At 72.2% G+C, this 225,419-nt stretch carries 225 protein-coding genes, 1 tRNA gene, 2 pseudogenes and 1 riboswitch (2 of these 229 only partly in view); of the genes and pseudogenes, 88 read left to right on the top strand and 140 right to left on the bottom strand.

The window, feature by feature from the left end:
* Positions 1–324, bottom strand: partial view of a PhoU domain-containing protein gene (locus tag CF165_RS12390; RefSeq protein WP_093947620.1) — the 5' portion only. Its footprint begins 246 nt before the window's first position; the window shows 324 of its 570 coding nt (coding positions 1–324); its start codon is at positions 322–324; its stop codon lies beyond the left edge, outside the window.
* A 126-nt stretch (positions 325–450) separates the two neighbouring features.
* Here CF165_RS12390 and CF165_RS12385 point away from each other — a divergent pair, with 126 nt between their 5' ends.
* The 4 genes from CF165_RS12385 (at position 451) to CF165_RS12370 (ending at position 4,372) form a co-directional block, all read left to right on the top strand.
* On the top strand, positions 451–909 hold the full coding sequence (locus CF165_RS12385; RefSeq protein WP_093947619.1) for a single-stranded DNA-binding protein: 459 nt from the start codon (positions 451–453) through the stop codon (positions 907–909).
* Between the two features lie 196 nt (positions 910–1,105).
* A complete protein-coding gene (locus tag CF165_RS12380) occupies positions 1,106–1,399 on the top strand; it encodes a hypothetical protein (RefSeq protein ID WP_093947618.1) in 294 nt (97 codons plus the stop codon).
* Between the two features lie 291 nt (positions 1,400–1,690).
* A complete protein-coding gene (locus CF165_RS12375; RefSeq protein WP_093947617.1) occupies positions 1,691–2,689 on the top strand; it encodes a pirin family protein in 999 nt (332 codons plus the stop codon).
* Positions 2,690–2,740: 51 nt separating this feature from the next.
* Entirely contained in the window at positions 2,741–4,372 is a 1,632-nt protein-coding gene (locus CF165_RS12370) for a thiamine pyrophosphate-dependent enzyme (RefSeq protein WP_093947616.1), read from the top strand.
* Here the strand turns inward: CF165_RS12370 and CF165_RS12365 are convergent.
* Entirely contained in the window at positions 4,369–5,754 is a 1,386-nt protein-coding gene (locus CF165_RS12365; protein ID WP_093947615.1) for a pyridoxal phosphate-dependent decarboxylase family protein, read from the bottom strand. The two genes, CF165_RS12370 and CF165_RS12365, sit on opposite strands and share 4 nt — an antisense overlap.
* Before the next feature lie 198 nt (positions 5,755–5,952).
* The gene (locus tag CF165_RS12360; protein ID WP_439098499.1) at positions 5,953–6,858 is read right to left on the bottom strand and encodes a phosphatase PAP2 family protein; all 906 of its coding nucleotides are present in this window, start codon (positions 6,856–6,858) and stop codon (positions 5,953–5,955) included.
* A 110-nt stretch (positions 6,859–6,968) separates the two neighbouring features.
* Between CF165_RS12360 and CF165_RS12355 the strand changes: the two genes are divergently transcribed.
* The 4 genes from CF165_RS12355 (at position 6,969) to soxR (ending at position 10,127) form a co-directional block, all read left to right on the top strand.
* Positions 6,969–7,658 (top strand): response regulator, encoded by a 690-nt coding sequence (locus tag CF165_RS12355; RefSeq protein ID WP_093947613.1) that lies wholly within the window; start codon positions 6,969–6,971, stop codon positions 7,656–7,658.
* 65 nt (positions 7,659–7,723) lie between these two features.
* The gene (locus CF165_RS12350) at positions 7,724–9,061 is read left to right on the top strand and encodes an ATP-binding protein (RefSeq protein WP_439098502.1); all 1,338 of its coding nucleotides are present in this window, start codon (positions 7,724–7,726) and stop codon (positions 9,059–9,061) included.
* Positions 9,058–9,543: a hypothetical protein gene (locus tag CF165_RS12345; protein ID WP_093947611.1), complete on the top strand. Its 486-nt coding sequence runs from the start codon at positions 9,058–9,060 to the stop codon at positions 9,541–9,543. The genes CF165_RS12350 and CF165_RS12345 overlap by 4 nt, the downstream gene beginning before the upstream one ends.
* 101 nt (positions 9,544–9,644) lie before the next feature.
* Positions 9,645–10,127, top strand: coding sequence for a redox-sensitive transcriptional activator SoxR (gene soxR / locus CF165_RS12340; RefSeq protein ID WP_167441423.1), 483 nt, complete (start codon positions 9,645–9,647; stop codon positions 10,125–10,127).
* Between the two features lies 1 nt (position 10,128).
* Here the strand turns inward: soxR and CF165_RS12335 are convergent, their stop codons facing one another.
* From CF165_RS12335 to CF165_RS12325, 3 genes are all read right to left on the bottom strand, one after another.
* Positions 10,129–10,638: a mycothiol transferase gene (locus tag CF165_RS12335; protein WP_093947609.1), complete on the bottom strand. Its 510-nt coding sequence runs from the start codon at positions 10,636–10,638 to the stop codon at positions 10,129–10,131.
* A gap of 72 nt (positions 10,639–10,710) precedes the next feature.
* A complete protein-coding gene (locus tag CF165_RS12330; RefSeq protein WP_093947608.1) occupies positions 10,711–11,325 on the bottom strand; it encodes a hypothetical protein in 615 nt (204 codons plus the stop codon).
* Positions 11,326–11,327: 2 nt separating this feature from the next.
* Positions 11,328–11,993 (bottom strand): hypothetical protein, encoded by a 666-nt coding sequence (locus CF165_RS12325; RefSeq protein ID WP_093947607.1) that lies wholly within the window; start codon positions 11,991–11,993, stop codon positions 11,328–11,330.
* Positions 11,994–12,262: 269 nt separating this feature from the next.
* Between CF165_RS12325 and CF165_RS12320 the strand changes: the two genes are divergently transcribed.
* Positions 12,263–13,000, top strand: coding sequence for an SDR family oxidoreductase (locus CF165_RS12320; protein ID WP_093947606.1), 738 nt, complete (start codon positions 12,263–12,265; stop codon positions 12,998–13,000).
* Between the two features lie 30 nt (positions 13,001–13,030).
* Entirely contained in the window at positions 13,031–13,918 is an 888-nt protein-coding gene (locus CF165_RS12315) for an SDR family oxidoreductase (protein WP_093947605.1), read from the top strand.
* Here the strand turns inward: CF165_RS12315 and CF165_RS12310 are convergent.
* A complete protein-coding gene (locus CF165_RS12310; RefSeq protein WP_093947604.1) occupies positions 13,899–14,336 on the bottom strand; it encodes a DUF6314 family protein in 438 nt (145 codons plus the stop codon). The genes CF165_RS12315 and CF165_RS12310 overlap by 20 nt on opposite strands.
* A gap of 67 nt (positions 14,337–14,403) precedes the next feature.
* On the opposite strand from CF165_RS12310, the gene recQ reads away from it, so the two are divergent.
* Entirely contained in the window at positions 14,404–16,239 is a 1,836-nt protein-coding gene (gene recQ, locus CF165_RS12305) for a DNA helicase RecQ (RefSeq protein WP_093947603.1), read from the top strand.
* Position 16,240: 1 nt separating this feature from the next.
* Here the strand turns inward: recQ and CF165_RS12300 are convergent, their stop codons facing one another.
* On the bottom strand, positions 16,241–16,468 hold the full coding sequence (locus tag CF165_RS12300; protein ID WP_439098498.1) for an antitoxin: 228 nt from the start codon (positions 16,466–16,468) through the stop codon (positions 16,241–16,243).
* 184 nt (positions 16,469–16,652) lie between these two features.
* Between CF165_RS12300 and add the strand changes: the two genes are divergently transcribed.
* Positions 16,653–17,624, top strand: coding sequence for an adenosine deaminase (gene add, locus CF165_RS12295; protein WP_093947601.1), 972 nt, complete (start codon positions 16,653–16,655; stop codon positions 17,622–17,624).
* Here the strand turns inward: add and CF165_RS12290 are convergent.
* Together CF165_RS12290 and CF165_RS12285 are read right to left on the bottom strand one after the other, a co-directional pair.
* Positions 17,602–18,966: a vWA domain-containing protein gene (locus CF165_RS12290; protein ID WP_093947600.1), complete on the bottom strand. Its 1,365-nt coding sequence runs from the start codon at positions 18,964–18,966 to the stop codon at positions 17,602–17,604. The two genes, add and CF165_RS12290, sit on opposite strands and share 23 nt — an antisense overlap.
* Complete coding sequence (locus CF165_RS12285) at positions 18,963–19,844, bottom strand: AAA family ATPase (RefSeq protein ID WP_093947599.1); 882 nt, start codon at positions 19,842–19,844, stop codon at positions 18,963–18,965. Before CF165_RS12285 ends, CF165_RS12290 begins: the two co-directional genes overlap by 4 nt.
* Positions 19,845–19,906: 62 nt before the next feature.
* On the opposite strand from CF165_RS12285, the gene mgrA reads away from it, so the two are divergent.
* Positions 19,907–20,935 carry an L-glyceraldehyde 3-phosphate reductase gene (mgrA, locus tag CF165_RS12280; RefSeq protein ID WP_093947598.1) on the top strand — a complete coding sequence of 343 codons (1,029 nt, stop codon included), beginning with the start codon at positions 19,907–19,909 and terminating at the stop codon, positions 20,933–20,935.
* 34 nt (positions 20,936–20,969) lie between these two features.
* Here mgrA and CF165_RS12275 read toward each other — a convergent pair whose 3' ends face one another.
* Complete coding sequence (locus CF165_RS12275) at positions 20,970–21,854, bottom strand: SDR family NAD(P)-dependent oxidoreductase (RefSeq protein WP_093947597.1); 885 nt, start codon at positions 21,852–21,854, stop codon at positions 20,970–20,972.
* 142 nt (positions 21,855–21,996) lie between these two features.
* On the opposite strand from CF165_RS12275, the gene CF165_RS12270 reads away from it, so the two are divergent.
* From CF165_RS12270 to CF165_RS12260, 3 genes are read left to right on the top strand one after another with little or no spacing between them, the layout of a single operon-like run.
* Complete coding sequence (locus CF165_RS12270) at positions 21,997–22,662, top strand: TetR/AcrR family transcriptional regulator (RefSeq protein WP_093947596.1); 666 nt, start codon at positions 21,997–21,999, stop codon at positions 22,660–22,662.
* A gap of 16 nt (positions 22,663–22,678) precedes the next feature.
* Positions 22,679–23,548 (top strand): TIGR03564 family F420-dependent LLM class oxidoreductase, encoded by an 870-nt coding sequence (locus tag CF165_RS12265; protein ID WP_205660833.1) that lies wholly within the window; start codon positions 22,679–22,681, stop codon positions 23,546–23,548.
* On the top strand, positions 23,545–23,820 hold the full coding sequence (locus CF165_RS12260; RefSeq protein WP_093947594.1) for a cyclic-phosphate processing receiver domain-containing protein: 276 nt from the start codon (positions 23,545–23,547) through the stop codon (positions 23,818–23,820). The genes CF165_RS12265 and CF165_RS12260 overlap by 4 nt, the downstream gene beginning before the upstream one ends.
* Here the strand turns inward: CF165_RS12260 and CF165_RS12255 are convergent.
* The 3 genes from CF165_RS12255 to CF165_RS12245 form a co-directional block, all read right to left on the bottom strand.
* The gene (locus CF165_RS12255) at positions 23,817–25,040 is read right to left on the bottom strand and encodes a PucR family transcriptional regulator (protein WP_093947593.1); all 1,224 of its coding nucleotides are present in this window, start codon (positions 25,038–25,040) and stop codon (positions 23,817–23,819) included. The two genes, CF165_RS12260 and CF165_RS12255, sit on opposite strands and share 4 nt — an antisense overlap.
* Positions 25,041–25,174: 134 nt before the next feature.
* Positions 25,175–25,633 carry a (2Fe-2S)-binding protein gene (locus CF165_RS12250; protein WP_003056009.1) on the bottom strand — a complete coding sequence of 153 codons (459 nt, stop codon included), beginning with the start codon at positions 25,631–25,633 and terminating at the stop codon, positions 25,175–25,177.
* A 13-nt stretch (positions 25,634–25,646) separates the two neighbouring features.
* A complete protein-coding gene (locus tag CF165_RS12245) occupies positions 25,647–27,884 on the bottom strand; it encodes a xanthine dehydrogenase family protein molybdopterin-binding subunit (RefSeq protein ID WP_093947592.1) in 2,238 nt (745 codons plus the stop codon).
* 212 nt (positions 27,885–28,096) lie between these two features.
* Between CF165_RS12245 and CF165_RS52530 the strand changes: the two genes are divergently transcribed.
* The gene (locus CF165_RS52530) at positions 28,097–28,327 is read left to right on the top strand and encodes a carotenoid oxygenase family protein (protein WP_093947591.1); all 231 of its coding nucleotides are present in this window, start codon (positions 28,097–28,099) and stop codon (positions 28,325–28,327) included.
* 4 nt (positions 28,328–28,331) lie between these two features.
* Here CF165_RS52530 and CF165_RS12235 read toward each other — a convergent pair whose 3' ends face one another.
* Positions 28,332–29,072 (bottom strand): DUF427 domain-containing protein, encoded by a 741-nt coding sequence (locus CF165_RS12235; protein WP_205660832.1) that lies wholly within the window; start codon positions 29,070–29,072, stop codon positions 28,332–28,334.
* 100 nt (positions 29,073–29,172) lie between these two features.
* Between CF165_RS12235 and CF165_RS12230 the strand changes: the two genes are divergently transcribed.
* A complete protein-coding gene (locus tag CF165_RS12230; protein ID WP_093947590.1) occupies positions 29,173–30,372 on the top strand; it encodes an ROK family protein in 1,200 nt (399 codons plus the stop codon).
* On the opposite strand, the gene CF165_RS12225 is transcribed toward CF165_RS12230, so the two are convergent.
* The gene (locus CF165_RS12225) at positions 30,369–30,830 is read right to left on the bottom strand and encodes a pyridoxamine 5'-phosphate oxidase family protein (protein WP_093947589.1); all 462 of its coding nucleotides are present in this window, start codon (positions 30,828–30,830) and stop codon (positions 30,369–30,371) included. The genes CF165_RS12230 and CF165_RS12225 overlap by 4 nt on opposite strands.
* On the opposite strand from CF165_RS12225, the gene CF165_RS12220 reads away from it, so the two are divergent.
* On the top strand, positions 30,829–31,305 hold the full coding sequence (locus CF165_RS12220; protein ID WP_093947588.1) for a MarR family winged helix-turn-helix transcriptional regulator: 477 nt from the start codon (positions 30,829–30,831) through the stop codon (positions 31,303–31,305). The genes CF165_RS12225 and CF165_RS12220 overlap by 2 nt on opposite strands.
* 1 nt (position 31,306) lies before the next feature.
* Here the strand turns inward: CF165_RS12220 and CF165_RS12215 are convergent, their stop codons facing one another.
* Complete coding sequence (locus tag CF165_RS12215; RefSeq protein ID WP_093947587.1) at positions 31,307–31,807, bottom strand: PaaI family thioesterase; 501 nt, start codon at positions 31,805–31,807, stop codon at positions 31,307–31,309.
* Positions 31,808–31,955: 148 nt separating this feature from the next.
* Between CF165_RS12215 and CF165_RS12210 the strand changes: the two are divergent.
* From CF165_RS12210 to CF165_RS12195, 3 genes and pseudogenes are all read left to right on the top strand, one after another.
* Positions 31,956–32,270: pseudogene (locus CF165_RS12210) on the top strand (ArsR/SmtB family transcription factor); the annotation flags it as partial.
* Positions 32,271–32,441: 171 nt separating this feature from the next.
* On the top strand, positions 32,442–33,173 hold the full coding sequence (locus tag CF165_RS12200; protein WP_093947586.1) for an HAD family hydrolase: 732 nt from the start codon (positions 32,442–32,444) through the stop codon (positions 33,171–33,173).
* On the top strand, positions 33,170–35,572 hold the full coding sequence (locus tag CF165_RS12195; RefSeq protein ID WP_093947585.1) for a glycoside hydrolase family 65 protein: 2,403 nt from the start codon (positions 33,170–33,172) through the stop codon (positions 35,570–35,572). The genes CF165_RS12200 and CF165_RS12195 overlap by 4 nt, the downstream gene beginning before the upstream one ends.
* Here the strand turns inward: CF165_RS12195 and CF165_RS12190 are convergent.
* Complete coding sequence (locus CF165_RS12190) at positions 35,553–35,738, bottom strand: hypothetical protein (protein WP_093947584.1); 186 nt, start codon at positions 35,736–35,738, stop codon at positions 35,553–35,555. The genes CF165_RS12195 and CF165_RS12190 overlap by 20 nt on opposite strands.
* A 42-nt stretch (positions 35,739–35,780) precedes the next feature.
* The gene (locus CF165_RS12185; RefSeq protein ID WP_205660831.1) at positions 35,781–36,722 is read right to left on the bottom strand and encodes a Ppx/GppA phosphatase family protein; all 942 of its coding nucleotides are present in this window, start codon (positions 36,720–36,722) and stop codon (positions 35,781–35,783) included.
* 251 nt (positions 36,723–36,973) lie between these two features.
* On the opposite strand from CF165_RS12185, the gene CF165_RS12180 reads away from it, so the two are divergent.
* Positions 36,974–37,576 (top strand): class F sortase, encoded by a 603-nt coding sequence (locus CF165_RS12180; protein WP_093947582.1) that lies wholly within the window; start codon positions 36,974–36,976, stop codon positions 37,574–37,576.
* A gap of 11 nt (positions 37,577–37,587) precedes the next feature.
* On the opposite strand, the gene CF165_RS12175 is transcribed toward CF165_RS12180, so the two are convergent.
* The 3 genes from CF165_RS12175 to CF165_RS12165 all read right to left on the bottom strand — a co-directional run bounded on the left by CF165_RS12175 (position 37,588) and on the right by CF165_RS12165 (position 46,578).
* A complete protein-coding gene (locus CF165_RS12175) occupies positions 37,588–38,628 on the bottom strand; it encodes an LLM class F420-dependent oxidoreductase (RefSeq protein ID WP_093947581.1) in 1,041 nt (346 codons plus the stop codon).
* A gap of 32 nt (positions 38,629–38,660) precedes the next feature.
* Positions 38,661–39,872: a fumarylacetoacetase gene (fahA, locus tag CF165_RS12170; RefSeq protein ID WP_093947580.1), complete on the bottom strand. Its 1,212-nt coding sequence runs from the start codon at positions 39,870–39,872 to the stop codon at positions 38,661–38,663.
* Between the two features lie 82 nt (positions 39,873–39,954).
* Positions 39,955–46,578, bottom strand: a complete 6,624-nt coding sequence (locus CF165_RS12165) for a DUF885 domain-containing protein (protein WP_093947579.1) — start codon at positions 46,576–46,578, stop codon at positions 39,955–39,957.
* A gap of 133 nt (positions 46,579–46,711) precedes the next feature.
* Here CF165_RS12165 and CF165_RS12160 point away from each other — a divergent pair, with 133 nt between their 5' ends.
* Positions 46,712–47,710 (top strand): Lrp/AsnC family transcriptional regulator, encoded by a 999-nt coding sequence (locus CF165_RS12160; protein WP_093947578.1) that lies wholly within the window; start codon positions 46,712–46,714, stop codon positions 47,708–47,710.
* Here CF165_RS12160 and CF165_RS12155 read toward each other — a convergent pair.
* The 10 genes from CF165_RS12155 to CF165_RS12110 form a co-directional block, all read right to left on the bottom strand.
* Complete coding sequence (locus CF165_RS12155; RefSeq protein ID WP_093947577.1) at positions 47,704–48,633, bottom strand: RluA family pseudouridine synthase; 930 nt, start codon at positions 48,631–48,633, stop codon at positions 47,704–47,706. The genes CF165_RS12160 and CF165_RS12155 overlap by 7 nt on opposite strands.
* Complete coding sequence (gene lspA, locus CF165_RS12150) at positions 48,630–49,277, bottom strand: signal peptidase II (RefSeq protein WP_439098497.1); 648 nt, start codon at positions 49,275–49,277, stop codon at positions 48,630–48,632. The genes CF165_RS12155 and lspA overlap by 4 nt, the downstream gene beginning before the upstream one ends.
* Positions 49,278–49,300: 23 nt before the next feature.
* Complete coding sequence (locus CF165_RS52050; RefSeq protein WP_205660830.1) at positions 49,301–49,900, bottom strand: hypothetical protein; 600 nt, start codon at positions 49,898–49,900, stop codon at positions 49,301–49,303.
* Positions 49,901–49,904: 4 nt separating this feature from the next.
* Complete coding sequence (locus CF165_RS52045) at positions 49,905–50,507, bottom strand: hypothetical protein (RefSeq protein WP_205660829.1); 603 nt, start codon at positions 50,505–50,507, stop codon at positions 49,905–49,907.
* 16 nt (positions 50,508–50,523) lie between these two features.
* On the bottom strand, positions 50,524–51,858 hold the full coding sequence (locus tag CF165_RS12135; protein ID WP_093947576.1) for an aminotransferase class V-fold PLP-dependent enzyme: 1,335 nt from the start codon (positions 51,856–51,858) through the stop codon (positions 50,524–50,526).
* 37 nt (positions 51,859–51,895) lie between these two features.
* A riboswitch (SAM riboswitch) is annotated at positions 51,896–52,010 on the bottom strand.
* Positions 52,011–52,088: 78 nt separating this feature from the next.
* Entirely contained in the window at positions 52,089–53,567 is a 1,479-nt protein-coding gene (locus CF165_RS12130) for a potassium/proton antiporter (RefSeq protein WP_093947575.1), read from the bottom strand.
* Between the two features lie 96 nt (positions 53,568–53,663).
* Positions 53,664–54,347 (bottom strand): ArsR/SmtB family transcription factor, encoded by a 684-nt coding sequence (locus tag CF165_RS12125; RefSeq protein ID WP_093947574.1) that lies wholly within the window; start codon positions 54,345–54,347, stop codon positions 53,664–53,666.
* Positions 54,348–54,395: 48 nt separating this feature from the next.
* Positions 54,396–56,021 (bottom strand): penicillin-binding transpeptidase domain-containing protein, encoded by a 1,626-nt coding sequence (locus CF165_RS12120; RefSeq protein WP_093947573.1) that lies wholly within the window; start codon positions 56,019–56,021, stop codon positions 54,396–54,398.
* A gap of 80 nt (positions 56,022–56,101) precedes the next feature.
* Positions 56,102–59,269 carry an isoleucine--tRNA ligase gene (gene ileS / locus CF165_RS12115; protein ID WP_093947572.1) on the bottom strand — a complete coding sequence of 1,056 codons (3,168 nt, stop codon included), beginning with the start codon at positions 59,267–59,269 and terminating at the stop codon, positions 56,102–56,104.
* 240 nt (positions 59,270–59,509) lie between these two features.
* Positions 59,510–60,832, bottom strand: coding sequence for an MFS transporter (locus CF165_RS12110; RefSeq protein WP_093947571.1), 1,323 nt, complete (start codon positions 60,830–60,832; stop codon positions 59,510–59,512).
* Positions 60,833–60,896: 64 nt separating this feature from the next.
* Between CF165_RS12110 and CF165_RS12105 the strand changes: the two genes are divergently transcribed.
* Entirely contained in the window at positions 60,897–61,643 is a 747-nt protein-coding gene (locus CF165_RS12105) for an ArsR/SmtB family transcription factor (RefSeq protein WP_093947570.1), read from the top strand.
* A 140-nt stretch (positions 61,644–61,783) separates the two neighbouring features.
* Here CF165_RS12105 and CF165_RS12100 read toward each other — a convergent pair whose 3' ends face one another.
* The 11 genes from CF165_RS12100 to CF165_RS12050 form a co-directional block, all read right to left on the bottom strand.
* Positions 61,784–62,359 (bottom strand): hypothetical protein, encoded by a 576-nt coding sequence (locus CF165_RS12100; protein ID WP_093947569.1) that lies wholly within the window; start codon positions 62,357–62,359, stop codon positions 61,784–61,786.
* 137 nt (positions 62,360–62,496) lie between these two features.
* Complete coding sequence (gene wag31, locus CF165_RS12095; protein ID WP_093947568.1) at positions 62,497–63,351, bottom strand: DivIVA-like cell division protein Wag31; 855 nt, start codon at positions 63,349–63,351, stop codon at positions 62,497–62,499.
* 52 nt (positions 63,352–63,403) lie between these two features.
* Entirely contained in the window at positions 63,404–63,679 is a 276-nt protein-coding gene (locus CF165_RS12090) for a YggT family protein (RefSeq protein WP_013224824.1), read from the bottom strand.
* 115 nt (positions 63,680–63,794) lie between these two features.
* Entirely contained in the window at positions 63,795–64,397 is a 603-nt protein-coding gene (locus CF165_RS12085) for a cell division protein SepF (protein ID WP_093947567.1), read from the bottom strand.
* Between the two features lie 98 nt (positions 64,398–64,495).
* Positions 64,496–65,206: a YggS family pyridoxal phosphate-dependent enzyme gene (locus tag CF165_RS12080; RefSeq protein WP_093947566.1), complete on the bottom strand. Its 711-nt coding sequence runs from the start codon at positions 65,204–65,206 to the stop codon at positions 64,496–64,498.
* Complete coding sequence (pgeF, locus tag CF165_RS12075; RefSeq protein ID WP_093947565.1) at positions 65,203–65,907, bottom strand: peptidoglycan editing factor PgeF; 705 nt, start codon at positions 65,905–65,907, stop codon at positions 65,203–65,205. Before pgeF ends, CF165_RS12080 begins: the two co-directional genes overlap by 4 nt.
* A 69-nt stretch (positions 65,908–65,976) precedes the next feature.
* Positions 65,977–67,284 carry a cell division protein FtsZ gene (gene ftsZ, locus CF165_RS12070; RefSeq protein ID WP_093947564.1) on the bottom strand — a complete coding sequence of 436 codons (1,308 nt, stop codon included), beginning with the start codon at positions 67,282–67,284 and terminating at the stop codon, positions 65,977–65,979.
* A gap of 243 nt (positions 67,285–67,527) precedes the next feature.
* Positions 67,528–68,298 (bottom strand): anti-sigma factor, encoded by a 771-nt coding sequence (locus CF165_RS12065; RefSeq protein WP_240521548.1) that lies wholly within the window; start codon positions 68,296–68,298, stop codon positions 67,528–67,530.
* On the bottom strand, positions 68,295–68,900 hold the full coding sequence (gene sigK, locus CF165_RS12060; RefSeq protein WP_143268550.1) for an ECF RNA polymerase sigma factor SigK: 606 nt from the start codon (positions 68,898–68,900) through the stop codon (positions 68,295–68,297). The genes CF165_RS12065 and sigK overlap by 4 nt, the downstream gene beginning before the upstream one ends.
* Positions 68,893–69,627 carry a DUF1365 domain-containing protein gene (locus CF165_RS12055; protein ID WP_093947673.1) on the bottom strand — a complete coding sequence of 245 codons (735 nt, stop codon included), beginning with the start codon at positions 69,625–69,627 and terminating at the stop codon, positions 68,893–68,895. Before CF165_RS12055 ends, sigK begins: the two co-directional genes overlap by 8 nt.
* Entirely contained in the window at positions 69,621–70,889 is a 1,269-nt protein-coding gene (locus tag CF165_RS12050; protein ID WP_093947561.1) for an NAD(P)/FAD-dependent oxidoreductase, read from the bottom strand. The genes CF165_RS12055 and CF165_RS12050 overlap by 7 nt, the downstream gene beginning before the upstream one ends.
* 82 nt (positions 70,890–70,971) lie before the next feature.
* On the opposite strand from CF165_RS12050, the gene CF165_RS12045 reads away from it, so the two are divergent.
* The gene (locus CF165_RS12045) at positions 70,972–72,237 is read left to right on the top strand and encodes a class I SAM-dependent methyltransferase (RefSeq protein ID WP_093947560.1); all 1,266 of its coding nucleotides are present in this window, start codon (positions 70,972–70,974) and stop codon (positions 72,235–72,237) included.
* Complete coding sequence (locus CF165_RS12040) at positions 72,237–72,998, top strand: DUF1295 domain-containing protein (RefSeq protein ID WP_205660828.1); 762 nt, start codon at positions 72,237–72,239, stop codon at positions 72,996–72,998. The genes CF165_RS12045 and CF165_RS12040 overlap by 1 nt, the downstream gene beginning before the upstream one ends.
* On the opposite strand, the gene CF165_RS12035 is transcribed toward CF165_RS12040, so the two are convergent.
* Entirely contained in the window at positions 72,985–73,485 is a 501-nt protein-coding gene (locus tag CF165_RS12035) for a DinB family protein (RefSeq protein ID WP_093947559.1), read from the bottom strand. The two genes, CF165_RS12040 and CF165_RS12035, sit on opposite strands and share 14 nt — an antisense overlap.
* A gap of 75 nt (positions 73,486–73,560) precedes the next feature.
* Here CF165_RS12035 and CF165_RS12030 point away from each other — a divergent pair, with 75 nt between their 5' ends.
* Both CF165_RS12030 and CF165_RS12025 read left to right on the top strand, forming a co-directional pair.
* Positions 73,561–74,004, top strand: a complete 444-nt coding sequence (locus CF165_RS12030) for a MarR family winged helix-turn-helix transcriptional regulator (RefSeq protein WP_093947558.1) — start codon at positions 73,561–73,563, stop codon at positions 74,002–74,004.
* 9 nt (positions 74,005–74,013) lie between these two features.
* Positions 74,014–74,448, top strand: coding sequence for an OsmC family peroxiredoxin (locus CF165_RS12025; RefSeq protein WP_093947557.1), 435 nt, complete (start codon positions 74,014–74,016; stop codon positions 74,446–74,448).
* A 39-nt stretch (positions 74,449–74,487) separates the two neighbouring features.
* Here CF165_RS12025 and CF165_RS52525 read toward each other — a convergent pair whose 3' ends face one another.
* From CF165_RS52525 to CF165_RS12000, 5 genes are all read right to left on the bottom strand, one after another.
* The gene (locus tag CF165_RS52525) at positions 74,488–74,904 is read right to left on the bottom strand and encodes a hypothetical protein (protein WP_240521547.1); all 417 of its coding nucleotides are present in this window, start codon (positions 74,902–74,904) and stop codon (positions 74,488–74,490) included.
* Between the two features lie 64 nt (positions 74,905–74,968).
* A complete protein-coding gene (locus CF165_RS12015) occupies positions 74,969–75,823 on the bottom strand; it encodes a helix-turn-helix domain-containing protein (RefSeq protein ID WP_093947556.1) in 855 nt (284 codons plus the stop codon).
* Positions 75,798–76,301 carry a DUF6879 family protein gene (locus CF165_RS12010; RefSeq protein WP_240521546.1) on the bottom strand — a complete coding sequence of 168 codons (504 nt, stop codon included), beginning with the start codon at positions 76,299–76,301 and terminating at the stop codon, positions 75,798–75,800. The genes CF165_RS12015 and CF165_RS12010 overlap by 26 nt, the downstream gene beginning before the upstream one ends.
* A gap of 4 nt (positions 76,302–76,305) precedes the next feature.
* Positions 76,306–76,500, bottom strand: a complete 195-nt coding sequence (locus CF165_RS12005; RefSeq protein WP_167441420.1) for a hypothetical protein — start codon at positions 76,498–76,500, stop codon at positions 76,306–76,308.
* Between the two features lie 74 nt (positions 76,501–76,574).
* Positions 76,575–77,111, bottom strand: coding sequence for a CGNR zinc finger domain-containing protein (locus CF165_RS12000; protein WP_093947554.1), 537 nt, complete (start codon positions 77,109–77,111; stop codon positions 76,575–76,577).
* A gap of 85 nt (positions 77,112–77,196) precedes the next feature.
* Here CF165_RS12000 and CF165_RS11995 point away from each other — a divergent pair, with 85 nt between their 5' ends.
* Positions 77,197–78,366: an MFS transporter gene (locus tag CF165_RS11995; RefSeq protein WP_093947553.1), complete on the top strand. Its 1,170-nt coding sequence runs from the start codon at positions 77,197–77,199 to the stop codon at positions 78,364–78,366.
* On the opposite strand, the gene CF165_RS11990 is transcribed toward CF165_RS11995, so the two are convergent.
* From CF165_RS11990 to CF165_RS11910, 17 genes are all read right to left on the bottom strand, one after another.
* Positions 78,363–79,193, bottom strand: a complete 831-nt coding sequence (locus CF165_RS11990; protein WP_093947552.1) for an NAD(P)H-binding protein — start codon at positions 79,191–79,193, stop codon at positions 78,363–78,365. The genes CF165_RS11995 and CF165_RS11990 overlap by 4 nt on opposite strands.
* A gap of 75 nt (positions 79,194–79,268) precedes the next feature.
* Positions 79,269–80,096, bottom strand: a complete 828-nt coding sequence (locus CF165_RS11985) for a cell division protein FtsQ/DivIB (protein ID WP_093947551.1) — start codon at positions 80,094–80,096, stop codon at positions 79,269–79,271.
* 4 nt (positions 80,097–80,100) lie between these two features.
* On the bottom strand, positions 80,101–81,513 hold the full coding sequence (murC, locus tag CF165_RS11980; RefSeq protein WP_093947550.1) for a UDP-N-acetylmuramate--L-alanine ligase: 1,413 nt from the start codon (positions 81,511–81,513) through the stop codon (positions 80,101–80,103).
* The gene (gene murG, locus CF165_RS11975; RefSeq protein ID WP_093947549.1) at positions 81,506–82,630 is read right to left on the bottom strand and encodes an undecaprenyldiphospho-muramoylpentapeptide beta-N-acetylglucosaminyltransferase; all 1,125 of its coding nucleotides are present in this window, start codon (positions 82,628–82,630) and stop codon (positions 81,506–81,508) included. Before murG ends, murC begins: the two co-directional genes overlap by 8 nt.
* Positions 82,627–84,126, bottom strand: coding sequence for a putative lipid II flippase FtsW (gene ftsW / locus CF165_RS11970; RefSeq protein WP_093947548.1), 1,500 nt, complete (start codon positions 84,124–84,126; stop codon positions 82,627–82,629). The genes murG and ftsW overlap by 4 nt, the downstream gene beginning before the upstream one ends.
* Positions 84,113–85,519, bottom strand: coding sequence for a UDP-N-acetylmuramoyl-L-alanine--D-glutamate ligase (murD, locus tag CF165_RS11965; RefSeq protein WP_093947547.1), 1,407 nt, complete (start codon positions 85,517–85,519; stop codon positions 84,113–84,115). Before murD ends, ftsW begins: the two co-directional genes overlap by 14 nt.
* Positions 85,520–85,575: 56 nt before the next feature.
* Entirely contained in the window at positions 85,576–86,658 is a 1,083-nt protein-coding gene (mraY, locus tag CF165_RS11960; RefSeq protein ID WP_093947546.1) for a phospho-N-acetylmuramoyl-pentapeptide-transferase, read from the bottom strand.
* Complete coding sequence (locus CF165_RS11955; protein WP_093947545.1) at positions 86,655–88,154, bottom strand: UDP-N-acetylmuramoyl-tripeptide--D-alanyl-D-alanine ligase; 1,500 nt, start codon at positions 88,152–88,154, stop codon at positions 86,655–86,657. The genes mraY and CF165_RS11955 overlap by 4 nt, the downstream gene beginning before the upstream one ends.
* On the bottom strand, positions 88,151–89,686 hold the full coding sequence (locus tag CF165_RS11950; protein WP_093947544.1) for a UDP-N-acetylmuramoyl-L-alanyl-D-glutamate--2,6-diaminopimelate ligase: 1,536 nt from the start codon (positions 89,684–89,686) through the stop codon (positions 88,151–88,153). The genes CF165_RS11955 and CF165_RS11950 overlap by 4 nt, the downstream gene beginning before the upstream one ends.
* Before the next feature lie 257 nt (positions 89,687–89,943).
* Positions 89,944–91,869, bottom strand: coding sequence for a peptidoglycan D,D-transpeptidase FtsI family protein (locus CF165_RS11945; protein ID WP_167441419.1), 1,926 nt, complete (start codon positions 91,867–91,869; stop codon positions 89,944–89,946).
* Positions 91,869–92,591, bottom strand: coding sequence for a cell division protein FtsL (gene ftsL / locus CF165_RS11940; protein ID WP_093947542.1), 723 nt, complete (start codon positions 92,589–92,591; stop codon positions 91,869–91,871). Before ftsL ends, CF165_RS11945 begins: the two co-directional genes overlap by 1 nt.
* The gene (rsmH, locus tag CF165_RS11935) at positions 92,588–93,541 is read right to left on the bottom strand and encodes a 16S rRNA (cytosine(1402)-N(4))-methyltransferase RsmH (RefSeq protein ID WP_093947541.1); all 954 of its coding nucleotides are present in this window, start codon (positions 93,539–93,541) and stop codon (positions 92,588–92,590) included. The genes ftsL and rsmH overlap by 4 nt, the downstream gene beginning before the upstream one ends.
* A 213-nt stretch (positions 93,542–93,754) precedes the next feature.
* A complete protein-coding gene (mraZ, locus tag CF165_RS11930) occupies positions 93,755–94,186 on the bottom strand; it encodes a division/cell wall cluster transcriptional repressor MraZ (RefSeq protein WP_093947669.1) in 432 nt (143 codons plus the stop codon).
* 406 nt (positions 94,187–94,592) lie between these two features.
* The gene (locus CF165_RS11925) at positions 94,593–95,315 is read right to left on the bottom strand and encodes an ESX secretion-associated protein EspG (RefSeq protein WP_093947540.1); all 723 of its coding nucleotides are present in this window, start codon (positions 95,313–95,315) and stop codon (positions 94,593–94,595) included.
* Positions 95,312–95,869, bottom strand: a complete 558-nt coding sequence (locus tag CF165_RS11920) for a PPE domain-containing protein (RefSeq protein ID WP_093947539.1) — start codon at positions 95,867–95,869, stop codon at positions 95,312–95,314. The genes CF165_RS11925 and CF165_RS11920 overlap by 4 nt, the downstream gene beginning before the upstream one ends.
* Before the next feature lie 12 nt (positions 95,870–95,881).
* Positions 95,882–96,418, bottom strand: coding sequence for a DUF3558 domain-containing protein (locus CF165_RS11915; protein WP_205660827.1), 537 nt, complete (start codon positions 96,416–96,418; stop codon positions 95,882–95,884).
* A 4-nt stretch (positions 96,419–96,422) separates the two neighbouring features.
* The gene (locus tag CF165_RS11910; protein ID WP_093947538.1) at positions 96,423–96,773 is read right to left on the bottom strand and encodes a hypothetical protein; all 351 of its coding nucleotides are present in this window, start codon (positions 96,771–96,773) and stop codon (positions 96,423–96,425) included.
* 419 nt (positions 96,774–97,192) lie between these two features.
* Here CF165_RS11910 and CF165_RS11905 point away from each other — a divergent pair, with 419 nt between their 5' ends.
* Genes CF165_RS11905 through CF165_RS11895 form a run of 3 tightly spaced genes read left to right on the top strand, consistent with a single transcriptional unit; the run spans position 97,193 to position 102,028 of the window.
* Entirely contained in the window at positions 97,193–98,146 is a 954-nt protein-coding gene (locus tag CF165_RS11905) for an AAA family ATPase (protein WP_093947537.1), read from the top strand.
* A 25-nt stretch (positions 98,147–98,171) separates the two neighbouring features.
* The gene (locus tag CF165_RS11900) at positions 98,172–99,446 is read left to right on the top strand and encodes a DUF58 domain-containing protein (RefSeq protein ID WP_093947536.1); all 1,275 of its coding nucleotides are present in this window, start codon (positions 98,172–98,174) and stop codon (positions 99,444–99,446) included.
* On the top strand, positions 99,443–102,028 hold the full coding sequence (locus tag CF165_RS11895; RefSeq protein WP_093947535.1) for a transglutaminase TgpA family protein: 2,586 nt from the start codon (positions 99,443–99,445) through the stop codon (positions 102,026–102,028). The genes CF165_RS11900 and CF165_RS11895 overlap by 4 nt, the downstream gene beginning before the upstream one ends.
* Positions 102,029–102,301: 273 nt before the next feature.
* Here the strand turns inward: CF165_RS11895 and CF165_RS11890 are convergent, their stop codons facing one another.
* The 3 genes from CF165_RS11890 to CF165_RS11880 form a co-directional block, all read right to left on the bottom strand.
* Entirely contained in the window at positions 102,302–102,703 is a 402-nt protein-coding gene (locus tag CF165_RS11890; RefSeq protein WP_093947534.1) for an SCO2097 family morphological protein, read from the bottom strand.
* Between the two features lie 196 nt (positions 102,704–102,899).
* A complete protein-coding gene (gene dinB, locus CF165_RS11885) occupies positions 102,900–104,114 on the bottom strand; it encodes a DNA polymerase IV (RefSeq protein ID WP_093947533.1) in 1,215 nt (404 codons plus the stop codon).
* Between the two features lie 102 nt (positions 104,115–104,216).
* Positions 104,217–104,945, bottom strand: a complete 729-nt coding sequence (locus CF165_RS11880; RefSeq protein ID WP_093947532.1) for a class I SAM-dependent methyltransferase — start codon at positions 104,943–104,945, stop codon at positions 104,217–104,219.
* Between the two features lie 140 nt (positions 104,946–105,085).
* On the opposite strand from CF165_RS11880, the gene CF165_RS11875 reads away from it, so the two are divergent.
* The 4 genes from CF165_RS11875 to CF165_RS11860 all read left to right on the top strand — a co-directional run bounded on the left by CF165_RS11875 (position 105,086) and on the right by CF165_RS11860 (position 108,914).
* On the top strand, positions 105,086–105,979 hold the full coding sequence (locus CF165_RS11875) for a ParA family protein (RefSeq protein ID WP_093947531.1): 894 nt from the start codon (positions 105,086–105,088) through the stop codon (positions 105,977–105,979).
* A gap of 3 nt (positions 105,980–105,982) precedes the next feature.
* Positions 105,983–106,792 (top strand): DNA-formamidopyrimidine glycosylase family protein, encoded by an 810-nt coding sequence (locus CF165_RS11870; RefSeq protein ID WP_093947530.1) that lies wholly within the window; start codon positions 105,983–105,985, stop codon positions 106,790–106,792.
* Positions 106,793–107,244: 452 nt separating this feature from the next.
* A complete protein-coding gene (locus CF165_RS11865) occupies positions 107,245–107,817 on the top strand; it encodes a GNAT family N-acetyltransferase (protein ID WP_093947529.1) in 573 nt (190 codons plus the stop codon).
* 59 nt (positions 107,818–107,876) lie between these two features.
* Complete coding sequence (locus tag CF165_RS11860; RefSeq protein WP_093947667.1) at positions 107,877–108,914, top strand: quinone-dependent dihydroorotate dehydrogenase; 1,038 nt, start codon at positions 107,877–107,879, stop codon at positions 108,912–108,914.
* On the opposite strand, the gene CF165_RS11855 is transcribed toward CF165_RS11860, so the two are convergent.
* From CF165_RS11855 to rimO, 7 genes are all read right to left on the bottom strand, one after another.
* Complete coding sequence (locus CF165_RS11855) at positions 108,886–110,325, bottom strand: allophanate hydrolase-related protein (protein WP_093947528.1); 1,440 nt, start codon at positions 110,323–110,325, stop codon at positions 108,886–108,888. The two genes, CF165_RS11860 and CF165_RS11855, sit on opposite strands and share 29 nt — an antisense overlap.
* A 529-nt stretch (positions 110,326–110,854) precedes the next feature.
* Positions 110,855–111,847, bottom strand: coding sequence for a phage shock envelope stress response protein PspM (gene pspM, locus CF165_RS11850; RefSeq protein ID WP_093947527.1), 993 nt, complete (start codon positions 111,845–111,847; stop codon positions 110,855–110,857).
* Between the two features lie 29 nt (positions 111,848–111,876).
* Positions 111,877–112,716, bottom strand: a complete 840-nt coding sequence (locus CF165_RS11845) for a PspA/IM30 family protein (protein ID WP_093947526.1) — start codon at positions 112,714–112,716, stop codon at positions 111,877–111,879.
* A gap of 231 nt (positions 112,717–112,947) precedes the next feature.
* The gene (locus CF165_RS11840) at positions 112,948–113,406 is read right to left on the bottom strand and encodes a helix-turn-helix domain-containing protein (RefSeq protein ID WP_167441418.1); all 459 of its coding nucleotides are present in this window, start codon (positions 113,404–113,406) and stop codon (positions 112,948–112,950) included.
* A gap of 99 nt (positions 113,407–113,505) precedes the next feature.
* The gene (locus CF165_RS11835) at positions 113,506–114,030 is read right to left on the bottom strand and encodes a CinA family protein (RefSeq protein ID WP_093947524.1); all 525 of its coding nucleotides are present in this window, start codon (positions 114,028–114,030) and stop codon (positions 113,506–113,508) included.
* Positions 114,031–114,032: 2 nt separating this feature from the next.
* Entirely contained in the window at positions 114,033–114,674 is a 642-nt protein-coding gene (gene pgsA / locus CF165_RS11830) for a CDP-diacylglycerol--glycerol-3-phosphate 3-phosphatidyltransferase (RefSeq protein ID WP_093947523.1), read from the bottom strand.
* Positions 114,671–116,107: a 30S ribosomal protein S12 methylthiotransferase RimO gene (rimO, locus tag CF165_RS11825; RefSeq protein WP_093947522.1), complete on the bottom strand. Its 1,437-nt coding sequence runs from the start codon at positions 116,105–116,107 to the stop codon at positions 114,671–114,673. The genes pgsA and rimO overlap by 4 nt, the downstream gene beginning before the upstream one ends.
* Before the next feature lie 159 nt (positions 116,108–116,266).
* Here rimO and CF165_RS11820 point away from each other — a divergent pair, with 159 nt between their 5' ends.
* Together CF165_RS11820 and CF165_RS11815 are read left to right on the top strand one after the other, a co-directional pair.
* On the top strand, positions 116,267–116,776 hold the full coding sequence (locus CF165_RS11820) for an amino-acid N-acetyltransferase (protein WP_026469370.1): 510 nt from the start codon (positions 116,267–116,269) through the stop codon (positions 116,774–116,776).
* Positions 116,777–116,868: 92 nt separating this feature from the next.
* Positions 116,869–117,303, top strand: coding sequence for a phospholipase (locus CF165_RS11815; RefSeq protein ID WP_093947521.1), 435 nt, complete (start codon positions 116,869–116,871; stop codon positions 117,301–117,303).
* 8 nt (positions 117,304–117,311) lie between these two features.
* Here CF165_RS11815 and CF165_RS11810 read toward each other — a convergent pair whose 3' ends face one another.
* Complete coding sequence (locus tag CF165_RS11810) at positions 117,312–117,749, bottom strand: hypothetical protein (RefSeq protein WP_240521545.1); 438 nt, start codon at positions 117,747–117,749, stop codon at positions 117,312–117,314.
* 36 nt (positions 117,750–117,785) lie between these two features.
* Positions 117,786–120,272, bottom strand: coding sequence for a DNA translocase FtsK (locus tag CF165_RS11805; RefSeq protein WP_093947519.1), 2,487 nt, complete (start codon positions 120,270–120,272; stop codon positions 117,786–117,788).
* 279 nt (positions 120,273–120,551) lie between these two features.
* Here CF165_RS11805 and CF165_RS11800 point away from each other — a divergent pair, with 279 nt between their 5' ends.
* From CF165_RS11800 to CF165_RS11785, 4 genes are all read left to right on the top strand, one after another.
* Positions 120,552–121,367 (top strand): lysophospholipid acyltransferase family protein, encoded by an 816-nt coding sequence (locus tag CF165_RS11800; RefSeq protein ID WP_093947518.1) that lies wholly within the window; start codon positions 120,552–120,554, stop codon positions 121,365–121,367.
* 34 nt (positions 121,368–121,401) lie between these two features.
* Complete coding sequence (gene wrbA / locus CF165_RS11795; protein WP_093947517.1) at positions 121,402–122,016, top strand: NAD(P)H:quinone oxidoreductase; 615 nt, start codon at positions 121,402–121,404, stop codon at positions 122,014–122,016.
* A 50-nt stretch (positions 122,017–122,066) separates the two neighbouring features.
* Positions 122,067–123,014, top strand: a complete 948-nt coding sequence (locus CF165_RS11790) for an EamA family transporter (RefSeq protein WP_093947516.1) — start codon at positions 122,067–122,069, stop codon at positions 123,012–123,014.
* Positions 123,015–123,133: 119 nt separating this feature from the next.
* A complete protein-coding gene (locus tag CF165_RS11785) occupies positions 123,134–124,510 on the top strand; it encodes an amino acid permease (RefSeq protein WP_093947515.1) in 1,377 nt (458 codons plus the stop codon).
* A gap of 82 nt (positions 124,511–124,592) precedes the next feature.
* Here CF165_RS11785 and CF165_RS11780 read toward each other — a convergent pair whose 3' ends face one another.
* The 7 genes from CF165_RS11780 to thyX form a co-directional block, all read right to left on the bottom strand.
* Positions 124,593–126,245, bottom strand: a complete 1,653-nt coding sequence (locus CF165_RS11780; RefSeq protein WP_093947514.1) for a substrate-binding domain-containing protein — start codon at positions 126,243–126,245, stop codon at positions 124,593–124,595.
* A gap of 331 nt (positions 126,246–126,576) precedes the next feature.
* Positions 126,577–128,226, bottom strand: a complete 1,650-nt coding sequence (locus tag CF165_RS11775) for a ribonuclease J (protein ID WP_439098501.1) — start codon at positions 128,224–128,226, stop codon at positions 126,577–126,579.
* Between the two features lie 44 nt (positions 128,227–128,270).
* Positions 128,271–129,284: a 4-hydroxy-tetrahydrodipicolinate synthase gene (dapA, locus tag CF165_RS11770; protein WP_093947513.1), complete on the bottom strand. Its 1,014-nt coding sequence runs from the start codon at positions 129,282–129,284 to the stop codon at positions 128,271–128,273.
* 102 nt (positions 129,285–129,386) lie between these two features.
* Complete coding sequence (locus CF165_RS11765) at positions 129,387–130,862, bottom strand: serine/threonine-protein kinase (protein ID WP_093947512.1); 1,476 nt, start codon at positions 130,860–130,862, stop codon at positions 129,387–129,389.
* Positions 130,863–130,941: 79 nt separating this feature from the next.
* A complete protein-coding gene (locus CF165_RS11760) occupies positions 130,942–132,183 on the bottom strand; it encodes an Nramp family divalent metal transporter (protein WP_167441416.1) in 1,242 nt (413 codons plus the stop codon).
* Between the two features lie 123 nt (positions 132,184–132,306).
* On the bottom strand, positions 132,307–132,702 hold the full coding sequence (locus CF165_RS11755; RefSeq protein ID WP_093947511.1) for an ACT domain-containing protein: 396 nt from the start codon (positions 132,700–132,702) through the stop codon (positions 132,307–132,309).
* Entirely contained in the window at positions 132,702–133,454 is a 753-nt protein-coding gene (gene thyX, locus CF165_RS11750) for an FAD-dependent thymidylate synthase (protein WP_093947510.1), read from the bottom strand. Before thyX ends, CF165_RS11755 begins: the two co-directional genes overlap by 1 nt.
* Positions 133,455–133,573: 119 nt before the next feature.
* Here thyX and CF165_RS11745 point away from each other — a divergent pair, with 119 nt between their 5' ends.
* The 7 genes from CF165_RS11745 to CF165_RS11715 all read left to right on the top strand — a co-directional run bounded on the left by CF165_RS11745 (position 133,574) and on the right by CF165_RS11715 (position 139,904).
* Positions 133,574–134,107, top strand: coding sequence for a toxin-antitoxin system HicB family antitoxin (locus CF165_RS11745; protein ID WP_093947509.1), 534 nt, complete (start codon positions 133,574–133,576; stop codon positions 134,105–134,107).
* 12 nt (positions 134,108–134,119) lie between these two features.
* Positions 134,120–135,043 carry a DUF4097 family beta strand repeat-containing protein gene (locus CF165_RS11740; protein WP_093947508.1) on the top strand — a complete coding sequence of 308 codons (924 nt, stop codon included), beginning with the start codon at positions 134,120–134,122 and terminating at the stop codon, positions 135,041–135,043.
* Positions 135,044–135,369: 326 nt separating this feature from the next.
* Positions 135,370–136,899, top strand: coding sequence for an amino acid adenylation domain-containing protein (locus CF165_RS11735; protein ID WP_167441427.1), 1,530 nt, complete (start codon positions 135,370–135,372; stop codon positions 136,897–136,899).
* A complete protein-coding gene (locus CF165_RS11730) occupies positions 136,896–138,146 on the top strand; it encodes an FNR domain-containing protein (RefSeq protein WP_093947506.1) in 1,251 nt (416 codons plus the stop codon). The genes CF165_RS11735 and CF165_RS11730 overlap by 4 nt, the downstream gene beginning before the upstream one ends.
* Before the next feature lie 10 nt (positions 138,147–138,156).
* A complete protein-coding gene (locus tag CF165_RS11725) occupies positions 138,157–138,939 on the top strand; it encodes an enoyl-CoA hydratase/isomerase family protein (protein WP_093947505.1) in 783 nt (260 codons plus the stop codon).
* A gap of 15 nt (positions 138,940–138,954) precedes the next feature.
* Positions 138,955–139,464: a sigma-70 family RNA polymerase sigma factor gene (locus CF165_RS11720; protein WP_093947504.1), complete on the top strand. Its 510-nt coding sequence runs from the start codon at positions 138,955–138,957 to the stop codon at positions 139,462–139,464.
* Positions 139,461–139,904: an anti-sigma factor family protein gene (locus tag CF165_RS11715; protein ID WP_093947503.1), complete on the top strand. Its 444-nt coding sequence runs from the start codon at positions 139,461–139,463 to the stop codon at positions 139,902–139,904. The genes CF165_RS11720 and CF165_RS11715 overlap by 4 nt, the downstream gene beginning before the upstream one ends.
* 141 nt (positions 139,905–140,045) lie before the next feature.
* Here CF165_RS11715 and CF165_RS11710 read toward each other — a convergent pair whose 3' ends face one another.
* Positions 140,046–141,260: a winged helix-turn-helix domain-containing protein gene (locus tag CF165_RS11710; protein WP_093947664.1), complete on the bottom strand. Its 1,215-nt coding sequence runs from the start codon at positions 141,258–141,260 to the stop codon at positions 140,046–140,048.
* Positions 141,261–141,319: 59 nt separating this feature from the next.
* On the opposite strand from CF165_RS11710, the gene CF165_RS11705 reads away from it, so the two are divergent.
* Positions 141,320–141,877, top strand: coding sequence for a GNAT family N-acetyltransferase (locus CF165_RS11705; protein WP_093947502.1), 558 nt, complete (start codon positions 141,320–141,322; stop codon positions 141,875–141,877).
* 66 nt (positions 141,878–141,943) lie between these two features.
* On the opposite strand, the pseudogene CF165_RS52520 reads toward CF165_RS11705, so the two are convergent.
* Positions 141,944–142,246: pseudogene (locus CF165_RS52520) on the bottom strand (GtrA family protein); the annotation flags it as partial.
* Between the two features lie 246 nt (positions 142,247–142,492).
* Between CF165_RS52520 and CF165_RS11695 the strand changes: the two are divergent.
* Entirely contained in the window at positions 142,493–143,011 is a 519-nt protein-coding gene (locus CF165_RS11695; RefSeq protein ID WP_093947501.1) for a YqaA family protein, read from the top strand.
* Here the strand turns inward: CF165_RS11695 and CF165_RS11690 are convergent.
* From CF165_RS11690 to CF165_RS11675, 4 genes are read right to left on the bottom strand one after another with little or no spacing between them, the layout of a single operon-like run.
* Entirely contained in the window at positions 142,976–143,155 is a 180-nt protein-coding gene (locus CF165_RS11690; RefSeq protein ID WP_338023416.1) for a DUF397 domain-containing protein, read from the bottom strand. The two genes, CF165_RS11695 and CF165_RS11690, sit on opposite strands and share 36 nt — an antisense overlap.
* Before the next feature lie 8 nt (positions 143,156–143,163).
* On the bottom strand, positions 143,164–143,997 hold the full coding sequence (locus CF165_RS11685) for a helix-turn-helix domain-containing protein (RefSeq protein ID WP_167441415.1): 834 nt from the start codon (positions 143,995–143,997) through the stop codon (positions 143,164–143,166).
* Between the two features lie 23 nt (positions 143,998–144,020).
* Entirely contained in the window at positions 144,021–144,773 is a 753-nt protein-coding gene (locus CF165_RS11680; protein ID WP_093947498.1) for a hypothetical protein, read from the bottom strand.
* Entirely contained in the window at positions 144,770–145,621 is an 852-nt protein-coding gene (locus CF165_RS11675) for a LysR family transcriptional regulator (RefSeq protein ID WP_093947497.1), read from the bottom strand. Before CF165_RS11675 ends, CF165_RS11680 begins: the two co-directional genes overlap by 4 nt.
* Positions 145,622–145,679: 58 nt before the next feature.
* Here CF165_RS11675 and CF165_RS11670 point away from each other — a divergent pair, with 58 nt between their 5' ends.
* Positions 145,680–146,648 carry a substrate-binding domain-containing protein gene (locus CF165_RS11670; RefSeq protein ID WP_093947496.1) on the top strand — a complete coding sequence of 323 codons (969 nt, stop codon included), beginning with the start codon at positions 145,680–145,682 and terminating at the stop codon, positions 146,646–146,648.
* Here the strand turns inward: CF165_RS11670 and CF165_RS11665 are convergent.
* The 10 genes from CF165_RS11665 to CF165_RS11620 form a co-directional block, all read right to left on the bottom strand.
* Positions 146,634–147,092, bottom strand: a complete 459-nt coding sequence (locus CF165_RS11665) for a tetratricopeptide repeat protein (protein ID WP_167441414.1) — start codon at positions 147,090–147,092, stop codon at positions 146,634–146,636. The genes CF165_RS11670 and CF165_RS11665 overlap by 15 nt on opposite strands.
* Positions 147,089–147,829 carry a 4-hydroxy-tetrahydrodipicolinate reductase gene (gene dapB, locus CF165_RS11660; protein ID WP_093947495.1) on the bottom strand — a complete coding sequence of 247 codons (741 nt, stop codon included), beginning with the start codon at positions 147,827–147,829 and terminating at the stop codon, positions 147,089–147,091. Before dapB ends, CF165_RS11665 begins: the two co-directional genes overlap by 4 nt.
* Positions 147,826–149,190: a M16 family metallopeptidase gene (locus CF165_RS11655; protein WP_093947494.1), complete on the bottom strand. Its 1,365-nt coding sequence runs from the start codon at positions 149,188–149,190 to the stop codon at positions 147,826–147,828. Before CF165_RS11655 ends, dapB begins: the two co-directional genes overlap by 4 nt.
* 87 nt (positions 149,191–149,277) lie before the next feature.
* Positions 149,278–151,533, bottom strand: a complete 2,256-nt coding sequence (locus CF165_RS11650; protein WP_093947493.1) for a polyribonucleotide nucleotidyltransferase — start codon at positions 151,531–151,533, stop codon at positions 149,278–149,280.
* A 233-nt stretch (positions 151,534–151,766) separates the two neighbouring features.
* On the bottom strand, positions 151,767–152,036 hold the full coding sequence (rpsO, locus tag CF165_RS11645) for a 30S ribosomal protein S15 (protein WP_020646025.1): 270 nt from the start codon (positions 152,034–152,036) through the stop codon (positions 151,767–151,769).
* Between the two features lie 131 nt (positions 152,037–152,167).
* Positions 152,168–152,671, bottom strand: coding sequence for an RNA 2',3'-cyclic phosphodiesterase (thpR, locus tag CF165_RS11640; RefSeq protein WP_093947492.1), 504 nt, complete (start codon positions 152,669–152,671; stop codon positions 152,168–152,170).
* Positions 152,671–153,144 (bottom strand): helix-turn-helix domain-containing protein, encoded by a 474-nt coding sequence (locus tag CF165_RS11635; protein WP_093947491.1) that lies wholly within the window; start codon positions 153,142–153,144, stop codon positions 152,671–152,673. Before CF165_RS11635 ends, thpR begins: the two co-directional genes overlap by 1 nt.
* Positions 153,145–153,203: 59 nt before the next feature.
* The gene (locus CF165_RS11630; protein ID WP_167441413.1) at positions 153,204–154,193 is read right to left on the bottom strand and encodes a bifunctional riboflavin kinase/FAD synthetase; all 990 of its coding nucleotides are present in this window, start codon (positions 154,191–154,193) and stop codon (positions 153,204–153,206) included.
* A 27-nt stretch (positions 154,194–154,220) separates the two neighbouring features.
* Positions 154,221–155,126, bottom strand: coding sequence for a tRNA pseudouridine(55) synthase TruB (gene truB, locus CF165_RS11625; protein ID WP_093947490.1), 906 nt, complete (start codon positions 155,124–155,126; stop codon positions 154,221–154,223).
* A 127-nt stretch (positions 155,127–155,253) separates the two neighbouring features.
* On the bottom strand, positions 155,254–156,579 hold the full coding sequence (locus CF165_RS11620; protein ID WP_093947489.1) for an MFS transporter: 1,326 nt from the start codon (positions 156,577–156,579) through the stop codon (positions 155,254–155,256).
* A gap of 154 nt (positions 156,580–156,733) precedes the next feature.
* On the opposite strand from CF165_RS11620, the gene CF165_RS11615 reads away from it, so the two are divergent.
* Positions 156,734–157,537 carry an SDR family oxidoreductase gene (locus CF165_RS11615; protein ID WP_158226763.1) on the top strand — a complete coding sequence of 268 codons (804 nt, stop codon included), beginning with the start codon at positions 156,734–156,736 and terminating at the stop codon, positions 157,535–157,537.
* A gap of 117 nt (positions 157,538–157,654) precedes the next feature.
* On the opposite strand, the gene CF165_RS11610 is transcribed toward CF165_RS11615, so the two are convergent.
* Positions 157,655–158,974, bottom strand: a complete 1,320-nt coding sequence (locus CF165_RS11610; RefSeq protein WP_093947487.1) for an MATE family efflux transporter — start codon at positions 158,972–158,974, stop codon at positions 157,655–157,657.
* 58 nt (positions 158,975–159,032) lie between these two features.
* Positions 159,033–160,022 carry a DHH family phosphoesterase gene (locus CF165_RS11605; protein ID WP_093947486.1) on the bottom strand — a complete coding sequence of 330 codons (990 nt, stop codon included), beginning with the start codon at positions 160,020–160,022 and terminating at the stop codon, positions 159,033–159,035.
* 25 nt (positions 160,023–160,047) lie between these two features.
* Between CF165_RS11605 and CF165_RS11600 the strand changes: the two genes are divergently transcribed.
* Positions 160,048–161,079, top strand: coding sequence for a TRM11 family SAM-dependent methyltransferase (locus CF165_RS11600; protein WP_205660825.1), 1,032 nt, complete (start codon positions 160,048–160,050; stop codon positions 161,077–161,079).
* A gap of 27 nt (positions 161,080–161,106) precedes the next feature.
* Here CF165_RS11600 and CF165_RS11595 read toward each other — a convergent pair whose 3' ends face one another.
* On the bottom strand, positions 161,107–162,258 hold the full coding sequence (locus tag CF165_RS11595; RefSeq protein ID WP_093947484.1) for an SPFH domain-containing protein: 1,152 nt from the start codon (positions 162,256–162,258) through the stop codon (positions 161,107–161,109).
* Between the two features lie 21 nt (positions 162,259–162,279).
* Positions 162,280–162,507 carry an NfeD C-terminal domain-containing protein gene (locus tag CF165_RS11590; protein WP_003084005.1) on the bottom strand — a complete coding sequence of 76 codons (228 nt, stop codon included), beginning with the start codon at positions 162,505–162,507 and terminating at the stop codon, positions 162,280–162,282.
* 158 nt (positions 162,508–162,665) lie between these two features.
* Between CF165_RS11590 and CF165_RS11585 the strand changes: the two genes are divergently transcribed.
* Genes CF165_RS11585 through CF165_RS11575 form a run of 3 tightly spaced genes read left to right on the top strand, consistent with a single transcriptional unit; the run spans position 162,666 to position 164,942 of the window.
* Positions 162,666–163,208, top strand: a complete 543-nt coding sequence (locus tag CF165_RS11585) for a TetR/AcrR family transcriptional regulator (RefSeq protein ID WP_093947483.1) — start codon at positions 162,666–162,668, stop codon at positions 163,206–163,208.
* Positions 163,205–163,822: a class I SAM-dependent methyltransferase gene (locus tag CF165_RS11580; RefSeq protein ID WP_093947482.1), complete on the top strand. Its 618-nt coding sequence runs from the start codon at positions 163,205–163,207 to the stop codon at positions 163,820–163,822. The genes CF165_RS11585 and CF165_RS11580 overlap by 4 nt, the downstream gene beginning before the upstream one ends.
* 25 nt (positions 163,823–163,847) lie before the next feature.
* Positions 163,848–164,942, top strand: a complete 1,095-nt coding sequence (locus CF165_RS11575) for a hypothetical protein (RefSeq protein ID WP_093947481.1) — start codon at positions 163,848–163,850, stop codon at positions 164,940–164,942.
* Between the two features lie 15 nt (positions 164,943–164,957).
* Here CF165_RS11575 and CF165_RS11570 read toward each other — a convergent pair whose 3' ends face one another.
* The 7 genes from CF165_RS11570 to rimP form a co-directional block, all read right to left on the bottom strand.
* Positions 164,958–165,776: an alpha/beta hydrolase gene (locus CF165_RS11570; protein WP_093947480.1), complete on the bottom strand. Its 819-nt coding sequence runs from the start codon at positions 165,774–165,776 to the stop codon at positions 164,958–164,960.
* A 3-nt stretch (positions 165,777–165,779) separates the two neighbouring features.
* Positions 165,780–166,256: a 30S ribosome-binding factor RbfA gene (rbfA, locus tag CF165_RS11565; protein ID WP_093947479.1), complete on the bottom strand. Its 477-nt coding sequence runs from the start codon at positions 166,254–166,256 to the stop codon at positions 165,780–165,782.
* Between the two features lie 19 nt (positions 166,257–166,275).
* Positions 166,276–166,569 carry a DUF503 domain-containing protein gene (locus tag CF165_RS11560; protein ID WP_003083991.1) on the bottom strand — a complete coding sequence of 98 codons (294 nt, stop codon included), beginning with the start codon at positions 166,567–166,569 and terminating at the stop codon, positions 166,276–166,278.
* 149 nt (positions 166,570–166,718) lie between these two features.
* The gene (gene infB, locus CF165_RS11555; RefSeq protein WP_093947478.1) at positions 166,719–169,730 is read right to left on the bottom strand and encodes a translation initiation factor IF-2; all 3,012 of its coding nucleotides are present in this window, start codon (positions 169,728–169,730) and stop codon (positions 166,719–166,721) included.
* Between the two features lie 78 nt (positions 169,731–169,808).
* Complete coding sequence (locus tag CF165_RS11550; protein WP_093947477.1) at positions 169,809–170,126, bottom strand: YlxR family protein; 318 nt, start codon at positions 170,124–170,126, stop codon at positions 169,809–169,811.
* A gap of 77 nt (positions 170,127–170,203) precedes the next feature.
* Positions 170,204–171,250 carry a transcription termination factor NusA gene (gene nusA / locus CF165_RS11545; RefSeq protein ID WP_093947476.1) on the bottom strand — a complete coding sequence of 349 codons (1,047 nt, stop codon included), beginning with the start codon at positions 171,248–171,250 and terminating at the stop codon, positions 170,204–170,206.
* Positions 171,247–171,789 carry a ribosome maturation factor RimP gene (rimP, locus tag CF165_RS11540; RefSeq protein ID WP_093947475.1) on the bottom strand — a complete coding sequence of 181 codons (543 nt, stop codon included), beginning with the start codon at positions 171,787–171,789 and terminating at the stop codon, positions 171,247–171,249. Before rimP ends, nusA begins: the two co-directional genes overlap by 4 nt.
* 108 nt (positions 171,790–171,897) lie before the next feature.
* On the opposite strand from rimP, the gene CF165_RS11535 reads away from it, so the two are divergent.
* A complete protein-coding gene (locus CF165_RS11535) occupies positions 171,898–172,833 on the top strand; it encodes a ferritin-like domain-containing protein (protein WP_093947474.1) in 936 nt (311 codons plus the stop codon).
* A gap of 105 nt (positions 172,834–172,938) precedes the next feature.
* On the opposite strand, the gene CF165_RS11530 is transcribed toward CF165_RS11535, so the two are convergent.
* The 5 genes from CF165_RS11530 to CF165_RS11510 form a co-directional block, all read right to left on the bottom strand.
* Positions 172,939–173,532 carry a hypothetical protein gene (locus CF165_RS11530; RefSeq protein WP_093947473.1) on the bottom strand — a complete coding sequence of 198 codons (594 nt, stop codon included), beginning with the start codon at positions 173,530–173,532 and terminating at the stop codon, positions 172,939–172,941.
* 112 nt (positions 173,533–173,644) lie between these two features.
* On the bottom strand, positions 173,645–174,658 hold the full coding sequence (locus CF165_RS11525; RefSeq protein WP_093947472.1) for an aminotransferase class V-fold PLP-dependent enzyme: 1,014 nt from the start codon (positions 174,656–174,658) through the stop codon (positions 173,645–173,647).
* Between the two features lie 32 nt (positions 174,659–174,690).
* Positions 174,691–175,491, bottom strand: a complete 801-nt coding sequence (locus CF165_RS11520; RefSeq protein ID WP_093947471.1) for an isocitrate lyase/PEP mutase family protein — start codon at positions 175,489–175,491, stop codon at positions 174,691–174,693.
* A 10-nt stretch (positions 175,492–175,501) separates the two neighbouring features.
* On the bottom strand, positions 175,502–176,944 hold the full coding sequence (locus CF165_RS11515) for a PH domain-containing protein (protein ID WP_093947470.1): 1,443 nt from the start codon (positions 176,942–176,944) through the stop codon (positions 175,502–175,504).
* Positions 176,941–177,438 (bottom strand): PH domain-containing protein, encoded by a 498-nt coding sequence (locus tag CF165_RS11510; RefSeq protein ID WP_093947469.1) that lies wholly within the window; start codon positions 177,436–177,438, stop codon positions 176,941–176,943. The genes CF165_RS11515 and CF165_RS11510 overlap by 4 nt, the downstream gene beginning before the upstream one ends.
* A 93-nt stretch (positions 177,439–177,531) precedes the next feature.
* Between CF165_RS11510 and CF165_RS11505 the strand changes: the two genes are divergently transcribed.
* Positions 177,532–178,128 carry a TetR/AcrR family transcriptional regulator gene (locus CF165_RS11505; RefSeq protein WP_240521543.1) on the top strand — a complete coding sequence of 199 codons (597 nt, stop codon included), beginning with the start codon at positions 177,532–177,534 and terminating at the stop codon, positions 178,126–178,128.
* A gap of 148 nt (positions 178,129–178,276) precedes the next feature.
* On the opposite strand, the gene CF165_RS11500 is transcribed toward CF165_RS11505, so the two are convergent.
* Positions 178,277–178,927 carry a GOLPH3/VPS74 family protein gene (locus CF165_RS11500; protein ID WP_093947467.1) on the bottom strand — a complete coding sequence of 217 codons (651 nt, stop codon included), beginning with the start codon at positions 178,925–178,927 and terminating at the stop codon, positions 178,277–178,279.
* 165 nt (positions 178,928–179,092) lie between these two features.
* Between CF165_RS11500 and CF165_RS11495 the strand changes: the two genes are divergently transcribed.
* Complete coding sequence (locus CF165_RS11495; RefSeq protein ID WP_093947466.1) at positions 179,093–180,328, top strand: sensor histidine kinase; 1,236 nt, start codon at positions 179,093–179,095, stop codon at positions 180,326–180,328.
* Positions 180,303–180,953, top strand: coding sequence for a response regulator (locus CF165_RS11490; protein ID WP_093947465.1), 651 nt, complete (start codon positions 180,303–180,305; stop codon positions 180,951–180,953). Before CF165_RS11495 ends, CF165_RS11490 begins: the two co-directional genes overlap by 26 nt.
* Positions 180,954–181,002: 49 nt before the next feature.
* Here CF165_RS11490 and CF165_RS11485 read toward each other — a convergent pair whose 3' ends face one another.
* The gene (locus CF165_RS11485; protein WP_093947464.1) at positions 181,003–181,374 is read right to left on the bottom strand and encodes a winged helix-turn-helix transcriptional regulator; all 372 of its coding nucleotides are present in this window, start codon (positions 181,372–181,374) and stop codon (positions 181,003–181,005) included.
* Positions 181,375–181,434: 60 nt separating this feature from the next.
* Positions 181,435–181,857: an SRPBCC family protein gene (locus CF165_RS11480; RefSeq protein WP_093947463.1), complete on the bottom strand. Its 423-nt coding sequence runs from the start codon at positions 181,855–181,857 to the stop codon at positions 181,435–181,437.
* A gap of 23 nt (positions 181,858–181,880) precedes the next feature.
* On the opposite strand from CF165_RS11480, the gene CF165_RS11475 reads away from it, so the two are divergent.
* The 6 genes from CF165_RS11475 to CF165_RS11450 all read left to right on the top strand — a co-directional run bounded on the left by CF165_RS11475 (position 181,881) and on the right by CF165_RS11450 (position 186,930).
* The gene (locus tag CF165_RS11475; protein ID WP_093947462.1) at positions 181,881–182,423 is read left to right on the top strand and encodes a TetR/AcrR family transcriptional regulator; all 543 of its coding nucleotides are present in this window, start codon (positions 181,881–181,883) and stop codon (positions 182,421–182,423) included.
* A gap of 4 nt (positions 182,424–182,427) precedes the next feature.
* Complete coding sequence (locus tag CF165_RS11470) at positions 182,428–184,179, top strand: CocE/NonD family hydrolase (protein ID WP_093947461.1); 1,752 nt, start codon at positions 182,428–182,430, stop codon at positions 184,177–184,179.
* Positions 184,180–184,247: 68 nt separating this feature from the next.
* Positions 184,248–184,649, top strand: a complete 402-nt coding sequence (locus tag CF165_RS11465; RefSeq protein ID WP_093947460.1) for a hypothetical protein — start codon at positions 184,248–184,250, stop codon at positions 184,647–184,649.
* Complete coding sequence (locus CF165_RS11460; RefSeq protein WP_093947459.1) at positions 184,646–184,846, top strand: hypothetical protein; 201 nt, start codon at positions 184,646–184,648, stop codon at positions 184,844–184,846. The genes CF165_RS11465 and CF165_RS11460 overlap by 4 nt, the downstream gene beginning before the upstream one ends.
* Before the next feature lie 45 nt (positions 184,847–184,891).
* A complete protein-coding gene (locus CF165_RS11455; protein ID WP_093947458.1) occupies positions 184,892–185,578 on the top strand; it encodes a response regulator transcription factor in 687 nt (228 codons plus the stop codon).
* Positions 185,575–186,930: a HAMP domain-containing sensor histidine kinase gene (locus CF165_RS11450; protein ID WP_093947457.1), complete on the top strand. Its 1,356-nt coding sequence runs from the start codon at positions 185,575–185,577 to the stop codon at positions 186,928–186,930. The genes CF165_RS11455 and CF165_RS11450 overlap by 4 nt, the downstream gene beginning before the upstream one ends.
* On the opposite strand, the gene CF165_RS11445 is transcribed toward CF165_RS11450, so the two are convergent.
* The gene (locus tag CF165_RS11445) at positions 186,899–187,267 is read right to left on the bottom strand and encodes an ester cyclase (protein ID WP_093947456.1); all 369 of its coding nucleotides are present in this window, start codon (positions 187,265–187,267) and stop codon (positions 186,899–186,901) included. The genes CF165_RS11450 and CF165_RS11445 overlap by 32 nt on opposite strands.
* Positions 187,268–187,350: 83 nt before the next feature.
* Here CF165_RS11445 and CF165_RS11440 point away from each other — a divergent pair, with 83 nt between their 5' ends.
* From CF165_RS11440 to CF165_RS11410, 7 genes are all read left to right on the top strand, one after another.
* A complete protein-coding gene (locus CF165_RS11440) occupies positions 187,351–187,893 on the top strand; it encodes a TetR/AcrR family transcriptional regulator (protein ID WP_093947455.1) in 543 nt (180 codons plus the stop codon).
* Between the two features lie 224 nt (positions 187,894–188,117).
* Positions 188,118–189,023 (top strand): LysR family transcriptional regulator, encoded by a 906-nt coding sequence (locus tag CF165_RS11435; protein WP_093947454.1) that lies wholly within the window; start codon positions 188,118–188,120, stop codon positions 189,021–189,023.
* 119 nt (positions 189,024–189,142) lie between these two features.
* On the top strand, positions 189,143–190,288 hold the full coding sequence (locus CF165_RS11430; protein ID WP_205660823.1) for a CaiB/BaiF CoA transferase family protein: 1,146 nt from the start codon (positions 189,143–189,145) through the stop codon (positions 190,286–190,288).
* Positions 190,289–190,302: 14 nt separating this feature from the next.
* Positions 190,303–191,052 (top strand): crotonase/enoyl-CoA hydratase family protein, encoded by a 750-nt coding sequence (locus CF165_RS11425; protein WP_093947453.1) that lies wholly within the window; start codon positions 190,303–190,305, stop codon positions 191,050–191,052.
* On the top strand, positions 191,049–191,795 hold the full coding sequence (locus tag CF165_RS11420; protein ID WP_093947452.1) for an acetoacetate decarboxylase: 747 nt from the start codon (positions 191,049–191,051) through the stop codon (positions 191,793–191,795). The genes CF165_RS11425 and CF165_RS11420 overlap by 4 nt, the downstream gene beginning before the upstream one ends.
* Positions 191,792–192,697, top strand: coding sequence for a 3-hydroxyacyl-CoA dehydrogenase NAD-binding domain-containing protein (locus CF165_RS11415; protein WP_093947451.1), 906 nt, complete (start codon positions 191,792–191,794; stop codon positions 192,695–192,697). Before CF165_RS11420 ends, CF165_RS11415 begins: the two co-directional genes overlap by 4 nt.
* Before the next feature lies 1 nt (position 192,698).
* Positions 192,699–193,895 carry an acyl-CoA dehydrogenase family protein gene (locus CF165_RS11410; protein ID WP_093947450.1) on the top strand — a complete coding sequence of 399 codons (1,197 nt, stop codon included), beginning with the start codon at positions 192,699–192,701 and terminating at the stop codon, positions 193,893–193,895.
* A 4-nt stretch (positions 193,896–193,899) separates the two neighbouring features.
* On the opposite strand, the gene CF165_RS11405 is transcribed toward CF165_RS11410, so the two are convergent.
* Together CF165_RS11405 and dprE2 are read right to left on the bottom strand one after the other, a co-directional pair.
* Positions 193,900–195,111, bottom strand: coding sequence for an LCP family protein (locus tag CF165_RS11405; protein ID WP_093947449.1), 1,212 nt, complete (start codon positions 195,109–195,111; stop codon positions 193,900–193,902).
* 199 nt (positions 195,112–195,310) lie between these two features.
* Positions 195,311–196,054, bottom strand: coding sequence for a decaprenylphospho-beta-D-erythro-pentofuranosid-2-ulose 2-reductase (gene dprE2, locus CF165_RS11400; RefSeq protein ID WP_093947448.1), 744 nt, complete (start codon positions 196,052–196,054; stop codon positions 195,311–195,313).
* Between the two features lie 109 nt (positions 196,055–196,163).
* On the opposite strand from dprE2, the gene CF165_RS11395 reads away from it, so the two are divergent.
* Positions 196,164–197,162 (top strand): RNA polymerase subunit sigma-70, encoded by a 999-nt coding sequence (locus tag CF165_RS11395; protein ID WP_093947660.1) that lies wholly within the window; start codon positions 196,164–196,166, stop codon positions 197,160–197,162.
* A gap of 188 nt (positions 197,163–197,350) precedes the next feature.
* Here the strand turns inward: CF165_RS11395 and CF165_RS11390 are convergent, their stop codons facing one another.
* Positions 197,351–197,614, bottom strand: coding sequence for a WhiB family transcriptional regulator (locus tag CF165_RS11390; protein ID WP_003056777.1), 264 nt, complete (start codon positions 197,612–197,614; stop codon positions 197,351–197,353).
* A gap of 704 nt (positions 197,615–198,318) precedes the next feature.
* On the opposite strand from CF165_RS11390, the gene CF165_RS11385 reads away from it, so the two are divergent.
* Together CF165_RS11385 and shbA are read left to right on the top strand one after the other, a co-directional pair.
* Entirely contained in the window at positions 198,319–198,819 is a 501-nt protein-coding gene (locus CF165_RS11385) for an RNA polymerase sigma factor (protein WP_093947447.1), read from the top strand.
* A 44-nt stretch (positions 198,820–198,863) separates the two neighbouring features.
* Complete coding sequence (shbA, locus tag CF165_RS11380) at positions 198,864–199,562, top strand: RNA polymerase sigma factor ShbA (protein ID WP_439098500.1); 699 nt, start codon at positions 198,864–198,866, stop codon at positions 199,560–199,562.
* Here the strand turns inward: shbA and CF165_RS11375 are convergent.
* Positions 199,543–200,385, bottom strand: coding sequence for a LysR family transcriptional regulator (locus CF165_RS11375; protein ID WP_093947445.1), 843 nt, complete (start codon positions 200,383–200,385; stop codon positions 199,543–199,545). The two genes, shbA and CF165_RS11375, sit on opposite strands and share 20 nt — an antisense overlap.
* 96 nt (positions 200,386–200,481) lie before the next feature.
* Here CF165_RS11375 and CF165_RS11370 point away from each other — a divergent pair, with 96 nt between their 5' ends.
* Both CF165_RS11370 and CF165_RS11365 read left to right on the top strand, forming a co-directional pair.
* Complete coding sequence (locus tag CF165_RS11370) at positions 200,482–201,456, top strand: bile acid:sodium symporter family protein (protein ID WP_093947444.1); 975 nt, start codon at positions 200,482–200,484, stop codon at positions 201,454–201,456.
* Between the two features lie 62 nt (positions 201,457–201,518).
* Entirely contained in the window at positions 201,519–202,040 is a 522-nt protein-coding gene (locus CF165_RS11365) for a dihydrofolate reductase family protein (protein WP_093947443.1), read from the top strand.
* Between the two features lie 22 nt (positions 202,041–202,062).
* Here the strand turns inward: CF165_RS11365 and CF165_RS11360 are convergent, their stop codons facing one another.
* Both CF165_RS11360 and CF165_RS11355 read right to left on the bottom strand, forming a co-directional pair.
* Positions 202,063–203,046 carry a phage baseplate protein gene (locus CF165_RS11360; protein ID WP_093947442.1) on the bottom strand — a complete coding sequence of 328 codons (984 nt, stop codon included), beginning with the start codon at positions 203,044–203,046 and terminating at the stop codon, positions 202,063–202,065.
* 235 nt (positions 203,047–203,281) lie between these two features.
* Positions 203,282–203,355, bottom strand: a tRNA-Ile gene (locus CF165_RS11355).
* 183 nt (positions 203,356–203,538) lie between these two features.
* Between CF165_RS11355 and CF165_RS11350 the strand changes: the two genes are divergently transcribed.
* The 3 genes from CF165_RS11350 (at position 203,539) to CF165_RS11340 (ending at position 205,170) form a co-directional block, all read left to right on the top strand.
* Positions 203,539–203,817, top strand: coding sequence for a hypothetical protein (locus CF165_RS11350; RefSeq protein WP_093947441.1), 279 nt, complete (start codon positions 203,539–203,541; stop codon positions 203,815–203,817).
* 67 nt (positions 203,818–203,884) lie between these two features.
* Positions 203,885–204,964, top strand: coding sequence for a radical SAM protein (locus tag CF165_RS11345; protein WP_240521542.1), 1,080 nt, complete (start codon positions 203,885–203,887; stop codon positions 204,962–204,964).
* On the top strand, positions 204,961–205,170 hold the full coding sequence (locus CF165_RS11340) for a radical SAM-modified peptide, FtsH ternary system-associated (RefSeq protein ID WP_093947439.1): 210 nt from the start codon (positions 204,961–204,963) through the stop codon (positions 205,168–205,170). Before CF165_RS11345 ends, CF165_RS11340 begins: the two co-directional genes overlap by 4 nt.
* A 7-nt stretch (positions 205,171–205,177) precedes the next feature.
* Here CF165_RS11340 and CF165_RS11335 read toward each other — a convergent pair whose 3' ends face one another.
* The 13 genes from CF165_RS11335 to CF165_RS11275 are packed head-to-tail and all read right to left on the bottom strand — an operon-like array spanning position 205,178 to position 220,240.
* The gene (locus CF165_RS11335; RefSeq protein ID WP_093947438.1) at positions 205,178–208,294 is read right to left on the bottom strand and encodes a WD40 repeat domain-containing protein; all 3,117 of its coding nucleotides are present in this window, start codon (positions 208,292–208,294) and stop codon (positions 205,178–205,180) included.
* On the bottom strand, positions 208,291–209,847 hold the full coding sequence (locus tag CF165_RS11330) for a DUF8588 domain-containing protein (RefSeq protein ID WP_093947437.1): 1,557 nt from the start codon (positions 209,845–209,847) through the stop codon (positions 208,291–208,293). Before CF165_RS11330 ends, CF165_RS11335 begins: the two co-directional genes overlap by 4 nt.
* Positions 209,844–210,500, bottom strand: coding sequence for a soluble NSF attachment family protein (locus tag CF165_RS11325; RefSeq protein ID WP_093947436.1), 657 nt, complete (start codon positions 210,498–210,500; stop codon positions 209,844–209,846). Before CF165_RS11325 ends, CF165_RS11330 begins: the two co-directional genes overlap by 4 nt.
* A complete protein-coding gene (locus tag CF165_RS11320; RefSeq protein ID WP_093947435.1) occupies positions 210,497–210,766 on the bottom strand; it encodes a hypothetical protein in 270 nt (89 codons plus the stop codon). Before CF165_RS11320 ends, CF165_RS11325 begins: the two co-directional genes overlap by 4 nt.
* A 1-nt stretch (position 210,767) precedes the next feature.
* On the bottom strand, positions 210,768–211,562 hold the full coding sequence (locus CF165_RS51140) for a hypothetical protein (RefSeq protein ID WP_093947434.1): 795 nt from the start codon (positions 211,560–211,562) through the stop codon (positions 210,768–210,770).
* A 7-nt stretch (positions 211,563–211,569) separates the two neighbouring features.
* On the bottom strand, positions 211,570–212,718 hold the full coding sequence (locus tag CF165_RS11310; RefSeq protein WP_093947433.1) for an AAA family ATPase: 1,149 nt from the start codon (positions 212,716–212,718) through the stop codon (positions 211,570–211,572).
* Positions 212,715–214,514, bottom strand: a complete 1,800-nt coding sequence (locus CF165_RS11305) for an ATP-binding protein (protein ID WP_093947432.1) — start codon at positions 214,512–214,514, stop codon at positions 212,715–212,717. Before CF165_RS11305 ends, CF165_RS11310 begins: the two co-directional genes overlap by 4 nt.
* Positions 214,511–215,359 carry a hypothetical protein gene (locus tag CF165_RS11300; protein ID WP_093947431.1) on the bottom strand — a complete coding sequence of 283 codons (849 nt, stop codon included), beginning with the start codon at positions 215,357–215,359 and terminating at the stop codon, positions 214,511–214,513. The genes CF165_RS11305 and CF165_RS11300 overlap by 4 nt, the downstream gene beginning before the upstream one ends.
* Positions 215,310–216,335 (bottom strand): JAB N-terminal domain-containing protein, encoded by a 1,026-nt coding sequence (locus CF165_RS11295; protein WP_093947430.1) that lies wholly within the window; start codon positions 216,333–216,335, stop codon positions 215,310–215,312. The genes CF165_RS11300 and CF165_RS11295 overlap by 50 nt, the downstream gene beginning before the upstream one ends.
* Positions 216,332–217,774 (bottom strand): effector-associated domain EAD1-containing protein, encoded by a 1,443-nt coding sequence (locus CF165_RS11290; protein ID WP_093947429.1) that lies wholly within the window; start codon positions 217,772–217,774, stop codon positions 216,332–216,334. Before CF165_RS11290 ends, CF165_RS11295 begins: the two co-directional genes overlap by 4 nt.
* Positions 217,771–218,775: a ThiF family adenylyltransferase gene (locus tag CF165_RS11285; protein ID WP_205660822.1), complete on the bottom strand. Its 1,005-nt coding sequence runs from the start codon at positions 218,773–218,775 to the stop codon at positions 217,771–217,773. Before CF165_RS11285 ends, CF165_RS11290 begins: the two co-directional genes overlap by 4 nt.
* Positions 218,772–219,386, bottom strand: coding sequence for a hypothetical protein (locus CF165_RS11280; protein ID WP_093947427.1), 615 nt, complete (start codon positions 219,384–219,386; stop codon positions 218,772–218,774). Before CF165_RS11280 ends, CF165_RS11285 begins: the two co-directional genes overlap by 4 nt.
* Before the next feature lie 11 nt (positions 219,387–219,397).
* Positions 219,398–220,240, bottom strand: coding sequence for an effector-associated domain EAD1-containing protein (locus CF165_RS11275; RefSeq protein WP_093947426.1), 843 nt, complete (start codon positions 220,238–220,240; stop codon positions 219,398–219,400).
* A 211-nt stretch (positions 220,241–220,451) separates the two neighbouring features.
* On the opposite strand from CF165_RS11275, the gene CF165_RS11270 reads away from it, so the two are divergent.
* The 5 genes in view from CF165_RS11270 to CF165_RS11250 are tightly spaced (each overlapping or abutting the next) and all read left to right on the top strand, a layout consistent with a single transcriptional unit that may run on beyond the window.
* Positions 220,452–221,432, top strand: a complete 981-nt coding sequence (locus tag CF165_RS11270) for a protein kinase family protein (RefSeq protein ID WP_093947425.1) — start codon at positions 220,452–220,454, stop codon at positions 221,430–221,432.
* Positions 221,429–222,511: a hypothetical protein gene (locus CF165_RS11265; protein WP_093947424.1), complete on the top strand. Its 1,083-nt coding sequence runs from the start codon at positions 221,429–221,431 to the stop codon at positions 222,509–222,511. Before CF165_RS11270 ends, CF165_RS11265 begins: the two co-directional genes overlap by 4 nt.
* Positions 222,504–224,258: a hypothetical protein gene (locus CF165_RS11260; protein WP_143268546.1), complete on the top strand. Its 1,755-nt coding sequence runs from the start codon at positions 222,504–222,506 to the stop codon at positions 224,256–224,258. Before CF165_RS11265 ends, CF165_RS11260 begins: the two co-directional genes overlap by 8 nt.
* The gene (locus tag CF165_RS11255; RefSeq protein WP_093947422.1) at positions 224,255–225,349 is read left to right on the top strand and encodes a hypothetical protein; all 1,095 of its coding nucleotides are present in this window, start codon (positions 224,255–224,257) and stop codon (positions 225,347–225,349) included. Before CF165_RS11260 ends, CF165_RS11255 begins: the two co-directional genes overlap by 4 nt.
* Positions 225,346–225,419, top strand: partial view of a hypothetical protein gene (locus tag CF165_RS11250; protein WP_093947421.1) — the 5' end (the start) only. Its footprint extends 424 nt past the window's final position; only the first 74 of its 498 coding nucleotides appear in the window; it begins with the start codon at positions 225,346–225,348; the stop codon falls past the right edge of the window. Before CF165_RS11255 ends, CF165_RS11250 begins: the two co-directional genes overlap by 4 nt.

Below are 225,419 nucleotides of genomic sequence, written 5' to 3'. Positions count from 1 at the left end.
CGGCACCGGCCCCCGCGCGTCCGCGACCTCCCGCGCAAGACCACCCATCCGAGTGAGATCCGCGGCGGTGTGCACGGCGGCGACCACCGCCTTCACCTCCGCCTCCCGCGGCGCGTGCAGGGCCGGCAGCGCACACGCCTGGTCCTCGCACGCGGCCCCGAGCGCGGCCGCCGCCGCGACCTGCTCACGCACCCGTCCGCCCAGCGTGTCGTCACTTTCCAGCACCGAGCGCGTGGCTTCTTCGAGCGCGATCGCGACGAGCGCGCAGAGGTCCGCCAGCCGGTGGGAGAGCGTGACCAGTTCCTTCTGAAACGCGGTCGGCATGGCGGCAGGAAACCAGCCCGGCCGGGTGTCGGCATCTCGTCGCCCCGCCCGGAATTGTCGGTCCCCCGTGCTCTCCTCGACGGCGAGAGCGGTGCACCCCGCACCCGGAGGAGAAGGAGCAGACCGATGGCAGGCGAAACGACGGTCACCGTGGCCGGCAACCTGACGGCCGACCCCGAACTGCGCTTCACCGCGGCCGGCGTCGCGGTCGCGAGCTTCACGGTCGCCTCGACGCCGCGGACGCTGGACCGGCAGTCGGGTGAGTGGAAGGACGGCGAGGCGCTGTTCCTGCGCTGCAGCCTGTGGCGCCAGGCCGCGGAAAACGCGGCGGAGAGCCTCACGCGCGGAACGCGGGTCCTGGTCACCGGCCGGCTGGTGCAGCGGTCGTTCGAGACCAAGGAGGGCGAGAAGCGGACTGTGGTCGAACTGCAGGTGGAGGAGATCGGTCCGTCGCTGCGGTATGCGACCGCGACAGTCAACAAGGTCAGCCGCAACGGCAGCGGAACGAACCCCGCGGACGGCAACGCGTGGGGAGCCGCGCCGGTCCCGGCGGGCGTCGGCCCGGGACAGGAGCCGCCTTTCTAGCGTTCCGGTCGTGACCGGCCGGTGACCCCATCCGTTCGCGGCCGGCGGCCGAACACCTGTTGACGGGACCTCGACCCGTGCTCGACCGCCCGCGGTGACGATGAGGAAACGCTCCGGGCGGACCTGCTGTCGAAATCCCGCCCCCTGGTTCGACGCAGGGGTGGAGGAGGCCGAACCACGAGCGGGAGGGACCGAGATGAACGGGAACGAGAAGGCCGGCTCACCGGCGGCGGCGCACCCCGTGGTCGACCACCGGATGCGGGCGATGTTGAGAGCGGTCGGCGCGGGCCGCGGCCGGGTGTCCTGCAGCAGCGAACCCGACCTGTTCATCGACGGCCTGTCCTGCGGCGACCAGTTCGCCGCCCACAAGCTGGCCCACCTGGGCCTGATCCGCCCGGCCCACCCCGGCCGTCCGGGCGAGCAGGTCCCGGCGGTCCTGACGGCCGCCGGCCGGGCCATCGTCACCACGGACCACCAGTCGGCCGCCTGACCGCGACCGGCGCGACGTTTGACAACTCCACAAAGCAACGGCCACTCGTCCGGCCGCCGCGCCGGTCCGGTCCGCCGGTGGCAGGGATCGGTTCCCCCCTGCGAGCGGTCCCGGCAGCCCCGGGAAATCAGACCGGACGCCCCACGACACCGGCAAACCCGGCCCCCGCGACCCCATCAGCCCGGACCCGCCCGGCCGACACCACCGCAGCACCCCCGCCCCCGGCGAACCGACCCCCAGCGGTCCCGGCCACCCCGCACCACCACACCGACCGCGACTACCGTGGCGAGCATGAGCAACACCGAGGCCGCCCCCGCCGAGCTCGCCTGCGGCGACCGGCCGTCGACGACCGACCCCGAGCGGCCGACCGTCGAGATCCTCACTCCGCGCGAGGTGCCGCTGGGCGGCCCGCGGGCGATGCGGGTCCGGCGGACGCTCCCCCAGCGGTCGCGGTCGCTCATCGGCGCGTGGTGCTTCGCCGACCACTACGGCCCGGACGAGGTCACCGGCCCCGGCGCGATGGATGTCGCCCCGCATCCGCACACCGGGCTGCAAACCGTGAGCTGGCTGTTCGACGGCGAGATCGAGCACCGCGACAGCATGGGCACGCACGCGATGGTCCGCCCCGGCGAGCTGAACCTGATGACCGGCGGGCACGGCATCTGCCATTCGGAAGTCTCGACCGCGGCCACGAAGACGCTGCACGGCGTCCAGCTCTGGGTGGCGCTGCCCGAACGGCACCGGCACACGGCCCGGGCGTTCGACCATTACGTCCCGTCGGTGAACCGGATCGAAGGCGCGGAGATCCGGGTGTTCCTCGGGTCGCTGGCCGGGCGCACGTCCCCGATTCCGACGTTCACCCCGCTGCTGGGCGCGGAGGTCGTCCTGGGCCCGGACGCGCACATGTCCCTCGGCGTGGACCCCGGTTTCGAGCACGGCGTCCTCGTGGACACCGGCGAGGTCGTCGTCGCCGGCACCCGTGTCGGCGCGGCGGAGCTCGGCTACCTCGGCACCGGGGTGCGCTCCTTGACGCTCAGCAACCGCGGCGCCGGGCCGGCCCGGTTCCTCCTGCTCGGCGGCACCCCGTTCGACGAAGAAATCCTGATGTGGTGGAACTTCGTCGGCCGCACGCACGAGGAGATCGCCGCGTTCCGCGAAGCGTGGCAGGCGGAGTCCGACCAGTTCGGCAGCGTCACGGGCTACGCGGGCACTCCCCGACGCCTGCCCGCACCGGCTCTGCCGGCGGTCCGCATCAAGCCGCGCCGCAACCCGGGTTCCGGCCGGGGCTGACGTCCCGCGAAACCGGATAAGGTCGGGCCGACGGAACAGGAGGCCCCGCCGATGCCGAGTTCCCCGCCCGGTCCCACCGCGGCCGACCTGATCGTCGACGGCCTCCGCGCGCACGGCGTCGGCACCGTCTTCGGCCTGCCCGGCGTGCAGACCTACGACCTGTTCGACAGCCTCGCCCGCGCGAACGGCGAAATCCGGGTGATCGGCGCGCGGCACGAGCAGACCGCGGGCTACATGGCCTTCGGCTACGCCCAGGCGACCGGCCGCACCGGCGTCTACACCGTCGTGCCCGGCCCCGGCGTTCTCAACTCCTCCGCCGCGCTGCTTTCGGCGTACGGCGCGAGCGCGCCGGTGCTGTGCCTCACGAGCGAGATCCCGCGCGCCTACCTCGGCCGCGGGCTCGGGCACCTGCACGAGATGCCCGACCAGCTGGCGACCCTGCGCACCCTCACCAAGTGGTCCGCACTGGTCGAGCACCCGGCCGAGGTCCCGGACGCGCTGGCGACCGCGTTCCGGGAGGCGGCGGGCGGGCGGCCGCGGCCGGTTTCGCTGGCGGTGCCGTGGGACGTACTGGGGCTGCGCGCCCCGGCCGAGGCCGTCGGACCGCTGCCGCTGCCCCGCCCGGCCGTCGACCCGGTCGCCGTGGCGGAGGCCGCCGGGCTCCTGGCCGGTGCGAAGAACCCGATGATCATGGTGGGCGGCGGCGCCCGGCACGCGGCCGCCGAGGTCCGGGCGCTGGCCGAGCGGCTGCAGGCGCCGGTGGTGCCGTTCCGCGGCGGGCGCGGCATCGTGGGCGACGACCACCCGCTCGGCTTCACCTGTGTCTCCGGCTTCGAGCGGTGGGCGGAGACCGACGTGGTGATCGGCATCGGGTCACGGATGGAGCTGTCCTGGTTCCGCTGGCCGGACAAGCCCGCGGGGCTGAAGACGATCCTGCTCGACATCGACCCGCGGCAGGCGACCCGGCTCGAAGCGGACGTCGCGATCGTCGCCGACGCCGCCGACGCCACAGCCGCGCTCGCCGCCGCCGTCGGTCCACAAAGGACGGATCGGACGGCGGAGTTCGCCGCGCTGAAGGCAACCGTAGCGGAACGCGTCACCGATGTCGGGCCGGAACTGGAGTTCCTGCGGGCGATCAGGGACGTCCTGCCCCGCGACGGCTTCTTCGTCGAAGAGATCTGCCAGGTCGGCTTCGCGTCCTACTTCGGGTTCGAGGTCTACGCCCCGCGCACCTTCGTCACCTGCGGCCACCAGGGCACGCTCGGCTTCGGCTACCCGACGGCGCTGGGCGTGCAGGCGGCCTTCCCCGGCCGCCCGGTGGTTTCGGTGACCGGGGACGGCGGCTTCATGTTCGCCGCGCAGGAACTGGCCACCGCCGTCCAATATGGACTGAACGTGGTCGCGGTCGTGTTCGACAACGGCTACTACGGCAACGTCCACCTCGACCAGGAGCGGCTGTTCGAAGGCCGCGCGCTGGGCGGCCGGCTGCGGAACCCGGACTTCGCCCGGCTCGCCGATACGTTCGGCGCGCTCGGCCTGACCGCCCGCACCCCGGACGAGCTGCGCGGCGCGCTGGGCAAGGCGTTCGCCGCGGGCCGGCCCTCGCTGGTGCACGTGCCGTGCGAGCTGGGCGCGGGCGCGTCGCCGTGGAAGTACCTGATGCCGAAATCCGACCGCAGCTAATCCCCGGCGACGCGCTCCAGCGCGGCGAAGACCCGGTCGACGTCGGCCGGGGTCGTCCGCCAGTTGCTGAAGGCGGCACGCAGCGCCGGGCGGCCGTCGTACACCGTCGGGGTCAGGAACGTGGTCCCGTCCTCGGCGATGGCTTGGACGAGGGCGTCGATCCGGTCCTGGGTGACCTCGGCGGCCGGGGTGAAGCAGACGACGTTGAGCCGTACCGGGGCGAGCAGGTGCCAGCGCGGCGAGCCGTCGATCCGCGCGCCGAGGTCGCGGGCCAGCGCGACGCAGCGCTCGACGATCTCGCGGTGCCCGGCGCGGCCGTACGCCACGAGCGAGAACCAGGCCGGCAGGGCGCGCAGCCGCCGGGAGTTCTCCGGCGTGAGGTGCAGGAAGTCCGGGGTCGCGCCGATTTCGCCGAGGTAGGCGGCATTGTTGGCGAACACGCGCAGCTGCAGGTCCCGGCGGCGGGTGAACTGGACGGCCGAGTCGTAGGGCACGTTGAGCCACTTGTGCAGGTCGACGACCACCGAGTCGGCCTGGTCGAGGCCCGCGGTCAGCGCCGCGTGCTCCGGCACCAGCGCGGCGAACCCGCCGAACGCGGCGTCGACGTGCAGCCAGAAGTCGTACCGCTGCTTGAGGGCGGCGATCGCGCGCAGGTCGTCGAAGTCGACCGTGTTGACGGTCCCCGCGTTCGCGACGACGACGGCCGGGCCGTCGAGCGTCTCGAGCACTTCGGCGAGTTTCGCGACATCGACGGCTTCGCGGCCGGGGAGCAACGGCACCTTCAGCAGCGCGGACCGGCCCATCCCGAGGAACGACAACGCCTTCAGGACACTGGAGTGCGGCGAACCGGACAGCACGGTGACGGGCCCGAGCGCGGCGGCGCCTTCCTCGGAGACGTGCACGCCTGCGCGCTCGCCGAGCCATTCACGGGCGATGGCCAGTCCGGTCACCGTCGACATCGTGGCTCCGGTGACGAACGCGCCGGAGAACTCCGGACCCAGCCCGAACAGCTCGGCCAGCCAGCCGACGGTCTCGCGTTCCAGGTCCTGCGCGGAGGAGTCCATCCCGCTGGCCGGGTTCTGGTCGTAGGCGGCGGTGAGCCAGTCCCCGGCCAGCGCCGCCGGCGTGGCCCCGCCGGTCACGAAACCGAGGTAGCGGGGGCCCGCACTGGCCGCGAAGCCGGGTTCCCAGCGCTGCGAGAACGCCTCCAGCGCACCCCGCGTCCCGGCGCCTTCGGCGGGCAGGGGCACCGGCACGACGGCAACGGGCGGGACGGCGGCCGCCCGCTCGGCCAGCCCGGCGAGCGCCTCACCCGCGACTTTGCTGGTGACGTCGAGGAGATCGGGCAGGGAGTTCAGGTCTTCGGCAAGCTTCGGATCCACCCGGCCGACGCTAGGCGCCCCGGCCACCGCTGTCGCGGTCCAATCCCCCGAAACTGGCCCGTGATGCCCCGCCAATCACGCGTGATGCCTCTGCAATCACACGAACCGACCCTCCCGGCACGCGAACCGACCGTCCAGGTACGCGAACCGACCGTCCAGGTACGCGAGTCCGCCATCGCGGTACGCCCGCAGACACGGTCAGCGGCGCCGCAAGCGACGAACCCGCCCCTCCGCCGGGTCGAACGTGACCCGGCGCAACGGCGCGGCGACCAGCAGCACGACCACCATCGCCGACAGCGCGGCCAGCACCATCGCGGCGACGAACTGGGCGTCGCCGGAGGTCGCCGTGCCGAGGACCGCGTACCCGGCGAGCACCAGGGCCGGTGGCGCCAGCAGGCCGGTCAGCACCGGCACCGGCGGCACCCGGTCACCGTCGGGGCGGCGGGCGGACACCACCGCCGCCCCGGCGCAGGTGACCGCCGCGACCAGCAAGCAGCCGCCGACGGTGTCGCTCAACCGGTGCCAGCCCAGCGCCACGGCCGCGGCCGAGACCCAGGCGACGCCGAACCCGCCCACGACCAGGGTGGCCCGGCGGAACCGGCGGGGCAGGACGATCGCGAGCGCCACCAGCACGGCCATCGCCGCGCTGACGTGCCCGCTCGGGAAGCTGTTGTGGCTCGCGACGCCGAGCCGGTCGTCGGTGCTCGGGCGGTCCAGGACGTACAGCTTGAGCAGCTGCGCCACCACCAGGGGCGCGGCGAGCAGGACCAGGGCCGTGACGCCGAGGGCGAACCGCCGCCGCACCAGGGAAATCACCACGAGCAGCACCGCGACGCCGCCGAGCACCACCACCAGGTCGGTCTCTCGCAGCGGCGCCGCCCAGTCCGCCGTCGTCCCCGTCGACTGGGCGCTGCGGACGACCCCGTTCTCGACGCCGCGTCCGGCCTCGGTGCGGACGAAGAGCAGGTAGGCCACGACGAAGGCGAGGGCGAATCCGGCCGCGCCCGCGGCCAGCACCGCCGTGCGGGACACGGACCGGGTCGCGAGCGCGTGGCGGCCGGCCGGCGGGGTCGCGGGCCGGACGCCGGTGATGATCACTGCCATGTCTTCGAGTCTGGAGCGGGCATTTCGAGATCCCGTCAGCGCGATGTCATGGTTTTGCTACAAGATCCGGCCGAGTCGCCACGACGTGCGCTTTTCCGAATAATGGCGCCGTGGCCGAGGTACTGGTGGTGGAAGACGACGCGGCGGTGCGGGAAGGCCTGCAGCTGGCCCTGCGCCGGCAGGGACACGTGGTGCGCACCGCGGAATCGGGCGAGCTCGGCATCGAGGCGCTCGTGCACCACCGGCCCGACATCGTCGTGCTCGACCTGATGCTGCCCGGCATGGACGGCTTCGAGACCTGCCGCCGGATGCGGACGGCGGGCCCCATCCCGATCATCATGCTCACCGCGCGCAGCGACGACTTCGACGTCGTCGCCGGGCTCGAAGCGGGCGCGGACGACTACGTCGCCAAGCCGGTCGAGCCGCGGGTCCTGGACGCGCGGATCCGGGCGGTGCTGCGGCGGGCGGCCGTCGAGCGCCCGGGTGAGCCGCCGGAGCCCGCGGAACGGCACGGCGACCTGGTGATCGACCGGGCCGCGCTCGAGGTGACCAAGCGCGGCGCGCCGGTGTCGCTGACCCCGACCGAGCTGAAGCTGCTGCTGGAGCTCTCGCGCACGCCCGGGCAGGTGTACAGCCGCCAGCAGATCCTCTCGGCGGTGTGGGACCACGACTACCTCGGGGACTCCCGGCTCGTCGACGCCTGCGTGCAGCGGCTCCGCGCGAAGATCGAGGACGTGCCGGCGAAGCCGGAACACGTCCAGACGGTCCGGGGGTTCGGCTACCGGTTCGGCCGGTCGTGAACCAGCGGATCCTGTCGTGGCTGGCCGGGCTGCGCCCCCGGCTGGTCGCCGCGTTCGCGGTGATCATGATCGTCGGCGCCACCGCCGCGGCGGGCGCGAGCTACGTCTCCGCGCGCCGGGCCATCCTCGAAGGCATCCAGGACCAGACGATGCTGAAGCTGCGCGACCAGATCTCCGCATACCTGCCGACCGTTTCGCTGCCGCCGACCGCGGGCACGATCGACGCGTTCGCGTCGGCGCTCAAGCCCAGCAACGCGCTCGTCGTCTACCACGACCTGCACTCGTCGTCGAGCTTGTCGCTCGACGCCGTGCCCGCCGAGCTGCGCCACGTGGTGGCCACCAGCACGCACATCCAGTTCCAGCGCGTCGACGCGCACGGCTTCCCCCAGTTCTTCGTCGGTGTCCCGGTGCAGACCGCCGCCGGCGACCCGAGCGGCCTCGAGATCTACGCGATGGTGCCCCTCGACGAACAGCAGGACGCGATCGACGCGCTGGCCCGCAACGCCTGGCTGTACTCCGCACTCGCTTTGCCGTTCGCGGTCGCCGTGGCGCTGCTGGCGGCCAGGCAGGTGCTGCGGCCGGTGCGCGCGCTGAACACCGCGGCCAGCCAGCTCGGCCGCGGACGGCTGGACGTGCGGCTGCGCGTGAAGGGGTCCGACGAGCTCGCGCAGCTGGTCACGACGTTCAACAACACCGCCGCGGAGCTGGAACGCACGGTCGGCACGCTCCGGTCGATGGAGGCCGACGCACGGCGGTTCGTCGCCGACGTCTCGCACGAGCTGCGGACCCCCCTGGCCGCGATGAACGCCGTCACCGACGTCCTCGACGAGGACGCGGAACAGCTGCCGCCGGACACCGCGGTCGCGGCGCGGCTGGTGTCGGCCGAAACCCGGCGGCTGACCCGGCTCGTGCAGGACCTGATCGAGATCTCCCGGTTCGACGCCGGGCGGGCGGAGCTGCGGCGGGAGGAGCTGGACGTCGCCGCGGCGATCACCGACAGCCTCGCCGCGCGGGGCTGGGAGGCCGGTGCCGACCTGGTCGCCGACCTGCCGCCCGGGATCGGCGCCCGGCTCGACCGGCGGCGGCTCGACATCGTCGTGGCGAACCTGGTCGGCAACGCGCTGCGCCACGGCGCGCCACCGGTCGAGGTGGTGCTGCGCGAAGCGGGCGGTGCCGTCGTGCTCACCGTCACCGACCACGGGCCGGGCATCCCGGACAACGTGCTGCCGCGCGTCTTCGACCGCTTCACGAAGGCCGACACCGCACGGGCACGGTCCGAGGGCAGCGGCCTCGGACTGTCCATCGCGCGGGAGAACGCGCGGCTGCACGGCGGCGACATCGTCGCGGGCAACACCGGCACCGGCGCCCGGTTCGAGCTGCGCCTGCCCCGGGAGGTGCGGTGAAGAAACTCCTCGTCCTGGCGGTGGTGCTCCTGGCGAGTGCCTGCGGGGTCAAACCGACGCCGGTGGTGCCGGCCGGCCCGGCGCCGACGCTGCGCAGCCCGGCGAGCGACGGGCGCGGCACCGACGTGATCCTCTACTTCGTCCTCGACGGCCGGGTGGCGCCGGTGGCGCGCCCGGCCGACGGCGTGGTGACCGTCGAGGCGGCGCTGACGATGCTGCTGGACGGACCGAGCCTCGGCGAAAAGTCCGACGGGTACACGACGATGCTCTCGCGGCGGACCGGCCCGATCACCGTGGCCCCCGGCCGGCCGGCGACGATCAGCTTCCCGTTCCCGCTGCGGCCGATCACCGGCGCCGGGATCAACCAGCTGACCTGCACCGCGTTCGCGGCACTGGCGGCACAGGGGGGATACGCCGTCGACGGCACCGTCGCCCTCGTCGGGCCGGACGTCCAGCTGCCGTACCAGACGTGCCAGGCATGACGGCCGGGCTTCATGTCGACATGGCGCCACGGGCCGGACCGTCCATTCCGGACTTCAAGCTCCCTTGAAGTCGAGCACGCGGCTGTGGTTGGCTGTCGGCCATGGTGAACGCCACGGCCCGGCCGCTGCCCGAGCTGACGGTGGGCGAGCTCTCCCGGCGCAGCGGAGTGCCCGCCTCGGCCCTGCGGTTCTACGAAGACGAAGGGCTCATCCACAGCCGCCGCACCGCGGGCAACCAGCGGCGCTACCGCCGTGACACGCTGCGGCGGGTGACGTTCGTCCGGATGTCCCAGCGGGTCGGCATGCCGCTGTCGAAGATCCGGGAAGTGCTCGCCCTGCTGCCCGACGACCGCACGCCCAACCGCGCCGACTGGGCCCGGATCTCCCAGTGCTGGCAGGAAGACCTGAACACGCGGATCCGCCGGCTGGAACAGCTGCGCGACCAGCTGGACGACTGCGTCGGCTGCGGCTGCATGTCGCTGGCGAAGTGCCGGCTGGCCAACCCGGGCGACCGGCTCGGCGCCGACGGCCCGGGTCCGCGGCGGCTCGCCGACCACCGCGGCGAGGGCTGCGAAGACTGCTGAGCTACCGGCTTTCCAGCAGGCCGCGGACGTACATCGCCTGGCCGGCGTGCTGGATGTCGTCGTCGAGGACGCTGATCAGGCGCACGCCCAGCGACACCGGCGGGTCCCAGGCCTTGTCGACGATCCGGTCGAGCGCGTCGGCCTCGAGGCCCGCGACGAACCGGAGGGTCTGCTCGTGCACGGCGTCGTAGTAGCCGGTGAGCAGGTCCGGCCCGTCGACGCGGACCGCCTCGACGTCGGCCGGGCGGTGGCCGTAGCCGGTGTCGGCCGCCGGGAACGGGAGGCCGAACCGGGAAAGCCAGTCCTGCCCGGTCCACACCTGTTCGGTGCCCGCCACGTCGGCGACGTGGTCGTCCTGGACCCGGGTCAGGTGCCAGACCAGCCAGGCGATCGAGTTGGCCTCGTCGCCCGGCCGGGTCCGGAGCTGCTCGGCGGAGAGTCCTTCCACCGCCGCGTGCACTGTGCCCTGGACCCGGCCGAACCCGTCGGCGAGCAGATCGGCCACGTTCATTCGGCTGCCTCCCGTTGCTGACGCCGTCCCCCGGCGTGCTACCCGATCATGCCCGCCGGCAAACGGCGCCCGCTACCGCGGCAGCAGCTGGTCGAAGAAGGAGCGGTAGCGCCGGAGCGCGATCCGCAGTTCCTCGGTGGCCGGTTCGCCTTGCTGCCACTGGGCTTCCAGCTCGCTCTTGTGCTCGGCGAACGTGGTGGCCAGTGCGCTGATCACGCCGGCGACCAGTTCGTCGGCCTGCTGGACGGCCTGCTTCGGGTCGTCCACGAAGCCGGTCTGGACGTTCTGCCAGCGGTCGCGGAAGCCGGTGATCTTCTCCTCGTCGATCAGCGCCGGCGTCTCGACGTCGTCGCCCGACCGGGCGGGAGTCTCCACGTCGCCGCCCGAACCGGCAGGCGTTTCCACGTCGCCGCCCGAAGAGGCGGGCGTTTCCACGTCCCCACCCGATTCGGCGGGCGTCTCGACGTCCCCGCCGGAATCGGTGGTGTCGTGCCGCCCGGCCGACGCGGAAGCCAGGTCGGCGGTGCTCAGGTTCTGGTCGTCGTCGCGGTCGTCGCCGGTGCCCGGCTCGCGGAAGTCGGCCCGCTCCTGACCGGGGACTTCGGCGTCGTCCCGCTCGTGGAAGCCCTCACGCGGGGTGAGGTCCTCGTCGTTTTCGGTGCTGTGCCGCGTCAGGTGGTCGGTCATGGTCAGCGTCCTCCGTTCCGTTCGGTCCGCGACTGCGCGGACGTCTCGCGCTCGTCGGTGTCGCGCCGCTCGGCCCGGTCGTGGTCGTGGCCGTTGCGGCGGTCGTGGTGGTCGTGGCTGTCGTCGTGGCGCTGCTCGTCGGCGCCGTCCGTCAGCAGGTCCTCGATGACGGTGCGGTAGCGCACCATCGCGTCGCGCAGGTCCTCAGTGGACGCTCCGTCACGCTTCTGCTGCGTCGTGTGCGCGGCGCGGTAGTGCTCGAGGGTCTTGGCGTGCCGCACGGAAAGGTCCGCGACCTGCTGCTCGTAGCCTTCGGTCGGGTAACCGCGTTCGGCCATCAGCGAGACGAGGACGCGGTCGGCTTCGGCGACCGCGTCGGCCGGCTGGTCGACGAAATTCTCCTGCACCTGCGCCCACTGCTGGGTGTAGCGCTCACGCGCCGACGCCGAGAGCGGACGGATGTCGAGCTCCTTGTGCCGGCGCTCCCGCTCGGCGAGTTCGCGTTGCGCGGCACGGGGGCTGTCCTTCTCCGCGACCGTGCGGTCGTACTCCGGGCCGAACCGCTGCTGTAGCCGTTTTCGTTGCATCTCCTGCGTCACCAGCCAGATCACGGCGCCGAGCACCGCGACGGCCACGACGACGATCAAGACGATCAGCCATGTGGGCATCGCACAAACTCCTTCAAGGATGTCGGCCCCCCGATGCGTCCGGTGTTCCCGAATTCCACGTTCCGAAACCGGCTGGCACGCCGCTGACCTCGCGATTCGGCCGACCGGCGGCGTCGATACCGCCGGATGCCGTGCCCCGGGAAGGGGAGGTAACGACGGAAACACACTCCCGCTAGCGTTGTTACCGAACCCGTGCTATCGTCGATACAGAAAGAACGAAGCGGCGATACGCTGCGCTGCGATCGCCGCCCGACCGGAAGAAGGAACCGATGAGCACCACCACCCGTGTCGCGATCGTCACCGGCGGCTCCCGCGGCATCGGCCGCCAGGTCGCCGAGCGCCTGGCTGCCGACGGCATGGCGGTCGTCGTCAACTACGCGGGCAACGAGAAGGAGGCCGACGCTGCCGTCGAAGCCATCACCGCGCGCGGGGGCCAGGCGATCGCCGTCCGCGCCGACGTAGCCGACCCGGCCGCGGTCGCGGAGCTGTTCGACACCGCGGAGCGCACCTACGGCGGCGTGGACGTCGTCGCCCACCTGGCCGGCGTGATGAACCCGCCGACGCCGATCGCCGACACCGACTTCGACGTCCTGGACCGCGTGCACCGCACCAACATCCGCGGCACGTTCGCGGTGGCCCAGCAGGCCGCGCGCCGGGTGCGCGAGGGCGGCGCCGTGATCACGACGTCGACGTCGGTCATCGGTCTGAACCTGCCCGGCTACGGCATCTACAACGCGACCAAGGGCGCGGTCGAGGCGATCACCATGATCCTGGCCCGCGAGCTGCGCGGCCGTGACATCACGGTGAACACCGTCGCGCCCGGCCCGACCGCGACCGCGCTGTTCCTCGACGGCAAGGACGAGGAGACCATCACCCGGATGGCCAAGCAACCGCCGCTCGAGCGGCTCGGCAAGCCGGAGGACATCGCCGAGGTCGTCGCGTTCCTCGCCGGCCCGGCGCGCTGGGTGAACGGCCAGGTGCTGCGCGCCAACGGCGGCATCGTCTGACAAACCCGCCCACTACCAGGGGAACAAACCATGATCATCGTCGTCACCGGCGCCTCCAGCGGGATCGGCGCCCTCTCCGCCCGGGCGCTGGCCCACGCCGGGCACACCGTCTACGCGGGCATGCGCGAAACCGCCGGCCGCAACGCGCCCCAGGTCGAAGCCGCCACCGCGTACGCCCGCGAGCACGGCGTCGACCTGCGCACGGTCGAGCTGGACGTCTCCAGCCAGGAGTCGGCGGACGCCGCGATCGGCTCGATCGCCGCCGCGCACGGCCGGCTCGACGTCGTCGTGCACAACGCCGGGCACATGGCGCTCGGCCCGGCCGAGGCGTTCACGCCGGAGCAGCTCGCGCAGCTGTACGACACGAACGCGATCGGCACCCAGCGCGTCAACCGCGCCGCGCTGCCGCACCTGCGCGCCCAGCGCGACGGGCTGCTGGTGTGGGTGTCGAGCAGCAGCGTCCGCGGCGGCACGCCGCCCTACCTGGCGCCGTACTTCGCGGCGAAGGCGGCGATGGACAGCCTCGCGGTCAGCTACGCCGCCGAGCTCGCCCGGTTCGGCATCGACACCACGATCGTCGTACCCGGGGCGTTCACCGCGGGCACCAACCACTTCCCGCACGCGGGGCACCCGGCCGACGAGGCCGTGGCCGAAGCCTACGAAGAGCGGTACGCGGGCCTGAGCGACCACGTCGGGCGCAAGCTGGCTGAGATCACCCCGCCCGGCGCGAACGTCGCGAAGGTGGCCGAAGAGCTGGCGCGCGTGGTCGGCCTGCCGAAGGGCGAGCGGCCGTTCCGGGTGCACATCGACCCCGCCGACGACGGCGGCTCGCTGGTCGCGGAGGTCGGCGACCGGATCCGGCGCGAGTTCCTGCGCCGGATCGACCTGGCCGATCTGCTCAGCCCGGCCGCCGGCTGAACCGGCTGACGATGACGTGGTCCTTCGCCGGCCCGCGCACCACCCACTCCTGCCGCCACCGCGCGGCGCCGGTCACGCGGTACTCCCCGCGGTAGTGGTCGGCGCGGCAGGGGTGGTCCGCCGTCCAGCGGCCTTCACGCAGGTCGAGGTCGTGGAAGAAGCCACCGTGGTCGAAGTGCACCGACGCGCGGCCCGGCCCCGCCGGGCGGTAGTGCAGGGTCCGGGTGACCGGCCCGGTGTGGCCGCCGAGCCGCAGCTCGCCTTCCTCGTGGTAGACGAGCACTCCGCCGGTCTCGGTGAAGGTGGCGACGCCGGTGACCTCGCCCGCCGGATCGCCGTCCGCGGTGAGGATTTCCCGGTCCAAGCGCCATTCGCCGCCGAAATACGCGGGAAGATCGGGAACCGGCCAGTACTCCACCCCGTCAGTCTGCCATCCGCGGCGGGCCGGACCGGAACTGTCGGACCCCCGCTCTATAGTCGGGCGGGTGGCAGAGACCGACCTCGCACCCGCGTCCGACGCGCTGGAAACCCTCCGGCGCGTGTTCGGCTACGACAGCTTCCGCGGCGACCAGGCGGCGATCGTCGAGCACGTGATCGCCGGCGGCGACGCGCTCGTGCTGATGCCCACCGGCGGCGGGAAGTCGTTGTGCTACCAGATTCCCGCGCTGGTGCGGCCCGGCGTCGGCGTGGTGGTGTCGCCGCTGATCGCCCTGATGCAGGACCAGGTCGACGCCCTGCGCAACGCCGGTGTCCGCGCCGGGTTCCTCAACTCCACCCAGGACTACGCGGCGCGGCAGGAGGTCGAGTCGGCGTTCCTGAACGGCGAGCTCGACCTGCTCTACCTGGCGCCGGAACGGCTTTCGGTCGAATCGACCGTGCGGTTGCTCGACCGCGGCAAGATTTCGCTGTTCGCGATCGACGAAGCACACTGCGTCGCCCAGTGGGGCCACGACTTCCGGCCCGACTACCTGCAGCTGTCGGCCCTGCACGAGCGCTGGCCGGACGTGCCGCGGATCGCGCTGACCGCCACCGCGACCGAGGCCACGCACAAGGAGATCGCGGCGCGGCTGAATCTGGACGAGGCCCGGCACTTCGTCGCGAGCTTCGACCGGCCGAACATCCAGTACCGGATCGTCGGCAAGAACTCGCCGCAGCGGCAGCTGCTGGAGCTGCTGCGCACCGAGCACCAAGGTGACGCGGGGATCGTCTACTGCCTGTCCCGGAACTCGGTCGAGAAGACCGCGGAGTTCCTGGTGCAGAACGGAATCCCGGCGGTGCCCTACCACGCGGGGCTCGACGCGCGCACGCGCGCGAAGCACCAGTCGAGGTTCCTGCGCGAGGACGGGCTGATCGTCGTCGCGACGATCGCCTTCGGGATGGGCATCGACAAGCCGGACGTCCGGTTCGTCGCGCACCTCGACCTGCCGAAGTCGGTCGAGGGCTACTACCAGGAGACCGGCCGGGCGGGCCGCGACGGCCTGCCGTCCACCGCGTGGCTCGCGTACGGCCTGCAGGACGTCGTCCAGCAGCGCAAGATGATCGACACGTCCGAGGGCGACGATGCGCACCGGCGGCGGCTGGGCGCGCACCTGAACGCGATGCTCGCGCTGTGCGAGACGGTCGAATGCCGCCGGGTGCAGATCCTCAACTACTTCGGACAGAAGGCCGAGCCGTGCGGCAACTGCGACACGTGCCTGAGCCCGCCGGAGAAGTGGGACGGCACGATCCCGGCGCAGAAGCTGCTGTCTACGGTCGTGCGGCTGCGCAACGAACGGCGGCAGAAGTTCGGCGCCGGGCAGACCATCGACATCCTGCTCGGCAAGTCCACGCCCAAGGTCACGCAGTTCCAGCACGACACGCTCAAGACGTTCGGCATCGGCACGGAGCTGGCCGAGCCGGAGTGGCGGGCGGTGGTGCGGCAGCTGCTCGCCCAGGGCCTGCTCGAGGTCGAAGGCGACTACGGCTCGCTGGTGCTCACCGAAGGCAGCGCGGAGGTGCTGAGCGGCGACCGTCAGGTGATGCTGCGCCGCGAGCCCGAGCGGGCGCCCGCCGCGAAGGTCCGCAGTGCCAGGAAGACAGTCCCCGCCGCGGACATGCCCGCGGAGGCGGCCCCGCTGTTCGAACGTCTGCGTGCCTGGCGGGCCGGCGTCGCGAAGGAGCAGGGCGTACCCGCCTACGTCATCTTCCACGACGCGACCCTGCGCCAGATCGCCACGCAACGGCCGTCGTCGCTGGCGGATCTGGGCACGGTCAGCGGTGTCGGCGAGAACAAGCTCGCCAAGTACGGTGAGGGGGTCCTCGAGGTCCTGACCGCCAAGTGAGCTACCGGCCGGCGGCCGCCGGCCCCGCGGGTCCCGGCTGGCCCGGCTGCCCGGTCACCGAGTTGACCTTGCGGACGGCGCCGGCGATCTGTTCGTGGTACTTGCCCTTGGTCTTGTCGTCGACGAACTTCGCGGCCTTGCCGACGGCCTGGTTCACCTTTTCGGGGTTCTTCTTGGCGTAGGCGCGGGCCGCCCCGGCGGCGCCGGCCAGCACGGTCAGCTTCTTCATCAAAGCCACGGTGGTCCTCCCTCATCGGTTCCGGTCATCCTGACAACGCGGACGAACCACCCGGAGGTTCCCCGTGTGACGAGGCCCAAAACCTCGGCGAGGAGCGTACCGGCCCGGAGACCCACCGTGACCGGTCCCGAAAATGCCGCGCGGAGCCGCGCCGCGCGGCTCTAGGCTCGCGATCATGCGTGACCTGACCGCCCTGCCGAAGGCCCACCTGCACGTCCACCTGGAGAGCACCATCCGGCCGGGCACCCTTCGCGAACTGGGCGAAGCCAACGGCGTCGACGTCCCCGGCGAGCCGCCGGTGTTCGACGGCTTCCGCGCCTTCGCGGACTTCAACGCGCTCGTCCGGTCCTGCCTCCAGCGGCCCGAGGACTTCGAACGGATCGCCCGCGAGTACTGCGAAGACGAACTCGCCCAGGGCACGCGCTACGCGGAAGTCACGTTCACGGCGGCGTCGCACGGAGAACGGCTGGGCGACCTCGAAATGCCACTCGAATCCGTCCTTAAAGGACTGTCCACGACCGATCTCGGGTGGCGGCTGCTGCTCGACCACTCCCGTCGCCGCCCGGTCGAACGCGCCGAGCGCACCCTGGACCTCGCGTTGAAGTACGACGAAGTCTTCGCGATCGGCATGGCGGGCGAAGAGAACCACTCGCTCCGGCCATTCGCGACAGTCTTCGAGAAGGCCCGCGCCGGCGGGCTGCACCTGCTGCACCACACCGGCGAGGACGCCGGACCGGACAGCATCCGCGAGGCCCTCCGCGTGGGCCGCACCGAACGCCTCGGGCACGGCATCCGCGTCCTCGACGACCCGGCGCTCGTCGCCGAGGTCCGCGACCGGGGTCTCGCGCTGGAGGTGTGCCCGTCCTCCAACGTGACGCTCGGGCTGGTGCCCTCCCTGCCCGAGCACCCGCTCCCCCGCCTGCGCGACGCGGGCCTGACCGTCACGCTCAACACCGACGTCCCCTCGGTCACCGGCGCGAACCTCGCCGAGGAGTACGCCCGCGTCCGGGACGCCTTCGGCTACGACGACGCCACGATGGCGGACTTCGCCCGCGCGAGCGTCACGGCGTCCTTCGCGCCCGAAGCGACCAAGAAGGCCATGCTGCGAGACATCGACGCGTGGCTCACACCGGCAGCAGCCGGGTGACCAGCGTGCCGAGCTGGTGCACCGTGCGGCACTCGTGCATCTCGACGACCTCGGCGTACTCCAGCGCCGCCGAGTCCCCGGTGGACCACAGCGACCGGCGCTCGGGGTTCAGCCAGTAGACGTGCCGGGCGCGGGCCTTGATCTCGCGGACCGCGTCCAGGTTCGGGTCGCCGCCGTTGGTGCGGGCGTCGCCGAGGATCAGCACCGACGTCCGCGGGCCGACCGCGTCGAGCCAGTTCGCGGTGAACTGGCGCAGCGAGCCGCCGTAGTCGCTGTGGCCGTCCCAGCGCACCAGCGCCGCTTCGGACAGCATGCGCGCGCCCAGGTGCTCGGGGTCGGCCGCGCCGGTGGTCACCAGGTGGGTGACCTCGTCGGTGCTGTCGACGAAGGCGAACACGCGGATCTTGCTGAACTGGTCCCGCAGCGCCTGCACCAGCAGCATGGTGAAGTTCGCGAACCCCGCCACGGACCCGGAAAGGTCGCACAGCAGCACGATCTCCGGCCGCCCGGGACGGCGGTGGCGGTAGGCCGGGCGCAGCGGCACCCCGCCCGTCGACAACGACCGCCGCAGCGTGCGGCGCAGGTCGATCTGTCCCCGCGTCATCCGGCGGCGCCGCGCGGCCAGCCGCGTCGCCAGCTTCCGGGACAACGGCTGGATCGTGCGCCGCAGCTCGGCGAGCTGGTTCCGGCTCGCGATGAGGAAGTCGACGCGGTCCGGCGCGGGGGCGATGGCGTGCTTGGCGACGCGCTCGCGGCCGCGGACCTCGGCCGCGCGGCGGCGCGCCTCGGTGCGGACCTGCCCGCGGAACCCTTCGACGCGGCGGCGGATCTCGTCGCGGTCGAGCCGGTCGGTGAACTCCCCGCGGGCGCCGCCGCCGCGGACCGCGGCCAGCACCCGCGCGATCAGGGTCTGCGGCTGGAGCCGTTCCAGGGTCTGGTGGGCGGAGAAGCCGCCGCCCGGTCCGGACGCCGAGCCGTACTGGCCCAGCATGTCGACGGCCAGCCCGGCTAGCTGCGACAGGGCCTGCTGGTCGCCGTCGGCGAGCGCGGCGGCCAGCTCTTCCCGCAGCTCCTCCAGCGTCGACGGCCGGTCCTCGCGCGCTCGCTCGGGCGCGCCGATCCCCGCCGGGAAGTACAGGTCGAACGCGGCGTCGAACACCGCGCGCTGCCCGCCGCGGCGGACCAGGGCCGCGGCCAGCCCCTCACGGACGAGCGAGCGGTCGTCGAGGCCGAGCACCTCCAGCGCCGCGGCGGCGTCCACCGTTTCGGCGGGACCCGCCGGGATGCCCTGGTCCCGCAGCGCCTTGACGAACGCCGCGAGCCGCTCGGGCACGCCGGTCACGACGCGTCCAGGACCTGTTCGAGCTTCAGGCCGGCACCGGCCTTGGCGATGTCGTCCTGGTGCTTGAGCACGACACCGAGGCTGTCCCGCACCACCTGCTCGTCCAGCGTCGACGCGCCGAGTGCGAGCAGGGTGCGCGCCCAGTCGATGGTCTCCGCGACCGACGGCAGCTTGCGCAGGTCCATCGCGCGCAGGGCGGCGATCACCCGGACCACCGAGTCGGCGAGCGCGGCGTCGATGCCGGGGACCTTGAGCCGGACGATGTCGCGTTCGAGGTCCTCGTCGGGGAAGTCGATGTGCAGGAACAGGCACCGGCGGCGCAGCGCCTCGGACAGCTCGCGCGTGGCGTTGGAGGTCAGCAGGGCGAACGGCGGGCGTGTAGCGGTGATCGTGCCGAGCTCGGGCACGGTGACCTGGAAGTCACCGAGCACTTCCAGCAGCAGGCCCTCGACCTCCATGTCGGCCTTGTCGGTCTCGTCGATCAGCAGCACGGTGGGCTCGTCCGACGAGATCGCCGTCAGCAGCGGGCGGCGGAGCAGGAACTCCTCGCCGAAGATGTCGGTGCGGGCGTGTTCCCACGTCTCGTCGCGGCCGGCGGTGATCCGCAGCAGTTGCTTCGCGTGGTTCCACTCGTAGAGCGCGCGGGCCTCGTCGATGCCCTCGTAGCACTGCAGGCGCACCAGCCGCGAGCCGCTGACCTGGGCGACGGCCTTGGCGAGCTCGGTCTTGCCGACCCCGGCGGGCCCTTCGACCAGCAACGGCTTGCCGAGCCGGTCGGCGAGGAACACCGTGGTCGCCACGGCGGTGGACGCCAGGTAGCCTGCCTCGGCCAGTTTCGCCGACACGTCGTCGACGGAGGTGAAGAATCCGGTGCCCACCCTGACCTCCTAAGCGGTCGCTCACCCGGAGCGTACCCGAAGAGCGGGCTAGCATCGGCCGCGTGACCTACGTTGCCGCTTCCGGCCGATACGACTCGATCCCCTACCGGCGCTGCGGGCGTTCCGGGCTCAAGCTGCCGGCGATCTCGCTCGGGCTGTGGCACAACTTCGGCCACGACCGCCCGCTGGAAACCCAGCGCGCCATCACCCGCCGGGCCTTCGACCTCGGCATTACCCACTTCGACCTGGCCAACAACTACGGTCCGCCCTACGGCTCGGCCGAGGAGAACTTCGGGCGGCTGCTGGCCGGCGACTTCAAGCCGTACCGCGACGAGCTGGTGATCTCCACCAAGGCCGGCTACGACATGTGGCCCGGCCCGTACGGCGAATGGGGCTCCCGCAAGTACCTGCTGTCCTCCCTGGACCAGTCGCTCGGCCGGCTGGGCCTGGACTACGTCGACATCTTCTATTCGCACCGCTTCGACCCCGAGACGCCGCTGGAGGAGACCGTCGGGGCGCTCGACAGCGCCGTCCGCGCCGGGAAGGCGCTCTACGTCGGGATTTCCTCGTACAACTCGGAACGGACCGCCGAGGCGGCCCGGCTCCTGCGGGAGCTCGGCACGCCGCTGCTGATCCACCAGCCGTCGTACTCGATGCTGAACCGCTGGATCGAGGAGGACGGCCTGCTCGACACGCTCGAAGCGGCGGGCGCGGGCTGCATCGCGTTCTCGCCGCTGGCGCAGGGGCTGCTGACGGACAAGTACCTGCACGGCGTCCCCGCGGATTCGCGCGCGGCGCAGGGCAAGTCCCTGGACCCGGGCACCCTCGACGAGAACCGGCTGGGCCGGGTCCGCGCGCTGAACGACATCGCCGCCCGCCGCGGGCAGTCGCTGGCGCAGCTGGCCTTGGCCTGGGCGTTGCGCGACCACCGGGTGACGTCGGTGCTGATCGGCGCGAGCAGCGTCAAGCAGCTGGAGGACAACGCCGGCGCGCTCGGCAACCTCGAGTTCTCCTCGGAGGAGCTGACCGAGATCGACGGCCACGCGACCGACGCGGACATCAACCTCTGGAAGCGTTCGTCCGACGGCTGAGGCCGGGCCCGCGGGGGCGCCCCCCGTTTCCACTTTACCGGTGGGCACCGACAGTTTCGGCGTCGCCGCCGCGGGCCTCCGTTTCGGCGTCGCCGCCTTGGGCCTCCGCCGACAGGTCCTGCCACTCCGCCCAGGTCGCGAGCCGGTCCGCGTAAGCCTGCTGGACCATCGGGTAGAAGCCCTTCCCGAAGAGCACCCGAAGGGGTGGGTTGGCCGCGTCGACGACCTTGAGCAGGGCCCGGGCGGCGGCGGCCGGGTCCCCTGCCGGCTGCTTGCCCGCGACCTCGGCGAGGCGGCGGAGTCCGTCGTAGACCGGGGTGGTCTCGGCGACGTGGCCGTTGGCCAGGGGATCCGGGTTCCTGCCGTCGCGGGTGGCGTAGCCGCCCGGCTCGATGATCGTGACCTTGACGCCGAAGTCCGCGACCTCCTTGGCCAAGGTTTCGTTCAGGGCTTCGATCGCCCACCTCGACGCCTGGTACGCGCCGCCGAGCGGCATCGCGATGATGCCCGCGGCCGACGACAGCTGGACGAAGTGGCCGGCGCCCTGTTCGCGCAGGACGGGCAGGGCGGCCTGGATGACCCACACCGGGCCGAACACGTTGGTCTCCGGCTGGTCGCGCAGCTCGGGCTCGGTCAGCTCTTCGATGGCGCCGATCTGCGCGTAGCCGGCGTTGTTCACGACGACGTCCAGCCGCCCGAAGTACTCGGCGGCCCGCTGCACGTTCTCGAAGACAGCCGCCTTGTCGGTCACGTCCAGCTCCAGCGGGAGCACCGCGTCGCCGTAGGTGGCGACGAGCGCGTCGAAGCTCTCCGTGGACCGCGCGGTGGCAGCCACGCGGTCGCCTCGGGACAGGGCGGCCTCGACGAAGCAGCGGCCCAAGCCGCGCGACGAACCCGTGACGAACCAGACCTTGCTCATGGTGTCTTCCGTTCTTTGCCTCGACATCCGATCGCCCACAGGACACCGGCGGCCGGACGCCCGTGACAACACGGCGTCGTGACGCCGATCACTCCAGTGCCGACGTTTGACCAAATTTCGTATTTGGTCATATGGTGGCGTCATGCGTCCTGCCGAAGACCGCGCCGAACGAGCCGAGCGCATCCTCGACGCGGCCGCCGAACTGCTCCTGCGCGCCGGGTACCGGCGGACGACGATCGAGGACGTCGCCGAGCGGGCGGACGTCGGCAAGGGCACCGTCTACCTGCATTGGAAGAACCGCGAAGAGCTGTTCCTCGCCGTCCTGCTCCGCGAGTCGGTCAGGGTGCTCGAAGACCTCGTGGCGATGATCGCGACCGACCCGCTCAGCGTGCGGCTTTCGCGCCTGACGGAGATCCAGTACACCAACGTGCTGGAGCGTCCGCTGCTGCGGGCCGGGTACGCCGACGACACCGAGACACTCGGCAAGCTGCTGCCGAAGCTGCACGGCAAACTCGACCCACGCCACGCGGAAGTCTTCGTCGAGTACCTGGAACTGCTGGCCGCCAACGACCTGCTCCGCACGGACCGGCCGGTCCGGGAGCTCGTCGTCGCCTTCCAGGCCGTGCTGCACGGGTTCCTCGGCCGCACTCCCCCGCCCGAGCCCGCCCTGATCGCCGACACGATCGCGCACGCCTTCGAGCCGCTCGCCGTGTCGACGAGGCAGCTGCGCGCCGTCGCACCCCGGGCGCTGGAGCTGTTCACCGAAGCCGTCGCGCTCGACCGCAAACAGCTCGAACGCGCGTACTGAAACCCTGGAGGACCCCATGCGCACCGGAATCCTGATCGACGAACTCGGCGTCGGCTTCGACGCCATCACGGCACAGGCCCGCGAAGCGGCGAAGCTCGGCTACGACACGTTGTGGGTGGCGCAGCGCGGCGGCTGGGACGCGCTCACGGCGCTGCCCGCGCTCGCCGCGGCCGCCCCCGGCGTCGGGCTGGGCACGTGCGTCGTGCCGACGTACTCGCGGCACCCGATCACCATGGCGGCGCAGGCCCTGACGGTCCAGGCGGCGGCCGGGGTGCCGGTCCACCTCGGCCTCGGGCTGAGCCACAAGTTCATCGTCGAGGGCGAGTTCGGCTACTCCTACGACCGCCCCCTCCGCCACCTGCGCGAGTACCTGCAGGCGCTGAACCCGTTGCTGCGCGGCGAAAAGGCGGATGTCCACGGCGAGTCGCTGACGGCCGCGGGCGCGGTGAACGCGCCCGGCGCGGAGCGGCCCGCGGCGCTGGTCGGCTCGGTGAGCCCGCAGTCGATGCGGCTGGCAGGCGAGCTGGCCGACGGCGTGATCACGACCTTCGCCGGTCCGCGGGCGACCGCCGAGTTCGTGGTGCCGGCGCTGGGGAGCGCGTCCCGGGTGGTCTCCGGCCAGCTGATCTGCGTGACGTCCGAAGTGGACGAAGCACGGAAGCGGATCGATGAGCTGTACGGCGGGGCGGGGAACGTCCCGGCCTACCGGGCGATCCTCGACCGCGAGGGTCACGAGCGGGTTTCGGACAGCGCGATCGTCGGCGACGAGGAAACCGTGCGGCGCCGGGTGAAGTCCCTCGAGGACGCGGGGGCGACGGAACTGCTGGTCATGCCGGTCGGTTCGGCGGAGGAGCAGGCCCGCACCCGCGAACTGCTGGCCGCGTGAACCGCCTCTGGGTGGACGACCTGCGCCCGGCCCCGGACGGCTGGACGTGGGCGAAGTCGAGCGCGGAGGCGATCGAGATGCTCGACGCCGGCGAGTTCGCCGCGATCTCCTTCGACCACGACCTCGGCGGCGACGACACCACCCGCCCGGTGGTGCTTTGGCTGTGCGAGAACGATCGTTGGCCGCCCGAGGTGCGCGTCCACACGGCGAACCCGGTCGGCCGCGAATGGCTGACCGGAATGGCGCGGCGGTACGGGCCCGGCGTGCGCTAGCGCGGCGCCGGCAGGTGGGTCGCCTCCGGGAACAGGTTCAGCGCCCGCAGCGCCGCGCCCAGCTCGGCGATGTCGGCCGGGTCGGTCAGCGAGCGGCCCAGCTCGTCGGCGATCCGCTTCAGCCGGTGGCGGATCGTGTTGGGGTGGCAGAACATCCGCTCGGACGTCAGTTTCGTCGAACCCTGGCAGTCGAACCACGCACGCAGCGTCAGCAGCAGCACGTTCCGGTCGTCGCCGGGCAGGTCCAGGACAGGCTGCAGCACGTGGTGCGCCAGCTGCACCGACGCCTCGGGGGCGCTGGCGACCAGCCCGGCCAGCGGTGACTCCGTGAACTGCACCAGGCCCGGCGTCCCCGGCGTCATGCTCGACAGCGCCACCCGCGCCAGGTGCAGGGCACGCGCGGTGTTGCCGAGGCCGGTGAACACCGGGCTCATCCCGACCCGGCCGACCGGGTGCTCGCGGACCAGGTCCACGATCGCCTTCGACGCGCGCGGGTCGCGCAAGGACACGACGCCCACCTGCAGGTCCGGCGTGAGCCGCCACGCCGACGCGTGCTGCGCCGAGCGCAGCCGGGCCTCGATCTGCGGCAGCGGTTCCTGGCCCAGCCGCGGGGTTTCCGCCGCGACGACGACGAACGTGCCGTCCAGGGACAGGTCGAGCACGCGGGCGATGTCCCAGAGCGTCCCCTCGGTCGCGGCGCCACCCGCGAACAGCGCCTCCACCAGCGCCGAGCGCCGGTTCTGGTGCGCCACCATGACTTCGGCGGTCGTGTCGCGGTAGGACGTCGTGAGGGCTTCGGCGAGGTCGTCGATGAGGGCCCAGATCGCCGTGGTCGCGGCGACCAGGCCGGCGAGGTCCTGGTCACGAGCGGTCAGCTCGACGAACCGGTGCCAGACCTCGGTGAGCCCGATCCGGTAGGCCCGCAGCAGCTCCGGCAGCGGCGCGCCCTGCAGGGCCCTGGCCCGGCCGGTCGCGCGGGCCTGCGACAGGTCCGGGACGTCCGAGCCGCGCAGCGTGCGCATCACGTGGTCGAGGTTGGCGCGCACCGAGTTCCGCAGCTCCGCGTGCGTGACGAACCGCGCGTCGGCGTAGACCGGCATTTCGGCGCGGATCTGCCGCACGGTGCTCTCGACGAGTTCCGGCAGCTTCCGTTCGACCTCGGCGGCGAGGACGGCGACGCGCGGCGCGAGCCCGTCGGACAGAAGCACCTGGTAGTGCATGGCGGCCTCCGGTCCCCGGCCTCTTCGTCGAGACCCGGACCGACAGCTAACCCGAACGGTGCCACCACGTTCGGGTGAACTTGTTACAGGAACCGCGAATGCGGAGGTTCTTTTGTGGAACCTCCGCATCCGCGTCAGGCCATCTTGGCGGCCGCGCTCTTGATCGCCTCCCGGATCCGGAAGTAGGTGCCGCAGCGGCACACGTTCTGGATGGCGTCGATGTCCGCGTCCGTCGGGTTCTTCGTCTTCTTCAGCAGCGCGACCGCCGCCATGATCTGCCCGGGCTGGCAGTACCCGCACTGCGCGACGTCCTGTTCGAGCCAGGCCTCCTGGACCGGGTGCAGCTCGTCGCCGTCCGCCAGCCCCTCGATCGTGGTGACCTCGCGCCCGGCGCACTCCGACACCGGCGTGACGCAGGGGTTGAACGCCTCGCCGTCGAGGTGGCTGGTGCAGGCCTTGCAGACGTTGATGCCGCAGCCGTACTTCGGTCCGCGGACCTTGAGCTTGTCGCGCAGCGCCCACAGCATCGGCAGGTCGGCGGGCGCGTCGACGGTGACGGTCTTCCCGTTCACCACGAAGGTGTAGTTCGGCACGTGGGGACTCCTGTCAGCGCGGGAACGGGTCGAAGTCGACCGGGAAGGTGATCGGGAAGCTGCGCGGCTTGATGCCGGTGGCCCTGGCGTAGGCGTTGGCGATCGCGCCGACCGGCGCGGGCAGGCCGAGCTCGCCGGCGCCGCCGATGTCGGCGCCGTCGGCCGGCATGACGTGCACCGTGACGTCCGTCGGCGAGTTCTTCTGCCGCGCGTAGTGGAACTGCGAGTAGCTGCCCTCCAGCGGCAGGCCCTTGTCGATGTGCAGGCCCGCGGTCAGCGTCGTCGAGATCGCGTCGGTCAGGCCGCCGAGCATCTGCGCCTCGATGCCGCGCGGGTTCACCGGCTTGCCGACGTCGACCGCGATGGTCGCCTTGGTGACGCGCGGGTGCTTCGGGTCGCGCGCGTCCACCTCCACCAGGCAAGCGGTGTAGGACTTGTACTCGCCGTGCACCGCGATCCCCTGCGCGAACCCGGCCGGCATCTTCTTGCCCCACTCGCCGAGCTCGGCGACCTTGTCGAGCACCGCGCGCTGCCGCGGCTCCTTGATGAACTCGCGCCGGAACCGGTAGGGATCCTTCCCCAGCTTGGCGGCGATCTCGTCGACCATGATCTCTTCGGCGCCACGGGTGTTCGCCGAGTAGACCGAGCGCCACGCCGAGGTGTGGAACTTCAGCGGCACCTCGTTCAGCAGCTGCGTGGTGACGCCGAAGTTGTACGGCGACTTCACGGTCAGCAGGAACACCGTCTGCGCGAAGCTCAGGTTGCCGCCGACGGGCAGCTTCGCCGCGTACGCGGTGAGAATCTCGCCGAGGCCGTGGCTCCAGTCGGTTTCGACACTGGCGACCCGGTGCTCGAACGTCAGCACCTGCCCGAGCGCGAAGGTCGCGCGGATCCGGTGGAAGCTCGCCGCGCGCCCGCGGCCGTGGCGCATGTCGTCGATCCGGCTCCACATGAGCCGGACGGGCTTCTTCATCGCCTTCGAAATGTGCGCGGCTTCGAGGGCCGCGTCGAAGAACAGCCGCCGCCCGAAGGACCCGCCGCCCTGCTGGACGTGCACGGTGACCTTGTTCTCCGGCAGGCCCAGCTCCTGCGCGATGGTCTGCTTCGCGACGATCGGCGACTTCAGCCCGGCCCAGATGGTCGCGCTGTCCTCGCGGACGTCGGCCACCGCGGAGTTCGACTCCATCGGCGCGTGGCTGACGAAGGCGAAGTCGAACTCGCCGTCGACGTGCTGCGTCAGCAACGGCGGCACCACGAACGGCAGCGCGGCGCCCCGCAGCTTCTTCTTGATCGTCTCGTCGTCTTCGCCGTCGACCGTGCCGGGACCCCACGTGACGTCGAGGGCGTTCTTGCCGTCGAGGGCCTGGCCGAACGTCTCGGCCATCACCGCGACCCCGGTCGGCACGACGGCGATGTCGATGATCCCGGGCATCGCGCGAACCGCGGCCTCGTTGCCGACCTTCCGAACGGTGCCGTTGATGGTGGGCGGACGCCGCACCATCACCGGGTTCGCGCCGGGGACGTCGAGGTCGAGGGTGTAGACCTGCTCGCCGGTGACCATCGCGCGGGCGTCCTTGCGCGAGGTCGGCGTGCCGACCAGGGTTTGCGCGGACTCGGCTTTCGGCGCGATCGCCCCGGTCGTCAGGCCGGTCCGCGCCGCCGGCCCGGCGAGGTCGCCGTAGGACGCGTTGCGGCCGTCCGGCGCCCACACCGCACCGTCGCGTGTGGACAGCCGGGAAGCATCGGTCCCCCACTGCGCCCCGGCCGCGGCGACCATCCGGGCGCGCGCGGTCGCCGCGGTGGCGCGGACCGGGTCGTACAGCGAGCGCATCGTGTTGGAGCCGCCGGTGAGCTGGTTGAACAGCAGCTCGGTGCGCGCGTCCGAGAGCACGACGTCGACCTTGTCCAGCGGCAGGTCCAGCTCTTCGGCGACGAGCATCGCGGTCGCCGTCGTGATGCCCTGGCCGACCTCGGCGCGCGGCAGCTGCAACCGGGCCCGGCCGTCTCCGGTGATCTCCAGGACGAGCATCCCGGCGGTCGGCGCGCACGACAGTGTCAGGACGTCGCCGAGGTCGAGGATCTCCGCGGGCTGCGGCAGGGTGGGGACGACGGCCTCGGCGCGGCTCGGGGCCACCGCGTCGGCGGTGAGTTTCGTGGCGACGGTGAGCGTCGGCGCGGCGACCAGGTAGGTCAGGAAGCGGCGGCGGCCGACCTGCCCGGGCTCGGCGGGTTCGGAGGTGGGACGGGCCATCGGGAATCCCTTGCTGGCTGGTGGCGGGGTGCGCGCCACGCTAAGGAGCCCTTGACACGTCGTCAACGCGGCGTAGTCGAGTTCGCCCATTCCTGTGACGAGATGACACCGGAAGCCGCCGAAAGTGTGCGCCGCCACAGTGCCGGATGGCGTAGTGCGCTGGTTCAGCCGGCGTCGGAGCCGCGTTCACGGCGGGCTTCGAGCAGGTCTTCGTGGGCGCGGGCGACGACGACTCGCCGTGTAGGGCGTTATACGTCGGTGCCTACGACTTCGGCGGCGAGCTGGTCAAGCAGCCGATCGACGTGCCGGGGCTGACGATGATGCACGATTTCGCGCTCACGGCGGGCCACGCCGTCTTCTACGACCTGCCGGTGGTCGTCGACCGGGCGTCGGTCTGCCAGGTCCCCGCGGGCTTCCACGGGAACTGGCTGCCGGACGCCTGAGGGCTCAGGCGAACTTCGTCTTCGGCCGCTCCTGCCGGACGCCGTCGAGGTAGACGTCCACCTTCTCGTCGAGGAACGCGACCAGCCCGGCGACGCGGGTGCTCTCCGGCAGGGGCGTCGGGTAGCTCCAGGCGAGGTCCTCGTGCCCGGCCACGTCGAAGTGCTCGGCGGCGCCCTTGTAGGGGCAGTGGGTCACCACGTCGATCTTTTCCAGCAGGTCCATCCGGACGTCGACGCGGGGCAGGTAGTAGCGCGTCGGCAGGCCGGTCTCGAACAGCAGGTGCGGGCGGACGGTGTCGGCGACGGTCACGCCGTCGACCTCGACCCGCACGTGGCGCGAGCTCGGCAGGATGTCGACGCGGACGCCGGGGTCGCGCGGGTGCGTGAAGATCTGTTCGTCCTCTTCGAACCAGTCGAACGCGGCGAACTCGAACCGGACGTGGTCCCGGAGCTGCTCGATCGGCGAATCCGGGTACTCCAGCGCGCCGTCCACCGCCTCGGCTCCGCCACCCTTTATCGTCGACAGAACAGCTTCTCCGCGGCTGGGCGAGTGCGACGTCCGGCCGGAGGGGGTGAGAACGCCGCTCACGACGTCCGCGCGCGGGATGTAGTACGTGGGGTAGTACGGAACTTCCCACACCAGGAGGGGGTGCACCGTGTCCGCGACAACCTGCCCGCCGAGGAACACGCGTACCCGCTTCGCGCCTTGTGCCACGCGGACCCGGCCGCGTACCGGAGTGCTCATGCCCGGGTCAACGGGGTCCGGAGCGGGCGTATTCCGGCGGAACCCGGGCCGGGGCGGCTAGCGTGGCAGGCAGCAAGAGGACGACAGGAGGCGGGCACGGGTGGCCGGCGTAGAAATCCCCACGGTCGGTACCCCCGCCGGGATGCGCAAGATCAACCAGCGGGCGGTGCTCGACCTCCTGCGCCGCAGCGGGCCGGCGACCCGGCCGCAGGTGGCGAAGGACACCGGGCTGTCGAAGCCGACGGTCAGCCAGGCCCTGCTGGCCCTCGAAGCCGCGGGGCTGGCGCGCCCGACCGGGCAGACGTCCACCGGCACCGGGCGGTCGGCGGTGCTGTACGAGGCCGACCCCACCGCGGGGTACGTGCTGGGCGTCGACATCGGCCGCGAGCACCTCCGCGTCGCGGTGTCGGACCTGGGCCGCACGCTCGTGGCGCGCCGCGACGAGCGCAACACCGCGCGATCCGGCGCGGCGCTGGTGACGGCGGTCGGGAAGATCGCGGCCGCGGCGGTCGCCGAGGCCGGCCTTTCGGCGGGCGACATCGTCGTCCGCGTGGTCGGCTCCCCCGGCGTCGCCGACCCGGACAAGCGGTGTTTCCGGCACGCGCCGAACCTGCCGGGCTGGGGCCGGGCCGGGCTGATCGACGACCTCGAGGCCGCGCTGGGCCCGGACCTGATGGTGGAGAACGACGCGAACCTCACCGCCGTCGGCGAGTGGGAGAGCGGGGCCGCGCGCGGCGCGTCGGTGTTCGGCTGCATCACGATCGGCACCGGCGTCGGCATGGGCATGATGGTCGACGGCCGGGTGTTCCGCGGCGCGACCGGCGCGGCGGGCGAGATCGGCTACCTGCCCTACGGCCGCACGCGCGCGGCCGACGAGCCGGGCACCCCGCCGGCCCGCGGCCACCTCGAAGAGGCGACGGCGGCCCAGTCGGTCGTCCAGGGCGCCCGCGAACTCGGCCTGGGCACGGCGAAATCGGCCCGCGAGGTGTTCCGCCTGGCCCGCGAAGGCGACGAGCTCGCCCGGCGCGCGGTGGAGACGGAAGCCGACCGGCTCGCGTACACGGTGGCTTCGGTGGCGGCGGTGATCGACCCGGAGCTGATCGTCCTGGGCGGCGGCATGGGCACGGCGGCGGACCTGCTGCTGGAGCCGATCGACCGCGCGTTGCGGGCGTTCACGCCGCTGGTGCCGAAGGTGGTGCAGGGCGAGCTGGGCGAAGACGCGGTGCTGACCGGCGCGATCAGCGTCGGGCTGCGGGCCGCGGAAGGTCTGGTGTTCGACCGCCGGGTGGGTGCCGCCTAAGCCGCCCGCCAAGCTTGGCCGCCGGTCGAGATCCGCCAGGGCGTCAGCTTCAGCACCGTGATCTTCGGGTCGCGGTGGTCATCCCCGCCCAGGATCTTCGGATCGAAGCCCAGGGGTTCCGGCGCCGAAGCGAACAGGTCCCACAGGTACCGGCGGGTCTCCTCGTCGTCCGCGAACTCCGCGCGGCACTCCGCCACCGCCACTTCGTGCTGCGGGTCCCAGTACGAGCACGAGACATACGGCGTCGCCGCCAGGTGGGCCAGCTTCAACGGCGTCGGCCGGGTGAACAGCCAGCCGGTCAGGCCGCCGGGGCCCGGCACCCAGATCGGGTGGACCACCCGTGACCGCGGGCGGCCCCGCCGGTCGACCGTCACCAGCGTGCACCAGACGATCCGGTGCGCCACGCGGACGAACGCTTCGGCCAGCTCGGCCGGCACTCTGCTAGATTCCACAACCATGGTTGTGCATCCTAGCAGCCTCGACCTGTCCCTGACCGCCCTCTTCGCGGGCTGGGCGATGACGGACGAGGTTCAGCGCCGCTTGGCCGGGCAGGGCTTCGGCGACCTTCGCTTCAACGACGGCGTCGTGATCCAGCACGTCCTGGCCGACCCGCTGTCCATCACCGCACTGGCCGAGCGGATGGGCGTGACCCAGCAGGCGGCGTCGAAGGCCGTCGCGGACCTCGAACGCCGGGGGCTGCTGCGCCGCGACCCCGATCCGGCGGACGCGCGGACGAAACTGCTGCACCTGACCGAGCACGCGCTGGCCGCCGTCGAAGCGACGCGGGTGCTGCGGCGGGAACTCCAAGAAGAACTGGAGGCGGAGTACGGCACGAGACGCGTCGAAGACGCGCGCGCACTCCTGGCGACGGTCATCGGCCGCTACGGCGGCGACGACGCGATCCGCGCCCGGCGGGTCCGGCCGCCACGGTGACTCAGCGCGTGATCACGCAGGTCCCCGACGCCGTCGCCAGCAGCCTGCCCTCGACGTCCCGGATTTCCCCCTCCGCGAACGCGATCCGCGAGCCCTCCTTCATGACCCGGCCGGTGGCCCGGATCTCGCCGCGGCCCGCGTGGATCGCCCGCAGGTAGCTGACCTTCAGCTCCACCGAGGCGTAGCCGACGCCGGCCGGCAGCGTCGTGTGCACCGCGCAGCCGACCACCGAGTCCAGCAGCGTGGCCGCGACGCCGCCGTGGACCATGCCGATCGGGTTGTACAGCGACTCGTCCGGCTCGGCGACCGCGACGACCTCGCCGCGGCCGATGCGCTCCCAGCGCATGCCGAAGTGCGCGGCGATCGGCGCGGGCGGGACGCGGCCTTCGGCGATCGCCGTCATGTACTCGAGGCCGGACATCGTGGCGCCGAGCCGGGCGGTCTCCAGGGGGTCCTGCCAGGTGATGGTCTTCGAACGGACCTGCGTTTCGACGTCGGTCATCTCGGCTCCTCGGACTATGACAACTGTCTTAATCGCAGGCTCGCCCGTGGGCACCGGCGGCGTCAAGCGGGCGTGACCCAGGCCACCGGTGGTCCGCCTCCGGCCCGGGTGGAATCATCCGGGGGTGAGCAACGAGCCCGTCCGCAAGCTGATCGACCCGGAACGGGTGGCCGCGGCGATCGACGGGCTGGGCGACCGCGCCGTCATCGACGAGTGGGCCCAGCGGTTTTCCGTGGTCGCCGACCCGTCCCGGCTCGCGCTGCTGGTCTCGATCCACTACGCCCGCGAGATCAGCGTCACCGACCTCGCCGCCGTCACCGGCATGACCGACACGGCGGTGTCGCAGGCCCTGCGCCTGCTGCGGGCCCACGGGCTGGTCACGCCGCAACGCACCGGCCGGGTGGTGCGGTACCGGCTGGCGGACGCGACCGTGCACGAACTCATCCATCGGGTGCGCCCGCACCCCGAACAACCCGCTGAGACAACCGGGGCTTCGCCCCGGGCCGGGGGCTTCGCCACCCGGACCCCCGAACAACCCACTGAGACAACCGGGGCTTCGCCCCGGGCCGGGGGCTTCGCCACCCGGACCCCCGAACAACCCGCGAACAACCCCCAGGACCGGTAGCGTGCCAGCATGACGGGATTGCCCGAGACCATCACGGCCTGCCTGTTCGACCTCGACGGAGTGCTGACCGGCACGGCGGTCCTCCACCGCGAGGCCTGGAAACGGACGTTCGACGAGTTTCTCCGCTCGCGCGACGGCGCCGGGTTCGCCGAGTTCACCGACCACGACTACGCGGCCTTTGTGGACGGCCGCCCGCGCGCCGACGGCGTGCGCGAGTTCCTGCGGTCACGGGGCATCGTGCTGCCCGAGGGCGAACCGGACGACCCGGTGGACGCCCCGACCGTCAACGGCGTCGGCAACCGCAAGAACGAACTGGTGCTGAAGATCATCGACGAACGCGGCGTGAACCCTTACCCCGGCTCGGTCCGCTACCTCGAAGCGGTCAAGGCCGCCGGCCTGCGGATCGCCGTGGTGACGTCGTCCGCGAACGGCGCGAAGGTGCTCGACGGCGCCGACCTCAGCAAGTTCGTCGAGGCCCGGATCGACGGCATCGTCATCCGCGAACAGCACCTCAAGGGCAAGCCGGCGCCGGACTCGTTCCTGGCCGGCGCCGCCGCCCTCGGCGTCGAACCCGCGCACGCGGCCGTCTTCGAGGATGCCCAGTCCGGCGTCCAGGCGGGGAAAGCCGGCGGCTTCGGGTACGTCGTGGGCGTGAACCGGGCCGACCAGGCCGCCGAACTGCGGGCCCACGGGGCCGACATCGTCGTCGACGACCTCGCCGACCTCCTGGAGGACCGATGAGCGAAGAGGTACACGGCTACGAGTGCGCGCCGTGGGAACTGCGGTGGCGCGGCATGGACGTCGACGCCCTGCAGCGCACCGAATCGGCGTTCGCGGTGTCCAACGGCCACATCGGGCTGCGCGGCACCCTCGAGGAGGCCGAGCCGCGCGGGCTGCCCGGCACCTACCTCAACGGCTTCTACGAGCAGCACGAGCTCCCCTACGCCGAAGCGGGCTACGGCTACCCCGAAGAAGGCCAGACCGTCGTCAACGTGACCGACGGCAAGATCATCCGGCTGCTCGTCGAGGACGAACCGCTCGACATGCGCTACGGCGCGGCCACCGCGCACGACCGGGTGCTCGACTTCCGCAAGGGCACGCTGTGCCGGACCACGGAGTGGTCGTCACCGACCGGGCGCCGGGTCCGCGTGCGCACCGAGCGGCTGGTGTCGTTCACCCAGCGCGCGATCGCCGCGATCCGGTACGAGGTCGAGCCGCTCGACGAGGACCTGCAGCTGGTCGTGCAGTCCGACCTGCTCGCCAACGAGCCGATCGAGTCCGACACCAGCGACCCGCGGGTGGCCGCCGCCCTGGAGGCACCGCTGGTGAGCGAGTTCCACCGTGCGTCGGAGTACAACGCCGTGCTGGTGCACCAGACCCGCCGGTCCGGGCTGCGGATGGCCGCGGCGATGGACCACAAGATCGAGGTGGACGACGGGATCCGCGCCCGCATCCACGCCGAGGACGACCTCGCCCGGCTCACCGTCGCGGTCGACGTCCCCAAGGGCGGGCGGCTGCGCATCACCAAGTTCCTCGCCTACGGCTGGTCCGCGCAGCGCTCGGTGCCCGCGCTGCGGTCGCAGGTCGAGGCCGCGCTGGCCGGCGCCCGCCAGACGGGCTGGAAGGGCCTGCTCACCGAGCAGCGCCAGTTCCTCGACGACTACTGGGCCACGTCGGACATCGAGATCGACGGCGATCCGGAACTGCAGCAGGCCGTCCGCTTCGCCCTGTTCCACATCCTCCAGGCCGGGGCCCGCGGCGAGAGCCGCGCGATCGCCGGCAAGGGCCTGACCGGGCCGGGCTACGACGGGCATGCCTTCTGGGACACCGAATCCTTCGTCCTGCCGGTGCTGACCTACACCATCCCGGACGCGGCCCGCGACGCCCTCCGCTGGCGTCACTCCACAATGGACAAAGCGCGGGAACGCGCGCACCAGCTGGGGTTGCACGGCGCGGCCTTCCCGTGGCGGTCGATCAACGGCGCGGAGTGCTCGGCGTACTGGCCGGCGGGCACGGCGGCGTTCCACGTCAGCGCGGACATCGCCGACGCCGTCCTGCGCTACCTCAACGCCACCGGCGACGAGGAGTTCGAGCGCGACTACGGCACCGAGCTGCTGCTGGAAACCGCGCGGCTGTGGGCGTCGCTGGGCCACCACGACCGGCACGGCGCGTTCCGCATCGACGGTGTCACCGGGCCGGACGAGTACTCGGCGGTGGCGGACAACAACGTCTACACGAACCTGATGGCGCGGCGGAACCTCCTGGCCGCGGCGGATTCGTGCGAACGGCACCCGGACGTGGCCGGGCGGTTCGGCGTCGACGCCGTCGAGCTGGACTCGTGGCGCGCGGCCGCCGCGGCGATGTTCCTGCCCTACGACGAAGAACTCGGCGTGCACCCCCAGTCCGAGGGGTTCCTCGACCACGACGAGTGGGACTACGAGGGCACCGACCCCGCCCACTACCCGCTGCTGCTGCACTTCCCGTACTTCGACCTCTACCGCAAGCAGGTCGTCAAGCAGGCGGACCTGGTGCTGGCGCTGCACCTGTGCGGTGACTCGTTCAGCCCGCGGGAGAAAGCCCGCGACTTCGCCTACTACGAGGCGAGGACCGTGCGCGACTCCTCGCTGTCGGCGGGGACGCAGGCGGTCATCGCCGCCGAGGTGGGCCACCTCGAGCTGGCCTACGACTACCTCGCCGAGGCCGCCCTGACCGACCTGCACGACGTGCACAACAACGTGCGCAACGGCCTGCACATGGCGTCGCTGGCCGGGGCGTGGCAGGGCGCCGTGGCCGGGTTCGGCGGCCTGCGCGACCACGGGGGGACGCTCTCGTTCGCGCCGCGGCTGCCGCCGCAGCTGGACCGGATCACCTTCCGGCTGATGTTCCGCGGCACCCGGTTCCAGGTCGAGATCGACCGCGACCAGGTGACCTACCACGTGCTGGCCGGTGCGCCCCTGGAAGTGCTGCACCACAACGAGCGGGTCACGATCACCGAGGAGCCCCAGCGCTTCGCGATCCCGAAGATCGACGCGGGCGATCCGCCGAAGCAGCCGCCGGGCCGCGCCCCGATGCGGCGCGACTCGGAAATGGTGCGTCAGTACGCGGAGCCGACCAATCCGGTCACCGAGGAAGGTCGCTGACGACGTCGTCCCGCGCGGGTGGGGCCGGCACCTCTTCGGTCCCGCCCGGGCTGACGTCCGGGTCCGGCGCGGTGGGCACGTCGTGGGTCAGCTGGCCCGGTTTCGGCAGCTTCGGGAGCTCGTCGTCTTCGTCGTCGCGGGCGTGGATGCGCTGCTGTTCGCTCATGTCTTCCGGAATACCCGGTTTTCCCGGCCGCGGCCAGCGGGATCAGGCCGCCCGCCTTCCCGCGGCGGCTCTCGCCTTGTCCTGCAGGGTGAGGAGCAGGCCGTCACGGGTGGACCAGGGGCAGATCGTCACCTTGCCGCCCGCGACCGTCAACAAGGCTTCGGCGACGATCGCGCCCGCGAGGGCCTGGTGGGCGCGGCTGCGGGAGATGCCGGGCAACTCCGCCCGTTTCGACGGCGGCAGCGCGGCGAGCCGCGGGATCCACGCCCGCAGGTCGTCGAGCCGCAGTTCACGGCACTTCCCCGGGCGGGCGCCCGCCAGCCGCGCGAGCTGCTGCAGCACCTTAGAACAGCCGACGACACGCGGGTCCTCGACGTCCGCGGCCCCCAGCGTGGTGCCCACGACGTCGAGCGCGTGCGCGCGCAACGCCTTGACCTGCTTGTTCGACACGCGCTCGGACGGCAGCCAGTCCCGCGTCATCGACCGGGCGCCCAACGGCAGCGAGCGCGCGAACGTCGCCTTCTCGCCGCACCCGGCCGCCAGCTCGACGGTCCCGCCGCCGATGTCGAGCACCAGCATCGGGCAGGCGTCCGCGCCGTACCAGCGGCGGGCGGCGAGGTAGGTCAGCTCGGCCTCGTTGCGGCCGGACAGGAACCGCAGCTCGACGCCGGTTTCCCCGGCGACGTGCCGGACGACTTCCGCCGCGTTGGCCGCGTCGCGGATCGAGGACGTCGCGAGCGGGTAGACGCCGGTGACCCCGTGGCGGTACGCCGTGGTCATGCCGGCGGCGACGGCCGCCGTGACAGCGGCGATGCCCCGGTCGGTGAGCCGGCCGCGACCGTCGAGCTCACGGTCCAGGCGAAGCCGCGTCTGGTGGTTCAGCACCGGCTCCCGGGGCGAGCCGTCCACCGGCACCACGACCAGCCGGGCGCTGAACGAACCGACGTCCAGCACGCCCACCGCGGGCTCTTCGATTTTTCGCACAGCTCGGCGCACCTCACTTCCGCCCCGGTGAATATCCCCAGTTCGACAGCTTCAAACCAGCAATGATGTCCGAAGTCACTCCGTTCCGCCGGATATCGACGCCATTGGCCCCATCCGGAGGGGCCTTTCCGGGACGAAGGTCACAGTGAGATAACCCGATCGAGTGAATCGCTGTTCGACCGGACACGATTCGGTAACGCCCCAGGTCCGGCAGCGATTCATCAGACACCAGTAGTGGCGGGAGCAGTGAAGTGAGGGAACGGCCCGAGCGGCGATCCGAGTTCGCGCGGCCGGCCGCGGTCGTGCTCGCGGTCGTGGCCGGGCTCGGTTGCGTCCTGCTCGGCGTCGCCTCGGTGCTCGGCCCGGCCACGACGGTGGCCTCCGGCGCGGCGTCCGCGGACCCGCCCGCCCCGGCCGGCGCCCGGCCGGCGGCGCTCATGATCCCCGAGCTGGGCCTGGAGCTGAACCACGTGATCGGCCTCGGCCACATCGGCGGCCGCCGGGAGCAGCCCGGCACGGCCCTCGGCGTCGGCTGGTTCACCGACGGCCCGGTCCCCGGGGCCCCCGGCGTCGCGGTGTTTTCCGGGCACGCCGGCTTCGGCTATTCCGCCGGCGCGTTCGCCCGCCTGGACACGCTGAAGCCGGGCGCCACGATCACCGTCCGCGACGAGCGCGGCCGCGAGGCCCGCTTCACGGTCCGCTCGACGGCCCTGTTCCCGGCCGCCGAGCCGGACAGCACGCTGGTCGCCCCCGAAGGCACGGGCCCGGAGCTCCGGCTGATCACCAGCGACGGCACCCACGACGACCCCGCCCTCAGCGGCCCCCGGGTGGCGATCTACGCGGTCCCGGCCTGAGTGCGCACTGCTCAGCCGATCAGCTCGCGCAGCTGCGAGACCCCCGCCACGCGCGCCTCGCGGCCCGGCTGCAGCGGGGTCACCACCAGCGTCGTCACCCCGGCGTCGGCGAAGGCCGCCAGCCGCTCCTTCACGTAGCCTGCCGGGCCGACCAGGGAGATCGCGCGCAGCAGCTCGGCCGGGACGGCCGCCGCGGCCTCCTCCTTCTTGCCGTCGAGGTAGAGGTCCTGGATCAGCTTCGCCTCGGCCTCGTAGCCGTAGCGGCACGCCAGGTCGTTGTAGAAGTTCTTGCCCCGCGCACCCATCCCGCCGACGTACAGCGCCACCATCGGGCGAACGTGGTCGAGCAGCGGCTCGACGTCGTCGCCGATCGCCAGGGCGACGGTGACGAACGTGTCCAGCTCGCCCAGCGCCGGGTCGCGCTTCGCCTTGCCTTCGGCGAGGGACGCGCCCCAGACGTCGGCGGCCTTCTCCGGGTGGAAGAAGATCGGCTGCCAGCCCTCGGCGATCTCGGCGGTGAGCGCGACGTTCTTCGGCCCGAGCGAGGCCAGCAGCACCGGGATCCGCTCGCGCACCGGGTGGTTGATCAGCTTGAGCGGCTTGCCCAGCCCGGTGCCCTGCTCGGGCGGCAGCGGGATCGTGTAGTGCTTGCCCTCGTGCACGACGCGTTCGCGGCGCCACACCTGGCGGCAGATCTCGACGATCTCGCGGGTGCGGGCCAGCGGCGCGTCGTACTTCACGCCGTGGAACCCCTCGATGACCTGCGGACCGGACGCGCCGAGCCCGAGGATGAACCGGCCGTCGGAGACGAAGTCGAGCCCGGCCGCGGTCATCGCGGTCAGCGTCGGCGTGCGGGTGAAGATCTGGAAGATGCCCGACGCGAGCTGGACGCGCTCGGTCTTCGCGGCCAGGTAGCCGAGCTGGCTGACCGCGTCGAACGAATACGCCTCCGGCACGAAGACGACGTCGAGGCCGGCCTTCTCCAGTTCGACGACGTCGGCGACGCTCTCGGCGAAGCCTCCGGCGTAGCTGATGGCGGTCCCGATCCTCATGAGCATCCTCCCGGACTAAGCGTGCGCTTAGCCTAGCCCGGGACCACCGTCCCGCGCACCTCCCCCATGCCGATCCGCGTGCCACCCGGGCCGGGGGCCGTCGCGCTGATCACCACCTCGTCCCCGTCTTCCAGGAACGACCGGGTTTCGCCGCCCGGCAGCTCGAACGGCTCCCGGCCGCCCCACGACAGTTCCAGGAACGAGCCGCGCTGCTCGCGTTCCGGGCCGGTCACCGTGCCCGACGCGAACAGGTCGCCGGTGCGCAGGCTCGCCCCGTTGACCGTCATGTGCGCCAGCTGCTGCGGGGCCGTCCAGTACTGCGAAGCGAACGGCGGGCTCGACACGAGGTGGCCGTTGAGCCGGATCTCCAGCGTCAGGTCCAGGCCCTGCTTCCCGGCCGTCCGCAGGTACTCGAAGGGCTCGGGGTCCTGCGGCGGGCCGTCGACGCGGGCGTGCTCCAGCGCGGCGAGCGGGACGATCCACGGCGACACCGACGTCGCGAACGACTTGCCGAGGAACGGGCCCAGCGGCTGGTACTCCCAGGCCTGGATGTCCCGCGCCGACCAGTCGTTGACGAGGCAGACGCCGAACACGTGGTCCGCGAAGTCCGCTGTGGACACTCCGGTGCCGGCGGCGGACGGAACGCCGACGACGAACCCGACCTCCGCCTCGATGTCGAGCCGCTGCGACGGCCCGAACGACGGCGCCTCGGCGGCGCGGGGCTTGCGCTGCCCGTGCGGCCGGACGACCGGCGTGCCGGACGCCACCACCGTGCCGGCCCGGCCGTGGTAGCCGATCGGCAGGTGCTTCCAGTTCGGCGGCAGCTCGGTGGTGTCGGGCCGGAAGATCTTGCCGGCGTTGAGGGCGTGGTGCTCGCTGGAGTAGAAGTCGACGTAGTCGGCGACTTCGAACGCCAGGTGCGTGGTCACCTCGGTCAACGGGACCAGGTGCGGCCGGAGCCGGTCGGCGTACCGGGGTTCGGTCAGCCATTCCCGGACGCTTTCGCGGACGTCGCGCCAGGTGCCCGGCCCGGCGGCCAGCAACGGGTTGAGCACCCCGGCGGTGAGCAGCGGGGCGAACGCCGCCGCCGTCTCGGCGGCCGCGGCGGTCAGATCGAGCACCCGGTCACCGACCGGCACCCCGATCCGGCGCGCGGGCGCCCCGGCGACCGAGAAGGCGCCGTACGGGAGGTTGTCCAGGCCGAACGGCGTGTCATCGGCGAGGTCGAGCCAGGTCACGTTCACTCCTCGTCTCGGGCGGCTCGCGTCGCCACCACGTTGTCGGCGCCCGGAGCCGCCTCGCGCCCGGAAGCGAACCAGGCCACGGTCACTTCCCGTCCCCGGCGGCTCGCGCGGCCACCCACTCCGCCACCACGTCCGCCAGCACCGGCAGGGGCAGGGTTCCGCTGCCGAGCACCGTGTCGTGGAACTCGCGGATGTCGAACCGCCCGCCCAGCGCCTGTTCGGCTTCGGCGCGCAGCCGCTCGATCTCCAGGCGCCCCACCATGTAGCTGAGTGCCTGGCCCGGGTGGCCCGCGTAGCGGTCGATCTCCGCCTCGATCTCGATCTGCGCCATCGGCGTGTTGTCGCGCAGGTAGTCGACGGCGCGTTGGCGGCTCCAGCCGAGCGCGTGCAGCCCGGTGTCCACCACCAGCCGCGCCGCTCGCATCGAGTCCTGCGTCAGCAGGCCGAGCCGCGCGACGTCGTCCGAGTACAGCCCCATCTCGTCCGCGAGCCGCTCGGCGTAAAGCCCCCAGCCCTCGGCGAAGGCGTTGAACAAGCAGATCCGGCGCAGCAGCGGCAAGCCGGTCAGCTGCTGGGCGAGCGCCAGCTGGAAGTGGTGCCCCGGCACGGCCTCGTGGAACGCGACCGATTCGCCGAGGGTCCGCTGCCGCTGGTCCGCCTCGAGCGTGTTGGCGTAGTAGGTGCCCGGCCGCGAACCGTCGAGCGAAGGCTCGATGTAGTACGCGATCGACCCGCTTGCCGCCTCCGCGCCGGGCACCGGCGCGACCTCGCAGCGTCCCTCCGGGATGCGCGAGAACCATTGGGGCGCCACGGTTTCCGCCCGCGCGATGGTTTCCCGGGCGGCCTGCAGCAGCTCGTCACCGTCCCGCCAGCGCAGCGCCGGGTCCGTGCGGATCCGGTCGAAGATCTCGGCGAGGTCGGTGGTGCCGAACACCTTCGCGCCCAGCTCCCGGTACTCCCCCGCCAGCCGCTCGATGATCGCCACGCCGGTGTCGTGCAGGTCCTGCGCCGTGCGCGAGGTCGTCGTTTCGGCGCGGATGAGCGCCGCATACCGTTCCGGCCCGCCGGGCAGGTCGCCGAGACCGGGCGACGTCTCCGGCCGCGCGACCGGGACGACCTCCTCGGCCAGGAAGTCGCGATACCGCGCGTACGCGGGCCGCACCACTTCGGCCAGCAGCCGGTCGCGCTCGGCCTCGAGCCCGTGGACCGGGACCTTCAGCGGGTCGTTCTCCGGGTCGCCGAGGTAGCGCTCGACATAGCCGATGCCGATGCGCGCCAGGAACTCCGGCGGCGTCAGCCCGTCGGCGAGCGCGGTCCGCTGCCGCTCGATCAACTGGTCGAAGTAGGTGCCGATCGCGGCGAGCCGGCTCAGGTAGCCGCGGGCCTTGGCCTCGTCGTCGAGCACCGTCTGGGGCAGCCCCATCAGCAGTTCGAAGGCCGGCGCGGCCAGCCCGTCGCTCACCGCGATGTCGGCCCGCCCGGAGTCGAGTTCGTCGATCTTGGTGCGGGCCTGCCAGATCACGACGTCGCGGGTGACGCGCTCGCCCGGCGTCAATGCCGCCGCGTCAAGCGCCTCCGCCCGCGTGATGATCCCGGCGAGCCCGGCCCGGTACCGGGCGGCCGCTTCGGCGGTCTGGTCCGCGAGCTTGTCGTGCGCGCCCGGCAGGCCGTAAATCGACCGGTAGAGCGGCTGAGCCTCGAACATCAGCTCCAGGCACTCGTCGGCGAGCCGGTCGGGTGTGTCGCGGTGGCCCGCCACCCAGTCGGCGACGACCCCGGACAGCACCGGCAGCGGCAGCGTCCCGCTGCCGAGCACGACGTCGTGGAACTCGCGGATGTCGAACCGCTCGCCCAGTTCCCGCTCGGCCTCGGCGCGCAGCCGCTGGATCTCCAGGCGCCCCACCATGTAGCCCAGCGCCTGCCCGGGATTGGCGGCGTACCGGTCGACTTCGGCTTCGATCTCCAGCCGGGCCATCGGCGTGTGCGCCACCAGGAAGTCGATCGCCTGCTGCCGGCTCCACCCGAGCGCGTGCAGCCCGGTGTCGACCACCAGCCGCCCGGCGCGCATCGAGTCCTGCGTCAGCATGCCCAGCCGCGAGACGTCGTCGGAGTACAGGCCCATTTCGTCGGCCAGCCGCTCGGCGTACAGCCCCCAGCCTTCGCCGTAGGCGTTGACGTGCACGATCCGGCGCAGCAGCGGCAGCCCGGTCAGGGCCTGCGCGAGGCACAGCTGGAAGTGGTGCCCCGGCACGGCTTCGTGGAACGCGACGGCCTCGCTGGTGAACCGGGGGCGCTTTTCGGCCTCGTGCGTGTTGGCGTAGTAGACGCCCGGACGCGTCCCGTCCAGCGACGGCCGCAGGTAGTACGCGATCGTGCCGCTGGTGGCCTCGGCCGCGGGCACCGGCGCGACCTCGCACTTCTGCTCCGGCACGCGGGAGAACCAGTGCGGGGCGACGGCTTCCGCGCGGGTGATGGCGGCCCGGGCACCGGCCAGCAGCTCCTCCCCGTCGCGCCAGCGCAACGCCGGGTCGGTGCGCAGGCGCTCGAAGAGCTCGGCGAGATCGGTGGTGCCGAACAGCTTCGCGCCCAGTTCGTGGTACTCCTCCGCGAGCTTTTCGATCAGCGCCAGCCCGGTGTCGTGCAGTTCCCGCGCGGTGCGCTCGGTCGTCGTCTCGACCCGGATCAGGGCGGCGTACCGCTCCTGCCCACCCGGAAGCTGCCCGATGCCCGGCGACGTTTCGGGCCGGGCCACCGGCGCGACCTCGTCGGCCAGGAAAGCGCGGTACCGCGCGTACGCCGGCCGGACGACGTCGGCGAGCAGGCGGTCGCGTTCGGCCTCGAAGCCTTCGAGCGCATACGGCGGTGTCACCCGCAACGGGTCGCTCTCGGGCGCGCCGAGGTAGCGGTCGACGTAACCGATGCCGGTGCGGACGAGGAAGCCCGGCGGCACGAGACCCTCGGCCACCGCGGCGCGCTGCCGGACGATCCAACTGTCGAGGTAGTCGCCAATCCCGGCGAGCCGGGCCAGGTAGCCGCGGACCTTCGGCTCGTCGTCCAGCACCGTCTGCGGCAGGTAGAGCAGCAGCTGCAGGGCAGGCGCGCCGAGCCCGTCGCTCACCGCGAGGTCGGCCCGGCGCGAGTCGATCTCGTCGATCTCGGTCTTCGCCTGGGACAGCACCACTTCCCGGGTGACCCGCTCCGCCGCCGTCAGCCCCGCGGGGTCGAGCGCCTCGGCCCGCGCGACGATCGCCGCGTAGCCGTCGCGGAACCGCGGTTCGGCTCCCGGGTCGGGCAGCTTGCCGTGCTCGCCGGGCAGGCCGAACACCGACGGGTAGAGGGGCTGCCGGGCGAAGTTCAGCGCCACCAGGTCGTCGGCGAGCCCGTCCGGCGTGTCGCCCCGGCTCGCCACCCAGTCCGTGACCACCTTGGCCAGTGCGGACAGCGGGAGCATGCCGTGGCCGAGCACGACCTCGTGGAAGCCGCGGATGTCGAACCGCTCGCCCAGCGCCTGTTCGGCTTCGGCGCGCAGCCGCTCGATCTCCAGGCGCCCCACCATGTAGCCCAGCGCCTGGGCAGGCCAGCCGATGTACCGGTCGATTTCCGCGTCGATCTCCAGCCGGGCCATCGGCGTGTGCTCGACGAGGAAGTCGACGGCCTGCTGCCGGCTCCAGCCGAGCGCGTGCAGGCCCGTGTCGACGACCAGCCGGCCCGCCCGCAACGAATCCTGCGTGAGCATGCCGAAGCGCGAGACGTCGTCCGAGTACAGCCCCATCTCGTCCGCGAGCCGCTCGGCGTAGAGCCCCCAGCCCTCGCCGTAGGCGTTGAACATGCCGATCCGCCGCAGCAGCGGCAGGTCCCGCAGTTCCTGGGCCAGGCTGAGCTGGAAGTGGTGGCCCGGCACGGCTTCGTGGAACGCGATCGCCTCGCTGGTGAACCGCGGGCGCTGTTCGGCCTCGTGCGTGTTGGCGTAGTAGGTGCCCGGCCGCGAACCGTCGAGCGACGGCGGGAGGTAGTAGGCGATCGTGCCGCTCGCCGCGTCGGCTTCGGGCACCGGCGCGACCTCGCACTTCTCCACCGGCATCCGCGAGAACCACTGCGGCGCCACGGCTTCGGCTCGCGCGATGGCGTCACGAGCCGCGGACAGCAGCTCGTCGCCGTCGCGCCACCGCAGGGCCGGGTCGGTGCGCAGCCGCTCGAAGATCTCGGCGAGATCGGTGGTGCCGAACACCTTCGCGCCCAGCTCGCGGTACTCCCCCGCCAGCTTCTCGATCAGCGCCAGACCGGTGTCGTGCAGCTCCTGCGCCGTGCGCTCGGTGGTCGTTTCGGCGCGGATGAGCGCGGCGTACCGCTCCGCCCCGCCCGGAACGTGGCCGATGCCCGGTGCGCTGTCGGGCCGGCCGGCCGGTTCCACTTCGGTGCGCAGGAAGTCGCGGTACCGCGCGTACGCCGGGTGGACCACCTCCGCGAGCAGGCGGTCGCGCTCGGCTTCGAAGCCCTCGACGGCCGCGGTCGTGCCGGCCTTCAGGGGATCGGTTTCCGGCGCGGCGAGGTAGCGGTCGATGTACTCGGCGCCGACGCGGGCGAGGTAGGCCGGCGGCACGAGCCCGTCGGCGAGGCTTTCGCGCTGCCGCTCGGTGAGCGTCGCGAGGAACGGCTCGATCGCGGCGAGCCGGGCCAGGTAGCCGCGCGCCTTCTTCTCGTCGTCCAGCTTGTAGTACGGCAGGTACAGCAGCGGCCCCAGCGCCGGGGCGCTGAGCCCGTCGCTCACGGCGATGTCGGCCGCCCGCGCGCCGAGCCGGTCGGCCTCGACCTCGGCGGCGGCGATGACGACCTCCCGCGTCACCGCCTCCTCGCTCGTCAAGCCGTCGGACGGCAGCGCCCGCGCGCGGGCGGCGAGAGCCTGGTACGCCGCACGGAAGCGCTCCTGCGCCTCGCGTGTCTGGTCGGCGAGCCGGTCGTGGCCGCCGGGCAGGCCGAAGATCGACGGCGACAGCGGCTCCTGCTCGAACGTCAGCTCGACGAGCTCGCTCGCCAGGCCGCCGACGGTGTCGCCGTACCCGGCCACCCACTCGTCGACGACCGACGCCAGCGCGGGCAGCGGCAGCGAGCCGCCGGCCAGCACGAGGTCGTGGAAGGCCCGGACGTCGAACCGCGAGCCGAGCCGCTCCTCGGCGCCGGCGCGGATCCGCTGGATTTCCCGGCGCCCCACCATGTACGCCAGCGCCTGGCCCGGCCAGGCGATGTAGCGGTCCACTTCGGACTCGATCTCGACGCGCGCCTCCGGCGTGTGCTCGAGGAAGTAGTCCACGGCCTGCTGACGGCTCCAGCCCAGCGCGTGCAGCCCGGTGTCGATGACCAGCCGGGCCGCCCGCACGGAGTCCGCGGTCAGCATGCCGAGCCGGGCGACGTCGTCGGAGTAGAGGCCCATTTCGTCGGCCAGGCGCTCGCTGTAGAGGCCCCAGCCCTCGGTGTAGGCGGTGAAGTTGCCGATGCGGCGCAGCAGCGGCAGGCCCTCGATGCCCTGGGCGAGGCTGAGCTGGAAGTGGTGCCCCGGAACGGCTTCGTGGAACGCGGTGGCTTCGGCGGTGTGCCGGAACCGCTCGGTGGCTTCGTGGGTGTTCGCGAAGTAGATGCCGGGCCGGGAGCCGTCGGCGGCCGGCCGCAGGTAGTACGCCGCGGGCGCGCCCGGAGCGACCCCCGCCGGCACCGCCTCGACCGAGCACTGCTCCTCCGGTACCCGGCCGAACCACTTCGGGGCTTCGGCGGCGGCCCGGGCGACGGCCGTGCGGGCGGTGTCCAGCAGCTCGTCGCCATTGCTCCAGCGCAGGGCCGGGTCGGTGCGCAGCCGCTCGAAGATCTCGGCCAGGTCGTCGGTGCCGAACACCTTCAGCCCCAGCTCGCGGTACTCGGCGGCGAGCGAGTCGATGACGTCGAGACCGATCCGGTGCAGCTCCTGCGGGGTGAGCTCGGTGGTCGTGTGCATCCGCGCGAGCCGGGCGTAGGCCGCTTCGCCGCCGGGCAGCCACGACAGGCCGGGCCGGTCCGCGGGCCGCCCGTGCGGCTTCACCTCGTCGGCGAGGAACTGCCGGTACTCGGCGAAGGCCGGGCGGACGACGTCGGCCAGCAGCTCGTCCCGCCGCCGCTCGAACTCCTCGTCGGGCGCCGGCTGGCGGCGCAGCGGGTCGGCCGCCGGCTCGGCGAGGTAGCGGTCGAGGTGCGCGACGGCGGCGTCGACCACGTGGGCCACCGGGAGCAGGCCGTCGGCGAGGCCCTCGGCGTGCCGCCGCGCGGCCTGGCGCAGGAACTCCGGGATGGCGGCCAGCCGCCCGAGCTGGGCCTCCGCGGCGGCGCCCGCGGTCACCGTCGTCATCGGCAGGGCGGAGAGCAGCGAAGCCGCGGGCGCGACGAAGAGGTTCGTGACGGTGAACTCGACCATGCGGGAGTCGATGGCCGCGATGCGGGCTTCGGCCGAGGTGATCAGGACGTCGCGGGTCACCCGGTCTTCGGCGGACAGGCCGCCGGTTTCCAGCGCGCGGGCTCGTTCGAGGAACGCCGCGAGCCGGGCCCGGAACGCCTGCTCGGCTTCCGCGGACAGGTCCGGCAGGCCGGGCTCCGCCGGGCGGAGACCCAGCAGCGCCGGCGTCAGCGGATCGGCGTCGAACAGCGCTTCGACGAACTCGTCGGCGAGTTCGGTGACCGCGGTCATGGCAGGACCCCCAGCTTCGGCTGATGTGCTCTCGGCCGACCCTAACGGAGATCACCGACAAGAACGGCGGGTCGTTCGCCGGGGGCGGACGGCCTTCGGACGAGCGGGCCGGCGAGGCGGTAGCGTTCACCGAGTGGCCGTGACCGATCCCGTGGATACCCGTCTGCTCGCCGCGCTCGCCGACCTCGGCAAGGCGGCGGTGCACGAGCTGGCGGCGAAGGTCGGCATGGATCCCCGCGAGGTCGCCTACCGGCTGGTCGCCCTCTCCGGCAGCGGGCTCCCGCTGCTCGTCGGCGTCGAGAGCGACCCTCAGGGGCTCCGGGCGGCGATCGCCGGCGCGCCGCCGTCGTGGGCGAACCGGCCCGCGCAGCAGGTCCCGGCCCCGCCGTCGCACCCGGTGCCGCAGCAGCCGGTCCCGCCGGTCCAGGGCGTGCCGTCGGGTCCCTACAACGTCCAGGGCGCGCCTTCGGGGCCCTACAACGTCCAAGGCACGCCTTCGGGCCCGCACAACGTCCAAGGCTCGCCGTCCGGGCCCTACACCGTGCAGGGCACGCCGTCGGGGCGGTTCCCCGGCCCGCCGCCGCGTCCGCAGCCGCCGCGGTTCACCCCGCCGCCGGTGCCGCTCGACCCGGCCGTGAGCACGTGGGGCCTGCCGCAGACGGCGTCGTGGGCCCGCGGCGACGAGCCCGCCAAGCCCGCCGCCGCCGGCCGGCGCGGCCGGATCGGCGAGGTCATGGAGACCCAGGGCCTGGAAGGCGAGCAGCTGTCGGTGCAGCTGCTGGAGGTCCAGGACCCGGCCGACTACCTGTTCGGCGCGGCCGGGTACCGCCTGGAAGAAGGCGAACGCGCGGTGGTCGTGCACACCGAGATCACCAACCGCGGGGCGATCCCGTTCGCGTCGCTGCCGGACAACTACCTCGAGCTGCTCGCCGCCGACGGCAAGGCGATCGGCAAGGCGCCGGTGTCGCTGACGTCCCGGCCCCCGCACAGGATCGGCGTCAAACCGGGCGAGACGCTCGGCGGCCACACGGTGTACGTCCTCCCGGACGCCACGCGCGTGGTCGCGGTCCGCTGGAGCCCCCGGCCGGAGCCGGACGAGCGCACGCTGACGTGGTCGATCGAGGATCAGTAACTCTCGTCGCGCAAGATCTCGAGGGCCTTGGCCAAGTCGTCCGGGTATTCGGACTCGAACTCGACCCAGCGGCCGTCCGCGGGGTGGGCGAACGCGAGGGTCTTCGCGTGCAGCCACTGGCGGTTCAGGCCGAGGTGCCGCGCCAGGACCGGGTCCGCGCCGTAGGTCAGGTCGCCGACGCACGGGTGCCGCAGTGCCGAGAAGTGGACGCGGATCTGGTGCGTCCGCCCGGTTTCGAGCTTGATGTGCGTGAGCGACGCCGCGCGGAACGCCTCGACGACCTCGTAGTGCGTCACGCTCGGGCGGCCGCCCTGGACGACCGCGAACTTGTAGTCGTGGCGCGGGTGGCGGTCGATCGGGGCGTCGATCGTGCCGCGCGTCGGGTCCGGGTGGCCCTGGACGATCGCGTGGTAGCCCTTGTCGACCGTGCGCTCCTTGAACGCGCGCTTCAGCACCGTGTAGGCGTGCTCGCTCTTGGCCACCACCATGACGCCGGTGGTGCCCGCGTCGAGCCGGTGCACGACGCCCTGGCGCTCGGCCGCGCCCGACGTCGCGATGCGCAGGCCGGCCGCGGCGAGGCCGCCGACGACGGTCGGGCCGGTCCAGCCCGGGCTCGGGTGCACCGCGACCCCGACCGGCTTCGAGATCACCACGATGTCGTCGTCGTCGTGCAGGATCTGCATGCCCGCGACCGGCTCCGCGACGACCTCGACCGGGTTCGCCGGCTCCGGCAGGGTGATCTCCAGCAGGCCGCCCCCGGAGAGGCGGTCGGACTTGCCCGCGGGACGGCCGTCGAGCAGCACGTCCCCGGATTCGGCCAGCTCCGCGACGACGGTCCGCGAAAGGCCGAGCAGCTTGGCGAGGCCGGCGTCGACCCGCATCCCGTCGAGCCCGTCGGGCACCGGGAGCATCCGCGAGCTCACGCCTGCTCCTCCGGCTTCTCGAGCTTCTTCTTGTCCTTGGTCGACGTGCCGTCGTAGTCCTTGCCCAGCAGCGACAGCAGCACGATCAGGGCACCGCCGACGCAGATCGCCGAGTCGGCGATGTTGAAGATCGCGAAGCCCTTGCCGTTGGGGGCGAACGCCGAGATGAAGTCGACGACGTGGCCCTGCAGCCCGCCGGGCGCGCGGAAGATGCGGTCGGTGAGGTTGCCGGTGGCGCCGGCGAGCACGAGGCCGAGGCCGATCGCCCAGCCGATCGAGCGCAGCCGCCGCGACAGCCAGATGATCGCGATGACGACGGCCAGCGCGACCAGCGCGAGCACCCACGTCATGCCCGTGGCCATCGAGAAGGCGGCACCCGGGTTGCGGATCACCTGCAGGTAGATCAGCCCGCCAAGGACCTTGACCGGCTCCTTGCCCTCCAGGTTGGCGACGACCAGGTTCTTCGTCACCAGGTCGATCGCCCAGAACACGACGGCGACGGCGAACACCCAGCCGACCCGCCGCTTCGGCAGCAGCGGCTTCGCCGGGACCTCCGGGTTCTCGGGCGCGTCGGCCGCGGGATCGGGCACGGCCTCGGCGGGCGCGGCGGTGTCGGGTTCGGAGTGGCTGGGCTCGGTGCTCACCGGTCCATTGTCCACGGCGCTGGTCAGGCCGCGCCGGGCCCGTCCGGACGAGGGCGCAGGAGCACGGCGAACGCGGCCGCGAACAGCACGCCCGCCGCGGCGAGCGCACCGGCCACCGCGGGCAGGAACACGGTCGCGACCAGCGCGAACACCGCGGCGACGGCCAGCAGGAACCGGCTGCGCTCGTACGCCGCCAGCACGAGCAGCCCCAGCGTCGCCAGCAGCGCGCCGCGCACGTCGCCGCCCAGCCGGAGCTGGAGGGCGCCGACCAGGTCGAGCAGCGGGACGGCGGCCAGTGCCCCGAGCGTGCCGAGCGCGAACCGGCCGGGACGCGGCGACGTGCCCGCCCGGCGCAGCTCGCGCCAGTACCAGGCGACCACGGCGAGCACCACGCAGGCGAGCCCGGCGAGCCAGCCGAGCTTCGTCGAGGGCACGGCGTCGACCGAGACCGCGACGGCGGTCGGGTAGCCGGTGCCGCCGACCCCGGCGGTGCCGTACATGCCTTGGTTCAGGTACTCCGGTAAGGCATTGCGGTCGTCCGGGACCACTTCGACGGCTGCCATCACGAGCAGCGCGAACCCCAGCGCCGCCAACGGGAACCAGGACCGACGGGAACTCCCCATCACCTCACGATATCGAGTGCGGCTTCCCCCGCAGCAAGGCGGTGAAAGCGGCGCCGAGCAGGATCACCGCCGAAGCCAGCACGCCCACCATGTCCGCCGAAAGCACCACGGCGACCAGGGCGAACGCGACCGCGGTCAGCAGGACGAACCGGCTCCGCTCGTACGCGGCCAGTAGCAGCAGGCCGAGCGTGGCCAGCAGCGGGCCGCGCAGGCCGTCGCCGAGCCGGAACTGCCAGGACCCGACCAGGTCGAGCAGCGGGACGGCGAGCAGCGCGGCGACCGCGCCGAGGACGAACCGCCCGGTGCGGACCGGCCGGTGGGCGAACGCGTACCAGACGGCCGTGCCGGCGACCACCACGCCGAGCGCGATCAGCCACACGGGCCCGGCCGGCAGGCCGGACTTCATCGAGTAGAAGACGTCCAGAGGCAGCCGGAACGCCTGGCTGTACACCGTCGCACCGTCCGGCACCGTCGGCGGCCCGACGAGGAGATTCGCGGATTCGGCTTCGGCCCCGCTGCGGCGCGACAGCAGCCGCACCACCGCCATGCCGATCTGCGCGAACCCCAGCAGTGCCAGCGGAAACCAGAAACGCGGCCCTCTCCCCATCGGTCCAGGCTAGCGCTCAGCAGAACGGCGGCAGCTCCCGCGGGTCGCCCACCGGCGCCCAGCGGCCGTCCACCTTCGCGTACTCCCAGCGGGCGCCGCGCGCGACGATCTGCCGCAGCGCCAGGACCACGCGGTCGACGTGCTCCTCGGTGCTGCCGAGGCCGAGGCTGACGCGGACCGCCTGCCGCCCTTCGCCGCCGGTGACGGCGATCAGGCGCTTGGCCGCGATGTGGGCGCAGAAGGCGCCGTCGCGCACGCCGATGCCGTACTCGGCCGACAGCACCGCGGCGAGCCAGCCCGGGTCGAAGCCGTCGACGACGAAGCTGACCGTGCCGACCCGGTCAACCGGCGCGTCGAACAGCTGCAGCTCCGCGCAGCCCGGGATGCCCTCGAGTCCCTTGCGCAGCCGGGCGAGCAGGGCCTGCTCGTGCGCGACGAGGGCGTCCCAGTTCCGGCTCAGGGTTTCGCACGCGACGCCGAGGGCGTACACGCCGACCGTGTTGGGCGAGCCGGCTTCGTGCCGCTCCGGCCCGTCGTTCCAGACGACCGCGTCCTCGGTGACGAGCTTGGTCGCGCCGCCGCCGGCGAGGTACGGGCGGGCCGCGCGCAGCCAGTCGGCGCGGCCGATCAGCGCGCCCGCGCCGAAGGGCGCGTACAGCTTGTGGCCGGACAGTGCGACGTAGTCGACGTCCAGGTCCTTGATCGAGATCCGGCGGTGCGGGGCGAGCTGGGCGGCGTCCAGCGCGATGCGGGCGCCGTGCCTGCGCGCCACGGCCGCGATCTCCGCCACCGGGAGCAGCTCACCGGTCACATTGGACGCTCCGGTGACGACGACCAGCCGCGGCCCCTGCGGCGCGTCCGCGAGCGCTTCGTCCACAGCGGACACCGCGGCGAGGCGGGTGCGCGGGGTCGGCAGCCGCCGGACGTTCGGGCCCTGCCACGGCAGCAGCGCGGCGTGGTGCTCGGTGTCGAACACGACGACCGTCGTGTGCCGCGGCAGGCTGCGGGCGAGCAGGTTGAAGGAATCGGTGGTGTTGCGGGTGAACACGACGGTGTCGGTCCGCCGCGCGCCGACGAACCGGCGCAGGACGTCGCGGGTGCGCTCGTAGAGCCTGGTCGAGACCTGCGACGCGAAGCCCGCGCCGCGGTGGACGCTGGCGTACCACGGCAGGAACTCGTCGACGGCGTCGCGGACGGCGTCGAGACAGGGGGCGCTCGCGGCGTGGTCGAGGTTGGCGTAGCCGATGTCCCCGCCGGTCACCAGCGGCACCCGCAGGGACGCGCCCGCGACGGCGGGAATGTCGTGGGCGGCAGGAATTTCGAGCTGCGTGCGATCGATGGCGAGAGTCATCGGTGCCTCCTCGGCAGTCCGGGGGACCCCGGCGAGGGGCCCGCGCTTGCCCGTCGCACGACGCGACCGGCCCGGTCTTCACCCGGGGCACCCCACCGCGGTAGGAGGGTTGCCGGCCAGCAAGCCGGGGCTTCGCGCTGGCACTCATGACCTGACGCAGAAGGTAACCGAGAGGGCGCCCGGCGGCCAACCCCCGCCTCACATTCTGAGACGGCGGTCACAGACCGTGCTCAGCGGCCGGACTCGCCCTTCCAGCGGGCCAGGCGCCCGGCCCGGTCGACGGCGCGGAGCCGACGTTCGGCGGCGTCGCGGACGTCACTCGTCGTGACGACCAGCAGCTGGTCGAGCTCCTGCAGCCGGCTGGTCTTCTGCGGCGTGAAACCCGTGCCGTCGCGCACCACCAGGCTGACCGTCGCCCCGATGGGCAGCCGCAGCTCGGACAGGTACACGCCGTGCATCTTCGAGCCGGGCTGGATCCGGACCTGCAGCAGCTCGGCCCCCAGTTCGTCCAGCGGCGCGGAGTCGACTTCGATCTCGTGCGCCTCGGACTTCCTGGCCAGCCCGAGCTTGCGCGCGAGCGGCCCGAGCGTCGCTCCCTGCAGCAGCGTCAGCACGATGACCAGCACGAACACCGCGTCGACCAGCCGCTGCGCGCCCGGCAGGCCCTCCGACAACGGGATCATGGCGAGCACGATCGGCACCGCGCCGCGCAGCCCGGCCCACGACAGGAACGCCTGCTCCCGCCACGGCAGCCGGAACGGCAGCATCGCCAGCACGACGGAGATGGGCCGCGCCAGCAGCAGCACGACGGCGGCCGCGACCAGGCCCGGCACGATCGCGTCGAGCAGGCGGCCCGGCGAGGCGAACAGGCCGAGCAGGACGAACAGGCCGATCTGCGCCAGCCAGCCGAGCCCCTCGGCGAACGACAGCGTGTCCGACCGGTGCGGCAGCCGCGAATTGCCGAGCACGAGCGCGGCGACGTAGGTCGCGAGCAGCCCGGACGCGTGCAGCAGCTGACCGGACGAGTACGCCACGACGCACACCGCGATCGTCGCGAGCGGGTAGAGCCCGGTGGCCGGCAGCGCGGCCCGGCGCAGCGCCATCCCGCCGAGCCTGCCGAAGCCGAGCCCGATGACCAGGCCCGCCGTCAGCTCGTAGACCGCCAGCAGCGGCAACGTCCAGTCCACAGTGGTGCCTTCGGCCAGCACCACGACGGCGATGTAGGCCGGCGCGTCGTTGATGCCCGACTCGAGCTCGAGCGCCCCGGTGAGCCGTTTGCCGATCCCCGCCGTGCGCAGCACCGAAAACACCGCGGCCGCGTCGGTGGAGGCCAGCACCGCGCCCCACAGCAGGGCCAGCCGCCAGTCGAGGCCCAGCAGCCAGTGCAGGGCCGCGCCGGTGACCGCGATGCTCACCACGACGGCCACTGTGGACAGTGCGATTCCGGCGCCCAGCGCGGGTTTCACCGCCGACCACCGCGTGGTCAGCCCGCCTTCGGCGAGGATCATGACGAGGGCGGCGAGGCCGAGCGACTGGGTCAAATCGGGGTTGTCGAACCGGATCCCGAAGCCGGCCTCGCCCAGCAGCACGCCGATCGCGAGGTAGAGCAGCAGCGAGGGCAGGCCGAGCCGGATCGACACGCGCACGGCGAGCACGGAGGCCAGCAGCACGACACCGCCGACGCCGAGCAGCACGGGAAGCTGGTCCATGCCGCCTCCTCCCGAGTGCCGTGGGGCACTCAGAATAGTGAAGCGGCCGGGTTAACTCGTTCGTGTACCGCTGACCCGGGCGGGACACCCGGTGTGTTAAGGCCCACCCAGTGCGTCGAGATCGACACCGAGCGCCGCGAACGGCCGCACCGCGGCCGGAAGGACCTTGACCGCGCGGTGCCCGTCCCGGGCGACCCAGCCGGCGCCGACCGCGTGGTCGAACAGCGCCGCGGGCAGCGCCCCGGCGAGGTGGTCCCGGCGTTCCGTCCAATCCAGACAGTCACGCAGCAGCGGCCGCCGTCCGGCGGCGACCGGCACGCCGAGGCCGGCCAGCACCTCGCGGCCGTGGCCGGTCAGCGCCAGCCCGGCCGCGGCGTCGACCAGGCCGGTGGCCAGCATGCCGTCGCGGAGGGCGACCCCGAGCACGCCGGCGAGGTGGTCGTAGCAGGTCCGCGCGAACCCGAGCCGCCGCACCCGCAACGACGACTTCAGCCCGGTCGCCGGCCGTTGCTCGGCGTGTTGCGCGAGGTGCTCGATCAGCTCGGCGACGCGCGGATCGGCGATCCGGACGTAGCTGGCCCGGCCCTGCTTGACCCGCGCGACGAACCCCGCGTCGGCCAGCCGCGTGACGTGCTCGCTGGCCGTGGAAAGCGCGATCCCCGCCGCCTTCGCGAGCTCGCCGACCGTCCAGGCCCGCCCGTCCAGCAGGACGAGGCACATGGTGGCGCGGCTCGGGTCGGCCAGCACCGCGGCCACCTCGGCCAGCGCGATCGTCTCCATGCCCCCACGCTACGGCGGCGAGACTTCGCCCGCGGCCGAACCACCGGGTCAGAGGGCCTTGAGGAACCTCGTCGCCAGGCTGACCGCGGGGCCCGAGTCGTTCGACTTCTCCAGGACCACGGCGAACGCGACGTGGTCGCGGTAGCCGACGAACCAGCCCGTGGCGTCGGAACCGTCGCCGAACTGGGCGGTGCCGGTCTTGCCGAAGACGCTCCCCGCGGCCGCGGCGCCGCGGCCGGTCCCGCTGGTCACCACCGCGCGCATCATCGTCCGCACCTGGCCGAGCACCGGCGACGGCGGCGGCGAGTAGCTCTTGACCACCGTGGTCTCGACGTCGTGCCACAGTTTCGGCGTGATCGCCTTGCCGGACGCGACGGTGCCGGCCATCACCGCGCCGCCGAGGGCGCTGATCTGGATCCGGCCCTGGCCGAACCCGTCCTCGACCTGCTCGTCCTTGCTCGCCGCGGGCTCGACCTTCCCCAGTTCGGTGGACAGGCCGGGGATCTCGTAGTCGGCGTTGAGGCCCAGTTCGTCGGCCGCCTTCTTCAGCCCGTCCGCGGGCAGGCCGAGCGCGAGCTGGCCGAACGTGGTGTTGCAGGACCTCGCGAACGCCGTCTGCAGCGTCGTCGCGCCCAGCTCGAACCCCTCGTTCTTGACCGTCCGCGTGCCGATCGTCGCGACTCCGGGGCAGTCGACCGGCGAAGTGGCGTTGAGCCCGCTCTGCTGGACGGCGGCGACCGAGGTCGCGATCTTGAACGCCGAACCCGGCTCGTACAGGCCGTTGAGCGCCTTCGGCGCGTCCCCGGCGGCGGCGTTCTGCGCGACGGCGAGGATGTCGCCCGACGCCGTGTCGAGGGCGACGAGCATCGCCGACCCCTGGTAGCCGTCCACCGCGGCCTGGGCGGCGCTCTGCGCGGCCAGGCTCAGGCTCGACACGAGCGGCTTCGCCCCCTCCTCCGATGCCTTGCCGAACAGCGTCTCGACGCTCTTGCCGGCGGTGTCGACCCGCTCGACGGCGAAGCCCCCGCCTTTCGCGGCCGTGACCTGCCCGGTGAGCGCCGAACGCAGCAGCGGTGCCGGGTTGCCATCCGCCGGCCGCACGCCGCCCGGCCCGGTGACGAGCAGCGGCTTGCCGTCACGGTCGGTGACCGCGGTGGTGTCCTGCACGGCCGTGCTGATCACCAGCCGCTGACCCGCTTCCAGGTTCGGGTGCAGCAGGGACGGCGCCCAGTGCACCAGCCACTTGCCGCCGGTCTGGGCGAGCTGGAACGGCACGTCGTACGCCCACGTCTTGCCCGGCTTCAGCGCCCAGGACAGGTTGAACGTCCCGCCGGTCTGCTTCGCGCCCGCCGCGGTGGGCTGCAGGACGGTCAGCTTGGCCTTCACCGACGACGGGTTCAGCGCGTTCCGCGTGCTGCGCAGGGCCACCGCGGCCGCCGCGGCGTCGTCGGTCAGCCTGCTCGCCGCGTCGGGGTTGTTCTCGGACAGGTCCTGCAGGTACTCGGTGATCGCCGAGTTCGGGTCGACCGCGCCCGGGCTCTCGACGCTCGTGGCCCCGGCTTCCGCCTCCGGTGCCGTCCCACCGCTGTTCACCAGGAAGAACCCCGCGACCACGACCACGACGACCAGCAATGCGCCGCCGATCAGGATGCCGCGTTTCTTACCAGGACTCATCCCGGTTCCCCTCCCCAGTGCGCACCACCGTCGTGAGTGGCAAGTCGGGTTAGCACCCTACTTGCCACTCACGACCGGCGTCAGGCTTTTACGACCGCCACAGTCACCTTCGTGCCGTCGCCGACGGTGCCGGCGAAGCCCTCGGCCACCGGGCCGTGGGTCACCGATGTCGCCAGCGTCTCCGAGGCCAGGAACTCCTCGTGCGTCCGAGCCGCTTCGACGACCTCGGAAGGCGCGTCGATGGTGAGCGCGATCCGGTCGGCGACGTCGAGCCCGGCGTCACGGCGGGCCTGCTGCACGACCCGGACCAGGTCGCGGACCAGGCCCTCGGCCGCCAGCTCCGGCGTCACGTCGGTGTCGATCAGGACCAGCCCGGACCCGCCGGGCAGTTCCGCCGCCGCGCCGCCGCCCTTGGCGACCAGGCGCCGCTCGAACTCGCCTTCGCGCAGCGCGATCCCGGCGGCGACGACGGCGCCGCCCTGGAACGACCAGTCCCCGGCCTTGACGGCCTTGATCACGGTCTGGACGTCCTTGCCCAGGCGCGGCCCGGCGGCCCGCGCGTTGACCGCGACCTCGAACCCGCCGTGCGCGGCGACGTCGGTGGTCAGCTCGACCGCCTTGACGTTCACCTCGTCGCGCAGGATGTCGGCGAACGCGGCCAGCGGCTCGGCGTCCTCGGCCGCCACGACCAGCGACGACAGCGGCAGCCGCACGCGCAGCTTGTTGGCCTTCCGCAGCGACAGCGCCGACGACGCGACCTGCCGCACCCGGTCCATCGCGGTGACCAGCGCCGCGTCCGCGGGCAGGTCGTTCGCGTTCGGCCAGTCGGTCAGGTGCACCGAACGGCCGCCGGTGAGCCCGCGCCAGACCACCTCGGTGGTCAGCGGCAGCAGCGGCGCCGCGACCCGCGACGTCACCTCGAGCACGGTGTGCAGCGTGTCGATCGCGTCCTGGTCGCCGGCCCAGAAACGGTCACGGGAGCGGCGCACGTACCAGTTCGTCAGGACCTCGAGGAAGTCCCGCACGGTCTGGCACGCGCCCGCGACGTCGTAGCTGTCCATCGCGTACTCGACGTCGGTGACCAGCTCGTGCGTCTTCGCCAGGACGTACCGGTCGAGCACGTTCGGCGAGTCCGTGCGCCACTTGCCCTCGACGCCTTCCGCGTTCGCGTACAGCGCGAGGAAGTAGTACGAGTTCCACAGCGGCAGCACGGCCTGGCGGACCGCGTCGCGGATGCCCTTGTCGGTGACAACCAGGTTGCCGCCGCGCAGGATCGGGCTCGCCATCAGGTACCAGCGCATGGCGTCGGAGCCGTCGCGCTCGAAGACCTCGTTGACGTCCGGGTAGTTGCGCAGTGACTTGGACATCTTCTGCCCGTCCGAGCCGAGCACGATGCCGTGCGACACGCAGGCGCGGAACGCCGGCCGGTCGAACAGCGCCGTCGCGAGCACGTGCAGCAGGTAGAACCAGCCGCGGGTCTGCCCGATGTACTCGACGATGAAGTCGCTCGGGTAGTGGTGCTCGAACCAGTCGGCGTTCTCGAACGGGTAGTGCACCTGGGCGTACGGCATTGAACCGGAGTCGAACCAGACGTCCAGGACGTCCTCGACGCGGCGCATGGTGGACTTCCCGGTCGGGTCGTCCGGGTTCGGCCGGGTCAGCTCGTCGATGTAGGGCCGGTGCAGGTTGTCCAGCCGCACGCCGAAGTCCGCCTCCAGCTCGTCGAGCGAGCCGTAGACGTCGGTGCGCGGGTAGGCCGGGTCGTCCGACTGCCACACCGGGATCGGCGTGCCCCAGTAGCGGTTGCGCGAGACCGACCAGTCGCGCGCGTTCTCCAGCCACTTGCCGAACTGGCCGTCCTTGACGTTGTCCGGGTACCAGGTGATCTGCTGGTTCAGCTCGACCATCCGGTCCTTGAACTGCGTCACCGCGACGAACCACGACGACACCGCGCGGTAGATCAGCGGGTTGCGGCAGCGCCAGCAGTGCGGGTACGGGTGGTCGTAGGTTTCGTGCCGCAGCAGCAAAGCACCCTGCCGCTCCGCGGATCCGGTGCCGTTCTTGAGGTCGCGGATGATGTTCGGGTTGGCGTCGAAGACCTGCTGGCCCTCGTAGTCCGGCACGGTCGCGTCGAACTTGCCCTGCGCGTCGACCGGCGTCACCGGGGCGATCCCGGCGGCGTCGGTGACCACCTTGTCCTCTTCACCGTAGGCGGGCGCGATGTGCACGACGCCGGTGCCGTCGTCGGTGGTGACGTAGTCGGCGGCCAGCACCTGGTGCGCGTGGTCGGCCCCCAGGAAGTACGGGAACGGTGGCGCGTAACGGGTTCCGAGCAGCTCGGCGCCCGTGTAGTGCGCGACGACCGCCGGCTCTTCGCCGAGTTCGCGGGCGTACGCGGCAACCCGCGCTTCGGCGAGCAGGAACCGCTTGCCGGGGAAGCTCTCGCTCTCGACGACGACGTAGGACACCTCCGGGTGCACCGCCGTGGCCATGTTGGACGGCAGCGTCCACGGCGTCGTCGTCCAGATCAGCAGGTAGGTGCCGTCGAGATCGTTCCCGTTGTCCTGCAGGCGGAACCCGACCGTGACGGCCGGGTCCTGCCGGTTCTGGTAGACGTCGTCGTCCATCCGCAGCTCGTGGTTGGACAGCGGCGTCTCGTCGCGCCAGCAGTACGGCAGGACGCGGTAGCCCTCGTAGACGAGTCCCTTGTCCCACAGGCGTTTGAACGCCCACAGCACGGACTCCATGTACGTGACGTCGAGCGTCTTGTAGTCGTTGTCGAAGTCGACCCAGCGAGCCTGGCGGGTGACGTACTCGCGCCACTCGTTCGTGTACCGCAGCACGGACTCGCGCGAAGCCTCGTTGAACTTCGCGATGCCCATCTCTTCGATCTCGGACTTCTCCGTGATCCCGAGCTGGCGCATGGCCTCGAGCTCGGCGGGCAGGCCGTGGGTGTCCCAGCCGAAGCGGCGCTCGACCTTGCGGCCCTTCATCGTCTGGTAGCGCGGCACCAAGTCCTTGACGTACCCGGTGAGGAGGTGACCGTAGTGCGGCAGGCCGTTGGCGAAGGGCGGCCCGTCGTAGAAGACGTACTCGTTGTCGCCGTGCTCGCCCGCGGGCCGCGCGTCGATGGTCGCCTGGAACGTCCGGTCCGTCTCCCAGTAGGCGAGGACCTGCTTCTCCAGCGCGGGGAAGGACGGCTGCGACGGAACTCCCGCACCGTCGTCGAGCTGGGCCTGGGGGTACATCCGGGTGCTCCTCGGTTCGTCGCTCGCGTACGGACGACCGGCTCCCGCACCGGTCACCCACACGGGGACGAGACGCCTTCCGGCGTACCCGCGGTACCACCCCGCTTGCCTGCTCTCACAGGCCGCTTCGTTGAACGGCTGTCACGGGCCGCACCCGTCCGGTTCTACTGAGAGCGGTGAAGCTCGGTTCTTCCGGAGGCTCCCCGGTGATGGCCGGATCGACGCCTGTTGCTTACCAGGTTAACCGGCCCGCGCAACCCGATTGTCACGAGGGGCACGTACGCCGGCCAGCGTCACGCCGATCGCGGCCAGCCACAGCGCGCCCGCGATCAGGCCGGCCACGTGCAGGCCCGCGACGAACCGGTCACCCGGCTCGCCCGCGACCGCGCCGAGCACCGCGACCCCGAACGCGCCCCCGGCCTGGCGGGCGGTGTTGTTGACGCCGCTCGCGACGCCGGCGCGGGCGGCCGGGATGCCGCTGACCGCGGCCGTCACCACCGCCGTCGTCAGCAGGCCCATCCCGGTCCCCAGCCCGAGCAGCGTCGGCAGGAGGGCCGCGTAACCGCTGGTTTCGTTCAGCCGCACCAGGTTCAGCATCCCGAAGGCGCCGAGCGCCAGCCCGGACACCATCAGCGGCCGCGGCCCGAACCGGCCGGTCAGCCGGCCCGCGACCGGCGCCAGCAGCGAAAGCGGCCCGAACAACGGCAGCACCTCGAGCCCGGCCGCCAGCGGCGAGGCGTGCCGCACGCCCTGCAGGTACAGCGTCAGCAGCAGGATCGAGCCGATCCCGACGAAGTTCATCGCCGTCGCGACGAAGTTCGCGCTCAGCGTCCGCCGGGCGACGTCGAAGGGCAGCATGGGGTCGGCTGACCTGCGCTCGACGGCGAGGAACGCCGCCAAGGCGACGACCGCGGCCACCCCGGCGACGACGCTCCCGGCGATCACGGCGTAGACGCCGGCGGCGAGAGCGGGCACCGCCGTGACGACACCGGCGACGTCGAGCCGCCGCCCGGGACCGCGCCCGCCGCGCGGCACGAGCCGCCGGGTCGCGAGGACGGCCGCGAGCACCACCGGGACGTTGAGCCAGAACACCGGCCGCCACCCGGCCGCCGAGACGACCGCGCCGCCCAGCACCGGACCGGCCGACAGCGCCAGCGCCGACACCCCGGCCCAGATCCCGAGGGCCCGCGCGCGCTCGGCGTGTCCCGGGTAGGCGTTCGCGATCACGGCGAGCGTGCCGGGCAGCAGCAGCGCGGCCCCCAGGCCCTGCCCGGCGCGGGCGGCGACGAGCCACGGCGCGGACCCGGCGAGCCCGCACGCGGCCGACGCCACGCCGAACAGCGCGAAGCCCGCGAGGACGACCCGGCGGTGGCCGAAGATGTCGCCGAGGGCACCGCCGGTGAGCAGCAGCGCGGCCAGGACGATCGCGTAGCCGTCCACCACCCACTGCTGCGCCGCGAGGCCGGCGTGCAGGTCGGTGCCGATGGCCGGCAGGGCGACGTTGACGACGGTGACGTCCAGCTGCACCAGGAACATCCCGGCGCACATGGTGAACAGGAGCATGCCTCCAGTGGACCGCGCGGACGCTTCCGTCGCCGTGGAAGTGTGCCGGGGGCATCCTGGAGGCATGGAAGGCGACGCCGACATCGCCCGCACCGCCGCGTTGTTCGCGGACCCGGCGCGGGTCCGCGTGCTGCTCGCGCTGGCCGACGGCCGGGCGCTGGCCGCGTCCGTACTGGCCGGCGAAGCCCGGCTCTCCGCCCAGGGCGTCAGCGCGCACCTGGCGAAGCTGCGGGAGGCGGGCCTGGTCGTCGCCGAGAAGTCGGGACGGCACCGGTTCTACCGGCTGGCCGGCCCGGACCCCGCCGAGCTGCTGGAGACGCTGGCGCGGTTCTCGCCACCCCAGCCCGTGACGTCGTTGCGGGAGGGCACGCGCGCGGAGGCGCTGCGCACGGCCCGGACGTGCTACGACCACCTGGCCGGCCGGCTCGGGGTGGCGGTCACGTCCGCGCTGCTGGCGAGGGGTGCGCTGGCCGGGGCGTCCGACACGCGACGACGTCCGGGTGACCGGATTTCGGCTCCGCTGCGCGAACACCCGTACACGCTGGGTCCCGCCGCGGCCCCGGTGTTCGGCTCGTTGGGGGTCGACCTCGACGCGGTCGCGGCGGGACGGCGTCCGCTGCTGAAGTTCTGCCTGGACTGGAGTGAACAGCGCCACCACCTGGCGGGCGCGCTGGGCGCGGCGGTCGCCACCCGCTTCGTCGAAGCGGGCTGGGTCGAGCGCCGGGCTCAGGCCCACCGCGCCCTGCGCCTGACACCGGACGGCGCACGAGCCCTGGAAACCCACCTGGGCGTCGAAGACCTCGCCGCCTGACGGCGTGTCGTCCCTTAAATCACGCGTGTCGTCGCTCCAGACACGCGAGTCGTCCGTTCCGTCCGGGCATTACGCGTGATCAGGGAGGCATCACGCGTGATTGGAGGGGCATCACGGGTGATTGGGGGGTCGACACGGCGTCAGCGGTGGGCGGCGACCAAGGTGGCGTCGGGGGTGCAGCGGGCGCAGGGGGTGAAGCCGAGCTGGCGGGCTTCGCCGATGCCGATCGGGATCGTGTCGCGGGTGCCGAGCCAGGCGCATGTCCGGAGGTGGTAGCGGGGGTGCTCGTCGACCACCACGACCTCGTCCTCGAGGTCGGCCAGGACGGCGATGTCCGCCTCCGGGGTCTCTTCCACTTCCGGCTCGGGATCGTCGTTCGTTTCGTCCCCGGGTGAAGCGTCGGTGACCGTGGGTTCGGGCGTGTCGGCGGGGTCACCCAGGTCACCGGAGGCCGGGATCAGGGTGGTTTGTTCTTCCTCGGCGGGCTCCTCCGGCTCCGGCGGGGAAACGGCCGAAGCGGCCGAAGCAGCGGGAGTGGCAGGCGCGGCGGGGGCCGCGGACCGGCGACGGCGGCGCAGCCAGTCGGCGACCAGGATCAGCCCGGCCAGCACCGAAAGACCGATGGAAACCCACGCCCACAGCGAAGAAGCCGTGATCAGCGCGGTGACGAGCAACCCCAGAGCCGCCAGTACCAGGACCAGCACGATGTAAAGCACGCTGAATTACAGCACGAACCACCCGGGAGCGGACCACGACCCGCCCACGGGTGGTACTGGATCGACTCCGAACCGTGGCCCACCCGCCGGGAGAACCGGCAGGTGGGCCCGGAGCGGAACTCCGCCGCACTCAGAAACTAGCCTGCTTCGGCCCGCGGGCCGAACGAGTAGCCCTGGCCGCCGCTCGACGAACCGGACGTCTGGCCGGAGCCCGAGGAGGCCGACGCCGGTGCGGCGGAACCGCGGTCGTCGAGCTCGCGCAGCTGGGACTCGAGGAACCCGCGCAACCTCGTGCGGTACTCCCGCTCGATCGTGCGCAGCTCTTCGATCTTCTTGCCCAGCCCGCTCTTCTCCGAGTTGAGGCTGTTCATCGTCTCGGTGTACTTCCGCTGGGACTCGCGCTCCAGCGTGGTCGCCTTGTCACGCGCCTGGCGTTCCAGGGTTTCGGCACGGGTCCGCGCGTCGTTCAGCATCGTGTCGACGCGGGTGCGGGCCTCGTTGACCATCGAGTCCGACTTCGCCCGGGCGTCCGAAAGCAGCTGCTCGGACTTGGTGCGGGCCTCGGCCAGCATCCCGTCCGACTCGGTCTTCGCCTCGGCGGTCAGCCGGTCGGCCATCTCCTGGGCCAGGCCCAGGACCTTGGCCGCCTGCACGTTCGGCTCCGTGCTGTCACCGACCATCGAGTGCGCCTGGGTCTGCTCCATGGCGGACTGCGGCGGCGGCACCGGGGCAAGCCGGCGCGACGGCTCTTCACGCATCGGGGGCGCGCCGACGTTCGCCTTGGCGTTCTCCAGCTCGCTACGGGTCGACTCGAGCTCGGCGTCGAGCTGCTCCATCTGCTGGCGCAGCTCGTTGTTGTCTTCGATCAAGCGGGCCAGCTCGGTCTCCACCAGGTCGAGGAACGCGTCCACCTCGTCCTCGTTGTAGCCCCTCTTGCCGATGGGCGGCTTGCTGAACGCAACGTTATGCACGTCAGCGGGGGTCAACGACATCAGATCACCTCACGCACTCCATGGCCTGCAGGGTCCACCCAAGTTTCCCCGATCAACTTGGAGTCGCCAGTTGCATCGCGAAGAACACAACCAACAGCAGCACCATAATCGACAAGTCCAGTCCGACGCCGCCGATTCGAACCATCGGAATGATTCGTCTGAACAGACGAACCGGCGGGTCCGTCACTGTGTAGATGGTCTCGAGCGTGACCGCAACCCCTCCGGCCGGATGCCACTCACGCGCGAAGGTCCGGACGAGTTCGACCACGATCCGCGCCGTCAGCAGCAGCCAGAAGGCGAACAGCACGTACCAGACGACCAGCCACACAGCTTCCACACACCTACTGTAACCGGGCGTCCTCTCCGAAGACGCAGTTGAGGGGGCCGAGCCTGCCTCGGGTCGGCAAAGTCACGTCTGCTTGCGCTCAGCGGTCCGGCCGACTTCAGCCCCGCAAAAACAATCCGCCCTCGGCAATCCGCCGACGGTCTTCCGCCGTCACGTCCACATCGGGCGGTGAGAGAAGGAACACCTTGTTGGTGACCTTGTCCATCGACCCTCGGAGCGCGAACGCCAGCCCGGCGGCGAAGTCGACGAGCCGCTTGGCGTCGGCGTTCTCCATCTCGGTGAGGTTCATGATCACCGGGATGCCCTCGCGGTAGTGCTCCCCGATCGCCCGCGCCTCCGCGTAACTGGTCGGGTGCAGCGTGGTGATGCGGCTCAACGGATCACGCACCGGCTGGCGCACGACCGGCTCGGTGACCGGTCGCAGGCGCGCCACGGGTTCCGGCTGCCGGTCCATGGCGAGCGCGCCGTGGACGGCGGGCTCGGAGCTGGGCACGGAGCGTGACCGGCTGCGGCTGACAGGCTCGTCGTACGTGTCGTCGACGTCGCGGTACCGTGAGCGGGACGACCGCGGTGCCGGCTCCTCGTAGGAGTCGTAGTCGTCGTCCGCGTAGCCGCGCCGGTAGTCGTCTTCGACGTCGTAGCCGTCGTCGTCAGCGGGCACCATCCCGAAGTAGGCCTTCAGCTTCTGCAGCGCGCTCATGCCTCTCCCTAGCCCTAGCCGCTCCCGCACTGACTCAATCTCCACGCCGTCAGTGCCCCGCACGGGCGGCCACGAAACGTGACGACCGCGCGAGCTCCCTACGGCGAGGCTAAACCGCGTCCACCGAGCAACGCGGTTCCGACACGCACACAGGTGGAGCCGTGCGTGATCGCCTGCTCGAGATCATGGCTCATCCCGGCGGAGAGGTCTGCGGCATTCGGGTGATCTTTCCGGAGTCTTTCCCCCGCCCGGGCGAGCCGTTCGAAGGCGGCGGCCGGGTCGGCGCCGAGCGGCGCGACGGCCATCAGGCCGCGAAGCCGCAGCTCTTCCGTCCGCGCGATGCGGGCGGCCAGCGCGTCGAGCTCGGCCAGCGGACAGCCGCCGCGCTCCGGGTCGTCGTCGAGGCTCGCCTGGATCAGCACGTCGAGGGGATCGTCACGTATCTGGGCGTCCCGAGCTGCACGCACGGCCTTCGCGAGCGCGTCGGCGAGCCGCGCGGAGTCGACGGACTGCACTTCGTGTGCCCACCCGACCACCGAACGTGCTTTGTTGCGCTGCAGCCGGCCGACCATGTGCCACCGCAGCCCGGGGACTTCGGCGGCTTTCGGACCGGCTTCCTGGTCGCGGTTCTCGCCGACGTCCGTCACGCCGAGTTCGGCCAGCAGCGCGACGTCGGACGCGGGGAAGGTCTTCGTGATCGCGACCAGCTTCACCTCGTCGCGGGCCCGCCCGGCGGCGCGGCACGCGGCGGCGATCCGCTCCTCGACCTCGCGAAGGTTCTCGGCCAGCTCGGCCTTCCGGGAGGTCATGCTTCGATCCAGGTGATGCCCGCGATCCGCCCGGTCGTCCCGTCACGGCGGTAGCTGAAGAGCGTCTTGTCCTCGTTCGTGCACCGCGGGTCGACGCCGATCTTGCCGACGCCCAGGTCGGCGAGCTGCCGCCAGAGACCGGCGCGCAGGTCGAGGCCGGGGGTGCCCTTTCGGGTCTTGCACGCGCTGCCGGGGACGTGCTTCTCGACGTCGGCGGCCATTTCCGCGGGGACCTCGTAACAGTCGCCGCAGATGGCCGGGCCGAGCAGGGCTTCGATCCGGTGCGGCTCGGCGCCCACCTCGCGCATGGCCGCCACGGCGGCCAGGACGACCCCGACCCGCGTGCCGACGCGCCCCGCGTGCACTGCCGAAACCACGCCGGCCTCGGCATCGGCCAGCAGAATCGGGACGCAGTCGGCGACCAGCACCACGAGCGCGACGCCCGGGGTCGCGGTCACCAAGGCGTCGGTCGCCTCCGCCGCGCGGGTCTCCGAGCCGTCGACGATGGTGGCGGTGCGGCCGTGGACCTGTTCCATCCAGGCCAGCTTGTCCTCGGGCAGGCCCAGCTCGCTCGCCAGCCGCTTGCGGTTGGCGTGGACGTTGCCCTCGTCGTCGCCGACGTGGTCACCCAGGTTGAAGGTGTCGTAGGGCGGCCGTGACGCGCCGCCCGCCCTGGTCGTGACCACTCGCCGAACCCGCATGCTCCCCATCCTCCCAAACGCCGTGAAGGCCACCCCGGGGAATTCGGGATGGCCTTCACGAACAGCTGATCAGCGCCGCATGAACGGCGGGACGTCGACCTCGTCGTCCGACGGGTCGTCGTGCACCGGCATCGCGCGCCCGGGCAGGCTGCCCTGGGTCGCGTTGGAGCCGATCGGCGAGTAGCCGCGCGAGCTGCCGCCGGGCTGCGGGAGCCCGCCGGGCGGCTGGTTTCCGGTGGCCGAGGGCAGCGGCGAGTGCGACCGCGGCGGCGCCACCGGGTAGCCGGAGCTGCCCGCCGACGGCACCGGGGTGGCGCCCGACGGCGGCGTCGACGAGTTCGAGACCTGCCCGGCCGAGGCCGAGGCCGTGGTGGACGACGAACGCGAACCGGAACCGAACGTCGACGGGTCCAGCTTCTTGTGCGTCGGCGCGCCGGCGTCGAACCCGGCGGCGATCACCGTGACGCGGACCTCGTCGCCGAGGGAGTCGTCGATGATCGTGCCGAAGATGATGTTGGCGTCCGGGTGCGCGGACTCCTGCACCAGCGACGCGGCCTCGTTGATCTCGAACAGGCCCAGGTCGGAGCCGCCCGCGATGGACAGCAGCGCGCCGTGGGCGCCGTCCATCGACGCCTCCAGCAGCGGCGAGTTGATCGCCTTCTCCGCGGCCTGGATGGCCCGGCCTTCGCCGCGCGCCGAGCCGATGCCCATCAGCGCGGAGCCCGCGCCGGACATGACGCTCTTGACGTCGGCGAAGTCGAGGTTGATCAGGCCCGGGGTGGTGATCAGGTCGGTGATGCCCTGGACACCGGAGAGCAGCACCTCGTCCGCGGAGCGGAACGCGTCCATCAGCGACACGCCGATGTCGCCGAGTTGCAGAAGCCGGTCGTTCGGGATCACGATCAGCGTGTCGCATTCGTTGCGCAGCGCCTGGATGCCGTCTTCGGCCTGCTTGCCGCGGCGCTTGCCCTCGAAGGTGAACGGCCGGGTCACGACGCCGATGGTGAGCGCGCCCAGCTTCCGGGCGATCTGCGCCACGACGGGCGCGCCACCGGTTCCCGTGCCGCCGCCTTCACCGGCGGTCACGAACACCATGTCGGCGCCCTTGATGACCTCTTCGATCTCTTCGCGGTGGTCTTCGGCGGCCCGCTGGCCGACCTCGGGGGCGGCGCCCGCGCCGAGGCCGCGGGTCAGCTCGCGGCCGATGTCCAGCTTGACGTCGGCGTCGGACATGAGCAGTGCTTGCGCGTCGGTGTTCACCGCGATGAACTCGACACCCTTGAGGCCGACCTCGATCATGCGGTTCACGGCGTTCACGCCGCCACCGCCGATGCCGACCACCTTGATCACCGCAAGGTAGTTGTGCGGGGGCGTCATCGAAGTCCGCCTTCCTGATCGTTGTGCCCGTACAGCCCGCCGGCCGGTGATCAACTCTCAACCTCAACCCCAGATTGAGAGTTATGTCAACTGCCGAACGTTAGGCAGGACGGTAGGCACCAGGCACGCTCTAATCCAGTAGGCACGCCGTGTGTCGCAAAGGTGTTTTGCCACAACACGTTCGAGCGCGCAAGAGCGGGGAGCCGGGCGCGCCGCCCCGAGCCTGTCTGCTATGGCGGAAGATCAGGCAGGCACGGACATGCTCATGAGGACCTCCGAAGGCGTCCCGGTGACCGATCCGCCTGCCGGTTCGATGCTCACCGCGAGCTTGTCGGCGCTCCCGACGCCGTCCGCCACGACCAGGCCGCCGTCGGCGGCCGCCGCGATCACCCCGGCCGAGCGCGGGGCGTCCTTGCCGGTGATCAGCCAGGCTTCGTAGACCTTCCCGCCCGGCTGCGACGGCAGGCCCGCGTCCATCACCATCACGCGGTTCAGCGAGCGCGACAGGACGACCGTCACGCCGCCGCCGGTGGGCGCTTCGCCGTGCGCGGTCTTCGCGTCCGGGGCCGCGAGCAGCGCGGCCACCGGCGCGAACTGCTGTTTCGCCTGGTCGAGGCGGCTCTGCGCGGCCTGCAGCTCCTGCTGCTGGGTCAGCGCGATCCCGCCGAACACGCCGCCCGCGGCGAGCCCGACCACGGCGGCCGCGGCCGCGACGAGGACCGCCCAGCGCGGGGCCCTGACCGAGCGGCGGTGCCGGTCGGGCGAGCCGGGCCGGGTCCGCGGCGGCAGCTGGCGGGTGGCGTGCATGGCCGTCATGACGCGGTCCTTGAAGTACCGCGGTGGCTCCTCGGCCATCGCCGCGCCCAGCCGGGCCGCGGTCGCGCGCAGCTCGGCGACCTCCTGCGTGCACGACTCGCACTGCTCGAGGTGGCGCGCGAACTCCGCGCGCTCGACGTCGTTGACGGCGTCGAGCGCGAAGGCGCCGGCCAGGGTGTGCATCTCCGGTGTGCTCAAGCGGTCACCCCCAGGCAGTCCCGAAGGCGGATCAGCCCGTCCCGGAGCCGCGTCTTGATGGTTCCTTGCGGCGTCGACAGCACTTCGGCCACCTCGCGATACGTATAGCCCTGGTAGTAGGCGAGCAGCACGGACTCGCGCTGCAGGTCGGTCAGGAAGGACAGGCACCGGCGGACCTGCGAGCGTTCGAGGCGCGCGGTGACGGACTCCGCGACCTCGTCGAACGGGCGGCCGCGGGCGGCTTCGAAGGTCGCCTTCTGCTCGCGTTCGGTGCTGGCGCGCGCCGAGCGGACGCGGTCGACCGCGCGGCGGTGCGCCAGCGTCATCGCCCAGTTCAGCGCGGAGCCCTTGTCCGGCGCGTACCGCGTCGCGGTGCGCCACAGCTCGACGAGCACCTCCTGGGCGACCTCTTCGGACTGGGCCGCGTCGCGCACGATCCGCCGCACGAGCCCGAAGATCGGCCCGGCGAGCTGGTCGTAGAGCAGCTCGAAGGCCCGCTCGTCGCCCTTGGCGACGCGCACCATCAGCTCCTCGGCCGTCGGGCCGGCCGGGGTTTCGGAGGGCACCGGCGCCATGTGGCGCGGGCGGGCCGGCTCATCCATGCAGCTGTCCTCCGGCGGTCTGCGGGGTGCGCGGCACGACCGCGGCCTTGCGCAGCCACAGCGTGACGCCGTGGCGGCGGATCAGCGCGGACACCCGCTGCGGGAGCAGCGGCCTGCCCAGCACGAGCCGGGCCAGCCACCGCGGGTTCACCGGGCGGCGAACTCCCCGCAGCGTAGCGACCAGCGGCGTGGCCGTCCCGCGGCGCAACGCGACGGTGAGGTCCAGCAACGCTTCCGGGCGCGGCAGGCGCATCCGGTATTCGCCGTCCATCTCCTGGAACGGCGAGACGTAGAACTCCTTGGCCGCGCGGGCGCGGCCGGCTTCGTCCGGGTGCAGCAGGTAGGCGTGCCGCCCGCCGTAGGTGTTGTGCACCTCCGCCACGACGCACTCGAGCCGTCCGTCCGGGCCGTGGCACCAGTAGACGCTGATCGGGTTGAACGCGTACCCGAGCACGCGCGCGGCGGCCAGCATGACGACCTGGCCGCCGCGCAGGTCGACGCCGCGCTCGGCGAGCCAGGCGTCCAGCTTCTCCCGGATCCCGCGGGGGTCGCCCGCCACGAAGTGGTCGCGGTGGTCGAAGCGCGCGAACGGCCGCAGCCACCACGGCAGCCGCGGCAGGTCGTCGAGGTCCACCCGCCACAGGTAGACGCGGTGGGCGAAGGCGTGCGGCGGGTCGATCCGCCGCACGTGCGCCACCGTGGCGTCGTACAGCGCGGTCGTCACCAGCTCACCCCCAGGCTTTCCGCGGCGCGGGCGCCCGACGCACAGCCGTCTTCGTGGAAGCCCCAGCCGTGGTAGGCACCGGCGTAGGCCACCACGCCGTCGTTGAGCTCGGGCAGCCGTCGTTGCGCCGCAAGGGATTCCGGGGTGTAGACGGGGTGCTCGTACCGCATCTTCGCCACCAGGCGGTCCGGGCTGGGGCCGGCACCCGGATTGAGCGTGACGACGTACCCGGCCGGCTCTTCGAGGCGCATCAGGCGGTTCATGTCGTAGCTGACCTGGACCGCGCCGGTCGGCGCGCCGCAGGCCGGGGCGCGGTAGTTCCACCCGGCCCTGGCGTCGGCCAGCGAGGGCAGCACGCTGGTGTCGGTGTGCAGCCAGGCTTCGTTGGCCGAGTAGCGGAACGCGCCCAGGACCTCGCGTTCGGCGGCGGTCGGGCCGGCCAGCAGCGCCAGTGCCTGGTCGGCGTGCGTGGCGACGACGACCTTGTCGACCCGGTGCGGCGTGTCGGCGTCGTCGCGGATCTCCGCGCCACGGGCGGTCCGCAGCACCGACCGCACCGGCGTCGACGGGTGCACGGCCGTCAGCTGCTTCGCCGCGCGCTCGACGTACTCGCGGGAGCCGCCGTCGACGGTCCGCCAGGCCGGCGAGTTCTTCACCGAGAGCATGCCGTGGTTGCGCAGGAACTCGAACAGGTACCGGGCCGGGTACTTCAGCGTGTCGGTGCGGTCGGCCGACCAGACCGTGGACACCAGCGGCAGCATGAAGTGGTCGACGAAGTAGCGGGTGTAGCCGCCGATGGCGAGGAACGCACCGAGCGTGACGTCCCCGGCGTCCTTCGCGGCCAGGAGCCGCTTCGCGTGGCGGTGGAAGCGCTTGACCTCGGTCAGCATCCGCAGGTACCGGCCGCGCACGAGGTTGCCGCGCTGGGCGAACAGCCCGGACAGGCCCTTGGCACCGGCGTACTGCAGGCCGCAGCCGTCGCAGCGGATGCTCATCGACATCTCCGTGTCGCGCGTGGCCACCCCCAGCTCGGCGAACAGCTTCAGCAGGGTCGGGTAGGTGCGCTCGTTGTGCACGATGAAGCCGGAGTCCACGCCGATCGTGCCGCCGTGCGCGCTCGGCACGTCGTGCGTGTGCGCGTGCCCGCCCAGGCGGTCGTCGGCCTCGAACAGCAGGACCTCGTACTTGCGTTGCAGCAGGTAAGCGGCGGTCAGTCCGGCCACCCCGCTGCCGATGACGCCGATGCGTTCTCCCGTGATCTCCACAGCGGTCCTTCGCAGCCGCGACACGATCGGATTGGCCGGGTCCGGCACCAATCCACACCGCAGGGGAGAGCGAATCCCGGACATGCCGAACAGCACCGCGCACCGCCTCGCTTCGTTCGCCGGGAAGCTCCTGGGCGGACAGCTTCCCGTGGCCTTGCGGACCTGGGACGGAACCCGCGCCGGCCCGGTGGACGCGCCCACCGTGGTGCTGCGCAACCGCCGCGCCCTGCGCCGCCTGTTGTACGCGCCCGGCGAGCTGGGGCTCGCCCGCGCGTACGTCACCGGTGACCTCGACGTCGAAGGAGATCTGGCGGACGGCTTCCGCCGGATCTGGGCTCTCACCCGTGCGGGGGATATCAATCGGGTGAAGCTCGGGCCGCGTTCGTGGTGGGAAGCCGCCGCGCTCGCCGCCCGGCTGGGCGTCATCGGCCCGCCGCCCCAGCCGCCCGCCGAAGAAGCCCGGCTGTCCGGGAAGCTGCACAGCCCGCGGCGCGACAAGTCCGCGATCGCCCACCACTACGACCTGTCCAACGCCTTCTACCAGCTGCTGATGGACGAGTCGATGGCCTACTCCTGTGCGTACTTCACCTCCGAATCGCAGAGCCTCGAACAGGCCCAGCACGACAAGCTGGAGATGATCTGCCGGAAGCTGGGGCTGCGGCCCGGGATGCGGCTGCTGGACGTCGGCTGCGGCTGGGGCTCGCTGCTGGTGCACGCGGCCAAGCACCACGGCGTCGAGGCCGTGGGCATCACGCTGTCGGCCGAGCAGGTGCAGCACGTCCGTGCCCGGCTCGCCCAGCACGACCTGGAAGACCGCGTCGAGGTGCGCCGCCAGGACTACCGCGAGCTGACGGACGCGCCGTTCGACGCGGTCGCGTCCATCGAGATGGGCGAGCACGTCGGTGAGGTCAACTACCCGGCGTACGCGGCGACGCTGCGCCGGATGGTGAAGCCGGGCGGCCGCGTGCTGCTCCAGCAGATGTCACGCGGCGCCGACGCGCCCGGCGGCGGCGCGTTCATCGAGCGGTACATCGCCCCGGACATGACGATGCGCCCGGTCGGCCGGACGCTGGGCCACCTCGAGGCGGCGGGCCTGGAGATCCGGGACGTGCACCCGATGCGCGAGCACTACGTCTGGACTGTCCGGGCCTGGGCCGACACCCTGGAGGAGAACTGGGCCGACGTCGTCGCGCTGATCGGCGAGACCGGCGCGCGGGTCTGGCGGCTGTACCTGGTGGGCGGGGCACTGGCGTTCGAGGAGAACCGGATGGGCGTGGACCAGATCCTGGGCGTGCGGCCGCTCGCCGACGGCACCAGCGGCATGCCGGCGACGCGAGAGTGGTGCTGATGCCGCAGTTGCTCGTCACGGCCGCCGTCACGCTCGTGGCGGTGGTCGTGACCTTCGGGATCGCGCGGGCGCGCCGGCGGTACGACACGGTCGACACGTTCTGGGGGCTCGGCTTCGCGCTGGTCGCCGCCGTGGCCTTCCCGTTCGGGGACGGCCCGCTGCCGCTGCGGCTGACGGTGCTGCTGCTGACCGTCGTCTGGGGCGTGCGGCTGTCGGTGCACCTGCACCTGCGCAACCACAAGCTGCCGGAGGACCCGCGGTACGCGCGGATGGGTTCGGGGCCGCTGCGGATGTTCGTCCGCGTGTACCTGTTCCAGGGCGTGGTGCTGTACTTCGTGTCGCTGCCGGTGCAGTTCGCGATGGACGGCACGGGGTTCGGCGTGCTCGGCTGGCCCGGCGTCGTGGTGTGGCTGATCGGGTTCGCGTTCGAGACGATCGGCGACGAGCAGCTGCGCCGCTTCAAGGCGGACCCCGGCAACCGCGGCCGCGTGCTCGACACCGGGCTGTGGCGCTACACGCGGCACCCGAACTACTTCGGCGACGCGTGCGTCTGGTGGGGCCTCTACCTGCTGGCCTGCTCGACGTGGCCGGGCGCGGCGACGGTCCTCTCCCCCGTCGCGATGACGTTCACCCTGGCGCGCGGGACCGGAAAACCCATGCTGGAGAAGGGAATGGCGCGCACGCGCCCGGCGTACGCGCACTACGTCGAGCGGACGAGCGGGTTCTTTCCGTTGCCGCCCAAGCGCGTCACTCCCCGGTGAGACCGTCGGTCAGCTCGCGCAGCAGATCGAGGTGACCGGCGTGGCGCGCGGTCTCCTCGATCATGTGCGTGAGGACCCAGCGGACGTTGAAGGTCTCGCCGTTGTGCGTCACCTGGTCGTCGAGGTCGTGGTTCGCGACGATGTCCCGGCTGCGTTCACACTGCTTCGCGTAGTCGGCCAGCAGCTCGGGCATCGGCGCCTCGGTGCGGAACTCGGCGTCCGGGTCTTCTTTCAGGCGTTCCTCCCAGGTGTCTTCTTCGCCATCGATGACGACGGCGAACCAGTACCACTCGTTCAGCGAGAGGTGGCCGAGCAGCCCGGCGACCGTCGTCAGCTCGCTGGGCAGGTGGACGAGCCGGGCCTGATCGTCGGGCAGGTCCGAGCACTTCCACGCGACGGTGGCGCGCAGGCGGTCGAGCTGGCTGCTGAGGATGTCGCGCTCGCCGCCGGTGAGCGGGATCTCCGGGCGCTGCGGTCGTTCGGTCATGACCGGGACTCTGCCAGAGGGGTCCGACAGAATTATTACCTTGTGCACGATGTAATCGGGGGCTAGGTTCATGGCGTGCCGGACGAGTTCCTGTTGGAAGAGCAAGCCTGCTTCGCGCTCTACGCGGCGTCGCGCGCGGTGACGGACACGTACCGTCCCCTGCTCGGCGAACTGGGTCTCACCTACCCGCAGTACCTCGTGCTGCTGGTGCTGTGGGAGTCGGACGAGCGGCCGGTCAAGGAGATCGGCGAGGCACTGCACCTGGACTACGGCACGCTTTCCCCGCTGCTCAAACGACTCGAGGCCAACGGGCTGGTGACGCGGACGCGGTGGCCCGCGGACGAACGCACGGTGGTGGTCAGCCTGACCGAGGAGGGCCGGGCGGTGCGCACGCGCGCCGCGGGCGTCCCCTCGGCGATCGGCTGCGCACTCGGCCTCGACGACACTTCGCGGCGGCAGCTCATCGCCACCTTGCGACGGCTGACGGCATCGGTCGCCGCGTACACACCCGAGATCTGAGGAGGCTTCATGCCCAGCCGTGACGCGACCACCCACTGGGTCGGCGGACTGAACAGCGGAAAGGGCGAGGTCACGCTGGACTCGTCCAACGCGGGCACGTTCAACGTGTCGTTCCCGGCCCGCGCGGGCGACCCGGACGGCCAGACGAGCCCGGAGGAGCTCATCGCGGCGGCGCACTCGTCCTGCCTGGCGATGAACCTGTCGGGCGTGCTGGAGTCCCAGAAGCTGACGGCGGACTCGATCGACGTGAGCGCGGAGGTGACGCTGGGCCCGGCGGCCGGCGGCGGCTTCGAGATCAGCGGCATCGCGATCACCCTGCGAGCGTCCATCCAGGGCGTCTCGGCCGAGCAGTTCGCGGAGTACGCGGAGACGGCGGAGAAGACCTGCCCGGTCTCGAAGGCGTTGGCGGGCACGACGATCACGATGGACGCGGCACTGGCCTGAGGTTCGTCCCCGGCCCCTCGCTGTCAGGCGAGGGGCCTGTCACCCGGCGAACTTCGCCAGGTGCGCGATCACCCACGTTCGGCCGAAGTCCGCGAGAACCGCGCCGGAGAAGCGCCCGGCGATCCGGATGTCGGTCCAGAGGGTCATCTTGGGGCCGGCCAGGGTGCCGTGGCTGACGTGAACCTGCGTGGCGCCTTCGGGCCAGCAGAACACGAAGTGGGCATACATGTACATCCACAGCTTGCGGCCTGCCGGGTCCGTTGTCTCCGTTGGTCCTTCGGTCGGGTAAGGGCCGCGGTAGAAGGTCTGCACCCTGGCGCCGAAACGGAATTCCTCGGGCACGAAACCGGGGCGCAGCAGCGGGTCAGTCTTCGACAATGGTGATCGTGCCGGTGCCATCGCAGCTTCCGCAGCCCTTTCCCTTGCAGTCGCCGCAGTGCGAGTGATGTTCTCCATGAGGGAAGCGTGACATCCCTTCGAAGAGGAATGCCAGAGCTACTCTCGTGTGCACATAGAGAGATTATTCGGTTTCCCGCCTGAATTCCTCGGCGATCGAGCAAAGAAGGCCGGTCGCTTCTTCGCCCGTCAGAGCATGTGATCGGAAGAACTCGAACAACTCGAGGTGATAGGCGATGTCTCTCGGGCCACGCAGTGCGACAGTGCCGGAGAACAACTCGACCGTGACGAGCCGTTCGTCGTAGATCACGAAGAGGTTCAAGGGAGATGCCCGGATCTCACTCGACAGCGGGACTACCGAGATCTCGACGTTCTCCCGCTCACTCAGCGCAGCGAGGTTCGCCGACTGGCCAGCCATCACGGAGACCGGCGCTCGCCGCCAGCGGACCGCCTGCTCGGTCAACACGAACTCGAACCGCCGATCCGTTTCCTCCAGCACCCGCTGCCAGGACAACCGGGCTTCGAGCATCTTGTCGACATCACGCTCCGGCCGGCCCTTGACAGTCGAAGTGAGCACCTGCCGCGCGTAGTCCGGCGTCTGAAGCAGGCCGCTGGGGATCGCGGGCAGAAACTGCCGGACCACCTGCGACGACTCGTGCAGCGCCTTGATCTCGAGCTGACCACGCCAAAGCCCGGTGCGCGCCAACGACCGCCAGGAGGTGTACCCGACGTTGGCGACCCGAGCAAGCGCCACGAGCTTTTCGGCGGCATCGTCGGGAACGGCCAGCGCCGCGACGATCTGTTCGACATCGATCACCGATGGGAGAATCTTGCCCGTCTCCATGCGGCTGATCTTCGCCTGGCTCATCGCACATCGGGCTGCCAGCCTTTCGCCCGAAAGACCAGCAGCCTGCCGCAACTCGCGAAGCAGCTCCGCCAAGGTCGCACGCTGCTCATCCTGCTGGTCCGGCTCCAGCATCCCATTCGCCAAACGCCACCCCGTGACTCAAAGCTACCTCTCGCCAACGACGGTACTGCGCCAGATCAGGCTCCTCAACCAGCTCAGCACCGACGAATGTACCGTCGGGATTGTAGTCGAGATGCACCACCATCACCTCGTCGAAAAGCCAGAAATCCTGTTCCGGCAAGTCCCGGTCGTTCTCCGTGATATCGACCATCCGGTAGTCCTCGCCGGCAGCGACATTTCCGGGAATACTCCACGCGCACTGGTAGCGAAGATAATCGGTCAACGGCCGCCGGACCGCTTTGGCGCGCTGAACGGTCCGGCCGGACGCGACAATCTCCTCGATACGGCCACGCCACGCGGCATTGTGCCCCAGAGGGCGTTCACCGCCGGCCAGGAACAGTTCGACATTGGACCGCTCGGCCGGGATCGTGTAGGTCTGCTGCATCTCGAGACGGAACGCCGAGAGCGTGAACTCGTCGAAGTATCTCATCCACTCAGCGCCCAAGCGCACGCAATGCCTCCTCGACGAGTTCCACCGACAGTTCGACAGCCTGTTCATGGGGAGCGGAGACCAGGCCTTCAGCGCTCAGCACCGCGTCACCCTGCAGCACGAGGGTGTTGCGATCCGACAGGTAGACAGTCGGGCACGTACCATCGTCACACGTCCCGGCAAGCTTCCTGAGTTTCATGGTCATCACGGTAGCGAGCACTCTTCGCACCTACAAGATCACGCAGCGTTTAGTCGCGTACTCGCATGAGCGCGTCAGGAAGCCGTGGCCTTCGCTCGATAAGTCGACTTCTTCGCCTGGTTCCCGCAGATCTCCATCGAGCACCACCGCCGCGTCCCGGGCCGCGACGTGTCCAGGAACAGGGCGCCACACCGGGGACCGGCACACCGCCGGACCCGCCCGAACTCCGGTGACGTCACCAAGTCCAGCGCGTCCCGCGCCAGCAACGCCAGCATCGCCGACGCCGGATCCGAAGCCTGCCAACGCAGTTCGCCCGACGAAGTCAGCGAAGGCGCGGGCACCGGCAAAGCCGCGAAGCGGTTCAGCCGGCGGCGCACCGGGTCGCGCACCTCCCCGGTGAGCAGCGAGTGAACAGCCTCCCGCAAAGCACGAGCCTCATCCACCGAAGCGGGCTGGGCCGGGGCCGGGAACGGACCGAACTGGTCGATCCACGCTCCCCACGCCGCCGCGTCCGGGAACTCCTCCGACTCCGATGGCGTGCCGCGGTAGCGCAGCGTGCGGATGAAGTCGAGGCACAGTCTGCCCGCCCCCGAGCGGAATCGGTCCGTCATACGGGTCACAGTACGCCGGAACCGGTTTGACTGGTACCGTCGGGAACCGATCAAACCGGTTCCACATCCTTGGGGGCACGCTCGCATGACCGAGACCGAACAAAAAGCCCCACCAGGGTGGCTCGTCCTGCTCCTGGCCGTCTCTTGTGGACTGACCGTCGCCAACCTCTACTACGCCCAGCCGCTGCTCGCGGAGCTGCGGCACACCTACGGCGTCGGCGAGGCCGCCGCCGGCGGGGTCGTCACCGCCACCCAGATCGGGTACGCCGCCGGGATGCTGCTGCTCGTTCCGCTCGGCGACCGGCTCGAGAACCGCGGGCTCGTCGCCACCCTGCTGGCGCTCGCCTGCGCCGGCCTCGTCGTCACCGGGGTCGCGCCCGGGTTCGCCGTGCTGCTGATCGCCTCGCTGCTGGTCGGGGCCGCGTCGGTCGTCGTGCAGATCCTCGTCCCGTTCGCCGCCGACATCTCCCCCGACGCCATCCGCGGCCGGATCGTCGGGCGGGTCGTGAGCGGGCTGCTGTTCGGCATCCTGCTTTCGCGCGTGGTCGCCAGCCTGCTCGCCGAGGTGACCGGCTGGCGCGTCGTGTTCCTGATCTCCGCCGCGGCGATGGCCGTGCTCGCCGTCGTGCTGCGCTTCATCCTGCCGCGCCGGGCGTCCAAGACGGACGTCCGCTATGGACAGTTGCTCCGCTCGACGCTGGCCATGGCCCGGAAGCACCCGCCACTGCGTCACCGCGCCCTGTACCAGTCGGCGATGTTCGGCGCGTTCAGCGCGTTCTGGACGACCATCGCCTTCGTGCTGACCGCGCCGCCGTTCAACTACTCCCAGCTCGGCGTCGGCCTGTTCGCGCTGGCGGGGGCCGCCGGCGCCGCGGTGGCGCCGCTGGCCGGGCGGTGGTCGGACCACGGCCACGGACGGCGGCTCACCGCGGGCGCCTTCGTGCTCTGCGCCGCGGCCTTCGCCCTCGCCGGGTTCGGCGCGCACAGCGTCGTGCTGCTGGCGATCGCCGCGATCGCCGTCGACTCGTCCGTCCAGACGACGCTGGTGGTCGGCCAGCACACGATCTACCAGCTCGACCCGGCGGCCCGCGCCCGGATCAACAGCGTCTACCTCGGCACGTTCTTCGTCGGGGGCGCGATCGGCTCGCAGGCGGGCTCGATCGCCTACCACCTCGGCGGCTGGACGGCGGTCGTCGTGTTCGCCGGCGTGCTCCCGCTGATCGGCCTGGCCGGGATGTCCCGGACGCGCACCTAGGCGAAGACGTCCTGCCGCGCCGCGACCCACGAAGCGTACGTCGTCCCCGGACGGCCCAGCAGCTCTTCGACGACGCCGGTCGGCGCCTGGGGGTGCCGCAGGGTCTCCTCGAAGCCGTCGAGCAGCCAGTCGACGGCCGCCTCCGGCACGCCGAACCCGACCCACTGCGCGCGCTGCTCGGCGCGGGTCAGCTCGCGGAACCGGATTTCCTTGCCCAGCACCGATTCCAGCGTCGCGACCTGCCCGCGCAGACTGATCGCTTCCGGTCCGCTGAGGACGTGCGTGGCCCCGACGTGCCCGTCCGAGAGCAGCACCCGGCCGGCCACGGCCGCGATGTCGCCGAGGTCGATCGGGGTCTGCGTCGCGTCGCCGTAGGCCATCGCGACCTCCCCCGCGCGGACCATGTCCGCCCAGTCGAGCGTGTTGTTCATGAACGCGCCGGGCCGCAGGAACGTCCAGGCGAACCCGGCGTCGCGGACCGCGGCCTCGACGGCGGCGTACTCGTTCCCGCTGGACCCCTCGTGGCCGTCGCCGACGCTGCTGCCCGACAGCGCGACGACCCGCTCGACGCCCGCCTCCGACGCCAGCTCGCAGAACCGCCGCACGGTCCTCGCCATCGGCGCCAGGTACACCGCCGAGACGCCCTTCAGCGCCACCGGCAGCGTCGACGGCTTCGCGAGCGACCCGACGACCACCTCCGCCTCGGGCGGCAGCGAAGCTCGCGCAGGATCGACGGTCAGCGCCCGCACCGGCACCCCCGCCGCGACCAGCTCGTCGACCACCAACCGGCCGACACTGCCGGTCGCGCCCGTCACCAGGATCGTCATCGCACCCTCCTCGTTTCCGTATGACGTACGAGATCGTACGGCATACGGAATGCCGGGTGCACGTGAAAAAGGACTTCAGGAGGTGATGGTCGGCAGTTCGGGCGCCGCGACGTCGTAGATCTTGCCCTCCTGGGTGAGCAGCGCGGCCAGGACCTTCGCCTTGCGGTCCGTCTGCTCCGCCGTCCCCCAGCGGACGATCTTGCCGCCGGCCAGTGTGAACTCCACGCTCGCCGGCGTCTTCGCCGTCGCCGTCGTGACCTGCTTGAGCAGCTGCTCCGGGATCACGCCGAGCACCGCGGTGACCGCCCGGGTCACCGGGTCGTCCGCCGACACCTTCGGCAGCTTCAGCTCCGGCAGGCCCGGCGGCCGGGCGGAGACCGTCTTGAACACCACGCCGCCGCCGTCGACCAGATGCACTCCGTCGCCGCCCGGGCCGCTGTCGAAGAACGCGATCGCCGTCCGCTCGGTCACCGTGATCTCGACCGTGTTCGGCCACGACCGCGACACCTCGACCGTCGCGATGCCCGGCATCGCCGCCACCCGGTCGCGGATCTCGTCGGTGCTCAGCCGCAGCATCGGCTTGCCGGACGGCACCGCCGCCACCGTGCGGATCTGGTCGGCGGGCACCGTGCGCGAGCCGCTGACCGAGACGTCCTGCGCCCCGAGCATCGAGCTGAAGAACAGCAGGTACACCATCGCCACCAGGGTGAGCACGCTCAGCAGCGCGATCCACCGGCGGCGGATCTCGACGTGGCGGTGGGGCCGGTTGCGCGGACCCGACCGGGAGACGCGGGTCCGGCGGCGTTCCTCTTCGGACCGCCGGCCCCGCCGTTCCCGCGCCAGGGCGGCACGATCCCGTTCGTCCTCTTCGGACGGACGGCGGCGTTCCCTGGTCGAGCTCATGGCCTCAGCGCTTGTCCAGCTCGGCGAGGATCTCCGGGCCCAGCTGCGTCACGTCCCCGGCCCCCATGGTCACCACGAGGTCGCCCGGCTTGGCCAGCCCGGCCACCAGCGGCGCGGCGACGTCGAAGGCCGGCTCGTAGTGCACCGCCGCCGTCACCCGGTCGGCGATCAGCGCACCGGTGACGCCCGGTTCCGGCTCCTCGCGCGCGCCGTAGACGTCCAGCACGACGACCTCGTCGGCCAGCGACAACGCGGAAGCGAACTCCGCCGAGAACGTCTTGGTCCGCGAGTAGAGGTGCGGCTGGAACACCACGAGGACCCGGCCGGTACCGGCCGCCGTCCGCACCGCGCGCAGCTGCGCGGCCACCTCGGTCGGGTGGTGCGCGTAGTCGTCGTAGACGCGGACGTCGCCGGCCCGGCCCTTGAACTCGAACCGCCGCCGCACCCCGCCGAACGCCGCGAGCCCTTCGGCCAGCCCGGACACGGGCGCGCCCAGCTCGATCCCGGCCAGCAGGGCCGCGACCGCGTTCAGCGCCATGTGCTCGCCCGGCACGGCGACCTTGACGTCGAGCGGCTCGCCCCGCAGCGAGATCCGCACGATCCCGCCGTCGGGCAGCGGCTCGTAGGACGTGATTTCGGCGTCGTCGGCCCCGCTGACCGAGCGGCCGTACCGCTGCACCCGGACACCGCGCTTCGCGGCTTCGTCGCCGAGCGCGTGGGCCCCTTCGTCGTCGGCGCAGACGATCAGCAGGCCGCCCGGCTCGATCCGGTCGACGAAGTCCCGGAACACCTTCGTGTAGGCCTCGGCGGTGCCGTGGTGGTCCAGGTGGTCCGGCTCGACGTTCGTCACCACCGCGACCGACGGCACGTACGTCAGGAACGAGCCGTCGCTCTCGTCGGCCTCGGCGACGAAGACGCCGCCCTCGCCGTGGTGGGCGTTGGCGCCGGACTCGTTGAGGTCGCCGCCGATGGCGAACGACGGGTCGAGCCGGCAGTACTGCAACGCCACGGTGAGCATCGACGTCGTCGACGTCTTGCCGTGCGTACCCGCGATGCAGGCGACGCGGTGGCCTTCCATCAGCCCGGCCAGGGCCTGGGCCCGGTGCAGCACCGGGATGCCGGCGGCGCGGGCCGCCGCCAGCTCCGGGTTGGTCTCCTTGATCGCCGTCGAGACGACGACCGCGGACGGCGGCTCCGACAGCGACGAAATGTTCGCCGCGCTCTGGCCCACGAACAGCTCGGCGCCCTGGGCACGCAGCGACAGCAGCGCCCGCGACTCCTTGGCGTCCGAGCCCGACACGAAAGCGCCCCGGGCCAGCAGGATCCGCGCAATACCGGACATGCCGGCGCCGCCGATCCCGATCAGGTGGGCCCGGCGCAGGCTTTCCGGAAGCTCAGGCTGTACCGACTCAGACACCGGCGGCCTCCAGGACGATCTTGGCGAGTACTTCGTCGGCTTGGCGGTGCCCCATGCCGACCGCCGCCGCGCTCATCTTCGCGACGCGGTCGGCGTCGGTGACCAGCGGGACGACGAGTTCGGCGACCTTCGCCGGGGTGAGGTCGGCGTCTTCGACCATCAGCGCGGCCCCGGCGTCGACGGCGGGCCGGGCGTTGCTGGCCTGCTCACCGTTGCCGTAGGGCAGCGGGACGAACACCGCGGGCAGCCCGACCGCGGTCACCTCGGCGACGGTCATCGCGCCCGAACGGCACACCGTGGCGTCGGCCGCCGCGTAGGCCAGGTCCATCCGCTCCAGGTACGGCACCGGCAGGTACGCCGGCCTGCCCGGGAACTCCTGCACGACCAGGGTGTTCTTCGGGCCGTGCGCGTGCAGCACGCCGACGCCGGCGTCCGCGAAGTCCTTCGCCGCGCCCGACACGGCGTTGTTGATCGACACCGCGCCCTGCGAACCGCCGAACACCAGCAGCGTCGGCGCGTCCGGGTCCAGGCCGAAGTGCGCGCGGGCCTCGGCCCGCAGCGCGGCCCGGTCCAGCGACGTGATCGACGGCCGCAGCGGGATCCCGACGACCTCGGCCTTCGGCAGCGGCGTGCCCGGGACGGCGACGGCGACGCGCTTGGCGAACCGCGCGCCGACCTTGTTCGCCAGGCCCGGCGACTGGTTGGCCTCGTGCACGACGATCGGGATGCGCCCGCGGGCGGCCAGGTAAGCCGGGAGGGCGACGTAGCCGCCGAAGCCGACGACGACGTCCGCGCCGACCCGCTCCAGCACCTCGCGGGTCTTCCGCACCGAGTCGCGGACCTTCAGCGGCAGCCGGATCAGCTCCGGGGTCGGCTTGCGCGGCATCGGCACCGGCGGGATCAGCTCAAGCGGGTAGCCGCGGGCCGGGACCAGCTTGTTCTCCAGGCCGCGCTCGGTGCCGAGCGCCACGACCGTCGCGTCCGGGCGCAGCCGCATGACGGCGTCGGCCAGCGCGAGGGCGGGTTCGATGTGTCCTGCGCTGCCACCTCCGGCGACCACGACCACGGGCGCCTTGCCCGTGGCCGATCGCCCGGCTCCCTTGACGGGGTTACTCACCGATGACCTCTCCGGTTCGCGGTACTCCGGGTACCACGGCTCGCTGTTGTCCGCGTGGCCCCGCGAGACGTGGCCGCGCTCGTCCGTGCCGCGCTGCGGCGCACCGGTTCGCGGACCGACCTCCGTCGTTCCTGTGCCGGGGCGGGCCGCGCCGCACGGGGCGCCGGCCTGGCCGCCTTCGCCCCACTCCGTCCCGCCGCCTTGCGAGTGGCCGGCGGGCGGTACGGGTCGGGCGCGGGCAGCCGCAGCAGTCGCCCGAATTTACCCGGCCCCTGTGTGCGCAGTGCGGCCACCGCCTCCGGTTCGTGCCGGGCGGCGTTCGCGAGCACCCCCATGATGAGCATGGTGATCACCAGCGACGTCCCGCCGTAGGAGATCAGCGGCAGGGTGACGCCGGTGACCGGCAGCAGGCCGACGACGTACCCGATGTTGATGCCGGCCTGCGCGACGAGGAACACCGTCAGCGTGCCGGAGACGATCCGGATCCACGGGTCGATGTTGCGGGTGGCGATCCGCAGGCCGACGACGGCGACCCCGCCGAAGAGCAGCAGCACGACGACGCAGCCGATCAGCCCGAGCTCTTCGCCGATCAGGGCGAAGATGAAGTCGTTCTGCACGTTCGGCAGGTAGCCCCAGTTGGAGGTGCCCTGGCCGAGACCCTTGCCGAGGAACCCGCCGTCGGCCAGCGCGAGCTTGGCCTGGTTGGCCTGGAAGCCCTCGGCGGTGACGTCGGCGTCCGGCGAGAGGAACGACATGACCCGGGCGAGCCGGTAGGGCGCGATGACCGCGAGCACGAGCACGCCGGCCAGGCCGCCGGCGAGGATCACCCCGAACAGCCGTTTCGGGGCGCCGGCGAACCACAGCAGCGCCAGCAGGACGACGGCGAGGGTGACCGTGCCGCCGAGGTCGGGCTGCAGCATGACCAGGGCGAACATCAGCAGCGCGATCGGCACCACCGGCACCAGCAGGTGCCGCCACTGGTGGATCACGTTGTACTTGATGACCAGGATGTGGGCGCCCCAGAAGGCCAGCGCGACCTTCGCGGCCTCGACGGGCTGGAAGGTGAACTCGCCGATCTTGAACCAGCCCTGCGAGCCGTTGACCGTCGAGCCGAGCGGGGTGAGCACGAGCACCAGCAGGCCCAGGCAGATCACCGTCGCGGTGGCCGACATCCGCCGGATCCGCTCCAGCTTCACCCGCAGGCCCAGCCAGAACACGACCGAGCCGATGGCGACGAACACGAGGTGCTTGACGAACAGCGAGTACACGCCGCTGCCGGTCTTCGGGTTGTAGGAGGCGACCGACGACGCCGACAGCACCATGACGATGCCGATGACGGTGAGCACGCCGGTGAGGGCGAGCACGAGGTGGAACGACGCCAGCGGGCGCGAAAGCCACGCGGTCAGCGCGGTCCGGACGGCGACGAACCCGCTCTCCTTGCGCTCGCGGCGTGGCCGCTTCGGCGGTACACCGGGCTTGGGGTCAGCTGTCGTCACTCGGCTCCCCCGCTGCGTCGTCGCGCAGGACACGCACGGCCGCGGCGAACGCGTCGCCGCGCGCGCCGTAGCTCGAGAACATGTCCAACGACGCCGCGGCGGGTGCCAGCAGCACCACGTCTCCGGGCCGGGCCATCGCGCTGGCCGCACTCACCGCCGCAGTCATGGGTTCATCGTCACCCGGACGGAGGCTGTTCACCGGGACATCCGGCGCGTGTCGCGCAACAGCGGCGGCGATCACGGGTGAATCGACGCCGAGGAGCACGACTCCGCGCAGGCGGCCCGCGATGCTGCTCACCAGCTCGTCGACGGAGGCGCCCTTGAGCTGGCCCCCGGCGATCCACACGATCGACTCGTGCGCCCGCAGCGACCCGGCGGCCGCGTGCGGGTTGGTCGCCTTCGAGTCGTTGACGTACCGGACCCCGGCCACTTCGGCGACCTCGACGGCCCGGTGCGGCGCGGGCTGGTACTCGCGCAGGCCCTTCAGCACGGCGTCCGGCGAGACGCCGTGGGCGCGGGCCAGCGCGGCCGCGGCGAGGGCGTTCGCGACGTTGTGCGGGCCCGCCGGGCGGACGTCGGACAGCGTCGCGAGCTCTTCGGCGCTGGTCGCCGGGTCGGCGACGAAAGCCCGGTCGACCAGCAGGTCCTCGACGATCCCGAGTTCACCGGCGCGCGGGGTGTCGAGCTGGAAGCCGACGCGACGGGCGCTCTCCGGAGCGTGCTCTTCGGCGATCCGGGTGGACCACTCGTCGTCGGCGTTGTGCACGGCGACCTTGGTGCGGGCGTACACGCGTCCCTTGGCGGCCGCGTACTCGTCCATCGAGCCGTGCCAGTCGATGTGGTCCTCGGCCAGGTTGAGCACCACGGCGGCGTCCGGGGCCAGCGTCGAGGACCAGTGCAGCTGGAAACTGGACAGCTCCACAGCCAGCACGTCGTAGCCGGCGCGGACCGCGTCGAGCGCCGCGTAGCCGATGTTCCCGCAGGCCACGGCGTTGCTGCCGGCCGCCTTGAGGATCGACTCGAGCATGCCGACCGTGGTCGTCTTGCCGTTGGTCCCGGTGACCACCAGCCACGACGGCGGGTGCTCGCGCAGCCGCCCGACCCGCCAGGCCAGCTCGACGTCGCCGATCACCTCGACACCCGCCTCGGCGGCGGCCACGAGCAGCGGCGACGTCGGGCGCCAGCCCGGGCTGGTGACGACGAGGACCGTGCCCTCGGGAGGCTCGGTCAGGCCCGGGACCAGCTCGGCCCCGAGGCCTTCCAGCTCGGCGAGACGGTCGGCGTTGCCGTCGGTGACCGTGACGCGCGCGCCAAGGTCGACGAGCACGGGCACGATCGACTTCCCGGTGACCCCGGCCCCGGCGACGAGAACGTGACGACCCGCGATCTCCAACTTCCGACCTTCCTCCCCGCCACCGCCCTCAGCGGAGGCGCTTCGCGCCACTGGTTCTATCCTCCGAAGCCCAGCTGCTCGCTGTAGAACAAGCCCAGCCCGAACATGCAGCAGATCGCCGAGAGCAGCCAGAACCGGATGATCACCGTGGTTTCGGCCCAGCCGGCGAGCTCGAAGTGGTGGTGGAAGGGCGCCATCCGGAACAGCCTTCGCCGGGTCGTCCGGAACACCGCGATCTGCGCGACCACCGAGATCATCTCGACCATGAACAGGCCGCCGATGACGATGGCGAGCAGCTCGGTGCGGGTGGTCATGGACAGGCCGGCGACCAGGCCGCCGAGGGCCAGCGAGCCGGTGTCGCCCATGAAGATCTTCGCCGGGGCCGCGTTCCACCACAGGAACCCGACGCAGGCGCCGGTCGCCGCGGCGGCGACCACGGCCAGGTCCAGCGGGTCGCGGACGTCGTAGCAGGCCTGCGCCGGGCCGTTCGCGCAGTTGAGCCGCTCCTGCCAGAACGAGATGACGACGTAGGTCGCCAGCACCATCGCCGCCGAGCCGCCGGCCAGGCCGTCGAGGCCGTCGGTGAAGTTCACCGCGTTCGACCAGCCGGAGATCACGATGTAGCAGAAGATCACGAAGATCACCGACGGGAAGGTGATCAGCGCGAGGTCACGGACGTAGGAGAGGCTCTCCGACGCCGGCGTGAGCCCCTGCTCGTTCGGGAAGTTCAGCACCAGGATCGAGAACGCGATGGTGACCACCAGCTGCCCGACCAGCTTCGCGGTCTTGTTCAGCCCCAGGTTGCGCTGCTTGCGGATCTTGATGAAGTCGTCGAGGAACCCGACGATCCCCAGGCCCACCGCGAGCATCAGCACGAGCAGCCCGGAGGCCGTCGGCGCGCCGCTGCGGGAGTTGAACATCCAGTTGATCAGGTGGGCGGCGAAGTAGCCGACGACCATCGCGATGATGATCGCGACGCCGCCCATGGTCGGCGTGCCGCGCTTGGACTTGTGTCCCTGGGGGCCTTCCTCGCGGATCTCCTGGCCGAAGCCCTGCCGGGAGAAGACCCGGATCAGGTAGGGCGTCAGCATGATGGAGACCAGCAGGCCCGCCGCGGCCGCGATCAGGATGCTGATCACGCGTCACCACCGTTCGAGCGTTCGGACTTGTCGGTCGGGCGGGGGTCGAGCAGGGCCTCGACGACGCGCCAGAGACCGGCGGACTTGGACGCCTTGACCAGCACCACGTCCCCCGGCCGGAGCTGGTCGCGTAGCAGGGTGACGGCGGCTTCGACGTCGGGGACCAGGGCGGCTTCCTCGCCCCAGGAGCCCTCGTGGCACGCGCCCTGGTGCATGGCCGCGGCCTCGGGGCCGATCACGACGAGCTTGGCGATGTTGAGCCGCACGACGAGCCTGCCGATCTCGTCGTGCGCGGTGACCGAGTCCGCGCCGAGCTCGGCCATCACGCCGAGCACGGCCCAGGACCGGCGGCCGGTCTCCCGCGTCATCGCCGCGAGGGCCTTCAGGCCGGCCCGCACCGACTCGGGGTTGGCGTTGTAGGAGTCGTTGAGGAAGGTCACGCCGTCGGCGCTGGTGACGACCTCCATGCGGCGCGCGGAACGCTGTTCGAGCCCGGACAGGCGGGTGGCGATCTCCGTCGGCGTCGCGCCCAGCTCCAGCGCGACCGCCGCGGCGGACAGCGCGTTGCCGACGTGGTGCTCGCCGTGCAGCGGCAGCTTGACCGAGGCTTCGCCGGCCGGGGTGATCAGCCGGAAGGACGCGCGGGCCTCGTCGTCGAGGGTGATGTCGGCCGCGCGGACCTGCGCGGACGCGCTCTCGCCGACGTACACCACCCGGGCCTTCGTGCGGCTCGCCATGGCCGCGACCAGCGGGTCGTCGAGGTTGAGCACCGCGAGGCCGTCCTCGGGCAGGGCCTCGACCAGCTCGCCCTTGGCCTTCGCGATGCCTTCGCGCGAACCGAACTCGCCGACGTGCGCGGTGCCGACGTTGAGCACGACGCCGATCTTCGGCGGCGCGATGTCCGCCAGCTCGGCGATGTGCCCGAGCCCGCGCGCGGACATCTCCAGCACCAGGTGCCGGGTCTGGGCGTCGGCGCGCAGGGCCGTCCACGGGTGGCCGAGCTCGTTGTTGAACGACCCGGGCGGCGCGACCGTCGGGCCGAGCGGCTCGATCAGCTGGGCGATGACGTCCTTGGTGGAGGTCTTGCCCGAAGAGCCGGTGACGCCGACGACGGTGAGCTCGCCCTCGGCCAGTCGCCGCACGACGTACCGGGCGAGCTTCCCGAGCGCGGCCAGCACCGCGGCGCCGGAGCCGTCCTTGTCGGCGTGCAGCGCGAACGCCCGCTCGTGGGTCTCGCCCGCGGCGGGCCGCGGCACGACGATCGCGGGCGCGTCGACCTCGCGGGCGGCCAGCACGGCCACGGCACCGGCCTCGACGGCCTGGGCGGCGAAGTCGTGGCCGTCGACCTTCGCCCCGGGCAGGGCGACGAACAGGCCGCCGGGCGCGAGCTGCCGGGTGTCGAACTCCACGCTGCCGGTCACTTGCGCGCCCCCGTCGGCGCGGTGCAGCCGGCCGCCGACGACGTCGGCGATCTCGGCCAGGCTGAGCACGATCACACACTCACCTCGAGTTTGTTGCGAATGGCCGCGGCCAGTTCGTCGCGGTCGGAGAACGGGTGCACGACACCGCCGGCCTCCTGGCCGGATTCGTGCCCCTTGCCGGCGAGGAAGACGATGTCCCCCGGCTCGGCGAGTGAGACGGCGTGCGCGATGGCCTCGCGGCGGTCGGCGATCTCGATGATCTCGGCCGGCCCGGCCGCGCGGGCGCCGGCGAGCATGGCGGCGCGGATCGCCGCGGGGTCCTCGGAGCGGGGGTTGTCGTCGGTGACGATCAGGACCTCGCTGCGGCGGGCCGCGGCCTCGCCCATCATCGGGCGCTTGGCGGTGTCCCGGTCGCCGCCGCAGCCGAGCACGGTGATGATCCGGCCGTCCGCGCGGGCCCGCAGCGCGTCCAGGCCCTGGGCGACGGCGGCCGGCTTGTGGGCGTAGTCGACGACGGCGGTGAACTCCTGGCCGACGTAGACGCGCTCCATCCGGCCCGGTACCTGCACCTGCGCGAGCCCGGCGACGATGTGCTCGATGCCCACGCCCGCGGTGCTCAGGATCGCGGCGGCGAGCACGGCGTTGGCGACGTTGAACTCGCCGGGCAGCGGGATCCGGGCGCGGGCGCTGACACCGTCCGGGCCGTCCAGGGTGAACGTCTGCTCACCCTGCGGCGTCGCCTCGAGGTCGGTGGCCTTCCAGGCCGCGTCGGTGCCGGGGTCCGTGGTCACGGTGATCGTCTGCGGGGTGAGCAGGGCCTGTCCCCACGCGCTGTCGACCACGACGACCTCGGTGGTCGAGCGGCCGTCGAACAGCAGGGACTTCGCGGCGAAGTACTCCTGCATGTCCTTGTGGAAGTCCAGGTGGTCCTGGGAGAGGTTGGTGAACGCCCCGACGGCGAACCGGGTGCCGTTGACGCGGCCCAGCGCGAGCGCGTGGCTGGAGACCTCCATCGGCACGTGCGTGACGCCGCGCTCGAGCATCACCGCGAGCAGGGCCTGCAGGTCGGGCGCCTCGGGCGTGGTGAAGCCGCTGACCAGGCGCTCGCCCGCGATGCGGGTCTCGACGGTGCCGATCAGGCCGGTGGTCAGGCCGGCGGCCTGGAGCCCGGCGTCGACCAGGTAGGACGTCGTGGTCTTGCCGGAGGTGCCGGTGACGCCGAGGACGGCCAGCCGCAGCGACGGCTCGCCGTAGATCCAGGCGGCGATCTCGCCGAGGGCGGCACGCGGGTCGGCGTGGACGAGGATCGGGACGCCGGCGTCGCGCAGCGCGGGCCGCTCGGCGCCGTCGGCGTCGGTGAGCACCGCGACGGCCCCGGCGGCGACGGCCTGGTCGCTGAAGTCGGCGCCGTGGGCGCGGGCGCCCGGCAGGGCGGCGAAGAGGTCACCGGGCAGCACGTGCTGCGCGCGCAGCGTGGTGCCGGTGACGGTGAGCTCGGCCGCGTCGGGCGAGCCGGCGATCAGGCGGGCGTCCGCCCGGGCGAGGAGGGTCGCCAGCGGGACCGGGACGATGCGCGCCGGGCGTGGCGGCGCGGGGACCGCTTTCACCGGGCTTTCCGGCACCTGGGAACTGGACGAGGACACGGACACGGCCAAGAGGCTACCGGCGTGCGGTTCGGGCCCCCGCACGCGGTACGGCGATTGGGTGCGCGCCCGGCACATGTGCTAAGCGGCGATCCCGACCTCATTGCGCCGCAAGGGTTCCGCCGTCGCGGCAGGCCGATGTGGACGCTCGACGCGGAAAAGCCGTGAAGGCCTCCTCACCGGCTCTGGAGAGCCGGTGAGGAGGCCTTCACGGACAGTGCCTACGGCGTGATGACGAGCGGCACCACCGGCGACGCGCCGTCGGACAACGGGATCTGGTACCGCTGCGTCAGGTACGAAGCGATGCTGTGGAACAACGGCGCGGCGGAATGCCCGACCGGCAGTGTCGTGTCGGGCGCGTCCAGCCGGATCCCCACCACGAACCGGGGGTGGTCGGCGGGCAGGATGCCGGCGAAGGTGATGTTGTAGAGGTGGTCGCTGTAGGCCTTCGTCCGCGGGTCGACCTGCTGGCCGGTGCCCGTCTTCCCGGAGATCTGGTAGCCCTCGACCGCGGCCGTCGTCGCGGTGCCCTTCTGCAGGCCCTTGCCGTTCTGGGCGACCGCGCGCATCATGTCGCGCACCGTCTTGGCCGCCTGCGGGCTGACCACCTGCACCGTCTTCGGCGCCGGCTCGGGCACCGCGGTGCCGTCCGGGTTGATCTTCGCCTTGACGATCCGGGGTTCGACGCGCAGGCCGTCGTTCGCGATCGCCTGGTACATCCCGGTCATCTGCAGGATGGTCATCGACAGGCCCTGCCCGATGGGCAGGTTGCCGAAGGTGGTGGCCGACCACTGGCTGCGCGCGGGCACGGAACCCGCGCTTTCGCCGGGCAGGCCGACGCCGGTGCGCTGGCCGAGGCCGAACTTCTTCAGCAGGTCGGCGTAGTGCTCCTCGCCGACCTTCTGCGCCAGCAGCAGGGTGCCGATGTTGGACGACTTGGCGAAGACGCCGGTCGTGGTGAACGTCTGCGTGCCGTGGGTCCAGGCGTCGTGCACGACCTTGTCGGCCACCTGCATCGAGCCCGGCACGTCGAGCGTCGACTCGGGCGTCGCGACACCGTACTCGATCGCGCCCGTGGCGGTGACGATCTTGTTCACCGACCCGGGCTCGAACGGCGTGGTCACCGCCCGGTCGTTCATCGCCTCGGGGTCGTTGAAGGTCGAGGGGTCGTTCGGGTCGAACGTCTTGTCGTTGGCCAGCGCGTAGACCTCGCCGGTCTTGGAGTCCATGACAACGGCCTGGCCGCCCTTGGCGTGCGACTGCTGCACGTAGTCGGTCAGCTGGCGCTGCAGCTCGTACTGCAGGTCCGAGTCGATGGTCAGCTCGAGGTCGGAGCCGGGGACGGCGGCCTGGAGGTCGCGCTCGGTGCCCGGGATGACGACGTTGTCGCTGCCGTTCTTGGTGTTGACCAGCATCCGGCCCGGCGTGCCCGCGAGGTCGTTGTCGCGGGACTGCTCCAGCCCGACCAGGCCGTGCAGGTTGTGCTTCGAGACGTCCTTGTCCTCGGTGCGCCAGTTGGCGACGCCGACGATGTTCGCCGCCAGGTTGTCACCCGGGTACTCGCGCAGCGCCCGGTTCTCGGGTTCGATCCACGGGAACTTCTTGACGATGTCGGCGGCGACCGACGGTTCGACGTTGTGCTCGAGGTAGGTGAAGGACGCCTGCTTGTGGAACAGGTCGAGCAGCTGCTGCTCGGTCAGCTGGCTCGGCACCTTGGCCGCGATGTACTTCGCGGCCGCCGCGGTCTCGCTGTCGAACGTCTTCTTGGTTCCGGGGTTCTTCGCGGCGAAATCGTCCATGTTCTTGCGGAACGCCTTGAGGTTCACCGACAGCGAGCGCACCTCGACGCTGAACGCCAGCTTCGCCCCGTTGCGGTCCACAATGGACCCGCGCTGGGCCGGGATGTCGATGGTCTGGGTGCGCTGCCGTTCGGCCGCGGCCGAGAGCGCCGCGGCGTCGAACCACTGCACCTGCACGAGTTTCACGCCGGCGACGAGCAGCACGGCGACCAGCAGCAGGCGCACGGCGGAGAACCGGCTGCGGTGCCCGCCGTTGCCCCGCCGCGCGGCGGCGCTCCGCGTTCCCGCGGCGTAGGTCCGCCTGGCGCTGCCGGCGCGCGGGCGGGCCTGCCCCCGGGTGGAAGCCATCACTGGCCGCCTCCCGCCGGCGCGGGCTGCTCCTCGGCGGGCACGGCGGGCTGGTCGCCCTCCACCGGCGCGCCCTGCTGCGACTGGGTGCCGGCGGCGGCCGCGACCGGCGGCGCGACCACCACGGGGGGCGTGTCCGCCTTGGCCTTCTTGGGCTCGCCGACGAGCGAGGTCTTGCCGTCGGGACCGACGACGATCCGCGCCGGGTCGCCGCCGGGCACCATGCCCAGCTGCTGGGCGGCGGGGGCCAGCGAAGCGGGCGACTCGGCCTTCGCGACGTCCCGCTGCAGCTGTTCCTTGGTCTCGGCCAGGTGGGCGTTGGTCGTGCGCAGCTGCTCGAGCCGGTAGGAGTCGGCGATCGCCTGCGTGGTCAGCCACAGCGTGGTGGCCACGCCCGCGGCCAGCAGCGCCATCATCATGAGCACGAACGACGCCCGCGACTTCGGCAGCCGCAGCTTGAGCTTGACCTTGCGCCCGCCCGGCTCGGCGGTCTTCGGCTCCGGGCGCGGCGCGCGGTCCTTGAGCAGGTCGGCGCGCTGGGCGCGGCGCGCGTAGGCGCGCTCGGCCGCGGAAGTACGGCCACGGGACCCACGCCGGGGCGCGGCCTTGCCCGGCTCGAGCGGCTGCGCGTCCGGTTCGGTGGTGGCCGGGGTGCGGGCGGCCTCGCTGCGGCCCCGCGTCGCCGGCGCGGCCCGGCGGCGGGACTTCGCGGGAGCGGTCATCGCGGCTCTCCGATCCTCTCTGCGGCCCGCAGCCGCACCGAAGCGGCACGCGGGTTACGTTCGATCTCCTCTTCGCCGGCCTTCTCGGCGCCCCGCGTCAGGAGCTTCAGCTCCGGCCCGTGGCCGGGCAGCTCCACCGGAAGCCCTTCCGGGGTGCGGGACTTCGCGAGCTGGGCCAGCGCCTGCTTGACCAGGCGGTCCTCCAGCGACTGATACGACTCGACGACGATCCGGCCGTGCATCGCCAGCGCGCCCAGCGCGGCGGGCATGGCGCGGCGGAGCACTTCCAGCTCGCCGTTGACCTCGATCCGCAGCGCCTGGAACGTGCGCTTGGCCGGGTGCCCGCCGGTCCGCCGGGTGGCGGCCGGGACGGCGTCGTAGAGCAGCTCGACGAGGCGCCCGCTGTTCGTGAACGGCTCCTTTTCCCGCGCGGCGACGATCGCTTTGACGATCCGCTGGGCGAAGCGTTCCTCGCCGTAGTCGCGCAGGATCCTGATGAGTTCTCCGGGTGCGTATGTGTTGAGCACGTCGGCGGCGGTGAACCCGGTGGTCGGGTCCATCCGCATGTCCAGCGGCGAGTCCTTGGAGTAGGCGAACCCGCGCTCGGCCCGGTCCAGCTGCATCGACGAAACGCCGAGGTCGAACAGGATGCCGTCGGCTTTTTCCACGCCCACGCTGTCGAGGGCCTCGGGCAGCCCGTCGTAGACGGTGTGCACGAGGTCGACGCGGTCGCCGTGGCGGGCCAGGCGTTCGGCGGACTTTTCGAGCGCGGCGGGGTCGCGGTCCAGCGCGACGAGCCGCAGCCGCGGGAAGGCTTCGAGGAGGGCGTCGGAATGCCCGCCGAGGCCGACCGTGGCGTCCACGAGGACGCCGTCGCGGTCGGCGAACACGGGAGTGAACAGCTCGACGATGCGCCTCAGCAGCACCGGGACGTGCTCGGGTGCCGTCATGTTCCCCTCCCCCTTTCTCGCCTGGGCGGCCCGGGGGAAATATGGCGGATGCCGTCAGGTCCCTGTCCGCCCGCTGCCGACCTGGTACCGGGGAAGGTGCACCAGGGCTGTTGAGCGGACAGAGGCCTCACGGCATCCGGGTGGGCTTCCCCTCCTCGTGCGGGCGGCGAACCTCTCGTCCCCCGACGACGCAGGTGCACCGCGACCGCACGCCTAGAAGACGCCCGGCAGTACTTCCTCTCGAGCCTTCGCGTAGCTGTCTTCGTGTTCCTCCAGGTACGCCTGCCACGCTTGGGCGTCCCAGATCTCCAGCCTGGTGATCGCCCCGATCACCACGCACTCCTTGCTGAGCCCCGCGTAGCGGCGGAGCTCGGGCGCGATGGTGATGCGCCCCTGCCCGTCCGGGCGTTGTTCGTCCGTGCCGGCGAACAGGTAGCGCTGGTAGGCCCGAACCGCCTCGTTGGTGAACGGGGCCTCGGCGACCTTGCGCGCCATCTGCTCGAACTCGGCGCGGGGGAAGACGAAGAGGCAGTGGTCCTGCCCCTTGGTAAGCATCAGCCCACCCGCCAAGGCGTCACGGAACTTCGCGGGCAGCGCGAGCCGCCCCTTGTCGTCCAGCTTCGGGGTGTGGGTGCCGAGGAACACGGCCTCCACCTCCCTACCGTCTCCGGCGGCGAACCACCTCGGACGGCCACGGGGCTTCCCTTCCGCCCCACTGGCCACCACCGTACCCCACTTTTCACCACAGTCAACGCGACAAACGCGCGGACCACTCCGTCGGGTGTTCCGTTTGCGCAGGTCAGCAAGGTGGGGTTGGGTGGGGGCCCCGGTGGGGACGGTGGCCAAGATCCCCCACCCCGGGTGCCGGAGCAACCTCAGCTGTTCCCCATGCGTCCGCATAACGGCCGCGAAAGAACCCTCCACCGGCCGAGTGGGGCCCAGTGGGGAACCCGGGTGGGGTCGAGTGGGGAGTCCCGAACGTCATGAACGACTCGTTCAGGACCTCGGAGGTCCTGAATGAGTCATTCAAGACCTGCGGAGCCGAGCCGGGTCAGTCTTCCGGGGCGAGGAGGGCGGCGATGCGAGCTGCCAGGCGGGTGCTGTCCACCGGGCTCACCGTCACCCAGTCCGCCCCGCCCCGGCCCGGGGTCTTCGTCGCGCAGTACGCGCCGACATCGGTGTCGAACCACGTCAAGCCGCCGACCCGTTCGACGCGGCCCGTGCCGGACCGGCGGCTCACGCTGAACTGTCCCGCCGCGTACACCGGCCGCGCCTGGATCGCCAGGACCTCCTGCCGCTGGGCGGCGGCCGAACGGGAACCCGCGTCGGAGGTCAGTGCCGTCGACGGCAGGCTGACGCCGTAGCCGGGGCCGGCCGTCAGCTCCGGCAGGACGTCCACCAGCGCCGTGCACAGCTCGCCGTCGCCGATGGTGTCCAGGCCGATCGTCTGTTCCGGCTGGGTCGCCAGGACGCCGCGGCGGCCGCGTGCCGCCGTCACCGCCCGGAACGGCGTGGACGCCGTCATGTCCGCCAGTGCCTCACACGCCACGAAGACCTCGCCCGAGGCGAGGAGCTCCAAGCGCGCAGCCAGCGCAGGTTCCAAAGAACCGTCGTAGAGACCGCGTTCGGCGAGGTTCGCGTACACCGCCTTCCGCACTTCGGCACGTTCCTCGTCGGTCCCGCCGACGCTGCGGACGCTCAGCGGCTCCGGCGGGCGGTCGTGGCCGAGGTCGGTCCAGAGGACGTCGAACGCCGACGCGGAGACGCGGATCAAGCCCGCCCCAGCGCCGGCGGGGCCGGGAACGTCTCGGCGGGCACGTGGCCGCGCAACGCCGCGTCCCGCGTGCGCATCACGTCGATCGCCTTCTGCCGCGCGGCTTCCGCCTCGGCGCGGCGGGCCGCCATCTCGCCGGCCAGCCCGGCCAGGACGAGGACGTTCCCGGACGAAGCGGCGTCCCGGATCATCGCCGCCGGGTCGTACGTCACCGGCGGCGGCATGTCGGCCCTGGCCCGTGCGGCCGCCTCCGCCTGCGCGCCGACCGCCCGGCCCACCGACGCCGAGACGGCGGCGGAGTGCCCGAGCCACCGCGCGGCCCGGTCCAGTGCCGCCCGTGCCGCGTCGCCCGCATCGCCCCGCCAGTTCTCCTCCGAGGACGCGACGAGCGCGGCGAGACCCGCGGTCGACTCCTGCAGCCGTTTCGCCAGCCCTTCCCAGCGCGCGCCGGTCTCGCCCGCGGCGGCCGGGTCGTTGCCCCGCTCGACCTCCGCGGCCATCGCCTCGTGGCTGTAGGCCTCGTACCGCGCGGTCGGAACAGGGGGTTCGGGCACGGCGCACCTCTTTCAGGGCAGCTTGGGTTCGACCAGTGCGGCCACCGTGCCCGCGCGGCGGCACGCGAGCGGGGTGTCCGAAAAGCCGGAGTTGCTGACGTCGATCTGGACGCTGGCCGCGTCACCGACCCCGAGCAGCACGGCACAGGTGCCGTCGGCGGCCTTCTTGTCCACCACCTGCAACGCCGGGTGCGCGCCGACCTTCGTCCTCGTGGCGGTCTTCTTCGCGACCTCGAGGTCGGCCAGGCCGTCGGTCGCGCTGAGGGTCACCGTGACGCCGAAGGTCCCGGGGACGGTCCAGTCGCAGGCACGGGCCCCGGCGATGTCCTTGGGCTTGCCGAGCACGCTCACCCCGGCGGTCGAGCGGTCCTGCGGGGACAGCAGCGCGCAGGGGTCGATCGCGGCCAGGCCGGTCCACGCGACGGGCGGGGGAACCGGCGAAGCCGAAGCGTGCGCCGAGGCGTGACCGACGGCGCCTGCCTGCGGCTGGTGCCCGCAGCCCGCGAGCAAGAACAGCGCCGCGGGTGCCCACAGAACCTTCTTCCGCACGCGCTCAGCCCCCCGAGCAGTCCACGCCGTCCGCCGCCTGCTCGTCGGCGTGCTGGTACTTCGCCAGCGCGTCGCCGATCCGGTGCTTCAGCGTCTCGAGCTCCTTGCCGAACGCCGTCAGCTGCTGGACGGCGGAGCCCTGCCCGCCGATGCCGTACTCGGCCATGAACTCGCCGATCTCGCCCGCGTACCCGCCGCCGAGCGGCACGGACCGGCCAAGCACCTTGGCTTCACGGACCATCTCGCCGACGACGTCCTGCAGCTCGCCGAGCTTCGAGTACGCGTCCGTCGCCAGCTCGGGCGCGACCGCGAAACCGCGCACGTCGAACGGCGGCTGCGTTCGCACCTCGCCCATAAGCGGTTACGCCTCTCCGTAGCCGAGCGACCTCGAACCGCAGCATACGACAGAGCAGGGGGTCAGCGGGAGCACCCAGAATCGGGTGACAAGCCACCCGACCGGGGTATCGTCGCTGCTTGCGCAGGGTCATCGACCGCAGTGCCGGAGGGACGTCCCCGGGCATCGCGGGGTTCCGCCCCCCGGTTAGCCCGGGTTTGACACACTGGGTGGAAGGCTGGTCGCTGCGCGCGGACAGCAGCGAGGGGGCCGTTCGGCCCGGCGGTGCGCACAGTGCGCGCGGCCATGCGCCACCAGGAGGTCGAGTGACGTCGAGAATTCAGTCTGCGGCGCCCGGATCGGGCGAGCAGGCATCCGAGCGACCGCCGTACCCGGCGGAGTCCTCGGTCAACGGCCGGTCCCCCGGCCGCTCCGGCAGAGTGCCGCTGGACGAACTGCACGAAACCGCGCGGCGGATCGCCGCGAACGTCGAACGGGTGCTGGTCGGGAAACCCGACGTCATCCGGATCGCCCTGGTCACCCTGCTCGCCGAAGGCCACCTCCTGGTCGAGGACGTGCCCGGCGTCGGCAAGACGTCGCTGGCCAAGGCGCTGGCCCGGTCGATCGACTGCACGGTCAGCCGCATCCAGTTCACCCCGGACCTGCTGCCGAGCGACGTCACCGGCGTCTCGATCTACAACCGGCAGAGCGGCGAGTTCGAGTTCCGGCCCGGCCCGGTGTTCGCGAACATCGTGGTGGGCGACGAGATCAACCGCGCCTCGCCGAAGACGCAGTCGGCGCTGCTGGAGTGCATGGAAGAGCACCAGGTCACCGTCGACACCTCGACCTACCGCCTCGACGAGCCGTTCATGGTGATCGCCACCCAGAACCCGATCGAGATGGAAGGCACGTACGCGCTGCCCGAGGCCCAGCGGGACCGGTTCACCGCGCGCGTCTCCATCGGCTACCCCGACCAGCAGGCCGAGCTGGCCATGGTCGACGAGCATGCCGGGCACAACCCGATGGACGACTTGCAACCGGTTTCCGACGGCGAGACCGTGCACCGGCTGATCGAGACGGTCCGCGGGGTGCACATGGCGCCGGAGGTCCGCCGGTACGCCGTCGACGTCGTCGCGGCCACCCGGGGAGTCCCGGAGATCCGGCTGGGCGCGTCCCCGCGCGCCACGCTGCACCTCGTCCGCGCGGCGCGGGCCCAGGCCGCGCTGTCGGGCCGCGACTACGTCGTGCCCGACGACCTGCATACGATCGCGGTCCCGGTCCTGGCGCACCGCCTGGTGCTGACCACCGAGGCCCACGCGGCGCGCCGATCGGCGACCGACGTCGTGCGCGCCGTGCTGCACCGGGTGCCGGTGCCGCAGGGCTCCCGGCCGTAGTCCCGCCGAAAGGGAAGAGAACGGCATGCTGCGTGCCCTGTCCGGCCTGACCACCCGCGGCCGCTGCCTCCTGGCCGCGGGGATCGCCGCCGCCGTGTGCTCGCTGGTGCTCAACGAACGCGACCTGCTGCGGGTCGCGGTGTTCGTGGTGGCCCTGCCGCTGCTGGTCGCCGCGTTCATCTCGGCGACCCGGCTGCGCATCGGCGCCACCCGCGCACTGCACCCCCAGCGGGTCGCCGTCGGCGGCAACGGCGAGGTGCAGCTGGAACTGTGGCGCAGCGGCCGGCTCCCGGCCGGCGAGATCCTCCTGGAAGACGGCGTGCCGTACGCGCTGGGATCGCGGCCGCGGTTCGTCGTCGAACGGCTCCCGCACGACCGCCGCGTCGCCCTGCGCTATCCCCTGCAGCCCGTGCTGCGCGGGATCCAGCAGGTCGGGCCGCTGCGGGCGACCATCACCGACCCGTTCGGGCTGTGCGAGTTCGAGCGCGAGCTGATCGGGCACTCCCGGCTCGTCGTCGTGCCGCGCGTGGTCTCGTTGTGGGGCCTGCCGAGCGGGGCCGGCATCGGCGTCGGCGACGACGGCACGGTCCGGCTGCACGCCGGGCAGGGCGAGGCCGACGTGATCGTCCGGCAGTACCGCCAGGGCGACGACCTGCGGAAGGTCCACTGGCGCTCGACCGCCCGCCGTGACGAGATCATGGTGCGCGTCGAGGAACGGCCGTGGCGCGGCGGCACGACAGTGCTGCTCGACCGCCGCGCCGCCGCGCACCACGGCTCCGGCCCGGCCGCCAGCCTGGAGTGGGCGGTGTCCTTCGCCGGGTCGGCCGCCCTGCACCTGCGGCGGTCCGGGCACCGCGTCCGGCTGGTCAGCGAGCACGGCGTCACGCTCGCCGACACCCCCGGCGACGGCGGTGACCACTACGACCACGTCGTGCTCGACGCGCTGGCCGCGCTGCAGCCCGCGCACCAGCGCGACATCACGCTGGCCGGTGACCCGGCCGACGGCCAGGAACTGATCGCCGTGCTCGGCACGGTCAGCACCGAGGCCGTCCACGAGCTGACCCAGTTCCGCCCGCGCGGCATCCGCAGCCTCGCCGTCCTGCTCGACACGCCCACCTGGTCGGCCGGGGTGACGGCACCGCAGCAGCGGGCCGCCGCCACCGAGGACTCCGCCGCGCTGCTGCGCGCGGCGGGCTGGGGCGTCGTCATCGCCGGCCCCGGCTCCCCGATGCCGCAGGTGTGGGCCGACCTGTGCCGCAGCGGCGCCGGCCGAGGCACGCTGATCGGTGGTCTGCGATGAGCACCACCGCCCCGCCGCGCAAGTTCGACCGGCCCGCACCGCGCCCGCAGCGCCCGCTTTCGGCCTGGCGCAGCAGCGTGCTGGCCCCGGTCGCGGCCGGGGTCGCGACGCTCTGCGCGGCGACGTCGGTGACGAGCGTGGTGTCCGGCCTGGCCTGGTTCGGCTACCTGTTCGTCGCGGTCCTGCTGATCGCCGCGACCGGGCTGGCGCTGCGCTCGCTGCAGGTGCCGACCGTCCTGGTCGGCCTCGGCCAGCTGATCGTCCTGCTCTTCCTGATCACCGGGGCCTTCACCACCCACGGGCTCCTGCAGGTCATCCCCGGCCCGGAGGCGTTCGGCGAGATCGGGACCACGCTTTCGGCCGCCGCCGAGCAGATCCGCGTGGGACTGCCTCCGGTCGAGGGCAGCCAGCCGATCCTGTGCCTGGTGACGATCCTCGTCGGCCTGGTCGCCGTCCTGGTCGACACGCTGACGGTGTCCGCCGCGGCGCCGGCCGCGACCGGCCTCGTGCTGCTCTGCGTCTACGCCGTGCCGGCCGCGCTGAGCGAAGAAATGCTGCCGTGGTGGACGTTCCTGCTCGGCGGCGCGGCCTTCGCCGCCTTGCTGGCCGTCGACGGCAACCACCGGCACCGCCGCTGGCGCACCCGGGAAGCACCGGGACGCAGCGGCAAGCCGGGCGTGCTGTCCGCGCCGGTCGCGGTGGTCTGCGCGGCGATCGTGCTCGGCCTGTTCGGCGGGGCGATCACGTGGGTCGGCACGGTCGGGCGGATCCCGTTCGGCGAGGGCGGGAACGGCCCCGGCGCGGGGTCCGGCGGGTTCGGCATCCAGCCGTTCACCGAGCTGCGCGGCATGCTCGACCAGGGGGCCAACCGCGAGCTGTTCAAGGTCCGCGGCCTCGGCACCGACCGGCGGCTGCTGCGCGCGATGACGCTGGACACCTACTACCCCAACAAGGGCTGGGGCCTGCACGACGAAGGCCGTTCGCAGCAGGGCGTCCAGGTCGGGCCGCAGCTGCCGCTCGCGCCCGGCGACGACGGCAGCGGCTCCGCCCGCAAGATCGACGTCGAGCCGACGAGCTGGCGGGACAACTGGCTGCCGGTGTACGGCGCGCCCCGGGTCATCGACGGCGCGGCCAACGGCTACCTCTACGACCAGATCAGCGGCACGGTGTTCACCACCCGCAGCGAGGCTCCGCCGTCCTACACCGAATACGCCTCGCTGAAGGAGCCCACGGCCGAGGAGCTGCGCGTGACCCCGCGGGTCGACGACCTGCCGCCGCGCTACACCGAGATCGACCGGGTTGACGACCGCGTCCGCGCGAAGACCCAGCAGCTGATCGCCGGCGCGTCCAACGACTTCGACCGGGCCACGGCGGTCTGGCGGTACTTCACGGCGCAGAACGGGTTCGTCTACGACACGAAGACCGCGCCGGCGAACGACGCCGACGCGCTCGCCGACTTCATCCTCAACGGCAAGCGTGGCTTCTGCGAACAGTTCGCGTCGGCGATGGCCGTGATGCTGCGGGTGGCGGGCATCCCGTCGCGGGTGGCCATCGGCTTCACCCCGGGCGTCCAGGTCAACGACTACCTGTCGATCAGCACCCAGGACGCGCACGCGTGGGTCGAGGCGTACTTCGGCGGCAAGGGCTGGGTGACGTTCGACCCGACGCCGCTGTCCGACGGCCGCGGCATCACCCCGTCGTACCTGCAGGCCGGCACCCAGGACGGCAAGCAGCCGGACGACACGCAGGTGGCGCCGAGCACGGTGCAGACGAGCGCCGCGCCGACCGGTGTCCCGCGGGACCAGGGGCAGAACGCGCAGACGCAGCAGGACGCGAAGGAAGCGAGCGGGAGCGACGACTGGCTCAAGAACCTGGCGATCGCCCTGGGCCTGATGGGCCTCGGCGCGCTGGGCGCGGCAGCGGTCGTGCGCTGGCTCGTCACCGACGGCGTCTTCCGCAGACGGGGCGCCACGCCGAAGAACGACCCGCCGGACGGTGCCGACCCGCCGGGCGCCGAGCGGAGCGAAGGTTCGCTGCTCGTACGGGCACAGGCGCCCCCGGTGGCCCCTTCCCGGATCCCGGCGCTGCTGGGCTGGCTGCCGCTGCTGGCGGTGGGGTTCTGGATCGCCGCGCTCGGCTTCCTGGCGGCGACCGTGGCCTGGTGGCTGGGTGTCCTGCTGGTGCTGGTGCTGCTGCTGTTCGCGGGCCCGGCCATGATCCGCGAGGCCGTCCGGCGACGGCGGCTGCAGCGGATCCTCCGTCAGCAGTCCGGCGCGGCCGACGCCGCGTGGGAAGAGCTGCGGGCCGAGTGCGCCGACCGCGGCCTGCCCATCCCGACCAGCGACACGGTCCGGGTGGCGAGCCAGAAGCTGGCCGCGAAGCACCACCTCGACGACGAAGGCCGCGAAGGCCTGCGAACGGTCATCGGCGTGCTGGAGCGCTCCTGGTACGGCGAAGACGACGCCCCTCAGCCCGAGCTGACACCGGCGTTCGAGAGCCTGCGCCGCAGCCTGCGCCGCAACGCACCGATGTCCTGGAAGGGCCGCCTGTTCCCCCGATCGGTCTTCCGCAACCGCGACTGACCCGTGTTCCAAGCGCCATCACGCGTGATTGAAGGGTCAGCACCCGTGATTGGAGGGTCGACACACCGGCCAAGCCGTGTCGACCCTCCAATCACGCGTGTCGACTCCTGAATCACGGGTGTCGACCCTGTGATCACGCGGGTTGCGGGTTCGATCACGAGCTCACCCGCGTGGGGGTCACCCGCTGTCACCGGCGTCGGCGGGCCGGAAGAGCACACAAGAAGATCCGCGTCCTGCCGGGCGGCGGGACGCGGACCTCGTGGTCTTGCGGCGCTATTGTTCCTCGAAACGCTGGCGGAAGCGCTCCTCCATGCGCTGGGTGAAGGAACTCCGGCGACCCGTCTGCTTGCCGCGGGAACCCGGTCCACCACCCTTGCCGTCCCCGTCGGCGCCGTGCCGAATCGATGTGACGGCCATCATGACCCCGAAGAACATCACGAGGAACCCGAGCACGCTGATCAGCGGGATGTCGGCCACCCGGAACTGCGGTACCACCACGCCCAGCACCAGCAGGGCCACGCCCACTACGAACAGGGCGATGCCCTGAATACGCCGTCGGCGAGCGGGGCGACGCAACCGGGTGCCACGCACCGTGGATGCGAACTTGGGGTCCTCGGCATAGAGCTCGCGCTCGATCTGATCGAGCAGCCGCTGCTCATGCTCGGAGAGTGGCATCTTTCCTCCTCCGGCACAGCTGTCGCGGGCGCCGGGCCGCGCAACGTCCTGGACCCAACAGCCAACCCCAGGCGGGGTGGCACTGTCCAGGATACGAGGCCCGCGCCCGCACGACTACCCGATCCCGCATCCAGTAGGGATCGAATTGGGCTAAATCCCGCCCGGGCGGGGTTGCGGACCGTCACCGCCGCCGGGTTCACGGCTCCCGGGGTGCCAGCAGCGAGGCCGGCCGCACCGCCGCCGACCCGAACTTCGACCGCGCGACGTCGGCCGCGACCTCGGCGTCCCGCCAGCGCGGCGCCGGGGAATCGAACAGCAGCTGCTCCCCCGCCTCCCCGGTGTCGAGCCCTTCGACGCGGACGCCGATCAGCCGCACGGCGCCGGCGGGCGCGTGCTCGGTGAGCAGCGCCACGGCGACCGCGTGGATCTCGCGCGCGACGTCGGTGGCCGACACCAGCGTCCGGGCCCGCGTGATGGTCCGGAAGTCCGCGAACCGGACCTTGATCGAGACGGTCCGGCCCCGCACGCCCCGCGCCCGCAGCGTCGCGCCGACCCGCTCGGAAAGGCGCAGCAGCTCGAGCCCGAGGGAGCCCCGGTCGTGCCGGTCGACGTCGAAGGTGTGCTCGGCGCCGATCGACTTCTCCGGCGAGTCGATCACCACCTGCCGCTCGTCGATGCCGTGCGAGAGCCGGTAAAGGTGCTCGCCGATGGCCGTCCCCAACGACTTCTTCAGCCGCTCCGGCGGGAACGCGGCGACGTCGGCGATGGTGTCCAGGCCCAGGCGCCGCAGGTGTTCCTCGGTCCGCGCGCCGACGCCCCACAGCGCCGAGACCGGCAGCGGGTGCAGGAACTCCAGGGTCTCCGCCGCGGGCACGACGACCATGCCGTCCGGCTTCGCCATGCCCGAGGCGAGCTTGGCCACGAACTTGACCTTCGCGACGCCGACCGAGCAGGTGATCCCGTGCTCGGCCGCGACCCGCGAGCGGATCTCCGCGCCCAGCGCGGCCGGTGTCGCGCCCAGGCGGCGCAGGGCCCCGCTGACGTCCAGGAACGCCTCGTCGAGACTCAAGGGTTCGACCAGGGGCGTCAGCTCGCGGAAGATGCCCATGACGCCGCGGGAGACCTCGCCGTAGAGCCCGGAGGTCGGCGGGATGTTGATCAGGTGCGGGCACAGCCGCTTCGCCGTCGAGAACGGCATCGCCGAGCGCACGCCGAACTTCCGCGCCGGGTAGTTCGCGGCGGCCACGACCGCCCGTGGGCCGCCCCCGGACACGACGACCGGCTTGTCCGCGAGCTCGGGCCGGGTGCGCAGCTCGACCGACACGAAGAACGCGTCCATGTCGACGTGCAGCAGCCCGCACCCGGTGTCGTCCGGCAGCGGTTCCCCCGGCCGGACCCGGAAGCGGGCCATCCGGCCCGGCAGCTCAGCGTTTCGCCCCACGCCCGGGACGCTACCGGCAGGGTCCGACAGTTTCGGATCACCCGGGAGCGCGACGGCTCGCCGAGAGAGTGCTCAGGCGGGCGGCCGGGCGACCGCGTGCAGGCGGGACGCGATGTCCCGCAGCGCCGACGTGCCCGCCGCCGCGCGCTCGAACGCCGCCAGCTCGTCGTCGCGGACGTCGCCGGTCACCAGGTCCGAGATCACCCGGTCGCCCTGCAGCAGCGTCACGTCCAAGCCCGCGGCGACCAGCTGGGCGCGCAGGCTCTCGGCGTCGAAGCGGCGCAGCACCGTGTCGCCGGGGACGATCCCGTCCACGCTCTCGAGCAGCCGCTGGGCCTCGTCGACCCGGCCCGCCAGCGCGCGGTGGAGCACGGCCGCGTGGCGGTTGGCCACCAGTACCGACACCGCGCCGCCCGGGGCGACCGCCGCCGCCAGGGCGGTGAGCACCGCGGCCGGGTCGTCGACGATCTCCAGGAGCCCGTGCGCGAGCACCAGGTCGGCCGAACCGGCGGCGACGTGCCGTCCCAGCGCGTCGGCGTCGTCCGCGACCACCGTGATCAGCTCGGAGACGCCTTCTTCCCCGGCCCGGCGCTGCAGCGTGGCGAGCGCGTTCGGGCTCGGCTCGACGACCGTCACCCGGCAGCCCGCGGCCGCGAACGGCACCGCCCAGCCCCCGCTGCCGCCGCCCACGTCGACGACGCGGGGGTGCTCGGCGCCCCGGGCGCGAGCGGCCTTCAGCTCGGCCTCGAGCACCCGGCGGACGGCGCCCGAACCCCGGGCGGCCACGGTCTCCGTCTTCATGCCGCACAGGGTAGTGCCCGGCCCCGCCCGTCTCCCCGGCTCCTCCCTTCGAGTGAACGCACCCCACCGCACCAGGAGCGACGAAGATCGCGTGACCTTGCCCGGCGGCGCCTTTCGCCCGCACCCGTAGGCTGGTCGTCGTGCACACGGTCGCCGTACTCAGCCTCAAGGGAGGCGTCGGCAAGACGACGGTCGCTCTCGGTATCGCGTCCGCCGCCTTGCGTAGGGGCACGCGGACGCTGGTGGTCGACCTCGACCCGCAGGGCAACGCCACCACCTCGCTCGACCCGCCCTACACCGACGCGACCCTCGCGGACGTGCTCGAGAACCCGACCCGGGCGATGCTGGAACGCGCGATCGCGCCGAGCGTCTGGAGCGAGGACGTCGACGTCCTCGTCGGCGCCGAAGAGCTGGAACTGCTCAACGACCCCGACGCCGACAGCGAGCGGCTGGCGAACTTCTCCCGCGCGCTGGACGAGCTGCACCAAACGCCGCTGCGCGAGACGCCGTACGAGCTGGTGATCCTGGACTGCCCGCCGTCGCTGGGCCGGCTGACGAAGTCGGCGCTGGTCGCCGCGGACAGCGCGCTCATCGTCACCGAGCCGGCGATGTACGCCGTCGCCGGAGCGTCGCGGGCACTGGAGGCGATCGAGAAGATCCGCAAGGAGCTGAACCCGGACCTGCGCGCGATCGGCGTCCTGGTGAACAAGCTGCGCGTGCGGTCCTACGAGCACCAGTTCCGGATCGCCGAGCTGCGCGAGAACTTCGGCTCGCTGGTGATGCCGACGGCGATCACCGACCGGCTGGCGGTGCAGCAGGCGCAGGGCGCGTGCAGCCCGATCCACGAGTGGCACTCCCCCGGCGCGCAGGAGATCGCGCTGACGTTCAACATGGTGCTGGCGAAGATCCTGCGCTCCAACCGGGCCGGCCGCCACCGCATCGCCGGCGAGGAGCCCGAGGGCCCGGACTGGCCGGAGGGCCCGGCGCCGGAGACTCCCGAGGCGCCCGCCGAAGTGCCCGAAACCACGAGCTGAGCCGTGCCCGAAGGCGACACCGTCTATCTCGTCGGCAAGCGCTTCGACCGGGCCCTGGCCGGGAAAACCTTGCTGCGCGGGGAGTTCCGCGTGCCACAACTGGCCACTGTGGACCTCGCCGGGCGCGAGGTGCTCGGGGTCGGGACGGTCGGCAAGCACCTGTTCACCCGCTTCTCCGGCGAGCTGACGCTCCATTCGCACCTGATGATGGACGGCATGTGGGACGCCTACCCGGCCGGCGCGAAGTGGCGACGGCCCGCCCACCACGCCAGAGTGATCCTGGCCGCGGCCGACGCCCAGGTGATCGGTTTCCGCGTCCACGACCTCAAACTCGTGGCCACGCCGAAGGAAAGCGACCTCGTCGCCCACCTCGGGCCGGACCTGCTCGATCCGGAATGGACGGACGAGCACGCGGCGCGCGCAGCGGCGGCCCTCGCCGCGGACCCGGCCCGCGAGCTCGGGCTCGCCCTGCTCGACCAGCGCGTGATGGCAGGCGTCGGGAACCTCTACAAGTGCGAGATCGCCTTCCTGCTCGGCGTGACGCCGTGGACGCCGGTGTCCGAAGTGGACGCCGCACGCACGGTCGCGGTCGCCCGGAAGCTGCTGGTGGCCAACGCCGCGTCCGGGCGCTTCGAGCAGAGCACCACCGGCCACCTCGACCGGAACCGGAAGAACTGGGTCTACGAACGGACCCGGCAGGGCTGCTTCCGCTGCGGCGGCAAGGTCCTCGTCGGCACCCAGGGCGACGACGTCCGGCGCCGGCCGACGTGGTTCTGCCCGAAGGACCAGGCCGGGCCGTACCCGCCGCAGTAGGCGTGTTCGCGGTCGGCGAACTGCCCGGGCGCCGCCCGGTGAGATCACACAAAAGACGTTGCACGACACCGGGAACTTCACCTAGCGTGGCAGTACACGAGAAAGGAGGTGGTCCTCAGTTGTATTCCAACAGGACTCGTGAGGTGACTGTCCGCTAGCGGATGGTACGTGGAGGACTTTGAGCAGCGATACAACCGAGCCACCTTCGGCTCATCGCCTGCTTCACGTGGTGCCTGATAGCGAATACCAGGCAGTCACCGTGCCCCCGGGGTTCCCGAGCACCAGTCCGGCTCGGGCTCGGACGTTTGACGGCGTCCGAGAGGCACCCCGGGGGTTCCTCATTCGCGCTCATCTGTGCAGGTCATGCCATCCGGCGGCGCAGAACGACCATCCGGCGATCAGCGTTTCGCCGTTCCGTCCCCCGGACGGCTGAAGGTCGCTAGCCTGGACGCATGCTCAGGCCCGACTACCCGATCACCACGGCCCGGCTGCTCCTGCGCCCGTTCAGGCCCGACGACCTCGATGCGCTGAACTCCTTCCAGTCCCGCGCGGACGTCGCCCGCTACCTCTACTGGGGGCCGCGCAGCCGCGCCGAATCGGCCGCGGCACTCGCGAAACGCGTGCACAGCTCGACGTTGACGAAGGAAGGGCAGTTCCTGGCCGTGGCGGTCGAGCTGGCCGCGACGGGACAGCTGATCGGCGACCTGAACCTGGAGTGGCTCAGCAGCGAGCACCGGCAGGGCGAGATCGGGTTCGTCTTCCACCCGGACCACCACGGCAAGGGCCTGGCCGCCGAGGCGGCCACGGAGCTGCTGCGGCTCGGTTTCGAGGATCTGGGGCTGCACCGCATCATCGGCCGGTGCGACGGCCGCAACACCGCTTCCGCGGCGCTGATGGAACGCCTCGGCATGCGCAAGGAAGCGCACCTCAGGGAGAACGAGATCGTCAAGGGCGAGTGGACCGACGAACTGGTCTTCGCGATGCTCGAGGACGAGTGGAAGGACCTCCGGGCCGCCGGCGCGTAGTGGTCGCTGTCACGGGACGCTCCGGTGGCGCGTTCCGGGCGATTTGGCAGCATGGGGGCGTGTTCTTCGACAAGATCGTCCGCCCGGCGCTGTACCGGCTGTCCTACCACGATCCCGAGCTGGTGCACGAGCGCACGATCGGCGTCTTGTCCCGGCTCGGGAAGGTCGCGCCGGCGGTCGGCGGCGCGCTCCGCGTCGACGACCCGGTGACCGTGCTCGGCCTGCGGTTCCCCAACCGCGTCGGCCTGGCCGCCGGGATGGACAAGAACGGCCGCGCGCTGCCCGCGTGGGCCGCGCTGGGCTTCGGTTTCGTCGAGGTCGGCACGGTGACGCGGCTGGCGCAGCCGGGCAACCCGAAGCCGCGGCTGTTCAGCCTCCCCGCCAGTGACGCGGTGATCAACCGCATGGGCTTCAACAACGACGGCGCGGAAGCACTCGCGGCGAAGCTGGCCCGCGACGGGAAACCGGGCGTCCCGCTCGGGATCAGCATCGGCAAGTCGAAGGTGACGCCGCTCGAGGACGCCGTCGAGGACTACCGGTTTTCGCTGCGCGCGCTGTACCCGTACGCCGACTACTTCGCGATCAACGTCAGCTCGCCGAACACGCCAGGGCTGCGGCAGCTGCAGGACCGCGCCGCGCTCGCCGAACTGCTGGGCGAGCTGCGGTCGACGGCTGCGGAACTGGCCGGCTCGGGCACTCCGGCGCCGCTGCTGGTGAAGGTCGCGCCCGACCTGACCGACGACGCGCTGGCCGAGCTGCTGGAGGTCGCCCTCGAACACGGCGTCGCCGGGATCATCGCCACGAACACGACCCTGTCCCGCGACGGCATCGCGCCCGTGGAGAGCGGCCTGGCCGGACAGGCGGGAGGACTGTCCGGCCGGCCGCTGACCACCCGCGCGGCCGAGGTCGTGCGGTTCGTGCACGACCACACCGGCGGGAGCCTGCCGATCATCGGCGTCGGCGGGATCATGGGCCCGGACGACGCGATCCGGCTCGTGGACGCCGGCGCGTCGCTCGTGCAGCTCTACACGGGCTTCGCGCTGCACGGGCCGGGCCTGGTGCGGCGGGTCAGCCGGGGTCTCGCAGCCCGGCGGTAGACGCGAACCGCACGTAACCGCGCCAGGATTCGTAGCGGTCCAAGCCGGGCCCGTCCGCGGTGAGGCAGCGGATCGCCGACGGCGCGGTGCCGTCGTCCAGCTCGACGCGGTCCAGCACGAAGGGTTCCTCGATCGTGGCGGCGAACCGTTCGAAGGCGGCCGGGGAGAGCCGCCAGCGCTCGCCCTCGAGACTGGCGCCGCCCGCGAGCACGCCCGGCTGCGGCGGCTCGGTGCCCAGCAGCACCATCCGGTAGCCCTCGATGGTCCGGACTCCTCCGGTGAACCGGGCGCCGAGGCCGGTGAGGACGGCGTTGAGCGGCTGGCCGCGCAGGTGGGCGCCGAACACGACGACGTCCTCGCCCGGCTCGGGGTAGGGCGTCATCGGCTCGTCCGTGCAGACGGTCGCGAGGTCGAGGCCGATCTGGTCCTCGAACGCCCGCGTCAGGAAAGTGACGCCGAACGGGCGGCGGTCGCCGGGCAGGACCGGGACGGTGACCGCGGCCACGTCGAGCAGGTTCGCGAAGGCCGTGCAGGAGGCCAGCCGGTGCGCCACGCCGGCCGGGTCGGCCAGGGCCTCGGTGATCCCGGGGTGGTCCGGCACGGTGGGCACGAGGAGCGCGTCGAAGCCTTCGGGTCCTTGCTCGGAGCACGTGACCGGTTCGAGCACCGCGCCGTCGGCGCGCAAGCGGGCGAGGACGCTCCTGAACGCGATGCTCGCCGCTTCGCCCAAGGGCAGGTCGACCGGGAACGCGATCCGCGGGTGCTCCCCCGCGCCGAGGCGGACGTCGGCGGGCCAGGTGCGCGTGGCCGGGTCGACGCCGTCCGCGCCGGTCATCAAGGCGAGGGCGCGGCGCGCGGCGACCAGGCCGCCGGCGTACACCGAGACGCCGTCGGAGGCCTGGATGCCCGTCATGGGCAGCAGGCCACGCGTCGGTTTCACGGCGGCGACGGCGTTCAGCGCCGCCGGGACCGCGCCGCCGGTGCTCAGCGCCAGGTCGACGATGCCGAGCGCGACGGCGACCGCCGCACCGCCCCCGCCGACCTTGGCGCGGTCCCAGGCCGAGGCCATCGTGCCGGCGCCGGTCTTGCCGAGCACGACGGTCCCGGCGGAGGTGAGCCGGGTGACGACCGTGGCGCTGGTTTCCGGGACGCGGCGGCCGGAGGGCTGCTTCGCGACGTCGATCAGGTCCTGCACGGCGAGGACGGTGCCGGCCAGCGGCAGGTCCTCCCCGGCCTTGACGCGCTCGTCGACGGCCTTCGCGTCGACGAGGACGTCTTCGACGGCGCGGAGGGTGGTCCAGAGTTCGGGGCGGTTGGCCTCGGTGATGCGCTCGAAGGCGGCGATGACGCGCTGCGAGGCGGTGGGCGGGGGCGGCGGAACGGGGTCCGGATCCGGCGGGAGCGTGTTCACGGGGCGTCCTTTCCTCGGCGGGTCGAGAAAGTCCACTGTGTACGGTCGGCGCCGGCGAACCTCAGTGCACGGCGGGCCTCCCGGCGAGTGACACCTCTGCATGCATGACAGAAACGTTAGATCGCCGACGTTTCCGTCGCCACCAGTTTCCGATTACGCGCGGGTTTCGGCCCCAAGAGGTGAACAGGGGGCGACGCCGGGGTGAAACGCACGATCACGCACGCCGGGTGACGAACAGCCGGAGCGCCCGGATGGCGGCACCCGAACGGCCGAGTTTGAAGCTCAAACGGCGGAGCGCAGGCCGAATTCGCGTGATCAGGGCCGGAAGTGACGTGTCCGAAGCCGTAACTCGCGTGATTGAAGCCGGAACTCACGTGATTGGAGGGTCGACTCGCGTGATCAGGGGGTCGACTCGCGTGATGGGGAGGTCAACACGGCGCGGCTCGAGCTTCGCCGCCGTGTCGACCCTTCAATCACGCGTGTCGGCTCGCCAATCACGCGTGTCGACCCTGGGTCACGCCGAGGCGGGTCAGGAGAGTTCGCGGAGGGCCATGGCCAGGCCGGCCAGGCGGTCGGTGGCGTCGGTGAGGGCCTGCTTGGACGTCACCAGGCCGTCGCTGGAGGCGGCGACCGTGTGGCCGGCCGCGGCGACCAGGCCGCGGTAGCCCTCGAGGCCGTCGTCGAGCTGTTCGCGGAGCTTGCCGACCGCCGCGTCCAGGGCCGCCTGTTCGCGGGCGGGCGCGGAGTTGCGGCCGCGTTCGATCGCCTGGACGCGGGCCGCCAGGCCGCGGAGGGCGGCCGCGGCTTCGGCCGCCGTCTGGCGGGCGTCCTCGACCGACACCCCGGAGACCGGGGTCGTGCCCACCGACGACGGCACCGAAAGCTGGCGCAGCAGCTCGGTCAGCGAGGCTTCGCACTCGGCGAGCCGCTCCATCGGGCCGCGGGCCGCGGACCCGGCGGGCGGCAGCGGCGGCGGGCCGGACGGCGCCGACGGGATCTGCATGCGGTTCAGTTCGCGCAGCCGGAAGCCGGACCGGACGCCGAACGTGCCGAACACGACGGCACCGGCGAACGCCATGATCGCCTGCGGCATCATCGCGGCGCCGGTGGCGCTCATCCAGCCCATGCCGGCCGCCACGGTGAGGACGCCGCACAGGATCGTCAGCAGGATCCACAGCGTCAGCGCGCGCGACGTCCGGCGCTTGCGGCGTTCCAGTTTCGCGGCCGGGTGGTTCCAGCGGTCCCACTTGGCCCGGGCTTCGGCGAACGCCGGGACCTGGCTCGCCATCGACGACAGCGTGGCCGTCACGTCGGGGCGCCGCACCGGCGGCCGCTGCAGCGGGTTCGGCCGGGGACGCGGAGGCGCGGGCTTCCCGCCGGCCGCATCGGCCGGCGGGAAGTACTTCTGCACCTTCTGGAGCTTCTCCTGGGCGCGCACGGCGTAGTCGGGCAGCTTCTCTATGTGCTTCTCCAGCTTGGCGCTCAGCTCGCTGAAGTCACGGCGCCTGCCCTGCTGCCCCATGCTCGCCCCCTCCTAAGGATCCGCCCGGGTCAGGCCGGGTTCTTGCCCTGCTCCGCCTGGACCCGCGCCTGGATCTCGCGCTGGATGTCGGCCTGGCTGCTCGACGCCGGAGCCGTCTTGCCGCCGTCGGTCACCTGCGCGACCGAGTCACCGTGCATCGAGGCGCGGATCTGCTGCAGTCGCGACTGCCCGGCCAGCTGCGTGGTGGAGGCCTGGACCTCCATCATGCGCCCCTGGACCGAGTTCTGGGCCAGCTCGGCCGAGCCCAGCGCCGTGGTGTAGCGCTTCTCGATCTTGTCGCGGACCTCTTCCAGCGACGGGGTGTTGCCCGGCGCGGCGAGCTGGCTCATCTGGTTCAGCGAAGCGGAGACCTGCTCCTGCATCTTCGCCTGCTCCAGCTGCGAGAGCAGCTTGGTGCGCTCGGCCAGCTTCTGCTGCAGCATCTGCGAGTTGCGCTCCACGGCCTTCTTGGCCTGGGCCGCGGCCTGCAGCGACTGGTCGTGCAGCGTCTTGAGGTCCTCGATGCTCTGCTCGGCCGTGACGAGCTGCGTCGCGAAGCTCTCCGCGGCGTTCTCGAACTCGGTGGCCTTCTGCTCGTCACCCTTGCTGCGGGCCTCGTCCGCGAGGACGAGCGCCTGCCGGGTCGACGCCTGCAGCTTCTCGACCTCGCCGAGCTGCCGGTTGAGCTTCATCTCCAGCTGCCGCTGGTTGCCGATCACGGAGGCGGCCTGCTGCGTCAGCGCCTGGTGGTTGCGCTGCGCCTCCTCGATGGCCTGCTGGATCTGTACCTTCGGGTCGGCGTGCTCGTCGATCTTCGACGAGAACGCCGCCATCATGTACTTCCAGAACTTCACGAACGGGTTGGCCATCTCCTCCGCCTGCCTTCTTGCGTCCCACGGGCCTAGGTGTCCTCGGGGTGGGGCGTCGCTCCCCTGCACATGCAACGCACCGACCCCGGCGTCGGGTTCCATCGTGTCAGGTCGGCCACGTCCGTTCCAGGCGACCCCGGGGGATTTCAGGGTTCCTCCCTGATCACCCCTGGAGGTAACGCGGACGGCCCCGGGCGGGTTGCCCGGGGCCGTCCGTCGTGTGCGCCGGATTTACGCGGCGATCGTCGAGGCCAGCTTCGGCTGCCCGATCGTCGTCCGCAACGTCGTGTTCATCCGCGGCGCCGGGGAAACCCGCAGGTCGGCGAGGTCGTTCCCGATCAGCTCGGACATCAGGCGGCCGCCCTCGATGCCGGCGGCCGACGCCTGCGCACCCCGCTTCTCCCGGGGTGCGCCTTCCACGATCCGCTCGTCGACCGGTGCGACCTCGACGTTGTCGAGGGCCGAAACGTCCGCCGCCACGTTGTGCAGCAGCTCGCCGAGCGGAAGGTCCAGGGCCTGGCAGATGGACGCGAGCAGTTCGCTCGACGCCTCCTTCTGGCCCCGCTCCACCTCCGAGAGGTAGCCGAGGCTGACCCTGGCGGCGCGGGAGATGTCGCGCAGCGTACGACGCTGGTTGGTGCGGGCATGACGGAGCCGATCACCGATCGCCTCACGCAACAGCACGGTCATCACGCGCCTCCCTTCCGAACAAGTACCCCCTACGTTACCCAGAGCGGCGCCCCGGGCGCAGGAGTTGGTGTGCGCGTACGCCAAGGGCGAACGCGTGTTTCACGCCAGATGTTCCCCGAGCAGGGCAAACGCCGCCAGGACCGATTCGGTCCTGATCAAGTCGCGATCGCCGGTCAAGGCCAGAGTACGGACTGTGACAACCGAGGCTTCGCCTCGGGTCGGGGGCTCCGCCACCCGAGCCCCCGAAAGACGCGATGTACGTGTTACCGGCCCGGCGAGCCCGACGTGCACGGTGCCCGGTGCGACGCCGTCCTGCGCCGACGGTCCGGCCACGCCGGTGAGCCCGAGGCCCCAGGTGGCGCCGCAGCGGTCGCGGGCGCCCTCGGCCAGCTGGGCGGCGACCTCCGGGTGGACGGCGCCGTGCTCGGCCAGCAGCCCGGCGTCGACCCCGGCCAGGGCCGTCTTCAGCTCGGTCGCGTAGACGACCAGTCCCCCGCGCAGGACCGCGCTCGCCCCCGGTACCCGCGCGAGGGTGGCGCAGACGAGCCCGGCCGTCAGCGACTCGGCCGCCGCGACGGTCTCGCCCCGCGCGGCCAGGGCCGCGACCAGGGCCTTTTCGTCCACCCTCAGCTCCCGGTGACCCGGCGCCCGGCCGCCCGCAGCCGCACCGCCCGGACCAGGTAGTCCACCCCGGTGACCACGGTCAGCACCAGCGCCAGCCCCATCAGCGCCCACCGCACCGGGTCCGCGCCCGCCGGCAGCGGCAGCAGGTACGCGACGATCGCCGCGATCTGGGCCATGGTCTTGGCCTTCCCACCCCGGCTGGCCGGGATCACGCCGTGCCGGATCACCCAGAACCTCAGCAGCGTGACGCCGATTTCGCGGACCGCGATGACGATCGTGACCCACCAGCCGAGCTCGCCCAGCACGCTCAGCCCGACCAGCGCGGCACCGGTGAGCGCCTTGTCCGCGATCGGGTCGGCGATCTTGCCGAAGTCGGTGATCAGGCCGTACTTGCGGGCCACCCAGCCGTCCAGCTGGTCGGTGGCCGAGGCGATGGCGAACAGCCCGGTCGCGATCGCGCGCCAGGTGGTGTCGTGGCCGTCGCCGACGAACAGCGCGGCGACGAACAGCGGCACCAGGACCAGCCGCGACAGCGTCAGGAGGTTCGCGACGTTGAGCGTGGGAACCGGGGTCGGCTCGGGGACCTGCGCGGGACCGTCGTGCGTCAGTCCCTCGTCGGCGGCGTCGCTGGGGAGCGCACTCACCGGTCGGCGTCCGGTACCGCGCGGACGATCAGGTCCACGCCCGCCGAGTCGACGACCTCGCAGCGCAGGAAGTCACCGACCTGCACCTTTTCCGGCGCGTCGAGGATGACGCACTCGCCGTCGACCTCCGGCGCCTGGTGCGCGGCGCGGCCGGTCAGCTCGCCGTCGTCGTCCAGCTCCACGAGGACGTCGACGAAGGTGCCGATCCGGTCCTCGGCGCGCTGCGTGGTCAGCTCCTCGACCAGCGCGGAGATCCGGGTGACGCGCTCCGCGACCACCTCGGGATCGAGCTTGCCGTCGAAGGTCTCGGCCTCGGTGCCGTCCTCGTCCGAGTAGCCGAAGACGCCCACGGCGTCGAGACGCGCGCCGGTGAGGAACCGCTCCAGCTCGGCCAGGTCGTGCTCGGTCTCGCCCGGGAAGCCGACGATCACGTTGGTCCGGATGCCCGCTTCGGGCGCGTACTCGCGGATCTGCTCGGTCAGCGCGAGGAACGAGTCGGTCGAGCCGAACCGGCGCATCCGGCGCAGCACCTGCTCGCTGGAGTGCTGGAAGGACAGGTCGAAGTACTCGGCGACACCCGGCGTGGTCGCGATGGCCTTGACCAGCTGCGGGCGCGTCTCGGCCGGCTGCAGGTAGGAGACGCGGACGCGCTCGATGCCGTCGATCTCCGCCAGGCGCGGCAGCAGCCGCTCCAGCGCGGTGGCGCCGTCGCGGCCGAAGTCCTTGCCGTAGGACGTCGAGTTCTCGCTGACCAGGAACAGCTCTTTGACGCCGTTTTCGGCCAGCCACATCGCCTCGGCGACGATCTCGTCGGGCTGCCGCGAGACGAAGGAGCCGCGGAACGACGGGATCGCGCAGAACGAGCAACGCCGGTCGCAGCCGGAGGCGATCTTGAGCGCGGCCACCGGCGCGTCGTCGAGGCGCGTGCGCAGCACCCGCGGGCCCCAGCCGTGCTGCGCGTGCCCCGGGACCTCGACCTTCTCCGCGGCGGCGGGCCGCTGCACCGGGCTGATCGGCAGCAGCTTGCGGCGGTCGCCGGGCGTGTGCGACGCGACCTTGCGGCCGGCGACGACGTCGTCGAGCCGGTCCGAGAGGTCGGCGTAGTGGTCGAAGCCCAGCACCGCGTCGGCCTCGGGGAGGCTGTCGGCGAGCTCGTGGCCGTAGCGCTCGGCCATGCAGCCGACCGCGACGACCTTCTTGCCGGTGTCGGACGCCGCGAGCAGCGTGTCGACCGAGTCCTTCTTGGCCGACTCGACGAAGCCGCAGGTGTTGACCACCACGACGTCGGAGTCTTCGGGATCGGCCGCCAGCTCCCAGCCGCCGGCCGCGAGCCGGCCCGCCAGCTCCTCCGAGTCGACCTCGTTGCGGGCGCAGCCCAGGGTCAGCAGGGAGACGCGTCGGGTGGCGGCTGGGTCCGTGGCAGGGGAAGGCACGACGTTCAGGGTAGCCGCCGGGCCCGGGCGGCCCGACGACGGCGTAGCCCGGTCGTGACAACCGGGGCTTCGCCCCGGGCCGGGGGCTTCGCCACCCGGACCCCCGAAAAGCAAGCTGTGTCGCCGCGCGCGCCGGGCGATGTGGCAGGGTTGACGATCGTGCCGTCCGCCTCGCCCCGCCCGACCGTCCGCCGCGCGCGGATCGCCGACGTCCGCAAGATCAAGGCCCTGGTCGACTCGGACGCCGGCCGCGTCCTGCTGGAGAAGGACCTGGTCACGCTGTACGAGGACGTCCAGGAGTTCTGGGTCGCCGAAACGGGTGACGAGGTCGTCGGCGCGGCGGCGCTGCACGTGCTCTGGGAGGACATCGCCGAGCTGCGCACGGTGGTGGTCGACAAGGCCGTCCGCGGCCAGGGGGTCGGGCGGGTGCTGGTCGCCCGGCTGGTCGACGAGGCACGTGAGCTGGGTCTCAAACGGCTCTTCGTGCTGACCTTCGAGACGAGCTTCTTCGCCGGGCACGGGTTCGTGGAGATCGACGGCACCCCGGTGTCGCACGAGGTGTACGAGGAGATGCGGCGCTCGCACGACACCGGCGTCGCCGAATTCCTCGACCTGCCCTACGTCAAGCCGAACACCTTGGGAAATTCCCGCATGCTGCTCGAACTCTGAGTGAAAACCCCCTTTCGGGCGGTGACGTGCGCCACTGCCCGGCCCGAAGCTGGTGAGGCACCCGTCCACCGGACCGGCAGGGGGAACATCGCATGCGCACGACACTGCGGAACCTGGGGGCCACCGTGACGGTGGCCGTGTCCGTCGGCGCGGGAGCCCTGCTGGGCACCGGCACCGCGGCGGCCGCCGACATCCCGGCGCTCACCGACCAGTACCTCTTCCGCACCTCGCTGTCCGGGTTCGAATCGATCCGGAACTCCGCGCCCTACTCCGGTCAGCTGGACTGGTCGTCGGACGGCTGCTCGTGGTCGCCGGACAAGCCGTTCGGCTTCCAGTTCCTGCCCGGCTGCCACCGGCACGACTTCGGCTACCGCAACTACAAGAAGCAGGGCCGCTTCACCGAGACCGCCCGCAAGCAGATCGACGACAACCTCTACGCCGACCTGAAGAGCGTCTGCGGGTCGAACATCGCCTGCAAGGGCACGGCCTGGACGTACTACGAAGCGGTCCGCAAGTTCGGCGGCTGAGCCGGGGCTCAGCTGATCCGGACCGTCGCCTCCCCGCCGTCTTCGCTGACCGACACCAGCTCGACGCGGCTGGCGGCGAAGGCGGTGGCCTGGGGGCCGGTGCGCGGGCCGCTGTGCAGCTCGGCCGTGGTGCTCTCGCCGCGGCCGGGCTCCTTCAGCAGGAACGCCAGCGTCGCCTCCCCCTGCCAGATGCACGTCATGCCGGGCCGGCACCGCGAGTCTTCGACGAGCCGCGTGTAGCGGACGGTGAGGTCCTTCCCCGGCGCCGCGGCTTCCTGCCCGAGGCGCAGGGTGACGTCGTGCCCGGCCGGGGCGTTCACGGTGTTCTCAGGCGGCGGTGGCGAGGTGGGCCCGGGTGCGGGCGGCCCGGAGGCGACCGCGCTCCCGGCGCCCACCGTGACGACGGCGAAGGCGAACAGTCCGGCTACGAATCGCTGTAGGTCCACGCCTCCATGACGGAACCGGGGCCGCGGCGGGTTGCACTATTCCTCGTCCGGTTCGGCGTCGACCGGGCCGCCGCCGCGGATCATGAACAGGACCGACTCCAGCTCCTCCGGCTTGATCAGCACGTCGCGAGCCTTCGAGCCCTCCGACGGGCCGACCACGCCACGGCTCTCCAGCAGGTCCATCAGCCGGCCGGCCTTGGCGAACCCGACCCGGAGCTTGCGCTGCAGCATCGACGTCGAGCCGAACTGGGACGTCACGATCAGCTCCGCCGCCTGCAGCAGGACGTCGAGGTCGTCGCCGATGTCCGGGTCGATCTCCTTCTTCTCGCCCGCCTTGTGCGCGGTGACGCCGTCCTGGTACTCCGGCTGCGCCTGCTCCTTGGCGTAGTTGACGACCGCGGAAATTTCCTCGTCGCCGACGAACGCGCCCTGGATGCGGACCGGTTTCCCGGCGCCCATCGGCAGGTAGAGCGCGTCGCCCATGCCGATCAGCTTCTCCGCGCCCGGCTGGTCGAGGATGACCCGCGAGTCGGTCAGCGACGACGTCGCGAACGCGAGCCGTGAAGGCACGTTGGTCTTGATCAGGCCGGTGACGACGTCGACCGAGGGCCGCTGCGTGGCCAGGACCAAATGGATACCTGCGGCACGGGCCTTCTGGGTGATGCGGACGATCGCGTCCTCGACGTCGCGCGGGGCGGTCATCATCAGGTCGGCGAGCTCGTCGACGATCGCCATGATGTACGGGTACGGCCGGTACTCGCGCTCCGACCCCGGCGGCGCGGTGATCTCGCCCGAGCGCACCTTCTTGTTGTAGTCGTCGATGTGCCGGACCTTGTTGACCTGCATGTCCTGGTAGCGCTGCTCCATCTCCTCCACCAGCCAGGCCAGCGCGGCGGCGGCCTTCTTCGGCTGGGTGATGATGGGCGTGATCAGGTGCGGGATGCCCTCGTACGGTGTCAGCTCGACCATCTTCGGGTCGATCAGGATCATCCGGCACTCTTCCGGCGTCGCCCGCGCGAGCAGTGACACCAGCATCGAGTTGACGAAGCTCGACTTACCGGAACCGGTCGAACCCGCGACCAGCAAGTGCGGCATCTTCGTCAGGTTCGCGGTGACGAAGTGGCCTTCGATGTCCTTCCCGAGGCCGATCACCATCGGGTGGTTGTCCTTGACCGTGGTCGGCGCGCGCAGGACGTCGCCCAGGCGGACCATCTCGCGGTCGGAGTTGGGCACCTCGATGCCGACCGCGGACTTGCCCGGGATCGGCGCCAGCAGGCGGACGTTGTCGGTCGCCACCGCGTAGGCGATGTTCTTGGTCAGCGCGGTGATCTTCTCGACCTTCACGCCCGGGCCGAGCTCGACCTCGTAGCGGGTGACCGTCGGGCCGCGGGTGAAGCCGGTGACCTGCGCGTCGACGTTGAACTGCTCCAGCACGCCGGTGATCGCCTCGATCATGGCGTCGTTGGCCTTGCTGCGGGACTTCGGCACGTCGCCGAGCTTCAGCAGGTCGGGCGGCGGGAGCTGGTAGTCGCCCTCGACCGTGCGGGTGACCGCGAGCGGCGGTTCCGGAGCCTTCTTCGGCTTCTTCTCGGGCACCTCGGCGGGTGGTTTGGCCGGGACCTTGGGCGGCTTGATCGGCGTCGGCGCCTCGGCCAGCATCGCGTCGATGTCCAGCTGCTCGGGAGCGGCTTCACTGGCCTGGCGGCGCCGCGACGGCTTGCGCAGGCGCGCGGACTTCGGGTCGGCTTCGGTGACGGTGTCCTCGTCGGTGGCGAAGCCGGACCGCAGCGCTTCGGCTTCGGCGATCTCGTCCTCGTCGAGGCCCCAGTGGCGCAGCCGGTTCGGGATTTCGCGGACCGGCGTGCCGGTGAACACGAGCACGCCGAAGAACAGCGCGAGGATCAGCAGCGGCACGGCGACCCAGGTGGTGACGCCCATGGTGAGCAGGCCGCCGGAGAAGGCGCCGACGATGCCGCCGGCGTACATCCGGCCGTCGTTGGTCTCGGGCAGCGCGGTGAAGATGTGCAGCATCCCGAGCACCGACAGGACGACCATGATCGTGCCGACGACCATCCGCGGCCGCGTCTCCGGGTGCGGCTCGGACCGCATCAGCGCGACGGCGACGACGACCAGCACCAGCGGCAGGGTGACGGCCCCGGCGCCGAGGACGGTCCGGGTGGCGATCTCCACCCCGGCGCCGATCGGGCCGGCCGCCCGCCACCAGACGCCGACGGCCGCGACGATCGCCAGGGCCATCAGGCCGAGCGCGAGGCCGTCCCGGCGGTGTTCCGGCTCGAGTTCACGGGTGCGGCCGACCGTGCGGGCCAGCGTGCCCAGGCCCTTGGCCAGCAGGTTCCAGGTCCCGCGGACGCCCTTGCCGAAGAGCCCGGGCGTCTTGCGGCGGGAGCGTGGCGGCGGCTTGCGAGTGGACGTCCGTGGCTTCGCGGGTGTACGCGGCTTACGCGCCGCTGCCCCCTTCGCGCCGCTTCCCGTGCTTCGCTTCCTCGTCGCCGACCCAGCCATGCTTCAACGGTAACCGGCCGTGGCGGTTCGTCCCATGCGCCACTCTCGGCGCAGGGTGAACTTCTGCCTCACACCATGGGCTGAGCGGCCATCCGGGTGAACCGATCCGGCCCGGTCTCAAACGCCCCAATGTGGCGTTGGGTGCGTCCAACGCACCGAACGCCACATTGGGTGCGCTCAACGCACCGAACGCCACATTGGGGCGCTTTACCCAGTCTGGGGTGAACCGATCCGGCCTGTGCGCAAACGGGTGAAATCGGCGTCTGCCATGCTCTGCCCATGCTCGCGCTGCGCACCGACGAACCGTCTCGCCGTGCCCCCGCCATCTGGCGGACCATGCTGAACATCGACCGCGGGCTGGTGAACCTGGTCGGGCGGCTGACCGTCACCGGCCGGGTTCCCGCGCAGCTGCGGGGACGGCCGCTGCTGATGGCCGCCAACCACATCGGTGTGTTCGACGCGTTCGTGCTGATGGCGGCGTGCAAGCGGATCGGCATCAACCCGCGGTTCATGCTGGCCGGCGGCATCCTCGACGCCCCCGTCATCGGCCCGGCGCTGCGGGTCAGCGGGCACCTGCGGGTCGACCGCAAGCACGCCGGCACCGCGGTCGGGCAGTTCGCCGAGGCCGTCGAGGCGATGAAGACCACGCGCGAGCCGATCATCGTCTACCCCGAGGGCCGGATCAGCCACGACCCCGGCCTGTGGCCGGAGCGCGGCAAGACCGGCGCGGCGCGGCTGGCGCTGGCCGCGGGCGTGCCGGTGATCCCGATCAGCCAGTGGGGCGCCCACGAGGCCGTCTACTGGGGCACCGAGACCGTCAACGGCCCGGCCGACCTGGTCCCGCTGGCCCGCTCCGGGCTCAGCGCCCCCCTGCGCCGGCCGCGGTTCAAAGTCCACTTCGGCGATCCCGTCGACCTGTCCGAAGTCGAGCCGGACCGGCCGGGCGCCGGGGTGCGCGCGCACGCGAAGATCATGCAGGCGATCACCGACGGTCTCGTCCCGCTGCGCCGCGACGAGCTCGACCGGCCCCGGTTCCACGACCCGACGCGGCCGACCGACACCGTCAGCCCGTGGAAGCCGCCGTCCGCATCCTGAGACGCCCGATCCGGCGGCCCTAGAGTCGGCGGACGTGAGCACACGGATACTCGTCGTCTACTACAGCTCGACCGGGAACACCGCCGCCCTCGCCGAGTCGCTCGCCGCCGGGGCCCGCGAGACCGGCGCCGACGTCCGGGTGCGGACCGTGCCGGAAACCGTTCCCGCCGACGCGATCGCGCGGAACCCGCGCTGGCAGGCCTGGGTCGGCTCCGGCCCGCACCACGAGCTCGCCACGCTCGGCGACCTCGAGTGGGCCGACGGGCTCGCGATCGGCAGCCCGACCCGGTTCGGCGGCCCGGCCGCCCAGCTCAAGTCCTTTTTGGACAGCACCGGTGGCCTGTGGGCGAAGGGAAAGCTGGCGGACAAGGTCGCGACGTCGTTCACGACGGCGTCCACGCTGCACGGCGGCCTCGAGTCGACGCTGCTGGCGATCAACAACGTGTTCTACCACTGGGGCGCGATCGTCGTGCCGCTCGGCTACACCGACCCGCACCTGCTGGAGTCCGGCAACCCGTACGGCGGCTCGTTCGTCTCCCGCAAGTCGGCGGCGCCGGACGACGTCGCGCTCGGCGCGCTGCGCGTCCAGGGGCGGCGGCTGGCCACCATCACGACGCACGTGGCGACCGGCCTCAAGCGGGGAGAGTAACCGGAAAAATCGGTTCGGCGGTGACGTCGGCGGGCCCTAGAGTCGCCGTCGTGACCACCGAACTGCCCGTCCTCGCCCCGCCCCGGGTCGCCCACCGCGGCCGCGGGACCGCCTTCGTCCTGCTCGCCGCGCTGTTCTTCAGCACGTCGGGCACCCTCGGCAAGTCCGCGATGTCGGCCGGGATCAGCCCGGAGCAGGTGGCCGCGGCCCGGATCTCGCTGGCCGGGCTGGTGCTGTTCGCCGGGGTGGCGCTGGTGGCGCCGCGGAAGCTGCGTGTCCGCCGGACCCAGCTGCCGGTGCTGGCCGGCTACGGCCTGCTCGGCGTCGCCGGCGTCCAGCTGCTCTACTTCGTCGCGGCGGGGCGGATCCCGGTCGGCATCGCCATCCTGCTGGAGTTCGTCTCACCGGTGCTCATCGCGCTCTGGGTGCGGTTCGTGCGGCGGCACCGGCTGCCACGCTCGGTGTGGGGCGGCATCGGGCTCGCCATGGTCGGCCTCGCGCTGGTCGCCCAGGTCTGGCAGGGCGTCACCCTGGACGGGCTCGGCCTGCTGGCCGGCTTCGGCGCGGCGCTGTGCTCGGCGGCGTACTTCCTGCTCGGCGAACGCGCGGTGGCCGACATCGACCCGCTGGGCCTGGTCACCTGGGGCATGGTGATCGGCGCGGTGGCGATCGGCTTCGTCGCGCCGCCGTGGACGTGGCCGGCCGGGCTGCTCGGCACGCGGGTCGCGTTCGGCGCCGGGCACCCGCCGGTCTGGCTGCTGCTGACCCTGCTGGTGCTGGTCGCGACGGTGCTGGCCTACGCCTGCGGCATTTCGGCGCTGCGGCACCTGCCGGCGTCGGTGGCGAGCGTGCTCGGGCTGGTCGAGCCCGTGATCGTCACCGTCACGGCCTGGGTGCTGCTCGGGGAGGAGCTCACCTGGCTCCAGCTCCTCGGCTCGGCGATCCTGCTGGCCGGCGCCTACATCGTGCAGCGCAAGTCGGAAATCCTCGTGGCGTGAGTTGTTACCGGGGCTCCGCCCGGACCCCCGAAAGACCGCTGCCGTTGCGCAAATTCTGCACCCGACGTCGCCCTGGTGGAGAATTCCCGCGATCCACGCTCACCCGGGGAGGAAGCACCTTGGCGACGAAATCCGGGCTGCGGCCCGATCTGCGGCAGCGGCACGTCCGGATGATCGCCCTCGGCGGCATCATCGGCGCCAGCCTGTTCATCGGCAGCGGCGCGGTGATCCACACCGTCGGCCCGGCCGCCGTGCTGTCCTACGCGGTCGGCGGGCTGCTCGTCGTGCTCGTCATGCGGATGCTCGGCGAGATGGCGACCGCCGCGCCCGCGCTGGGCTCGTTCATGGAGTACGCACGGGAATCGCTCGGCGGCTGGGCGGGCTTCACCATCGGCTGGCTGTACTGGTACTTCTGGGTCGGCGTGGTCGCGTTCGAGGCCGTGGCCGGCGCGAAGATCCTCCAGGGCTGGATTCCCGATGTGCCGCAGTGGGTGTTCTCGCTGGGGCTGATGCTGCTGCTGACAGCGACGAACCTGGCGTCGGCCCGCTCGTTCGGCGAGACGGAGTTCTGGCTCGCGTCGATCAAGGTCACCACGATCGTCGTGTTCCTGGTGCTGGGCCTGCTGTTCGTGCTCGGGCTCTGGCCGGGCGCGCACTTCTCGATGGGCAACATCGGCCTCGACGGCTTCGTCGCGAAGGGGCCTTTCTCGGTGGTGCACGGCGTGGTCATCGTCATCTTCTCCTACTTCGGCGCGGAGATCGTGACGATCGCGGCGGCCGAGTCCGACCAGCCGGAGACGGCGGTCCGCAAGGCGACGTCGACGATCGTCTGGCGGGTGATCGTGTTCTACGTCGGTTCGGTGGCGCTGCTGGTGATGATCACGCCGTGGCGGGAGATCCCGAGCGAGACGAGCCCGTTCGCGGCGGCGTTCGGCCGCTTCGGCGTCCCGGCGGCGTCGACCCTGGTCAGCGCGGTGGTGCTCACGGCGGCGTTGTCGGTGCTGAATTCGGGGCTGTACACGGCTTCCCGCATGCTGTTCGCGTTGCGGCGGCACGAGTGGGCGCCGGCCTGGGTCTCGGACACGAACGCGCGCGGCGTCCCGTGGAAGGCGATCCTGGCGTCGACCTCGGTCGGGTACGTGGCGGTGGTGATGAGCTACGTGTCCCCGGACAAGATCTTCTACTTCATCATCAACTCGGCGGGCGCGGTGGCGTTGTTCGTCTACGCGATCATCTGCGGCTCCCAGATCCGGATGCGCCGCCGTCTCGAAGCCACGGACCCGGACCGGTTGAAGCTGCGGATGTGGGGCTACCCGTGGCTGAGCTGGGTCACGTTGGCCCTGACGCTGGTGGTGGTGGCCTCGATGCTGTTCGTCGACGCCGACGCGCGCTCCCAGCTGTACCTGAGCCTGATCAGCCTGGCGGCGATCCTGGCCGTCTACGCCCTCATCCGCCGCCGTTCCCCCCGTGAAGCAACGGTCGACACGCGTGATTGAAGGGTCGACACGCGTGATTGAACAGACGACACGGCGAAGCCGGGCCGTGTCGTCGCCCCAGTCACGCGTGTCGACTCCCTGATCACGGGCCGCCGCCGGCTATTCGGGACAGGGCCCCGAAAAAGACGTCCGTGATCTTGGCCGGGTCCGGGGCGACGAAGGCTTGGCCGCTGGTGGCCGCGGTCAGCTGGTCCAGCTCCGCCTTGTCCGCGTCCGGGCCGATGCCGACGCCGATCAGCGGGATCGGGCGGCGGGGGTCCCGCAGCTTCGCCAGCTCGGCCAGCAGGTCCGCCCGCGTGATGCCGTGCGGGTCGTCGTTGTGGCCGTCGGTCATCACGATCACCAGGTTGAGCCGACCGGGTTCCCATTCGCGGCGGGCGGTGCGGTAGGTGTCGAGGACGCTGTCGTAGAGCCCGGTCCCGCCGTCCGGGGTGGCCTTCACCTGGGCCAGCTTGTCCAGCGCGCCGCTCGCCAGGTGCTGGGCGACCGGTGCCATCGGCAGCAGCTCGCGGTAGTCCTTGTCCCCGTCGAGGCGGGTCGAGAACGCCAGCATCCGCAGCTGCGTCGCGGGTTTGAACAGGTGCATGGCCTTCGCCGCGGCCTGCATCGTCACCTGCATCCGGTTCAGCCCCGTCCCGGGCACCTGCGCGTTCATCGACCCGGAGACGTCGACGAGCACCTGCACCCGCGCGCTCAGGTTGACGCCGGCCCACTGGTTGAGCAGTTCGTCGACGACGGGCGCGGGCGGCAGGTTCGCGGTGCGGATGCCCGGCGACGACACCCTCGGGTCGTCGGTGTGCTCGCGCAGCGCCTGCCCGCCCGCCGCGCGCAGGCCGGTCTTGGCGATCGCGTCGGCGCCCGCGTCGCCGAGCACCGCATCCCGCAGCGCGTCGACGATCGGCCGCTGCCGCGGCGTGATCCCGCTCAGCTCGGTGAACGGGAAGTCCAAAGTGGGCACTGCCGTCGAGTAGACGGCGACCAGCGGCGACGTCCGGTCCTCGATGTTGTGGCGCAGCAAGGAGTTCTCGGACGCGGGGAACGCCGTCACGGCCGCGGTGCCGGTACCGTCGCTCGACCCGGGCAGCCGCGCGATCAGGTCAGTCTCCGCGCCGAGGGTGTTGGCCGAGAACCGCCGCAGCAACGCGACGTACGCGGCCGAGGGCTCGGGCGCCGCCTTGACGCTGTCCCGCAAACCGAGCAGCGCCACCGCGCCGACCGCGTCGCGGGCCGGGTCGGGCATCCCCGGGACGACGCCCGGCGCGGCGAGGGCCTCGGCCCAGGTCGGCGTGTGGTCGGGCCAGCCGAGCCCCTTGGCGACGTCGGCGGCGACGGCGAGCACCACCGGCGAGCTGGCCACCGACGAGCCGGTCTCGGGGACGTCGGCGGCGCCGAGCTGGCGGGCGCGGCGCAGCGCGAGCGTGGAGTCCGGCACCCAGACCTGCGGCCGCGGGCTGCCGTCGGACAGCGCGAGCCGCTCGGCCGCCGACGTCGCTTCCCGCGCCTGGACTTCGACGCTGCCGCACTTGAGGTCGAGGCCGCGCGCGGCGAGCGAAAGCGCCGGTGCGATGTCCGCGGACGCGGTGACGAGGACTTTCGCGGGCTGCTCGCACGTCGGCCGGGAGCGCACGGCCGACACCGCCACCCAAGCCGCGGCGCCGAGGACGAGCACGAGACCGGTCGCGAGGGCGGGTACGAGCAGCCGGCGCCGTCTGCCATCCGGCGAATGACGTCCCATCGGTGCGGCCTCTCTGCGCGAGGCGGGTGGGGATCAAGGTTATCCCGCGCCAAAGCCGCCGCACGTGCGCCGGACGGCCTAACAGACGAACCGAACTCATCCCCGGGAGGGATACGGCCCCTCCCCGGGCGGGATGTCCGCGGTCGAGGGCGGCGAAACACTGGACCGCATGAAGCCGAGCCGAGGGGAACAGCGCAGGGCACGCCGGGCCCTGCTCCGCCAGACCGTCACCGTGGCCTTCGCACTGCTGCTGGCCAAGGTGACGCATTGAAGACGCGGAACGCCTTTCGCCATCCAGGGGGGAGGCGAAAGGCGTTCCGCGTCGGGGAACTCAGACCGGGATGACCGTCGGGACGATCATCGGGCGGCGGCGGTAGGTGTCGGCCACCCAGCGGCCGACCACCCGGCGGACCGCCTGCGCGATCCGGTGCGTGTCCGTGATGCCCTCGGCTTCGGTGCGCGCCAGCTCCATCTCCACCAGCGGCACGACGGCGTCGAGCGCCTTCGGGTCGTCGGAGAACCCGCGGCCGGACACCGTGGGGCTGCTGACCGCGCGGCCGGAGCTGGAGTCCACCGCGACGCTGATCGAGATGAACCCGCCCTCGCCGAGGACCAGCCGGTCCGACAGGGTCGACTCGCCGACGTCACCGACCGACAGGCCGTCGACGTAGACGTGCCCTACCTCGACGCGGCCGGTGCGGGAGGCCTTGCCGTCGACCAGGTCGACGACCACGCCGTCCTCGGCGATCACCACGTTCTCCGGGGCGACGCCGGTGCGGATCGCGAGCTCGCCGTTGGCGCGCAGGTGCTTCCACTCGCCGTGCACCGGCATGACGTTGCTCGGCCGGACCGCGTTGTACAGGTAGAGCAGCTCGCCCGCCGACGCGTGGCCGGACACGTGCACCTTCGCGTTGCCCTGGTGGACGACGTTGGCGCCGAGCCGGGTGAGGCCGTTGACCACGCCGAACACCGCGGTTTCGTTGCCCGGGATCATCGAGCTGGCCAGCACGACGGTGTCGCCCGCGCGGATCGAGATCTGCCGGTGCTCGCCGCGCGCCATCCGCGACAGTGCCGAGAGCGGCTCGCCCTGCGAACCGGTCGAGACGAACAGGACCTTGCTCTCCGGGAGGTTGCTGGCCTGGTCGAGGTCGACGAGCAGGCCGTCGGGCACGTTGAGCAGGCCCAGGTCGGCCGCGATCCCCATGTTCCGGACCATCGACCGGCCGACGAACGCGATCCGGCGGCCGTGCCGCTGGGCGGCGTCGAGGACCTGCTGGACGCGGTGCACGTGGCTGGCGAAGCAGGCCACGATCACGCGCTGGTCGACCTTGCGGACGACGTCGTCGAGCACCGGGCCGATGTCACGCTCCGGCATGACGAACCCGGGGACCTCGGCGTTGGTCGAGTCCACGCAGAACAGGTCGACGCCCTCGTCGCCGAGCCGGGAGAAGCCGGCCAGGTCGGTGAGGCGCCCGTCCAGCGGGAGCTGGTCGAGCTTGATGTCGCCGGTGTGCAGGACCACGCCCGCCGGGGTGCGGATGGCCACGGCCAGCGCGTCCGGGATGGAGTGGTTGACCGCGAAGAACTCGAGGTTGAAGACACCGACGTCGCGGCGCTCGCCCTCGCGGACCTCGATCAGCTTCGGCCGCTGCCGGTGCTCCTTGGCCTTGGCCGCGAGCAGCGCGTTGGTGAACTTCGAGCCGTAGATCGGCAGGTCCGGCCGCAGGCGCAGGAGGAACGGGACGGCACCGATGTGGTCCTCGTGCCCGTGGGTGAGCACCAGGCCTTCGATGTCGTCGAGGCGGTCCTCGATCGCGCGGAAGTCCGGCAGGATCAGGTCGACGCCGGGCTGGTCGTCCTCGGGGAAGAGGACCCCGCAGTCGACGATGAGCAGCCGTCCGCCGAATTCGAAGACGGTCATGTTGCGCCCGACTTCGCCGATACCGCCCAGCGCGACGATGCGCAGGGCTCCCTCGGGCAGTGGGGGCGGGGCGTTGGTGGGGCCGGGGCCGACGAGAAGTGAGCTCACCGAGGCAGGGTCCCAACGCTGGTGTGCGAGGTCGGCGCGATGTAGGCCGCTCGCGAATCTGCTTGTGCCACCCGCTCACCATGCCAGTCCTGAGCCGCTGTGTCGCCCAGCGGCACGCCGCCCTGGGCAAGATCGGCGGCGATCAGGGTCGTCTGGTCGGCGGTCGGCGCGACGATCGGCAGCCGCGGGTCGCCGATGTCGAAGCCGCGCAACCGCAGCGCCGCCTTGCTGAAAGCGACCCCGCCGACCCGGGACATCGCACGCAGCACCGGCAGCATGGCGCGGTGGTTGGTGCGGGCGGTGGACGTGTCGCCGTTCTCGTAGGCGTCGATCATGGCGCGGATCCGGCCCGCGACGACGTGACCGATCACACTCACCACGCCGACCCCGCCGACCGAGATCCACGGCAGGTTCAGGCCGTCGTCACCGGAGTAGTAGGCGAGGTGGGTGTTGGCGATGACCTCGGAGCCGGCGATCAGGTCGCCCTTGGCGTCCTTGACCGCGACGATCCGGGGGTGCTCGGCCAGCCGCAGCAGCGTGTCGACCTCGATCGGGACGACCGAGCGCGGCGGGATGTCGTAGAGCAGCACCGGCAGGCCCGTGCTGTCGGCGACGGTGGTGAAGTGCGCGTACAGCCCCGCCTGGCTGGGCCGCGAGTAGTACGGGGTGACGACCAGCAGGCCGTGCGCCCCCGCTTCTTCGGCCTGCTTCGCCTGCTCGACGCTGTGCGCGGTGTTGTTGGTGCCCGCGCCGGCCACGACGGTCGCGCGGTCGCCGACGGCCTCGACCACGGCGCGGATGAGGTCCTGCTTCTCCGCGTCGCTCGTGGTCGGGCTCTCGCCGGTGGTGCCGTTGACCACGAGGCCGTCGTTCCCCAGCTCCACGAGGTGCTCGGCCAGCTCCTGCGCCCGCTTCAGGTCCAGCGCGCCGTCGGCGTCGAACGGGGTGGCCATCGCGGTGAGCACGCGCCCGAACGGCCGTCCGGGCGCTGCGGTAGGTGGGTTGGACATGGTGCAGACGGTACCTCCTCCCTCGTGCGAAAACCGCGCCGACCTGGTCAGGGGCGCCAACTGCGGAGGATTTCCCTGGCCCGGCCGTTCGTCGCGGAACTTCTACTTGACCTTGGTCACGATCGGGGCCGAGATCGGGCCACCGTCGGCCTTGACCAGCACGCAGTAGAACTCGCGCGTCGGCTCTTCGCCCGGCTGCACGGGCTGGCTCTGCCACTGGCCCTGGGTCGGCACGAGCGCCCGGTACTTGAGGCCGTCGCGCTTGGTCTCGGGGACGATCGAGGAGCGGAACGAGGCCGCGCAGCGGGCCTCGGCGACGGCGGTCACGGCGGCCGCGCCCGGGTAGGCCGCGATCTCCGCGTCGCTGTCGGACCAGTTCGTCGTGCCGATGGCCTCCCCGGCGTCGTAGATCTCGACGGTGTGGCTCTGCTTGCAGTCGCCGTCGTTCTCGCCGCTGATGACGCCGCCGTCCTGGACCGGGGCGTTGTAGCAGAGATAGCCGGAGTTGACGTCGACGCGCATCTGGCCGCCGAGGCCGAACGTCATGGTCGGCAGCTTCTGATCGTCGGGCGCGGGGGTTTCGAAGGCCTTGCCCGCGAAGAAGCCGCCGATCAGGGCCGCCACGACGAGCACCGCGGCGCCCGACAGCCACAGGGTGCGGCGCGGCTTCTTCGGCGCCGGGCCGCCCGGCGGGAGGAGCATGGCGGTGCCGCCCGGCGGGGTGGGCCGCACGCCCTGCGCCGTGGTCAGCAGGTTCTGGGCCTGGGCCGCGGTCAGCCGCGCGTCGGGGTTGGCGACGAGCAGGCCGAGGATGGCCGCGGCGATCGGGCCCTGGCCGCGGGTGAGGTACGGGATCTCCGTCATGATCGCGTGCAGCGTCGCCGCGGTCGTCGCGCGCTCGAACGGGATCGTGCCTTCGACGGCGAAGAACAGCGTCGCGCCGAGGGACCACAGGTCGGACGCGGGCAGCGCTTCGCGGCCTTCGACGCGCTCCGGCGCCATGAACGCGGGCGAGCCGACGATCATGCCGCTGGTGGTCAGGCGCGGGTCGTCGACGGCGTGGGCGATGCCGAAGTCGGTGAGCTTCACGCGGCCGTCCGGCGCGACGAGGATGTTCGCCGGCTTGACGTCGCGGTGGACGATCCCGGCCGCGTGGGCCGCCTGCAGCGCGGTGAGCACCCGCTCCCCCAGCTGCGCGGCCTGCGGTGCCGTCATCGGGCCGCGCTGCCGCACGAGGTCGGCCAGCGACGGCGCTTCGACCAGCTCCATGACGATGAAGGTGGTGCCGCCGTCGGTGACGACGTCGTAGACGGTGACGATCGCGGGGTCGTTGAGCCGCCCGCCGGTGCGCACCTCGCGCAGGGCACGTTCGGAGAAGATCGCGGCGGACTCGGCGTCGGGCAGCCGCAGTTCCTTGACGGCGACCTGGCGGCCGATGACCTGGTCCTGCGCCCGCCACACGACGCCCATGCCGCCGCGGCCGAGCTCACCGAGAAGGAGGTAACGGCCGGCGACGACGCGCTGACCAGGCGTGCCGGGCGCCTGCGGGGGGTAGGGCCGGGTCTGTTCGTCGGTCACGGTGCTCCTTCGGGCGGGCGGTCGCGCAGATGCTAGTCGGACCACCGCCGGGCGCCCCGGGTTCCGCGGAATTCGCGCTTCAGCCCGCGAAGGTGAGGGAGATCAGGACCAGGTTCAGCGCGATGATGATCGCCGCGACCACCCAGGCCGCGACCGTCGTCGGGCGGCGGTTCGCGTCCTCGCCCATCAGCGTCCGGTCGGCCGTCAGGCGGATCAGGGGCACCAGCGCGAACGGGATCCCGAACGACAGCACCACCTGGGAGACGACCAGCGCCGCACTCGGGTCGGTGCCCAGTGCCAGCACCACGATCGCCGGCGTCAGGGTGACCAGGCGGCGCAGGACCAGCGGGATTCGCTTGTGCAGCAACCCTTGCATGATCATCGCGCCCGCGTACGCGCCGACCGACGTCGAAGCCAGGCCGGAGGCGAGCAGGCCGATCGCGAACATCAGCGCGATGCCCGGACCGAGCGCCGAAGCGACCGCGCCGTGCGCTCCCTCGATGCTGTCCACGCCGTCCTGGCCCTGGAGGTTCGTCGCGGCGAGCAGCAGCATGCCGAGGTTCACCGCGCCGGCGAGCAGCATCGCCAGGCCGACGTCGGCGCGGGTCGCGCGCAGCAGGCGGCGGCGCCGGGCGCCGTCCGCGCGGCCGTGACGGTCGCGGACCAGGCCGGAGTGCAGGTAGACCGCGTGCGGCATGACGGTCGCGCCGAGCATCGCCGCGGCGATGAGGATGCTGCCCGCGCCGTCGAACTTCGGCACCAGCCCGCCGAGCGTCTCCGGCACCGACGGCGGCTCGACGAACAGGCTCGCCAGGAAGCCGATCGCGATCACCGCGAGCAGCCCGGTGACGACCCGTTCGAACGTCCGCTGGCCGCCGCGGTCCTGGACCGCCAGCAGCGTCAGCGAAACCGCGCCGGTGATCAGGCCGCCGACGACGAGCGGCAGGTCGAACAGCAGGTTGAGCGCGATGGCGCCGCCGACGACCTCGGCCAGGTCGGTGGCGATGGCGACGACCTCGGCCTGCGCCCAGTAGGCCAGCCGCGCGGGCCGGGACAGGCGGGCGCGCAGCGCCTCCGGCAGCGACATCCCGCTGACCAGGCCCAGCTTCGCCGACAGGTACTGGACGAGCACCGCCATCAGGTTGGCGGCGACGATCACCCAGACCAGCAGGTAGCCGTAGCGGGCGCCGGCGCTGATGTTGGAGGCGACGTTCCCCGGGTCGACGTAGGCGATCGCGGCGACGAACGCCGGGCCGAGCAGGGCCGACCCGGTGCGCAGGCGCGACACCAGTCTCGGCCGGACAGCCTCGGTCACAGCCATGCCGCCTGCCTCTCGCCGGTGTCGGGGACCCTAAACCGAAGTTTAGGCGTGCCGAACTTTACTTTTCAAGGGTGACGGCTCGCACCCTCGCGCCGGGGTACCCGGATCGGCGGCGGCGAAAAGTCAGGGGTGGGCGACTTCGTGGCCGGATTCGCGCAGGGCCTTGACCGCGTGGTCGAGGTCGGCACCGCGGACCAGGATGTGGTCGGTGTCGAACGTCGACATCGAGAACAGCGCGACCCCGGCCGCGGCCAGCTCGGAGGCCAGCGCGGCGATGATGCCGGTGAGCGTGAACTCCAGCGGCCCGCGGACCGACAGGAGCCGCCAGCCGTCCTCGGCGGCCGTGCTGCCGGCGGGTTCGCGGCCCGCCGGGCAGATGACGGAGAGTTCTTCGGGCGTCCGGGTCACCGAAACGAAGGCTTCGCCGGGCTCGAAGAGCTCGGCGGGCACCGCGGCGTCCGCGGGCAGCCGCACGACGGCGTAGTCGCCGGGCCGGACGTCGATCGCGAGTCGCTTCATCAGCCTTCCAGCACCTTCGGGCTCGTGGCGATCTCGGTGCCGTCGGGCAGCGTCGAGATGGTGAAGTCGGCGAACACGTTCGCCGCGGCCTTCTGCAGCTGCCGCAGGCATTCCACGGCCAGGCCGCGGATCTCGACGTCGGCGTGCTCGGTGGCGCGCATCGCGACGAAGTGCCGCCACGCGCGGTAGTTCCCGGTGACGACGATGCGCGTCTCGGTCGCGTTGGGCAGCACCGAGCGGGCGGCTTGGCGGGCCTGCTTGCGGCGCAGGGTCGCGGTCGGGACGTCGGCGAACTTCTCCTCGAGGCCGGCCAGCAGCTCGGTGTAGGCGTCGACGCTGGCCCGGGTCGCGGCGAGGAACTTCTCGTGCAGCACCGGGTCGTTCGCGATCACCTCCGGCTCGACGAACTCGGCCTCGCGCTCCGGGACGTAGCGCTGCGAAAGCTGGGAGTAGGAGAAGTGGCGGTGGCGGATCAGCTCGTGGGTCAGCGAGCGGGAGATGCCGGTGATGTAGAAGGTCACCGAACCGTGCTCCAGCACCGACAGGTGGCCGACGTCGATGATGTGCTCGAGGTAGCCGGCGTTGGTCGCGGTGGCGGGGTTGGGCTTCTTCCACGACTGGTAGCAGGCACGGCCGGCGAACTCCGCCAGGGCCTCACCGCCGTCCGCGTCGGTCGACCACGGCACGTCCTCGGGCGGGAAGAACTCCGTCTTCGCGATCAGCTGCACCCTGGGTGACACGGTTTCGGCCACGTCAGCACTCCTTCTCCGGCTCCCCGCAGCCTAACCGCGTGCGGGCGCCCACTCCCGGGCGACACAGGTGACATCACCGGCTCCTTGACTGACACCACCGATGACGTCATAGTGGTGTCATGGACCTGACCCCGTACATCGCCCACCTTCGCGAGGACCTCGCGAACACGGCCGCGGCCGGGGACGAGCACACCCGGCGGGCGGCCGCGCTGCTGTCCTCCGCGCTCGAACCCGCCGTCCGCCTGACCCTGATGAACGCCCTCGCCGACCTCGCCGCCGAGGTCACGGCCGCCTTGCCCGGCCAGGTGGTCGACGTGCGGCTCGACGGCCGCGACGTCCGCGTCGTCGTCACGGGCGACGGCACCGGCTCCGCGGAGGAGCCGACGTCACGCGCGACACCACGTGACACCACGCCGCCGCCACCGCCGATGGACGGCGGGGACATCTCCCGCATCACACTGCGCCTGGTCGAGCAGATCAAGGGCCAGGCCGAACGCGCGGCGGCGGCCCAGGGCGTCTCGCTGAACACGTTCGTTTCGCAGGCGGTGCAGGGCGCGCTGGGGCACGGCGCGCTCGGCGGCGGGAGCCACAAGCACCACCAGGGCAAGGGCGACCGGAGCGGGTCGCACCTGCACGGCTGGGTCGAAGGCTGAGGGGACGAGACGATGAGCGAAGAACAGACGACACCGGCCGAAGAGCCGAACGACGAACTGGTGCGGATCGACGAGTTCGAGACCGACGTCCCGCTGGAGCTGGACGTCAGCGTGACGATCGGCCGCGTGGAGGTCGTCCTCGACGGCGATTCCGGCGCGCGGGTCGAGCTGCGGCACGACCAAGGCGAACAGCAGCCGTGGGTGGCGGGGGTCAACAACCTGCTGTCCTGGGTCGGCGAGCGCTTCGGCGACCAGCTGGGCGTCGACCCGTCGGCCTCCCCCGCCGAGGCGGTGCGGCAGAGCCGGATCGAGAAGCTCGGCAACCGCCTGGTCGTGCAGGCGCCGAAGGCGTGGCAGCTGCGCAACGTCGCGCTCGCGGTGAAGGTGCACGCGCCGGCGGGGTCGCACGTCGAGGTGCGGGCCGGCGCGGCGGACGTGACGGTGACCGGCTCGGCCGGCCGCGTCGACCTGCTCACCGGCTCCGGCGAGGTGAAGCTCGACCGCGCCGACGGCTCGGCCACGATCCGCACCGGCAGCGGCGGCGTCAAGCTCGGCCCCACGCTGGGCGGGCTGCAGCTGCGCAGCGGCAGCGGTCACGTCGAGGCGTCGTCGATCGCCGGGTCCGCGACGCTGGCCACGGGCACGGGCGACGTCTGGCTGGGCGCGGTGTCCGGCGAAGTGATGGCCCGCACGGGCAGCGGCGACCTTTCGGTGGCCGACGCGGCGTCGGGCAGCCTGGACCTGATCACCGGCTCCGGCGAGGTCCGGATCGGCATCCGCGGCGGGACGGCCGCCGAGGTCGACCTGACCTCCAGCGCCGGCCGCGTCTCCAGCGAGCTGGACGTCGCCGACGCCGCGCCCGAGGGCGGCGTGAAGCTGAAGGTCCGAGCCCGCACGGGCACCGGCAACGCCGTGGTGACGCGCGCGGCGGGCTGAGACAACCGGGCCTCCGGCCCAGGCCGGGGGCTCCGCCACCCGGAACCCCCGAAAGACATGACCGAGTAAGGGGGAAGAGAGGGGCCGTTCCCGGTGGGGGTGCCGGGAACGGCCCCTCTCGGCGTGCGCGCGAAATACCAGAGGGGGTACCCGCGGAAAACCGGCGAACGAATGATGAATTCGTCGAAATAACGTTTACCAAAGTACCTTTCACGTACTCAGCGCGACATCCGAATTTTCCTCAAATCCCTTTGAACGGATCGCGGGGCTGTCTCGTTCACATCGGTTGACTGCGTCGGCCGGCGAAAGGTGACCGAGTGACCGCGATGATCCGGCCCGTCTCACTGCCGGGCCTGACCCCCGCCGATCGCGCGCTGTTCCAGCGGTTCGGCGCCGGGGAACCCGCCCGGGTCCCGTTCCGCGGAATTCACGAAGCCGTGCTCGCGCAGGCGCGCTTTCGGCCGAATGCGCTCGCTGTCGAGCATTTGGGCGAATCCCTCACCTACGCCGAACTCGATCGCCGCTCGGCCGCACTCGCCGCCGCACTCGCCGGATTCGGCGTGCGGCCCGGACAGCACGTCGGGCTGTTCCTCACCCGGTCGATCCCGATGGTCGTCGGGCTGCTCGCCGTTCTCCGCGTGGGCGCGGCGTATGTGCCGCAGGACATCCGGATCACTCCCCCGTCGCAGCTGAAGCACATCGTGGAGACCGCGGGCATCGACGTCGTCCTCACCACCCGCGAGCACCGGTCCGCGATCCCCGCGGGACTCGGCCGGGTCGTCGCCGTCGACGACGAGCACTCCGGCGACCATCCGTTCGGCGGACCACCCGCCGGCGGCACCGCGATGGTGATCTTCACGTCCGGGACGACCGGGCGGCCCAACGGCGTGCAGGTCACGCAAGAAAACCTCGGCAACGTCCTGCTCACCCGGCCGGGCTCGCTCGGCATCCGGCCCGGCGACCGCGTCGCGCAGCTGCTGAACATCGCCTTCGACATGGCGGCGTGGGAGATCCTCGGCACACTGGCCCACGGCGGCTGCCTGGTGATCCGCGGCAAGGACATCGAGGAGACCGCCCGCGAAGCCGACGTCGTGATCGCCACCCCCGGCGTATTGTCCACAGTGGACCCGGACGCCTGCCCGCGGGTGCGCACCGTCGCCGTGGCGGGCGAACGGTGCCCGGCCGAGCTGGCGCGGGCCTGGGCGCGGCGGGCGAGCTTCCACAACGCCTGCGGCCCCACCGAAGTGACGATCGTCAACACGATCCAGCGCTACGATCCCCGGCTCGGGCACCTGACCATCGGCCGTCCGGTGCCCAACACCACGGTCTACGTGCTCGGCGACGACCTGACGCCGTGCCCGATCGGGCAGGTCGGCGAAATGTGGGCCGGCGGCGCGTGCGTCACCGCGGGGTACGCCGGCAACGAGGCCCTCACCGCCGAACGCTACCGCCCGGACCCGTTCCTCGGCGGGACGCACCGGATGTTCCGCACCCGTGATCTCGTGCGGTGGACCGCGGACGGGCAGCTGGAGCACCACGGGCGGACCGACGACCAGGTCAAGGTCCGGGGCTTCCGCGTCGAGCTGGACGCGGTCACCACCGCACTGGAACGGGCTCCCGGCTGCGAACGGGCGGCCACTCTGCTCTACGACGGCAGGCTCGCCGGCTTCGTCACCCCGGCCTCGGCCGAGCCCGAAATCATCCGGCGCGCGGTGGAGGCCGTGCTGCCGTACTACTGCGTGCCGGCGATGATCGTGCCGGTCGACCGCCTGCCGCTGACCGAGCGGGGCAAGGTCGACCGGCGGGCCCTGCTGTCGCGTTTGGACAGTCGCGAGCCGGCGGAGACGGTGGCATGACCGCGACGCTCGCTCCCGCCTCGCGATCCGTGCGGGCCCGGCTGCGGCGACGGCCGTGGACCCACCACAACCGGCTGGCCGCGGCGGTGGTCGCCGTGAACGCCGTCCTCGCCGCCACCGCCGTCCCGTTCGACCCCGGCGTCCTCGCCCGGCTGGTGCTGGGGAACCTGACGCTCGCCGTGCTGATCCGACAGCAGCTGGTGATCAACCTGCTGTTCCGCTCGGCCACCGCCGTATCGCCGCGACGCTCGCTGCGGCTGCGCTGGACACTGGGCAAGGTCTACCACTTCGGCGGGCTGCACGTCGGCGGCGCGCTCTGCGCCACCGGCTGGTTCCTCGTGCTCACCGGCGTGCTCACCGTCCGCGGCGGGCCGGCGGCCCTGCTGGTGACCACGTGGGCGATCGCGGGTGTCCTCGCCGTCATGGTCGTGCTCGCGCTGCCGCGGCTGCGCGCCCGCCGGCACGACCTGTTCGAGCGCTCCCACCGGTTCGGCGGCTGGTCGCTGCTGGTGCTGTTCACCGTCCATTCGGTGCTGCTCGCTGGGGCGGACTTTCCGGGCTCGGGGCCGTTCTGGGTGCTGCTGGTCGTCGTGACGAGCGTCGCGCTGCCGTGGCTGCGGCTTCGGCGGGTGCCGGTGCGGATCACGCGGCCGTCGCCGCACGTGGTCCTGCTGTCGTTCGACTACGGCGTGACGCCGTTCGCCGGCTCGTCGACGGCGCTGAGCCGGAACCCGTTGCTGGAGTGGCATTCCTTCGCCAACGTCCCGGCGCCGGGGCGCACCGGCTTCCGGCTGACCGTCTCCCGGGCGGGCGACTGGACCGGCGCGCTGATCGACGACCTGCCGTCGCACCTGTGGGTCAAGGGCATCCCGACCGCGGGCGTGGGCAACATCGACAAGCTGTTCCGCCGGGTGGTCTGGGTGGCGACCGGCAGCGGCATCGGCCCGTGCCTGCCGCACCTGCTCTCCGGGGGGACGCCCGCGCGGCTCGTGTGGTCGACGCGGCATCCTCGGCGCACCTACGGCGACGAGCTCGTCGACGAGATCCTCGCCGTCCAGCCGGACGCCGTCGTGTGGGACACCGACAGCGCCGGCAAACCCGACCTGGTCGAGCTGGCCCTGAGCGCGCACCGGGACTTCGGCGCGGAAGCGGTGATCTGCATTTCGAACAAGAAGACGACGTGGCACGTCGTCGAGGCGCTGGAAGCCCGCGGGATTCCAGCCTTCGGCGCGATCTGGGACTCGTGAGGGAGAGAGCATGGCTGACCCGACCGTCGCAGTGGACCTGCAGGCCCCCGTCGCGACCGTGACCGTGAACCGGCCACGGGCGCGCAACGCGTTGTCGTCCCAGGTGCTCACCGAGCTGCTCGCGGTGTGCTCCTCGCTGGGAGAAAACCCCGGGGTGGCGGGGATCGTGCTCACCGGCGCGCCCGGCCCGGCCTTCGTCGCGGGGGCCGACATCCGCGAAATGGCGGCGCTGGATCCGTCGCAAGGCGCGCGGTTCGGTGCGCTGGGCCAGGAGGTCACCCGGGCCCTCGAACGGCTGCCGGTGCCGGTGATCGCCTGCGTGGACGGCTACGCGCTCGGCGGTGGCTGTGAACTCGCGCTCGCGTGCGACTTCGTCTACGCGACGCCCAAGGCGGTCTTCGGCCAGCCCGAGGTGCTGCTCGGCCTGATCCCCGGGTTCGGGGGCTGCGTGCGGCTGCTCCGGCAGGTCGGTCCCGGACGTGCCCGCGAGCTGATCTACACGGGCCGTCACCTCGACGCCGCGGAAGCGCAGCGGATCGGGCTCGTCAACGAACTGTTCGACAGCCGCGAAGCCATGCTCGACGCGGCCCGCGCCACGATCACGGCGGTGTCCCGCAATTCCCGTGACGCGGTGGCGCTGGCGAAGAGCGCGCTGAACGCCGGCCGCGGCCGGACCGTGGAAGCCGGCCTGGAGCTGGAGCTCGCGGCGTTCCGTGCGGCGTTCGCCGGTCCCGACATGCGCGAGGGCACCGGCGCGTTCCTCGCCAAACGCGAACCGGTGTTCGGCCGCTGACAGGGGTGGTGCGCCATCAACGAGACGCACACGGCGCTGCTTCAGGCGCTCCACGACCAGCACGGCCCGGCGCTGTGGCGGTACGCCCTGCGCCTGACCGGTGACGACCAGCTCGCCCAGGACGTCGTCCAGGAGTCCTTGCTGCGGCTGTGGAACAGCCCGGCGATCCTCGAACAGGGCGAACCGGCCTCGCGCGCGTGGCTGTTCACCGTCGCGCGCAACGTCGTGATCGACGAACGCCGCAGCGCACGCTCGCGCCGGGAAGTGCGCTCGACCGCGCTGCCGGACGAGTCGCGCTCGGACCCGATCGACTCGGCGCTGGACGCCTGGGTGATCACCGACGTGCTCACGCAGCTGACCGAGGACCACCGCACGGTCATCGTCCGCGCGTACTACATGGGGCAGTCGGTCGCCGAGCTGGCCACGGAGCTGGAGGTGCCGGAGGGAACGGTGCGCTCCAGGCTGTTCTACGGCCTGCGGGCGCTGCGGCTGGCGTTGCAGGAGAGGGGGTTGACCAGGCGGTGAGCGATCCGTACCGGGACTGGGACGCCGCCTACATCCTCGGTGCCCTGTCCCCGGGTGACCGCCGCGAGTACGAGCAGCACCTCGAAGGCTGTTTTTCGTGCGCGGCGGCGGTCGCGTCGTTCGCGGGGATGCCGGGGATCCTGTCGGCGGTGCCTCGCGAGACGACGGCGGAGCTCCTCGGCCCGGTTTCGTCGCCGGCGACGCTGCTGCCGGGCCTGGTCCGCGCGGCGCGGGCGGGGCAGCGGCGGACGCGGACCCGGGTGGCGGCCGCGATCGCCGCGACGGCGCTGGCGGGCGCGGTGGCCGGTTCGCGGTTCTTCCCGCAGCCGTGTTCGCACGCTCCCCGGTTCGACCGGACCACGCTGGTGCCCGTGACGAGCCTGGGGCCCGGGCCTGCCGGTGGTGCCGCTCGCGGGGGCGCCGGTGGCGGGGTCGAGTGAGCGGGCGAGCGGCGCTGCGACGACATGAACGACTCGTTCCTGTCGTCCGATGACATGAAAGGGTCGTTCATGTCATCGGCGCGCGGTTCCTCGGCCGCCGCGCCGCGCTCAGCCGGGTGCTCGCTCTCTCCTCCGCGGACCTCAGCGCACCAGCTTCGCCAGCGGCCGGGCCAGGTCGCCGCGAGCACCGACCGTCACGCCTGTCAAGCCGAGCCACTCCGCCATGTGGCGCAGCTCCGCCGCCAGCTCCGGGAGCACCCGGGCCACGTCCACGCCCTCCTCCGCGAACGCGCCCTGGACCCGCAGTACCCCGGCCGCGCGGTCGGACTTCAGGTCCACCCTCGCCACCAGCGAACCGTCCAGGAGGAACGGGAACACGTAGTACCCGTACACCCGCTTCGGCTCCGGGACGTAGATCTCGATCCGGTAGTGGAACCCGAAGAGCCGCTCGGTGCGGGCGCGTTCCCAGATCAGCGGGTCGAACGGGCACAGCAGCGCCCGGCCCGTCACCGTCCGGGGGGTGCGGGCCGCCGTGTGGCGGTAGGCCGTGGCCTTCCAGCCGTGGACCGCCACCGGCTCCAGGATCCCCGACTCCACCAGCTCCGCCACCGCCTGGCGCGCCGGGGCCGGGCCGAGGCGGTAGTAGTCGCGCAGGTCCGTCTCCGTCGCCACGCCCAGTGCCCGCGCCGACCGCTCGATCAGCCCGCGCGCGCCCTCCTCCGCCGAGACCGACTGCGAGAGGATCTCCGGCGGGACCACCCGCTCGGTGAGGTCGTAGAGGCGTTCGAAGGAGCGACGCGTGCCCGTGGTCAGCTGGCCGGTGCCGAACAGGTACTCGCAGACGCGCTTGACCTCCGACCGCTCCCACCACGAGCCCGGGCCGCGCCGCTGCACGTCAGCCTCCACCGCGCGCTCGATGCCGCCCGCGCCGATCGGGCCGAGTTCCTTGACCACCGAGAGGATCTCGTCGACCAGCTCCGGCGACTTCTCGATCAGCGGTTTGTAGTGCTTCCACCAGCCGTCACGCTTCGCGCGCGAGCGGAGCAGCGGCCAGTCCTCGATCGGCAGCAGGCTCGCCTCGTGCGCCCACGTCTCCACCAGCAGCCGCGGCTGACGGGCCGAGTGCGCCCACGCCGCCGCGTCGAGCAGCGCCGGATCGTACGCGCCCAGCCGCGAGAACACCGGCATGTAGTGCGCCCGGACCGCGACGTTCACCGAGTCCAGCTGCAGCAGCTGAACTCGGGAGAGCACGCGTTTCAGGTGCCGCCGTGACGGCACGACGGACGGACGTGGGTCGGCGAAGCCCTGTGCGGCCAGGAACGTCTTCCGGGCCGTCGAGACACTGATCGTTTGCATGGTGAAGCTCATGGTGCCACCCACCACCGACAAAAACCGGCACCAGTAAGTTCTCGGACATGAGCGACGCCGCCGTCCGTCCCGCCGACCTGTCCGACGCCGCGGAGATCGCCCGCATCCAGCGCGACACCTGGCACGCCGCCTACGAGGACCTGCTCGGCAAGCAGGCCCTCGCGGAGCTGGACGCCACCGACCTCGCCGGCACCTGGACCGAGACCATCGACTACCCGGGCAGCCAGGTCTACGTCGCCACCGAAGGCGAGTTCACCGTCGGGTTCTGCGTCGCGGGCCCCGCCCCCGAAGGCGAGGTCGCCCAGGCTGATGGGAGCCTGCCCGAGGACGCGGACACCACCGGCCTGATCGCCACCCTGCTCGTCGAGCCGCGGTGGGGACGCCGCGGCCACGCCGGACGGCTACTCGCGACGGCCGCCGCGGGCCTGCGGGCCGACGGCGCCTCCCGCGGCATCGCCTGGGTCGCCCAGGGCGACCACGCCTCCCTCGGTTTCTACCGCCGGGCCGGCTGGAACCCCGACGGCACCGTCCGCACCCTCGACACCGGCGAGCGCATGGTCCGCGAGGTCCGGCTCACCGGCACCCTCGACCTCGGCCTGGCCTGAGTCCCGGAAGATCACCCACCGCATCACGGCGTACATGAACACGCCTTCGCAGGCGCCCGCGACCAGCCGCGAGACGTGGTATTCGACGCCCAGCGCCGTCAGTCCCGCGCCCACACCCAGCAGAAACGCCGCGTAATTGACACCGATCGCGACGATGTAAAGCGCGAGTTGGCTGCCCACGGCCGCGTGGGAATGGAAGTTGAACGTCCGGTTCAGCACGAAGCTCAACCCGAACGCGCAGCCGTACGCCAGCGTGATCGCCAGCCAGACGGGCCAGCCCAGCAGTCCGTGAAAAGCGGTCAGCAGCGTGAGGTCGACGCCGAACGTGAAGCCGTTGATCAGGCAGAAGCCGAGAAACGTCGGAGCCACGATCCGCGACAGACCCAGCGGAAGTACCCGCACGACGGCCCGGCAGAGGGCGCCGAATCGGTCAGCGGGCGTACGGGGTTGCTCGGCGGCCACCCCGTCAGTGTTCCGACGGGAGGTGACGGGAAGCCGTCCGGCAGGTGATCTTCCGGTGCGGACCACCGGCCGAAGAGGGGGGTTAACCCCCGTGCGCGGAGATTTCGAACTGATAACTTGGTAGGACGCGAGCGATTTTCAGGAGGTGACACGATGAGCTGGATCCTGCTGACGCTGGGCGTGGCGTTCGGTTCGGCCATCGTGCCGCTGATCAACGCCGAAGTGTTCCTGCTCGGGCTGTGCGCGAGCCAGCCGGGGCTGCACTGGCTGTGGCTCGGGGCGGCGGTGGCGGTCGGGCAGATCGCCGGGAAGACGCTGTACTACCTGGCCGCCCGCGGGACGATCAAGCTGCCGAAGCCGTTGCACGACCGGCTGCACCGCGAGCGCCCGATGACGCCGAGGCGCGTGCGCTGGCAGCTGCGGACCAAGAAGATGCGCGGCTGGGTCGACGGGCTGCGCGAGCGCTGCCACCGCCACCCGCACTGGATGGCCGGGACCTATGGGGTGAGTTCCCTCGTGGGCCTGCCGCCGTTCATGGCGACGAGCGTGCTGGCCGGGCTCGTCCGGATGCGGCTCGCGACCTTCCTGACCACGGGGCTGGCCGGAAGGTGGATTCGCTTCAGCTTGATCGCGGCTTCACCCGCGGTCTTCGCGGGGTGGCTGCACCACTGAGCAAAGTGCGGTCCAGGCGGCCCGCGAGACGGTGAGCTGGCCGAGTTGACGCGCCTTCGTGTCCCGGACGCCGACAGTCTCCGCGAGCAAAACCTCGACACACTCGTCTTTCGCGGTGTAGCTCGATTTGCGCCACGTGAACACGATGCCCCCTATCGCGCCATCTCCTGCAGCAGGGCCCGCGAGGCCTCCTCGCTCAAAGCCTTGCCCGACAAAAGCTTTACCAGCTTCCGGTAGCTGGCGATAGCGCCCAACTCGTTGACGAAGGCGCTGGCGTGGTGATGCTCCAGCAGGACGATCGCCGGGTCGCTGGGGAACTCGTAGAGCGCGAACATGCCACCCTTGCCGGGGTGATACCCCACCTCGCCGGGCAGAATACGCACTGAAATGTTAGATGTAACAGCTAAGCGGAGCAGGTGGTCGATCTGGTCCGACATGACGTCCGCATCGCCGACCACCTCCCGGATCGCCAGTTCGGAGATGATGGCCTTGAGCCGAACGGGATCGTACCCGGAGAGAATGCGCTGCCGTTTCAGACGAGACACCAGCCGCACATCGACTTCCTCGACCTTGATGTCCGAGGCGGCGAGAAGCGCGCGGGCGTAGTCGGGCGTCTGCAGCAATCCCGGAATGATCAGCGGGGACCAGTTGGTGATCAGGCTCGCCGACCGCTCGCACTGCATGACCGCGGTGAGCGCGGCGGGCAGATCCGACGGGTTGGAGTCCAGCCAGTTGGGATCCTTCACGTGCTGGGCCAGGAACAGGAGCCGGTTCGTCACCGTCCGATCCACCCGCAGGTATCCGAGAATCCGCGCGACCTCCTCGACCGGCGGTACCCGGATCCCCAGCTCCCACTGGGACAACAGCCGCGGATCGACCTCCAGTGCCCGCGCCAGCTCCCGCAACCCGAATTTCCGTGCTTCGCGTACTTCGCGCAGCGAAGCGGACAACGCCCGAGTACCCGGTGAAGACGAAGTCTGTTTCATGCGGGCGATGCTACGAAGGCCCGTCATTTCTCGAATGAACGACAACTGTCAGCGAATTGCCACACCCCGGTCCCGGCGACGGCCACGACGAAAGCCCACCCGCCGATCGGCTCGGCGAGCACGGCCACCAGAAAACAAAACACCGAAAACCCGCCGAGCCCGCGCAGCACACCCCGCGTGGTCGCGGCGGCCGCGGCCGGACCCCCTTGCGCCAGGGCGAACACCGCGACGACGCTCGTCCCCGTCGGAAACGGCGCCAGCACCCCGGTGAGGTCCGGGCCGAGCCGGCCGGCCGCGGCCGTCAGGGCCACCACCAGCGCCGCCGTCGTGACCGCGCGGGCGGGCAGGTCCCACCACGGCGGCGTCACCGGCTCGGCCTCCCCCGGGACCGGCATGAGCCGGATCCCCGCCCAAGCCGCGGCCAGGGCCAAGCCGAGAGCCACCCACGCGGGCACCGGTTCGAAGGACAACGCCAAATCCAGCGACAGGCACACGAGCCAGCCGACGAGCAGAGTGCCTGCCCAGCCTCGCGCCCGGGACACCCGCGCGAAGACCACCGCGAACGCGGCCAGCGACACCAGCCCCAGCAGCGAGGCCGACGCTGCCCGCGCGACGAACGCCGATCCGTGCTCCAGGTACGTGATCAGCAGGATCGGGCCCGCGATGACCGGCATCGCAACGAGCAGGCCCGTCAGGCCCGGCCCCCAGCGCCGTCCGGCCAGCGACGACCCGACCACCAGCAGCGGCGCCAGGACGAGCTTGAGCAGCAGCGTCACCGGGTCGCCGCCGCCGTGATGCGCACGAAACCGCGGACGAGCGGGCTGCTCGCCGCTTTCGGCCACGCCACCACCAGCTCGCTCGGCGGGCGGTCGGACGCGGGCACGACACGCAGGCCCGCCGGCAGCGGCTGGTCCACCGGGGCGAGCGCCGCGACGGCGTTCCACAGCACCGCCTGCAGGCACTCCTGGACCGTCCGCAGGACCGGGGCGTCGTCGGCGGGCGGGCCGCCCGTCCAGTACGCCGTCCAGCGGGGGTCGGCGCCGTCCGGGAGCCGGACCCACCGGCGGCCGGACAGGTCGGCCGTCGCCACCTCGGGCCGGCCGGCCAGGGGGTCGTCGTCGCGCAGCACCACGCCCACCCGTACCGGGCGCAGCACGTGGACGCCAAGTCCCGCGCTCTCGAACGGCGTCCGCGTCAACGCCACGTCGACCAGGCCGGCGCGCAGGCCCGCCGTCGGGTCGGCGAGGTCCGTTTCGTGCACCCGGACGTCCACGTGCGGGTACTGCTCGCGGAACAGCGGGACCAGCCGGGAGCCGACCTGCTCCGCCGCGTCCGCCAGGGTGCCGATCGTCAGGGTCGCCGCGCCCGCCGCCGCGGTCACCCGGTCGCGGATGCGGCCCGCCTGGGCCAGCAGCGCGACGGCCTCGTCGTACAGGGCGGTTCCGGCGGCGGTGAGCGCGACTCCCTTGGGCGTGCGCTCGAACAGCGTCGCGCCCAGCTCGTCCTCCAGCCCGCGCACCGCCCGGCTCAGCGGCGGCTGCGCCATGTGCAGGCGGCTCGCCGCGCGGCCGACGTGCCGCTCCTCGGCCACCGCGACGAAGTACCGGAGCACCCGCAGGTCCATACCGCCAGAGTATCGAGCCGGCCGAACCGGTCTTGGACGTCCCGGGCCGCCCGCGCCGATGATCGGAACCATGAAGATCGGATGCTTCCCCTACGACACGACCCGGCAGCTGTTCGAAAGCAGCTCGGTCGAGACCGCCGCCACGCTGCCCGAGATCTTCGACCGGGTGGTCCGCGGCGAGTTCGACGTCGCCGAACTCGGCCTGACGTTCTACCTGCGCCTACTGGAAGAAGGCATGCCGTACGTGGCACTGCCGATCTTCCCGAACCGGGTCTTCCGGCATTCGTGCGTCTTCGTCAACACCCGCTCCGGGATCGCCGGTCCCGGTGACCTCACCGGTCGGACCATCGGCGAATTCGGGACCTACGGCCAGGACTCGGGTGTCTGGGCCAAGGGCATCCTGATGGACGAGTACGGGTTCAAGCCCGAGACGAACCGCTGGGTCATCGGCGGCCTCGAACACCCGTCGGCGCCCTTCGGTTTCATCCCGCACCCGCACCCCGACGCCGTCGACGTCACCCCGGCCGGGCTGGGCAAAACGCTGAACGACATGCTCGCCACCGGCGAGATCGACGCGCTGTTCTCCGCCAACGTCCCGCAGTGCGTGCTCGACGGGCACCCGGACGTCGCCCGGCTCTTCCCGGACTTCGTCGCGCGGGAACGCGACTACCACCGCCGGACCGGGATCTTCCCGATCATGCACACGATCGTCGCCCGGCGGGACCTCCTGCGGGACGATCCCGGCCTGGCCCGCCGCGTCTACACGATGTTCGAAGCCGCGAAGGATGCCGCCGCCGAGCGCTACCGCCGCGGCCGGCGGCTCTACCAGGTCCAGACCATGCTGCCCTGGACGAACGCACTGGTCGACGAAACACTCGACGAGTTCGGCGAAGACTGGTGGCCCTACGGGATTTCCGCCAACCGCTCCACCCTGGACACGTACCTGAGGTACCACTACGAACAGGGCTTGTCCTCGCGCCGGTGGCAGATCGAAGAGATCTTCGCGCCGGAGTTACTCGGCACCTGAGCGGTCGGCCGCTTCCAACTCGATCGCCTTTTTCATCGTCTCGCGCGCCCGGCGCCGGTCGCCCGCTATGTCGTACGCGTACGCGAGCTTGTACCAGGCCCGCCAGTTGCCCTGGTCGGCTTCGACCTCCGCGCGACGCTCCTCGAACCACGCGTCGGCCGCCTCGCGATCCACCCGGCCCGAGGGGCGACGCGGCAGGTCCGAGACGTCCGGGAGCGCGCCCTCGACGTCCAGGCGGCGGGACAGGCGCTGGACCTGCAGGCCGTTGCGCCAGGTCATGACGACGACCCAGATGCCGAGGACCGGCAGCAGCAAGACGCCCGCGCCCAGCGCGATCCCGACCCCCGTCCCCGTCTTGACCAGGGCGAACGCCCGGTCCGCCAACAGGAACAGGTAGACGATCAGCGCCGCCGTCAGCAGCAGCGCCACATTGCGGGCCTTCACAGGTCGAGGACGTTTTCCAGGCCGACCGTCAGGCCGGGACGGTTCAGCACCTCACGCACGCCGAGCAGCACGCCCGGCATGAACGACGTCCGGTCGAGCGAATCGTGGCGAATGGTCAGGGTCTCCCCCTCGCCGCCGAACAGGATCTCCTCGTGCGCGACCAAGCCCGGCAGACGGACCGAGTGCACGCGGACCTCCTCGACCGTCGCGCCGCGGGCGCCGTCCAGCTCGGCCGTCGTCGCGTCCGGGCCCGGCGTCACGCCAGCTTCCGCGCGCGCGGAAGCGATCATCCGGGCGGTGTGCGCGGCGGTGCCCGAAGGGGCGTCGGCCTTGCGGTTGTGGTGCAGCTCGATGATCTCGGCCGAGGCGTAGAACTTCGCCGCCTGGGCCGCGAAGCGCATCGCCAAAACCGCGCCGAGGGCGAAGTTCGGCGCGATCAGCACACCCAGTTCAGGCTTCGGCTCCAGCAGCGCACGCAGCTCAGCCAGCCGCTCCTCGCTGAAGCCCGTGGTGCCGACGACCGCGTGGATGTCGTGCTCCACCAGGTACTTCAGGTTGTCCATGACGGCGTCGGGGTGGGTGAAGTCGACGACGACCTGGGCGTCGGCCAGCGGCGCGAAGTCGTCGCCCGCGTCCAAGGCGGCGACGAGCTTCATGTCCGAAGCGCCTTCGACGGCGTTCACCACCGTCGCCCCCATCCGGCCGCGCGCGCCGAGCACACCGACGTTGATGGTCATGAAGCGATCACCTCGTGCAGGTCGTCGGGAAGGTCGTCGGCGTGAGCGTACGGCCCGACGACCGCCGCCGCCGAGACCCCGCCCGGCCGCGCGAACAAAGTGCGAGCGAGCGCACACACGTCCTCGGTGGTCACCGCGTCGATGCGGGCGATTGTGTCGTCGACGCCCAGGTAGTGGCCGTAGTTGAGCTCGTTCTTGCCGATCCGGGACATCCGCGACGACGTGTCCTCCAGGCCCAGCACCAGCCCGCCGCGCAGCTGGCCCTTGGCGCGGGCCACCTCGGCGTCGGTCAGGCCGTCGACGCCGACCTTGTCCAGCACCTCGCGGATGACGCCGGCGACGTCGCCGAGCTTCTCCGGCTGGCAACCCGCGTACACGGCCATGTGCCCGGTGTCGGCGTAGCTCGCGACCGACGAATACACCTGGTAGGCCAGCCCGCGCTGCTCCCGGATCTCCTGGAACAGCCGCGACGACATGCCACCGCCGAGCGCCGCGTTGAGGACCGACAGCGCGAAGCGGCGGTCGTCGTGACGCGACAGCGACCGCAGGCCCAGCATGACGTGCGCCTGCTCGGTGTCGTCGGTGTGCAGGGCCAGCTTCGGCACGGTCTTGATCCGGGCGCGGCCCTCACGCGGCGCGATCGGCGTCGCGGTGCCGTTCAGGCGCTCGCCGAGTGCCTTGCGCACCAGCCGCAGCACCTGGTTGTGGTCGACGTTGCCGGCCACCGCCAGGACCATCCGCGGCAGCGTGTACCGGCGCTTGTAGAAGTTCCGGAGGGCGGCCGGTGACATTTCCACGATCGACTTCTCGGTGCCGAGCACCGGGCGGCCGAGCGGGTGGTCGCCGAGGATGGCCGTCACGAACGTCTCGTGCAGCAGGTCTTCGGGGTCGTCGTCGCGCATCGAGATCTCTTCGAGGACGACGCTGCGTTCCATGTCCATGTCGCGGTCGGTGCACAGCGCCTCGAACACGACGTCGGTGACCAGGTCCATGGCGAGTGGCAGGTCGGCGTCGAGCACCTGCGCGTAGTAGCAGGTGTGCTCCTTCGCCGTGAAGGCGTTGAACTCGCCGCCGACCGCGTCGATCTCCTCGGCGATCTGCGTGGCGTCACGGTGTTTCGTGCCCTTGAACAGCAGGTGCTCGAGGTAGTGCGCGGCCCCGGCGACGGCGACCGGCTCGTCGCGGGAGCCGATGCCGACCCACAGCCCGACCGTCGCCGAGCGGGACGCGGGGACGTGCTCGGTGATCACGCGCAGCCCGCCGGGCAGGACACTGCGCTTGACAACCGCACCGTCCGAAGTGGACTCGAGCGTGCGGGTGGTGCCGACGGGCTGCTCGTGCCCGGAAACCTGCCGTGCCATGGGTTCCTTACTCACCTTGCCGTGAAGGCCACCTCGGGAGTCCCCCGAGGTGGCCTTCACGGACCGATATTTCGCTGAACTGCGGCCTTACTTGGCGTCGGCCTTCTCGGCGTCGGCGGCGGGAGCCTCAGCGTCGGCGGGCTTGGCCGGCTCGTCCTCCTTGACGACGATCAGGCTGATCTTGCCGCGGTTGTCGATGTCGGCGATCTCGACGCGGAGCTTGTCGCCCACGTTGACCACGTCTTCGACCTTGTTGATCCGCTTGCCGTTGCCCAGCTTGGAGATGTGCACCAGGCCGTCCTTGCCCGGCAGCAGCGAGACGAACGCGCCGAACGCGGCCGTCTTCACCACGGTGCCGAGGAAGCGCTCGCCGACCTTGGGCAGCTGCGGGTTGGCGATGGCGTTGATCAGGTCGATCGCCGCCTCCGCCGACGGGCCGTCGGCCGCGCCCACGTAGATCGTGCCGTCGTCCTCGATGGAGATGTCGGCACCGGTCTGCTCGGTGATCGAGTTGATCATCTTGCCCTTCGGGCCGATGACCTCGCCGATCTTGTCGACCGGGATCTTCACGCTGGTGACGCGCGGGGAGTACGGGCTCATCTCGTCCGGGCTGTCGATCGCCTCGGCGATGACCTCCAGGATCGTGAGGCGAGCGTCCTTCGCCTGCTTCAGCGCGGCGGCGAGCACCTCGGAGGGGATGCCGTCGAGCTTCGTGTCCAGCTGCAGCGCGGTGATGATGTCCTTGGTGCCGGCGACCTTGAAGTCCATGTCGCCCAGGGCGTCCTCGGCGCCGAGGATGTCGGTGAGCGCCACGTAGCGGGTCTCGCCGTCGACCTCGTCGGAGACCAGGCCCATCGCGATGCCCGCGACCGGCGCCTTCAGCGGCACGCCGGCGTTGTACAGCGCCATGGTGGACGCGCAGACCGAACCCATCGAGGTCGAGCCGTTGGAGCCCAGCGCCTCGGAGACCTGGCGGATCGCGTACGGGAACTCGTCCCGCTTCGGCAGCACCGGCACCAGGGCGCGCTCGGCGAGCATGCCGTGGCCGATCTCGCGGCGCTTCGGCGAACCGACGCGGCCGGTCTCGCCAGTGGAGAACGGGGGGAAGTTGTAGTGGTGCATGTAGCGCTTGTGCGTCTCCGGGGACAGCGAGTCGATCTGCTGCTCCAGGCGAAGCATGTTCAGCGTGGTGACGCCCAGGATCTGGGTTTCGCCGCGCTCGAACAGCGCCGAGCCGTGCGCCCGCGGGATCACGGCGACCTCGGCCGAGAGCGACCGGATGTCGGTGAGGCCACGGCCGTCCATGCGGATCTTCTCGGTGAGGACCCGCTGGCGCATGATCTTCTTCGTCAGGGCCTTGAACGCCCCGCCGATCTCCTTGTCGCGGCCTTCGAAGGCCTCGCCTTCGCCCAGGCCGACCTTCTCCAGGACGGCGGCCTTGACCTCGTCGGTCGCGGCGTCGCGGTCCTGCTTGCCCGGGATCTGCAGCGCGCGGGCCAGGTCGTCGGTGGCGATCGCCGCGACGGCCTCGTAGACGTCCTGCTCGTAGGCCAGGAAGACCGGGAACTCACCGGTCGGCTTGGCGGCGACGTCGGCCAGCTTCTGCTGGGCCTCGCACAGCACCTTGATGAACGGCTTCGAGGCCTCGAGGCCTTCGGCGACCGCGACCTCGTCCGGCGCCTTGCCGCCGTCGGCGATCAGGTCGAGCGTGCGCTCGGTGCCCTCGGCCTCGACCATCATGATCGCGACGTCATCGCCCACGATGCGGCCGGCGACGACCATGTTGAAGGTCGCCTTCTCCAGCTGCGACCAGGTCGGGAACGCGACCCACTGGTCCTCGACCAGCGCGACGCGCACGCCGCCGACCGGGCCGGAGAACGGCAGGCCGGCGATCTGGGTCGACGCCGACGCGGCGTTGATGGCCAGCACGTCGTACGGGTCGTCCGGGTTCAGGCTCTGGACGGTGATGACGACCTGGATCTCGTTGCGGAGACCGTCGGTGAACGACGGGCGCAGCGGCCGGTCGATCAGGCGGCAGGTCAGGATCGCGTCGGTCGAGGGACGGCCCTCGCGGCGGAAGAACGCGCCGGGGATGCGGCCGGCCGCGTACATGCGCTCCTCGACGTCCACCGTCAGGGGGAAGAAGTCGAAGTGGTCCTTCGGGTGCTTCGACGCGGTCGTCGCCGAGAGCAGCATGGTCTCTTCGTCGAGGTACGCGACGACGGCGCCGGCGGCCTGCTTGGCCAGGCGGCCCGTCTCGAAGCGGACGGTGCGGGTGCCGAACCGGCCGTTGTCGATCACGGCTTCGGTCTCGTGCACGGTGACTCCGGTGGAGTCGGTCATAGGGTGTTTCTCCTCTTTAGTTCCTTCTATACGGCGCGAGTCTCCCACCCTGGGACCCATTTCGCCTGAGGACGCTCGAGGAATGAGGCCGGTCTTCGATCGAAGCTCCCGGGACGCTTCCCGGGAACCACTACCGAGGACCGGCGGACGGACCCTCGTGCGCGCTCGCGCCGTCTGGTGTTGTACCTGCGGCGAGGGGGAGCGACCCGGTGGTCACTCCCCCTCGGTTGCAGCTATCGGCGCAGGCCGAGGCGCTGGATCAGCGCACGGTAACGCTCGATGTCCACCTTCATCACGTAGTTCAGCAGCCGGCGGCGACGGCCGACCAGCAGCAGGAGCCCGCGACGCGAGTGGTGGTCGTGCTTGTGTTCCTTGAGGTGCTCGGTGAGGCCGACGATGCGCTTGGTCAGCAGCGCGACCTGGGCCTCGGGGGATCCGGTGTCCGAGTCGTGCACGCCGTACTCGGCAAGGATCGACTTCTTCTCTTCGGTGGACAGCGCCACTTGTGTTGCTCCTCGAAATAATCAGTGCCGTGCGGCCCCGGACGTGGATGCACGCCGGGAAGACGGTCACGGCCGCCACGGACTGCAGCCGGACCCGATCGTTGAGGTTACCAGCCCGCTGAACTGGGTCTTCAGGCGCGGTTCAGCTCGAACGAGCGAGCGACCCGGTAGCGGTGCCCGCCCGGCTCGCGCTCGCTGGTCATCAGCGCCACCGAGGTGGCCTGCCAGCTCCGGCTCGCGAAGTTCGAGAGACGTTCTGTCCAACGCGCGCCGAGGCCGGGTTCTTCCCGGGGGAACCGCGCGAGCGTCAGGTGGGCCGTGTAGGGCCTCGCTTCGGCGTCGGCACCCGCGGCGTGCGCGAGCGGCGTCAGCTCCGATCCGGCGACAGTCAACCACAGCACCCCGGGGAACGTCGCGGCCTTTTCCAGCCGGACGTCGACGGCGGCGCGCCCGGCCAGCCGCTCCGCAAGCCAGGCGCCGCGTTCGTCCAGGTCGTCCTGCCCGTAGTAGGCGAGGGTGACGTGCCAGCGTTCCGGCGGCTCCCAGCGAAGGCCGTCGCCGCGGTCGCCGAGGGCTCCGGCCAGCGTCTCGACGACATCGTCCGGCGGGAGCAGCGCGCTGAACAGGACCGGCATCAGGCGCCGTTGCCGGCCCGGCGGAGCAGGTCGGCGATGGCCGGGAAGTCCTCGTCGAGGCGCTTGGCGGCCTCGCCCAGGTCCTCGTCCTCGGCCACGTCACGCAGGTAGGCGAGGACCTTCTGGTCCTCGTTGACCACCGGGATGTTGTCGCGGCCGACGGTGGGACGCGAGTCGCGGACGTCCTCCATCGCGGCCAGCATCGCCTCGCGGTTGCCGGCGGCGACCTCGGGCACGAGGATCTTGCGCTCGAGCATGATCATCCTGGCCAGCACGACCGGGTTGCCGATCTTCGCCCGCCGCCCGCTCATCACCTGGCTGAGCATGGGAGCGCTGATCCCGAGGACCTCGGCCAGGAACGCCTGCGACACGTCGAACGCGACGACGAGCCGGCGCACCCGGTCGCCGAGCGGCTCTCCGTACCACTCGCGCTGCAACGCGATGTTGCGCTGGACGATCTTGTGGTCCTCCACCAGTTCCCGCTCCCCTTAAAAACCGCCTGCACACGTCCGTGCGCATTTTGCCACCGCTGTCACGTGCGTGAACGCGAAATCCCCTCTTCGCCCCCTTCGGGGAGCGCCTTCCGCGTCGCCACGACGTCCTCGTCGATCTGGGCGACCAGCCCGGCCGAATCGGCGAACCGCACCTGGTCGCGCAGCCGCGTCACGAAGTCGATCGCGACGTGCTGGCCGTAGAAGTCCTCGTCGACGTCGAGGACGAACGCCTCGACGGTCCGCTCGCGCCCGGAGAACGTCGGGTTCGTGCCGACCGAGACCGCGGCGCGCAGCCGGCGTCCGGGATCAGCCGAGCGGGTGAACCAAGCGCTGTACACGCCGTCGGCCGGGACGGCGGCGAAGCGCGGAGTCGACAGGTTCGCCGTCGGGTAGCCCAGGTCGTGGCCGCGGCCGACACCGCGGACGACGATCCCTTCCAGCCGGTGCGGGCGGCCCAGCGCCTCGGCGGCGGCCACGACGTCACCGGCGTCGATGCACGACCGGACGTAGGTGCTCGAGAAGGTGATGGCCGACTGGTCCTCTTCGGACAGTTCCTTGCCCTGGAGTTCGGCGCCGTAGGCGGCGAAACCGAAGCGGCGGCCCAGGGTGCGCAGCAGCGCGACGTCCCCGGCGGCCTTGGCGCCGAAGGTGAAGTTGTCGCCGACGATCACCGCGGCCGCGTGCAGCCGGTCGACCAGGACCTCGTGCACGAACTCCTCCGGCTGCAGCCGGGACAGCTCCAGGGTGAACGGCAGCACGCAGAAGACGTCGACGCCGAGGCCTTCGACGATCTCGGCCTTGCGCCGCAACGTGGTCAGCTGCGCCGGGTGGCTGCCCGGGCGCAGCACCTCCGACGGGTGCGGGTCGAAGGTCAGCATGACGCTCGGCAGCCCCCGCTCGGCGGCCGCGGCCACGGTCCGGCTGATCAGCTCCTGGTGCCCCCGGTGCACCCCGTCGAACACGCCGATGGTGACCACGCACCGGCCCCAGCTGCCGGGAAGGTCCCCCAGCCCACGCCACCGCAGCACGTCACACTCCCGTCTCTCGAGACCACCCTAGGCGGGCAGCAACACGACCACTGCGCGGGACACGCCTTCTTCGTCCGCGGCCAGGGCGAGCACCCGGCCGTCGGGTCCGAAGAGCCCGTAGGTGCCTTCGACGCCGGCCGCCGGGATGCGCTGGCCGTGGCGGACCGCCTTCGCCGTCGCGGCGTCGAGGTCGCGGCGCGGGAAGGCGGCGGCGACGGCGGCGTCGAGGTCGAGGCTCAGCTCGGGCTGTTCTTCGAGCTGGTCGAGGGTTTTCGCCTTCGCCAGGGTGAACGGCCCGACCGTGGTGCGCCGCAGCGCCTTCAGGTGACCGCCGACGCCGAGGTCCACGCCGAGGTCGCGGGCCAGCGCGCGGACGTAGGTGCCGGAGGAGCATTCGACGACCGCGTCGACCTCGACGTGGTCCTCTTCGTGGCGGACGGCCAGGACGTCGAAGCGGTAGACGGTGACCGGGCGCGGCGGGATGACGACGTCCTCGCCGGCGCGGACGCGGGCGTAGGCGCGCTTGCCGTCGATCTTGACCGCGCTGACCGCGCTGGGCACCTGCTGGATGTCGCCGGTCAGCTTGGCCACGCCGTTCGCGATGTCCACGTCCTGGATGTTCGTGGTTTCGGCTTGCGTGAGGACTTCGCCCTCGGCGTCGTCGGTCGTGGTGCTGCTGCCCAGGCTCAGGGTGGCGAGGTAGGTCTTGCGGTCCAGCGCCAGGTGGCCGAGCAGCTTGGTGGCGCGCTCGATGCCGAGCACCAGCACGCCGGTCGCCATCGGGTCGAGCGTGCCGGCGTGCCCGACCTTGCGGGTGCCCATGATGCGGCGGGCGCGGGCGACGACGTCGTGCGACGTCATGCCGGCGGGCTTGTCGACGATGAGCAGGCCGGGCGGCGGGGCGGGGCGGCGGGGCGGTTTGGGGCTCGACACGCGGGAACCCTATCGAGACCGCCGGATGCGCCCCAATGTGGCGTTGGGTGCGCTGGACGCACCCAATGTGGCGTTCGGTGCGCTGGACGCAACCAACGCCACATTGGGGCGTTTGGGGCGCACGTGCTCAGGCCGCGACGATCGGTGCTTCGGGCAGGGCGGCGTCCCAGCGGCGGCGGGTGATCCGCACCGGCAGCTCCTCCCCGCGGGCTTCGGCGAGGAAGAGGTGCGCGCGGGCCCGGCGCCACCACACGAGCATCCGGGCCGTGCCGACCGCCAGCACCACCACGAGCGCCAGCAGCGCCAGCCGGAAGTTCCCGCCGGTCGCCTGCAGCAGCACGCCGACGGCGAGCGCGGCGATCGTCGTCGCCACGAACCCGCCGACGTTGACCACGCCGGTCGCCGTGCCGACGCGGCTGAGCGGGTTGTAGTCGCGGGCGAGGGCGAAGCCGATCATCGACACCGGGCCGCCGAAGGCCAGGAAGGCGAACGCGGGTACCAGCACCGCCACCGGCACCTGCCCCGGCCAGCCCAGCAGCGTCGCCCAGACCAGCGCGGCGCCGCCGATGTACCCGCCGACCAGCGGCATCCGCAGCGACGGGTGGCGGCCGATCAAGCCGCCCAGCAGCGGCCCGCCCGCCATCGACCCGAAGACGAACACGGTGAGCAGCGCGCTGGCGGTGGCCTTCGACTGGCCCTGCCCCTGGACCAGCCAGGGCACGCCCCACAGCAGCGTCAGGGCGTTCGGGGCGAACATCGTGCTGAAGTGCACCCAGAAGCCCAGGCGTGTCCCCGGCGTCCGCCACGCCTCGGCGACCTGGTGCGCGAACTCCCGGGGGCGGACCTGTTCTCGGACGGCCGGTGGCACGCCCGCCGGGACGTCGCGGACCCGGAGCGTCACGACCACGGTGTAGAGGACCGTGACGGCGCCGACGGCCAGGAAGGTGGGCGTCCAGCCGGCGTCGTCGAGCAGGAGCGCCAGCGGGACGGTCGCGGCGAGGTTGCCGATGTAGCCGATGGCCGAGGTGAACGACATCAGCAGCGCGTACTGGCCGCCCGGGAAGTGGGCGGCGACCAGGCGCAGCACGCTGACGAAGGTGAGCGCGTCGCCGAGGCCGAGAACCCCGCGGGCGAACAGGGCCAGGCCGTAGGAGTGGGCGACGCCGAGCAGGATCTGGCCGGCGCCGAGCACCAGCACCGCGACGGTGAGCACGCGGCGGGGACCGTAGCGGTCGACGAGGACGCCGGTCGGGATCTGCATCGCGGCGTAGACGCCGACCTGCAGCACGGTGAAGGTGCCGAGCGCGGCCGCGCCGACGCCGAAGCGCTCGGCCGCCTGCAGCCCGGCGACGCCGAAGGAGGTGCGGTGGAAGACCGCGAAGAGGTAGGCGGTGACGGCGGCGAGCCAGATCAGCCAGGACCGGGCGGTGGCACGGCCGGTGGCGGGCGGCACAAGGACCTCCAGGGTTTCGGCGGTTCGGACGCAGGACGCCCGCGTTGCCGTCCCTACTACTTGTATCGCCTAAGCAACGTCGAAACATAGCCGTTACGCCGGTGGCATTGGCCACATGGTTTTATGTGAATCTCTTTCATATCCGGGAGCGGCGATGACGAGACTGCGCGGAGCCCACGCGGTGATCACAGGCGGGTCCAGTGGGATCGGCCTCGCGACGGCGGCCGCGCTGGCCGCGCACGGGGCGTCGGTCTCGCTGGTCGCGCGGGACGCTTCGCGGCTGCGGAAGGCGGCGGTGTCGCTGAAGTCACGCGGCGCTTCGGTCCGGACGGCCGCCGCCGACGTCTCGTCGCAGGCGGAGGTCGAGGAGGCGTTCGCTTCGCTGGTTTCGGAAGCGGGGCCGTGCGACGTGCTGGTGACGTCGGCGGGCCAGGCGCGTCCCGGCGAGTTCCTGGAGCTGGACGACGAGGTGTTCCGGCGGATGGTCGAGGTCGACTACTTCGGGACGCTGCACGCGGTGCGCACGGTGGCGCCGTCGATGGTCCGGCGGCACTCCGGGTCGATCGTGGCGATCTCGTCGGCCGCCGCGCTGCTCGGCATCTACGGGTACACGGCCTACGCGCCGGCGAAGTTCGCGGTACGGGGCCTGATGGAGACCCTGCGGGACGAGCTGACACCGGCCGGGGTGCACGTCGCCTGCGTCTACCCGCCGGACGTCGACACGCCGCAGCTGGCCGAGGAGAACCGGTGGAAGCCGCGCGAGACGGCCGCGATCAGCGGGACGATCCGCCCGATGGCGCCCGAGACGGTGGCGTCGGCGATCGTCCGGGCGGTGAAGCGGGAGCGGTTCGCGGTGTACCCGGACCGGTCGGTGGCCTTGCTCGCGGCGCTGGGCCCGCTCGCGGCGCCGGTCCTGCGCCGGATGGTGGACCGTCGCATCCGCCGCGCCCGCACCTGACGTCCCGGAACGGTCGGCTCGCGTACCCGGAGGGTCGGTTCGCGTACCTGGAGGGTCGGTTCGTGAGCCGACCCTCCAGGTACGCCGGCCGACTGTCCGGGTACGCGAGCCGACCGGTCAGATGGGGCGGATGGCGCCCGTGACCGCCCAGTTTCCGGAGCGCCAGCGGGCCAGGACCGCCGCCAGGCGCAGGAGCATGAACAACGAGAGGCCGGTCCAGATGCCCGTGAGGCCCCAGCCGAAGCCCAGGGACGCCCAGATCAGCGGGAGAAAGCCCAGGGCCGCGCTGCCGAGCGTCGCGTTGCGGAGGAAGGCCGCGTCGCCCGCGCCCAGCAGGACGCCGTCCAGGGCGAAGACCACTCCGGCGATCGGCTGGAGCGCCACGAAGAACCACCACGCGTGCGGAATCTCCGCCAGCACGCCCGGGTCGGACGTGAACGCGTGCGGCAGCACCCACGACAACGCCGCGAACAGCACGCCCAGGAAGCAGCCCATCAGCAGGCCGTACCCGGTGATCTGCGACGCGACGCCGCGCGCCTGCCGGGCCGAGCCCGCCCCGAGCGCGGCCCCGACCAGCGACTGCGCGGCGATCGCCACCGAGTCCAGCACCAGCGCGAGGAACGTCCACAGCTGCAGCACCACCTGGTGGGCGCCGACCGCCTCGGTCGACGTCCGGGCCGCGACGGCCGCCGCCGAGACGAAGCACGCCTGGAACGCCATGCTGCGCAGCACCAGGTCCCGGCCGAGGCCGAGCTGGGCGCGCATCACCTTGAAGTCCGGCCGCAGCCCCACCTTTTCGCGCACCAGCGCGGCGAAGAACAGCGACGCCGAGATCACCTGAGCGACGACGTTGGCGATCGCCGAGCCCTCCAGGCCGAGGCCGGCCCAGTACACGAGGACCGGGCACAGCACGGCCGAGATCCCGTTGCCCGCCAGCACGTACCGCAGCGGTTTCGCGGCGTCCTGCACGCCGCGCATCCAGCCGTTGCCGGCCATGGTGACCAGGATCAGCGGCGCCCCGAACAACGCGATCCGCAGCCACGACACGGCGGCGGAAGCGATCTCGTCACTGCCCGAGAGCGCTCGCGCGATCGGCCAGGCCAGCAGCTGCCCGGCAACCAGCACGAAGAGCCCGACCAGCAGCGCCAGCCACGTCGCCTGCACCCCTTCGCGGACGGCGTCGGCCCGGCGGCCGGCGCCGTGCAGCCGGGCCGTGCGGGACGTCGTGCCGTACGACAGGAACGTCAGCTGGCTCGACACCTGCGCCAGCACGACCCCGCCGAGCGCGAGCCCGGCCAGCGACAACGCGTCGAGGTGACCGACGACGGCGGTGTCGACCAGCACGTACAGCGGCTCGGCGGCCAGCACCCCCAGCGCGGGCACAGCCAGGCCCAGCACGCGCTTCGCCGGAACCCGCTCGGTCTCCTCCACACCCACCACGGACCGGACTCTAACCGCCGCCACCGACAGTTCCGGCCGGTGGGAACCGCCCGGCTCAGAGCAGCGGCGCGCGCTCCAAGGCCTCGCGCAGGCCCGCCAGGACCTCCTCGGCGGTGCCCGCGATCGTGCAGCCCGCGGCCTGCCGGTGCCCGCCGCCGCCGAACTCGGCCGCCACCGCCGAGACGTCGATCCCCCGGGAGCGCAACGAAATCTGCCACTGCCCCAAGTGAGCCAGGTCCTGCTTGAGCACCGCCGCGACGGCCGCCTCGCGCACCGAGCGGACGACGTCGACGACCGACTCGACCTCTTCGCCGCGGACCGTGCGCGCCGCCTCCTCGCGGACCACGGCGTGCACAAAACCCCGGCCCTGGGCCGCGGCCGGCTCCAGCTGAGCCTCGCGAAGCACCGATGACAGCATCGGCAGCCAGGCGTACGGCCGTTCGTCGACGATCCGCCGCACCACCGCTTCGGGGTCGACGCCCGCTTCCAACAGCCGCGCCGCCATCCGGTGCGTCTCCGGGCTCGCCCGGCGGAACCCGCTGGTGTCGGTGACGATCCCCGCGTAGAGCCCCCGCGCGATCGGCTCGTCCAGCTCGGCGCCCAGCTCCTCCAGGACCCGGCCGACGAGGATCGCGCTCGCCTCGGCGCGCTCGTCGACCACGTGACAGGTGCCGTAGAACGTGTTGGTCGCGTGGTGGTCGATCACCAGCACCGCGCCGGCGAGCTCGACGCGCCCGGCGAGCCGGCCGAGCCGCTTCGGCGTCGGCGTGTCGACGCAGACCAGCAGCGCTTCGGTGTCCGGCAGGTCGTCCGGGTGGGTGAGCAGGCCGTCCTCGTCGAGCCACCGCAGCGTCTCCGGGGCCTCGTCGGGCTCGCCGAAGGACACCCGGACCTTCGCGCCGCGCTGGAGCAGCGCCCGGCCGAGGGCGAGCGCGCTGCCCAGCGCGTCCGCGTCCGGCCGGACGTGCCCGAGCACCGTCACGTCGGTGGCCGACGCGAGCAGCGCGGCCGCGTCCCGGATGTCCTGCGCCAAAGTAGGGGTCACGGTGCGTCACGCTACGCTCTGCGGGATGCCTGAGTACGCGATGCTGGTCTACCCCTCGGCCAACCGGGTCTACGCCGCCTCCGCCCCCGCGCTGCTGCGCGCCGAGCTGGCGGTGTTCGGCGCGGGCCTGGCGGCCGAGCTGTCCGCGATCGAAGACGTCGAGCTCGGCGGCGTCGGGTATGTGCGCTTCACGAGCTCGGCGCCGCTCGGTGAGCAGGACCTCGCGCTCCTGTCGAACCTCTCGTCGCTGTACGCGCTGTTCGAGCTGGGTGACGACGTCCTCCGTCCGGTGCGGGTGACGCCGCTGGCGAAGGCCGACTCGGACCTGCTGACCATCCAGAAGTACGCGGGCAAGACGAACGAGCTGTTCACCAAACTGCTGGTGAACGTCACGCTGATGGCGACCGCGGACCCGTTCTCGGACAAGCCGAAGTACCTGCTCGACCCCCTGTGCGGCCGCGGGACCACGCTCAACCAGGCGATGATGTACGGCCTGCACGCGACCGGGCTGGACGTCGACGCCAAGGACTTCGAGGCGTACGAGGCGTTCATCAAGACGTGGCTGCGGAACAAGCGCGTCAAGCACACCGCCGAGTCCGGGCAGCTGCGGCGCAACAAGGTCCGGCTCGGGCGGCGGCTCGACATCGAGTACGCATGGGACAAGGAAGCCTACAAAGCGGGCGACACGCGCAAGCTCACCTACTTCAACGCCGACACGCTCACCACCGACGAGGTGCTGCGGGCGAACTCCTTCGACGTGATCGTGACCGACGCGCCGTACGGCGTGCAGCACGGCAGCCACCGCGAGGCCGGGTTGCAGCGGAGCCCGCGCGACCTGCTCGCGGCGGCCGTTCCCGTGTGGACCCGGGTACTGCGGCCCGGCGGCGCGCTCGGCATTTCGTGGAACACCACCGTGCTGCCGCGCGAGGAGCTGGTCGAGGTGCTGCGCAAGGCCGGGCTCGACGTCCGGGAAGGCGGGCCGTGGGAGGAGTTCGCCCACCGGGTGGACCAGGCCATCCTGCGTGACCTGGTCGTCGCCGCCAAACCCACGTCTTGAGCCGACACAGCCTGAGTCGACAAAGCGCTACTGCGTGAGCTCACCCCTGGCGGGTGCCGGGGAGTGTCCGTTGTCCTCCGGGGCGCCGGTGGCGGGCGCGGGCGGGGTGCTCAGGCCGCGCTTCACCGAGTCCAAGATGGACAGTCCTTGCCCGACGAGACCCGCGGCCATCTCCCCGAGGCCGTCGGCGCCGTTGAGGATGTTGACGTTCGCCCCGGACAGGCCACGCCCGGCTTCCTTGACGATCTGCGGCAGCTGGTCGATGAGCATCCGGTCGAGCGCGACGCGGTTGTTCGAGGCCGCGGCCTCCGCTTGCACGCGCATCTTTTCCGCCTCGGCCAGCGCCAGGATGCGGATCCGCTCGGCCTCCGCGTCGGCGGGCTTGATGACCTCGGCCACCAGCTGCTGCTGCCGCAGCTCGGCTTCGCGCTGGGCCAGCTCGGTGCGGGCGTCGATGACCTCCTGCTGCGCCTTCGCCTGCGCGAGCGGGCCGGCCTGGGCGGCCTCGGCCTGCGCCGCTTCGACCTCCGCGCGGTACTGCGCCTGCACGATCGACGTCTGCCGGGCGTACTCCGCCTGCGTCCGCTGCGACTCCTGCTCGGCCTCGGCCGCGGCCTTGTTCGCCACGGCCTGCGCGATCTGCGCGTCCCGCTGGATGGCGGCGTTGTGCGGCGCGGCCATCGCGGCGATGTAGCCGAGCTTCATGTCGTCGATCGACTGGATCTGCAGCGCGTCGACGGTGAGCCCGATCTTGGCCATCTCGACCGCCGAGCCGTCCAATACCTCGGTCGCCAGCTTCTGCCGCTCGGTGATGATCTCCTCGACCGTCATCGACCCGATGATGGACCGCAGGTGGCCGGCGAAGATCCGGCCGGTCAGCACGGACATCTGGTCCTGGTCGGAGAGGAACCGCTGGCCGGCGTTGACGATGCTTTCGGTGTCGTTGCCGACCTTGAACGCGATCACCGCCCGGACGGTGAGGGCGATGGCCTGCTTCGTCACGCACACTTCGGTCACTTCGGCCTCGCACATGGCGAGCGTGAGGAACCGGACTTTCCGGAAGACCGGCATGACGAACGCACCGTGGCCCGTGACGACCCGGAACGGCGACGCGCCCTTGCTGTTGCCCCCGGAAATCAGCATCGCCTCGTTAGGGGCGGGCACGCGATAACCGAACATCGGCTGTCCTTTTCGAAAGCTCTAGGAAGCGGGATCCGAGGCGTCCCACGCCACGACGTCGACCGTGCGCCGTCCCCGGGTTTCCACGACCAGGACGGTCGTGCCCTTCGGCAGCTCCGTGTCGGACCAGGCAAGGAAGGTTTCCAGGCCACCCCTGATCCTGATCAGCACCTCCCCGGGGCCCCGCTGCCCGCGGGTGCCGACCAGGAGGACTCCGGTGCGGCCGGACGGGGAGAGATCGGAGTGCATGGGTACCGACCCCCCTCGGTGGCCGTCTCGGTGCGGGTTGACCCCCGCTGCCACCATTGTGCTCCCGGCGGACACGCGGCGCGGGCAGTGTGAGGTTCCGATCAGGGGGCAACCCGGCGGGCCGTCCGGGCGTACGGCCGCCGCTATACTCTCCCAGCGTGACCGTCGAGCAACGCCCCTTGCGCGCGGACGCCCGGCGCAACCGGGAGGCCCTGGTCGCGGCGGCGCGGGAAGTGTTCGGCGCCAAGGGCGTCGACGCCCCGCTCGACGAGATCGCCCGGCGCGCCGAGGTCGCGATCGGCACCCTCTACAACCGGTTCCCGACGCGGGCCGACCTTGTCGAAGCGGCGTTCCTGCCGACGCTGGAAGAGGGCCGGGCCGTGCTGGAGGAGGCCCTCGCGTGCGAGGACCCCTGGGCGGGCTTCGTCCTGTTCCTCGAACGTTCGGTGCTGATGCAGGTCTCCGACCGCGGCTTCACCGAAGTGTGCTCGCGGACGTTCGACCCGGCATCGGCGCTGGAGAAAGCCAAGCAGGCCAACGGTTCCCGGATGAACCGGATCATCTCGCGCGCCCAGGAGGCCGGTGCGTTGCGGAAGGATTTCCGGGGGCCCGACCTCGCGATCGTGTACGCGGCGGCGACCGCCACCCCGGACTGGCGGCGGGCGCTCGGCATCGTCCTCGACGGTCTGCGCGCGCGATGACGTGGCTCGCGGACACCGCCGCGTCGTACGACACCGTGGCTTCGAGCTACGCCGAGTTCGTGTCCGACGCGCTCGAGAAGCAGCCGCACCTCAAAGCGGCGCTGACGGTGTTCGCCGCGCAGGTCGACGGGCCGGTGGTGGACGTCGGCTGCGGCCCGGGGCACTTCACGGCGTACCTGGCTTCACTGGGGGTCGACGCGTCCGGCATCGACCTCTCGCCGGGGATGATCGACCTCGCCCGGCGGGCGCACCCGGAGCTGACGTTCGAGGTGGGCTCGATGACGGACCTCGCGCTGCCCGGCGCATCGGTCGCGGGCGTGCTGGCGTCCTGGTCGCTGATCCACGTCCCGGACGAGGCGGTGCCGGTGGCGCTGGACCACTTCCACCGCGTGCTGCGGCCGGGCGGCCTGCTGGTGATCGGCTACCACGTCGGCGTGGGCACGCGGCTCAAGACCCAGGGCTACGGCGGGCACCCGATGCGGGTGCACGTCCACCTCCGGCAGCCGTGGTGGCTGGCCCGGCGGGTGCGGGAAGCCGGGTTCACCGTGGACGCGGAATGGCTGCTCAACCCCGAGGCCGAGGTTTCGCAAGGGATTCTCTTCGCTGCGAAATAGTGCGTTCATGAGTTACGCTCCCTCCATGTTGATGGGGGTTTTCCGCCGGTTCGGCGTTTTCGTGACTGTCGTCCTGTCCGTGCTCGCCTCGACGCTGCTGCTCGGCGCGTCCGCCGCGCAGGCCGCGCCGACGCCGCTGGGCAAGCAGAACTGGGTGGTCAGCGTCGCCGGGTTCACCGAGGCGCCCGGCAGCAACTACCTGCGGCTCGGCTACCTCGTGTTCGACCCGTCGAGCAACGCCGTCCAGCACAACTTCTGGACGTGGAGCCAGCGCGATTACCCCGTTCCGGTGAACAGCGGGGACGTCTACTACTGCGGCCAGTTCACGCCGGGCACCAACCCGCGCAACAACTGCGCGATCAAGACCGCACCCGGGTTCACCGGCGACCCGAACGGCCACTTCACCGGCACCTACGCCTACAACTCGACGTCCGGCCAGGTGACGATCACCTGGACGAGCAGCACGATCAACGGCTCGACGACCGCGGTGAACCTCGGCGAGACCTGGGCGGTCTCCGAGCTGCACCCCGGCCTCGGCCGGATGGAGCTGGTGAACGACACGTACTCGATCACCGGTGGCTACGCCTACGGCAGCAACGCCTCGCTGGCCGTGACGAGCAAGGCGCCGATGAGCACAATCCGCGCCACCAAGCGGTCGTACGTGTACGAGGCGCACAGCTGGAACAACGACAAGATCACCACCGTGGCCCGCGGGTCGGCGGGCAGCTTCACCGTCAGCCCCGACTGGAACGCCTGCACGGACGGTTCGTGTCTCGGGTACGTGCAGAAGAACGCGGGTTGCGACGCGGCGTCCTGCTGCGGGAAACCGGGCACCGCCGGGTATGACGCGTGCGTGCAGAAGCTCGCCGACAGCGGCGACCGGCGCTTCTACTACCTGACCGGCGACCTGGGCGGCCGGCGCAACAGCTACGAGTTCTGGTGCGAATGCCTCTCCTACGACGGGTGCTACCTGGCGAACAGCCACGTGCGGCCGCTGTTGCAGGTGATCGACGATTCGGGAGCGTTCCAGGGCTGGGTGGGCGCCGAGGTCAGCCCGGACCGCAGCGGCACCCGGGTGATGGACGGCGAGTACTACGGCGCCTTCGCGATGGTGGCCTGACGCCCGGGAAACCGGTCACGCCAGGCGCTCCCCCACGAACTTCAGGACCTCCGGCAGGATCCCGCGCCAGTACGCGTCGTCGTGCTTGCCCGGCGAGAACCGGGACACCACCGGGTTCACCGCCTTCACCAGCTTGCGGTCCGCACCCAGGAACGGGTCCGACTCGCCGCACCACACGCCGAGGCCGCCGGGGCGCAGATCGGCCGGGTGCAGCAGGGGTTCGGAGGCCCGCCAGTTCGCTTCGTCCGCGAACACCTTGCGGCTGCGGGCGTCCGGCCAGCTGACGAACAGCGCCGCGCTCGCCGTGGCCACCGCTTTCAGGTCCGGGTGGGCGCGGGCGAACCGGAGCGCGCCGAAGCCGCCCATCGAAATGCCGAACACCGCCGACGCCGGACGCAAGTCGCGTTCCGCCAGCCAGCCGGGGACTTCGTCGGTGAGCATGCGCTGCGGGTCGTCGTCGCCGCCGACGTCCACCCAGTAGTGGTCACCGTCGAGCGCCGCGATCGCGAACGGCGGTGTTCCCGCCCGCACCGCCGCCGTCAGGAGCGTAGGGACGCCCAGCGAAAGGAACGTCCGTGCCTGCGCGCCGCGGCCGTGCAGGGCCAGGCACACCGGCAGCCCCGAAGCCGGGACGCCTTCGGGGGTGATCAGCACGAGGTCGACGTCCGTGCCGCGGGCCGCCGAGTGCATGCGCTGCACCGTCACCGGGTCGCGCACCGCCGACGGGCGGGTCGGCTCCGGAACCGGGGGCGGGCCGGGCGGGGGTTCGGCCGACGAGCAGCCCGCCAGCAGCGCGAGTGCGCTGCCGGCGAGCAGGCCGCGGCGGGAAAGCACGGGTCAGCCCCGGCTCTCCTCCTCCGCGAGCTCGTCGTCTTCAGCCTCTTCACGAGGGGCCTTGTACGGGTCGGCGTCGCCGGCGTGCTGGGCACCGGTCGCGCGCCGGGCGACCTCGGCGTCGGCCTCGCGGGCCTTCGCCAGGAGGTCTTCGATCCGCTTCGACTCCTCGGGAATCGTGTCGGCGACGAACGTCAGCGTCGGCGTGTAGCGGACCCCGGTGCCCTGCCCGACCTTCGTGCGCAGCACGCCGCGCGCCGATTCGAGCGCGGCCGCGGCACCGGCGAAGTCCGGGACGGAGTCCAGCTTCTCGCCGAGCACCGTGTAGTACACCGTCGCGTCGTGCAGGTCGCCCGTGACCTTCGTGTCCGTGATGGTCACGTAGTCCAGCCGCGGGTCCTTGACCTCGTGCTCGATCGCCGACGCGACGATCTGCGAGATCCGCTTGGCGAGCTTGCGAGCCCGAGCAGGATCGGCCATGTCGTTCTCCTAGGAAGATCTAATCGTCTGGGCCGAGCAGCCGGCGGCGCGCGGAAAGCAATTCGAACTCCGGTCTGCTCGCCACGTACCGCTCACACGAGTCGAGCACGTCACGGACGTGCTCGCCACCTTCGGCGACCACGGCCACCCCGATGAGGGTGCGGCGGTGCAGGTCGGTGTGCCCGGCTTCGGCCACCGACACGGCGAAGCGCTTGCGCACCTCGGCCAGCACCGGACGGACCACGGATCGCTTCTGCTTCAGCGAATGAACGTCACCGAGCAGGATGTCGAGCTCGAGAGCTCCGACGAACATAGGCAGGTGAGTTTGGTGTAGTAGGGACCACCCGGGGGTCCAGGGGGCTTGCCCCCTGGCGGGGGTTTGGGGGTTCGACCCCCAAGGGACACCGTAGAGGCGGGGAGGGGCGAGCGATTTCCGCGAGCACACCCCTCCCCAACTAGCCTCTACGCTCGCGGCTTCTCGCGCTGCTCGTACGTCTCGATCTGGTCGCCGACCTTCAGGTCGCCGTACGAACCGAGCGTCAGACCGCACTCGTAGCCCTCGCGGACCTCGACCACGTCGTCCTTGAACCGCCGCAGCGAGCTGATCGGCAGGTTCTCCGCCACGACCGTGCCGTCGCGGAGCAGACGGGCCCGGGCGTTGCGCCGGATCTCGCCGGACATGACCAGGCAACCCGCGATCGTGCCGATCTTGGAGGACTTGAAGACCTCGCGGACCTCCGCGCGGCCCAGCTCGACCTCTTCGTACTCCGGCTTGAGCATGCCCTTGAGAGCCTGCTCGATCTCGTCGATCGCCTGGTAGATGACCGTGTAGTACCGGACGTCGACGCCCTCGCGGGTGGCCCGCTCGGTCGCCTTGCCCTGGGCGCGGACGTTGAACCCGAGGACGATCGCGTCGGACGCGGTCGCCAGGTCGATGTCCGACTCGGTCACGCCACCGACACCGCGGTGGACCACGTTCAGCTCGACCTCGTCGCCGACGTCCAGCTGCAGCAGCGAGGCTTCGAGGGCCTCGACCGTACCCGAGTTGTCACCCTTGATGATCAGGTTGAGGCTGTTCGTCTCCTTCAAGGCGGAGTCGAGGTCCTCGAGGCTGACCCGCTTGCGGCGCGACGCGTTGAGCGCGTTCCGCGTACGAGCCGACCGGCGCTCGGCGATCTGCCGGGCGACGCGGTCCTCGTCGACCACCAGGAAGGTGTCACCCGCACCCGGCACCGAGGTGAACCCGATGACCTGGACGGGACGCGACGGCAGCGCCTCGGTCACGTCGACGTTGTGCTCGTCGACCATCCGGCGGACGCGGCCGTAGGCGTCACCCGCCACGACCGAGTCACCGACGCGCAGCGTGCCGCGCTGGACCAGGACGGTGGCCACCGGGCCGCGGCCGCGGTCGAGGTGCGCCTCGATCGCGACACCCTGGGCCTCCATGTCCGGGTTGGCCCGGAGGTCCAGAGCGGCGTCGGCGGTCAGCAGGATCGCCTCGAGCAGGCCGTCGATGTTGATGTTCTGCCGCGCGGAGATCTCGACGAACATCGTGTCGCCGCCGTACTCCTCGGCCACGAGGTTGTACTCGGTCAGCTGCTGCCGGATCTTGTCCGGGTTCGCGCCTTCCTTGTCGATCTTGTTGATCGCGACCACGATCGGGGCCTTGGCGGCCTGCGCGTGGTTGATCGCCTCGACCGTCTGCGGCATCACACCGTCGTCGGCCGCCACCACGATCACCGCGATGTCGGTCGAGTTCGCACCACGGGCACGCATGGCGGTGAACGCCTCGTGACCCGGGGTGTCGATGAAGGTGATGAGCCGCGGGTTGCCCTCGAGCTCGGTCTCGATCTGGTACGCACCGATGTGCTGCGTGATGCCGCCGGCCTCGCTCTCGCGGACCTTCGTCTTCCGGATCGTGTCGAGCAGGCGGGTCTTACCGTGGTCGACGTGACCCATGATGGTCACGACCGGCGGCCTGACCTGCAGGTCCTCTTCGCCACCCGCGTCGTCGCCGTAGGTGATGTCGAAGGTCCCCAGCAGTTCGCGGTCCTCCTCCTCGGGGCTGACGACCTGAACGTTGTAGTTCATTTCGCCGCCGAGCAGCTCGAGGATGTCGTCCGACACGGACTGCGTCGCGGTGACCATCTCGCCGAGGTGGAAGAGCACCTGCACCAGCGAAGCCGGGTTGGCGTCGATCTTCTCGGCGAAGTCGGTCAGCGAGGCACCGCGCGGCAGCCGGATCGTCTCGCCCTGGCCCTTGGGCAGGCGGACGCCGCCGACGCTGGGCGCCTGCATGTTGTCCATGTACTCCTGGCGCTTCTGCCGCTTCGACTTGCGGCCCTTGCGCGAGGGACCACCGGGACGCCCGAAGGCACCCGCGGTACCGCCACGGCCACCGGGGCCACCACGGCCACCGCCGCCGCCACGGAAACCGCCGCCACCGGCCGGGGCACCGCCGCCGCCACCGGGGCCGCCGCCACCCGGACGGAAGCCGCCGCCACCGCCGCCGCCACCGGGACCGCCGCGGAAGCCACCGCCGCCGCCACCGCCACCGGGACCGCCGCGGAAACCGCCGCCACCGCCACCGGGGCGACCGCCGCCGCCACCGCCACCGCCGGGGCCGCCACGGGCGCCGCCACCGGGACCACCGCGAGCGCCGCCACCGGGACCGGCGGGACGCTGCGTGCGGCCCGGCATCATGCCGGGGTTCGGCCGCGGGGGCATGTTGCCCGGGCTCGGCCGGTTGCCGCCGGCGCCACCGCCGGGACGCGGGGCCGGACGGTCACCGGCACCCTGGGAGCCACCACCGGGCCGCGGCGGGCGGTTGTCGCCGCCCTGACCGCCACCGGGGCGCGGGCCCTGCGGGCGCGGCGGGGCGCCGGAACCGACGCCGAACGGGTTGTTGCCGACGCGCGGCGTGCGCGGGCCGGGCTTGGGACCGCCGGGCTTGGGGCCCTGCGGCTTCGGCGGGACGACCGAACCGGTGCCCTGCGCGGGCGCGGCCGGGGTGTCCTGCTTCGGAGCGGCCGGAGCCTCCGCTTTGGCGGCCGGGACCTGCTCCTGGGGTTCGGGCGCGGCAGGCTGCTGGCGCGGGCCGGGCCGGGGGCCGGGGCGCTGCCCCGGGGTGGCCGGCTTCGACGCCGCGGGCGCCTGCTGCTGGGGTGCCGCCGCCGGAGCCTCAGCGGCCGGGGCGGGTGCCGCCTTGGCCGCCGGAGCCTGCTGCTGGGCAGGCGCGGGGGGCTTCGGGGCGGCGGGCTTGGCCGGCGGTCCGGGACGCGCCGACGGGCCGGGGGTGGGCTTCTTGGCGCCCTTGGGCGCATACGCGTCACGCAGACGGCGGGCGACGGGCGCCTCGACCGTGGATGACGCGGACTTGACGAACTCGCCCTGTTCCTTCAACTTCGCGAGAACGTCCTTGCTGGTGATGCCGAGCTCTTTCGCGAGCTCGTGTACGCGGGCCTTGCCTGGCACAACTCTCCTCATCTAGGGGAGGCCAGGCGGAAAACCCGCTGACCTCGTCCTTATTGTCTGACGCTCATGGCTTCAGCTTCACGGCTGACTCATGACGGGTCGACCTGCTTCCTTGATTCCTCGCGAACCCGGGGACGTCCCGGCTTCGTGGTGCGTAGTGGTGCGCCCGACCTGCTCGCGGACCTCGCGGGCGTCGAGCGCCCCGGGAGCCCGCAAGGCTCTCGGGAAGGCTCGCCGCCGTTCGGCCTTGGCCAGGCAGTCCGGATCGGGGTGCAGCCAAGCTCCCCGGCCCGGCAGCCGCCGACGTTCGTCGACGACCACCTTCCCGGCCACCGCGACCACGCGCAGCAGCTCACCGATCAATGCCCGCCGCTTGCAGCCGACACAAGTCCGCACCGGGGAATTCCGGTGGGGCTGGTGCTCGGCTACCCGCCGCGGGCGTTGAACCACTCCTGAGTCTAGCGCTTCGACCTTCACTCAGCCGAACCGGTTGTCGCGGCGGGCCGCGGCGGACGGGCGTGGTCTTGATCACCCTCGTCGTCCGCCGGTGCGGCGTCGCTGCGGATGTCGATCCGCCAGCCGGTCAGACGGGCGGCGAGGCGGGCGTTCTGGCCCTCCTTGCCGATCGCCAGCGACAGCTGGAAGTCCGGCACCACGACACGGGCGGTCTTCGCCCGCTCGTCCACGACTCGTACCGAAACAACCTTCGCGGGGGACAGCGCATTCCCGACGAAGCGGGCCGGATCCTCGGAGTAGTCGATGATGTCGATCTTCTCGCCGGCCAGCTCGCTCATCACGTTGCGCACGCGCGCGCCGACCGGGCCGATGCAGGCGCCCTTGGCGTTGACGCCCGGCACGGTCGACTTGACCGCGATCTTCGTGCGGTGCCCCGGCTCACGCGCGACGGCGGCGATCTCGACCGTCCCGTCGGCGATCTCCGGGACCTCCAGCGCGAACAGCTTGCGCACCAGGTTCGGGTGCGAACGCGAGAGCGTGATCTGCGGGCCGCGGTTGCCGCGCGAGACGGTGACCACGTACGCCTTGATCCGGCTGCCGTGCTCGTAGGACTCCCCCGCCACCTGCTCGGCGGACGGCAGCACGCCCTCGGTGTCACCCACCTGGACCACGACCATGCCGCGCGCGTTGGCGCGGGCGTCGCGCTGGATGACCCCGGCGACGATCTCGCCCTCCTTGGTGGAGAACTCGCCGAAGGTCTTCTCGTGCTCGGCGTCGCGCAGCCGCTGCAGGATGACCTGGCGCGCGGTGGTGGCGGCGATCCGGCCGAAGCCCTCCGGGGTGTCGTCCCACTCCTCGTCCACCTGGCCGTCGTGGGTCAGCGTGTGCGCGAGCACGCGCACCAGCCCCGTCTTGCGGTCGATGTCGATGCGGGCGTGCGCCTGGTGGCCCTCGGTGTGCTTGTACGCGGTGAGCAAGGCCGTCTCGATGGCCTCGATCACCGTTTCGAAGGGGATGTCCTTGTCCCGTTCGATCGCCCGCAGAGCGGCGATGTCGACGTTCACTTCGACCCCTTCTCCGTCTCGGCCCGACCGGCGCCGGTCAGGCCGGACGCGTCGTCTTCCAGCAGTTTCAGATCCTCGGCGGCCGGCTGCTTGAACTCGATCTCCACGACCGCCTTCGCCACGTCGGCGTAGCGGACGTCGCGGATCTTGCCGCCTTCGAGGACGCGGGCGGCGTCCTCGCCCGCGTGGCCGACCCGGCCGATGAAGGGCGCGCCGTCGGCCGGGGTGACCTTCACCAGGCGGTACCGCGCGCGCCGCCAGTGCCGGGCCTGGGTGAGCGGGCGGTCGAGGCCCGGCGAGGTGACCTCCAGCGTGTAGGCGCTCGCGAGCACGTGCTCGTTCTCGTCGAGCACCGCCGAGACCTTGCGGCTGATCTCGGCGACCTCGTCCAGCCCGACCCCGTCGTCGGAGTCGACGACGACCTTGACCAGCTGCCGCCGGCCGGCCTGCTGCACCTCGAACGAATCGAGGTCGAAACCCGCGGCGGTGACGGCTTCGGCCACTATCGGCTGAAGCCGGCTGGCGAGTTCTCCTGGCACGTGGGGCTCTCCTGTCTCGGGCGGGTCGTGGTGGACCAGCTTATCCGGTCGCCCCGTCACCCCGCGCGAGCGGCGGGGGCGCCCCGAGGCCTGGCAGGATGGGGCGGCGTGACCGGAAGACCGACCGAGCTGACCCGTCGTGCCGCCCTCCGCGCGGGGGCGCTGGCCGCCCTGGCTGTTCCCCTCGCCGCGTGCGGGCCCGGCTACGACGAGAGCCCCGACCCGCTGCGGCCGCTGCTGGCCGCCGCCGAAGCGGACGCCGCGGCCGCGCGGGCACTGGCCGCGGGCAAGGACGCCGACGCCGCCGGCCAAGTCGCCGACGCGCGCGCGGCGCACGCGGCCGCGCTGAAGTCCGAAGTGGACCGCCTGAACCGGCCCGCGCCGTCGCCGTCCCCCGCGCCGCCGGCGCCCGCGGCGCTCAGCGACCTGAAGGAACGGCTGGCGGCCGCCCGCAAGCAGGCCGAAGACCTCGTCGGCGGGCTGCCGCGCTACCGCGCAGGCCTGGTCGCGGCGGTCGCGGCGGGCTGCGCGTCGCTCCAGCGCCTCGCCCCGGCGCTGGGGCCCGGCGAAGACGCCCCGAAGGTGGGCGTCGCACCGGCCGCTGTCGTGCCCCAGGAAGCCGTGGACCCGCTGCAGGTGGCGCTCGCCGCCGAGCACGCCGCGGTCTGGGTGTACGGGCTGGTCAGCGCGTTCCTGCCGGGCGACTTCGGCGACGCCGAGAAGAGCGGCGCCGCGGAGCACGCCCTGCGCCGTGACTTCCTGCAGACGATGCTGTCGGCGTCCGGGGCGACCCCGGTCGCGCCGGAACCGGCGTACGTGCCGAAGAAGCCGGTGACGGACGCGGCGTCGGCGGCACTGGTCGTCGCGACGGCCGAAGCCGACTGCGCGTCGGCGTGGCTGGCGGTGATCAACCACACCGACGACGCGGGCCTGCGCACGACGGCCCTGCACGCGCTGGTCGCCGCCTCCCGCCGCGGCACGCCGTGGCGGTCCGAAGCGGGCGAGAAGCCGGTGGCGATCGCCATGCCCGGCCAGGCTAGCTGACCCCTCGATCACCCCAATGTGGCGTTCGGTGCGTTGAACGCACCCAATGTGGCGTTCGGTGCGTTGAACGCACCCAACGCCACATTGGGGTGCTTCGGGCCCGGGTCAGTGGAGGTCGGCCGAGAGGCGCAGGGCGTCGTCGGCGATCTTCTTGATCAGCGCCTTGTCCGTGTGCTTGCCGTAGAAGTCGGCCAGCACGATCGTCGTGTTCGTGCCGTCCACCTTCGCGGCGTACGCCGCGTCGCTGCTGCTCACGCTCGGGACGCCGGTGCCGGCGAACGTCTTGTCGCGGACCAGGTCGGTGACGTTGCCGGTGTTGTCCTTCTCGGTCAGCGCCTTGAGCGCCTTCGCCTTGGCCGAGTCCGGCATGCCCACCAGCACCACCGAGACGAGGGCCTTCTGGCCACCCGTCTCCGTCGTGTACAGCGCGCGGACCAGCGACTGGCACGGGTTGTCCTGGAAGAACTCCTTGGTCTTGCCGTAGGACTTCGCGACGCAGTCGTCGGCCTTGTCCGGCCCGGCGACCTGGGTGAACTGGAACTGCCCGGTGTTCTGGGCCGGCGGCTGCGCGACCGGCGTCTCCGGCGTCGAGTCGTGCCGGATCAGGAACCACAGCAGCCCGGAGACGACGGCGATCGCGACCAGCCCGGCGCCCTTGAGCAGCAGGGACCGGGTGTCGCGCGCCGGCGGCCCCGGCACGGGCGGCCGGGGCTGCGGGGGAACCGCGCCCAGCGGGGCCGTATCGGACGGGCCTGGAGTGAAACGCGCACCAACCACGGGTCCATACGGTAGTTCACCCGCGCTCGGCCGTTCACTCGAACGCGCGTAAGACGCGTTCGACGTCGTCAACGGTGTTGTAGAGGTGGAAGCCGACGCGCACCCGGCCGGCGCGGACGCTGGAGACGATCCCCGCCGCGGCCGCCCGCTCCGGATCGGCTTCGAGCGAGACGATCGCGGTGCCGCGCGGCGGCAGCCCGAGCTTCTCCAGCAGCGAGTCGGCCAGGCCGACGTTGTGCGCCGCGACCTGCGCGAGGTCGAGGCCGCCGAGGTACTCCAGGGCCACGGCCGCGCCCACCTGGGCCAGCCACACGGGCGAGAGGTCGAACGCGCGGGCGTCGGCCGCCAGCCGCAGCGGGAGGCCGTAGACGGTGGCCCACGGGTCCTCGCCGGCGAACCAGTTGGCCGCGACCGCCCGGGTGCGCTCCCGCGCGTCCGGCCGGACCGCGAGCCACGCGCTGCCGCGCGGTGACAGCAGCCACTTGTAGCCCGCCGCGACCACCCAGTCCGCCCAGGCGACGTCCAGGGGCAGCCAGCCGGCCGCCTGCGAGGCGTCGAGCAGGACCGCCGCCCCGGCGGCCCCGGCCGCGGCCCGCAGCGCCGGCAGGTCCACGATCCGGCCGTCGGCGGACTGGACGACGCTCACCGCGACGACGTCGTGGCCTTCGACCCGCGACGGCAGCACGTCGAGGGGCACCTCGGTGACCGTGACGCCGGGGTTCGCGGCGAAGGGGAAGGTCACGCTGGTGAAGTCGCCTTCGGCGGCGAGCACGCGGGTACCGGCGGGCAGCGCGGCGGCCACGTTGGCGACCAGCTGCGAAGCCGACGCGCCCATCGCGACGTCCGCGGGTGCGACGCCGAGCAGGCGGGCGAACCCGGCCCGCGCCCGGGCGACGTACGGGTCGAACTCCGCCGGCCGGATCGCGCCGGTCCGCCAGCGTTCGACCGATTCGGCCACCGCGTCGGCGACCGGTGCGGGCGGGACGGACACGCTGGGTGTGTTCAGGTATCCGGGCGGGACGGCGAAGTCGGTTCCGAAGGCACGCATACCCCGACCAAAGCAGATCCGGCCGGTCCGGTTCACCCGGTTTTCGGCAGCAGCGTTTTCGGCAGCAGCGCGGTGACGTCGGCGTAGCCCGGCGGGCTCAGCGGCAGGTCACGGCCGTCGCGCACGGCCAGCGCGGTCCCGGCGGCGGCCGCGAGCGCCATCCGGTAGGGCAGCGACCCCAGGCTGACCCGCGCGACGCCCAGCTCGGCCAACCCGGCCAGCGTCACCCGGCCGGGCAGGAACAGCAGGTTGAGCGGCACCCCGGCGGCGACGATCCGCTCGACGTCCGCCGGTTCGGCGAGGCCGGGCACGAAGACGCCGTCCGCGCCCGCCGCCGCGTACGCCCGCACGCGCGTCTCGGCTTCGGCGATCGAGCGGCCGCCCGCCCAGTGCGTGTCCGTCCGGGCGTTGACGAACAGCCCCGGCACGCGCTCCTTCACCGCCCTGACCAGCGCACACTGGACGTCGACCGTGGCGAGCGAGCCGTCCGCGCGGCCGTCTTCGAGGTTGACGCCGACGGCGCCCGCTTCGGCCAGCTCGGCCGCGAGGTCGGCGACCGCCGCGGGGTCCGCGCTGAAGCCGTCGGCGATGTCGACGCTGACGAGCACGTCCAGCCGGGCCAAGCGCCCCGCCAGCGCGACGGTCGCGTCTCGCGTCGACGGCGCGCCGTCGGGCTCCCCGGCCGCCGCGGACACGCCGAGGCTGGTCGTGCCGAGCGCGCGGAAGCCCTGCGCGGCGAGGAAGGCGCCGACGCCGAACTCCCACGCGTTCGGCAGCAGCAGCGGGGACCCGGGGACGTGCAGGGCTCGGAAAAGGGCACGGAATTCGTCCATGCCCTCGAACCTAGGGCCGCGACGCTTCGGCAGGCACCGAAGCGAACGGCTCGAGGATCCCGGGCACGGCCGCCGCCGCGAACGCGAGCCCCTCGGCCGCGTCGGCGTCGCGGACCGAGTAGGCGCCGGCGCCCGCCGCGGTGGTCGCGGTGAAGGTCGCGAGCCCGCGGCGGCGCTGGAAGACCGACTGCTTCACCGTCCAGCCGAGGACCCCGTCCCGCGCCAGCACGGCCGTGCTCCGCCGGACCGAACCCGACCGCAGGAGCAGGTAGCGCCCGCGCGTGCCGTGGCCGAGCCCGCGGTAGGCGTCCAGGGCCAGCAGGACCGCCACCGGCAGCGCGACGGCGGCGAGCACGACGGCCGTCACGAGCAGGACGCCGGTGAGCAGCGCGCCGAGCACCAGCAGGGCCAGAACCGGGGCGAGCGCCGCCAGCAGGGCCCAGCGCAGCCGCCGTCCCCGGGCGGCCGGCGGGTGGGGCACCAGCCGGACGTCCGCGATCGCCTCGCCCACGATCCGCGCCGCCACCTCGGCCGCCACCGGACGCGGCGCCACGGGCAGGAGCGTCTTGGACTCGGTCTTGTCGTCGTCCTGCTTCACGCCGGCGGCGATGGCGTCCACGCGCGCGGCGCCGGCGAGCCGGGCCCCGAGCGGCTCGACGAGCTCGACCCCGCGCAGCCGCCGCTCCTCGAGGGTGACCGACCGGGTCGTCAGCAGGCCGCGGCGGACGCGCAGGGTGCCGCCGGGCTCGCGATCCAGCCGGTGGTGCCACCACATCTCGGCGAACAGGCCGGCCGCGCCGACGACGCCGGCGACGAGCGCGAGCACCAGCAGGAGCAGCACGCTCACGGCGAGGGGCAAGTCGCCGAAGAGATTCAGCAGCCACTTCAGCAACCCGCCCCCGGCACCGAACCAGTCGGCGACCTTGAACAGCCCGCCGAACGCGGCCAGGCCGAGCGTCGGCGCGAGGAACGACAGGGGTGCGTAACGGATCCAGCGCGGGTCGAGTGTCGCGAGTGGACCGTCCTGCGCTCCGGGGCTCCGGTGCAGCAGTTCGGCGCGCAGGCCTTCGGCGTCCGCCCTGGCCAGCGGGGCGAGGGTGAGCCTTTCGTGCTGCCCGGTGCCGATGGTCAGCACGGCGACGCCGAACGCGCGGTGCAGCGGGCTGGCCGCCAGGTCGGCACTGCGGATCCGTTCGCGGGGCAGTGATTTGCGCGTGTGCGCGACGAAGTCGAACTCGATCTCCAGCCGCTCGGCCGTGCACCGGAAGCGGGTGTGGCGCCAGCGGACGTAGTCGGCCAGCACGCCGGCGCCGACGAGGAGCACCGCCGCCGGGACGAGCCAGAGCGACCGGGTCCCGATGGCGATCGGGGTGCCCGCCGACACGGAGAATCCGGCCAGGAGGACCGCGGTGACGCCGAGGGTGCGCCGGTCGAGCCGGCGCCAGCCGGTCACGTCGCGTCCCCGGGCGTTGCGTCGGTCCGCTCGGTCAACCGCTCGGCGACGTCGGCCGCGATGTCGGCGTCGAGGCCGCGGAGCTTCACGGCACCGCGCGCCGACGCCGTCGTCACCGTGACGGTGGCGAGCCCGAAGCGTTGCTGCAGCGGCCCGCGCAGCGTGTCGACCGTCTGGACGCGCGAAAGCGGCGCCACCCGCCACTCCTGCCACAGGAAGCCCGAGCGCACGTAGACCGCGGTGCCGGTGACCTCCCAGCGGTGCAGGCCGAACCACCACCGCGGCAGGAAGACGCACCAGGCCACGCCGAGCAGCGCGACCACGGCGGCCGGGACGAGCAGCCAGAACGCGGCCGGCGGGATCAGCAGGCCGAGGACGGCGAGCACCAGCGTGACGGGCCCGAAGACGAGTGCGCCTTGGGCGCGCCACCACGTGATCGCGCGGCGGTCGAGTGCGTTTCGCGGCGGCCTCAGCCGCACTGTTCCGGTCTCCACCGGACACCCCCCGAGTTTGTTTTACAATGCGGTCGCATCGTAACGGCGGAACCCGAGCTTTCGCAATGCGATCGCATGACAACGGGAGCGAACGTGCCGAAACAGGTCGACCACGAACAACGCCGCGTGCAGATCGCCGAGGCGCTGCAACGGCTGACGACGCGGGCCGGGCTGGAAGGCGTCAGCCTGCGCCAGGTCGCCGCCGAAGCCGGGATGTCCATGGGATCGGTGCAGCACTACTTCAAGACGAAGGACGAAATGCTGCGGTTCGCCCTCGAACACCGCCACAAGCTCCGCAGCGAGCGGATCACGGCGAAGGTCCTGGCCGAGGGACCGCCGACACCGCGGTCGATCCTGCGCGCGTGCCTGGTCGAGATCCTGCCGCGCGACCCCGACAGCGAGGCCGACTTCCTCATCGGCGTCGCGTACTTCATCCGCGCGGTGGCGGACCCGGCGATGGCGAAGGCCTTCGGCGAAGGCATGCCGGAACTCCTGGCGTTCTTCGCCGGCCAGATCCGCGAGGCGCAGGAGGCGGGCGACGTCCCCGACGGGGCCGACCCGGAAACCGAAGCGTCGCTGCTGTGGGCGATCGCGGACTCCCAGGGCTCGGAAATCCTGATGGGCCACCGGACCCCGGCCGAAGCAATCTCCACAGTGGACTACTACCTGGACCGGTTGTTCAGCGGCTGACCGTGTCGACCCCTCGATCACGCGTGTCGGCTCGGCAATCACGCGTGTCGGCGTTCCGATCACCCGAACCGGCGAGCCGTGCGGGCGCGAGGGGGTCGACACGCGTGATCCGGAGGTCGACACGCGTGATCCGAGGGTCGACACGACGTCAGCCTCCGCCGCCCGAGCTCGCCGCGATCGCCGCCGCGCGGGCCGCCTGGAGTTCGCGGAGCACCTTTCGCAAGGCCGGGACCGCGGCGCCCGCCGTGTCCTCCAGCTCGGTGAGGCGGGCCCGGTGGCGGCGGCGTTCGGCGCGCGGGAACACCGTGCCCAGCTCGGCCGCCGCGGCGAGGGACGTCAGGGCCGCGATGTCCGGCGGCACCGGCGAACCGGTCCGCAGCGCCGATTTCACCCGATCGTGGAGCGCGGCCACCGTCGCCACGTCGCGGACCACCGGGTGGCGGCGCGGGAAGACCCCCAGCAAGCGGGATGTCCGCAGCTCGATCGTGCCCGCCGCGTCGAGCTGGGCCTCCAGGGAATGCAGCGTCGCGCGGGCGCCGCGGCGCACCGAGGCACGCCACTTCCGGTGCGGGTCGGCGGTGAGCTCGGCCAGCAGGTCGTCGAGGACCAGGTGACCGGTTCCGCCGGCGCCGGTGACGGCCGGGCGGCCGCCGTCGTCGGCGACCAGGCCGCGTAGCACAAGGTCCGTCAGCGCCGCCGCGCGGACCAGCAGGGCCACGCGCTCGCGGCCCGGCAGCCGGTCGCGCCGGGTGTCGCACGCCAGCAGGTACGCGCGGGCGGGCAGGGACAGCTCGTTCATCTCGCTCCTCCACTGTCACGTCAGGACAGTCCACCGGTTCGGCAGCACGGGCGAAACCGGGGGAAGAGGGTGGTCCCGGCGACGAAAGTTGCGCGTCGCCCCCCGGGCCGCAACTTTGGTTGCGCATCCGGGGCGGCGTCCCGGACGAGCCGTTACCGTGGCCGCGTGACCAGCACCCGGCGGCCGGTCTGGCCGAGCCGCGCCGACGCCTTCTGGCTGTTCCTGCTCGCGGCGGTGTTCACCGGGCTCAACGTCCTGTACCACGTCCTCGGCGACCGGACGACCGGCGCGCTCGGCCCGGCGGCCGGGCTGCTGCTGCAGGTCGCCTGCGACCTCTCGCTGGTGCTGCTGTTCCGGTTCCCGGCACTGGTGGCCGGGTTCCTCGCGGCGGCCGCGCTCGCGATGCTGGGCTCCGACCTGTTCGCGCCCGGACTGCTCGTGCCGGTGCACCCGATCGCGCTGACGACCGTGCCGACCGTCACCCCGGTTCTGCTGGCCCAGCTGGTGCGGGTGCTGGACCGGCGGACCGTGCTGTGGCTGGCGGGCATCCTCGCCGTCGTGGCCATGCGGCCGTGGGCGCCGAGCTGGAGCGTCACGCCGTTCGGGCTGCTGAACACCGCGCTGCCGGTCGCGATCTCGCTGTACGTCGAAGCCCGCAAGCAGCTGCTGCAGTCGCTGCGGGACCGGGCGGAACGCGCCGAGCGGGAGCAGCACCTGCTCGCCGGACAGGCCCGCGCGGAGGAACGGCGGCGGCTCGCGGGCGAGATGCACGACGTCGTCACGCACCGGCTCAGCCTGATGGTGCTGCACGCCGGGGCGCTCGGCGTGACGTCGGCCGACCCGGCCGTGCGAACGGCGGCCGAAGACATCCGCCGCGAAGGCGCGCTGGCGCTGGACGAGCTGCGCGACCTGGTCGGCGTCCTGCGCAACGGCGCCGAACCCGGGCCGCGGACGCTCAGCCCGGCGGAGCCCGGCGACCCGGCGCGGCTGGTCGAGGAGTCGCGGTCGGTCGGCGTCCCGACGGAGCTGGCGGTGGACGGCGACCCGTCCCAGGTGTCGCCGACCGTCGCGCGCACCGCGTACCGGCTGGTGCAGGAGGCGCTGACGAACGTGCGCAAGCACGCGCCGGGCGGGTCGGTGACGGTCTCGCTGCGCTACCACCGCGGTGGTCTGGACGTCTCGGTGGACAGCACGGCGGCGGCGCGCCCGCCCGACCCGGCGCTGGCGGGCAGCGGTTCCGGGGCCGGCCTGGCGGGTCTGCGGCAGCGCGTCGAGCTGGTCGGCGGGCGGTTCAGCGCGGGTCCGGCGCCCGGCGGCGGGTTCCGGGTCGGTGCGATACTGCCCCCCTACGTCCCGACGGCGGAAGGCACGCGCTGTGATCCCGGTGCTCGTGGTCGATGACGAGCCGATGGTGTGCGCGCACCTGCGCACGATCCTGGGTTCGGCGCCCGACATCGAGGTCGTCGCCCAGGCCGCCGACGGCGCCGAAGCCGTGGAGGCGGTCGTCCGGCACCGGCCGCGCGTGGTGCTGATGGACCTGCGGATGCCGGGCGTCGACGGGCTCACGGCGATCGCGCGGATCACGGAGCTGCCGGACCCGCCGGCGGTGGTGGCGCTGACGACGTTCGACGCGGACACGTACGTGATCCGGGCGTTGCGCGCGGGCGCGGCGGGCTTCCTGGTGAAGTCGACACCGCCGGAGGACCTGATCGGCCTGGTCCGCGTGGCGGCGGACGGCCACACGGTGCTGTCGCCGTCGGCGGCCCGCCGCCTGGTGGCGCTGTCCTCGGACGGTCGCGAGCGCGGCGAGGACGCGCGGCGGCGGACGATGGGGCTCACCGAGCGGGAGCGGGATGTGCTGGCGTGCCTCGGGGAGGGACTGTCCAATGCGGACATCGCCGCGCGGCTGCACCTGGCCGAGGCGACGGTGAAGAGCTATGTGTCGCGGATGCTCGTGAAGCTGGAGTGCGCCAACCGGACCCAGGCGGGGTTGCTGGCCCACGAAGCGGGTTTGGTCGCTCGCTGACGGACCTCCCCCGGCTCAGCGAGAATCCGGCCGGAAACGACGTGAACCCCTACGCCGAAGCCGGGGTGTGCTCCGCGTCGTAGGCGTCCCGGGCTTCCCGGACCGAACTCATGTGCCGCCGGGCCCAGCGGTCCAGCATGTCCAGCGGCTCGGACAGGTTGCACCCCAGGGGCGTCAGCTCGTACTCCACCTTCGGCGGGATCGTCGGGTACGCCGTGCGGGTCAGGATGCCGTCGCGGACCAGGCTGCGCAGGGTCTGCGTCAGCACCTTCTGGGAGATCCCGTCCACCCGGCGGCCGATCTCGGTGAACCGCAGCGGGCCGTCGGTGAGGGCGCCGACGATCAGCACCGTCCACTGGTCGCCGATGCGGTCGAGCAGCTGGCGGGTCGGGCAGTTGCGGTCGTACGGGTCGGGTCCCACGGCGTCCCTCCTCACCTTCCCGGGGAGAGTAACACGCCGGTCAGGCGGTGGCGGGCGGCTTCAGGAAGCCTTGGTGAGCCCCGCCACCACCCGTCCGATGAAGCGGCCGAGGAACCACCGGTAGAACCAGCCGGTGCCCGGGATCTTCGCTCGAAACGTCGAGTGCCAGTGGATGTCGGTGCCGCCGTCGCGGGGCGAAAGGTCGACGTAGGCGACGTAGTCCCGCAGCGGCAGGCCGTGCTCCAGCGCGTAGCCGAACCGGCGACCCGGCTCGAGCGCGACGATCTTCTCGTACGAGCGGAAGCCGCCGGTCTTGAACAGCCGGACCGCGCCCAGGCCTTCCGGCTCGTCCTTCCCTTCGCTGACCAGCTCGAACGACCCCAGCGGCGACCACTTCGGCCAGCTCGCGCCGTCTCTCAGCAAGGCGTACACGGTGTCGGCCGGCGCGGATGTCCGGCCGTGGACGGAAATACGTTGTACCATTTGGTACGTGTACCATCTGGTACATGATCGAGGCAAGCCCCCGCGCCAAGCTGCTCGACGCGGCGATCGACCACATCGCCCACCACGGCGGCGCGAGCAAGAGCCTGCGCGCGCTGGCCGCGGACCTCGGCACCAGCCACCGCATGCTGATCTACCACTTCGGCTCGAAGGAAGGCCTGCTCACGGCGGTGGCGCGCGAGGTCGAAGCCCGGCAACGGGCCGCGCTGGCCGGCCTCGATCCGGCCGGAGCGGGCCGTGAGTTCTGGCGTCGGCTCACCGACGAAAGCCTGCGCGCCAACGAAAAGCTCTTCTTCCAGCTCTACGGCCAGGCGCTGGGCGGCACCCCGGGCACCACGGAGTTCCTCGACGGCGTCGTCGAGGACTGGCTCGGCCCGGTCGAAGCGCTGCTCGCCCGGTACGGCATCCCCGAAGCCGATCGCCCGGCCCACGCCCGGCTCGGGCTCGCCGTGGCCCGCGGGCTGCTGCTCGACCTCGTCACGACCGGCGACCGCGACGCCGTCGACGCCGCGATGGAACAGTTCCTGGCGATGTACGAGAGATACTGACGCCATGCGTTTGCTACTGGGGTTTTCGATCACACTCGTCCTGACGGCGGGGTTCGCGCCCGCCGCTTCGGCCGCACCGACGGAGAGCCGCCCGATCTACGCCTACGACCAGGCGATCCGCCAGACGGCGTGGGTGGAGACCGGCACCGACCACGACCGCGACGGCAAGACCGACCGCGTCGCCGCCGACGTCATCCGGCCCGACGCGCGGGTGCGCGTCCCGGCGATCCTCGACGTCAGCCCGTACTACGCGTGCTGCGGCCGCGGCAACGAAATGCAGAAGAAGACCTACGCCGCCGACGGCACCCCGCAGCAGTTCCCGCTGTTCTACGACAACTACTTCGTACCGCGCGGCTACGCGGTCGTGCTCGCCGACGTCGGCGGGACGAACCGGTCTTCGGGCTGCTTCGACGACGTCGGCTCCGGCAACGCGGTCGTGAACTGGCTCAACGGCCGGGCGAAGGCGTTCGACGCGCCCGAGGGCGGCCACGCGGTGACGGCGGACTGGGCCACCGGCGACGTCGGCGCGATCGGCAAGTCGCAGGACGGCGCCACCGCGATCGGCATGGCCGCCTCGGGGATCGCCGGGCTGAAGACGATCGTGCCGATCGAAGGCGTCGCCGACAACTACGCCCAGGTCATCGGCAACGGCGCTCCCTTCGCCACGCCGGAGAACACCGGGTCGTCCTTCACCTACAACGAGCGTGCCGCCGAGCTGTGCAAGCCGTTCGAGGCGGACCTCAAGGCACGCGCCGGCACGAACGGCGACTACAACGCCTACTGGCAGAGCGTGAACTACGTCCCGCGCGCCGGGCAGGCGAGCGTGCTCGCCGCGCAGGGCTTCGGGGACTGGGTCGTGGCGCCGAACCAGTTCGCCCGCTACTGGGACGCGCTCGGCCGGGCCGGCGTCCCGCGCAAGGCGTGGCTGAGCCAGGCCGGGCACACCGACCCCTTCGACCTGCAGCGGGCGCAGTGGGTCGAGACGCTGCACCGCTGGTTCGACCGCTGGCTGCTCGGCCTGCGCAACGGCGTCGAGCACGAGCCCGCCGTGCACCTCGAAACCATGCCGGACCACTGGACCGATCTCCGGAGCTGGCCGCCCGCGACGGTTTCGGCGGCTCTCCGGCCGTCGGGCGACGGCACGCTCGGCCACCGCGGGTCCGGCACGGCCACCGTCGCCGACGATCCCTCGATCGGGCGCGAGCAGTGGGCGGCCGGGACGTCGGCCGCGCGGTTCACCGGCGCTCCCCTGCCTTCGGCGGTGCGGCTGGCCGGGTCGCCGTCGGTGACCATCACCGCGTCGTCCGACAAGCCCGCCGCCCGGCTCGGCGTCGCGCTCGTCGACTACGGCCCCTCCGAGGCGCGCAACACCGCGACCTACGGCAGCGGGATCGAGAACCTGACCACCCGCTCGTGCTGGGGTTCGAGCACGACGGCCGACAGCGCGTGCTTCCTCGACACGGCCGCCGACGTGGTTTCCGCCGACCACCGGATCGTCGCCGCCGGCTGGGCCGACCTCGGGCACCACGCGTCGCTGTGGCACGGCGAGCCGCTCGTCCCCGGGCGGCAGTACACGATGTCGTTCTCGCTCACCGCGCTCGACCACGTCGTCCCCGCCGGGCACCGGCTCGGGCTGCTCCTCGGCGGCACCGACGGACAGCTGTTCGACCCGGCGCTCCCCCGGCTGGGGGACACCTTGACGTTCGATCTCGCGCGGACGTCGGTCACCGTCGGCCTTACAAAGCCCGAACACTAGGCGGACACCCTTCGAACACCGCCCGGCCAGAGTTCTCCCTGTACCCGAACCGATATGAGGGAGAGACGATGCGAGGAACCACCTGGACGCGGCTGGCGCTGGCGGGCGGCGTGAGCGCGGCCTGCCTGCTGGTGGCGGCGCCGCTGGCCTCGGCCCAGACGACGAGCGCGCCGGTCGCGCCGATCACGCTCAGCCCCGAGGAGTCGCAGCAGGTCTGCTCGGACTGGGTGCCGAAGCTGCAGAAGCGGGCCACCAACCTGGAGAAGCGGATCAACGGCGGTCCCGAGGTCAAGGGCTCGGTCGCCAACCTGAAGGCGCGGGCGGCCGACCAGCGGGCCGCGGGGCACACCGCCCGCGCCGACCAGCTCGACCAGCGCGCCACCAAGCGGCAGGGCCGCATCGGCGAGCTGGACACGGCCAAGCAGAAGCTGGACGCCTTCGCGTCCGCGCACTGCAAGCCGGCCAAGTGAGGGGCGCGAGGGTCGCGGCGGCGGTCGGGGCCGCCGCGCTCATCGCGCTCGGCTGCTCGGCCTGCCGCGACAACCTGATGGGCTCGCCTGGCGACTCGCCGACGACGTCGTCGGTGGCGCCGTCCGCTGAATTGAGCGGGATCGAGTCGACACTCAACGGCATCGAATCGGACATGAACAGCGATGGCTCGCCCTGACCGGCTAGCGTCTCCCCTCTGAACACGGCGGAGACGGGAGCAGGCATGGGGTCACCGGGGCGCGGCCTCGTCCTCGTGGTCGAGGACGAGGCCGCGATCGCCGAGCTGGCGGCGCTCTACCTCAAGCGCGACGGCTTCGGCGTGCACGTCGAGGCCGACGGCGGCCGGGCGCTGGAAGCCGTGCGGCGCCTCAAGCCGGTGGCGATCGTGCTCGACATCGGACTGTCCGGAATGGACGGTATCGAGATCTGCAAGGCGCTGCGCGCGGCCGGGGACTGGACGCCGGTGCTGTTCGTCACCGCCCGCGACGACGAGCTCGACCGCTTGCTGGGCCTGGAGATCGGCGCGGACGACTACCTCACCAAGCCGTTCAGCCCGCGCGAGCTGGCGGCCCGGGTCCGGACGGTGCTGCGCCGCGCCTCGGGGGCGGCGCCGGCCGCGGAGACGTTCGCCGTGGGTGGCGCGCGCGTCGATGTTCTTTCGCGGCGAGCATGGGCGGGCGACGTCGAGATTTCGCTGACGTCCACCGAGTTCGACCTCCTCACGCACCTGCTCCGGCACCCGGGGCAGGTGCTTTCGCGCGACCAGCTGCTCAGCGCCGTCTGGGGGTACGCGGCGGCGGCGGGCACGCGCACGGTCGACGTCCACGTGGCTCAGCTGCGGGCGAAACTCGGGGCGTCGAGTCCGATTCGGACCGTGCGGGGCATCGGCTACGCGGCGGACCCGGCATGAGGGGCACCTTGGCCGGGCGGATCACGCTGGTGTGTCTGGCTGTCGCGGGTGTCGCGGTGATCGTGGCCGGGCTGGTCGCGTCCCCGCTGATCCGGACCACGGCGGACAACGTGCTGCAGTCGTCGCTGGCCGCGCAGGCCGACGTCGTCGCGTCGCAACTGGACGAAACGGGCATCGGGAACCGGCTGGGCGTGGGCAAGGTGGCCGACGTCGTGCGGGGGCAGGGCATCTCGGTGGTCGTCCGGCGCGCGGGTGGGCAGGCGCTCGGGGACGCCGTCGCCGTCCAGGCCGCGGGGAAGCTCGGGCTGGCGGCGGATCACTCGGGACGCGTCACGGTGGCGGGCTCGCAGTACCTGGTCGAGACGCGGGTGGTCGGCACGCGCGGGGCGGCGTTCGCGCTGGTCCTGCCCGCGCGCAACGCCCAAGCGACGCAACGGGCACTGGTGCGCAACATCCTGCTGGCGCTGGGGATCGGGCTGCTGGTGGCGGCCGTGGCGGGCTTCGTCTCGGGGCGGCTGCTGGGCCGTCCGCTGCGCCGGGCCGCGCTGGCCGCGGGATCGCTGCGGGCGGGACGACGGGACGTGCGGGTGCCGGTGCGGGGCCCGCGTGAGGTGGCGGAGGTGGCCGGGTCGCTGAACTCGCTGGCCGACGCGCTGGCCGTCAGCGAGGCGCGGCAGCGGGAGTTCCTGCTGTCGGTGTCCCACGAGCTGCGGACGCCGCTGACGGCCGTGACGGGCTTCGCCGAGGCGATCGCGGACGGCGTCGCCACGGGTCCGGACGCGGTCCGGGCCGGGCAGACGATCCAGCGGGAGGCGTCGCGGCTCGAGCGGCTGGTCACGGACCTGCTCGAGCTGGCCCGGCTGGGCGCGGACGAGTTCCGGCTGGACGTCGCATCGCTGGATTTGGGTGCGCTGGTCCGCGACTGCGCGGAGGTGTGGCAGCTGCGGTGCGCGCGGGAGGACGTCCGGCTGTCGGTTTCGGCGCCTTCTTCGCCGGTCCTGGTGCTGGCGGACGCGCGGCGGTTGCGTCAGGTGGTCGACGGGCTGGCGGAGAACGCCCTGCGCGTCACCCCTTCGGGCGCGCCGATGGTGTTCTCGCTCTCCACTTCCGGCTCGTCGGCTTCGCTGTCGGTCCGTGACGGCGGTCCGGGACTGGCGCCGGAGGACTACCCGGTGGCGTTCGAGCGCGGAGTGCTGAACGCGCGGTACCGCGACCGCCGTCCGGTCGGCTCCGGCATCGGCCTGGCCCTGGTCCACGCTCTGGTCACCCGCATGGGTGGCACCCTGACGGCCGGCCCGGCCCCCGAAGGCGGCGCCGCCTTCACGATGACGTTCCCGCTGTCTCCGGGCTGAGCTGCGCGGCGCGGGCGGTGACGTCCATCAGCGCCCAGTGCTCGACGACCCGGCCGTCGCGGACCCGGATCATGTCCATGCTGGTCACGGCGTAGCCACGGCCGGAGCTGGTGTAGCGGTTCACCGAGAACTCGCCTTCGCTGACGTTCTGCTCGATCTTCACGGCGACGTCGGCCTTCTGGTCCCACTTCGCCCGCCAGGCGTCGATGCCGTGGTGGTCGCCGGAGGTGCCGCCGCGGTGGTCGACGACCTCGGGATCGATGTAGCGCAGGCCTTCTTCGAAGCGTCCGGCGATCCAGAGCTCGACCAGCCGTGCGTGGACCTCGGATGGGGTCATCGTCGCCTCCGTCAAGTGGGGAGTTCCCCGGTTAGGGCCTCGCTAGACTAACCGGGGAGTTCCCCACTTGGCCAGGAGTGCCGATGCCCGCCCGAGCCCGCCGGTCCGACGCCCGGGACAACCACGCGCTTCTGCTCGCGGCGGCGAAGGAGGTGTTCGCCGAGGACGGGCCGGACGCCCCGCTCGACCGGATCGCGCGGCGGGCGGGCATCGGCAACGCGACGATGTACCGGCACTTCCCCAGCCGTCGCGAACTGGTCACCGCGGTGTACGCCGACGAAGTCGCTTCGCTGACTTCGCGCGCGCGTCTCGACGCGGCCGACCCGGGCGCCGAGTTGTTCGGCTGGCTCGCGGCGTTCGTCGAGCACGTCCGGGACAAGCGGGACTTGGCGCTGTCCCTGACCACCCCGGCCGGCGACCACGAAGTCCTGTTCGCCCGCTGGCACGAGACGGTGAACGAAACCGCGGCAGCGCTCGTCGACCGCGCGAAGGCCGCCGGCGCCGTCGAACCGGACACCGACGCGCTCGACCTCCTCCTGCTGGGCACCGGCATCGCCCTCACCAACGTCCCGGCCCGCACCCCCCGCCTGCTGGACCTGGTCCGCCGAAGCGTGTCGCCCCCCTGATCACGAGTGATGCCCCGCCAGACACGCGAAATGCCCGCCGGATCACGCGAGCCGACCCTCCAGGCACGCGAATCGACCCTCCGGGTACGCGAATTCGCCGGTCCGGTACGCGGAACTCGCGCGATTGGGGACGTAACTCGCGTGATCAGAGGGGCATCACCTGTGATTGGAGGGGCATCACCCGTGATTGAGGGGACGACACGGGTGGTCGTTAGGGTCGGGGTATGGAGATGCTGCACCTGCGTTATTTCGTTGCGGTGGCCGAGGAACTGAACTTCTCCGCCGCCGCGCGGAAGCTGCACATGGCCGCGTCGCCGCTCAGCCAGCGGATCAAGGATCTCGAGCACGAGCTGGGGCAGCAGCTCTTCGACCGCAGCACCCACCATGTCACCCTCACCGGCGCCGGGACCGCGTTGCTGCCGCTCGCGCGGGACGTCCTCGAGCAGGTCAGCGCCATTCCGTGGAAGCTGGAAGAGGCGATGCGGCCGCAGCGCAGCACCCTCTTCCTCGGCATGCCCGCCGGAGTGCACCCCGACCTGCGGGAACGCGTCAACGCCCTCGCCGAGCGCGTGAAACAGCGGTACGAGCTCAAGCGCTGGCCCGGCACCACCGCCGACCTCGTCCAGGGCGTCCACGACGGCAAGCTCGCGCTCACCCTCGCCCGGCTGCCGGTCACCGATCCGGCGCTGGAGCAGCTGCCCGTCATGACCGAACGGCTCGGCGCGGTCGTGCCCGCCGACCGGTTCGCCGGCCGGGACTCCGTCAGCCTGGCCGAGCTGGCCGAATTCCCGTACGTGGCCTCACCAGGGGAAATCACCCCCGCCTATTTCGAGCAGCTCGACCACCAATTGAACGAACTGGGCGTCAAGAAACGCATCCGGCTGACCAATACCGGTTACGGCGGAACGTCGGAGATCATCTCCAGCGGCGAAGCCTTTTCCATTTCCATGCTCGACGACCGGAGCCCGATGCACGGCTACCGGCTCGACAACGTCATCGTGCTGCCCTTCACGGACTTCCGGCCCCAGCTGGACACCGGCCTGCTCTGGCGGCGCGACCGCACCGACGGCGACCTGCACGAACTCGTCGAAGCCGCGAAAGAGATCTTCGCGGAGCCGCTCGACAGCTAGAAAAATGGTATGACCGCCAGAGTCATACCATTGTGCGTATCATGATCATTCCCTTTCGCGCCACCCGCGCCTACGTTCGTAAGTAGAGCGATACAGCAAGGCGCGAAAGGACGAAAAAGATGACGGACATCACGACCGGACCGCTGGACGGCGTGCGCGTGATCGACCTCTCGACCGTGGTCATGGGCCCGTACGCGGCGCAGATCCTCGGCGACCTGGGCGCCGACGTGATCAAGATCGAGTCCCCCGCGGACACCGTGCGGGTGGGCGAGTACCGCACCACGCCGGGCATGACCGCGCTGAACCTCAACGTCAACCGCAACAAGCGCAGCGTGGCCCTCAACCTCAAGGACGAGGCCGAGCGCGAGCAGGCGCTCAAGCTCATCGACACCGCGGACGTGCTGATCACCAACATGCGGCCCGGCGCGCTGGCCCGCCTCGGCCTGAACTACGCCGACGTCGCCGCGCGCAACCCGCGCCTGGTCTACGCCCACGCGCAGGGCTTCCGCAGCGACTCCGACCGCGCCGGGAACGCCGCCTACGACGAGACCGTGCAGGCCTCCTCCGGCCTGGTCGACGTGGCCAACCGGGCGCTGGGCGAGCCGGTCTACCTGCCGACGATCATCGGTGACAAGGTCTCGTCGCTGACCATCGCCTACAGCGTGCTCGCCGCGCTGGTCCACCGCGACAAGACCGGCCAGGGCCAGCAGATCGAGATCCCGATGACCGACACGCTCATCGCGTTCAACCTGGTCGAGCACCTCGCCGGGCACACCTACGAGCCGGCCGAAGGCCCCACCGGGTTCGCGCTGTCGATGACGAAGGGCCACGCCGCGGTCCGCACCAAGGACGGCCTCGCCTGCGTGATCCCCTACAACCCGCAGAACTTCCGCGACTTCTTCGCCGCGGCCGGGCGCCCGGACCTCGCCGCCGACCCGCGGGTGAACGGGGACGCCGTCAACCGCGCCGACAACGAGTGGCTGAGCGAGCAGATCGCCGTGTGCGCCCCGGCGCTGACCACCGAAGAGTGGGCCGAGGTCTGCGCGAAGCACAGCATCCCGATGGCGCCCGTGCTGGAGCTGGACAAGGCGCACGAGGACCCGTACGTCCGCGACGGCCACCTGCTGGACACCGTCGAGCACCCGAGCGAGGGCGCCATCCGCACGGTCGGCATCCCGGTGAAGTTCTCCGCGACGCCCGGCTCGATCCGCCGCCTGGCCCCGCTGGCCGGCCAGGACACCGCCGAAGTCCTCGCGGAACTCTGAAAGAAGCAAGAGTCATGAGTGAAGTACGCACCGAACGGATCGGCAGCACCCTGCTGATCACCATCGACCGGCCCGAGGCCCGCAACGCGGTGAACGCCGCCGTCGCGGCCGGGCTGGCCGCCGCCCTCGACGAACTCGAGAGCGACCCCACGCTCCGGACGGGCGTCCTCACCGGCGCCGAGAACACCTTCAGCGCCGGGATGGACCTCAAGGCCGCGCTCAAGGGCGAGTCGCCGGAGATCCCTGGCCGCGGGTTCGGCGGCCTGACCGAAGCCGAGCTGACCAAGCCGCTGATCGCCGCCGTCGAAGGGTTCGCCATGGGTGGCGGGTTCGAACTGGCCCTCGGCTGCGACCTGATCGTCGCCGCGGAAGACGCCAAGTTCGGGCTCCCCGAGGTCAAGCGGGGCCTGATCGCCGCGGGCGGCGGCGTGATCCGGCTGCCCCAGCGGATTCCCCACCACCTCGCGATGGAGTTCCTGCTCACCGGCGAGCCGGTGAGCGGCCGCCGCGCCGGCGAGCTGGGCCTGGTCAACCGCGTGACGCCGAACGGCGACGCCGCCGCCGTCGCCCTCCAACTGGCCGAGAAGCTGGCGGAGAACGCGCCCCTGGCGCTCGCCGCCGTCAAGAAGATCGTGCGCGGATCGGAAGCCGACGCGTTCGCCGTGCAGCGCGAAGAGACCAAGAAACTGATGCAGTCCGCCGACGTCCGCGAGGGCATGACCGCCTTCGCCGAGCGCCGCGCTCCGAAGTGGACAGGCGAATGAAGATCGAAGAAGTCCGCCGTCACGTGACGACCCCGCTGACCGCCCCGGCGTTCGCGCCCGTGGTCCCGAGGTTCACGAACCGCGAATACCTCAACATCGTCTACCGCACCGACGCCGACGCCCTGCGCGCGGTCGTCCCGGAGCCGCTCCAGGTCGAGGAACCGTTGGTGCGCTTCGAAGTCATGAAGATGGGCGACGTCTCCGGCTACGGCCCGTACACCGAGTCCGGCCAGGCGATCGAGGTCAGCTTCGACGGCGAACGCGGCGAGTACCTGCACGCGATGTACCTCGACAACTTCCCGGCCACCGCGTCCGGGCGCGAGGTCAGCGCGTACCCGAAGACCGTCGGCAGCCCGAAGCTCTATGTCGACAGCGGCGTTCTCGTGGGCACGCTGGACTACGGGACGCTGCGGGTGGCGACCGCGACCATGGGCTACAAGCACAACGCACTGGACGCACGCGAGGCCGAACGCCAGATCACCGTCCCGACGTTCATGCTCAAGACGATCCCCGGCTACGACGGCGCCCCGCGCGTCCAGGAGCTGGTCCGCACCGAGATCACCGACGTCGTGGTCAAGGAGGCCTACACCGGCCCCGCCCGGCTGCAGCTGTTCCAGCACGTCCTGGCCCCGCTGGCCGACCTGCCGGTGCTGGAGGTCGTCTCCGCGAGCCACATCCTCACCGACCTGACGCTCGCCCCGGTCAAGCCGGTCTTCGACTACTTGAAGGGAGCCCAGGCATGAAGAACGCGGCAGTCATCGGCGCCGGCACCATCGGCCTGTCCTGGACGGCGCTGTTCGCCCACCACGGCTTGACCGTCCGGGTCACCGACCCCCGCCCCGATCTCGCCGAAGCCGTCGAAGAGGCGCTGGCCCAGTTCGCCCCGCACCTCGGCACCACAGCCGAAGAGCTGGCGAGCCGCGTCCAGATCGCCGCCGACGTGACCGAAGCGGTCCGAAACGCGGATGTCGTGCAGGAGAACGGTCCCGAGAACGTCGAGTTCAAGAAGGACCTGTTCAAGCAGCTCGTCGAGGAGGCGCCGGAGCACGCGCTGCTGCTGAGTTCGTCGAGCGCCATTCCCTCGACGGCTTTCACCGGCGGAATCGACGGGAGCAGGGTCCTCATCGGACACCCGTTCAACCCGCCGCACCTGATCCCGCTGGTCGAGGTCGTTCCCGGCGACCGCACCAGCGAAGAGTCCGTGCAAAAGGCCGTCGACTTCTACACCTTCCTCGGCCGGACGCCGGTCGTGGAACGCAAGGAGATCCCCGGGTTCGTCGGCAACCGGCTGCAGAACGCGCTGAGCCGCGAGGCGATCTACCTCGTCGAGCAAGGAGTCGTGACTCCGGAAGATCTGGACAAGGTGATCACGAGTTCGCTCGGCATCCGCTGGGCCACGGTCGGGCCGTTCCTCGGCTCGCACCTCGGCGGTGGCCCCGGTGGCTACCGGCACCTGGCCGAGCACATCGGCAAGTCCATGAAGAAGATGTGGGCCGGGCTGGGCAACCCCAGCCAGAGCCCCGAAGAGCAGGAACGGCTCATCGAAGCCGTCGAAAAGGCTTACGGCTCCTCCACGTACTCGGAACTCGCCGAGACGCGCGACCGCAAGCAGCTCGCCGTCCTGAACGCATTGGAGGAGAACTGACATGACCATGGAAGCACTCGAAGGCCAGCTGACCGCCGACTTCTACAACTACGAGACGCTGCTGAGCGACGAAGAGCGCAAGCTGCTCGTCAAGGCACGCGACTTCATGCGCACCGACGTCAAGCCGCTGGTGAACGAGAACTGGGAAGCCGGCACGTTCCCGAAGGAACTGATCGGGATGTTCCGGGAGTCGGGCCTGGCGGGCCTGCCCTACGAGGGCTACGGCGAGCACAAGCCCGCGGTCAGCAACCTCCTCACCGGCATGATGGCGATGGAGATGAGCCGCACGGACGCTTCCGTCGCGACGTTCTTCGGTGTCCACAACGGACTCGCGATGTACTCGATCGCCAGTGGCGGCAGCCAGGAGCAGCGCGACCGCTGGCTCCCCGAGATGGCCGCGATGGACAAGATCGGTGCCTTCGCGATGACCGAACCGCTCGGCGGCTCCGACGTCGCCGGTGGCATGCGCACCACGGCCAAGCGCGACGGTGACAGCTGGATCCTCAACGGCGCCAAGAAGTGGATCGGCAACGCGACCTTCGCCGACTACGTCGTCGTGTGGGCGCGTGACCTCGACGACAACCACGTCAAGGGCTTCGTCGTCGAGAAGGGCACGCCGGGCTTCGTGGCGGAGAAGATCCAGGGCAAGACGGCGTTCCGGATCGTCGAAAACGCCGAAATCACCCTCACCGACGTCCGCGTGCCGGAGGAGAACCGCCTGCAGGGCATCGACTCCTTCCGCGACGTCGCCGAGATCCTGCGCGCCACCCGCGGCGGCGTGGCCTGGCAGGCGCTGGGCGTGATGGTCGGTGCCTACGAGCTCGCGCTCGACTACGCCAAGGAACGCAAGCAGTTCGGCCGTCCGATCGCCCGCTTCCAGCTGGTGCAGGACCTGCTCGTGAAGAGCCTCGGCAACATCACCGCCTCCTGGGGCATGCTGGTGCAGCTCGCCCGCCTGCAGGACGCGGGGATCTTCCAGGACGAGCACTCGTCGCTGGCCAAGGCGTTCGTCACCGCGCGGATGCGCGAGGTCGTCGCCTGGAGCCGGGAGATCTTCGGCGGCAACGGGATCGTGCTCGGCTACGACGTCGCGCGGTTCTTCGCCGACGCCGAGGCGATCTACTCCTTCGAGGGCACGCGCGAAATGAACACGCTGATCGTCGGCAAGGCGATCACCGGGCAGAGTGCATTCGTCTGAGCACTCAGTTCACGCAGCCGGCGGCCGTACTGGTCGCCGGCTGTCCGGCGTCCGAAGAAGTACCCGGCGAGGGCGCCTTACTCCCGGTGGCGGCCACCGGCTTCACGCCGCCGGGCGTCTCGTCACCCGAGGCCTGGACCGCCGGCGTGCTGATCGCCGTGCGCACGAACTGCTGGACCTGCGCCGGGTCGACCTTGACCGCGTCGCCGTCGGACGGCGTCGGCAGGGACAGGCTCAGCACCGGGATAGTGGCGAAGCTGATCGCGCCCGACGTCATCCCCCGCAGCTGCTGCGCGAAGCTCAGGATGTCCCAGCCCTTGTCGAGCACCACCGAGCCCTGCACCGCGCTGACCAGCGACCCCAGCTTCGACGGGTCGGTGAAGGTGCCCGCGCTCAGCACTTCCTTCGCCATCCCCGACAGGAACGCCTGCTGACGCGCGATCCGGTCGAGGTCGCTGGTCAGCCCGTGGCGCTGCCGGACGAACGCGAGCGCCTGCGCCCCCGACAGCCTCTGCGGGCCGGCCGGGAAGTCCGCGCCGGAGTAGCTGTCCCGCACCGGCGCCTTGAGGCAGACCTCGACGCCGCCGACCGCCTGCGACAGTGCGTCGAAGCCCGCGAGGTTGATCGCGGCGTAGTGGTTGATCGTCAGGCCGGTGAACTTCTCCACGGTCTGGATGGCCGTCCTCGCGCCCTGCTCGTTCGCGGCCACCTCGAGTTGCGCGCCGGAAAGGCCCTGGGCACGCAAACCGGGCAACGAGGCGTTCTTGCCGCGGCTGTAGGCCGAGTTGATCTTGTGCTTGCCGAACCCGCCCGCGATGTCCACATAGGAGTCACGCGGGATCGAGATCGCGGTGGCCGCGGCGCCGCCCGCCGGGATGTGCACCACGATCATCGTGTCGGTGGTGTCGCCGCCGTCGTCCCCGCCTCCGGCGTGCAGCGCGTCGAGCACGTTCTGTGGCAACGGGTTGCCGTACGCGTCGGTCCGCGCGTCGATCCCGACGAGCAGGAGGTTCTGGGCGACCTTGAGCGGCTCCCCCGGCGGGGCTTCGTCGTCGTTCACCTGCGCCGCCGGCGGGATGACGTCGGCGGTGACGATGCCGGCGTCCAGCGTGCTCAGCTGCGTCCACAGGTAGCCGGTGGCGCCGAGCACCAGCGTCGACACGACGCCGAGCGCGACCCGGCCGCCGATGCGGCGCCCCCGCGACGACAACAGCACGACACTTCCCCTTGCTTCCCTCCGGCGGTTCCCCCTTCTTCGAGGATCACCGGCTTAGCTGGGAATCAGCTGAGAAAGTTGTCGGAAACCTGTGACGCTGCCTGAACGGCCGAGCCGAACGGGGCCTTCGCCGGAGTTTCGCCACGGAAAGTACCCGCGCGGGCACGGGAAAGTGCTGTGGCAGTGACCACAATGGCGGCTAGCGCGGCATCCGGCGCCAGATCGCGCGCGGCAGAAAGCGCATCCCGAAGAAGACCGTACGGAGGATGCCGGGCACCCAGACGACCCCGCGGCCGCGGCGCAGCGCGGCGACCGTCGCGTCGGCCACCTGGTCCGGGGTGCTGGAGAACGGCGCGGGCGTCATGCCCTCGGTCATCCGGCCGATCACGAAACCGGGACGGACGAGCAGCAAGCGGACGCCGGAGCCATGCAGTGCGTCGGCGAGGCCGCTCGCGAAGCCGTCGAGACCGGCCTTGGCCGAGCCGTAGACGTAGTTCGCGCGGCGCACGCGCACCCCGGCCACCGAGGAGAACACGACCAGGCTGCCGTGTCCCTGGGCGCGCAGCAGGTTCGCGGCGTGGGTCAGCACGCCGACCTGGGCGACGTAGTCGGTGTGCACGATCGCCGCGGCGTGCGCGGCGTCCGTCTCGGCGCGGGCCTGGTCGCCGAGGATGCCGAAAGCGAGCACGATGACGCCGAGCGGCCCGTGCTCGGCGGCCATCTTCTCCAGGAACGGGCCGTGCTCGGCGAGGTCGTCGGCGTCGAACTCGGCCGTTTTCACCGTTTCGGCACCCGCTTCGCGCAGCGCGGCGACCTCCGCGGCCAGGTCCGCGCCCGGCCGCGCGGCCAGCACGAACCGCCGGATGTCTCCGCTGACCAGGCGTTTCGCCACGGCCAGCCCGATCTCGCTGCGTCCGCCGAGTACCAGCACCGTTCCGCTCACTGCAGCATCTCCTTCGGGGGTTCCGGGTGGCGGAGCCCCCGGCCCGGGGCGGAGCCCCGGTTTCAACAGAGCAGTCTCTCGTACGGGGGTGCGCTAGCGTGCCGGGGTGGTGGGTCACGCTCCGGACTTCGAGACGCTCGTCGAACGGCACCGCCGGGAGATCCAGGTGCACTGCTACCGGATGCTCGGTTCCCTGGCCGACGCCGAAGACCTCGCGCAGGAGACGTTCCTGCGGGCGTGGAAGGGCCGGGACGGCTTCGAAGGCCGGGCTAGCGCGCGCACCTGGCTGTACCGGATCGCGACGAACGCGTGCCTCGACGTCCTCGCCCGCCGTCCGCGGCGGGTGCTGCCCGACCAGCTCGGCCCGGCCGGCGAGCCGGACGGGCCGATCGCCGCCGTCGACCTGCCGTGGCTCGAGCCGTACCCGGACCGGCTGCTCGACGCGGCGGCGCCGGACGACACCGGGGCCGCCGTGATCGAGCGGGAGACCATCGAGCTGGCGTACCTGGCCGCCCTCCAGTACCTGCCGCCGCGGCAGCGGGCGACGCTGGTCCTGCGTGACGTGCTGGGCTGGTCGGCCAAGGAGACCGCGGCGTCGCTGGGGACGAGTGTCGCGTCGGCGAACAGCGCGCTCCAGCGGGCTCGCGCGACGTTGCGTGAGCGGTTGCCCCCGCACCGTGCCGAGTGGACGGCCGGCGACCCGACCGCCGAAGAAACGGCGCTGCTGAAGCGGTTCATCGCGGCGTACACCGACGGCGACCCCGCCGCGGTCGCCCGGCTGCTGCACGAAGACGCCCAGGCCGTCATGCCGCCGTACTCACTGTGGTTCGGCAACCGCGCTTCGATCGTCCGGGCGCTCTCGCTGTCGATGGACCCGGCTTCGCCGCACTGCATCGGGCGGTTCCGGATGCGGCCGACCCGCGGCAACCGCCAGCCCGCGGTGGCCGGCTACCTGCGGCGCCCGGGCGAGCACGAGTACCGGTGGTTCGGGGTCACCCTGCTGACGATCGAGGCCGGGCTGGTGACGGCGATGGCCGCCTTCGAGTCGGCTCCGGCCGCCGCCTGGGGAATGCCCGAGACGTGGCCGGACGACCACGGAGGGGAATGACGGTCTCCCCGCCGCCGAGACTGATGCAAACAATTGCATACATACTCACCGCTCGTGAACGACGAAAAAGCCCGGGTGGGTGATTCACGCAGAATCACCCACCCGGGCACACGCACTTCCGGATCTCACATTTCCGGATTGGTGTTTTCATGCTCGCGGCCGCCGGGAAGAGGTCACCGGGCGGCGGGTCAGGCAGCTCGGTGCCGCTGCGGAGCGGTCCGCACCAGCCGCCGGCGTTCATCCGCGGTGGTGCCGCCGAAGACGCCGTGGTCGAGGCCGTTGTCGAGCGCGTAGCCGAGGCATTCGGCGCGCACCGGGCAGCGCGCGCACACGGCCTTCGCCTGCGCCGTCTGGCGGGCGCCGGGACCGACCTCGGAGATCGGGAAGAACAGTTCCGGGTCCTCGTCCTTGCAGGCCGCGAGTTCCGCCCAGCCCGTCATCGTGGCTTCCATTTCCTTCGTTCACCTCCCTTGCTCTCTCTTACTGCTTCCCATTGTCGGGGCGCGTCAACCGACTTGATCGCGGCGGGCGCGCGAGCGTATCCGCCTGGGTCAAGGGGGTTTTGGCTTCGGTCCCCGGCTCACCCTCCGGGCAACCAAGACTGCAACACATGAGAGTACGCCTTTCTTCCCGGGATCTCGATGTCGATCACGTCACCCGATCGGCGAGACCGCGCCTTCGCACGACCCGGACCGAGGATGCCGGTCCGGGTCCGCCGACCGGCTTCGCGCGAGCTTCAGCGCGCGCGTACCGACCGTCTTTCCTTGACCCGGCAAGGCTTTTCCCGCCGGACGCGGCCACTCTCCCGGCCGGTGCGGCCGGCGGGTGCCGCCGCCCGGCGCGGAGGGCAGCACCCGCCGGCCGCGCCCCGGCCGCCGTGCCCGTGACCGGAATCCGCCGTTCGCGGACGCGCGCTCCGCGGATCGGCACCGCCGCGGCCGAGCACGGGCTCCACGCCCCCACGGGCCGTCGTCGCGATCGTGTCTCGGTGGATCATCGACCTCGGGTACCCGGCATCTCCGCCATCACTCGTCACCGGGCGTCACCAGTGCGACGCGGTCCATTACTCCGGCCGGGGAGTCTTGATCGAATCGTTACACGTAGCGGTCCCTTCACCGCACCTGTCCTTGTGGAGGCGAGGGGCGGTGAGGGGTCCGTGTGGGGTCATGACGAGTTCGACGCGTTCTTCCGCGCCGAGTTTCCGCCGCTGGTGGCGTTCCTCTGCAAGGCCGGGTTCGAGGTCGAGACCGCGCGCGACGTCGCCGCCGAGGCGATGCTGCACGCGCTGGAAGCGTGGCCGGTCGCCGGCGACCCGCGGGCCTGGGTCCGCCGGGTCACGGGACGGCTGCTCAACGCGGCAGGCGAAGCGGCGGGTGAAGCGCGCGCGGACTGGTCCCTGCTGGGCGACCCGCGGGACGACGAGGAGCTCGCCGCGCTGCTCGAGAAGCACGCGGAGCTCATCGAGCTGCTCGCCTCCCTGCCCGGACGGCAACGGATGGTCCTCGCCTGGTCGCTCGACGGGTTCACGCCCGCCCAGATCGCGGAGGCGCTCCGGATCACCCCGTCGACCGTCCGCTCCACCCTCCGCCACGTGCGGGAACGCCTTCGTCGACAGCCACGCGCCCGGCCCGGCGGCCACCGGGAGAGGGAAAGGTGAACAGAATGCCGGCAACCGAGTACGGGGATCGGGCGGTCACCGAGATGCTGCGGGAGTCCAACGCCGCGCTGCACGACTCGCTGCGCGCCGGCCTCGACGTGGAGGGTGTCCTGCTGCGGGTGCGCAGCCGGGCCCTGGTCCGGGAGATCGCCGCGGCGCAGCCCGCCGAAGCGTTCCCGTCGCACTGGCGGCGCCATGACGAGCCGGTCGCGGCCGCGATCGCCGGCGACGAGGCCGCGATCGCCCGCCTGCTCGCCACCATCCGGCCGCTGGTGGTGCGCTACTGCCGGGCCCGCGTCGGACGGCACGAACGGTCGTTCGCTTCGGCCGACGACGTCGCCCAGGAGGTGTGCCTCGCCATCATCACCGCGCTGCCGTCCTACCACGACCAGGGCCGCCCGTTCCTCGCCTTCGTCTACGGCATCGCCCAGCACAAGGTCGCCGACGCGCACCGCGCGGCGGCCCGCAACCGCGCCGACCCGGTGCCCGAGGTGCCCGACGGCGTCAGCGAAACCGCCGGCCCGGAGCAGCACGCGCTGCGGTTCGAGCTGAACGAACGGCTGGCCCGGCTGCTCGACGTGCTGCCGGCCAAACAGCGGGAGATCGTCGTGCTGCGCGTGGTCGTGGGGCTGTCGGCGGAGGAGACGGCCGCGGCGGTGGGTTCGACGCCCGGGGCCGTCCGCGTCGCCCAGCACCGCGCGCTCGGCCGCCTGCGGCGGTTGCTCACGGGTGAAGAGGACTGACGCGCTCGAGGACGAAGTCCGCCAGTGCCGCCGCCGGTCCTTCCAGCGACTCCCGCGCCAGCAGCATGAACTCGATGTCGCCGGGTTCGGGCAGGCCGTCGAGCTCGACGAGGTCGGCCGGCACCAGGCTGCGCGCGTGCAGGGTGACGCCCAGCCCGGCCGCCGCCGCGGCCCGCAGGCCGGTCAGGCTCGACGTCTGGCAGGCCGCGCGCCACTCGAGGCCGGCGCGTTCGAGGCACTCCACGGCCAGCTGCCGCGTGATCGACGGCATCGGGTACTGCACCAGCGGCACCGGCCGGCCCGGCTCCAGCACCGTGGCCGCCGACCCGATCCAGACCAGGGGCTCCCGCCAGAGCAGCCGGCCGTGGTGCGCGCCCGGACGGCGCTTGCCCAGCACCAGGTCGAGCTGCCCGGCCCGCAGGCGCCGGCCCAGGACGTCCGACAGCTCGACGGTCAGCTCGACGTCCACCAGCGGGTGACTGCGGCGCAGCCGGTGCAGGATCTCCGGCAGCTCGCCGAGCGCGAAGTCCTCGGACACGCCGAAGCGCACGCGGCCGCGCAGCTCGGCGCCGCGGAAGTGGCGTTCGGCACGTTCTTCGGTGTCGATGATCGTCTGCGCGAACCCCAGCATCGCCTGGCCGCGCGCGGTGAGCTCCACGGTGTGGGTGTCTCGGGCGAAGAGGAGCCCGCCCGCGTCGCGTTCGAGCCGCCGGACGTGCTGGCTGACCGTCGGCTGGCCGACCCCCAGCCGCCGCGCGGCCGCGGTGAAGCTGCGCGTCTCGGCGACGGCGAGGAACGAACGGCACAGGCGGGGGTCGAGCACCGGACCACTTTATCGTGATTCGCGATGACAGTCAGTCCGGTCATCGGGGTTCACAATGATCACGCGGTCGCCGAGAATGGCCGTGGAAGGAGATCCATGTCCCGGTTACGACTCGACCCGTTCGTCCTCGCCATCCTCGCGACCGTTGGCGTCGCCACCCTGCTGCCCGCCTCGGGCGCGGTGGCCGGCGGCTTCGGCGTCGCCACCACCGTCGCCGTCGGCGTGCTGTTCTTCCTCTACGGCGCCCGGCTGTCCACGCAGGAGGCGCTGGACGGGCTGCGGCACTGGCGGCTGCACGCGCTGGTGATGGCCGCGACGTTCGTCCTGTTCCCCCTGCTCGGCCTGGCCGCGATGCTGCTGCCGTCGTCGGTGCTGCCCCCGGACCTCGCCGCCGGAGTGCTGTTCCTGGCCGTGCTGCCCTCGACGGTGCAGTCGTCGATCGCGTTCACCTCGATCGCCCGCGGCAACGTCGCGGCGGCGATCTGCAGCGCGTCGCTGTCCAACCTGGCCGGGATCGTGCTCACGCCGCTGCTGGTGGCGCTGCTGCTCGCGGGCGACGGCGCCGGTGTCGACGGCTCGGCCGTGCTCGGGATCGTGCTGCAGCTGCTCGCGCCGTTCGTGGCGGGCCAGCTGGCGCGGCGCTGGATCGGCAGCTGGATCGCGCGCCACTCCGCGCCGCTGAAGCTGGTCGACCGCGGCTCGATCCTCCTGGTGGTCTACACGGCGTTCAGCGCGGGCATGACCGAAGGCATCTGGCACCGGATCGACCTCGGTCACCTGCTGGTGCTCGTCGTGGTGTGCGGCGTCCTGCTCGCGGTGGTGCTGGGCGCGACCGGGCAGGGTGCCCGCCTGCTGGGCTTCGCCCGCGCCGACCGGATCACCATCGTGTTCTGCGGGTCGAAGAAGAGCCTGGCCAGCGGCCTGCCGATGGCGACGGTGCTGTTCGGGCACGCCCAGGTGGGACTGATCGTGCTGCCGCTGATGCTGTTCCACCAGATCCAGCTGATCGTCTGCGCGACCCTCGCGCGCCGCTACGCCGCTTCGGAGACGCGAGAACTCGTGCCGGTCTGACCGATGAGTTTTCCGGGCCCGCCCGTCGGTACGGGGTGACACTCGTACCGAAAGGCGGTCCCATGGCCAAGCTGCTGTACCACATCACGATGTCCCTCGACGGCTTCGTCGCCGCGCCCGGCGATGATATGACCTGGCTGAGCGGCCTGCATGCCGAGCCGAACCCGGTCGTCGAGCGGGTGATCGGCGGGATCGGCGCGGTGCTGATGGGCCACCACACGTATGCGCCCGCGACGACGGCGGAGGGCGAGGTCTACGGCGGCCGCTGGCGCGGCCCGATCTTCGTGGTGACCCGCGACGCGGCCCCGTCTCCCGGTTTCACCCTGGTCGGCGACCTGGGCGAGGCCGTGGCGGCGGCTTCGGCAGCGGCGGGAGACGGTTACGTCGCGGTCCTGGGCGCCACGACCGCCCGGCGGTGCCTGGAAGCCGGGCTGCTCGACGAGGTGCTGGTGCACGTGGCGCCGGTCCTGCTCGGCGACGGCGTCCGGCTGTTCGACCACCCCGGCGGGACCCGGGTGCGGCTGGACCCGGTGGAGCTGAGCCACGCCGGGGCGATCACCAACGCCTGGTACCGGGTGGCGTAGCGGAATCCCGTGTGGACGGTCCTCACCCCACCAGGACGTTCTTGTAGAAGAGGTTGGCGTAGCGGTTGACGTTGTCGACGCTGCTGCGTGAGCCGAAGCCGAGGAAGAGGCGGGTTTCGCCGTCGGCTGTGCGGTAGACCGCCATGCCTTCGGGTTCGCGCCAGACGAGGGATTCGCCGGCGCGGGTGATCGCGCGTTCCTTCACCTCGCCGGTCTTCATGTCGACGCGCGTGACGTAGGAGTCGATGTCCGCCGCGTCGGCGTGGCCCGCTCCGTCCAATATGTACAGGGAGCTGCCGAGGATCGTGTAACCCTGGAAGACGACGCCCCCGGGGCTCAGCGACGGCTGCGGGAAGTGGGCCAGTGGCTCGGAAAAGTCGCCGGCGACGGCCTTGGCGAGGGGGAACAGGCTGAACCACATCCGGCCGCCTTCGTCGCGGCGCACGACCATCCGCTGGTACACCGGGTCGGTGGCGCAGGTGATGTTCTTGCTGCCGGTGAGGAACTTCTTCACCGCCGGGGTGCCGCCGTTGACGAACTTGAAGCGGGCGAGGGCGGTGCCGCGGGATTCGGTGGTGGTCCCGTCGGCGTCGCACTCCATCCAGATGTAGGAGGCGGTGCCGACGGGTTCGACGCCGAGCGACACACCGTGCCCGGAATGGTTCAGGTGCATCGAGCCGAGCAGTTCGCCGGAGAAGCTGAGCTGGCTGATGCACAGGTCGTCGCCGGAGGTGCCGTTCTGGGCCTGGACGATGAAGAGCCGCCGGTTGACGTTGTCGAAGGCGAAGCCCTGCATGACGTGGTGCGATTCGTGCAGCATCTTGCTGCGGAAGAGGTCGGAGGAGAGCGCGGTGATGTCGAAGTAGGGCGACGCGGGCAGTTCCTCGGCAGCGGCGGCGGTCCCGGCGAGCAGAGCCCCGCTGCCGAGCGCGACGGCGGTGGCGGCCCCGGCCCGGAAGAGCGACCGCCGGGTAAGCGTGAGGTCGGAAAAGGGGTTCTGCGGCACGACTCGCCTCCTGGATCGGATGTATGACGAGCAACCCTGTCCCCACCCCGTACACGGGACATACAAAGCCCGGCAGAAGCCCAACCGCAACGTCCGAACCGAAGGCGACCAACGGGATGGGGGTCCGGGGGCTCGCCCCCGGCCGGGGTCTGGGGGCTGGGCCCCCAGAGGCGATGACGATGATCGAGGCAAGGCACGCGCGTTCCGCGGGCACACTTCGCCGACCTCGATCGAGTGGGGCGGGCGGGGCTCGAACCCGCGGCCAAGGGATTATGAGTCCCCTGCTCTAACCAACTGAGCTACCGCCCCCTGGGCCCCGGCGCGCAGGCGGCACGGGGTTTGCTTCCGCACAGAAGACTCAGTTCGCTCCAAGTTATCACAGCGGCCATCCGGGCAGATCCGGTAGGCCAAACAGGTTGAAGTGGCCGCCAAGCGGCGCACGCTCGTCTACCTTGCAAGGGCGTCACCGCTGAACGGAACGGCGGGAGGGCCATGGCCTCGTCATCGCGGACCACGCCGCCCCGCTGCCGGGCGATCGGGTTGGCGCTGCTCGACGCTCTGATCGCCGGGGCCGCCCTGGGCTACCTCGCGCACCAGTACCGGGAGGCGCTCGTGGCGAACTCCGCGGCCATCGGCCTGGCCCTGCTTTTCGCCTTCGGGCTCGCCTTCGCGGTCCGGGCGGGGGCGCGGCTGCTGCGGCAGGCGAACTCGCGGGTCGACTCGATCTTCGCCGATGAACTGCGGGACAAGCCGTCGCCCTGGCCGCGGTGAATCCGCCGGATTCGGGAAAATCGCGATACCATGATTTTCCGGAATGCCCGCTGGGGAAAGGTTCGACGTGGACTGGCGACCTGCGCTGTTGTTCGAACCGTCGGGGTCACGGCTGAAATGCACGCTCTGCCCGATCGGCTGCGCGCTCGCCGATGGCCAGGTCGGGGCCTGCAAGGTGCGACGCCGCAGCGGGGACGGTGGTGAGACCGCGACGTTCGCCACGTCGGTCCGGCACCGCGACGTGATCGAGCGGAAACCTTTTTACCATTTCCGGCCGGGCAGTGAAACCCTCACCGTCGCGGCACCCGGGTGCAGTTTCCGGTGCGACTACTGCATCAACTTCCGCCTTTCCCAATTCGGGCGGGACGAGCAGGCCGAATGGCATGCCGAACCGGTCGACGCGGGTGAGCTGGCCCGGGAAGCGGCGGCTGCCGGTGCCGCCGTCGCTTTTTCCTACACCGAGCCGTCGCTGGCGCTGGAGCTCACGCTCGCCGTCGCCGAAGCGGGTGCGCCGCTCGGGGTCGACGTCGTGTGGAAGAGCAACGGGTATCTCACCGAAGAGGCGGTCCGGCTCGTCGCGCCGGTGCTGGCCGCGGTGAACATCGACGTCAAGGGCAGTGACGACGCGCGGCACCGGGAGCTGACCGGGGCGCCGGTGCGGCCGGTGTTCGCCGCGCTCGGGTTGTTCCGGGAGCTCGGTGTGTGGGCGGAGGTCAGCACGCCGCTGATCCCCGGGGTCAGCTCGGCCTCCGCGGATCTCGCCGCGATCGCGCGGGAAATCGCCGCCGTCGACCCGGACATCCCGTGGCACCTGCTGCGGTACACGCCGACCTACCGCCGCAGCGGTGACCAGCCGACCGCGCCGGAAGCGCTGGCCGAAGCGGTGCGGATCGGCCGGGACGCGGGGTTGAAGCACGTTTACGTCGAGCGGGCGCTCGGTGAGGCCGGGCGGACCACCGGCTGCCCGTCGTGCGGCACCGCGGTCGTCGAACGGGCGGTGTGGGGCGAAGTGCACTCGCGGCTGTCCGGGGGCGCCTGCCCCGCCTGCGGCACCACCGTGGCCGGCCGCTGGGAAACCGCCGGACTCCGCCGCACTCAAGAACTCCGCCGCACTCAAGAACACAGCGAAACCGTGAGGGGACGATGACCGACCATTCCTTCGTGCCGGACCTGCCGGACCTGATCGACGCCGTCGAGTACGAGCGGTACCCGAAGGGCGAGCTGGTGCGCGTCCGGATCTCGTGCACGGAGAACGGCGTGGAGATCCTCGGCGACGGCCTGCGCCCCGAAGTCGTCGAGCAGCTGCTGGCGGCGCTCGGTCCCGAGGTGATCCAGCAGATGCTCTGCGGCTGAGGCCCGGTCACCGCGCCGCGCCCAGCACGGTGGCGACCGCGGTCCGGATCTCGTCCGGACCGGCTCCGCAGACGAGGCTCACCACCCGCGCTCCCGGTACCGCCGGCCCGCTGTGCGGGTACCGCACCCGCACGACCCAGTGGTCCCGGTCCGGCAGCTTCCGGTGCTCGTGCGTGAACACCACGATCCGCGCCGTCCCACCGAGGTCGTCGGGGTGCTCGTCCGCGGCCCGCTCGGCGATCTCCAGTGCGGCCGGGACGTCGCCGGGGCGCAGCGACGATTCCAGCCACAGCAGGCTGAGGTCGGCGGACTCCAGCACCGGCACGGCGAGGGCCGGTTCGCCGAGCGGGACGAGCAGGCACCGCTGCCCACCGCCGAGGACCGCACCGGCCAGGACGTGCGCCGCCGAGCGCAGCGTGGTGCCGACCTGACCACAGGCGGCGGGGGTGTCGTCGAAGACGACGACGGTCGTGCGGGACGTCGGCGGCACGCCGCCGCGGCGGGTGCGGAACAGCAGCTCGCCCCGGCTCGCCCGCAGCCCGAGCAGTTCCGGCACCGCGAGCTGGGTCGGCAGCAACGCGGTGATCGGACCGTGCCGGGCCAGGCCCGCCCGCTCGCCCAGCCCGCCGCCTTCCGCCTGCCGCGCCGCCGCGGTGGACAGCCGCAGCCCGATGAGTTTCCGTTGCGGTGCCGACAAAATCCATCCTCCGCCGCCGCGCAGCCCGCGCAGCTGGGCCGGCAGCAACGGCTCGGCGGCGACGGCGGCCGGGCCCAGCAGGGTGAGGATCGTCAGGACGTCGTCGTCGACGCGGTCGAAGATGGCCGACAGCGCGTCCGCGTCGCCCGCGTCCGGGTCCGCGGGCACCGGTGGCGCGGCGAGCGCTTCGGTGAGCGCGCTCAGCATCGCGGCCGGCCGGATTTCCGGCGGCAGCGGGAAACCCGGGTCCGCGCCGAGATCGCAGACCAGCAGCGTGACCACCCCGATCAGGCCGTCGACCGGCCAGTGCAGCGCCTGCAGCGCCCGGACTCCGGGGTGGCCGGCCAGCCGGGCCAGTGGCGGCGGGGCCTTGCCCGCCAGCAGCGCGAGGACGTCGGCGGGGCGCGACAGCGGCAGCGCCGCGCCCGCCGCGGCGACCGTGACGCCCAGCCGGGCCAGCACGTCGGTGTCGAACGGCGTCCGCGGCGGGGCGTCCGGGTCCCCGGCCAGCAGCCGCCAGTGCCGGACGCACCCGCCGCGGTAGGTGGTCACCAGCTCGCCGGCCACCGGCGACCAGCGGATCGCCCAGACGTGCTCGTTCCGTTCCTGCGGCGGCAGGCTGCGCACGATCCGCCCGGACGCGACGTCGTAGAGCTCCACCGAGCCCGGCGCGGCCGACGGGTACGCCAGCGTGGCCGAGTCCGGCGACCAGGCCAGTGCCGGCGCCCACCCCGGCTCGCCCGGCGCGGACGGCTCGCGCCGCAGCCGCCAGGTTCCGGTGTCCCACAAGAAGAGCTCGGCGTGCTCCCCCACCGACAGCGCCGCCAGCCGCTTACCGTCGGGGGACCACGCGACCGGCCCGAACACCGTGCGCTCGCCCGCGGACGGCGGCCCGGCGACCCGCCGGCGGAGCTCGACGTCCCAGAGCACGACGCGGCCCCGTGACGCGGCCGCGAGCCGCGTGCCGTCGGGCGACCACGCGATCCGGCCGACGCCTTCCGCGGCCGCCAGCCGCACCGGCGGCCGGTCCGTGCCGAGGTCGGCGACGCGGTGGACGTGCACCGCGGCCGGTCTCGGCCCGGGCGCGGTGACCGCGAGCCGGTCCCCGCGCGGCGACCAGGCGGGCGACTGTCCACCTGGGACGGTCGCGGTAACTTCGCCGGTGTCGGTGTCGACGACGAGCACGGTGCCGTCCGGCCCGTCGTTGCGGAACCCCAGTGCCGCCAGGGGTTCCGCGTCGCCGCCCGCCGGTTCGATGTCAAGGGCCCCGCCCGGGCGCGGCAACGGCCGCCGCCACCGCACCGCGCCCCCGGCCTCCGTGCGGATCAGCGCGCCGCCGACGTCCTGGTAGCACCGGCCGTCGCCCCGCGGCGTCCAGCCGAACCCGGGGCCCCACCGGCCCGGCCCGTCGGTGACCAGGGTGCGGACGCGGACGGCGAGCACCGCGGCGCCGCCCGCGCCGTGGTCGCGCCCGACCGAGCGAGCCGCACGCCGCGCCCAGTGCCGGATCGCCGTGCCGTCCCGGTCGGCGGCGGGGGCGTCCTCGGTGTCCGGCAGCCGCCAGCAGGCCACCAGTTCCGCGTTCTCCCGGCCGAGCAGCGCCCCGGTGGCGCCGACGTGCAGGTCGCCGGGCTCGGCCAGCCGCACCGGCAGCGTGCCCGCCTGCCGCAGCTGCCGGTCCACGATCACGACGGCTTCGGTGAACCCGACGAGCAGGTGGGTGCCGGAGCGGCTGAAGGCCAGCGTCACCGGGCGGCCCGGGCGGCCGTCGACGCGCAACAGGTCCAGGCCGCGGCGGCCGCGGACGTCCACGGTGAACACGTCGGCCGCGCCGGCGACGGCCAGCAGGACGCCGTCCGGTGACCAGGCCAGCCCCGTCACGCCGATGATCCCCTGGAACGGCACGCTGTAGAGCAGCGAGCCGGTGCCGAGGCTCCAGAACTGGAGGTTGCGCTCCACCGCGACGCAGAGTTCCGGATCGCGCGGGCCCCACGCCAGCGCCCGCACCCGGCCGCCGACGGGGAGCTGAAGGGTCGTGCCGTCGCCCCGGTCGGTGACGGCGACGGCGCCCGAATGCGTGCCCGTCGCGAGCCGCACCCCGGTGGCGTCGAACGCGACGGCGGTCAGGTCGGTGACGCCGTCCAGGGCCGCCGGTGGCGGCAGCGGCGCCCCGGTTTCCGGGTGGAAGCCGGACAGCCGCCGTCCGGCGAGCACGAACAGCTCCGGCCGCGTCGCCGACCACGCGACCGCGACGTCGTCCTCGCCGGGGACGTCGAGGGGGCTCGACCACACCGGGGCGCCGCTGGGGCTCAGCAGGGTGACGCCGCCGGCGCGCACGACCAGCACCGCGCCGCCGTCCGGGGACAGCGCCGCGCAGCGGGCCGGGCCGGTCCGCGTACGGCCGGTCAGCGTCGCGATCGGCGTCATGACCGCTCACGCGCGATGCGCTCGTAGATCCGGCCCGCCCGGTAGAACTCCCCCGCCTGCTCCAGTTTCGCGGCCGCCGCGCTCAGTTTTCCCGCGTGCTCCAGCCGGTCCGCCGCGCGCAGCAACCCCGCCCGCGCCCCCGGGTCGTCCGCCGGCGCGCCGGTTTCGGGTGCGCGCGCCGGGCCGGTGCGCGCGATGCGGTCCGGCACCGCCTCGTCCAGGCGGCGCAGCAGGGTGCGGCCACGTTCGTCGAGGCCGGCGCGGACCTCCGGCGGCTCGCCGAGCCAGAGCGTCCACGCCGGCACCAGGTGGTCGGTGGAGAACCGGAAGACACCCTCCCGGGTGACGGCGACGACGGTGTCTTCCGCCAGGCCGTAGTGCCGGACCAGTGCGGTGCGGGGCGGCGTCGGCCGCAGGCTGCAGCCCGCTTCGACGTACAGGCCGTCGGAACCGAGCCGGGTGAGCCCGACACCGAAGGGCACCGCCCTGCTCAGCCCGCCGGGCTCGACGAGCAGGCTCCGGCCCGCGCCCGGCATCAGGTGCAGCGCGTCGTCGTGCGGGCCGAACGCCAGGTAGCCGCACAGCGCGCCCAGGTCCGCGTGGTCGATCAGAGTCGCGTGGACCTCCCCGGTGCCGGTCCCGCACGGCACCAGTGCGACGTCGACGCGCAGGGCCGCGTCGAGCCGGGCGGGGTCGAGGACGTCGGACTCGGGCGGCGGGGCGGGCGGAGTGTCCAGGACGAGCGAAGGCGTCGTCGCCCGGCCGAGCTCGGTCACCACCCAGGTCACGCCGTCGGCGATCAGCCAGCGCTCCCCGGGCGGGATCGCGACGGCCAGCTCCGCGGCCGGCAGTTCCAGCACGCTCCGGTAGTCGACGAGCAGCGCCGGGTGCGGCGCGCGGCAGACAGTGGTCCCCGGCTGCCCGGCCAGCAGCCGCAGCAGCGGGCCAGGCAGCCGGGCCGGGCCCGGGGCGCCCAGGTGCAGCAGCACCCCGGCGCGTTCATGGCCGGAGGTGGTGAGCTGGACGGCGGTGAGTGTCACCGGGATCTCCGCGGCGAGGCAGTGCCGGACGAACGCGGCCGCGAGGGTGCCGCCGGTGACGACGTCGGCCTCGGCGGGCACCGCCGGGGTGGCCGTGGTGGCCAGGCCCGCGGCGAGTTCGGCGGGGGCGATCAGGGGCCAGTCGAGTGCGCCGTCGGGGATCCCGTGGACCACTTCGCCGCCGAGGGCGCGCGCGAGCTCGAGCACGGCCTCGGCCGGGTCCTCGGTGAACGCCCACGCGGCGCCGTCACGGGGATCGCGGAGGTACTCGGGCCCGCCCTCGACACCGAACACGGCGAGGAAGTCGAAGGCTCGGGCCGGTGCGGTGAACCGGATCCCGACGCTCTCCCCGCCCGCCGCCGGGGCCACCGGGTAGGCCGGCGGGACCGGGGCGGCCGGCGGCGCCAGCGGGCGGATGTCGAACGACGGCTGCTGGGGCGCGGCCGGGCGCGGCAACGGCAGCGGGAGCCGCGGGTCGGGCTCGCGGCGGCCGTTCCCGAACGGCCATTTCACGCCGCACTCCCCTGTTCCCCGGGCAGTCCGAGCGTGCCGCCCATCGCCTCCTCGGCCCACGCCCGCCAGGCGGGCAGGACGCTGTCGCCGTCGATCCCGTAGGCGGCCGCGAACACGGTGGCCGCGAGGTCGCGCCGGCCGGCCAGGTCGGCGGCGGCGACCGCGCGGTCGCGCAGCTCGGCCCGCCGCGCCGCGGTGTCCGACCGCAGCGCATCGCCGGTGGCCAGCTGCTCGACGACCTGTTCCAGCCGCGCCTCCCCGGCGCCTTCACGGACTTCGGCGAGCGCGAGCGCCAGCTCGTGGCGCGGGCCGCGTTCGCCGGTGCCGTCGAGCAGCCAGCGGGCGTGCCGGAACCGGCGCGTGTGCACCAGCAGCAGCCACGCGGCGGTGACCCCCTCGCCTGCCCGTTCCCAGCAGCCCGCGGCCTCTTCGGCCCGGCCCAGCCGCAGCAGCAGGTCCGCCGCTTCGGCCGGGTGGCGGGCCCGCTCGTAGCACCCGGCGGCGCGGGCCGGGTCGCCCGCCCGGACGTACAGCGGTGCCGCGGCGAGCAGCGTGCCCGCCTCCTCGCGGCAGCGCGCGGCGTCGCCGAAGAGCCCGGCGCGTTCGTAGCAGCTCGCGGCGAGATCGAGGTAGCGGGTCCGGTCGCCGCTCATCCGCCCTCCGTGTGCGTCCGCCGTTCGGGCAGTTCGGCCGGCTCCTCCTCGGGCCGCCGCAGCAGCGGAGTCTCCTCCGCGGGGCCGCTGCCCGGCAGGACTTCGACGACGCGGGGCCGGGGGTCGAGCACCCGGCCCACTTCGGCGGCGATCTCGTCGTGCCGGGCGTCGTGGTCCTCGCCGCGCCGCGTCCCGAGGTCGTCCACCACCATCGGCGTGATCTCCCCGGTGGCGACGTTCAGCCGCATCGTCACCCGTACCCGCACGTCACGCCTCCATCTCGAACTGGATCTCGACGACGTCGCCGGACTCGGTCACCGACAGGTTTTCCGCGTTGTTCTGCCGCGCGTACCGGACGATCGCGGCGCGGTAGCCGGCCGCCATGGTCCGGAACACCGCGTCGAGGGTCTGCCGGTGGATCTCGGCCAGCCGGGCGTCGGCCTCGCCGCGCAGCGCGGCGGTCCGGGTCGCGGCCGCGTCCGCGTACCGGCGCTGCGCGTCCGCCTCCGCCTCGGCCTGGACGCGGCCGGCGTCGGACCGCATGGCCTCCTGGGCGCGTTCCCGGCCGGCGCGGGTGAGCGTTTCCCGTTCCCGCAGGGCATTCGCCTCGGCGGCGGCATCGGCGGCCTGCCGGGCTTCGCGCTCGGCCACCGCACGGGTCCGGCCCGCGAAGCCGTCGCTGTAGTAGGTGGCCTCGCCCTCGGCGGTGACTTCGGCGTCCACCGCACCGGTCACGACGCGTTCGGCGCGCCCTTCCGTCCGCAGCTGCTCGGTCAGCCGCACCACGATCTCGATGCGCTCGGCCGCCGGGTCGAAGGTCACCTGCCCGCCGGGGACGGCGAGCCGGTACACGCCGTCCGCGAGGACCCACTGGTCGTCTTCCCGCACCGCTTCGACGAACGCGGTCAGTGCCGCCGGCGCCAGCATCGTCGCAAGTGGACACTCGAGCCGGGCCTCCCCCGCGACCGTGCCGCTCGCTTCGGCGGTGCGGGCGATCTCGGCCCGCCACTGCTCGGAAATCGTCCTGGTCGCGCGCACCTGGACGCGCCGTGGGTTGCACATCTCCGCCTCAGCCCCGTCCGTTCAGCCGCTGGGTGACCCCGGCGATGAGCCGGCGCACCTCGTCGATGGTTTCGTGCTCCCCCGGGTGATGCCGGTGCAGCACCTGGAGAACATCGTTGTTGAGCGAGTACAGCGTGCTCAAGATCGAGTTGTCGCCCGCCGCCGCGTCGAGCCGCCCGACGCGCTGGCGGGCCAGCTCGACCAGGCTCAGCGCCGACCGCACCTTCGGCTCGGCGACGACTTCGCTGCCGAGCCGCTCGTCGAGGACCTCGGCGAGGACCCGTGCGTCCTCGCTGCCGGCCCACAGGTACCGCAGCGGCCAGAGGTCCGGGACGTCGGCGACCTCGGCCAGCCGCAGCAGCGCGGCGCCCGCGATCAGCTTCTGCCCGCGCACGATCCGCCGGTCCGACAGCACGACCCCCTGCGCGGCGAGCTCCGCGACGATCTCGCCGTACGGCCCGCGGACCCGGCCGAGCTCGACGTGCCGCAGCTGCGGGGTGAGCTGCTCGAGCTCGGCGATCCGGAGCACGGCCTGCTCCGCCCGGTGCTGCCCGGCGAGCGCCTCCTGCTCCTGGGTCCAGCCGCGGTCCAGCAGCTCCGGCAGCCGCAGCCGCGCGACCGGCTCCACCCGCAGCCGCAGCAGGAACCGGTCGGCGAACGCGGCGAGCGCGGGATCGTCGGGCAGTTCGGCGGCCGCGCCGAACAGGCTGACCAGCGGGGTCGTCTCGGTCGCCGAGCCGTTGTCGAACCGCCGTTCGTTGAGCACGGTGAGCAGCGTGTTGAGGATGGCACTGCTGCCGTGGAAGACCTCGTCGAGGAACACCACGTTCGCCTCGGGCAGCATCCCGCTGGTGCGCACGTGGTACTCGCCGTCGCGGAAGCGCTGGAAGTCCAGCGGCCCGAAGATCTCCGCGGGCTCGGTGAACCGCGTCAGCAGGTAGCGGAAGTGGCGGGCGTCGATCAGCTCGGCGAACCGGGTGATCAGCTCGGTCTTGGCGGTGCCCGGCGGCCCGAGCAGCAGCAGGTGCTCGCGGCACACGGCGGCCAGCAGGAGCAGCCGGACCGCTTCGGTGCGGGCGACGAACCGCGCCTCGAGGGTCTGCCGGATCGCGTCGAGCCGGTGGACGAGCTTCTCGGTGGCTTCCGGCCAGCTCATGCTTCCCGCCGTTCCGCGGCCAGCCGCTGCCGCCGTGCCGTCAGGTGCTGCCCGACGAGCTCGCCGAGCTGGTAGGCGTCCGCGGGCCGGTTCTCGAACTTCTCCCCGACGTAGGCGTCGCGGAACAGGGCGCGGATCTGGTCGCCGTTCCAGCCGTCGGTCGCGTGCGTGAGTGCTTCGAGGACGCCGTCGACGGAGATCCGGTACCGGCGCGCGTGCACCTGGATGATGCCGCGGCGGGCCTGGGGGTCCGGGAGCCCGATGTGGAACCCCACGAACCGGGCCGGCCGCAGCAGGGCCGGGTCGATCAGCGACAGCCGGTTGGTCGTGCCGACCACCAGCAGCTGGACGTCCGGGCGGAAGCCGTCCATCTCGGTGAGGATCTGCGCGACCATCGCGTTGCCGGCCCGGCTGCCGCCGTCGTCGCCGCCGGTGCGCCGCGCGGCGATCGAGTCGATCTCGTCGAACACGATCACCGACGGCGCGTTGCGGCGGCCCTCCGCGAACAGCTCGCGGATCCGGCGTTCCCCTTCGCCGACGTACTTGTTGGTGACCTCCGGGCCGGAGACGATCTGGATGGTGGCGTTGAACTTGTTGGCGATCGCCTTGGCGAACAACGTCTTCCCGGTGCCCGGCTCGCCGTGGAAGATGAACCCGCGCGGGGTCAGCTCGCCGCGCAGGTGCTCGTCCTCCTGCGGGAGCGTGCGGCTGCGGTCCATCGTGTCCAGCGTCCGGGCCAGCGCCTCCTTCACTTCCTCGTAGCCGCCGATGTCCTCCCACTGGACGTCGGGGATCTCGAAGTTCGACGACTGCTGGGCCTTGAAGGTGCGGATGGTGTCGCGCAGGTCGTTGACGGTCGCGTCGACGCGGCCTTCGTAGCGCTGCAACGCATAGCGCAGCGCGTGCCGCAGCCGCACCGGGTTCAGCCCGGCGAGGAACTTGTACATGTCGGTGTCGTCGAGCCCGGCGAAGTGCGCGGCCTCGTCGCGGGTGATCAGCGCCTTCTGGATCGGCAGCGGCTCGCCGGTGCCCGGGATCGGCACCTGGCGCGGGGTGCCCTCCAGCGCGAGCCGGGTGCTGAACCGCGCGGCCAGCACCTCCGGCAGCGGCAGCGACGGGTCGACGAACCCGAGCAGCACGACGTCGCTGGCGCCGTAGAGCAGTTCGATGAGCTCGCGGGCCTCGTTCGGCAGGGCCGTGTCCTGGCCGCCGCCGAGCAGGTCGAGGTGCGGGACGACGAGCACCTGGCCGTCCTTCAGCTCGCGCAGGATGCCGCGCAGCTGGTTGAGCAGCCGCTGCCGCAAGCTCTGCTGCGCACCGCCGCCCATGCCGAGCGCCCCCGGTGCGGTGTCGCCGTCGGTGTCCTCGGGGCCGCCCGCTTCGAGCACCCGCGGCTCGCGCCCCGCCTGGAGCACGACGTGCTCGGCCAGGTACGGGACGACGATCTTGTCGCACACCACGAGCACGGACTGCCCGGCGCGCAGCAGCGACGCGGCATCGGCGACTTCGGCACCGTAGGCGAGCCGGGTCGCCACCTCCTCGCTGAGCGTCTCCGGGTGCTCCCGGGTCCGCGGCTCGGCGAGCGGGGTGCCTTCCGGAGGTGGTGCGGCGAGGACGAACTCGAAGTCGAAGTCCCCGATCGGCAGCCCCGCCCAGGCGTCGGGCACCGGGTCGAGCGGGCGGCACGGCGAGTCCCGCAGCGCCTCGCCCAGCGGCTTGTCCCGGGCCGTGCCGAAGAACTCGATCCGGTCCCCGGGACGGCGGATCTCCAGTCGCAGCCGGATTCCCGTGCTCATGACCGCCTCCCTTCGAACGCTTCGCGGACCACCGCGGCCAGCCGGGCCCGGCGGCGCGCGAAGTCGATTCCCGCCGGATAGCCGACGAGTCCCGGCCGGGCCCGCAGCAGCGGCCGGTGCGAGCGCTCCAGCGCGGCCAACGGCCGCCACCACGCCGCCGTCGCCTCGGCCAGCTCGCCGTTGTCCCGGGCCGCCTCGGCGAGCCGCTCGCGGTGTTCCGCGCCGTGGAACCGCAGCGCCTTCTCGTAGACGTCGAGCACGAACGCCCGGTCCACGAGCCGGAACCCGTCGAGCAGATCGCCGCGCCAGCGGGCCTGGACCGCGTCGGCCGGGACCCCGGCGAGCGCCACCGCGGCGAGCGTCCGCCCGTCCGCGTGGCCGAGCAGGCGTTCCAGCTCCTCTTCCGCCGCGGGTTCGCCGGCGCCCGACGGCGTGCCGAACAAGCCCGTCAGCGGCGAGGCGTCGAGCACGGCCGCCCGCAGCGGGCCGGTCAGCTGCGCCACCGCCGGGGCCACCACGCCGTGCCGCGCCAGCCGGTCGAACGCCGAGCCCGCGCGCGGCACCGCCGCCGCCACGGCGAGGGCCTCGCGCGGCCGCGTCCGCGCGCCGATCACCGCCGCCAGCAGCACCGGTCCCGGCCCCACCGGGCCGCGGTCGCCCAGCGGCGGGGACGGCAGCCGGAGCCGGGCCGCCGTCACCGCGGCCAGCCGCGCGGCCGCCGCGGTGACGTCCCGGCCCGGATCGGCCAGCCCCGCGGCCCCGGTCAGGTCACCCCGCGGCAGGGGCGCCGACGGCTCACTCGCGCTCCAGCCGAGTACCCGCGCCGCGGTATCGGTCGCCGTCATCGCACACCCATAGCTTGCATTCCTTCATCGCGTCCGCCACACGGCCGTAGCAGCGCAGGACGCGTTCGTCGTCGGTCAGGTTGAGCAGCCCGGCGACCTGCCAGGGCCGCCGGAAGGTGGAGAAGTGCGTGTCGACGTCCACATCGGACAGACCCATCCGGCGCGTCGCGGAGAACAGGTGCGTGTGGTACCAGCCGGCCAGCACCTCGTCCTTCCCGCGCTCGGCCAGCAGGCGGTTCACCGCGCTGAACGAGTCGCTGGTGAAGGTGAAGTGCCCGCTGCCCGCCCCGGATCCCTCGGCCGGGGTGACGTCGGTGATCTCGACGAGGTAGCGCGGCACGTCCCCGCCGACGGTCCGGATCCGGCCGAGGAAGAAGCCGCCTTCCTCGACCTGGCGCGACAGCGGCAGGTCGGCGACCAGCATCCGCCGCGCCCGGGCCGGCAGCAGCACGTTGATCGTGCTCAGCTCCTTCGGGTCGAGGCCCAGCTCCGCCGGGTCGACGGTCTCCATGCCCGGTTCGTCGAGCCTGCTCACGCTGAACGGCAGCGACCGCGCGGTGTCGAGGTCGACGTCGACCGCGCCCTCGACCTTCGGCGGCCGCCGCTGCTCGCCCGAGCCGTCGAGCACCGGGTGGCTGATCCGGAACGCCCAGCTGTCCTCGTCCGGGTCGATCCGCCCGACCAGCCGCTGGATCACCGGGCCGAACAGCTCGGCGACCGAACCCCGGGTCCGCGCCACCATCTTGTTGCCCCGCAGCATCACGACGTCGACCTCGGTCACCGTCGGCAGCAGGTTGACCAGCCGCGAGCCGTCGGCCACCGCCTCCGCCTCCCGGTGGAACACGAGCGCGAACCGGATCTTCGGGTCGGTCGTGTCCACGTGCCTGCTCAGCAGCTCCCGCAGGATCGGGTCCATCGACAGCCTGCCGAAGTAGGTCTGGTTCGATCCCTTGTAGAGCACGATCTCCGCGGTCATTCGCCGGCTCCCCACGGTTCGACCCAGAGCGGGACCGGCCGGCGGGCCGCGCCGCCGGGGTCGTCGTCCGGCGGCGGCAACGGGATGCCGCCGATGGCCAGGATCCGCTCCTGCCCGCGCTCGGACCGGGCCCAGGTGGCCGCGGGGACGTTGACGTACCCTTCGGTCTCTTCCCACTGCCCCAGCGTCCGGGCTTCGTAGTTGCGGTAGCCCGCCATGTCCACGAGCAGCTGGCACAGCACGGCGAAGTCGAGGTCCGGGCGGTAGGCGTCCATCAGCGGGCCGAGGCACACCGCGCCCTTGGGCACCTCGTACCGGCGGACCGGGACGATGTTGGGGTGGAAGACCTCCGACCGCCACTGCACGGCGGGCGCCCTTCTCGGGAACTCCCGGGTGAGCATGATCCGCAGCTCGTGGCGGTCGATCACGACCGGCTCCGCCCCGGCCTCCGGCGGCGGGGCGAACCCCGGCGAGCGGATCTCGATCTCGAACACCGTCGGCAGGTCGGGGTCGTCGGTCGCGGTGACCGTGAACTCGTCGTGCCGCTGGGCGAACAGGTCGATCTGCGCGCGGGCCCGGTCGAACCACTCCATCGTCCGGTCGACACCGCCGCCCGCCGTCGCCCGGGCCCCGACCCGCATGGACGCGCCGTCGGTGACGCCGTTCTCGTGCAGGCTGCGGTTCGGGTCGAGCCGGTGCGGCGTGCCGTCTTCGTCGACCAGGTCGACGGTGGTCTCCATGAACTGGCCGCGCCGGTTGCGCACGGCTTCGTCGTCGTAGTGGTTGAGCACCGCGAACGGGATGTCCCGCACCGGGGTGCTGGCCGGCACCCCGCGCAGCTCGTACGGCGCGCCGTCGGGGCCGTAGACCACCAGGCTGGCCAGCAGGTACGGCCGGAACCCGTAGCTGGCGTAGCTGACGTCGGCGCTGATCTGCCGGGCGGCCAGCTCGTCCTCGATCCGGGCGGCCACTTCGCCCGCGCTCGCGCCCGGGTCCTGGATCCGGACCGCGGAGATCTGGCGGGTGGCGTAGAGCAGCTCCGCGTCGGGGTCGGCGACCGACCGCACCACGTCGAGGAACTCCGCGTGCTGGGTGGTGTTGATCGCGAGGATCGCGAAGCAGTCGCCGTCCTGCTCCACCGGCGGCTCGGCCGGCCGGCCCGGCGGGGCGTCCTGTGCCTCGTCGACGGCGGCCTGTTTCGCCGCCAGCTCCTGGAGCACCGCGTGCCCGGGATACCACTCGGCGGCGGCGACCACGATCGTCGGGATGCCGTCGGCCAGGATGCCCAGCTCCAGTTCCGAGACGACCTCCGCCCAGAACTGCCGCGCGCTGCCGAACGGCTGGAGCCGGTCGACGGGGTAGCCCATCTCGGTCAGGAAGGAGCGGGCGCCCTGCTCGTCCCGGAAGCACTGCGCCAGTGCCGCCGCCAGTTCTTTCATCGGTTTCCTTCTCCTTCGGCGGCCAGCTCCAGATAACGCGTCCGGGCCGGGTCACCCGGGACGACGACGGGGATCAGCTCCCGCGGGGCGACCCGCAGGCTCGCGAGGGTGGCGTCCGGCGCGGCGTCCCGCAGCCGGATCGTGGTGGGCGGGGGCGTGCCGAACGGGTTCCAGCTCAGCGCGATCTCGTCGGCCGCCACCAGGGCGAGCAGCTCGCCGACCCGGTCGACGGCGGCGACCGGGGTGCGGGTGACCGACTCCGGCTCGATCCGCTCGTGCAGCGGGCAGTCCGGGTCCCGCTCGGCCGCCAGCCGGTACGCCGTGCCGGGCACCGGCTCGACCCGGGTGATCGCGGCGGGTTCGGTCAGTCCGAAAAGGACTCTCAACGCCGTGGTCGTGAGCCAGGCCGCGGTCAGCGCGGACACCGGGGCCGACGCGCCGTGGCTCGCCACCGCCACCGGCCGCGCGCAGCTCCACGGGTCGTCCGCGGTCTCCCGCTCGGCCGGGGTGAGGCCGCAGCCGAAGCAGGCGCCGCCCGGGACGTAGTGGCGGACCTCGCCGCCCCACGGGTGCGTGCCCGCGTCCAGCAGCCCGGCGCCGACGAGGGCGCACCGCCGGGTCAGGCTCACCCGCGCCGCGATGCTGTCCAAGCAGCTCAGCACGAGGTCGGCGGACCGCAGTTCGGCGAGGCCGACGCCGGCCGACAGCTCGGCGTGCCGGGCCTCGGCGCGGACGCCGGGCACGAGCGCGGTCAGCGCCGCCGCGGCGGCCTCGGCCTTGGGCCTGCCGACGTCGGCGGGCGTGAACAGCGCGCCCCGGCTCAGGTTCGACTCGTCGACGTCGTCGGGGTCGCACAGCACGAGCCTGCCGACACCGGCCTGGGCCAGCAGCCGCGCGGTCTCCGTGCCGAGCGCGCCGACGCCGACCACCACGGCCGTCGCCCCGGTGAGCGCGTCCTGGTGCCAGCCGGGGATCTCCGCGTGCCGGCGGTAGCGCGTCACGGCTTCCTCTTGCGGTAGCTCATCGGGCAGTGCTCGAGGGGACGGCCGGTCAGCCATTCGTCGAAGCAGCTGACGCCGCGGGCCCGGTCGTTGTGCACCGCCAGCCGGCAGCGGGGTTTCTCCGGGTCGCAGGGGCAGAACACGATGACCTCCAGTGGCCGCAGGGAATGCCCGCAGCCGGCGCACTTCACGCGGTGCACGAGCTTGGCCACCTGCGGCGAGTCCGCCTTCAGCCGGACGCCGCCCTTGAGCGGGTTGCTCGCGTCGACGGCGGCGAAGAACCGCGCGGCCAGTTCCGGGTCGTCCGTGCCGCCTTCGACGGTTTCGCCGTGGCACGGCAGTTCCCGGCTCGCGTGCACGACCCGGGCCGGCTTCCCGGCGACCGCGTGGTCAACCCACACCCGCTCGCCGATGCGGAAGGTGTGCCGGCACACCGGGCAGACCCGGCTGCCCCCTTCGGCCACCCAGAACGACGCGGCCGTGGTGACCGCCGGGCCGTCGGCGCCGCTGTTCGTCCGGTCCATGCCGTGCTCGCGGCCGCGGTGGAACAGCTCGTCCGGGGTGAGGCCCGCCAGGTCTTCGCGCGGTTCGGTCACATGCTGTTCGGTCACACGCTGTTCGGTCACACGGCCCGCCCGGAGCTGAAGCACATCTTGCCGGTGTCGCACCGCGAAAGCCGCATCTGGGCCAGGCCCGCCCGGTAGGCGAGGCCGGGCTCCTCACCGCCGGCGAGCCCGGTGTAGAAGCCTTCGGTGAACGCGATCGCGCAGCGGTCGCCGAGGGGCACCGTCGAGCCGGTGACGGCTTCCGCGCGGCCGGCCAGGACGTCGGCGTAGGCCCCGGTGTAGCAGGAGTTCAGCACGACGCACAGCAGCGGCGGAACCACGTCGAGCACCTCGGCCAGCACCTGCGCGGACACCGGGCGGGCGAAGCCGCGGTCGTCCTCGAAGACCAGTTCGCCCTCGGGGGTGCCGTGGCCGGCGAAGTGCAGGACGTCGGGCTTGGCGCGCAGCAGCCCGGGCACGATGTCGCGGGTCCGGGTGGCCGGCAGCACGGTCGTCTCGAGCCGCGGGCTCGTGCGCGCGATCTCCTGGAGAACGCGGTGTTCGACTTCCAGCCGAATTCGCGACGTATCGGCGGGCGAAGCGAGCAAACAGAGGACACGAAGTGTGGAGGTGGCCCCGCCACGCCCGCGCAATGCTTTCAGTTCCGCGCTCGCCGGATACCAGCCCATGGCCGCGTCCAGCAGTTTTTCCAGAGTCGTCGGATGCCGTCCGTCGGCGATTTCCCGACAGACCGTGCGCCAGTACTCGGCCGGGGATGACGGCGCCATCGGCGGCACGGCCCCGATCCTGACACCGGCGTCCTCCAGCAGCCCATTGGCCTTCGACTGGTCGGGGAAGAGGCGGCCGAGCAAGGAGAAAGCGTCTTCCCGCCGCAGCTCGTCGTAGGTCAGGCCGACCACTCCCCGTCCCGAATCGGCGCGCACGAGAACGCGAAAACGGTCATTGACGTGGTGTCCAATCGGTCGTCGGAGGATGCTCGTTACAACTGACGGACAGGACTACCGGAACGTTAGGAAACACTCGTCCGTTCGGAGACTACCGCTGAGTAGGGATCGTCGAGTGCGGTATTCCGACCTACGGTGCGCGAGTCACGATTCAAGAGGGGCCTGGATGACCGAACGCCTCCAGCTGATCATCGCCGGGCACATCGGCCGGGGTTACCAACCATATGACGTCGAGTTCGAGGGGCACCGCGTGCTGGGCACGCTCGCGTGCGCGCGCCGCGCCCACGACCGGCTCAACGAGCCGATCGTCGTCAAGGAGGCCCTCGACCGCGCCGGGGCCGGCGAGGCGCTGCGGCGCGAGATCACGATGCTCGACCGGCTCACCGGCCGGCTGACCGACACCCGCTACCCCGCGCAGCTGACCCGGCTCGTCGGGCACAACCCCGACCACGCGCCGCCGTTCCTGGTCGCCACTTGCCGCGGGGAACCGCTGCGCCGCTGGGAAAGCGAGCTGCCCTGGGACCCGGCGCGGACCGGCCCGGTCGTCGACGACCTGCTGCGCATCCTGCGCTACCTGGCGATGACCCGGATCGTGCACGGCCGCATCGGCTTCGACACACTCCGCTGGGACGGCAAGGGCCTGCAGCTCACCGACTTCGAGCACGCCACGCTGGCCGGCGGTACCCGGCCGGCGTGCTCCTGCTGCCCGCCGCGGCCGGCCACGCCCGCCCACCCGGCCGACGACGTCACCGCCGCGGGGCTGGTGGTCTACCGGCTCTACACCGGGGAGACCGTGGCCGGGCCCGCCGAGGCCGCGGAGCGGCTGGACCTGCAGGACACGCCGCTGCGGGTGCTGCTCGAGAACGTCTTCTCCCCCGACCCGCGCAAGGTGCCGGAAGCTCGCGAGCTGCTGCGCCGCCGCCGGCTGCCCGACCCGGTGACGCGCCCCGGTTCCGCGTCGCCGATGCCGGAGCGGGAAGCCGAGGCGCGGCGCGACTTCGAGCGGCTCCGGCACGAGCAGCGCGCGTTCCGGCAGAGCATGCCCCGGCAGCCCGACGCCGCGCCGCCGTCGTCGTTCCGGGCGCTGCTGACCGGGTTGCTGCTCGTGGCCGCCCTGGTCGTCGTGGTCGTGGTGGCGGCCCTGTGATCGGGCGCCGTCGCTTCACCCGGGTGGAGTGCCCGATCTGCCTGCACCGGCTCGACTGGACGCGGACCAGGGTGGTCGTCCTGGACGACGCCGGTGACGCGGCGCCGTTCCTCCCCCGGCCCGGGGAAAGCGCGGAGGCCCGGCGGATGCGGCTCACCGCCGCCTACCGCGTCTGCACCGGTGACGGCACCACGCACTACCTGCCCTACGACTACGGCGAGTACGACGACCGCATCGTGGTCGGGGTGATCGGCGCGAGCGCCGCGGGCAAGAGCCACCTCCTCGCCGCCATGATCGGGCGGCTGCTGGCCGGGTCCGCGCAGCTGAAGCGGCTCGGCCTCCGGATCGACCCGCTGGACCTGCGCGTCCACAACCAGTACATGCGGGATGTCGTGCAGCCGTTCATGGCGGGCCGGGAGCTGCGGCCCACGCGGCGGGAGCAGATCGAGTTCACCGACGCGTTCCGCGTGACCAACGACCTGACCGGCCGCCGCTGCGCGCTGACCTTCTTCGACGTCGCCGGCGAGGTCCTGGAGGACGTCGACCCCGGTGTCTCGTTCATCGGCGCGGTGAACGCGCTGCTGTTCGTCATCGACCCCGAGGCCGTGCCCCGGCTGGTCCGCCCGGACGCCGCCGCCACCCGGGACAACGCCTTCGACGTCTCCCTCGGCAAGCTGCAGCGGATCCGCAACCCGCGGCACCGGCCGTTCCTGCCGATGCCGTCGGCGTCGGTCGTGGTCAAGGCCGACCGGCTGCGGTTCCGGTCCGAGCTGGTGCGCCGCTGGCTGGACCACGACGGCGACGAGGAGTTCGACCTGAGCACGCTCGAAGCCGAAAGCCGGGACGTCTACGCGTACCTCTCCGCCCGCGGCGCGGCGGGCTGGCTCGCCCCGGCCGAGCAGTGCCTGGACTCGACGCTGCACTTCGCGTCGGCGACCGGCACCCAGGCCGAGGACGGGCACTTCCCGCCGTTGACCTTCCGCCAGCGGCGGGTGCTCAAGCCGCTGCTGGCCCTGCTCGCCATGAAGGGCGTGGCCGGCCCCGCCGAGGCCGGAGTGGACGGTGGCCGGGATGACTGAACAGCTGACGCGGCACGGGACGGTCGACCAGATCGTCTACCGGTGGTCCCCGCGGTCGCTGACCGGCAAGCGCGGGGTGGGGCCGGTGGCGACGTCACTGGACGCCGACGCGCTGCGGGTCTGGGACGGACGCCTCGGCAAGCTCGTCTGGGCCACCGGCGACGACGAGGAAACCCGCCCCGAGCAAGGGTTCGTCTTCTTCGCCGCGGGCGAGCAGTACGGCCTGCTGCGGAAGATCCCGGTGGCCGACGACGAAGGCCGGGCCGGGTCGACGCTCGCGCACGTGCTGATCTGCCGCGCGCTGACGACTCCGGAGGCGCTCGGCCTGACGTACTGGGAAGACTGGACCGGGGACGCGGCGGAGCTGCCCGAGGACGGCGTGCTGCCGGCGCTCGACGGCCCGGAACTGGGCCGCTGGGCCGAATACGGGCTGTACCAGCTCCGCGAGCGCGTCGCCCAGCTGCCCCCGGAGGCGCTCACCCGCCTGCTCGGCGCGGTGCTCGAGAACCCCGTCGACGACCTCACCGTGACCGCGGCCGGCGCGGCGCCGCTGGAGCTGGTGTGCGCCCTCGCCGACATCCTCGGCGAGGCGCCGGGGCGGCCGTGGACCTTCGCCACGCACGAGTCCGCGGACACCGCGGCGGACCTGCCCCGCGTGGTCTTCCTGGCCGGCAACCAGTTCTCGACGCGCGGTTCGGCGCGCCGACGGGTCCGGCTGGACACTGCGGCAGTCGCCCCCGCCGCGGCGAGCCCGGTGGTCGCGGCGATCGTGACGCGGTACCTGCGTTCCGGGGTCGACGGCGTCGCGCGGCTGCGGCCGCCGGAACCGTTGTCGGGCCCCAAAAGCGTCGCCGCGTGGGCGAAGGGCATCCAGTACGCGCCGGGGGTGCTCGCCGACGCGGCGGACCTGCTCCGGCGCATGATCGACGGCGGCCTCACCGAAACCGAGCTGCAGGTGGTCGTCTCCGGCCGGATCGACGAGCACCTGGTCGCCGCGGTCGGCAGGCTGCCGGACAGCACCCTGGTGCGCGCGGCGGGCACGCACGCGGGGACGAAGACGGCGCAGGACCTGGCCCGCCGCGCGGTCCACGAGCTCGCCGTCCGGGTCGCCACCGGCAGGCTCGCCCCGGAAACCCGGCTGGACGAGACCGGCCTCGTCTTCGACGAGCGGCTGATCGTCAGCGTGCTCGGGCAGGAGGGCCTGCTGCCGACCGGCACCGCGGGCCTCGCCGGGTTCCTGCGCGCCGTCGGCCGGTTCGGCGGGCTCAGCCACGGCGGCAAGCTCGCCCTCACCCACGGCGTCGAGGAGATCCCGGCGGCGAACCTGCTGCACTGGCTGGACCGCACCGACGACATCGACCCCGCGATCGCCACGCACGTCCTGGCCGTGCTCACCGAGCGCAAGCAGAGCTCCCGCGACCGGCGGGACGCCCTCGACGTGTTCCTGAACCGGCACGGGCTGGTGCAGGCGGTGACCCGGCTCGCCCCGGTCGACCAGGAACCGGCCGTCCGCCACTTCGCCGCGCTGGTGGAGATCGCGCTGGGCAAGTCGGCCACGCGGGCCCGGACGATGGCGGAGGTGCTGGAGCGCCTGGGTCCCGAGCCGGCCCCGGCCCTGCTGCGCGCGCTCTGGCGCGCCGCCAGCCGCGGCCGGGCGCGGCGCCTCGTCGAGCAGCGCATCGCCACCCTGTACTTCCGGAGCAACGACGTCGCCGGTCCGCCCGCGGCGGGCAGGAGGACCTGGTGACCACAGCCATCCCGAGCCGCGAGCACGTCGCCGAGCGGATGGCGGCGCTCGCCGACCGCGCCGCACCCGGCCCCGGCCAGGACGCGCTGGTGCACCTGTCCCAGGTGCTGGCGTCGAGACCCGCCGACCTCGCCGGCGTCGACCTGGTCCGGGCGTACCCGCCCGAGGTGCTGATCCCCGACCACCGCCGCGAAACCCCGCGGTGGCAGCGCGTGCTGCGGGGCACCGAGATCTTCCGCGACGTGCTCGTCTTCGTCCCCGTCGCGGTGACCTGGTGGCAGCTGCGTTCGGCGCTCGAGGCCTACCAGACGGCGGGCGGCGGCGACTCGTTCCTCCTCGGCTGGCAGCGCGGGTTCGGCGGCGCCGTCACGCCGCTCGGCGAGTCGGCGCGGGTCGTGGCGCTCGCGGTGTTCTTCGTGATCGCCTTGACGCTCGGCGTCCACGCCGCGCACCGCGTCCCGGCGACGCTGTCGCGGGAGGGCGAACGCGAGGAGCTCGGCGGGCTGCTGGCCATGGCCACCCTGCTGACCTCCGCCGGTTCGGCCGGGCCACCGGTGACCGCGAGGGACATGTCCCGGCTGGCACCCCGGCTCGGCACGGCGAGCACCGCGCTCGCGTCGGCGCTGGAGAAGACGACCCGGCAGATCACCGAAGCGGTCGACGGCGGGCCCGGCAGCCGCCTGCACGAAGCGATCGGCGAGTGGACGGCGACCGCGCGGGAGCTGCGGCGCACCACCGAAGCACTGGCCACGCCGGCGGAAGCCGTCAAAACGCTCGAGGAGCTGCAGAAGGGCATGCACGCCGACAGCCGGAACCTGCAGGAGCGCATCGGCGTCCTGGTGGGACAGCTGGACGCCGCGACGCAGAAGTCGGAGGCCGAAGCCCAGAGCCACCGGGAAATCGCGCAGGAGGTGGCGCGCTCGGCCGAACGGCTCGGCGAGACGCTCGAGGTGTTCCGGGAGCGCACCGAGTCGCTCAGCGAGCTCGTCGAACGGCTGCGGTACGCGCTGGACCGCCTGGACAGCCCGCCCGCCCTCTACGACGGCGGGATGCACCTGGACAACGCCGGGCCGCCGGGTGAGCACCGGTGACCGCCCGCCGGGACCCGATGCGGCTGGCCCTGCTGGCCGGCTGGCTGCTGGCCGACCTGTTCCTGGTGCT

Source organism: Amycolatopsis vastitatis (genome assembly GCF_002234595.1).
GTDB lineage: Bacteria > Actinomycetota > Actinomycetes > Mycobacteriales > Pseudonocardiaceae > Amycolatopsis > Amycolatopsis vastitatis.
This window is presented reverse-complemented; position numbering and strand designations above follow the sequence as displayed.

Excerpts from the sequence above, each read along its gene's own strand:
- CF165_RS11685 (WP_167441415.1), bottom strand. The coding sequence starts at position 143,997 with ATGAAACAGACTTCGTCTTCACCGGGTACTCGGGCGTTGTCCGCTTCG.
- ftsZ (WP_093947564.1), bottom strand. The coding sequence starts at position 67,284 with ATGACGCCCCCGCACAACTACCTTGCGGTGATCAAGGTGGTCGGCATC.
- CF165_RS11455 (WP_093947458.1), top strand. The coding sequence starts at position 184,892 with ATGGGGTCACCGGGGCGCGGCCTCGTCCTCGTGGTCGAGGACGAGGCC.
- CF165_RS11730 (WP_093947506.1), top strand. The coding sequence starts at position 136,896 with ATGACCGCGACGCTCGCTCCCGCCTCGCGATCCGTGCGGGCCCGGCTG.
- CF165_RS11995 (WP_093947553.1), top strand. The coding sequence starts at position 77,197 with ATGACCGAGACCGAACAAAAAGCCCCACCAGGGTGGCTCGTCCTGCTC.
- CF165_RS52525 (WP_240521547.1), bottom strand. The coding sequence starts at position 74,904 with ATGGAGAACATCACTCGCACTGCGGCGACTGCAAGGGAAAGGGCTGCG.
- CF165_RS11340 (WP_093947439.1), top strand. The coding sequence starts at position 204,961 with ATGACCGACCATTCCTTCGTGCCGGACCTGCCGGACCTGATCGACGCC.
- CF165_RS11595 (WP_093947484.1), bottom strand. The coding sequence starts at position 162,258 with ATGTTCGGTTATCGCGTGCCCGCCCCTAACGAGGCGATGCTGATTTCC.
- CF165_RS11760 (WP_167441416.1), bottom strand. The coding sequence starts at position 132,183 with ATGGCTGTGACCGAGGCTGTCCGGCCGAGACTGGTGTCGCGCCTGCGC.
- CF165_RS12375 (WP_093947617.1), top strand. The coding sequence starts at position 1,691 with ATGAGCAACACCGAGGCCGCCCCCGCCGAGCTCGCCTGCGGCGACCGG.
- CF165_RS12385 (WP_093947619.1), top strand. The coding sequence starts at position 451 with ATGGCAGGCGAAACGACGGTCACCGTGGCCGGCAACCTGACGGCCGAC.
- rbfA (WP_093947479.1), bottom strand. The coding sequence starts at position 166,256 with ATGGCCGATCCTGCTCGGGCTCGCAAGCTCGCCAAGCGGATCTCGCAG.
- CF165_RS12315 (WP_093947605.1), top strand. The coding sequence starts at position 13,031 with ATGATCATCGTCGTCACCGGCGCCTCCAGCGGGATCGGCGCCCTCTCC.
- pspM (WP_093947527.1), bottom strand. The coding sequence starts at position 111,847 with ATGGGGCAGCAGGGCAGGCGCCGTGACTTCAGCGAGCTGAGCGCCAAG.
- CF165_RS11705 (WP_093947502.1), top strand. The coding sequence starts at position 141,320 with ATGAGCGACGCCGCCGTCCGTCCCGCCGACCTGTCCGACGCCGCGGAG.
- CF165_RS11525 (WP_093947472.1), bottom strand. The coding sequence starts at position 174,658 with ATGCGTGCCTTCGGAACCGACTTCGCCGTCCCGCCCGGATACCTGAAC.
- CF165_RS11615 (WP_158226763.1), top strand. The coding sequence starts at position 156,734 with ATGACGAGACTGCGCGGAGCCCACGCGGTGATCACAGGCGGGTCCAGT.
- CF165_RS12080 (WP_093947566.1), bottom strand. The coding sequence starts at position 65,206 with ATGACCTCCCGGAAGGCCGAGCTGGCCGAGAACCTTCGCGAGGTCGAG.
- CF165_RS11890 (WP_093947534.1), bottom strand. The coding sequence starts at position 102,703 with ATGCCACTCTCCGAGCATGAGCAGCGGCTGCTCGATCAGATCGAGCGC.
- CF165_RS11390 (WP_003056777.1), bottom strand. The coding sequence starts at position 197,614 with ATGGAAGCCACGATGACGGGCTGGGCGGAACTCGCGGCCTGCAAGGAC.
- CF165_RS11310 (WP_093947433.1), bottom strand. The coding sequence starts at position 212,718 with ATGAGCTGGCCGGAAGCCACCGAGAAGCTCGTCCACCGGCTCGACGCG.
- CF165_RS11350 (WP_093947441.1), top strand. The coding sequence starts at position 203,539 with ATGGCCTCGTCATCGCGGACCACGCCGCCCCGCTGCCGGGCGATCGGG.
- CF165_RS12215 (WP_093947587.1), bottom strand. The coding sequence starts at position 31,807 with ATGACCGACGTCGAAACGCAGGTCCGTTCGAAGACCATCACCTGGCAG.
- CF165_RS11710 (WP_093947664.1), bottom strand. The coding sequence starts at position 141,260 with ATGCAAACGATCAGTGTCTCGACGGCCCGGAAGACGTTCCTGGCCGCA.
- CF165_RS12015 (WP_093947556.1), bottom strand. The coding sequence starts at position 75,823 with ATGCTGGAGCCGGACCAGCAGGATGAGCAGCGTGCGACCTTGGCGGAG.
- CF165_RS12110 (WP_093947571.1), bottom strand. The coding sequence starts at position 60,832 with ATGCTCCTGTTCACCATGTGCGCCGGGATGTTCCTGGTGCAGCTGGAC.
- CF165_RS12320 (WP_093947606.1), top strand. The coding sequence starts at position 12,263 with ATGAGCACCACCACCCGTGTCGCGATCGTCACCGGCGGCTCCCGCGGC.
- CF165_RS11480 (WP_093947463.1), bottom strand. The coding sequence starts at position 181,857 with ATGGTACAACGTATTTCCGTCCACGGCCGGACATCCGCGCCGGCCGAC.
- CF165_RS12200 (WP_093947586.1), top strand. The coding sequence starts at position 32,442 with ATGACGGGATTGCCCGAGACCATCACGGCCTGCCTGTTCGACCTCGAC.
- CF165_RS11910 (WP_093947538.1), bottom strand. The coding sequence starts at position 96,773 with ATGGGCGAGGTGCGAACGCAGCCGCCGTTCGACGTGCGCGGTTTCGCG.
- CF165_RS12350 (WP_439098502.1), top strand. The coding sequence starts at position 7,724 with ATGATCGTCGGCGCCACCGCCGCGGCGGGCGCGAGCTACGTCTCCGCG.
- sigK (WP_143268550.1), bottom strand. The coding sequence starts at position 68,900 with ATGGATGAGCCGGCCCGCCCGCGCCACATGGCGCCGGTGCCCTCCGAA.
- CF165_RS12235 (WP_205660832.1), bottom strand. The coding sequence starts at position 29,072 with ATGAGCACTCCGGTACGCGGCCGGGTCCGCGTGGCACAAGGCGCGAAG.
- CF165_RS11780 (WP_093947514.1), bottom strand. The coding sequence starts at position 126,245 with ATGGGACGTCATTCGCCGGATGGCAGACGGCGCCGGCTGCTCGTACCC.
- CF165_RS12195 (WP_093947585.1), top strand. The coding sequence starts at position 33,170 with ATGAGCGAAGAGGTACACGGCTACGAGTGCGCGCCGTGGGAACTGCGG.
- CF165_RS11590 (WP_003084005.1), bottom strand. The coding sequence starts at position 162,507 with ATGCACTCCGATCTCTCCCCGTCCGGCCGCACCGGAGTCCTCCTGGTC.
- CF165_RS11410 (WP_093947450.1), top strand. The coding sequence starts at position 192,699 with ATGACCATGGAAGCACTCGAAGGCCAGCTGACCGCCGACTTCTACAAC.
- CF165_RS12135 (WP_093947576.1), bottom strand. The coding sequence starts at position 51,858 with ATGACTCTCGCCATCGATCGCACGCAGCTCGAAATTCCTGCCGCCCAC.
- CF165_RS52045 (WP_205660829.1), bottom strand. The coding sequence starts at position 50,507 with ATGGGGAGAGGGCCGCGTTTCTGGTTTCCGCTGGCACTGCTGGGGTTC.
- CF165_RS12120 (WP_093947573.1), bottom strand. The coding sequence starts at position 56,021 with ATGAGTCCTGGTAAGAAACGCGGCATCCTGATCGGCGGCGCATTGCTG.
- CF165_RS11435 (WP_093947454.1), top strand. The coding sequence starts at position 188,118 with ATGGAGATGCTGCACCTGCGTTATTTCGTTGCGGTGGCCGAGGAACTG.
- CF165_RS12005 (WP_167441420.1), bottom strand. The coding sequence starts at position 76,500 with ATGAAACTCAGGAAGCTTGCCGGGACGTGTGACGATGGTACGTGCCCG.
- ileS (WP_093947572.1), bottom strand. The coding sequence starts at position 59,269 with ATGTACCCCCAGGCCCAGCTCGACGACGGTGCGGGAGTTCCGTCGCAG.
- CF165_RS11895 (WP_093947535.1), top strand. The coding sequence starts at position 99,443 with ATGAGCACCACCGCCCCGCCGCGCAAGTTCGACCGGCCCGCACCGCGC.
- CF165_RS11305 (WP_093947432.1), bottom strand. The coding sequence starts at position 214,514 with ATGAGCACGGGAATCCGGCTGCGACTGGAGATCCGCCGTCCCGGGGAC.
- CF165_RS12125 (WP_093947574.1), bottom strand. The coding sequence starts at position 54,347 with ATGGAGACGATCGCGCTGGCCGAGGTGGCCGCGGTGCTGGCCGACCCG.
- CF165_RS51140 (WP_093947434.1), bottom strand. The coding sequence starts at position 211,562 with ATGTGCAACCCACGGCGCGTCCAGGTGCGCGCGACCAGGACGATTTCC.
- CF165_RS12105 (WP_093947570.1), top strand. The coding sequence starts at position 60,897 with ATGGAAGGCGACGCCGACATCGCCCGCACCGCCGCGTTGTTCGCGGAC.
- CF165_RS11865 (WP_093947529.1), top strand. The coding sequence starts at position 107,245 with ATGCTCAGGCCCGACTACCCGATCACCACGGCCCGGCTGCTCCTGCGC.
- wag31 (WP_093947568.1), bottom strand. The coding sequence starts at position 63,351 with ATGTCGTTGACCCCCGCTGACGTGCATAACGTTGCGTTCAGCAAGCCG.
- CF165_RS11300 (WP_093947431.1), bottom strand. The coding sequence starts at position 215,359 with ATGACGGCGACCGATACCGCGGCGCGGGTACTCGGCTGGAGCGCGAGT.
- pgeF (WP_093947565.1), bottom strand. The coding sequence starts at position 65,907 with ATGCGGGTTCGGCGAGTGGTCACGACCAGGGCGGGCGGCGCGTCACGG.
- CF165_RS12270 (WP_093947596.1), top strand. The coding sequence starts at position 21,997 with ATGCGTCCTGCCGAAGACCGCGCCGAACGAGCCGAGCGCATCCTCGAC.
- CF165_RS11805 (WP_093947519.1), bottom strand. The coding sequence starts at position 120,272 with ATGGCTGGGTCGGCGACGAGGAAGCGAAGCACGGGAAGCGGCGCGAAG.
- CF165_RS12370 (WP_093947616.1), top strand. The coding sequence starts at position 2,741 with ATGCCGAGTTCCCCGCCCGGTCCCACCGCGGCCGACCTGATCGTCGAC.
- shbA (WP_439098500.1), top strand. The coding sequence starts at position 198,864 with ATGCTGCGGGAGTCCAACGCCGCGCTGCACGACTCGCTGCGCGCCGGC.
- CF165_RS11425 (WP_093947453.1), top strand. The coding sequence starts at position 190,303 with ATGAGTGAAGTACGCACCGAACGGATCGGCAGCACCCTGCTGATCACC.
- CF165_RS11945 (WP_167441419.1), bottom strand. The coding sequence starts at position 91,869 with ATGGCTTCCACCCGGGGGCAGGCCCGCCCGCGCGCCGGCAGCGCCAGG.
- CF165_RS11335 (WP_093947438.1), bottom strand. The coding sequence starts at position 208,294 with ATGACGCCGATCGCGACGCTGACCGGCCGTACGCGGACCGGCCCGGCC.
- CF165_RS11735 (WP_167441427.1), top strand. The coding sequence starts at position 135,370 with ATGATCCGGCCCGTCTCACTGCCGGGCCTGACCCCCGCCGATCGCGCG.
- CF165_RS11470 (WP_093947461.1), top strand. The coding sequence starts at position 182,428 with ATGCGTTTGCTACTGGGGTTTTCGATCACACTCGTCCTGACGGCGGGG.
- CF165_RS11520 (WP_093947471.1), bottom strand. The coding sequence starts at position 175,491 with ATGGACGAATTCCGTGCCCTTTTCCGAGCCCTGCACGTCCCCGGGTCC.
- CF165_RS11290 (WP_093947429.1), bottom strand. The coding sequence starts at position 217,774 with ATGAAAGAACTGGCGGCGGCACTGGCGCAGTGCTTCCGGGACGAGCAG.
- add (WP_093947601.1), top strand. The coding sequence starts at position 16,653 with ATGCGTGACCTGACCGCCCTGCCGAAGGCCCACCTGCACGTCCACCTG.
- CF165_RS11430 (WP_205660823.1), top strand. The coding sequence starts at position 189,143 with ATGACGGACATCACGACCGGACCGCTGGACGGCGTGCGCGTGATCGAC.
- CF165_RS11840 (WP_167441418.1), bottom strand. The coding sequence starts at position 113,406 with ATGACCGTGCTGTTGCGTGAGGCGATCGGTGATCGGCTCCGTCATGCC.
- CF165_RS12130 (WP_093947575.1), bottom strand. The coding sequence starts at position 53,567 with ATGGACCAGCTTCCCGTGCTGCTCGGCGTCGGCGGTGTCGTGCTGCTG.
- CF165_RS12245 (WP_093947592.1), bottom strand. The coding sequence starts at position 27,884 with ATGGCCCGTCCCACCTCCGAACCCGCCGAGCCCGGGCAGGTCGGCCGC.
- dinB (WP_093947533.1), bottom strand. The coding sequence starts at position 104,114 with ATGGCCCGCTTCCGGGTCCGGCCGGGGGAACCGCTGCCGGACGACACC.
- CF165_RS11900 (WP_093947536.1), top strand. The coding sequence starts at position 98,172 with ATGCTGCGTGCCCTGTCCGGCCTGACCACCCGCGGCCGCTGCCTCCTG.
- CF165_RS11440 (WP_093947455.1), top strand. The coding sequence starts at position 187,351 with ATGCCCGCCCGAGCCCGCCGGTCCGACGCCCGGGACAACCACGCGCTT.
- CF165_RS12040 (WP_205660828.1), top strand. The coding sequence starts at position 72,237 with ATGCCGCAGTTGCTCGTCACGGCCGCCGTCACGCTCGTGGCGGTGGTC.
- CF165_RS11450 (WP_093947457.1), top strand. The coding sequence starts at position 185,575 with ATGAGGGGCACCTTGGCCGGGCGGATCACGCTGGTGTGTCTGGCTGTC.
- CF165_RS11415 (WP_093947451.1), top strand. The coding sequence starts at position 191,792 with ATGAAGAACGCGGCAGTCATCGGCGCCGGCACCATCGGCCTGTCCTGG.
- dapA (WP_093947513.1), bottom strand. The coding sequence starts at position 129,284 with ATGTCCAACCCACCTACCGCAGCGCCCGGACGGCCGTTCGGGCGCGTG.
- CF165_RS11985 (WP_093947551.1), bottom strand. The coding sequence starts at position 80,096 with ATGAGCTCGACCAGGGAACGCCGCCGTCCGTCCGAAGAGGACGAACGG.
- CF165_RS11270 (WP_093947425.1), top strand. The coding sequence starts at position 220,452 with ATGACCGAACGCCTCCAGCTGATCATCGCCGGGCACATCGGCCGGGGT.
- CF165_RS12380 (WP_093947618.1), top strand. The coding sequence starts at position 1,106 with ATGAACGGGAACGAGAAGGCCGGCTCACCGGCGGCGGCGCACCCCGTG.
- CF165_RS12360 (WP_439098499.1), bottom strand. The coding sequence starts at position 6,858 with ATGGCAGTGATCATCACCGGCGTCCGGCCCGCGACCCCGCCGGCCGGC.
- CF165_RS12300 (WP_439098498.1), bottom strand. The coding sequence starts at position 16,468 with ATGAAGAAGCTGACCGTGCTGGCCGGCGCCGCCGGGGCGGCCCGCGCC.
- rsmH (WP_093947541.1), bottom strand. The coding sequence starts at position 93,541 with ATGACGGCACCCGAGCACGTCCCGGTGCTGCTGAGGCGCATCGTCGAG.
- CF165_RS11650 (WP_093947493.1), bottom strand. The coding sequence starts at position 151,533 with ATGACCGACTCCACCGGAGTCACCGTGCACGAGACCGAAGCCGTGATC.
- CF165_RS11370 (WP_093947444.1), top strand. The coding sequence starts at position 200,482 with ATGTCCCGGTTACGACTCGACCCGTTCGTCCTCGCCATCCTCGCGACC.
- CF165_RS12255 (WP_093947593.1), bottom strand. The coding sequence starts at position 25,040 with ATGCACTACCAGGTGCTTCTGTCCGACGGGCTCGCGCCGCGCGTCGCC.
- CF165_RS11755 (WP_093947511.1), bottom strand. The coding sequence starts at position 132,702 with ATGAAGCGACTCGCGATCGACGTCCGGCCCGGCGACTACGCCGTCGTG.
- CF165_RS12035 (WP_093947559.1), bottom strand. The coding sequence starts at position 73,485 with ATGACCGAACGACCGCAGCGCCCGGAGATCCCGCTCACCGGCGGCGAG.
- CF165_RS11445 (WP_093947456.1), bottom strand. The coding sequence starts at position 187,267 with ATGACCCCATCCGAGGTCCACGCACGGCTGGTCGAGCTCTGGATCGCC.
- CF165_RS11675 (WP_093947497.1), bottom strand. The coding sequence starts at position 145,621 with ATGGACCTGCGGGTGCTCCGGTACTTCGTCGCGGTGGCCGAGGAGCGG.
- CF165_RS11475 (WP_093947462.1), top strand. The coding sequence starts at position 181,881 with ATGATCGAGGCAAGCCCCCGCGCCAAGCTGCTCGACGCGGCGATCGAC.
- CF165_RS12330 (WP_093947608.1), bottom strand. The coding sequence starts at position 11,325 with ATGACCGACCACCTGACGCGGCACAGCACCGAAAACGACGAGGACCTC.
- CF165_RS11745 (WP_093947509.1), top strand. The coding sequence starts at position 133,574 with ATGGACCTGACCCCGTACATCGCCCACCTTCGCGAGGACCTCGCGAAC.
- CF165_RS11670 (WP_093947496.1), top strand. The coding sequence starts at position 145,680 with ATGATCGGAACCATGAAGATCGGATGCTTCCCCTACGACACGACCCGG.
- CF165_RS11575 (WP_093947481.1), top strand. The coding sequence starts at position 163,848 with ATGTTGATGGGGGTTTTCCGCCGGTTCGGCGTTTTCGTGACTGTCGTC.
- CF165_RS12275 (WP_093947597.1), bottom strand. The coding sequence starts at position 21,854 with ATGAGCAAGGTCTGGTTCGTCACGGGTTCGTCGCGCGGCTTGGGCCGC.
- CF165_RS12175 (WP_093947581.1), bottom strand. The coding sequence starts at position 38,628 with ATGAGGATCGGGACCGCCATCAGCTACGCCGGAGGCTTCGCCGAGAGC.
- CF165_RS11655 (WP_093947494.1), bottom strand. The coding sequence starts at position 149,190 with ATGGCACGGCAGGTTTCCGGGCACGAGCAGCCCGTCGGCACCACCCGC.
- CF165_RS12010 (WP_240521546.1), bottom strand. The coding sequence starts at position 76,301 with ATGAGATACTTCGACGAGTTCACGCTCTCGGCGTTCCGTCTCGAGATG.
- CF165_RS12335 (WP_093947609.1), bottom strand. The coding sequence starts at position 10,638 with ATGAACGTGGCCGATCTGCTCGCCGACGGGTTCGGCCGGGTCCAGGGC.
- CF165_RS12225 (WP_093947589.1), bottom strand. The coding sequence starts at position 30,830 with ATGGTTGTGGAATCTAGCAGAGTGCCGGCCGAGCTGGCCGAAGCGTTC.
- CF165_RS12190 (WP_093947584.1), bottom strand. The coding sequence starts at position 35,738 with ATGAGCGAACAGCAGCGCATCCACGCCCGCGACGACGAAGACGACGAG.
- CF165_RS11365 (WP_093947443.1), top strand. The coding sequence starts at position 201,519 with ATGGCCAAGCTGCTGTACCACATCACGATGTCCCTCGACGGCTTCGTC.
- CF165_RS12000 (WP_093947554.1), bottom strand. The coding sequence starts at position 77,111 with ATGACGGACCGATTCCGCTCGGGGGCGGGCAGACTGTGCCTCGACTTC.
- CF165_RS12085 (WP_093947567.1), bottom strand. The coding sequence starts at position 64,397 with ATGAGCGCGCTGCAGAAGCTGAAGGCCTACTTCGGGATGGTGCCCGCT.
- CF165_RS11815 (WP_093947521.1), top strand. The coding sequence starts at position 116,869 with ATGCGCACGACACTGCGGAACCTGGGGGCCACCGTGACGGTGGCCGTG.
- CF165_RS11580 (WP_093947482.1), top strand. The coding sequence starts at position 163,205 with ATGACGTGGCTCGCGGACACCGCCGCGTCGTACGACACCGTGGCTTCG.
- CF165_RS12025 (WP_093947557.1), top strand. The coding sequence starts at position 74,014 with ATGCCCAGCCGTGACGCGACCACCCACTGGGTCGGCGGACTGAACAGC.
- CF165_RS11325 (WP_093947436.1), bottom strand. The coding sequence starts at position 210,500 with ATGAGCGGCGACCGGACCCGCTACCTCGATCTCGCCGCGAGCTGCTAC.
- soxR (WP_167441423.1), top strand. The coding sequence starts at position 9,645 with ATGGTGAACGCCACGGCCCGGCCGCTGCCCGAGCTGACGGTGGGCGAG.
- dapB (WP_093947495.1), bottom strand. The coding sequence starts at position 147,829 with ATGACCATCAACGTCGGTGTGCTCGGCGCGCGCGGCCGGATGGGGGCG.
- CF165_RS11845 (WP_093947526.1), bottom strand. The coding sequence starts at position 112,716 with ATGGCCAACCCGTTCGTGAAGTTCTGGAAGTACATGATGGCGGCGTTC.
- CF165_RS11800 (WP_093947518.1), top strand. The coding sequence starts at position 120,552 with ATGCTCGCGCTGCGCACCGACGAACCGTCTCGCCGTGCCCCCGCCATC.
- CF165_RS11740 (WP_093947508.1), top strand. The coding sequence starts at position 134,120 with ATGAGCGAAGAACAGACGACACCGGCCGAAGAGCCGAACGACGAACTG.
- thpR (WP_093947492.1), bottom strand. The coding sequence starts at position 152,671 with ATGCCGGTCCTGTTCAGCGCGCTGCTCCCGCCGGACGATGTCGTCGAG.
- CF165_RS11420 (WP_093947452.1), top strand. The coding sequence starts at position 191,049 with ATGAAGATCGAAGAAGTCCGCCGTCACGTGACGACCCCGCTGACCGCC.
- CF165_RS11695 (WP_093947501.1), top strand. The coding sequence starts at position 142,493 with ATGAGCTGGATCCTGCTGACGCTGGGCGTGGCGTTCGGTTCGGCCATC.
- CF165_RS12220 (WP_093947588.1), top strand. The coding sequence starts at position 30,829 with ATGGTTGTGCATCCTAGCAGCCTCGACCTGTCCCTGACCGCCCTCTTC.
- CF165_RS11295 (WP_093947430.1), bottom strand. The coding sequence starts at position 216,335 with ATGACCGCGGAGATCGTGCTCTACAAGGGATCGAACCAGACCTACTTC.
- CF165_RS12165 (WP_093947579.1), bottom strand. The coding sequence starts at position 46,578 with ATGACCGCGGTCACCGAACTCGCCGACGAGTTCGTCGAAGCGCTGTTC.
- ftsL (WP_093947542.1), bottom strand. The coding sequence starts at position 92,591 with ATGACCGCTCCCGCGAAGTCCCGCCGCCGGGCCGCGCCGGCGACGCGG.
- CF165_RS11560 (WP_003083991.1), bottom strand. The coding sequence starts at position 166,569 with ATGTTCGTCGGAGCTCTCGAGCTCGACATCCTGCTCGGTGACGTTCAT.
- CF165_RS11260 (WP_143268546.1), top strand. The coding sequence starts at position 222,504 with ATGACTGAACAGCTGACGCGGCACGGGACGGTCGACCAGATCGTCTAC.
- CF165_RS52050 (WP_205660830.1), bottom strand. The coding sequence starts at position 49,900 with ATGGGGAGTTCCCGTCGGTCCTGGTTCCCGTTGGCGGCGCTGGGGTTC.
- CF165_RS11725 (WP_093947505.1), top strand. The coding sequence starts at position 138,157 with ATGGCTGACCCGACCGTCGCAGTGGACCTGCAGGCCCCCGTCGCGACC.
- CF165_RS12045 (WP_093947560.1), top strand. The coding sequence starts at position 70,972 with ATGCCGAACAGCACCGCGCACCGCCTCGCTTCGTTCGCCGGGAAGCTC.
- CF165_RS11600 (WP_205660825.1), top strand. The coding sequence starts at position 160,048 with ATGCCTGAGTACGCGATGCTGGTCTACCCCTCGGCCAACCGGGTCTAC.
- CF165_RS12265 (WP_205660833.1), top strand. The coding sequence starts at position 22,679 with ATGCGCACCGGAATCCTGATCGACGAACTCGGCGTCGGCTTCGACGCC.
- CF165_RS11990 (WP_093947552.1), bottom strand. The coding sequence starts at position 79,193 with ATGACGATCCTGGTGACGGGCGCGACCGGCAGTGTCGGCCGGTTGGTG.
- CF165_RS11500 (WP_093947467.1), bottom strand. The coding sequence starts at position 178,927 with ATGAACGAGCTGTCCCTGCCCGCCCGCGCGTACCTGCTGGCGTGCGAC.
- CF165_RS11880 (WP_093947532.1), bottom strand. The coding sequence starts at position 104,945 with ATGAAGACGGAGACCGTGGCCGCCCGGGGTTCGGGCGCCGTCCGCCGG.
- CF165_RS12325 (WP_093947607.1), bottom strand. The coding sequence starts at position 11,993 with ATGCCCACATGGCTGATCGTCTTGATCGTCGTCGTGGCCGTCGCGGTG.
- CF165_RS11465 (WP_093947460.1), top strand. The coding sequence starts at position 184,248 with ATGCGAGGAACCACCTGGACGCGGCTGGCGCTGGCGGGCGGCGTGAGC.